Source organism: Mesorhizobium sp. BHscii, from assembly GCF_053848065.1.
In genome coordinates, this window is record NZ_JBSPKW010000009.1 from 57,672 (window position 1) to 223,714 (window position 166,043).

At 63.0% G+C, this 166,043-nt stretch carries 149 protein-coding genes and 6 pseudogenes (1 of these 155 only partly in view); 76 read left to right on the forward strand and 79 right to left on the reverse strand.

Features of this window, described 5'->3' with window-relative positions:
* The 3 genes in view from ACWTU7_RS14640 to ACWTU7_RS14650 are tightly spaced (each overlapping or abutting the next) and all read right to left on the reverse strand, a layout consistent with a single transcriptional unit that may run on beyond the window.
* On the reverse strand, positions 1–355 hold the 5' end (the start) of the coding sequence (locus ACWTU7_RS14640; protein WP_455838910.1) for an LLM class flavin-dependent oxidoreductase. It extends 698 nt beyond the left edge of the window; the window shows 355 of its 1,053 coding nt (coding positions 1–355); the start codon lies at positions 353–355; its stop codon lies beyond the left edge, outside the window.
* Entirely contained in the window at positions 352–2,160 is a 1,809-nt protein-coding gene (locus tag ACWTU7_RS14645; protein WP_455838911.1) for an alpha/beta fold hydrolase, read from the reverse strand. Before ACWTU7_RS14645 ends, ACWTU7_RS14640 begins: the two co-directional genes overlap by 4 nt.
* Positions 2,153–2,740 (reverse strand): amino acid synthesis family protein, encoded by a 588-nt coding sequence (locus ACWTU7_RS14650; RefSeq protein ID WP_065007144.1) that lies wholly within the window; start codon positions 2,738–2,740, stop codon positions 2,153–2,155. The genes ACWTU7_RS14645 and ACWTU7_RS14650 overlap by 8 nt, the downstream gene beginning before the upstream one ends.
* Positions 2,741–2,886: 146 nt before the next feature.
* Here ACWTU7_RS14650 and ACWTU7_RS14655 point away from each other — a divergent pair, with 146 nt between their 5' ends.
* The 8 genes from ACWTU7_RS14655 to ACWTU7_RS14690 all read left to right on the forward strand — a co-directional run bounded on the left by ACWTU7_RS14655 (position 2,887) and on the right by ACWTU7_RS14690 (position 10,105).
* On the forward strand, positions 2,887–3,558 hold the full coding sequence (locus ACWTU7_RS14655) for a GntR family transcriptional regulator (RefSeq protein ID WP_455838912.1): 672 nt from the start codon (positions 2,887–2,889) through the stop codon (positions 3,556–3,558).
* 244 nt (positions 3,559–3,802) lie between these two features.
* Positions 3,803–4,390 (forward strand): sulfocyanin-like copper-binding protein, encoded by a 588-nt coding sequence (locus ACWTU7_RS14660; RefSeq protein WP_455838913.1) that lies wholly within the window; start codon positions 3,803–3,805, stop codon positions 4,388–4,390.
* 247 nt (positions 4,391–4,637) lie between these two features.
* The gene (locus ACWTU7_RS14665) at positions 4,638–5,459 is read left to right on the forward strand and encodes an SDR family oxidoreductase (RefSeq protein ID WP_455838914.1); all 822 of its coding nucleotides are present in this window, start codon (positions 4,638–4,640) and stop codon (positions 5,457–5,459) included.
* Positions 5,460–5,469: 10 nt separating this feature from the next.
* Positions 5,470–6,417, forward strand: coding sequence for a 3-hydroxyacyl-CoA dehydrogenase (locus ACWTU7_RS14670; protein ID WP_455838915.1), 948 nt, complete (start codon positions 5,470–5,472; stop codon positions 6,415–6,417).
* Complete coding sequence (locus ACWTU7_RS14675; RefSeq protein WP_455838916.1) at positions 6,414–7,376, forward strand: 3-keto-5-aminohexanoate cleavage protein; 963 nt, start codon at positions 6,414–6,416, stop codon at positions 7,374–7,376. Before ACWTU7_RS14670 ends, ACWTU7_RS14675 begins: the two co-directional genes overlap by 4 nt.
* 10 nt (positions 7,377–7,386) lie before the next feature.
* Positions 7,387–7,695: an SMP-30/gluconolactonase/LRE family protein gene (locus tag ACWTU7_RS14680; RefSeq protein WP_455839029.1), complete on the forward strand. Its 309-nt coding sequence runs from the start codon at positions 7,387–7,389 to the stop codon at positions 7,693–7,695.
* 137 nt (positions 7,696–7,832) lie between these two features.
* Positions 7,833–9,044: an acyl-CoA dehydrogenase family protein gene (locus ACWTU7_RS14685; protein WP_455838917.1), complete on the forward strand. Its 1,212-nt coding sequence runs from the start codon at positions 7,833–7,835 to the stop codon at positions 9,042–9,044.
* Positions 9,045–9,067: 23 nt separating this feature from the next.
* Positions 9,068–10,105 carry a phosphotransferase family protein gene (locus tag ACWTU7_RS14690; protein ID WP_455838918.1) on the forward strand — a complete coding sequence of 346 codons (1,038 nt, stop codon included), beginning with the start codon at positions 9,068–9,070 and terminating at the stop codon, positions 10,103–10,105.
* Positions 10,106–10,184: 79 nt separating this feature from the next.
* Here ACWTU7_RS14690 and ACWTU7_RS14695 read toward each other — a convergent pair whose 3' ends face one another.
* On the reverse strand, positions 10,185–10,490 hold the full coding sequence (locus ACWTU7_RS14695) for a hypothetical protein (protein ID WP_455838919.1): 306 nt from the start codon (positions 10,488–10,490) through the stop codon (positions 10,185–10,187).
* 6 nt (positions 10,491–10,496) lie between these two features.
* Positions 10,497–11,267, reverse strand: a complete 771-nt coding sequence (locus ACWTU7_RS14700) for a DUF899 domain-containing protein (RefSeq protein WP_455838920.1) — start codon at positions 11,265–11,267, stop codon at positions 10,497–10,499.
* Between the two features lie 133 nt (positions 11,268–11,400).
* On the opposite strand from ACWTU7_RS14700, the gene ACWTU7_RS14705 reads away from it, so the two are divergent.
* From ACWTU7_RS14705 to ACWTU7_RS14755, 11 genes are all read left to right on the forward strand, one after another.
* The gene (locus tag ACWTU7_RS14705; protein WP_455838921.1) at positions 11,401–12,621 is read left to right on the forward strand and encodes a helix-turn-helix domain-containing protein; all 1,221 of its coding nucleotides are present in this window, start codon (positions 11,401–11,403) and stop codon (positions 12,619–12,621) included.
* 40 nt (positions 12,622–12,661) lie between these two features.
* Positions 12,662–13,330, forward strand: coding sequence for a Vgb family protein (locus ACWTU7_RS14710; RefSeq protein ID WP_287336629.1), 669 nt, complete (start codon positions 12,662–12,664; stop codon positions 13,328–13,330).
* Positions 13,331–13,700: 370 nt separating this feature from the next.
* The gene (locus tag ACWTU7_RS14715; RefSeq protein ID WP_455838922.1) at positions 13,701–14,417 is read left to right on the forward strand and encodes a GntR family transcriptional regulator; all 717 of its coding nucleotides are present in this window, start codon (positions 13,701–13,703) and stop codon (positions 14,415–14,417) included.
* A complete protein-coding gene (locus ACWTU7_RS14720) occupies positions 14,417–15,511 on the forward strand; it encodes an LLM class flavin-dependent oxidoreductase (protein WP_455839030.1) in 1,095 nt (364 codons plus the stop codon). Before ACWTU7_RS14715 ends, ACWTU7_RS14720 begins: the two co-directional genes overlap by 1 nt.
* Positions 15,508–16,056 (forward strand): flavin reductase family protein, encoded by a 549-nt coding sequence (locus tag ACWTU7_RS14725; protein WP_455838923.1) that lies wholly within the window; start codon positions 15,508–15,510, stop codon positions 16,054–16,056. The genes ACWTU7_RS14720 and ACWTU7_RS14725 overlap by 4 nt, the downstream gene beginning before the upstream one ends.
* Before the next feature lie 93 nt (positions 16,057–16,149).
* Positions 16,150–17,127, forward strand: a complete 978-nt coding sequence (gene dctP / locus ACWTU7_RS14730; RefSeq protein ID WP_455838924.1) for a TRAP transporter substrate-binding protein DctP — start codon at positions 16,150–16,152, stop codon at positions 17,125–17,127.
* Positions 17,128–17,186: 59 nt separating this feature from the next.
* Positions 17,187–17,699: a TRAP transporter small permease gene (locus ACWTU7_RS14735; RefSeq protein WP_029355085.1), complete on the forward strand. Its 513-nt coding sequence runs from the start codon at positions 17,187–17,189 to the stop codon at positions 17,697–17,699.
* Between the two features lie 3 nt (positions 17,700–17,702).
* Positions 17,703–19,013, forward strand: a complete 1,311-nt coding sequence (locus tag ACWTU7_RS14740) for a TRAP transporter large permease (RefSeq protein ID WP_455838925.1) — start codon at positions 17,703–17,705, stop codon at positions 19,011–19,013.
* A gap of 26 nt (positions 19,014–19,039) precedes the next feature.
* Entirely contained in the window at positions 19,040–19,759 is a 720-nt protein-coding gene (locus tag ACWTU7_RS14745) for a hypothetical protein (protein ID WP_455838926.1), read from the forward strand.
* A 44-nt stretch (positions 19,760–19,803) separates the two neighbouring features.
* On the forward strand, positions 19,804–20,559 hold the full coding sequence (locus tag ACWTU7_RS14750) for an HpcH/HpaI aldolase family protein (protein ID WP_455838927.1): 756 nt from the start codon (positions 19,804–19,806) through the stop codon (positions 20,557–20,559).
* A gap of 14 nt (positions 20,560–20,573) precedes the next feature.
* On the forward strand, positions 20,574–21,530 hold the full coding sequence (locus ACWTU7_RS14755; RefSeq protein ID WP_455838928.1) for a C-terminal binding protein: 957 nt from the start codon (positions 20,574–20,576) through the stop codon (positions 21,528–21,530).
* Positions 21,531–21,546: 16 nt separating this feature from the next.
* Here ACWTU7_RS14755 and ACWTU7_RS14760 read toward each other — a convergent pair whose 3' ends face one another.
* The 5 genes and pseudogenes from ACWTU7_RS14760 to ACWTU7_RS14780 form a co-directional block, all read right to left on the reverse strand.
* Positions 21,547–22,005 carry a MaoC/PaaZ C-terminal domain-containing protein gene (locus tag ACWTU7_RS14760; RefSeq protein ID WP_455838929.1) on the reverse strand — a complete coding sequence of 153 codons (459 nt, stop codon included), beginning with the start codon at positions 22,003–22,005 and terminating at the stop codon, positions 21,547–21,549.
* Between the two features lies 1 nt (position 22,006).
* Positions 22,007–23,083, reverse strand: a complete 1,077-nt coding sequence (locus ACWTU7_RS14765; protein WP_455838930.1) for a Gfo/Idh/MocA family protein — start codon at positions 23,081–23,083, stop codon at positions 22,007–22,009.
* Positions 23,076–23,405: an L-rhamnose mutarotase gene (locus ACWTU7_RS14770; protein WP_455838931.1), complete on the reverse strand. Its 330-nt coding sequence runs from the start codon at positions 23,403–23,405 to the stop codon at positions 23,076–23,078. The genes ACWTU7_RS14765 and ACWTU7_RS14770 overlap by 8 nt, the downstream gene beginning before the upstream one ends.
* Positions 23,406–23,415: 10 nt before the next feature.
* A complete protein-coding gene (locus ACWTU7_RS14775) occupies positions 23,416–24,528 on the reverse strand; it encodes a mandelate racemase/muconate lactonizing enzyme family protein (RefSeq protein WP_455838932.1) in 1,113 nt (370 codons plus the stop codon).
* A 4-nt stretch (positions 24,529–24,532) separates the two neighbouring features.
* Positions 24,533–24,733 (reverse strand): annotated as a pseudogene (locus ACWTU7_RS14780) (sugar ABC transporter ATP-binding protein); the annotation flags it as partial.
* A 202-nt stretch (positions 24,734–24,935) separates the two neighbouring features.
* On the opposite strand from ACWTU7_RS14780, the gene ACWTU7_RS14785 reads away from it, so the two are divergent.
* The gene (locus ACWTU7_RS14785) at positions 24,936–25,724 is read left to right on the forward strand and encodes an IclR family transcriptional regulator (protein WP_455838933.1); all 789 of its coding nucleotides are present in this window, start codon (positions 24,936–24,938) and stop codon (positions 25,722–25,724) included.
* 66 nt (positions 25,725–25,790) lie between these two features.
* Positions 25,791–26,627, forward strand: coding sequence for an amidohydrolase family protein (locus ACWTU7_RS14790; RefSeq protein ID WP_455838934.1), 837 nt, complete (start codon positions 25,791–25,793; stop codon positions 26,625–26,627).
* A 170-nt stretch (positions 26,628–26,797) separates the two neighbouring features.
* Here ACWTU7_RS14790 and ACWTU7_RS14795 read toward each other — a convergent pair whose 3' ends face one another.
* The 3 genes and pseudogenes from ACWTU7_RS14795 to ACWTU7_RS14805 form a co-directional block, all read right to left on the reverse strand.
* Positions 26,798–27,934 carry an extracellular solute-binding protein gene (locus ACWTU7_RS14795; RefSeq protein WP_455839031.1) on the reverse strand — a complete coding sequence of 379 codons (1,137 nt, stop codon included), beginning with the start codon at positions 27,932–27,934 and terminating at the stop codon, positions 26,798–26,800.
* A 20-nt stretch (positions 27,935–27,954) separates the two neighbouring features.
* Positions 27,955–29,115 (reverse strand): CaiB/BaiF CoA transferase family protein, encoded by a 1,161-nt coding sequence (locus ACWTU7_RS14800; protein WP_455838935.1) that lies wholly within the window; start codon positions 29,113–29,115, stop codon positions 27,955–27,957.
* 3 nt (positions 29,116–29,118) lie between these two features.
* Positions 29,119–29,441: pseudogene (locus ACWTU7_RS14805) on the reverse strand (hypothetical protein).
* Positions 29,442–29,765: 324 nt separating this feature from the next.
* Here ACWTU7_RS14805 and ACWTU7_RS14810 point away from each other — a divergent pair.
* The 6 genes from ACWTU7_RS14810 (at position 29,766) to ACWTU7_RS14835 (ending at position 34,708) form a co-directional block, all read left to right on the forward strand.
* Complete coding sequence (locus ACWTU7_RS14810; protein ID WP_455838936.1) at positions 29,766–30,119, forward strand: lactonase family protein; 354 nt, start codon at positions 29,766–29,768, stop codon at positions 30,117–30,119.
* Positions 30,049–30,324, forward strand: a complete 276-nt coding sequence (locus tag ACWTU7_RS14815; protein WP_455839032.1) for a lactonase family protein — start codon at positions 30,049–30,051, stop codon at positions 30,322–30,324. The genes ACWTU7_RS14810 and ACWTU7_RS14815 overlap by 71 nt, the downstream gene beginning before the upstream one ends.
* Before the next feature lie 116 nt (positions 30,325–30,440).
* On the forward strand, positions 30,441–31,958 hold the full coding sequence (locus ACWTU7_RS14820) for a S10 family peptidase (protein WP_455838937.1): 1,518 nt from the start codon (positions 30,441–30,443) through the stop codon (positions 31,956–31,958).
* An 87-nt stretch (positions 31,959–32,045) separates the two neighbouring features.
* The gene (locus tag ACWTU7_RS14825; RefSeq protein ID WP_029355116.1) at positions 32,046–32,627 is read left to right on the forward strand and encodes a DUF1349 domain-containing protein; all 582 of its coding nucleotides are present in this window, start codon (positions 32,046–32,048) and stop codon (positions 32,625–32,627) included.
* A gap of 138 nt (positions 32,628–32,765) precedes the next feature.
* Positions 32,766–33,476 (forward strand): SDR family NAD(P)-dependent oxidoreductase, encoded by a 711-nt coding sequence (locus ACWTU7_RS14830; RefSeq protein WP_455838938.1) that lies wholly within the window; start codon positions 32,766–32,768, stop codon positions 33,474–33,476.
* Positions 33,477–33,688: 212 nt separating this feature from the next.
* Positions 33,689–34,708: an isopenicillin N synthase family dioxygenase gene (locus tag ACWTU7_RS14835; protein ID WP_455838939.1), complete on the forward strand. Its 1,020-nt coding sequence runs from the start codon at positions 33,689–33,691 to the stop codon at positions 34,706–34,708.
* A gap of 238 nt (positions 34,709–34,946) precedes the next feature.
* Here ACWTU7_RS14835 and ACWTU7_RS14840 read toward each other — a convergent pair whose 3' ends face one another.
* Positions 34,947–35,747: an IclR family transcriptional regulator gene (locus tag ACWTU7_RS14840; RefSeq protein ID WP_455838940.1), complete on the reverse strand. Its 801-nt coding sequence runs from the start codon at positions 35,745–35,747 to the stop codon at positions 34,947–34,949.
* A 240-nt stretch (positions 35,748–35,987) separates the two neighbouring features.
* Between ACWTU7_RS14840 and ACWTU7_RS14845 the strand changes: the two genes are divergently transcribed.
* Genes ACWTU7_RS14845 through ACWTU7_RS14860 form a run of 4 tightly spaced genes read left to right on the forward strand, consistent with a single transcriptional unit; the run spans position 35,988 to position 40,498 of the window.
* On the forward strand, positions 35,988–37,040 hold the full coding sequence (locus ACWTU7_RS14845; RefSeq protein WP_455838941.1) for a substrate-binding domain-containing protein: 1,053 nt from the start codon (positions 35,988–35,990) through the stop codon (positions 37,038–37,040).
* 19 nt (positions 37,041–37,059) lie between these two features.
* Positions 37,060–38,568, forward strand: coding sequence for a sugar ABC transporter ATP-binding protein (locus tag ACWTU7_RS14850; RefSeq protein WP_455838942.1), 1,509 nt, complete (start codon positions 37,060–37,062; stop codon positions 38,566–38,568).
* Entirely contained in the window at positions 38,565–39,530 is a 966-nt protein-coding gene (locus ACWTU7_RS14855; RefSeq protein ID WP_455838943.1) for an ABC transporter permease, read from the forward strand. Before ACWTU7_RS14850 ends, ACWTU7_RS14855 begins: the two co-directional genes overlap by 4 nt.
* Positions 39,527–40,498 (forward strand): ABC transporter permease, encoded by a 972-nt coding sequence (locus tag ACWTU7_RS14860; protein WP_455838944.1) that lies wholly within the window; start codon positions 39,527–39,529, stop codon positions 40,496–40,498. Before ACWTU7_RS14855 ends, ACWTU7_RS14860 begins: the two co-directional genes overlap by 4 nt.
* Here the strand turns inward: ACWTU7_RS14860 and ACWTU7_RS14865 are convergent.
* Positions 40,472–41,413: an amidohydrolase family protein gene (locus ACWTU7_RS14865; protein WP_455838945.1), complete on the reverse strand. Its 942-nt coding sequence runs from the start codon at positions 41,411–41,413 to the stop codon at positions 40,472–40,474. The two genes, ACWTU7_RS14860 and ACWTU7_RS14865, sit on opposite strands and share 27 nt — an antisense overlap.
* Positions 41,414–41,490: 77 nt before the next feature.
* Here ACWTU7_RS14865 and ACWTU7_RS14870 point away from each other — a divergent pair, with 77 nt between their 5' ends.
* From ACWTU7_RS14870 to ACWTU7_RS14890, 5 genes and pseudogenes are all read left to right on the forward strand, one after another.
* A complete protein-coding gene (locus ACWTU7_RS14870) occupies positions 41,491–42,810 on the forward strand; it encodes an alanine racemase (protein WP_455838946.1) in 1,320 nt (439 codons plus the stop codon).
* 44 nt (positions 42,811–42,854) lie between these two features.
* Positions 42,855–43,199, forward strand: coding sequence for a RidA family protein (locus tag ACWTU7_RS14875; RefSeq protein WP_036267438.1), 345 nt, complete (start codon positions 42,855–42,857; stop codon positions 43,197–43,199).
* A 9-nt stretch (positions 43,200–43,208) separates the two neighbouring features.
* Positions 43,209–44,219 carry a succinylglutamate desuccinylase/aspartoacylase family protein gene (locus tag ACWTU7_RS14880; protein ID WP_455838947.1) on the forward strand — a complete coding sequence of 337 codons (1,011 nt, stop codon included), beginning with the start codon at positions 43,209–43,211 and terminating at the stop codon, positions 44,217–44,219.
* Between the two features lie 54 nt (positions 44,220–44,273).
* Positions 44,274–45,451 (forward strand): annotated as a pseudogene (locus tag ACWTU7_RS14885) (hypothetical protein).
* A gap of 178 nt (positions 45,452–45,629) precedes the next feature.
* A complete protein-coding gene (locus tag ACWTU7_RS14890; RefSeq protein WP_455838948.1) occupies positions 45,630–46,265 on the forward strand; it encodes a LysE/ArgO family amino acid transporter in 636 nt (211 codons plus the stop codon).
* A gap of 60 nt (positions 46,266–46,325) precedes the next feature.
* Here the strand turns inward: ACWTU7_RS14890 and ACWTU7_RS14895 are convergent, their stop codons facing one another.
* The 9 genes from ACWTU7_RS14895 to ACWTU7_RS14935 all read right to left on the reverse strand — a co-directional run bounded on the left by ACWTU7_RS14895 (position 46,326) and on the right by ACWTU7_RS14935 (position 58,448).
* Positions 46,326–49,571, reverse strand: coding sequence for a hypothetical protein (locus ACWTU7_RS14895; RefSeq protein WP_455838949.1), 3,246 nt, complete (start codon positions 49,569–49,571; stop codon positions 46,326–46,328).
* Between the two features lie 554 nt (positions 49,572–50,125).
* On the reverse strand, positions 50,126–50,506 hold the full coding sequence (locus tag ACWTU7_RS14900; protein ID WP_455838950.1) for a cupin: 381 nt from the start codon (positions 50,504–50,506) through the stop codon (positions 50,126–50,128).
* A gap of 9 nt (positions 50,507–50,515) precedes the next feature.
* Complete coding sequence (locus ACWTU7_RS14905) at positions 50,516–52,003, reverse strand: 4-hydroxyphenylacetate 3-hydroxylase family protein (protein ID WP_455838951.1); 1,488 nt, start codon at positions 52,001–52,003, stop codon at positions 50,516–50,518.
* Positions 52,004–52,017: 14 nt separating this feature from the next.
* Positions 52,018–52,554: a flavin reductase family protein gene (locus tag ACWTU7_RS14910; protein ID WP_455838952.1), complete on the reverse strand. Its 537-nt coding sequence runs from the start codon at positions 52,552–52,554 to the stop codon at positions 52,018–52,020.
* Between the two features lie 91 nt (positions 52,555–52,645).
* The gene (locus ACWTU7_RS14915) at positions 52,646–53,368 is read right to left on the reverse strand and encodes a GntR family transcriptional regulator (RefSeq protein WP_127210322.1); all 723 of its coding nucleotides are present in this window, start codon (positions 53,366–53,368) and stop codon (positions 52,646–52,648) included.
* A 311-nt stretch (positions 53,369–53,679) separates the two neighbouring features.
* Entirely contained in the window at positions 53,680–54,387 is a 708-nt protein-coding gene (locus ACWTU7_RS14920; protein WP_455838953.1) for a phosphoadenylyl-sulfate reductase, read from the reverse strand.
* Positions 54,388–54,432: 45 nt separating this feature from the next.
* Positions 54,433–55,863, reverse strand: coding sequence for a putative sulfate exporter family transporter (locus ACWTU7_RS14925; protein WP_455838954.1), 1,431 nt, complete (start codon positions 55,861–55,863; stop codon positions 54,433–54,435).
* Positions 55,860–58,097 carry a hypothetical protein gene (locus tag ACWTU7_RS14930; RefSeq protein WP_455838955.1) on the reverse strand — a complete coding sequence of 746 codons (2,238 nt, stop codon included), beginning with the start codon at positions 58,095–58,097 and terminating at the stop codon, positions 55,860–55,862. Before ACWTU7_RS14930 ends, ACWTU7_RS14925 begins: the two co-directional genes overlap by 4 nt.
* A gap of 186 nt (positions 58,098–58,283) precedes the next feature.
* Positions 58,284–58,448, reverse strand: a complete 165-nt coding sequence (locus ACWTU7_RS14935; RefSeq protein ID WP_455839033.1) for an allophanate hydrolase-related protein — start codon at positions 58,446–58,448, stop codon at positions 58,284–58,286.
* Between ACWTU7_RS14935 and ACWTU7_RS14940 the strand changes: the two are divergent.
* Positions 58,448–58,618: pseudogene (locus tag ACWTU7_RS14940) on the forward strand (aspartate/glutamate racemase family protein); the annotation flags it as partial. The gene ACWTU7_RS14935 and the pseudogene ACWTU7_RS14940 sit on opposite strands and share 1 nt — an antisense overlap.
* A 5-nt stretch (positions 58,619–58,623) precedes the next feature.
* Complete coding sequence (locus ACWTU7_RS14945; protein WP_455838956.1) at positions 58,624–59,460, forward strand: GNAT family N-acetyltransferase; 837 nt, start codon at positions 58,624–58,626, stop codon at positions 59,458–59,460.
* Between the two features lie 8 nt (positions 59,461–59,468).
* Here the strand turns inward: ACWTU7_RS14945 and ACWTU7_RS14950 are convergent, their stop codons facing one another.
* From ACWTU7_RS14950 to ACWTU7_RS14970, 5 genes are read right to left on the reverse strand one after another with little or no spacing between them, the layout of a single operon-like run.
* Positions 59,469–60,767, reverse strand: coding sequence for an NAD(P)/FAD-dependent oxidoreductase (locus ACWTU7_RS14950; RefSeq protein WP_455838957.1), 1,299 nt, complete (start codon positions 60,765–60,767; stop codon positions 59,469–59,471).
* Positions 60,764–61,747, reverse strand: coding sequence for a branched-chain amino acid ABC transporter permease (locus ACWTU7_RS14955; RefSeq protein ID WP_455839034.1), 984 nt, complete (start codon positions 61,745–61,747; stop codon positions 60,764–60,766). The genes ACWTU7_RS14950 and ACWTU7_RS14955 overlap by 4 nt, the downstream gene beginning before the upstream one ends.
* A complete protein-coding gene (locus tag ACWTU7_RS14960; RefSeq protein ID WP_455838958.1) occupies positions 61,744–62,652 on the reverse strand; it encodes a branched-chain amino acid ABC transporter permease in 909 nt (302 codons plus the stop codon). Before ACWTU7_RS14960 ends, ACWTU7_RS14955 begins: the two co-directional genes overlap by 4 nt.
* Positions 62,649–63,416: a branched-chain amino acid ABC transporter ATP-binding protein gene (locus tag ACWTU7_RS14965; protein WP_455838959.1), complete on the reverse strand. Its 768-nt coding sequence runs from the start codon at positions 63,414–63,416 to the stop codon at positions 62,649–62,651. Before ACWTU7_RS14965 ends, ACWTU7_RS14960 begins: the two co-directional genes overlap by 4 nt.
* Positions 63,413–64,213, reverse strand: a complete 801-nt coding sequence (locus ACWTU7_RS14970) for an ABC transporter ATP-binding protein (RefSeq protein WP_455838960.1) — start codon at positions 64,211–64,213, stop codon at positions 63,413–63,415. The genes ACWTU7_RS14965 and ACWTU7_RS14970 overlap by 4 nt, the downstream gene beginning before the upstream one ends.
* 127 nt (positions 64,214–64,340) lie before the next feature.
* On the opposite strand from ACWTU7_RS14970, the gene ACWTU7_RS14975 reads away from it, so the two are divergent.
* Genes ACWTU7_RS14975 through ACWTU7_RS15000 form a run of 6 tightly spaced genes read left to right on the forward strand, consistent with a single transcriptional unit; the run spans position 64,341 to position 68,724 of the window.
* Complete coding sequence (locus ACWTU7_RS14975; RefSeq protein WP_455838961.1) at positions 64,341–65,069, forward strand: GntR family transcriptional regulator; 729 nt, start codon at positions 64,341–64,343, stop codon at positions 65,067–65,069.
* A 4-nt stretch (positions 65,070–65,073) separates the two neighbouring features.
* Entirely contained in the window at positions 65,074–65,559 is a 486-nt protein-coding gene (locus tag ACWTU7_RS14980) for a DUF3830 family protein (protein WP_455838962.1), read from the forward strand.
* Positions 65,560–65,919: a TIGR04076 family protein gene (locus tag ACWTU7_RS14985; RefSeq protein ID WP_287094276.1), complete on the forward strand. Its 360-nt coding sequence runs from the start codon at positions 65,560–65,562 to the stop codon at positions 65,917–65,919. It abuts the gene before it with no gap.
* On the forward strand, positions 65,916–66,974 hold the full coding sequence (locus ACWTU7_RS14990) for an aldo/keto reductase (protein ID WP_455838963.1): 1,059 nt from the start codon (positions 65,916–65,918) through the stop codon (positions 66,972–66,974). Before ACWTU7_RS14985 ends, ACWTU7_RS14990 begins: the two co-directional genes overlap by 4 nt.
* A gap of 8 nt (positions 66,975–66,982) precedes the next feature.
* A complete protein-coding gene (locus tag ACWTU7_RS14995; RefSeq protein WP_095520816.1) occupies positions 66,983–67,411 on the forward strand; it encodes a DUF4440 domain-containing protein in 429 nt (142 codons plus the stop codon).
* A 53-nt stretch (positions 67,412–67,464) separates the two neighbouring features.
* Entirely contained in the window at positions 67,465–68,724 is a 1,260-nt protein-coding gene (locus ACWTU7_RS15000; RefSeq protein WP_455838964.1) for an ABC transporter substrate-binding protein, read from the forward strand.
* Between the two features lie 5 nt (positions 68,725–68,729).
* Here the strand turns inward: ACWTU7_RS15000 and ACWTU7_RS15005 are convergent, their stop codons facing one another.
* From ACWTU7_RS15005 to ACWTU7_RS15020, 4 genes are all read right to left on the reverse strand, one after another.
* A complete protein-coding gene (locus ACWTU7_RS15005; protein WP_455838965.1) occupies positions 68,730–69,719 on the reverse strand; it encodes a sigma-70 family RNA polymerase sigma factor in 990 nt (329 codons plus the stop codon).
* Complete coding sequence (locus tag ACWTU7_RS15010) at positions 69,716–70,135, reverse strand: dihydrofolate reductase family protein (protein ID WP_455838966.1); 420 nt, start codon at positions 70,133–70,135, stop codon at positions 69,716–69,718. Before ACWTU7_RS15010 ends, ACWTU7_RS15005 begins: the two co-directional genes overlap by 4 nt.
* Positions 70,125–70,283 (reverse strand): hypothetical protein, encoded by a 159-nt coding sequence (locus ACWTU7_RS15015; RefSeq protein WP_455838967.1) that lies wholly within the window; start codon positions 70,281–70,283, stop codon positions 70,125–70,127. Before ACWTU7_RS15015 ends, ACWTU7_RS15010 begins: the two co-directional genes overlap by 11 nt.
* Positions 70,284–70,423: 140 nt before the next feature.
* Positions 70,424–70,963, reverse strand: coding sequence for an Lrp/AsnC family transcriptional regulator (locus ACWTU7_RS15020; protein WP_065008381.1), 540 nt, complete (start codon positions 70,961–70,963; stop codon positions 70,424–70,426).
* Between the two features lie 48 nt (positions 70,964–71,011).
* On the opposite strand from ACWTU7_RS15020, the gene ACWTU7_RS15025 reads away from it, so the two are divergent.
* Positions 71,012–72,190 (forward strand): MFS transporter, encoded by a 1,179-nt coding sequence (locus ACWTU7_RS15025; RefSeq protein ID WP_455838968.1) that lies wholly within the window; start codon positions 71,012–71,014, stop codon positions 72,188–72,190.
* Positions 72,191–72,334: 144 nt separating this feature from the next.
* Here ACWTU7_RS15025 and ACWTU7_RS15030 read toward each other — a convergent pair whose 3' ends face one another.
* Together ACWTU7_RS15030 and murQ are read right to left on the reverse strand one after the other, a co-directional pair.
* On the reverse strand, positions 72,335–73,465 hold the full coding sequence (locus ACWTU7_RS15030; protein WP_455838969.1) for an anhydro-N-acetylmuramic acid kinase: 1,131 nt from the start codon (positions 73,463–73,465) through the stop codon (positions 72,335–72,337).
* A 194-nt stretch (positions 73,466–73,659) separates the two neighbouring features.
* Entirely contained in the window at positions 73,660–74,583 is a 924-nt protein-coding gene (gene murQ, locus ACWTU7_RS15035; protein ID WP_455839035.1) for an N-acetylmuramic acid 6-phosphate etherase, read from the reverse strand.
* Positions 74,584–74,704: 121 nt separating this feature from the next.
* Between murQ and ACWTU7_RS15040 the strand changes: the two genes are divergently transcribed.
* Together ACWTU7_RS15040 and ACWTU7_RS15045 are read left to right on the forward strand one after the other, a co-directional pair.
* On the forward strand, positions 74,705–75,859 hold the full coding sequence (locus tag ACWTU7_RS15040) for a carbohydrate kinase (RefSeq protein ID WP_455838970.1): 1,155 nt from the start codon (positions 74,705–74,707) through the stop codon (positions 75,857–75,859).
* Between the two features lie 30 nt (positions 75,860–75,889).
* Positions 75,890–76,819 (forward strand): pseudouridine-5'-phosphate glycosidase, encoded by a 930-nt coding sequence (locus tag ACWTU7_RS15045; RefSeq protein WP_455838971.1) that lies wholly within the window; start codon positions 75,890–75,892, stop codon positions 76,817–76,819.
* A 42-nt stretch (positions 76,820–76,861) separates the two neighbouring features.
* Here ACWTU7_RS15045 and ACWTU7_RS15050 read toward each other — a convergent pair whose 3' ends face one another.
* The 6 genes from ACWTU7_RS15050 to ACWTU7_RS15075 are packed head-to-tail and all read right to left on the reverse strand — an operon-like array spanning position 76,862 to position 85,714.
* Positions 76,862–78,280: an FAD-binding oxidoreductase gene (locus ACWTU7_RS15050; RefSeq protein ID WP_455838972.1), complete on the reverse strand. Its 1,419-nt coding sequence runs from the start codon at positions 78,278–78,280 to the stop codon at positions 76,862–76,864.
* A gap of 5 nt (positions 78,281–78,285) precedes the next feature.
* Positions 78,286–79,524, reverse strand: a complete 1,239-nt coding sequence (locus ACWTU7_RS15055; RefSeq protein WP_455838973.1) for a VWA domain-containing protein — start codon at positions 79,522–79,524, stop codon at positions 78,286–78,288.
* A complete protein-coding gene (locus ACWTU7_RS15060; RefSeq protein ID WP_455838974.1) occupies positions 79,517–81,775 on the reverse strand; it encodes a DUF5682 family protein in 2,259 nt (752 codons plus the stop codon). The genes ACWTU7_RS15055 and ACWTU7_RS15060 overlap by 8 nt, the downstream gene beginning before the upstream one ends.
* Before the next feature lie 4 nt (positions 81,776–81,779).
* A complete protein-coding gene (locus ACWTU7_RS15065) occupies positions 81,780–82,859 on the reverse strand; it encodes an ATP-binding protein (protein ID WP_287336526.1) in 1,080 nt (359 codons plus the stop codon).
* A gap of 18 nt (positions 82,860–82,877) precedes the next feature.
* Positions 82,878–84,317, reverse strand: coding sequence for a DUF5691 domain-containing protein (locus ACWTU7_RS15070; protein ID WP_455838975.1), 1,440 nt, complete (start codon positions 84,315–84,317; stop codon positions 82,878–82,880).
* Positions 84,314–85,714, reverse strand: a complete 1,401-nt coding sequence (locus ACWTU7_RS15075; protein ID WP_455838976.1) for an SWIM zinc finger family protein — start codon at positions 85,712–85,714, stop codon at positions 84,314–84,316. Before ACWTU7_RS15075 ends, ACWTU7_RS15070 begins: the two co-directional genes overlap by 4 nt.
* A 456-nt stretch (positions 85,715–86,170) precedes the next feature.
* Here ACWTU7_RS15075 and ACWTU7_RS15080 point away from each other — a divergent pair, with 456 nt between their 5' ends.
* The 10 genes from ACWTU7_RS15080 to ACWTU7_RS15125 all read left to right on the forward strand — a co-directional run bounded on the left by ACWTU7_RS15080 (position 86,171) and on the right by ACWTU7_RS15125 (position 98,008).
* On the forward strand, positions 86,171–87,145 hold the full coding sequence (locus ACWTU7_RS15080; RefSeq protein WP_095518157.1) for a sugar-binding transcriptional regulator: 975 nt from the start codon (positions 86,171–86,173) through the stop codon (positions 87,143–87,145).
* A gap of 44 nt (positions 87,146–87,189) precedes the next feature.
* Positions 87,190–88,635, forward strand: coding sequence for an ABC transporter substrate-binding protein (locus tag ACWTU7_RS15085; protein ID WP_095518158.1), 1,446 nt, complete (start codon positions 87,190–87,192; stop codon positions 88,633–88,635).
* A 204-nt stretch (positions 88,636–88,839) separates the two neighbouring features.
* Positions 88,840–89,763, forward strand: coding sequence for a carbohydrate ABC transporter permease (locus ACWTU7_RS15090; RefSeq protein WP_455838977.1), 924 nt, complete (start codon positions 88,840–88,842; stop codon positions 89,761–89,763).
* 9 nt (positions 89,764–89,772) lie between these two features.
* A complete protein-coding gene (locus tag ACWTU7_RS15095) occupies positions 89,773–90,630 on the forward strand; it encodes a carbohydrate ABC transporter permease (protein ID WP_095518160.1) in 858 nt (285 codons plus the stop codon).
* 5 nt (positions 90,631–90,635) lie between these two features.
* Complete coding sequence (locus ACWTU7_RS15100) at positions 90,636–91,754, forward strand: ABC transporter ATP-binding protein (protein WP_455838978.1); 1,119 nt, start codon at positions 90,636–90,638, stop codon at positions 91,752–91,754.
* Entirely contained in the window at positions 91,751–92,875 is a 1,125-nt protein-coding gene (locus ACWTU7_RS15105) for an ABC transporter ATP-binding protein (protein ID WP_455838979.1), read from the forward strand. Before ACWTU7_RS15100 ends, ACWTU7_RS15105 begins: the two co-directional genes overlap by 4 nt.
* The gene (locus ACWTU7_RS15110; protein ID WP_455838980.1) at positions 92,875–94,428 is read left to right on the forward strand and encodes an FGGY family carbohydrate kinase; all 1,554 of its coding nucleotides are present in this window, start codon (positions 92,875–92,877) and stop codon (positions 94,426–94,428) included. Before ACWTU7_RS15105 ends, ACWTU7_RS15110 begins: the two co-directional genes overlap by 1 nt.
* A 10-nt stretch (positions 94,429–94,438) precedes the next feature.
* Positions 94,439–95,479 carry a 2-hydroxyacid dehydrogenase gene (locus ACWTU7_RS15115; protein WP_455838981.1) on the forward strand — a complete coding sequence of 347 codons (1,041 nt, stop codon included), beginning with the start codon at positions 94,439–94,441 and terminating at the stop codon, positions 95,477–95,479.
* Positions 95,480–95,528: 49 nt separating this feature from the next.
* Positions 95,529–97,046: a glycerol-3-phosphate dehydrogenase gene (locus tag ACWTU7_RS15120; RefSeq protein ID WP_455838982.1), complete on the forward strand. Its 1,518-nt coding sequence runs from the start codon at positions 95,529–95,531 to the stop codon at positions 97,044–97,046.
* Entirely contained in the window at positions 97,046–98,008 is a 963-nt protein-coding gene (locus ACWTU7_RS15125) for a sugar phosphate isomerase/epimerase family protein (protein ID WP_455838983.1), read from the forward strand. Before ACWTU7_RS15120 ends, ACWTU7_RS15125 begins: the two co-directional genes overlap by 1 nt.
* 35 nt (positions 98,009–98,043) lie before the next feature.
* On the opposite strand, the gene fba is transcribed toward ACWTU7_RS15125, so the two are convergent.
* Complete coding sequence (fba, locus tag ACWTU7_RS15130; RefSeq protein WP_455838984.1) at positions 98,044–99,108, reverse strand: class II fructose-bisphosphate aldolase; 1,065 nt, start codon at positions 99,106–99,108, stop codon at positions 98,044–98,046.
* A gap of 292 nt (positions 99,109–99,400) precedes the next feature.
* Here fba and ACWTU7_RS15135 point away from each other — a divergent pair, with 292 nt between their 5' ends.
* From ACWTU7_RS15135 to derI, 3 genes are all read left to right on the forward strand, one after another.
* Positions 99,401–100,168, forward strand: coding sequence for a DeoR/GlpR family DNA-binding transcription regulator (locus tag ACWTU7_RS15135; RefSeq protein WP_455838985.1), 768 nt, complete (start codon positions 99,401–99,403; stop codon positions 100,166–100,168).
* A gap of 83 nt (positions 100,169–100,251) precedes the next feature.
* Positions 100,252–101,037 carry a triose-phosphate isomerase gene (locus ACWTU7_RS15140; protein WP_455838986.1) on the forward strand — a complete coding sequence of 262 codons (786 nt, stop codon included), beginning with the start codon at positions 100,252–100,254 and terminating at the stop codon, positions 101,035–101,037.
* 27 nt (positions 101,038–101,064) lie between these two features.
* Positions 101,065–101,508, forward strand: a complete 444-nt coding sequence (gene derI, locus ACWTU7_RS15145) for a D-erythrulose-4-phosphate isomerase (RefSeq protein WP_029355267.1) — start codon at positions 101,065–101,067, stop codon at positions 101,506–101,508.
* On the opposite strand, the gene dhaL is transcribed toward derI, so the two are convergent.
* From dhaL to oiaX, 9 genes and pseudogenes are all read right to left on the reverse strand, one after another.
* Complete coding sequence (gene dhaL / locus ACWTU7_RS15150; protein WP_455838987.1) at positions 101,505–102,143, reverse strand: dihydroxyacetone kinase subunit DhaL; 639 nt, start codon at positions 102,141–102,143, stop codon at positions 101,505–101,507. The two genes, derI and dhaL, sit on opposite strands and share 4 nt — an antisense overlap.
* Before the next feature lie 11 nt (positions 102,144–102,154).
* Entirely contained in the window at positions 102,155–103,162 is a 1,008-nt protein-coding gene (locus tag ACWTU7_RS15155) for a dihydroxyacetone kinase subunit DhaK (RefSeq protein ID WP_455838988.1), read from the reverse strand.
* Between the two features lie 55 nt (positions 103,163–103,217).
* Positions 103,218–103,397, reverse strand: a pseudogene (locus ACWTU7_RS15160) (hypothetical protein); the annotation flags it as partial.
* 55 nt (positions 103,398–103,452) lie between these two features.
* The gene (locus ACWTU7_RS15165) at positions 103,453–105,741 is read right to left on the reverse strand and encodes a xanthine dehydrogenase family protein molybdopterin-binding subunit (RefSeq protein ID WP_455838989.1); all 2,289 of its coding nucleotides are present in this window, start codon (positions 105,739–105,741) and stop codon (positions 103,453–103,455) included.
* A gap of 9 nt (positions 105,742–105,750) precedes the next feature.
* Positions 105,751–106,737, reverse strand: a complete 987-nt coding sequence (locus ACWTU7_RS15170) for an FAD binding domain-containing protein (RefSeq protein WP_287336514.1) — start codon at positions 106,735–106,737, stop codon at positions 105,751–105,753.
* 3 nt (positions 106,738–106,740) lie between these two features.
* A complete protein-coding gene (locus ACWTU7_RS15175) occupies positions 106,741–107,400 on the reverse strand; it encodes a 2Fe-2S iron-sulfur cluster-binding protein (RefSeq protein ID WP_455838990.1) in 660 nt (219 codons plus the stop codon).
* Positions 107,401–107,490: 90 nt separating this feature from the next.
* Positions 107,491–108,375, reverse strand: a complete 885-nt coding sequence (locus tag ACWTU7_RS15180; protein WP_455839036.1) for a helix-turn-helix domain-containing protein — start codon at positions 108,373–108,375, stop codon at positions 107,491–107,493.
* Between the two features lie 169 nt (positions 108,376–108,544).
* Positions 108,545–109,879, reverse strand: coding sequence for a four-carbon acid sugar kinase family protein (locus tag ACWTU7_RS15185; RefSeq protein WP_455838991.1), 1,335 nt, complete (start codon positions 109,877–109,879; stop codon positions 108,545–108,547).
* Positions 109,880–109,883: 4 nt separating this feature from the next.
* Entirely contained in the window at positions 109,884–111,134 is a 1,251-nt protein-coding gene (gene oiaX / locus ACWTU7_RS15190) for a 3-oxo-isoapionate-4-phosphate decarboxylase OiaX (protein ID WP_455838992.1), read from the reverse strand.
* 143 nt (positions 111,135–111,277) lie between these two features.
* Between oiaX and ACWTU7_RS15195 the strand changes: the two genes are divergently transcribed.
* Entirely contained in the window at positions 111,278–111,991 is a 714-nt protein-coding gene (locus ACWTU7_RS15195) for a transcriptional regulator NanR (RefSeq protein ID WP_095518172.1), read from the forward strand.
* Positions 111,992–111,993: 2 nt separating this feature from the next.
* Here ACWTU7_RS15195 and apnL read toward each other — a convergent pair whose 3' ends face one another.
* The 9 genes from apnL to mtnK form a co-directional block, all read right to left on the reverse strand.
* Positions 111,994–113,832, reverse strand: coding sequence for a D-apionate lactonase (apnL, locus tag ACWTU7_RS15200; RefSeq protein ID WP_455838993.1), 1,839 nt, complete (start codon positions 113,830–113,832; stop codon positions 111,994–111,996).
* Positions 113,829–114,866 carry a Gfo/Idh/MocA family protein gene (locus ACWTU7_RS15205; RefSeq protein WP_455838994.1) on the reverse strand — a complete coding sequence of 346 codons (1,038 nt, stop codon included), beginning with the start codon at positions 114,864–114,866 and terminating at the stop codon, positions 113,829–113,831. The genes apnL and ACWTU7_RS15205 overlap by 4 nt, the downstream gene beginning before the upstream one ends.
* A complete protein-coding gene (locus ACWTU7_RS15210) occupies positions 114,866–115,930 on the reverse strand; it encodes an ABC transporter permease (RefSeq protein WP_036267445.1) in 1,065 nt (354 codons plus the stop codon). The genes ACWTU7_RS15205 and ACWTU7_RS15210 overlap by 1 nt, the downstream gene beginning before the upstream one ends.
* Positions 115,923–117,479 carry a sugar ABC transporter ATP-binding protein gene (locus ACWTU7_RS15215; protein ID WP_455838995.1) on the reverse strand — a complete coding sequence of 519 codons (1,557 nt, stop codon included), beginning with the start codon at positions 117,477–117,479 and terminating at the stop codon, positions 115,923–115,925. Before ACWTU7_RS15215 ends, ACWTU7_RS15210 begins: the two co-directional genes overlap by 8 nt.
* Positions 117,476–118,135, reverse strand: a complete 660-nt coding sequence (locus ACWTU7_RS15220; protein ID WP_455838996.1) for a DUF2291 family protein — start codon at positions 118,133–118,135, stop codon at positions 117,476–117,478. Before ACWTU7_RS15220 ends, ACWTU7_RS15215 begins: the two co-directional genes overlap by 4 nt.
* Before the next feature lie 76 nt (positions 118,136–118,211).
* Positions 118,212–119,153, reverse strand: coding sequence for a substrate-binding domain-containing protein (locus tag ACWTU7_RS15225; RefSeq protein WP_455838997.1), 942 nt, complete (start codon positions 119,151–119,153; stop codon positions 118,212–118,214).
* Between the two features lie 301 nt (positions 119,154–119,454).
* Entirely contained in the window at positions 119,455–120,282 is an 828-nt protein-coding gene (locus tag ACWTU7_RS15230) for a phosphogluconate dehydrogenase C-terminal domain-containing protein (RefSeq protein WP_455838998.1), read from the reverse strand.
* A 364-nt stretch (positions 120,283–120,646) separates the two neighbouring features.
* Positions 120,647–121,738 carry an S-methyl-5-thioribose-1-phosphate isomerase gene (gene mtnA / locus ACWTU7_RS15235; protein ID WP_455838999.1) on the reverse strand — a complete coding sequence of 364 codons (1,092 nt, stop codon included), beginning with the start codon at positions 121,736–121,738 and terminating at the stop codon, positions 120,647–120,649.
* Entirely contained in the window at positions 121,735–123,006 is a 1,272-nt protein-coding gene (mtnK, locus tag ACWTU7_RS15240; RefSeq protein WP_455839000.1) for an S-methyl-5-thioribose kinase, read from the reverse strand. Before mtnK ends, mtnA begins: the two co-directional genes overlap by 4 nt.
* 135 nt (positions 123,007–123,141) lie before the next feature.
* Between mtnK and ACWTU7_RS15245 the strand changes: the two genes are divergently transcribed.
* The 3 genes from ACWTU7_RS15245 (at position 123,142) to ACWTU7_RS15255 (ending at position 126,841) form a co-directional block, all read left to right on the forward strand.
* Positions 123,142–124,668: a sugar ABC transporter ATP-binding protein gene (locus ACWTU7_RS15245; protein WP_455839001.1), complete on the forward strand. Its 1,527-nt coding sequence runs from the start codon at positions 123,142–123,144 to the stop codon at positions 124,666–124,668.
* Positions 124,669–124,704: 36 nt separating this feature from the next.
* Entirely contained in the window at positions 124,705–125,724 is a 1,020-nt protein-coding gene (locus ACWTU7_RS15250; RefSeq protein WP_455839002.1) for an ABC transporter permease, read from the forward strand.
* Between the two features lie 61 nt (positions 125,725–125,785).
* On the forward strand, positions 125,786–126,841 hold the full coding sequence (locus tag ACWTU7_RS15255; RefSeq protein WP_065008346.1) for a substrate-binding domain-containing protein: 1,056 nt from the start codon (positions 125,786–125,788) through the stop codon (positions 126,839–126,841).
* 69 nt (positions 126,842–126,910) lie between these two features.
* Here ACWTU7_RS15255 and ACWTU7_RS15260 read toward each other — a convergent pair whose 3' ends face one another.
* Together ACWTU7_RS15260 and ACWTU7_RS15265 are read right to left on the reverse strand one after the other, a co-directional pair.
* Positions 126,911–128,965 carry a bifunctional aldolase/short-chain dehydrogenase gene (locus tag ACWTU7_RS15260; RefSeq protein WP_455839003.1) on the reverse strand — a complete coding sequence of 685 codons (2,055 nt, stop codon included), beginning with the start codon at positions 128,963–128,965 and terminating at the stop codon, positions 126,911–126,913.
* A gap of 87 nt (positions 128,966–129,052) precedes the next feature.
* Positions 129,053–130,018 (reverse strand): sugar-binding transcriptional regulator, encoded by a 966-nt coding sequence (locus ACWTU7_RS15265; RefSeq protein ID WP_455839004.1) that lies wholly within the window; start codon positions 130,016–130,018, stop codon positions 129,053–129,055.
* A gap of 187 nt (positions 130,019–130,205) precedes the next feature.
* Between ACWTU7_RS15265 and ACWTU7_RS15270 the strand changes: the two genes are divergently transcribed.
* Both ACWTU7_RS15270 and ACWTU7_RS15275 read left to right on the forward strand, forming a co-directional pair.
* Positions 130,206–131,846 carry an acyl-CoA synthetase gene (locus ACWTU7_RS15270; protein ID WP_455839005.1) on the forward strand — a complete coding sequence of 547 codons (1,641 nt, stop codon included), beginning with the start codon at positions 130,206–130,208 and terminating at the stop codon, positions 131,844–131,846.
* Positions 131,847–132,052: 206 nt separating this feature from the next.
* A pseudogene (locus tag ACWTU7_RS15275) lies at positions 132,053–132,391 on the forward strand (YybH family protein); the annotation flags it as partial.
* A 28-nt stretch (positions 132,392–132,419) separates the two neighbouring features.
* On the opposite strand, the gene ACWTU7_RS15280 reads toward ACWTU7_RS15275, so the two are convergent.
* Both ACWTU7_RS15280 and ACWTU7_RS15285 read right to left on the reverse strand, forming a co-directional pair.
* The gene (locus ACWTU7_RS15280) at positions 132,420–132,791 is read right to left on the reverse strand and encodes a PhzF family phenazine biosynthesis protein (protein ID WP_455839006.1); all 372 of its coding nucleotides are present in this window, start codon (positions 132,789–132,791) and stop codon (positions 132,420–132,422) included.
* A 188-nt stretch (positions 132,792–132,979) separates the two neighbouring features.
* Positions 132,980–133,333: a VOC family protein gene (locus ACWTU7_RS15285; protein ID WP_455839007.1), complete on the reverse strand. Its 354-nt coding sequence runs from the start codon at positions 133,331–133,333 to the stop codon at positions 132,980–132,982.
* Between the two features lie 273 nt (positions 133,334–133,606).
* Between ACWTU7_RS15285 and ACWTU7_RS15290 the strand changes: the two genes are divergently transcribed.
* From ACWTU7_RS15290 to ACWTU7_RS15305, 4 genes are all read left to right on the forward strand, one after another.
* Positions 133,607–134,212 (forward strand): TetR family transcriptional regulator, encoded by a 606-nt coding sequence (locus ACWTU7_RS15290; protein WP_455839008.1) that lies wholly within the window; start codon positions 133,607–133,609, stop codon positions 134,210–134,212.
* Between the two features lie 74 nt (positions 134,213–134,286).
* Positions 134,287–135,426 carry an efflux RND transporter periplasmic adaptor subunit gene (locus ACWTU7_RS15295; protein WP_455839037.1) on the forward strand — a complete coding sequence of 380 codons (1,140 nt, stop codon included), beginning with the start codon at positions 134,287–134,289 and terminating at the stop codon, positions 135,424–135,426.
* Positions 135,427–135,674: 248 nt separating this feature from the next.
* Positions 135,675–138,821: an efflux RND transporter permease subunit gene (locus ACWTU7_RS15300; RefSeq protein WP_455839009.1), complete on the forward strand. Its 3,147-nt coding sequence runs from the start codon at positions 135,675–135,677 to the stop codon at positions 138,819–138,821.
* 67 nt (positions 138,822–138,888) lie between these two features.
* Positions 138,889–140,382, forward strand: coding sequence for an aldehyde dehydrogenase family protein (locus ACWTU7_RS15305; RefSeq protein ID WP_455839010.1), 1,494 nt, complete (start codon positions 138,889–138,891; stop codon positions 140,380–140,382).
* A gap of 166 nt (positions 140,383–140,548) precedes the next feature.
* Here ACWTU7_RS15305 and ACWTU7_RS15310 read toward each other — a convergent pair whose 3' ends face one another.
* The 12 genes from ACWTU7_RS15310 to ACWTU7_RS15365 all read right to left on the reverse strand — a co-directional run bounded on the left by ACWTU7_RS15310 (position 140,549) and on the right by ACWTU7_RS15365 (position 156,463).
* Entirely contained in the window at positions 140,549–142,258 is a 1,710-nt protein-coding gene (locus ACWTU7_RS15310) for an APC family permease (protein WP_455839011.1), read from the reverse strand.
* A 363-nt stretch (positions 142,259–142,621) separates the two neighbouring features.
* Positions 142,622–144,991 carry a DUF1989 domain-containing protein gene (locus ACWTU7_RS15315; RefSeq protein ID WP_455839012.1) on the reverse strand — a complete coding sequence of 790 codons (2,370 nt, stop codon included), beginning with the start codon at positions 144,989–144,991 and terminating at the stop codon, positions 142,622–142,624.
* Positions 144,992–145,116: 125 nt separating this feature from the next.
* The gene (locus ACWTU7_RS15320; protein WP_455839013.1) at positions 145,117–145,746 is read right to left on the reverse strand and encodes a sarcosine oxidase subunit gamma; all 630 of its coding nucleotides are present in this window, start codon (positions 145,744–145,746) and stop codon (positions 145,117–145,119) included.
* Positions 145,739–148,723, reverse strand: coding sequence for a sarcosine oxidase subunit alpha (locus tag ACWTU7_RS15325; protein WP_455839014.1), 2,985 nt, complete (start codon positions 148,721–148,723; stop codon positions 145,739–145,741). The genes ACWTU7_RS15320 and ACWTU7_RS15325 overlap by 8 nt, the downstream gene beginning before the upstream one ends.
* Positions 148,723–148,998 (reverse strand): sarcosine oxidase subunit delta, encoded by a 276-nt coding sequence (locus tag ACWTU7_RS15330; RefSeq protein WP_287336482.1) that lies wholly within the window; start codon positions 148,996–148,998, stop codon positions 148,723–148,725. Before ACWTU7_RS15330 ends, ACWTU7_RS15325 begins: the two co-directional genes overlap by 1 nt.
* Positions 148,999–149,014: 16 nt before the next feature.
* Positions 149,015–150,268 (reverse strand): sarcosine oxidase subunit beta family protein, encoded by a 1,254-nt coding sequence (locus ACWTU7_RS15335; RefSeq protein WP_455839015.1) that lies wholly within the window; start codon positions 150,266–150,268, stop codon positions 149,015–149,017.
* 92 nt (positions 150,269–150,360) lie between these two features.
* Entirely contained in the window at positions 150,361–151,668 is a 1,308-nt protein-coding gene (glnT, locus tag ACWTU7_RS15340) for a type III glutamate--ammonia ligase (RefSeq protein WP_455839016.1), read from the reverse strand.
* Positions 151,669–151,710: 42 nt separating this feature from the next.
* Positions 151,711–153,039 (reverse strand): FMN-binding glutamate synthase family protein, encoded by a 1,329-nt coding sequence (locus ACWTU7_RS15345; protein WP_455839017.1) that lies wholly within the window; start codon positions 153,037–153,039, stop codon positions 151,711–151,713.
* A gap of 6 nt (positions 153,040–153,045) precedes the next feature.
* Complete coding sequence (locus tag ACWTU7_RS15350) at positions 153,046–153,792, reverse strand: GltB/FmdC/FwdC-like GXGXG domain-containing protein (protein ID WP_165778378.1); 747 nt, start codon at positions 153,790–153,792, stop codon at positions 153,046–153,048.
* Positions 153,793–153,796: 4 nt separating this feature from the next.
* The gene (locus ACWTU7_RS15355) at positions 153,797–154,693 is read right to left on the reverse strand and encodes a class II glutamine amidotransferase (protein ID WP_029355349.1); all 897 of its coding nucleotides are present in this window, start codon (positions 154,691–154,693) and stop codon (positions 153,797–153,799) included.
* Positions 154,694–154,824: 131 nt separating this feature from the next.
* The gene (locus tag ACWTU7_RS15360; RefSeq protein ID WP_029355351.1) at positions 154,825–155,043 is read right to left on the reverse strand and encodes a hypothetical protein; all 219 of its coding nucleotides are present in this window, start codon (positions 155,041–155,043) and stop codon (positions 154,825–154,827) included.
* Positions 155,044–155,065: 22 nt separating this feature from the next.
* Positions 155,066–156,463, reverse strand: a complete 1,398-nt coding sequence (locus ACWTU7_RS15365) for an ammonium transporter (protein WP_455839018.1) — start codon at positions 156,461–156,463, stop codon at positions 155,066–155,068.
* A gap of 167 nt (positions 156,464–156,630) precedes the next feature.
* On the opposite strand from ACWTU7_RS15365, the gene ACWTU7_RS15370 reads away from it, so the two are divergent.
* The 4 genes from ACWTU7_RS15370 to ACWTU7_RS15385 are packed head-to-tail and all read left to right on the forward strand — an operon-like array spanning position 156,631 to position 160,387.
* On the forward strand, positions 156,631–157,764 hold the full coding sequence (locus ACWTU7_RS15370; RefSeq protein ID WP_065008329.1) for an aminomethyltransferase family protein: 1,134 nt from the start codon (positions 156,631–156,633) through the stop codon (positions 157,762–157,764).
* A 14-nt stretch (positions 157,765–157,778) separates the two neighbouring features.
* Positions 157,779–158,375: a dimethylamine monooxygenase subunit DmmA family protein gene (locus tag ACWTU7_RS15375; RefSeq protein ID WP_455839019.1), complete on the forward strand. Its 597-nt coding sequence runs from the start codon at positions 157,779–157,781 to the stop codon at positions 158,373–158,375.
* Positions 158,372–159,337 carry a PDR/VanB family oxidoreductase gene (locus tag ACWTU7_RS15380; RefSeq protein ID WP_287097359.1) on the forward strand — a complete coding sequence of 322 codons (966 nt, stop codon included), beginning with the start codon at positions 158,372–158,374 and terminating at the stop codon, positions 159,335–159,337. Before ACWTU7_RS15375 ends, ACWTU7_RS15380 begins: the two co-directional genes overlap by 4 nt.
* A gap of 9 nt (positions 159,338–159,346) precedes the next feature.
* Complete coding sequence (locus ACWTU7_RS15385; protein WP_455839020.1) at positions 159,347–160,387, forward strand: heme-dependent oxidative N-demethylase family protein; 1,041 nt, start codon at positions 159,347–159,349, stop codon at positions 160,385–160,387.
* Positions 160,388–160,600: 213 nt separating this feature from the next.
* Here ACWTU7_RS15385 and ACWTU7_RS15390 read toward each other — a convergent pair whose 3' ends face one another.
* Positions 160,601–161,308: a helix-turn-helix domain-containing protein gene (locus ACWTU7_RS15390; RefSeq protein WP_455839021.1), complete on the reverse strand. Its 708-nt coding sequence runs from the start codon at positions 161,306–161,308 to the stop codon at positions 160,601–160,603.
* 255 nt (positions 161,309–161,563) lie between these two features.
* Here ACWTU7_RS15390 and ACWTU7_RS15395 point away from each other — a divergent pair, with 255 nt between their 5' ends.
* Complete coding sequence (locus tag ACWTU7_RS15395; RefSeq protein ID WP_127208257.1) at positions 161,564–162,922, forward strand: NAD(P)-binding domain-containing protein; 1,359 nt, start codon at positions 161,564–161,566, stop codon at positions 162,920–162,922.
* A 186-nt stretch (positions 162,923–163,108) separates the two neighbouring features.
* On the opposite strand, the gene ACWTU7_RS15400 is transcribed toward ACWTU7_RS15395, so the two are convergent.
* Positions 163,109–164,134, reverse strand: coding sequence for a serine hydrolase domain-containing protein (locus ACWTU7_RS15400; protein ID WP_455839022.1), 1,026 nt, complete (start codon positions 164,132–164,134; stop codon positions 163,109–163,111).
* Positions 164,135–164,428: 294 nt separating this feature from the next.
* On the opposite strand from ACWTU7_RS15400, the gene ACWTU7_RS15405 reads away from it, so the two are divergent.
* Positions 164,429–165,082 carry a gamma-glutamylcyclotransferase gene (locus ACWTU7_RS15405; protein WP_455839023.1) on the forward strand — a complete coding sequence of 218 codons (654 nt, stop codon included), beginning with the start codon at positions 164,429–164,431 and terminating at the stop codon, positions 165,080–165,082.
* Positions 165,083–165,239: 157 nt separating this feature from the next.
* Here ACWTU7_RS15405 and ACWTU7_RS15410 read toward each other — a convergent pair whose 3' ends face one another.
* Positions 165,240–165,842: a sulfotransferase family protein gene (locus ACWTU7_RS15410; RefSeq protein WP_084831681.1), complete on the reverse strand. Its 603-nt coding sequence runs from the start codon at positions 165,840–165,842 to the stop codon at positions 165,240–165,242.
* Positions 165,843–166,043: the final 201 nt, after the last annotated feature.

The window sequence follows — 166,043 nt, forward strand, 5'->3', positions numbered from 1 at the left end:
ACAGGCGTTGGTATTCATAGCTGTAGGCGCCGCGCGCGATGCCGATGTCGAGCCGGCCGCCCGTGACGACGTCGGTCATGGCTGCTTCGCCGGCAAGCTTGATCGGATGCCAGAACGGCGCGATGACCGTTCCTGTGCCGAGCCGGATGCGCTTCGTCCTGGCGCCGAGATAGGCGATGTTGATGAACGGGTTTGGCGAGATGGTGAACTCCATGCCGTGGTGTTCGCCGATCCAGGCCGTCTCGAAGCCTGCCGCCTCGGCCATCAGGACCAGTTCCTCAAGCTCGTCGATGAGCTCGGCATGCGGCTTTGCCGAGTCCGAGCGTTCCATATGGACGAAGAGCGAGAACTTCATATCTGTTCACCCGGATTAGAAGTGTTCATGGGTGCCGGCTTGGCGAGCGGACGGACTTCACCTTCGACCTCGTTGCCGACATAGACTCCAAACGCATCCTCCCGACATTCGCGAACGTAGCGGGCAAGCATCGAGCGCACAGCAGTGTCGGCGATGTTCAGTCCGGCAATCCTGTCGATGTCGACGAGCTGGACCTGGCCATCGCTGGAGTGGGGCGTGTCTACCGTGCCGCGGTAGTAGACATGCGTTCGCGATGGGCTTGCTGCGTCGTCCCAGACCGCAAACAGGAACCCGAGATGAGCCTCGATGGCCTGCGCAGCGAGGCGTCCCCTAAGGCTTCGTGTATCGCCGGACGTCCCCAGTCCTCGGCCCGCCGGCAATTCGAAAAAGCCATCGACAGTTTCGAAGAACAGCACGCGGCCTTCATCTTCGAGGATAGCGCCGACCTCCATGTCGGGTGGCGCGGCCGCCAGCGCTTCCTGGCTGAGACCGGGCGAGACATAGGCGCCACGGCAATAGCCGAGGGGCTGCGATGAATTGTGAGAAAATTCGCGAACGCGGCCGATCAGGATCGAATGATCGCCGGCGTCGACCAATTGCTCCATGTCACAGTCGAACGTCGCCACCGATCCGCCGAGCAGCGGGCTGCCGGTCTGGCCGAAGCGCCATTCGACAGCCGAGAACTTGTCCTGCGATTTCGAAGCGAAGACGCCGGACGCAGCTCTCTGTTCCTCCGAGAGCACGTTGATGGCAAAGCACTTCGAGGTCGAAAACACAGGATGACCCAGCGCTTTCTTGGCAATGCAGACCAGAACAAGCGGCGGATCGAGCGAAACGGATGTAAACGAATTGGCAGTAAAGCCTCGAGGCTCCCCTTCCGGCCCGATCGCGGTGACGATGGTAACGCCGGTCAGGAAGGAACCGAGCGCCCGCCTGAATTCGCCCGCGTCGAAGGCTGTGTCCATCGCCGGTAGCTCTGATGTGCTTGTGCTGTCGTTGCTCTCGAGAAAATCGACAATGCGCCGTGTGACCGCGTCGGGCGAGGCTATGGCCATCATGTGTCGTTCGCCCTCCAGAACGACGCAGCGACCGCGCGGCGCGAGGCGGGCCATCGCTGCCGACATCGCAGGTGAAGAATTCCTGTCATGCGAGCCGGTCATGAACAGGGCCGGCACCGCGAGACCCGAGAGACGATCGCCATGCGCCGCATCCGCATGGGCGAAAAGTCGATATGTGCGCGCATAGCCTTCGCGGTTGACGCTTTGCAGTGCCGCGCGCGTCGTCCTTGCGGCCTCTGCCAGGCTGTCGGGGACCGGATTGCCGAACCAGCGCGCGATCGTTGCGTCCGTTCCTGACGGGTTTTTCGCGCCGTTTAATTCGGCGGCGCGTTCGCGCACCGCCTGCGCAAGGGCCGCCGGGCGGCGAAAGACCGCGTTGAGCGACACGATGCTGCGGACCCGTTCGGGAGCATCAAGCGCGATTTCCTGCCCGACCAGCGCCCCCATTGAATGGCCAACGATTGAGACGGCACCCAAGCCAAGGTGATCAAGAAGCCGGATCGCCTGTCCGGCATAGTCGGCAAGGCTGGCGTCCTCGGGTGGTAGCGGCGACCGGCCGTGTCCCAGCATGTCGATCGCGATCACATCCCATTTGCCCCTCATCAGCTCGATCTGTGGGCCCCAGACCGCCGCATTCATGCCGACGCCGTGTATGAGGAGGACCGGCGCGCCGGATCCGGCACGGATGAAGCCAGTGCCGTCAGGCGCCGTTCCGCGATGCCAGCCAGGGGCGGTCAGCTCAGCCATGCAGGTCGCCGACCTCCTTGAGATCCTGATAGCGGTCGCCGATGCGATGATGAGGTCGTCCGCCAATCGAGGCGCCAAGCGCCACCACCAGCTCGTCCGGCGCCGGTGCATCGCCGATCTGGAAATGCACTGTCAGGTAGTGCGAACGTCGGCCTTCATCGTTCTTGTCCATGAGCGGGATCATGATGGGTGTGTTCGGCCCGCCACGGAGGTTGGTGAAGGCAAGATAGGTCTTGGCGCCGACGGCACGCCGATAGTGGTTGCCGAAATGCAGCGTGTGGATGAGCGCGGAGGCATGCTCGATCTCGCCCGAAGTGCCGCATATTGCGGCCTTGCCGTAGCCTTCGATCGCTTCGCCGGATCCCGCGACTGCGAGAATTTCATGGGTCAGCATCTCCCCCAAAACCGGCGCATAGGCGCGGATCTCGGGAGAAAGGTCCTCGATGAAACCGCGCCCGGCCCAGGGATTGTCGAGCACTGCCGCCACGCCGATCAGGCGCAGCGCCCGGGGGGCCACCTTGCCGCCTTCAATCAGCGTGTTCTCGACATAGGTGACGATCTTTCGGATGGCCGGCTTCATCGAATCCTCGGTGGTGGATCGGGCCGAGACATCCGGAAAAGTTCCTTTTGCCTCGACAATATTATGGTATACCATGCTACTGAAAACCAAATCCCTTGTCAACGGATCGTCGAATCTGTTTCTTTGCGGATGCTGGGAGAGAAGAATTGGCCGACGACACGCTCAGGATCGAACGATCCACCAAGACGCTCAGAACACTGGCGCTGGAGCGCATGCGAGACGCGATCATGGGGTTTCACTTCCAGCCCGGCGAAAGATTGGTCGAACGGCCGCTTTGCGACCAGCTCGGCGTCAGTCGCTCGGTGGTGCGCGAAGTTCTGCGGCAGTTGGAGACCGAGGGGCTTGTCCAGATGATACCTGGCCACGGACCTGCCGTTGCCCGCCCAGATCTCAGCCGCACCGACGAGATTTACGAACTGCGCGCTCTGATGGAGGGCATCGCAGCGCGTGCCTGTGCGCTCACGGCGACGCAGGACCAGATCGCCGCGCTTGAGGGCGCATTGGATGTGCTGCTCACGGCGTGGGCCTCAGCCAATCCGATCGAGGTGATGCGGGCGACTACAAAATTCTATGAAGTGCTTTTCGATGCCGCCGACAAGCGCATCGCCTGGGAGATCGTCCAGGGTTTGAACGTCCGCATCAACCAACTGCGTTCCATGACCATCGCTTCGGTGAATCGTCGCGATGCCGCAATCGCCGAAATGACCGACATCATGAACGCGATCAGGTCGCGCAACGGCGATGATGCCGAAGCCGCGGCCCGGCGACATGTGGAGCAGGCGTGGCGAATTGCGCAACAGACCCTTCGCGATAGCTGAGGCAGAAACTTCACATTAGGGAATCGCCCGTCGCCCTCGCATTGACGCACCGCAGGCATTCCAACACGCATCCAACCCGATGACATAGCAGCAACAATGGCGTTGTTCCTGATAGCGCACTCCGGGTTTGCTGGTGTGGATGCTATTTCGAGCGTATTCTCTTCCTTAGGGAACAAGCCAGGTCGACCTCGATTGGTGGTCGCTTGCGCTCGGCCGCTCCGCTCGGGAGGAGCCTCTGATTGCGATGGCGCGCTTTGCTCACCTTGCCCTTCTCGCCGTCGCCTTGGCATTATTGCCTGGAATTGCGCTGGCTGGGGAGCCTTTCGTCCCGAGCTGGATCAAGAACGATCCTGCAGCCAAGACAGTGGCCATAGAGATTGTTGCCGATTGGAACCAAGTCGAGCGGTATCGCAGGGACAACATCCGGACCGACATTATTGACTTCAACGGTTACTGGGGCGGCAATCTCACCATCGTCGTGCCAGCAGAATGGTCGGTAGAGATCGAGTTCATCAATGGCTCCTCGTCTTTCCGGCACAGCCTGATGGTGACCAGGGTCTACGCTCCGTCAGAGATGCCAGTGAAGTTGACGGCCGAGGATGCGATCTGGGGGGTGTACACCGATCCGCCAGAGGGAATTAAAATCAATGAGCGGAGGCAACTCAACTTTGTTGCGCAGCAGGCCGGGAGCTATTTCCTCGCCTGCGGGAGGCAAACGCATCTAATGGACGGACATTGGATCGGTTTCGAGGTGAGAGACAGCATCGAGCAGGCCGTGGCAATCATAGACGAAAACAAATTTCCGCAGGAGCAGCCCCCAGGACGGCCTTAGGAGCTACGCGAGCAAGCCCGCGCCATGGCTTGGTCGTGGAGATCAATGCAACCCAAGGCGGCTTACCGGAAATTCGAAAGCCTGGCGTGCCCGAGCAGCTGCCTTTGCTCGCCAAGTCACCAGCGGGCAATGCTTTCGTCACTATTTCAGCTGCCCTATGCCACAAGGGCAATACTGTACGGCCTGGTCGTTCTGGGCGCTGTCATGGCGCTGCGCGAACGGCGGCTGCAATGAGAAAGGACGGACGATGAGTGCGACGGCGATAAGTAAAGGGGCACCGTCATCGGCGGACGATTTTCTGACCGGGCTGAAGGGGCAGCGCGTGCTGGTGACAGCGGGCGCCGGCGGCATCGGCTTGGCCATTGCCGACACGCTGTCGCGGCTCGGCGCGCGCATCGTCGTCTGCGACGTTTCGGACGAGGCGCTGGCCGCTGCTCCGGACAAGATCGGCCTCGTCGCCGCAGTCAAGGCCGATGTCTCGCGCGAAGCCGACGTCGACCGGCTGTTCGAGACCGTGAAGGAAAAGCTCGGCGGCCTCGACGCGCTGATCAACAATGCCGGCATCGCCGGGCCGACCGGCGGCGTCGACGAAATCGATCCGGCGGACTGGCGGCGCTGCATCGACATCTGCCTGACCGGCCAGTTCCTGTGCGCCCGGCGCGCCGTGCCGCTGATCAAGGCGGCGGGCGGCGGCTCGATCGTCTCGATGTCGTCCGCCGCCGGCCGCCACGGCTACGCTTTCCGCACCCCCTATTCGGCCGCCAAGTTCGGCGTCATCGGTTTCACGCAGAGCCTCGCCAAGGAACTCGGGCCGCACGGCATAAGGGTCAACGCCATCCTGCCCGGGATCATCGAGGGACCACGCATCGACAAGGTCATCGCCGACCGGGCCAGGCAGCTCGGTGTGTCGAACGAGGAGATGACGGAGCGCTATCTCCAGAACATCTCGCTGCGCCGCATGACCAGCCCCTATGACGTCGCCGCAATGGTCGCCTTCCTGCTGTCCGATGCGGGTATCAATATTTCCGGCCAGTCGCTCGGCGTCGACGGCAATGTCGAAACGCTTTGAGGAACCGACCATGACGAAGGTAGCAATTATAGGCAGCGGGTTCATCGGACGGGCGTGGGCGATCAGTTTTGCCCGCGCCGGCCATGATGTGCGGATGTGGGACCAGTCGCCGGCCGCGACCGAGGGTGCGCACGATTACATCGCCGGCGTGCTGGGCGACCTCGCTGCGAACGATCTGCTGCGGGGACAGGCAATCGACGTCGTGCTTGGTCGCATTGCCGTCATTGCTGAGCTCGAAGAAGCTCTGGCCGATGCGGTCCATATCCAGGAGAACACGCCGGAAAACGTCGATGTGAAGCGCGAGGTGTTCTCTCGGATCGATGCAATTGCCGCTCCGCAAGCGGTGATCGCCAGTTCCACCTCGGCGCTGTTGCCGTCGAAATTTACCGATCATCTGCAAGGGCGGCACCGCTGCCTGGTCGTGCATCCGATCAATCCTCCCTATCTCATCCCGGCCGCGGAAGTCGTGCCGGCGCCATGGACGTCTTCCGAAACAATCGAAAGGACCCGCGCCCTTCTCGTCGCCGCAGGCCACGCGCCGCTGGTGATGAAGCACGAACTCGACGGCTTCATCATGAACCGCCTGCAGGGCGCGCTGCTGGAGGAAGCTTTTCGCCTTGTCGCCGACGGCTATGCCAGCGTCGAGGACGTCGATATCGGCATTCGCGACGGATTGGCGCTGCGCTGGTCGTTCATGGGTCCGTTCGAAACGATCGACCTCAATGCGCCGGGCGGCGTGCGCGACTATGTCGAGCGCTATCAGACGATCTATGCCAACATCTTTCCGCAGATGCTGCGTCGCGTCGACTGGGCGGGCGAGGTCATGGCAACCGTCGAGGCCGACCGCCGCAAGCGGCTGCCGCGGGAAGAACTCGTCGAACGGCAGGTGTGGCGCGACCGCCGGCTGATGGCGCTGGCGGCGCACAAGAAAAGATCGGATCAGGAGTTTGGAAGATGACGGAAACAAGCCGCAAGCCCGGCGCCCAGCTGACCAAAGGCAAAGTTATCATCACCTGTGCGGTGACCGGGGCGATCCACACGCCGACCATGTCGCCCTATCTGCCGATCACGCCGGACCAGATCGCCGCCGAGGCGATCGCGGCATCGGAGGCAGGCGCGGCGATCCTGCACCTGCATGCCCGCGACCCCGAGACCGGCAAGCCTGACCAGACGCCGGCGGCGTTCGCCCGCTTCCTGCCGCGCATCAAGCAAGCCACCAATGCCGCCATCAACATCACCACTGGCGGCAGTCCCTACATGAAGGTCGAGGAACGCGTGCGCCCGGCCGCCGAGTTCAAGCCTGAGGTCGCCTCGCTCAACATGGGCTCGATCAATTTCGGGCTCTATCACCTCGTCGACAAATACGAGACTTTCAAATTCGACTGGGAAAGGCCACATCTGGAAGCGACGCGCGACCTTGTCTTTCGCAACTCGTTCAAGGACATCGAATACATTCTTGCGACCTGCTACGACAACGGCACGCGCTTCGAGTTCGAGTGCTACGACATTGCCCATCTCTACAATCTCTCGCACTTCGCCGATCGCGGGCTGGTCAAGCCGCCGTTCTTCGTGCAGTCGGTGTTCGGTCTGCTTGGCGGCATAGGCACGCACCCCGAAGATGTCGCCCATATGAAGCGCACCGCCGACCGGCTGTTCGGCGACCAGTTCCGCTGGTCGGTGCTCGGTGCCGGCGCCAGCCAATTGCGGATCGCGGCCCAATCGGCAGCGCTTGGCGGAAACATCCGCGTCGGGCTCGAAGACAGTCTTTGGGCCGGCAAGGGTAAGCTTGCCAAATCGAACGCAGAGCAGGTGGTGCTTGCCCGCAAGATCATCGAGGGCCTCGGCATGGAGGTGGCGACGCCCGACGAGGCGCGCGAGATCCTGTCACTGAAGGGCGGCGACAAGGTCGCGTTCTGAGGCGGCTCGCCTGTCGCCGCATGGTGGCGCCGATGGGTCGACCGTCGATGCCGAAGGCTTCCTCTGGAATGCCCTCGTCTACGACGGCGGGCCGGTGCGTTATGCGCCAGACGGCAGCGTCGATCGCATCATCGGCATGCCCGTCAAGAAGATCACCAGCGTGATGTTCGGCGGACCGAAGCTCGACATCCTGTACGTGACCTCGATGGCAAAACCGCCGCTGCCGTGCTTTCCCGGCGATGGCGTTCTGCGCGGCAGCCTGTTTGCAATAACCGGCCTTGGAATCAAAGGCGTTGCCAAACCGCGCTTCGCCGGATGACGGCGGCTGCAAAAGGGGATAGAGGCGAATAGGGAAACGAATGCTCGCTCGATTTCTAGATGTTGACGCAATGTTTTCGGCGATCTCGTCCATAGAGGTCGATGGCGGCAGCCTCGTTTCATCCTGAGAGGTTGTCCATGAATTTCGACATTCCCGCCCGCACCGAAGATTACCGTGTCCGCATTGCCGACTTCGTCGAGCAGGAGATCCTGCCGCTCGAGGCCGACAAGGCATCCTATGACGCGCACGGAAATATCACCTTGCCGCTGCTGGAGGCACTCCGCGCCAAGGCGCGGATGGCGGGCCTGTGGTGCCTGCAGCTCAAGCCCGAAACCGGCGGCGCCGGTCTTGGCAAGATGGACATGGCGGTCTGCTACGAGGAGATGAACCGGTCGATCTTCGGCCCCGTGGTGTTCAATTCGGCAGCGCCCGACGATGGCAACATGATGGTTCTGGAGGCGCTCGGCACACCGGCGCAAAAGCAAAAATGGCTGAAGCCGATCGTCGAGGGCAAGGTGCGCTCGGCCTTTGCCATGACCGAACCGCACCCCGGCGGCGGCTCTGATCCTTCGATGATTATGACGCGTGCGAAGCGGCGCGGCGACAAATATGTGGTGACCGGCCGCAAATGGTTCATCACCGGCGCGGAGGAGGCCAGCCATTTCATTCTGATCGCGCGAACCTCGGACGACCCGCGCCATGGTCTGTCGGCCCTGATGTTCCACAAGGACCAGCCGGGCTGGCGCATCATGCGCCGCATCGAGATCATGGGCCCGGAGGAGCATGGCGGGCATTGCGAGCTGGAATTCGATGGGCTCGAAATCCCTGTCGAAGACATGCTGGTCGGCGAAGGCAGGGGCATGAAGGTGACGCAGGTGCGGCTCGGCCCGGCACGACTTACCCACTGCATGCGCTGGCTCGGACTGTCCAGGCGCTGCGTCGAGATCGCGCGCGCCTACGCTGCCGAGCGCCATGGTTTCGGCCAGCGTCTCGCCGACCGCGAAAGCGTCCAGCTGAAGCTCGGCGACCTCGCCATGCGCATCGAGATCGGCCGCATCCTGGTGATGAAGGCTGCGTGGGAACTGGACCGCGGCGGCTTTGCCCGCAAGGAAGTGTCGATGGCCAAGGTCCAGGTCGCCAATGTGCTGCATGACGCGGCCGATGTGGCGATCCAGATCAATGGCGCGCGGGGCTATTCCAAGGACACGGTGCTCGAATGGATTTACCGCTATGCTCGCCAGGCGCGGCTGGTCGACGGTGCCGATGAGGTCCACAAGATGGTGCTGAACCGTTTCCTCAATGAGGAAGAGAGGGGCTTCTGGCGCTGGACTGTCGAAGGCGAGGCATAAGGGACGCGCGCTCAGGAGGAAAGATGGCGCAGCCGTTGAATGCGGACTTCGATCCTGCGGCATTGAAGGGTTTTCTCGCGAGCCGCTTCGGCGATGCCTCAATGTCGCTCGGGCGGATCGGCGGCGGACAGTCCAATCCTACCTATTTCGTGGACTATGGTGCGCATCGCCTGGTGCTGCGCAAGAAGCCGGCCGGGCCGATCCTGCGCGGGGCGCATGCCGTCGATCGCGAATTCCGCGTGCTTGAAGCGCTGGCACCGACCAACGTCCCGGTGCCCGGGCCGGTGCTCTATCACGACGGTGCCGAGCTGCTCGGCACGCCCTTCTACCTGATGGAGCGGCTGGATGGTCGCGTCTTCCACGATTGTTCGCTGCCTGGCCTTTCGCCCGCCGAGCGACGCGGCATCTATTTCGGCATGGCGGAAGCGATGGCCAAATTGCATGCCGTCCGTCCCGACGAGGTCGGTCTCGGCGACTACGGCCGGCCCGGCAACTATTTCGAGCGCCAAATTGGCCGCTGGACCAGGCAGCTCAGGGAATCGCCGAGCGACAGAATTCCGGCACTCGAAGCGGTCGCCGACTGGCTACCGCAGCATATGCCCGTGGATGATGGGCGCGTGTCGATCGCCCATGGCGACTTCCGCCTCGGAAATCTGCTGTTCCATCCTGACAAGCCGCAGGTGATCGGCATTCTCGATTGGGAGCTGTCGACGATCGGCCATCCGCTCGCCGATCTCGGCTTTTGCTCGATGACCTGGCATTCGGCCCCGGACGAATATGGCGGTATCCTCGGCCTCGATCACGAGACACTCGGCATCCCCAGCCAGCGCGAATTCCTCGACCATTATTTCGCCCATGCCGTGCCCACCGCGCCCCTGCAACGCTTCCACCTGGTTTTTTCGCTGTTCCGTTTTGCGGTGATCTTCGTCGGCATCGCCGACCGGGCGCGGGAAGGCAGCGCGGCGTCGGCCGATGCCGCCAGCACGTCGCCTCTCGCCGGCCGCTTTGCCGTACGCGCTCAAGAGATTATCGACGGGGCAAGACCGTGGGGCGCCGCCTGAGGGGAGCGTTCGGGCCCAGGTCCTTTTCCTATACACGCGGTGTCAGCAATCCAATCCCAGAGGCTTTGCGAACGCTGGATCACGACCGGCGGACAGCGCTTCGTCGGCTGGCGACCAGCTTCAGCCAAGGCGCCAAATGGAAGGCGCTCATCAGCAAGTACATCATGACCATTCCGCTCAGCGGCGACGCATCTTGCGCCGCCGAGCAGATCATGTCCGCATCACCCGTGACGGCCGTCAGCAGCGCCATCATTGCGAAGGTTGGCGCGGCTGCCAGGGATAGCCAGTCGGCCGCGCCGCGGGCGGCGACATTGTCGCTTGGGAAATCGGCAGATCCGCTGCCTGCGGGCGGCATCTTCTGCGTGTGGTTGGAGTGCAGTGTCATCGGACGTCAGCCCTGGCCGTACTCGTCGTGGCGGCGCCACCACACGCCCGTCTCGTTACGCCCTCGGGGCGCGCGGTCGAGCCACTGATACATGCCCCAGAGGCCGTCCAATCCGCGCGCATAGGTGGAATAGGCGTGGTAGACGACGCCGTCCTCGAGCACGAACGTGCTCATGCCTGGCCTCTCGCGCGTGTACGTGGCAATGTCTGTTCCGCTCATTGCAGCGAACGTCTCGGAGCCGTCGGCAGTCGTACGCGAGGGTATCTCGGCGAGAGGTGCCTCGCGGACATAGTTGTATTCGATGCCTTCCTCGCGCTGCTGCTCCTCGGTGAACGAAACGTCGAAGTCGAAATTGAAGTCGCTGCCGTGTGAGGACGCCCACGGGAACGTCCATCCCATTCGCCGCTTGTACGCCTGCAGCTTCGCGAGCGGTGCCCGCGATACCGCCGAAAGCGTGACGTCGTGGTTGGCCAGGTGGAGGACGAAGCCGTCGAATCCATCCGCGATCGCTGAGCAGGCCGGACAGCCCGCCGTGTAATCGGGCCCGAACATGAAGTGGTAGACGAGGAGCTGCGAGCGTCCCCTGAAAAGGTCTGCCAGTGAGGCGCTGCCTTCATCGGTCTCGAATCGGTAATCCTTGTCGATCCGAACCCAAGGCAATGCCTGCCGCCGCCGCGCCACCTCATCGCTTTGGCGCGTGAGCTCCTTCTCCGCCTTGAGCAGATCAAGCCGCGCCGCCAGCCACTCCTCACGTGTTCCGGTTCTGTGTGTCGGCATCGTTCGTCTCCTTCCTCGATGTTCGCACCGTTTTCGATACGGCGCGTTTCGATACAGCGCGCTGGCTGTTGGTCCTGAGATAGATTAGGACCGGACATCGAATGGTGAGAGTTACAAATGTGACGGGATTCCGATGGACTCGCTGATCACCGCTGCGGCGCGCGCCCTCGCAACGGGTGATCCCCTCGGCGCTTTGAAGCGGGTCGCCCTGCGTGACGATGCGCCTGCGCTTGCGCTGCGCGGCATCGCGATGGCGCAGCTCGGCGACCTCGTTCGAGCAAAGGCTCTTCTCAAAAGTGCTGCGCGCGTCTTCGGTCCGAAAGAAGCCGTCGCTCGCGCGAGGTGCGTCGTCGCCGAAGCCGAGATCGCGCTCGTCTCGCGCGACCTCGGGTGGCCGGCGAAGGCACTCGACGCCGCGCGGGCGACGCTTGAAAAGCACGGCGACCGCTTTAATGCCGCGCATGCGCGCAATCTCGAGGCTCGGCGCCTGCTCCTGATCGGACGCCTCGATGAGGCCGAGAGCAGGCTCGCCGGGTTCGACCCGACAACGCTCCCACCCGCGTCGAGGGCCGCCCACGAGCTGGTGATTGCGGGGCTCGCGATTCGACGCCTCCGGACCAAGGCGGCGCGCGTTGCGCTCGCGCGGGCCGAGCATGCCGCCCGCGAGGCGGACATCCCGGCGCTGACGGCAGAGGTCGAAAGCGCATCCCTCGTGATGAACACGCCCGCGGCGCGCCTGATCGCGCGTGGTGAGGAGCACCCGCTCCTGCTTGAGGAGGTCGAAGCGCTGCTCGCGTCGGGAGCGCTCGTCGTCGACGCCTGCCGCAATGTCGTGCGGGACGCCGGCATGATCGTCCCGCTCGCGACGCGCCCGGTCTTGTTCGCGCTTGCCCGCACGCTGGGCGAAGCCTGGCCCGCGGACGTGCCGCGGAGCACGCTCGTCGCCCGCGCGTTCGGCGGCAAGCACGCCGATGAATCGCATCGCGCCCGGTTGCGGGTCGAAGTCGGTCGGCTTCGCGTGGAGCTGCGGTCACTGGCGGATGTGAGCGCGACCAAGCGAGGCTTTGCGCTTAAGCCGCGCCGCCCACGCGACGTGGTGGTTCTGGCACCGCCCGTCGACGAGCAGCATGCAGCGGTGCTCGCCTTCCTCGCTGATGGCGAGTCGTGGTCGAGCTCGGCGCTCGCAATTGCGCTCGGAGCCAGCTCGCGCACCGTGCAGCGATCGCTCGAGCAGCTTGCGGCAGCAGGCAAGGTGCAATCGTTCGGTCGCGGGCGAGCGCGCCGTTGGATGACCCCGCCCGTGCCGGGATTCCCGACAATCTTGTTACTCCCCGGCTCACTATCTGGCTACTAGTGTCGGGATAATTCAACAGATCTGAGCCTGGAGGAGAAGCATGAAACGATCTGCAGCCGAAGTCCTCCGCGAATATGGACCCTTTCCGGGTGTCGACCAGGTGGCTGGGGTTACGTTCGACGGTCAGCATGTCTGGTTTGCGTCCGGAGACAGGCTGAACGCCTTGGATCCTGCGAGCGGGAAAGTGGTTCGCGCGATTGAGGTCGCCGCGCACGCAGGAACGGCCTTCGACGGTCAGCACCTGTTCCAGATCGCCGAAGATCGCATCCAGAAGATCGATCCCAACACAGGCCGCGTGCTCGCCACGATTCCGGCGCCAGGTGGCGGCGGCGACTCCGGTCTCGCCTGGGCCGAAGGCTCACTTTGGGTGGGGCAGAATCGCGGTCGCAAAATCCATCAGATCGACCCGCAGACAGGGGCAGTTCTTCGCACAATCGATTCCAACCGGATCGTCACAGGGGTCACCTGGATCGACGGCGAACTCTGGCACGGCACCTGGGAAGGTGACGAGAGCGACGTCAGGCGGATAGATCCTGAAACCGGAAAGGTCCTGGAGAAGCTTGATATGCCCCCTGGAACAGGCGTGTCGGGGCTCGAGTCCGATGGTGGCGATCAGTTCTTCTGCGGCGGTGGAAACAGCGGCAAGGTGAGAGCCATCCGCCGGCCCAGGCGGGGCTCCGAAGTCCGGGCCGACCGCACGAGCAAGTAGCCGAAGCGGACCTGGGGGGCGAGTTTTCCCACCTCGACGAACCGTCCGCCGGGACCGGGCCAGCAGATCATGTGACCATCGACGTGGCGGGCTGCATCCCCGGAGCCTTGCGCGAGCCGATGGCCTGTCGCCGCGCCCCGTTTTTTTGAAGCACACATAGCGCCGTCGTCGCTGCCCTCCGAGCGTGAATCGAAACAGTATACATTATAGACTTAAAATACCTTGCCAGGAGATCCCGCCTATGCTCCACTTGGGCCGTGGAAATGGCTGACAGGTCGAATTCTCCCGACATGTGGCTGGATTTCAAACGGCACGACCGCGAGAACACGGCCTCAAATCATATACGAAATCTTCGCGTGGGGAGGCGTGGATGGCGGAGACCATAGAGCTCAAACGGGTAGGCGAGGGCAACCTGCGTGCCCAGGTCTATCAACAGATCCGCCTGACGATACAACGCGGCGAACTGGCGCCTGGCCGGAAGCTCGTCGACGTCGATATTGCCGCCCAACTTGGCATCTCCAGAATGCCTGTCCGCGACGCGTTGATGCAGTTGGTGCATGAGGGCTATCTCGTCGGCACGACACGCGGCTTCACCCTGCCCACGCTTACCACGACGGACGTCGCCAACATCTTCGAGGTCCGCCGCCTGCTCGAACCGCGGGCCGCCGCGCATGCCGCACGAACACTTGATGCCGCTGGCCTCAAGACGCTGGCAGCCGCACTTCAGGAGGCAGAGGCAGCGGCCGTCGCCGGCGATGCCGACAGCTTTTTCCAGGCCAATTCGGCATTCAGGAATTGTTGGCTCGGCGCCGTCGAGAACGACCGCCTTTCACAAACAATTGCCCGCTTCGCCGACCACGTGCTCGTCGTCCGGTTAAAGACGCTGTCACACCAGCCGACGCAGGCCGTCATCGTGGCCGGCATGCGCGCAATCTACGATGCGTTCGTCAAGCGCGATGCTGTAGCGGCCTACGACCGCATGACCCACTTCATTCAGAACGCCGAGGAGCGTTTCATGAAGCTGAGCCCACCGTTGCAACAGTTCAACGATGAAGCTGTGAGCATCCCGCGGCAGGGAAAATCATGATCAGAAAGCAGCATCCGCTGAAAGGGCCGAACAGGTTCAAGCTCGGTGTCTTCTCGATGAACGCCGATGGCGGCCTGGCAATGACCACCGTTCCCGAGCGCTGGCGCGCCCGCTGGGAAGACAACCTCAATTCTGCCTGCATCGCCGATCGCGCCGGCCTGGAGTTTCTGCTGCCGATAGCGCGCTGGCGCGGCTTCGGCGGTTTGACGCATGTGCGGGAATGGTCGTTTGAGACTTTCACCTGGGCGGCGGGTCTCGCCGTCGCGACGGAGAACATCGGTCTGTTCATGACGGTGCATGTGCCGCTGGTTCATCCGCTGCAGGCTGCAAAAGCGCTGGCGACCGTCGACCACATCTCCAACGGGCGTGCCGGCTTGAACATTGTCTGCGGCTGGAACCCGGACGAGTTCGCCATGTTCGGGCAGACGGTCGGCGACCGGACCTACGATCAGGCCGAAGAATGGATCAACATCATCGAGCGTGCCTACCAATCCAGGGAGCCGTTCGACTTCGGCGGCGAGTTCTATGATCTGAAGGGGGTTGTCAGCCGCCCGCCAAGCCTGCAGGCGCCGCGCCCGGTGACCATGAACGCCGCCTTCGGCGCACCGGGGCGCAACTATGCGGCGCGCCACTGCGACTATTTGTTTTCGACTTTTTCCGAAATCGCCGATGGCCGCGCGCATGTGGTCGACATCACCAACCGAGCGGCTGAAGTTGGACGCGAAGTCGGCGTCTATACGGTCTGCCACGTCGTCTGCCGCGAGACCCAGCAAGAAGCCGAGGATTATTACCGGCGCTACGCGCTGGAATGCGCGGACGAAGGCGCGGTCGACGAGCATATGCGCAAGAAGAAGGAATTCGCGAACTCCCACGACGCGAAGGCCTTCACTGAGTATCGGCAAAGGTTCGCCGGCGGTGCTGGAACGTTTCCGCTCATCGGCACACCGGAAAAAATCGTCGACGATCTCACTGAAATCATGGACCAGGGTTATTCCGGCGCCGCCCTCACATTCGTCAACTACACCTACGAATTGCCCTTCTTCTGTGACCGCGTGCTGCCGCTGATGCGCCAGGCCGGGCTTCGCGTAAATTGACGCCGGCGGCCGCCATTCCGACGACATGGGTGCATGGGCACCACGCCATAAATCCGCGCGCCTTCAAGCAGGCGATGCGGGCGGTGGCGGGCTCGGTCGCCATCCTCGCGTCGGAGCATGACGAGATGGGCTTTTGCGGCATCACGGCGACGGCCGTCTGCTCATTCAGTGCCGAGCCGCCGTCGCTGCTGGCCTGCGTCAAGCGCAGCAGCACCTTTGCTTCGGCCATCCGCGAAGGCTTGCCCTTCTCCGTCAATCTTCCTGCCGGCGACCAGGAGAATGTTGCGCGCGCCTTTGGCGGCATGACCAAAGCCAAGGGCGTCGCGCGGTTCTCGTCCGGATCATGGGTGCGCGGCGAAACCGGCGCGCCCTTGCTTGTCGGCGCGCGGGCAATGTTCGAGTGCCGGGTGGCCGAAATCATCGCGCGAGCAACGCACATGATCGTGATCGGCATCGTCTCGGGGGTCGCGCTGGATCGCGCCGACCGATCGCCGGTCTTCTACGCGCATGGACGGTTCGTGACAGTAGGAGATGAGGCCAACTAACCGCCGTTCACGCGGCGGCGCAGCGATTGCAATTTCAGATCGGCCCGATCATGGGCCCGATCATAGGCGAAGTGATCTAGAGGGAGTACGGCAATGCGCATTTGGAAATCCCTTGTTCTGGCGGCACTTATGTCGGGTGTAGCGGGTATCGCAACGGCCGAAGAGGTCGTCCTCAACGCCGTGCATTTTACGCCGACGCAGAACGGCTACGCACAGAGTTTCCTGAAGTTCGTTCAAAAGGTGAACGAAAGGGGCAAAGGCGTGGTTCAGATCAACGTGCGTGGCGGGCCGGAGGTCATTCCGCCGATTCAGCAGGGCGCAGCGCTCAAGAACGGCCTTATCGACGTGATCGACACACCGGCAGGTCAGTTCCTGGAGCTCGTCCCCGAAGGCGAGGTTTTCTCCGCATCGACGAAGACGCCCTGGGAGGTCCGCGAGAATGGCGGCTGGGATTTCATCAGCGGAATTTTCGAGAAGAAGGCCAATGCCCATCTGCTGGCGCATGTCGACGCGGGCTCGGGTTTCAATATCTTTACCATCGACGAACCCAAGCTCAATCATGAGGGCAGCATTGACTGGGGCAGCCTGAAGATCCGCTCGTCGCCGCTCTATCGCGATTTCCTCGAATCCTTGGGCGCAACGGTCATCGTACAGGCGCCGGGGGACGTCTACACCTCGCTCGAGCGCGGCGTCGTCAATGCTAACGCCTACACCGTATTCGGCTATGCGTCCTTCGGCTGGGACAAATTCACCAAACACCGCATCGACCCGCAATTCTTCAAAACCGACGTGCTGGTCTCGATCAACAAGACGAAATGGGACGCGTTGTCGCCCGAGGCGCAGAAGCTGCTTGCCGATACGGCCATTGAATTCGAGCGAGAGAGCTACGATGCCAATCTTGCCGAGTCCGAAAAACAGGCACAGGCGATGATCGACGGCGGGCAGAAGGTGATCAGCCTGACCGGCGCCGGCCGCGACAAATTCCTGGCGGCTGCCACGCAGGCGAGCTGGGCGAGAATGACCAAACGCGATCCCACCAACATCGACCAGTTGAAGAAATTCTTCCAGTAGTCCGATGGCGGGCGCCCTTATGCGCCCTCCATCAAAGATGGGCATGAGGGCCGTCGGGAATGGACAAATTGTTTGCAGCGATTGCCAAGCTGAGCCTTGCCCTGGCAGCAGCGGCAAAGGTGGTGCTTGGTCTGATCATCGTCGCAGTGGTCGCCGATGTATGCGTCCGCAATCTGGGCCTGAGACCGCTTGCCTGGGCGGTGTCGGCGACGGAATACGGTCTGCTCTACGCGGCATTTCTGCCGATGCCCTGGCTGGTCCACAGCAAGGGCCATGTCTTCGTCGAGTTCCTGCGCAAGGCGCTGCCTGTGCGGGCTCGGGCAGTGCTTGAAAGGCTGGTTTATCTCGCCTGCGTTGGCGTCAGCCTCTATCTTGGCAGCGTCGCACTCTCTTCTCTGATAAGCGCCGTGTCGGGCGGCGAATATGAGACGCGCAGCTTCGACATGCCGAAATGGCTGGTCTTTCTGCCCATCACGCTCGCCTTCTACCTGTCGGCGCTGGAATGGCTCAGATACCTGGTGGGTCGTGACACGCTGTACACGCTCGATCCTTTGGAAATGGAAGGGCTCTGACTGGTGGCCTGGCTGTTTCCATTCGCCGTGCTCGTTGGCACCATTCTTGTGTTGATGGGCCTTGGGCTGCCGGTCGCCTTCGCGTTCTTCGTCACCAATGTGATCGGGCTGTACCTGTTCTTCGGCGGTTCGATCGGCGTGACGCAGATGATCGCCAACTTCTCTGACGCTGTCTCGACCTATGCGCTTGCGCCGTTGCCGATGTTCCTCGTCATGGGCAGCCTGTTCTTCCGCTCCGGTCTCGGCGAGAAAGTCATCTACGCGCTCGACCTGTGCATCGGCAATCTGCGAGGACGTCTTGCCTATGTCGTGCTCGCCGCCGGCACGATCTTTTCTGCGCTGTCAGGCTCGAGCCTCGCCAATACCGGCATGATGGGCTCGCTGATGGTGCCCGAGATGCTGAAGCGGGGCTATAAGCCGCACATGGCCTACGGACCGGTGCTTGGTGCCGGAAGCCTCGCCGTCATCATCCCGCCATCCTCGCTGGCTGTCTTGCTCGGCTCGCTGGCCCAGATTGACGTTGGCGCGCTGCTCATTGCGGGCGCTCTGCCTGGACTGCTTCTGGTTGTCATGTACGCGACGCTGATCTTCGCACAGACGAAGATCGACCTGGACGCGGCTCCGCACTATCCGGTATCCGCTGTTCGTGCCGCCGAGAAGGTGAGGGCGGTTGCCGTCAACATCGTTCCGATGAGCGTCATCGTGTTCATGGTGGTGGGCACGATCATCCTTGGAATAGCGACACCGACGGAGTCGGCAGGGCTCGGATGTGCTGCCGTCTTCGCGTTGTTGTTTGTCTACCGAAGGTTCAGCTGGTCGGTTGTCTGGAAGTCGCTGGACGATGCGATGAAGGTCACGGGCATGACCTTCCTGATCATCTCGGCTTCGACAACGTTTTCGCAGATATTCGCCTTCTCCGGTGCGTCGAACGGCTTTATCCAGTTCATCGTGGGCTACGATTTTGGGCCGTATTCCATGCTGTTCCTGATGGTGCTCGTCATCCTGCTGCTCGGCATGTTCATGGATCAGGTCTCGATGATGCTGATCACGCTGCCGATCTTCCTGCCGATTGCCCAGCAATTTGGGTATGATCCTGTGTGGTTCGGGTTGATCCTGCTGCTCGCCTACGAAGTCGGCTTCACCACGCCGCCGTTTGGTCTGCTACTGTTCATCATGATCGGCGTTGCGCCAAAAGGCACGTCGCTCAAAACGGTTGCCATGTCGGCGGCGCCTTACATCGCCCTGACCCTCTTGCTGATCCTGCTGATTGTTCTCTTTCCGCAGGTCGCCCTCTTCCTTCCGAATTTGATCTAGCCGAACTCGATCCAGCAGGTATCCGCATGCGCTTTGCCTATCTCGCTTTCTTCCGCGACGACCGCGAGGCAAATTTGGCCATCGCCCGTGAAGACGTTGACGCTGTGCGGCGTGTTATCGCGACCACGCCGGGTCTGGCGCTTGCAAACATCTATCTGCCCGAAGTGGCAACGGACATGTTCAACAACGATGGGCCACCGCCGGTCTTTGGCTTCCAGCTCTATTTCGACGAGTTGGCGGACATGGAGACGGCACTCGCGCCGTCTGGCCATCTGCAGGCGCTTGCCGCACCGGGTGTGCTGTCGAGCATCGCCGGTTCGAGGCCGACGCAGCAGGCAATGTGCGTGCGTCCGTTCCCCGTCGATGACGCTGGCATCAGGACGTCTGGGCTCCCCTGCAGTTATCTTGTCCATTATCCCGGGCCGGCCGAAGACATGAATGCCTGGCTCTACCACTATGTGACGCATCATCCGCAATTGATGCGGGGCTTCCCCGGCATTCGCCACATCGAGGTTCTGTCGCGACTGGATTGGTGCGGCTCGCTGCCCTGGCCGCGGGTCGACCATATGCAGCGCAACCGGGTCATGTTCGACAGTCCTGCGGCGCTGACGCACGCACTGCAATCACCGGCGCGGCTGGAGATGCGCGCCGACTACAAGACCTTCCCGCCCTTTTCAGGCGGCAGCCTGCACTTTCCGATGTCGACGGAAGCCGTGCATCCTTTGCCGCGGACCACCGCCAAATAGGCGCGGACAGTTTTCGCCGACGCCGAAAAATCTCTGGAGATTTCATGTACGACTTTCGGAAGAAATGTGTCTCTCTCGATCGCCTCATTGGCACCTTCTGCGCCATTCCGCATCCGGTGGCGGTCGAAGTGGCGGCTGCAAGCGGGGTCGATTTCCTGTGCATCGACTGGGAGCATTCGCAGATTGGCCGCGAGCGGCTTGAGGACCTGATCCGCGCGGCCGATGTCCACAAGGTACCTGCGATGGTGCGTGTGCCGGGCCACACGCCGGAGTGGATTGCGGCCGCGCTCGATGCCGGCGCGTCAGGCGTCCTGGTGCCGCGCGTCTCGACGGCCGAGCAAGCGCGTATGGCGGTCATGGCCTGCCGTTACCCGCCCGTCGGCGCCCGCGGCGTTGGTCCAGGCCGAGCCGCCGGCTATGGGTACAGGATTCCGGAATACCTCGAGTCGGCCAACGAGGCCCTGACGGTCGCGATCCAGGTCGAGACGGCCGAAGGCCTCGCCAACATCGACGACATTGTCCAGGTCGACGGCGTCGACGTGATCTTCATTGGGCCCGGCGACCTGTCCGTCTCGATCGACGCCATGGGGCCAGCCGGCCAGGACAAGCTCAATGCCGCGATCGTCAGGATCGCGGCTGCGGCGCGTGCGGCCCGCAAGGCCGTCGGCATCTTTCGCCCCTCGGCAGATGATGTCGGCAAATGGTCGAAGCATGGCATCAGCTTCTACATGCTGGCCAGCGACACGATGTTTCTCGGCGCCGGCCTTGCCGCTGGTGCCGCCTCCGCGCGCAGCGCCTGATGCAAGAGTTTGGCATGAAGATAATCAAGACCGACGGCGTGTTATCAGTCGAGGAAGAGCAGCTGCGCTACCTCGACGGCTTGAACGCCGAGTTTGTCGAAAAGACGCTTCTCACAGAGGATGCCCTGATCGAGCAGTGCCGTGACGCTGATGCATTGATGATATTGCGGGAGCCGATCACAGCTCGCGTTCTGGCCGAACTGAAGAACCTCAAGGTCATCGGACGGTTCGGCGTAGGCCTGGACTCGATCGACATCGAGGCCGCTAGCCGTGCCGGTGTTCAGGTAACCTATGTGCCGGATGCCAATCTGGTGGAAGTCAGCACGCATGCCATGGCGCTGATCCTGGCCTTGGCGCGCAGGCTGAAACAGTTCGACGGCGCGGTCCGCGCCGGCCGCTGGGCTGCAATGACCGACGGCGCCGGCATCACGCGGCCCGACAGGCAGATTCTCGGGCTGATCGGCTTCGGCCAGATCGGACGCCTGACTGCCGAGCGGGCGCGGGTCTTCGGCTATCATGTCATCGCGTACGACCCGCATATGCCGGCGGAGCGCATTACGGCCGGTGGTGCTGAACCGGTCGGTTTCGATGAGCTGCTAGCCAGGGCCGACATCGTCTCGCTGCACGTTCCGGCGACACCGGAGACCAGAAACATCATGTCGGCCGGAGCCCTGTCGCGCATGAAGGAAGGGGCAATCCTCATTAACGTATCTCGTGGCGGGCTGGTCGACGAAGTCGCGTTGGCGGATTTGATCCGGCGCCGCCATTTAGCAGGGGCTGGCATCGACACATTCGAGCAGGAGCCGCCTTCGCCCGACAATCCGCTGCTGGCGCTGGACGCCGTCCTGGTCAGTCCGCACGCGGCGCACTACTCGACCCAGTCTTACGCCGAGGTTCGCAACAAGGTGTTTGCCGATGTCGCATCCGTCCTGCGCGGCGGGAAGCCGCTATATCCGGTCAACCGGATATGACTGCTCTGCAAATAGCTCAGCCCCGCTTGGGCTTGTCGCGGCGCTCGACGATGTAGATGTGGTCGGCCGCCAGAACCACATCGCCATGCTGGTTGATCACCTCGCAGCGCTCGATGACCCGGCCCGACTCTGGCCGCTTCGGGTCGTCCTCCTTGGCCGAAATGGTGGTGCGGGTCTTGATCGTGTCGCCAATGAACACCGGCTTGATGAAGCGCAACCTGTCGTACCCATAGGAAAAGGCGACCGGGTTGATGACGCTTGCCGTCAGCCCTACGCCGACCGAGAAGACCAGCGTGCCGTGGGCGATGCGCTGACCGAACGGCGTCGTCTTCATGAACTCGGCGTCCATGTGATGGGGAAAAAAATCGCCGGTATGGCCGGCATGAACGACGAAGTCGGTCTCGGTGATGGTGCGCCCGCTGGTCATGCGCGACGAACCGATCTGATAGTCTTCGAAATAGACAGTCTGCTCCATGTCAGGGCCTCGCCGCGATTGGTGTTGCCGGCGCCGCGCTCGATTGGTAGGCGGCCTCGACCAGCGCCATCGTGTTCCAGCCGTCTTCGACGGAACTGACGAGCTCGGTGTCCTCGCCTGATGCATAGCGCTGCACATTGGCCATGCGGCCGACGAAGGCGTCGGGAAACCATTCGCCGATGAGTGGCACAGCAACCCAGTCGGAGCCGCCCTTCGGATAGATTTCAAGGATGTCAGGCTCGCCGCGCGGATAGTCGAGATTGAGCCCGAGTTTGAGATAGGCGGCGCCCTCGGTGCCGCAGATGCGGAATTCGCAGGCCTGATGTTTTCGGCCGAATTTGTGATCGTGGTTGATCGACAGTGCGCATCGCACAGTGTCGCCATAGTCGAGGATCGCGCTGGTGCGAGTTTGCGCGACCTTGTGGCCGGGATGGCCGAGCGTCTTGGCGTGAACGCCCCGGGGATCGCCGAGCAATTGCCGGATCAGGTCGAGATAATGGATCGAATGCATGGCGATCTCGACGCGCGGCGCCTTCACCAGAAACTCCCAGAGTTGCCACGGCGTCGCCAATGCAAGCCATGCATCGAAATCGACCACGTCGCCCAGCCAACCCTTGGCGATTGCATCCTTCAGCGCCAGCATCATCGGCGCGAAGCGGAGCTGGAAGTTCACCGCCGCCTTCAGTTTTTTGGAGCGGCAGATTTCGAGGATTTCGGTCGCCTCGCTGAGATCGCTGCCCATCGGCTTCTGGATCAGCGCCACTGCACCATCTGGCAACGCCCTGAGCACGCCGGCATGATGAGCCGGCGGCGTCGCCAGGTCGAAGACGGCGTCCTTGATCGCTGCGGCTTCCCCGACCGACCGGTAAGTGGCGACGCCCCATTTCCGCGCCAGTCTTTCCGCCTTGGTATGGTCGGGATCGAAAAGCCCGGCGACCGGGAAACCGGCTTTTCCATAGGCCGGGAAATGCGCATCGCCGGCGATCGAGCCGGCGCCGAAAATCACGATCGGCCTCGGCTTCGATGGCTTCGCCCAGGACTGGGAGAGCGAGTCAGGATCGAAAACGCCGTCAGTCATGATGGAAGACTTCGTCCATCGATGCCCACCACTCGCCCTCCTTGCGGGTCGGCAGCGGCTCCTGGCAAGGCATGCACAGCGCCCACCATTCCTGCGTCTTGGGATCGGCGGCCATCTTCGCCATGTCGGCGGCATAATCGGTGCCGTGGTATTCGAAAGTGCTGAATAAAAGGTGCTCCGGCTCCTTAAGATAGATCGAATAATTCCTGATGTTGCAGGCGGAAATCATGGCAAGCACGTCACGCCATACGGCAGCGTGAAGCCGCACATACTCGGTGACCTTTTCCGGCTTGAGGCCGAGCACCATTCCCATCCGCTGCATGTCCGGCTCCCTATTTTGTTATTTCGGTGGTGAATTCCGCAATGCTCTTCGCCTTGACGGCATCCCAATCCCAGTCGATGCCGATGCCGGGCTCGTCCGGTGCCAGTGCTTGGCCGTCCTCGATGCGCATTTTCTTGCCGGTCAATTCGTCGAGCTGCGGAATATACTCGACATATCGGCCGTTCTGAATGGCGCAGGTCAGGCTGACATGCAGTTCCATCAGGAAATGCGGGCAGACCGGGATATCGAATGCCTCGGCCGCATGCGCGACCTTCAGCCACGGCGTGATGCCGCCGATGCGGCCGACATCGACCTGCACGATCGAGCAGCCGCCTTTTTGCATGTATTCGCGGAAATGCCGGATCGAATAGAGCGACTCGCCGATGGCGATCGGCGTCGACGTCGCATTCGACAGCCGCACATGGCCGTCTATGTCGTCGGCCGGCAGCGGCTCCTCGATCCAGGCGAGGTCGAGATCGCGCAGCCGCTCCGCCCGGCGGATCGCCTCGTCGACAGAAAAGCCCTGGTTGCAGTCGGTCATGATCTCGTAGGATGAGCCGACTGCTTGGCGCACCGCGGTAAGCCGGGCGAGATCCTCGGAGCCGTGCGGCTTGCCGATCTTGACCTTAGAACCGCGAAAACCCTTTGCCTTGGCGGCGAGCGCGGCCTCGACCAGCGCCTCGGTCTCGATATGCAGCCAGCCGCCCTCTGTGGTGTAGAGCGGGCAGCGGTCCTTGGCGCCGCCGGCCAGCTTCCACAGCGGCAGGCCGAGCTTCTTTGCCCTGAGATCCCACAGCGCCGTGTCGATGGCCGCCAGCGCGATTGCCGTGATGGCACCGATCGTCGTCGCGTGGGTGGCGAATTCGAGCTCGTGCCAGATCGCCTCGATCATGTCGGCGTCGCGGCCGATCAGCCGCGGCGCAAGGTGATCGGCCAGGAGCCGCATCACCGAGGAGCCGCCGGTGCCGATCGTGTAGCTGTAGCCGGTGCCGACCGCGCCGTCGGCGTCGGTGATGGTGACGATCGGCGTTTCCTGGCTGACAAAACTCTGGATCGCATCAGTGCGCTTGACCTTCGGCACCAGGTCGACCATCCGCAGTTCGGCTTTTTCGATCTTTGCCATGACGTTAACCTCGCAATGTCCCGCCGGTATCGACAGAAAACAGATGGGCCTGCGACAGGTCCAGGCTCATTTTCACGCGGTCGCCCGCCTTTAGCTGTTTTGGATTGACCATACGCGATACCCAGACACCGCCGTTGAATTCGGCGAACACCAGCGTCTCGTTGCCGAGCGGTTCGGTGGCGATCATCGGCAACTCCGGCTGATGACGTCATCGAACTTGCCTGACAGATCGGCAGCAGAAGAATCGCCTGCATCAAGTGCGAGCAAGGGTGCGTCCGGGACTCGTATCGATCCAATTCAGCCTATTCATATATAAACAGAATATTCATAAAGGCGTCAAGTTGAAAGTTCTTCCGGAAGCAGGTCATCGTGCATATATGAAAGTCGAAATTCACCGGGAAGTGACTATGGCAGGGGACGAGGACGACGACCGTTATCGCGCGCCGGCGCTCGACAAGGGGCTCGACATCCTCGAGCTTCTGGCCGGCGTCGACGGCGGCCTGACGCAGGCGGAAATCGCCAAGAAACTCGATCGCAGCCCCAACGAATTCTATCGCATGCTCGACCGGCTGGTGCGACGCGGCTACGTCACGCGGCCAGACGGCGACCGTTATTCGCTGACCCTCAAGCTGTTTGGCCTAGCGCAGCTGCACGCGCCGGTGCGGCGGCTGGTTTCCTATGCGACGCCGCTGATGCGTGAACTTGCCGAAACCTCGCAGCAGGCAAACCAGCTTGTCGTCTTCGACCGCGGTTCCGCAGTGGTGATCGCACAGCAGGAAGCGCCGGACTACTGGGGCATTTCGATTCGCGTCGGCTCGCATATCAGCCTGTTCGACACGGGATCCGGACATGTGCTGCTGGCGTTCCGCTCGCCGGAAGAGCGGCAGATGATGATCTCAGAGCATCTGCGCAGCACCGACAAGCCGCCTCAATCGCCGGAATTCTTTGCCCGCCTCGACCAGATACGTGAACGCGGCTACGAAATGATGGCGTCAATGCAGACCGCCGGCGTATTCAACCTGTCGACCCCCGTTCTCGGTTCGGACGGCAAGGCAATCGCAGCACTATCGATCCCATACATAACCCTGGTCAACGCACCCAAGGCGCCCGATATCACCAGGACGATAGAGCTGTTGCTGGCGGCGACCGAAAAGCTGTCGCAACTGGCGGGATCAACGGTTAAGCAGGCGAAGTAAATTCTTATTTGAATGAAAAATTTCTCCGTGAGATGATTCGAAACGCGGGAGGAGGAGAGCGTTGTCATGATCTTCGATACCCATCTACACCTGATCGACCGGTCGGCGCTGCGCTATCCCTGGCTCTCCGGCGTGCCGGCACTAAACCGCGATTTTTCCCACGACGAATATGCAGTCCAAGCTCGCCGGGCCGGCATAGAGGGCGCATTGCATATGGAAGTCGATGTCGATCCGGCCGATATCGAGGCTGAGACCAGCCATGTGAAGGCGCTGTCGCAACAGAAGGACAGTTTGCTGAGAGGGGCGATCGCATCGTGCCGTCCGGAAGAGCCGGACTTTGCCGCCTATCTCGAGCGTCAGAAAGCCAATCCCTTCGTCAAGGGTTTTCGGCGCGTACTCCACGTCATGCCGGACGAGCTTTCGGAAGGCGCGCTGTTTCGCGAAAACATCAAGCGGCTTGCTGGCACCGGGCTGACATTCGATCTCGTTGTCCTGCCGCATCAAATCCCTAAAGCGATCGCACTCGCCGATCTCGCGCCTGGCGTCCAGTTCGTGCTCGACCATTGCGGCGTGCCCGACATCAAGGGCAGCAGTGAGCATCCCTGGCGCGAGCATATGGCGGAGATTGCGCGGCGCCCGAACGTCGTCGGCAAAATTTCCGGTGTGGTCGCCTATGCGGAGGCTGGATCGTGGACTGTCGAAACGCTGCGTTCCTATGTGGAGCACACCATCGAATGCTTCGGCTGGGATCGCGTCGTGTGGGGCAGCGACTGGCCGGTCTGCACGCTTGGCGGCGGGCTAGCGACCTGGGTGGCAGCAACGCACGCGCTGCTTGCCGGTGCCAGCATCGACGAGCGAGAAAAGCTGCTTTCCGCCAATGCGAAGCGGCTTTGGCGTTTGTGAGCCGCCTCAGATCGTAGCCGACTCGTGCCGCTCGCGGCCGTAGAGCGAACCAGCAGCACGATGACCAGGCCAAGTGCCGTCTGCACGGTCGAGGGCCGGAAGCCGAGGCCGATCAGCAGCGTGAGTTGCCGCAGATCAGGCTGTTCATGTTCTCCTCCATTTAAGCTGCTTCAGGCTCCTCTACCGGCAGCGCCGGGTGCCGGGAAACTCTCCAGAAACAGGCGATTGAGATCGGCGACGACACGGCCGGCATGGTGCTTTTCGGCCAGGCCGAGATTGATGCGATCGGACGCGGCCTGCTGGAAGGCCATGTAGCCGTCGTGCCGTGGCCTGACCCAGGAACCTTCGAGGGTGGCGCGGGTGTTCATGTAGAAATTACCGGCGGCTGCGTTGACGGCTGCATCGTCCCAGGCTGCGGCATGGCCGGGCTGGCCGCCGGCCGCAGCATAGGGGCCGCGCTGCACGTCGCCGCTTGCGATCCAGTAAGCAAAGTCGGTGGCCGCTTGCTTGGCCTTCGAAAAGGCCGACACGGCAATGCCGGTTCCTCCGAGCGCCGAGCCGGCGGGACCGGCATCGCCCACAGCCGGGATGTCGGCGAAAGCAAGGCGGTTGGTCCGGAATCCGGCAATGGCATAGGAGACATAGCCATAGATCAGCGGCGCACAGGCGATCCGCGAGCCGGACCTGGCCATTTCCTCCAGGACGTCGATCGGGTCCATGCCAAGGCAGGCCGGATCGACGAGAGCCGCGATCTCGCGCATTATCTCGAAAACGCGGCTGCCCATGTCAGGGTTTACGTGGTCGCCAGGCTCCTCGGCGGCCGGCCGGCCGAGATTGCCGGCAAGCGTGTAGAACACCATCAGCGAATGCGGCGGCCTGAGCGGCAACAGCACACGGCCTTGTCGCGCCAACTCGAGCATCTCCGCCCAGTTCGCCGGCACGGCGGAAAGCATGTCCGGCCGCCACGCCTGCACCTGGCTCGCCGTGTCGATCGGAAGCGCCCACTGCCGGCCTTGCCAGTTGTAACTCGGATAGGAGCGGCCGACGCTCCCCGCCGCCAGCGCCGCACGTTCCGCTTCCCGGCCCACGACGTCGAGCGGCGCCAGACAATTCTCGGCGGTGATCTGGCCGACATGCGGATGATCGATGACGATCAGATCATAGGCACGGGCCAGTTCCTCGACCGGAAAGGATTCGAAATCCTGCAGCGAGCGCTTGTCCCACTCTATTGCGACGCCGGTGCGCTGCTTCCACAGCGCCGAACAGGCGACCATCGGGTCGTAGCCGCGTGGATGGCTCCAGGTCATGCCTTTGAGCGTCACGTCGCTCACAGCCCGAATTCCTTGCGAATCTTTGCGCTGTGCTCACCAATGCGCGGCGCGGCGCGCTCGACCTTCGCGCGGGCGCCATCGACCCTGAGAGGCGAGCGCGTAGTGAGGATCGAGACGTCATCCTCTCGCGTCACGGTCTGCAGCATATCGAGGACCTGGAAGCCCTCGCTGGCCATCATTTCCGGCCAGGTCAGCACCTTGGCACACCAGATGTCGGCAGGCTCGAGGATGGCAAGCCATTCCTCGACCGTCTTCGTCGCAATTTTTTGCGCGATGATCGCCTTGATCTCGTCGCGGGCCGTGAACCACGTCGACGGCTGATCGCGATAGGGCGCAAGCTCTTCGAGCCCCAGCAGATCGGCGAGCTTCGAGATCGGCGACATCGCGATCGCCAAATAGCCGTCCTTCGCCGGATAGACGCCGTAGGGCGCCGACAGATAGGCGTGGGCGCTACGGAAGGCTGATCGCCGCGGAAGGCGGCGCCCGTCATTGAGATGCGTGGTCAGCACCTCGAACTGAAAATCGACCAACGCCTCCAGCAGGCTGGTTTCGACATGGCTGCCCGTGCCGGTCACGCCGCGCCGCACCAGTGCGGCAAGGATCCCTTGCGCGGCGGCGGAGCCCGCCAGCATGTCGGCGATCGCCAGGCCGAAGGGCACCGGACCCTGGTCCTCGTCGCCGTTCAGCCACATCACGCCGGAACGGGCTTGCGCCAGCAGATCCTGCCCGGGCCGCTTGACCCACGGGCCCTCCTCGCCATAGCCGCTGATCGAGGCATAGACCAGGCGCGGATTGATCTTGCGCACCGCCTCAAAATCGAGGCCCAGTCGCTCGATGACGCCGGGCCGAAAATTCTGGATCAGCACGTCGGCCTTGGCCAGCAGGCCGCGCAGCGCCGCAAGGTCGGCCACGTCCTTGAGGTCGATGGCGAGACTTTCCTTGGCCCGGTTGATGGCATGGAAGATGGTGGAATCGCCGCCGATCTCGGTGTCGCTGAGATAAAGCCGGCGCGACAGGTCGCCGCCATTCGGCCGCTCGATCTTGATGACGCGGGCGCCGAGGTCGAGCAGCCGCAGCGAGCAGTAGGGTCCGGACAGGAACTGGCTCATGTCGACGACGACGAGCCCGGTCAGCGGCAATTCGGCAGTGGCGGCCATCGCCTATTTCTCCGTCTTCCCGGCGAAATCGGCCGGATTGCTGTACTTCACCGTCTGCAGGTGCTCGCAATAAAGCACAAGCTCTCGCCTTCCGTTTCGGCGAAAATCTGGCCCTGCACGTAAGGGTGGATATCGAGCACCAGCGCGTTGAAAAGGTGGCTATCGCCCTCGGACATCGTCCTGCGCAGCGAGCGGATTTTCTGGCCGACCGGCCAGTCTTCATAGAACCAGTTCTCCGCGTTCCAGACGGGGAGATCGGCGTGGTCCTTCGGCATGTTGGCGGGGTGTGTCGACGCCACGCCGACGGTCGGCGCAAAACCAGTCATGACAGTGTCCGCTGGAAGCAAGGATCATCCGTCCGGGCGCGCCGCGGACCGGCGAACTGCATGATGGATCCTCCCGTCAATCTTCTTTTGTGAATAATATTTTCACATATGGGGTGGTGTTGCAAGCGTGAACAGGCGAAATTTTGCTCGGGTCCGCGGCGGCCAACGCCGGCGGAACAAGGGAGGATTTTGATGCAGAATGCCTGCCTGGTTTTCGTTGGCAGCCTCCGTTGTCGAGCGTCGCCCACAAGGGCACGGGCCTGACACAGCCCGTCCCAAGAACGCCCTCATGCTCACAGCGTCACCGAGACGATCGCCGGTGGCGTGGCGATCGTCGCCGATCTCGGCATCGATCGGCTTGTCTCGTACCGCATCGGGCCTGATGGCAGTCTGACCAGACTGGCGGAGCAGGCGCTTGCGCCCGGCGCCGGCCCGCGCCATGTGGCGCTGCATCCGGGCGGGCGCTTCGTGTTCGTCATGAACGAACTGGATTCAACGATCGTGTCGCTTGCGCTCGACGATGTGCCAGGAAGGCTCTCGGTCATCGACACGAAACCGGCCGTGCCGGCCGCGGCCGCGCGACGGCAATCATTGCGCCGACATCCAGATCTCGCCCGACGGCCGCTTCCTCTATGGTTCCAACCGCGGCCATGTCAGCGTTGCGGTGTTTTCGGTTGACCAGGAAACAGGCACGCTTGCGCTAGTCGATCACACGCCCTGTGGGGGTGCCACGCCGCGCAATCTGGCGCTGACGCCCTCGGGCCGCCACCTCCTCTCCGCCAACCAAAATGCCGATCGCATCAATATTTTTGCCCGCGACGCTGCCACGGGCCGGCTGGCCGACACCGGCGATCCATCGATATCGGCACGCCCATGTGTGTGAAGATCGTGCGTTGAAAGCCATCGGTCTCGTTCCAGCAGCGAAGGGCTGCACGATCCTGTGATTTCGGCTGAGCCATCAGCGTGATAGCTTCCAGTTGTTTCCGCTGCGGAGTCGTCATGCGTACCAAGCTGCTAGAAATCACCCTTGCTATGTTGCTGCTGGCTGGCGGCGTTCCAGCCGGCCATGCGGAAGTGGCCGAGCGGCCGTCGCCTTCGGGTGGAGTTCTGTCCCTGCTTCCGCCTCCCCAGATCTCTGATCATTCGATCGTGATCGCGGGACGTACGCTGAACTATCAGGCAAAGGCCGGCACGCTCTCGTTGCTATCCGGTAAGGGCGACGTCACGGCGGAAATTTTTCATGTCGCCTACACGCTACGTCCCGAGCCAAGCCGGGAACCTGACCCTCGGCGTCCCGTTACCTTCGTATTCAATGGAGGTCCAGGAGCGGCTTCAGCCTATCTGCATCTCGGCGCGCTCGGTCCCCGCGTGATGGCGACGGCGGATAATGGAAGTTTTCTCCCATCGCCGCAGAGGCTTTTGGACAACCCGAACACATGGCTCGACATGACCGACCTGGTCTTTGTCGACCCCGTCGGAACGGGTTACAGCCGCGAAGCACCCGGGACCGAGGCGCGCAGCTTCTGGGGCGTCAACCAGGACGCCGCCTCGATGGGCGCCTTTATTCGCTTCTATCTGGCACAGGCGGGCCGCACGGCGTCACCGGTGTTTCTTGCTGGCGAAAGCTATGGCGGGTTTCGGGCTGCACTGCTCGCCAAGACGCTTCAGGATGATATCGGCGTCAGTCCTCGCGGCCTCGTGCTCATCTCTCCGGCGCTCGAATTCACGCTCGTGCGCCCAGACGAGTTCCAGCCGCTCCACTGGGCGCTTGAGCTCCCGTCGCTGGCGGCGGTGCGCCTGCGCAGCGAAGGCGTCACCGGTTCCGAGCTGCACGAGCGGTTGGCCGATGTCGAACGCTATGCCCTCGGCGACTATCTTGTCGCGCTTGCCAGCGGGCTGGAACAGGGTGGGCGCCTGGCGAGCCCGCGCGTGGCCGAAATCACCGGCCTGCCGCTCGAACTCGTCAAACGAAACTTTGCACGCATTCCCACCGAACTCTTCGCCAAGGAGTTTGCGCGCGCAAGGGGCAATGTTCTCAGCGCCTATGACGGCACGATCGAAACGGCGGACATCGCCCCGGAAAGTCCAAGGCCTCGCGGTCCTGATCCGGTCCTCGACCGAAGCGTGCCGGTGCTCACTTCCGCCTTTGTCAGCTATGTGCGTGAGGAATTGAAATTCCGCACCGAAATAAGCTACCGGCTTCTCAACCGTGAAGTCAGCGGCAATTGGGATTACGGGACGAGCCCGACGCGTCAGGGCTATGTCGGCGTGATGGATGACCTTCAGCAGGCGCGAGCGCTGAACCCCGGCCTCGGCGTTTTGATCGTTAACGGCTACACCGACCTGGTGACACCCTATTTGGCATCCCGCTACCTTGTCGGCCAGATTCCTTCGCTTCCTGGCGCAAAGCCGATCCGCATTGACCTGCTGGAAGGCGGCCACATGATGTATTTCAGGCCAGAGAGCCGGCGCGCGCTGAGAGAGGCCGCGTCCGAGCTTTATCAAGTGCCGAAATGAAACGGTTGAACCCGCGTACAATGGTCCAGATGAGGGCGTAGCCGCCTCGACGCGATAACGCAACACGAACCGGAGAGGCGAGCAACGATGACATCTCAGGATGCAGAACTGACCTGGCTCAACCCGCCACCGCATCATGCTTTTGCCGACAGCACCGTGCATGTGCGCACCGGCAAGGAAACCGATTTCTGGCGTGAGACGTTCTACGGCTTCTGGCGCGACAATGGCCACCTCCTGTACCAGCAGGTCGAGGGCGACTTCAGCGCCGAGGTCACCGTCAAGGGGGACTACAAGGTGCTCTATGATCAGGCCGGTTTGATGGTCCGGCTGAGCGAGACGCACTGGGTCAAGGCCGGCATCGAGTTCACCGACGGGCTGGCGTATTTTTCTGTCGTCGTCACCAATGATGCTTCCGACTGGTCGTTGGTCAGCATCCCGGCTGGTCCGGACGGCGTCAGGATCCGGCTGACCCGCCATGCCGAGACAATCCGTGTTCAGTATCTTGATGCCTCCGACCATCACTGGAAGCCGGTGCGGCTCGCCTATTTCCCGCCCTCGAAAACAGTCGATATCGGCATGATGTGCTGTTCGCCGCAACGTGAAGGTTTCGAAGTCACATTCAGCGATTTTTCGGTCGGCCCGGCGATCTCGAGGGAACTCCATGACTGATGCGTCCCATGGCATGCGGGCCAATCGGACTTTTACGATCTGACGGACGGTATGCCTCAGAACACGAATGGTAGGCCTGAATCGCCAATCCGCCGCACTAAATCCGTACCACACCAGAATCCGTAAGGGAGAAGCTCCATGACATCAGACGTGGCAGTTATCGCAGGAGCCGGGCTGGGGCTGAGCGCCTCGCTTGCACGTCTTCTCACCAAGGAGGGCTTTCGCGTGGTCCTAGCTGCCCGCAACCTCGGCAAGCTGAGCACGCTGGTCGACGAGACCGGCGCGCTGGCGGTCGAAACGGACGTTGCCGATGTCGCGTCGGTCGAAAACCTGTTCGACGTCGCCGACAAAGCCGGTCCTCTGTCGCTTGTGGTTTTCAACGCCAGCGGCCGCGCCCTAGGACCGATCGCCGACCTCGATCCCGAATCGGTCAAGCAGGCGTTGCTAGTCGGCGCCTATGGCGGGTTCCTGGTCGGCCAGCAGGCTGCGCGCCGGTTGCTTTCCCGCGGCTCCGGCTCGATCCTGTTCACCGGCGCCACCGCCAGCGTCAAGGGGTTTTCGGGTTCGGCCGGCTTTGCCATGCCAAAGTTCGGCCTGCGCGGACTGGCCCAATCCATGGCCCGCGAACTTGCCCCGAAAAACATCCATGTCGCGCATTTCATCGTCGACGGCGTGATCGCGCCGAACGAGCCCGGCCAGAATAGGCCCGGACAGGCCAGCGAACCCGACCGGCAGGACCGCCGGCTATCTCCAGATGCGATCGCCGAAACCTATCTCGCAATCCACCGGCAGCATCGCAGCGCCTGGACTTGGGAGCTCGAACTCAGGCCATGGCTCGAGAATTTCTGAGCGTCGGCCGCACTGCAATTCGCGTATATGATTGCCATGATGCCTTCGTGCCATGGAATACCCGTTCGGACGTTATTTGCCTGCCGGCCGCCAAACGCAGCGCTGACTTTCTTCCATTGGCGTCGAGATTGGATCGACCATTGCTTTGATCGCAACGACCTGCGTGTCACCGTAAGGCCTGATCCAAGCCTTGAGGCAGGAGGAGGTTGACCATGGCCAGGATTGTACCCGTGCTCGATCTCAGCCGTCTCGAACAGGGCGCGTCGGAGCGTCGGACCTTTCTGTTCGACCTGCGCACGGCGGCCCGCGATGTCGGCTTCTTCTATCTCAGCGGGCATGGAATTTCGGCTGTTGAGATCGACGAGGTGCTCGGCGCCTCGCGTCGGTTCTTTGCCTTGCCGGAAGCCGACAAGCTGGCCATCGAAATGGTCAAATCCCCGCAATTCCGCGGCTACACGCGCAGCGGTGGCGAACTGACCAAGGGCAAGGCCGATTGGCGCGAACAACTCGACATCGGCGTCGAGCGTCGACCCATACCACAGGGGCCGGGCATTCCTGCCTGGACGCGGCTGCAAGGGCCGAACCAATGGCCTTCGGCCCCGCCGGAACTCGAGCCGGCGCTGCTGGCATGGCAGGCCAAGGCGACGGCGGTGGCGATCCGCCTGCTGAAGGCTTTCGCGCTGTCGCTCAACCAGGCCGAGGACGCTTTCGATCCGATCTATAGCGGTGAGCCCAACCATCGCATGAAGATCGTGCGCTATCCCGGACGCGACGCAACCGGTGGTGACCAGGGCGTCGGCGCGCACAAGGACGGCGGGTTCCTGACGCTCCTGCTCCAGGACGACAACAGGGGCCTGCAGGTCGAATATGACGAAAGCTGGGTGAATGTGGATCTCATTCCCGGAACGCTGGTGGTCAACATCGGCGAGCTCCTCGAACTGGCATCGAACGGTTATCTCAGGGCGACCGTCCATCGTGTCGTCACACCGTCGGCCGGTGTCGAGCGAATATCCGTTCCTTTCTTCTTCAGCGCCCGGCTCGATGCGACGATCCCGCTGCTCACACTGCCTGAAGAACTGGCTGCCGAGGCGCGCGGACCGGCGAGCGATCCGGACAACCCGCTGTTTCGCGACGCCGGAACCAACGTGCTGAAAAGTCGCCTGCGCTCGCACCCCGACGTGGCGCGCCGATATTATGCCGAGCTCCTTGAGACGAGGGCGTCATCTGTCTGAAAACGTCAGAGCAAATAGAACAGGAATTTTCGTCATCCCGCCGGCTTTTGGAATTTTGTTCGTCGCCAACACGCCCAAACAAGCTCAAACAGGTAAGACCGTTCGACGGTTTCCTCCCATTCCGGTGAACGGCGTTCCCCCTCTGAAGGTTGTAACCTTCATTTTGGCCGGGCCGATTCGAGCCCGGCCTTTTTTCCGCGCTCTCTTGGCGAATGCGTCAGGGCCGATTCTTCAAAAATTAGCTTCCCGCCAACGACAATCCACGGGCGCGTTCGCACAGCAGGGCAAGCAACTCGCTGCGCCGCGTTTCCGCTGTGTCGACTGGCAATACGAAGCAAAGGGTCTTGTTGATGGCGCCGTGGCCATCGCGGATAGGCGCGGCCATGCACCACGTGAAGCGGTCGGCCAGAGCAGCGGTCTCGCTGAAACCTTGCTGGCGGGCCAGGGCGACATCGCTGAAGAATTCGGCTGGCGCAATGACGCGGCCGTCAGGCAGCTTGTAGTCGCCAGGCGGGATGAAGTCCTTCACCTCTTCCTCACTCATATGGCCAAGCAAGAGCCGCCCGGATGCCGTCCACGGGATCGGCACCTCGACCCCGACATCGCTTGAAATCCGGAAAGGGCCGGAAGAGTCACGACAATCGAGAACGATGTATTTGTTCCCGCGCAGGCCGCACAGCTGCACGGTCTCGCCTGTCTCAGCGGCCATCTTGTCCAGCGTCTCGATGATGCGCCGGTAGTGGGCGTTGTGATGCGAGTAGGCCCAGCCGAACAGATGCATAGCCCGCCCGAAATAGACGTAGCCTTCCGTCCCGACATTTTCGAGCATTTCGGCTTCGAGCAGGCTGTTGACGATTTCGTAGGTGGTCGAACGCGGTGCGCCGATCATCTTGGCGATGTCGCCAACGCGCATCGGCGCGCGGTGTCGTAAAAGCGCTTCCAGCAGCATGATGACGCGGTCGATGCCGCGGCGCCGTTCGCCATTACGCCGCTGGGCGCCGGCTTCCGTTTCGATCAGACCAGTGGCGCTATCGCTCATGTCGGCCGCATCCGCGTAAAAATCAATTCGGCCCTCGTCTCAAGACGCTTGAAAGATGTCAAGGCTCAGTCTAGCATCCGATTTGTCCGATATACAGACATGCTGTCTGAAATATCAGACAATAACGAGCCAGGCGCAGAAAATTCTGACGAAAAAACAGGCGGTTTCCGGATGCGGCAACCGGCGAGCTTTTTCGTCCGGACCCCGCACGTCCAGGCCTAACCTCAGAAGGGAACAATCATGACGAAATTGTCGTTTTTCGCATCCGCCAGCGCCCTTTGCTTCGGTCTCCTCCTGAGCCTCGGCGCCGGCTCGCAGGCCAATGCGGCCGCCAAATGCATCAAGGGCGACCGCAAGGCGCCGTACACGATCGGCTGGGCCAACATTTATTCAGTGCCGACCTGGATGAAGCAGACACAGGGCACTATCGAAGCCGAAGTCGAGGCGTTGAAGAAGCAAGGACTGGTCGACAAGCTTGTCGTGACCGACGCCCAGGGTGACGCCAACGTTCAGATCCAGCAGATCCAGTCGATGATCGATTCCGACGTCGACGCCATCATCCTGATTGCCGGCTCGTCGACCGCGCCGGCGCGTGTGCTGGCGGACGCTTGCGCCAAGGGCATCGCCATCATCAACTTCGATAGCCTCGTCGACACCGACCAGGTGACCGCCAAGGTCAACACCGATTCCGCCCAGTGGGGCGATCAGGCGGCCAAGTTCCTGATCGACGCGATCGGCGGCAAGGGCAAGATTCTGATCCTCAACGGCCCGGCCGGCGTTTCGGTTAGCGACGATCGGCGCAAAGGCGCTGACGCGGCGCTTAAGGCCCATCCTGACGTGACGGTCCTTGCCGAGACCAACACGCCCTACAACGTCGCGCCTGCACAGGAAGCCGTCACCAGCCTGCTGTTCGCCAATTCCGAGATCGACGGAATTCTGTCGCTCGGCGGCGCCTTGTCGGCGGGTGCGGTACTCGCCCTCGACAAGCAGGGCCGCGAACAGGTGCCGATCACCGGCGAGAATGCCCGTCAGTTTCTCGAACTCTGGAAGGAAAAGGACCTCAAGAGCTGGGCGACTATGCAGCCGAACTGGCTCGGCGCCTTCGCCGCCTACACCGCCGTCCAGGCGCTGGAGGGCAAGGACGTGCCGGCTTTCGTCAAGATCCCGCTGCCGGTGATCGACAATTCCAACATCGATCAGTACCTCGGCCGGGCGGCCGATTTTCCGGCCGACGGCTACATCTATTCGCCCTACGACGAGGAGCTGTTCAAGAAGCTGCTGGCTGAACAATAAGCCTGAAAGGTCGCAGAAATTGGTGGCCACGGCTCCGCTTCTTGCCGCGCGGGGGGTGTCGAAGTCCTTCTTCGGCAACCCCGTCCTGCACGACGTGTCCATCGCTCTCCAGCCGGGCCGCGTGCATGCGCTGCTCGGCGAGAACGGCGCCGGAAAGTCGACGCTGATCAACCTCTTGTCCGGTGCCTTGCGCCCGGACGGGGGGTCGATCGAGGTCGATGGCCGCCCGGTGTCGCGCATGACTCCCGCCTATGCGCAACAGGCGGGGATCGCGGTTGTCCAGCAGGAACTCAGCCTGACGGCCAGCCTCTCCATCGCCGAGAACATCGGCCTTGGCGCCTATCCGCGCCGGTTCGGTTTGCTCGACTATCCCGAACTCGCCGTGCGGGCCAGGGCAGCATGCGATCTTGTCGGGCTTCACGAACCGCTCTCGATACCGGTCGGACATTTGTCGCTTGGCCGCCGGCAGATGGTGGAAATAGCCAAGGCGCTTTACCGCCGGCCGCGCGTGCTCATTCTCGACGAACCCACTTCGTCGCTTTCGGCAACCGAAACGAAAGTCCTGACGCAGTTGCTGGAGAGGCTGCGCGGCGAGGGCATCGCTATTCTCTACATTTCGCACCGGCTGAACGAAGTCATGGCGCTGTGCCAGCATGTCACTGTCCTGAAGGACGGCACCTGCACGGCGGACCGCACGCTGGAAGGAACCGACGCCAGCGGACTGGTACGGCTGATGGTCGGCCGCGATCCCGGCGACCTCTTTCCGCATTGGCAGCCTTCGGCATCGGCTGCCAGCGCCATCTCGGTTCGCAATTTTTCGGCCGGCCTGATGCGCGATGTCGATCTCGACATCAGGACGGGCGAGGTGCTCGGCATCGGAGGCCTGGTTGGGCAAGGGCAAGAAGATTTGCTGCTCGGCCTCTACGGTGCCATTCCGGCGAGGACAGCATCCGCGACCGTCAACGGTGCTTCGGGTCTGCCCGCCGGTGTGCCGAAGGCCAACGCGCTTGGCCTCGCCTATGTCCCGGCCGACCGCAAGCGCGAAGGCCTGCACCTGATCCATTCCATCATCACCAACATGATGCTGCCCGCTTTCGCAAGACTGCCGGCGCTGAAGCTGCGCAGCCGCCGTGCCGAGCGTGAGACGGCAAGAGGTCTCGCCGTCCAGCTTGCCATAAAGGGCGACCTCGGCCGGCCGGCACAGGCCCTGTCGGGCGGCAACCAGCAGAAGGTCGCGCTGGCGAAATGGATGCCGCACGACCCGCTTGTGCTTCTCCTCAATGACCCGACACGCGGCGTCGATGTCGAGACCAAGCGCGAAATCTATATGATGCTTCGCAACTTCGCCGCCGCCGGCAAGGCGGTCGTGCTGCTCAGTTCCGACACACCCGAACTGGTGCACCTTTGCGACCGCGTTGCGGTCGTCCGGGAGGGCCACATCGTGGCCATGCTCGAGCGCGGCGCACTGAGCGAGGAAGCGATCGTTTCCGCCGCGATGGGCGCCGAACAGCGCAAGGTGGCGGCATGAGTACGGTGGGCTCCTCAAGGCAAACCGGCGCTCTCTACTGGCCGGTTCAGCTGCGCCGCAATGTTGGCGTGCGGGGCCTGTTCGCCGTGGTCATGGCATTCCTCGTCGCCTATGGCGTCCTCTTTCCCGGCCTCTTGACCGGTTCCGGCTTCGCCAAATTCACCCAGAGCTGGTTTCCGCTGGCGCTGGTCGCCATGGCCCAGGCGATCCTCATGCTTACCGGCGGCATCAGCCTAGCCATCGGCGCAATGGTCAGCCTGGGCGCGGTGATCGCCGCGACGATAATGACTGGGCCGCTGGGCGTAGCCGGCGGTGCCGCTGCGGTGGCGCTCACCGGTCTCGGCATCGGTGCCGCGACCGGGTTGATCGTCGTAAAACTTCGGTTGCCGGCGATCGTGGTGACGCTCGCCGGCTCCTTCATCATCGGCGGTGCTGCGCTGCTCATCCTGCCGAGACCCGGCGGCGCCATTCCGGAGTGGCTGTCGGACCTGCTTGCCGGCAACACGCCCGCGGCCTTCGTGCTGCTGGTGCTCATCGTCCTTCTGTGGAAGCTCTATCTCGCCACGCCGCTTGGTTTGAGCCTCTATGCCGCCGGCGAGAATCCGGTCGGCGCCTACCGCTCCGGCGTGCCGGTCGACGGTGCCCGGATCGCCGCCTACGCGATCAGCGGTCTGCTTTGCACAGGCGCCGGCCTGTTAGTCGCCGCGCAAACGGGTTCGGGCGATCCGGTCATCGGCACGGCGTTCACGCTGAATTCCATCGCCGCCGCCGTGCTCGGCGGCATCGGTTTCCTCGGCGGGCAAGGCACGATGCGCGGCGCTCTTGCCGGCAGCCTGCTGCTCAGCCTGATGATCAGTGTCATGTTCTTCCTCGGCTTCACGCCGGTCGCCCAGTATGTCGCCCAGGGCCTCATCATCATCGGGGCGGTCGCCATCCCGCAATTCCGCAAGGTGCAGCAATGACAGCATGGAAAGAGACCGTTGGCGGCAGACGCGCCCTGACAATCCTGCGCAGCCGGCCCTTCCTCACGGTCGCCATCGTAGCAGGGGTGTGGATCGCGGCGAGCTTCGCGTCGCGTGGCTTCGGCGCCTATGGCCATTTGCGCTATCTGGTCGAACTGGCCGCGGTCATCGGCCTGGTTGCGGCGGGCCAGACCTTTGTAGTTATCGCCGGCGGCATCGACCTTTCCGTCGCGGCGATCGTCACAGTGAGCGCCGTCAGCCTGCCGCTGCTGCCGTGGCAGGCGGATCCGACCGGGCTCACCGCCGTCCTTGCCGTCCTTGCGTTGACGACGACCATCGGTCTGGTGAACGGGCTAGGCGTGGCGCTGTTGCGCGTTCATCCGATGATCATGACCCTGGCAATGGCGACATTCCTGCAGGGTCTGCTGATCATCATCGCCGGCGGCAGCGCCGTGACCGCCGAAAACCCGCTGGTTCGATGGCTCGGCAATGCGCGGCCGGCCGGTATTCCCGCAGGTGTGCTCTTGTGGTTGGCCGTCTCCGTGATCGTACTGACCGCAATGCATGCCACATCCTTTGGAGCACGGCTCTTCGCCATGGGCGCCAACCCACTCGCCGCGGCACTCTCCGGCGTTCCCGTCGCCTCGACCACCCTGGCGGTCTACGGCATCAGCGGCTTCACTTCAGGGCTTGCGGGCGTGCTGGTGCTCGGCATGAACGGACAGGGCTATGTCGGGATCGGCGATCCCTATCTCCTCGCCTCGATTGCCGCCGTGGTTCTCGGCGGCACCTCGATCCTTGGCGGGCTCGGCACCTATGCCGGCACCGTCCCCGGCGCCATCCTGCTGGTCACAATCACGGCTCTGATCACCGTCGTCAACGCATCGCCCGGCTGGCGCAGCATTCTGTTCGGTTCGCTGATCCTTGGGCTGCTGCTTCTCTCAGGCAGGGAGCAGGCCCGCCGATGACATACCGTCCAGCCGGTAGATGCGCCTTGCATTGCCGAAGAACAGCGCCGTCTGCTCGTCTGCGGAAAGCTCGCAGGCAATGGCCTTGAAGCTGTCATATACCGCATCGAACGACGCGTGCAGACCGGCCACCGGGAAGTCACTGCCGAACATCGCGCGCCGCGTGCCGAAACAGTCTATGCAATGCATGACAACCGGCTTCAGGCTGTCGAGCGTCCAGTCATGATCGTAGGCGACCAGATCCGATATCTTGATGGCGACGTTGTCACACTGGGACAAACGCCGAACTCCTTCGCGCCACGCCCGCATTCCGTCGGAATCGCGATCGATCGGGCTGCCGCAGTGGTTGAGGACAAAGAACTGGTCCGGATAGGCCGCTGCAAGGCGCGCCGAACCGGCGAGCTGGCGCGGAAACACCATCAGATCGAAAACCAGCCGATGGCCGGCAAGCAGGGACAGGCCGGCCCGCCAGCCCGGATCGTCCATGATGCCGTCACGGGCAGCGAAACGGCGGGCAGGGTCAGGATCCCAGCTCAGTATGTCGCGCACGCCGACGACACGGTCGAATGCCGCCTGCGCCTCGACCAGTGCCGGCGCATGGCGGTTCGCCAGCGGGACGTGAACGACGTAGCGGGCGGCCACGCCACGCGACTTGTCGAGCGTTTCAAGCCACCGCGTTTCGCCGACGCAGTCATCCCCGGCCCAACCGGCTTCGACATGGATGGTGGCGACGACATTGTGCCGGCTGGCGTCGCGCGAATAATCCTCTGGAAGATAGTTTCGCCGCAAGGGGCCAACCTCGCCCAGGCCGCCGCGTTCGCCAGCCGTTGTAGCGAGCCAGGGGTGCCGGCCGAGGCCGAGATCCCAAAGATGATGGTGGGCATCGATGATCGGTCCGGAGTAAAGCTTTGGCACGCATCTCTCTCATGCTGTGGCCGGCATCGGAAATCGATCCGGACTTCATCCTGCGAACGCGAAAGGACTAGCATCGGATGACCGAAAACTCACCCGTACTGTCGCTCGCGACCCGTGAAAAGTTCCTGCTTGATGATTGCATCCGCGGCGTGCCGCCCGGCACCTTCGGGCTGGACAGCAGCCTTGTCGCATCTGAGCGCTGGCATCCGGCTGATGGGCGCATGTCGCTGCCGGTGCTGACCCTCGACGAGGAGGCCTTCATCGCCAATCGTGACCTGTTTCTGCGCTATGCAGGTGAACATGGTGCCATGATCGCGCCGCATGCCAAGACCCCGATGGCGCCGGACCTTGCTCGATCGTTGGTAGAGGCCGGAGCATGGGGCACGACCGTCGCGGATATCAGACAAGCCGCGGTGATGCTCAGGGCCGGCCTCACACGGCTGATCATCGCCAACGAGGTTGGTGGATCAGGCGGTGCGAACCGGCTCGCCGCGCTGGTTGGCGCCTGGCCAAGCGTCGAGCTCTTCGTCTTCGCCGACTCTGCCGTCGCCGTGAATGCGCTCGCCGAAGCCTGGCGGTCCAATGCGATGCTGCCGCCGTTGCGCGTGCTCGTCGAACTCGGTGCGGGGAGGGCAGGCGCGCGGACTACTGGCGAAGTTGAGGCGATCGCCGATGCAGTTGATGCAGCCGGCGGACGACTGCTGATTGCCGGTGTCGCAACCTACGAAGGTGCCGCGGCGCAACCCGACTCCGGCCGCGCCGAGGAGGTGATCTCCGATTTGTTGGCGATGACCGCCGACATGTTGCTGCGGCTTCGCGCCCGCGTCGGCGGCGCTGCGCCGCTGGTCGTCACGGCCGGCGGCTCGGTGTTCTTCGACAAAGTGGTCGCCGCGCTTTCGCCCGCCGTTTCCAGGGACGGCAATGCGACGCTGGTGTTGCGCAGCGGCGCCATCTTCTTCCACGACCATGGCATCTATCATCGCTCGCTTAGCGCACTCGATGCTCGCAAGGGCTTTGCAGTCGGCGGCGTTGGTGTTTCCGCACGAAACTCGTTTCGTCCGGCTTTGCGCCTATGGGCCGAAGTGCTGTCGCGGCCGGAGCCCGGCCTCGCGATATGCGGCATGGGTATGCGCGACGTGTCGTTCGATCAGGGGTTTCCGATGGTGCTCGCGGTCTTCCGGGCCGGCAAGCCGCTGCCGGTACCGCACGCCGAGGTCTTCAAGCTCAACGACCAGCACGCCTTCCTGTCGATTGCACCCAGCGACGACATTGCCGTTGGCGACATCATTGAATTCGGCATCTCCCATCCCTGCACCTGCCTCGATCGCTATCGCGTGATCTTCGGCGTCGACGCGGCCGGCCATGTCCGCCACGCCTTTCCCACCTATTTCGGCTGACCGGATCTTGCGGCGGCCCCAAGAGAACCTCGAAAGGATCCAATATGATCAAGTATTTCCAGTCCGGCTCCCGCATGTCGCAGGCGGTCGTCTATGGTGGCCTCGTCCACATCGCAGGCCAAGTGGCTGACAATCGCAAGGCCGGTATCGAAGGCCAGACCAGCGATGTGCTCTCAAAGATCGAGGCGCTCTTAGTCGAGGCCGGCAGCAGCAAGTCGAAGCTTGTGGCGGTCAACATCTTCCTGCCGCAGATCGGCGACTTCGACGCCATGAACAGCATCTACGATGCCTGGGTGGATCCTCAACGCCTGCCGGCGCGGGCCTGCGTCGAGGCCCGTCTCGCCGACCCCGATCTCCGTATCGAGGTCACCGCGGTTGCCGCCGTCTGAGTTGCCGCCATGCACACCGGCCTCGCCCATACGCTCGACTTCGACCGGGACGGCAAGACATCAGGCCATCTCAGCATTCCCTTCTCGATAGACCGTTCGCCCTATTTCCAGGTCAAAGTCCCGATCTGCCTCATTCGCAACGGCGAAGGTCCGTCACTGCTTCTGATGGCCGGCAATCACGGCGACGAATATGAGGGCGAGCTGTCGCTGGCAAAGCTGATCCGCCGGCTCGATCCTAAGCGGATCAAGGGCCGTGTCACCATTCTGCCGATGGCGAACGCACCGGCGGTCATGGCCGCCAAACGCTGTTCGCCGCTTGACGGCGGCAATCTCAACCGCGCCTTTCCCGGCGATCCGTTGGGCACCCCGACAAGCCGGCTTGCCAATTTCCTGGAGACGGAACTGTTTCCCCGCCACGACGTCATCTTCGATATTCATTCGGGCGGCACCTCGATGGAGCATCTTCCCACGGCGCTTGTCGAGCGCAATACCGATCCCGACCGGCAGGGGCGCGGGGTTGAACTGATGCGGGCGCTCGGCATGCCGTATGGGTTCGTGGCCGACAATGGCCGGGCCTCGCCGACCTCCATGGGCGCAGCCCGCCGGGCCGGTGCCATTGGCGTCAGCGGCGAGTTCGGCGGCGGCGGCACCGCCACAGTCGACACGATGGCGATTACCGCTCGCGCGATCGACAGTCTGATGATTACCCTCGGCGTGGTCGAAGCGCCGGTCCTTGCGCCTGAGTCAAAGCCTACGGCGCCGACGCGACTGCTCTCGCTTTCCCGGCACAGTCAGGGCCTGTACGCCACCCGCCGCGGCTGGTTCGAACCCGCCGTCAGGCTCGGCGACGGCGTGGCCGCCGGACAATTGGCCGGCTGGTATCACGACCTCGAACGGCTCGATCTTGCCGAGGAAGCCCTGCATTTCGCCGAAAGCGGTATCGTACTTTCGCGCCGGCTGCACACGATGTGCGAGGCGGGAGACTGCCTCTTGCAAGTCGCCGAACCGGTGGAAGGCTGACGGGAGCCCAATCGGCGTCTTCACGGCGCCATTGCAGAAAACTGAGGATATTTCATGCAGCTTTCGATGTGGACCTATCCCTGGGATGTCCAGGACTTGGGCTTGGAGATGGTCGAACGCGATCTGTTCGAGCGTGCCGGGCTCAACATGATCAGCTTGGCGACCTCCTATCATGCCGGCCGGTTCCTGCAGCCGCGCAGCCCGCGCCGCAAAGCCTATTTCCCGGAGGACGGCACGATCTACTTCAAACCAACCACCGCGCGATGGGCCGATCTCGTGATCCAGCCCAAGGTGGCGGACGTGATCACGGAAGGTGGCGACGTTCTGGCCGAACTTGTCCAACGGCGCGAGGCAGGCGGCCTCCAGGTGTCGTGCTGGACGGTCTGCCTGCACAATACCCGCCTCGGCATGCTTATCCGCAGGCCGTCACCCGCAACGCCTTTGGCGACCCCAATTATTACAATCTCTGCCCATCGCATCCGGATGCGCGCGCCTATGTCCGGGCGCTGGCCGCGGATATCACGCATACTTACAAGCCGGACAGAATCGAACTTGAAAGCCCGTCCTTCATGGGCTTTGCCCATGAATACCATCACGAGAAGGACGGTGTCGGGCTGACGCCGGAAGACGATTTCCTTCTGTCGCTGTGCTTCTGTCCGTCCTGCCTCGCGCGTGCGGCCGGTGCCGGCATCGAAGGCGAGGCGGCGCGTGAGCTCGTCAAGCAGTGGATTGCCGAGGCGTGCGAGCGCGCGGTTCCTGAACGGCGCTTTCCAGAATTTCCCGCAAGTGGCCTCGACACCTTTCTGCCCTGGCCGCAACTCCATGCCTATCTGTTGTGGCGGTTCGAGCCGGTGACCAGTCTTGTCGCCGAGCTGCGCGAGGTTGCCGACCCGGAGACACGTGTCCTCATCATCGACCTCAAAGATGGCTGGCTCGGCGGCTGCGATCTGGCAGCGCTCGGCAACGTCTGTGACGGGGCGATCCTGTGTGCCTACGACATGCAGGCCGGCGATGTCGCAGGCCTGATGGCGGCCGGCCGTACCGCGCTCGGAGCAGAGAAATGCCTCGGCGCCGGCTATCGGCTCTTCTATCCGAAAATGGCGGGCCCTGAAATCCTCGCCGCCAAGGTAAAACCGGCGCTGGCGCCTGATGTCGACGGTATCAATTTTTACAATTACGGCCTTGTTCCCGCCGCAAGACTCGATTGGGTGCGTGCAGCACGAGCTGTTTGAAGAATCGATCCGTGTGCCGCAGTCTAGCTGTCAATCCAGGTCCGGTCCTCGAACCGTGAACCTGGGAGCGGGACTGCCGGCTTTGCCGTAAGCGATCCATATGCGCCTGCCTCCCATCCTACGTCGCGTGGGCGGCAGAGCAGAAGGGTGCGGGACCGAAAAAGCCAGGTGGCGTCACATGGCAGCCGACGCCCTGTTGTCGCCGGCAGCGGAATCCGGCTTCGTGTTCGGCCTCGGGCTTATCTTTTCCCTCGGCCCCCAGAACCTCATGTTGATCCAGGCGGGGCTGACCCGCAGCCACCCCTTTACGGTCGCTTCCACCGGATACGTCTCGGAAATCGCTTTGGTGACCATGGGAATCGGCGGGCTTGGAACGCTGCTGACGCACCATCCCGCAATCTCCGGTGTGCTGCAGGCGGTATGCACCATATTCCTCGCCTGGTGGGGCGCGCGCACCTTGCTCAACATCAGCCGGAAACGCAGGACGGCGGCCGCCACAACAGGCGGCAAGTCCCGATCTCGGGCGATCGGATCGATGCTTGCCATTACCTGGCTCAATCCTCTGGTTTGGCTCGAGGCGATGTTTCTCGTCGGCGTTCTCTCGTTCAGCTACGGCAGCGAGGAACAGGCGGGGTTCGCTGCCGGGTTCCTCACAGCTTCCCCAATCAAGTTCTATGGCTGGAGCCTGGCCGGGGTGAGCCTGTCGCGCCGTTTCGACCGCCCGATCTACCGCAAGCGGATGGACGCGATCGCCGGTCTTGTTCTGATCCTGGCAGCCCTTCTCCTGGCCGCAAACATCCTGAACGGAGCTTGAGCGATGACCGTCAGACCGACTTTAGCGCCGTGTTTCGCCAGACAGCACAACGCATCGTCTTCAGCGCATATGCCGCACAAGATAGGGTTCGACCAGGGCGCGTATTTCCGCAGCGGGCGCCGCTTCTCCGGCAGCACGCATCGCCCGTTCGTAGCGCGCATAGTCGTCGACCGCGCATTCGAAATCACGGCGCGACAGCCGCTCCTTGATCAGCGCCCTGCAGACGGGTCCGGCATCCGGATAGAGGTCCAACGTCCTCAGATAAATCGAGCGCGCTTCATGGGCGTTAGTAGCCTCCAGCCTCTGGCCGATCCGCAACGCGAGATCGATCAGATCGCGACGCACTTTTTCAGCGGCGGCGAGCGACCAGAAGCTGGCTCGCTCATGCAGAAACAGCGGACCGGGGAATGCGAGGAAGAGCGCCTCCGCGTCCGGGCGCAGTCCCGCCGCCTCGCCATTGGCTGTCGTGACGGCCTTGAGCCGCGCATCCCAGTCGGCGAGGTCGACCCAGACCTTGTCCGACGCGAGGCGAAGCTTGCCTTCCCGCTGAACAATGAGGTCGATCCGCCCGAGCAGCTTGCGCAGCCGATGCAGCGCCTGCTCGCACGCCGCCCGCGCCTGGTCGCCGTCGAGGTCGGGCCACAGCCAGTCCTGAAGGGTCTCCAGCGAGCAGGTGTTGTCTTTCGAGATCGCCAGCACCCGCAGGATGTCGAGCGCCTTCGTCGGTGGCTTGGCGCCGAGATTAAGAGGGTTTCCATCGAGTTCGAGCCGAAAGCCTCCGAGAACGTGGACCTTGAGCGGCCATGGCCAGGCCGCGGGCCGCCGCTGCGGCGAGTCCAACCGGCGTTCCGCGATCAGCGACCGGCAAAGCTTGGGCTCGATGCCGCGCTCAAGCGCATCGCCGAGCAGTTCGGCGAGCAACTCCGGAACATTGAGGAGCACCATTGGCCAGCTGATGTCGCGCAGCGCCTCCATGAAGACCTTCAGCCGGTCGCCATAGTGTGAATCCCCGTCCCACAGGCTCTCCAGCGCGGCCGCGGCCAGGATGCATATCTCCGTACGCTTGCGGGCGCCGCCCTCCAGCCGCGGTAGCAGGTCCCTGAGTAGCGCGGCGGCTTCGTGCGGCTTCCTGTCGGCCAGCAGCACCTGGAACTTCGTGATATAGTGCGCCCAGCGCTCGACCATCGGCTCGTTGGCGGCCTCGCTCGCTGCCATGAAGCGCTCGCAATCCTGATAGGCGGCCGCGAAATCGCCTTGCCTGCCATGAAGCGTAGCGTAGCAATTGGCTACGATGGCGACCTGCGTGCTGAAACGGCTGTCGGCGATCTCGGCCAGGCGCTCGACCACCTGGGGCAACTCGGCAAAGTCGTTGCGGAACTTCATCTGCATCTGAAGATGATAGAGGCCACCGAACTCCACGCCCTTGAGCGACTCGCGCTCACCGATCGCGATCGCCCCCCGCAACGCCGCTTCGGCCGAAGGATAGGGAAAACCCCTCCTCTTGTAGGGAAAATAACGGCCGCTCTTGGCGCCAAACTCGACCAGCCACATACCGAGGACCCAAGGCAGCACCTCCTTGTCGCTCAAATCCTCGACAACGCTGTCGACGGCCTTCGTGAACAAATCGGCCCGCATGATCGATACCGAATGCTCGATCAGGGATTCGCTGGCAAGCAGCCGCAATCCGCTCGGATCGTGATCGGGATTCCGGGTCAACCGCTCCAGCAGTTCGGTTTCCAGCTGTTGTCCGGCCGGGCTGTTGGCATAGTACTCGTCGCCGAAATTCAGCGCCCGCACCATGCCGATGCGCACCAGCATCGCTTCCTCGGAAGGCAGTTCCGGCAGGCCGCGCTCGATGATTTCGAATGCCCGGCGGGTCCAGGCCGAAAGACCCTCGTAGGTTCGCCAACTGTCCGACTTGACCAGAACCGCGCGCGACACCGTAAGACAAAGCCCGCGCCGATCGTCGGCCTGGCCAAAGGCATGCCAGGCCTTTGACAGCCAGTGCTCTGCCGCTGCGTCATCCGGCATGTGGGCCACGCCCAGCCAATAGAAATGCCAGCCGTTCATGAACGCTTCCGGCAACCGGCCGACCCATTCGATAAAGGTTGTCCGATGTCCCTGCGCCAGCACGGCCTCCGCCCGGCTCAGCATGAGCTCGCTCGCCCGGCCCCAGTCCTCTGCCTGCAAGGCGAGGTGTATGGCTTCGTCATAACGACCGGCGTCCGCGAGGACCTTTGCCGCCCTTTGTTTGAGCGACTTCTGCTCTTCTGGCGGCACACGCTGCGCGAAGCGTCGGTCGAGGAAGTCCCGCAAGAGGTCGTGCAGGTGGAAGACGTCGCGGCTGTTTTCCGTTCGCGTGACCAGCAACTGCCGCTTGTAGAGCCTGCCGAGCAGCTTTCCCGCTTCGCCCGACCCGATCATCACGTCCGCCAGTTCGGCGCTGATTTCGGGCAGCAGATTGAGTTTCAGCAGCATATCCTGGTCGGCGGCGGGAAGGGAAAGGAAGAAATGACGGCCGAGAACGTCCGACAGCGCGTTCTGCCCGCCGGGTGCTGTCCCTTTCATGTCGTCAGGTCCAACCGCCGAGCCGTGGTCAGCGAGGAGAAGCAGCCCGATCGCCCAGCCGCGTGCCGCTTCGACATCGACTGAAGCGGCGCCGTGCTTTGAACGCAGCTTGACGAAGTCGCGGGCCTCCGATGCCGAGAATTCGAGCGCCCAGCGGTCGATAACGGCCATTTGGCCTTTGAGAACGAGGTCGCCCAGTTCCTCCTGAGGCAGCGTGCGTGAGACGCAGATGCAGCGGACCGTGTCAGGAAGTTCTCGGAACATCACGGAAAGCACCGCCCGGAATTCGGGCGTGTCGGCGTCGTGCAAATCGTCGAGGACCAGAATGGTGCCGGGCTTCAGCCGCGCGAAATAGGCCCTGAAGAAGCGCCTGGCGAACTCCTTCGGCTGCTCGGCATATTCGACGCCGAAGACCGGCATGTTCCCAACCGCGGGGGAGGCGAGTGACTGCGCCAGATATTGAAAGAAGCGCGCAATATCTTGGTCGCCCTCGTCGATGCGGAACCACACATGCTGCGCCCGGACGCTTTCGAGATAGTCGATGACCGCGGTCGTCTTGCCGTAGCCGGCCGGCGCGGCCACCCAGCATATGGTTGATCGCGATGTCCGATCGATCGCCGCGAGAATGCGGTTTCGCCTCAATATCCTGGCGCTGCGCGGCGCCGCCAGCTTGGCGATCCGACCAGTGCCCGAGAGCGGACGTCTCGCATCGGCTTCGATGGCGTCTAGGGCGGTCATGGGCGCTCCCGCTCGACCAATCCTCGGACGCCGGTCGTGCCGCCATGACCATTCCGTCGCCCAGATTGGCCTTAGCGTAGCGCAATCATGCGACAATTCGAAGGGGCTTCGCAGTGAAGCGGCAATGGCTGATTCTAGGCGTCGACTGGATGCCTGCGCGATCGCGAAATCAGGACGCGGAGGAGAGGGATTGGGCGACCGGTTGATCCCGCGCTCGGTCTTCGACCAAATGCGGTAGAATATCAGGTCATTGTAATTCCCTGATTCGCGAGATCATGGGCTGCTTGGCAGTTCTTTCCAAACTCACGAGCTCATCGTGTGCGCGGCAGCATCCTCGCACATCGGTACGGTCACCTAGTTTCCCCGCAGCTGATTTTCCAGTTTTCGCGAGCTTGCCTAGTTTTCAATCATGCGACCTTCTACGCCTTCCTTCTGGACAGCCATACGATAACCGGTGACCCGCAGCAGACATTAGGAACGGCAGAGACGCGCTATTACCGGACTTTGTACGGCTCGGCGGCGCACGCTTGGGCGCGGACATCGTTCGAGCAAAGTTAAGTCTCGTAGTAGTGAAGCTCGAGCAACAGGCACCCGGTTTGCGACCGGAACGGACCGTGATAGACGCCAGGCGGCCGGCAAGCGTAGGTGTTCGGGGCAAAACTCAGCGACGGCTCTTCGCCTGAAGATCCGCCGACGATGAGATCTCCCGATAAGAGATAGATCTCTTCCCAGTATTCATGCACGAACGGCACCGTCGTATAGGCGCCCGGCGCAAACCTCAGCAGCCGCGTGCGGTGCCCGGTCTTGCCCGCGTCGTCAAGCCGGCCGGCAAGGATCTTCTGCTCGATGTCGGGCGGGTAACCAGGCGGCGAATGCCAGCCCTCCCCGGTCATGTCGATCGTGTGAAATTCCTTGTGCTCCTTGCGGATCGGCATGGCAAACCCTCACGCGGCAACCAGAGCGGCGCGGTCGACTTCATCTTCCAGCGAATAGCTGTCGAGCATGTGGTCGACGAGCTGGGTACAGCGGTCCCAGTCGAAGGTACGGAAGCTGTGCCCCTTGGTCACGAAGGTGGCGCCGGCATAGAACATCTCGTATTGCGTGTGGCGCGAGGCGAACTCTGAGCCGATCGCATCCCAAGCCAGCTTGAAGAATTTTACCCGGCCCTTCGACGAACTGACCGGCGATTGCTGTGTCTTTTCGATCAGACTGCACAGCTCCGGATCGGCGAAATCCTGGATTGAAGACGGCAGCATGATCAGCCCGCCGCCCGCCAGGTCACGCAAGGCGAGGATTACCCCGGCATAGAGTTGCTGCGTCAGCACTTGAGCCGAATAGAGCGTATGCGCGTCGGGCACGAAATACGCGCCATACATGCGGCCCTTCACCTCCATGGCGTGTACCAACGCGTCGACCATGGTGTTCTGCGCTGCAAGCACTCCCAGCATCTCGCGCACCTGCGGAAAGTTAATGACGCCGTTGGTCTCGGCGATGCGCCGGGCGATGCCGACAAGGAAGCGCATCTTCACCATCAGGCGGATCTGCGCCTGGTAGTTCTGGAAGACATGCGCCGGCGTGGCATGGAACTGCCGTTGGCACATGGCGATGTCCCCGTTGATGAAGACGCGCTCCCAGGGAACTTTCACATTGTCGAAGTAGAGCACGGCATCGTTCTCGTCGAAGCGGCTGGCCAGTGGATTATCGAAGACACTGGCGGCGCTCTCCTCGTAGGATTTGCGCGACAGGATCTTTAGCCCGCCGGCATTCATCGGCACGGCGAAGGACACAGCATAGGGCTCGTCGCCCTCACGCAGCGGCTGGATGCAGGTGACGAACACCTCGTTTGCCATGATGCCGCCGGTCGCCAGCATCTTGGCGCCGCGGATTGTCAGGCCTGCTGCGTCCTGGTCGACGACGCCGGCGGTGAGGAAGCGGTCTTGCTGCTCACCCGCGGACTTCGAGCGGTCGGCCTGTGGATTGATGATGACGTAGGTGAGATACAGTTCGTTGTCTCGGGCGTAGCGGTAATAATCGGCGAGTGCCCCGGCTCGCGTCTTGTCATAGGCCTCGAAGACCTCGATCCCCATGAACATGCCGGAAATGCAGGAGGCGACATGGTCTGGGGCGCGGCCAAGAAAGCCATAGTGAAGCTCCGTCCAGGCTTCCAGCGCCGTGCGGCGTTCGACGAGCTCGGCATGGCTGCGCGGCAACTGCCAGATGCGATTGGCCCGCTGCCCGCCGCTTTCGGGAACTTCAAAGGTCATCAGCGCCCGGTTATCCGGCCGCGCCTGGAAGTCGTAGAGCATGCCGACCGACCGGATCGTCTGACGGAAGGCGGGATGCGCGGTGACGTCGCCGGCCGTCTGCCCGTTGATATAGACCTGCCTGCCGTCTCTCAGCATCTCGATATGCTGCGCTCCAGTCTTGATCATCTTACCCTCCGCGATCAGTAGTGGATGTCGAGCGGCCAAAGCGGCGCCGCAAACTCCGTTGGCTGCAGTGATGCGTAGCGCCCCTTGCCGAAAACCAGCGGTTGCCGGTCGGCGAAGGACCGAAAATGCTTAACCCTGGCGATGAACAGCACGTGGTCGCCGGCTTCGTGCCTAGCCCACGGCTCGCAGTCGAACAGCGCCGCCGCGCCGGGCAGCACCGGGGCGCCAGAGCGGCCTTGCTCGAACCGCATCCCCTCCCACTTGTTGGAAAGCGGCTTGGCGAAGCGGTTGGAAATGTCCTTCTGGTTTTCCGAGAGGACGTTGACCGTGTAACTGGCGGCATTCTCCCAGAGCGGTAGGCCGGCTGAACGACGGTCGATGCTGAACAGTACGAGAGGTGGATCGAGAGACAGCGAGTTGAACGAGCTGATCGTCATGCCGAGCTGCTCGCCATCGGCCACACAGGTGACGACGCAGACGCCGGTCGGAAACTGTCCCAGCGCCTGGCGGAACGCGCGCACGTCGAAAGCCGTTTCCCTGTGGATGATCATGCCCGGCCCTTTCGGCACCGATCTGTTAAATCACGATAATCAATTCACCAATTCCGTTGACCAACTGCCATGCGAACGCCGCGGCCTTCCCTTACTGCGCCGCCACCGCCGGACTGCGCTCGGTTGCAACCGAACCCCAGCCTGCCGCGATCGGCAGCCGCAACGCGACGAGCGTCCGCGCCAGATGCTGGGCGACGGCTGCGGCCGCCTGTTCGGGCTGTCCGTGGCGTATGCCCTCGACGATCGCTGCGTGCTCGGCAAGCACGCTGTCGCCGCGTCCGCCGGAGATTGTGATAGCGCGCACGCCCATCCGCAACTGGCGGTCCCGTAGGCTCTCATAGAAGTCGGCGAGCACCGGATTGCCGGCGGCGCGCACGATCGTACGATGAAAGTCCCGGTCACATTCGATAAACGCAACGGTGTCGTGCTGCACCTCCACCTGCCGGGCGATCAGCCTGTCGAGTTCCGTCGCAAGCATGTCGCCGAAGCCGGCCGCCTGCCGCGCGCACCACTCTTCCACCAAGCCGCGCGCCTGCATCACCGCTTCGATCTCCGTCTCGGTGATCGGCGGTACATAGGCGCCCTTTTTCGGCACGATCTGCAGGAGGCCGTCTGCTTCGAGCCTCAACAGCGCCTCGCGCACCGGCGTCCGCGACGTTCCCGTCTCGCGGCAGACCTCAGCCTCGGTAAGGAACGTGCCCTCGCGGCTAGGCAAGTTCAGCACATGCTGCTTCAGCCAGCGGTAGACGACGTCCTGCGCAGCATCGGCGCGTTGACCTATGGCAGGGCGTTGTGATTGATAAGGGTTTGACATAGACAGATTGTATACATGTTGTCGACCATAAGATCAAGCTAATTTTCGACCCGGCTGCGCCGATCGTAAAGTCAAGAATGGCGCTGCCTTCACACTCCGATGTCAGCTCAGACCGCAAGATTTCCATCCGGGCCTGTTGCATCTGGGTAACCAAGTGTCGGCCTTTCCACTAGTTTCCGGCAGCTGATCTCCTAGTTTTCGCGAGCTTTGGCTAGTTTCAATCATTACGACATTTCGTAGTGGCTTCGCAGATGAAGCGACAATGGCCGATTCCCTGGGGGTGCGGACCTCGATGTCTGCGTAACCGGAAATCAGGAAGCAGACGGGGCCGAATTGCGAGAGGCAATGGCCGACCGGTGAATCCCGCACTCCATCTTCGACAGTCCGCTCCAGCGGCCCGCGCGCGGATTGTCCGCGCTGCCGCACTGGACCGTGCAGGGCGCGCAGCCGATCGAGAGGTAGCCTTTTTCGAGGAGCGGGTGCCGCGGAAGCTCATAGCGATCGAGATAGGCCTCGATCTGCCGGCGGGTGAAGCGGGCAAGCGGATCGATCTTCAAGCGCCCGCCAGTCTCCTCGAGCGTCGGAACATCCGCGCGAATCCCGCCATGATATCGCTTGCGGCCGGAAATCCAGGCCTTGAAACCAGTCAGAGCATTTTCGAGCGGCAGAACCTTGCGGATGTGGCAGCACCGGTCCGGATCGCGGCGGTGCAGCGATCCAGCGCCGTCGAGCATTCGCAAGACATTCGCCTGAGGCGTGACGACGCGCAGATCGGTGAGGCCGAGCAGAGCCGTCAGCTGCGCGCGATAGGCGATCGTTTCCGGAAACAGCTTTCCGGTATCGAGCGTGATGACAGGAAGCGATCGGTCGATCGAAGCCGCCATATGCAGCAGCACCGCGGATTCCGCGCCGAACGAGGACACGAGCGCTATGTTTCCACAAAACAGGTCGGTGACGAGCGGCGCCAGCAGCTCGGGCCCGTCGACATGGTTCAGCTCTGCGATGACGGCGTCATACATGGCGGTTCGGCCGATCAAAAACGGTGGTGGCGTGATAAAGCCGCATCATAGCGTCGCCACGAAATCGAGGATCGCCTGGCGATCGGTCTCGTCCAGGTCGAAGAAGCGGTCGCGCACAATCTGCGCCGTGCCGCGATGGGCGAAGACGGCATCGCGCAGCGTGGTCGCGCGGCCGTCGTGCAGGTAACGTTGGCGCAGGCCGATGCCGACAAGCGGTGTGGTCCGCCATTCGGCGCCGATGGCGTCGCCCTGGACGATCTTATCATCGAGCGCCGGCCCCATGTCGTGCAGCAAAAGGTCGGAGTAGAGCTGGACTTCGCCGTTGACACCCTCCAGCGCCGGCATGTGGCATTTGGCGCAACCGACCGAGGCGAAAAGCCGTCCGCCATGGCTGCCGAGCATCGCGCTTTGGCTCGATGAAGGTGATGCGGCCCGGAAGGTCGCCGAGAACGGGATCATCGCGCCATAGGCCAGGGCCGCCGACAGAGCCACCCCAACGAAACCAACGCCGATCAGCCGCCAGGCGCCGCCGGCCTCTCCGAGCCGGCCGACCCGGGTGGTAATGCCGAGCGCAATCATCACCATGAGGAACAGGAACTGGTCGACGTCGAGGATGACGCGGCGCAGTTGCGGATTGAGGGTGATCTCCGAATTGAGCATCACCACGCCGATAAACGCGACGATGAACCACGGGAACGGGATCGGCGCGGCCTCTTGCGCCTTGTTACGGCTGCGAAACACCAGGCTGGCGGCCAGCAGAAGCGGGACGAGCATCAGCACTTTGCTGAGCTTGACCAGTGTGGCGGTGTTCAGCGCGTCGTCGGAAATGGCGAAGGAGGCGCCGTAGACCTGCGCCAGCTCGAAAATGCTCGCCCCGACAAACACGCCATAGAGGCGGTCGTCCAGATGCGGCAGCCAACCGCCCAGGAACAAGACCGGATAGGCGAGCAACGCCACGGTGCCGCTCAGCGTGATCAAGGCGATGGCGATGCCGGCACTCTGGTCACGCGCACGCACCAGCGCGGCCATGGAGAGGATCGCCGCAGCGCCGCAGACGGCGCTGCCGACCGCGACAAGCAGCGCGACCTCGGCGTCGAGCCTGAACAGCTTGCGCGCGATGGCATAGAGCAGCGTCAGCACCAGTATCAGCTCGATGGCCGCCACCGCGAGCGGCATGAATCCCAGGTCCAGGAACAGCCGCGTCGTGATACGGAAGCCGACCAGCACCACAGCGAGCCGCAACAGGTAGCGCTTAGTGAAGTCGAGCCCCGGCCGCAAGGCGTCCGGACAGGCGAAGCTGCTGCCGATCAGCAGCCCGAAGAGCATGGCGACGAGGACCGGGTTGCGCGACAGCGGCTCGCCCAGGCCGCCGGCGATCCAGCCGGCCGCAAGGGCGAGTGCCGCGGCAACGATGACACCGGGCAAGACCGGGCGCGCTTTTTCCGGCGCATGGGAGAGCGTCACGGCGAGGCTCATGGCTTTGCCCCATCGGGCAGGCGGAGCGCTCGCAGATAGGAGGCGACCGCGTCGACCTGCGCGGAATCGCCTTCGATCGGCTGCATACCCGTCTCGGGCCCGGTCGCGCTGGTGACGCCGAGTTCGTTTGCGAAAGCGTTCGCCACCATATCTTCGAGGGTGGCTATATCAGCCTTCCAGCCGTATCGGCCGACCCGCGATGCGCCTTGGGCGTCGACGACATGATGCGCGCGGCCTTTGATGCCGTCGCCCTTGCTGACCGCCTGCGCTTCGATGACGCTGTCGGGTATCTCGTCGATCCTGGCAATCCCGTAGAGAGCGAGCGGCATGCGCAGCGAAATTACGTTGGCCTGGCGCGGCATCGCCGCCGGCACGGTCTTCATGCCATCGCGCAACGCATGGCTTCTGGCGACCGGACTGTTGGGATGATCGATCGCAACCGTGCGCCCGGACCCCGGATCCATATGGGCTATCCTGCGCGCAAAGTGGCTTTCATCAATGCTCGCGCCGCCGGGGCCGGGATGGCAGGCCACGCAGGACGTTGCGTTGAACAAGGGGCCGAGACCCATCTGCGGGGTGAAGTCGGTCTGAAACAGCTGCTTTCCATGCACTGCGACGTTGGCGTCGGCGGCAGCGCTCTGCGTCTTCTGCGTCGCTGCCGCCGCGCCGTGCTCGTCGAAGACCCCAACTTCGATGAGCGCCCCTTCGTGACCCGGAAATCCCGGAGCCGCGCCGCCTATCGTTATCCAGATTCGCTGTGCGTCCGCCGACGTCGCGATCGCGCGAACGCGATCGGCTCCGAGAGGCCCGAGGCCGGGAATCTCGATCGTCGCCCGGGCGAGAAGCCGGCCGTCCTGGCTCAACCGCAGCAACGAGCCGTCGCCGCGATTGGCGACAAACAGATCGGATCCGCCGGCGAGCGTCGTGTGGCTCGAAAATTGCGGATTGGCGATTTCGGGGATCGCGGCGGCGACGTCGACCGGACGATCGAATTCCGGCAGCGAGATCGTGCGGGTCCTGGCGACCGTGAAATGCCGCCGGTCGTCCTCCAGGTCAAGCAGCACCAGCCGGTCACGGCCCGGATCGGCGATGTAGAGAGCGCGGTCCGGGTTCCACTTGAAGGCGACGCCGATGACGCCGGGGTCGTCGCCGATGCCGTGGCCGGCGCTCACCGTGCCCCGGCCGGTGCTTACCGTGCCCTGGCCGGTGCTTACCGTGCCCTGGCCGGTGCTTACCGTGCCCTGGCCGGTGCTTACCGTGCCCTGGCCGGCGCTCACCGTGCCGGGGCCGGCCAGGCCGTCGACGCCATCCTGGACATGGATTTGAACCACGCCACCATCCGCCGTGACGGCGGCGAACACGGCAAAGCCGCTGCCGTCCGGCGACGGACCGAGAAACGCCGTTCCGAGCGCGCCCGCCTGCATTCCGCCTGGGGTCAGCTGGCCGCTTGCCCGATAATTCAGCAGCTTGCCAAGCCAGCCGCTGGGCTGTGCTTTCGGCATATGCTCGCGATCGGTATGCCGGCCGGCGAACACGCCGCCGGCCTCGCGGCTTGGCGCGTTTGCGAGCGGCGCACCGTCAGGGTCGACGACCGTGACGCTGCCCTCGCCAGCCACCCCGTTCGGCGCGTTGGCGATCCAGGGCCTTCCGAAGGCGTTGTTGATCGAAATATATCGCGGTCCAGACGCGGCTGCGAGGCGCGCGGTTCGAGCCCCGGCATTGTACCGCTGGTTGAGGAACCGTTCACTCTGTGCCGTGTAGAGCTGAACCCTCCCGTCTCCATTGTTGAGCTCTTGCGGAACGATAATGGTGCCACCGGACTTGCCCGCGTGCGGATCGATGGACAGGATCGCCCCGACCTCAAGTGCTGGATCGCCCGGCGGTGCGCCGAAATTGCTGCCCACGGCGACGAGAACCCTGAGCGGATCGAGCACCCGCCCTTCGCGCGTCGCCATCAGGAATTCCGGATTTCCCGGTATCGGCCCGCCGACATGAAAGCGGCCCACCTCGCGCACGCCGGCCACGTCGGGCAGCCCGACGGCGACGATTCGAGCGCTCAGGCGCCAATCGGGGGTCTGGTCCCCAGCGAACCCCGAAGCCGGCAGCAGGCTGAGAAATATCGCCGCTGCCCTCAAGATGTTTCGGCGAGCAGAAAAACCCGACAGCACGGACCAGTCCCTGGGCCGACGGGCTCCGACGAAATCCGTAAGGGTCACTGCACGGCGTTTTCGCATCGCGACTCTCCCGCGGTCCCAAGCGCACGGTGACGCTTGTCACTCACAGCGCCATCATAGGGCAGGTGCGCTTACGGATCGCTTACGCATGCGCCATGGCTCGAGCTATTCGCCTTACCGTTGCGAGCTGTCGTTTGCTGCTGTGCCTGAGTCTCGGCGATGTAACCGGCGCGAACAGCCAATCGCTCAATTGGACGGAGCGCTCTCGAGTCGTTGTCGCGGCTCGCTACTACTTGCGACAAAGTTGCGCCAGCCGCCGAAGGCCGAGATATCGGCTGCAGCCGACAGTCCGGCGGTCTCGGCCAGAAAGCCCTTGGCCGACGTGCCGTCGGCGAGTTCGACTGTCCCTATCCTTCGGCGTTCCGGTCATCGACGGCGTCGGCGCGGCGGTCAAGCAAGCCGAGGCACTCGTCGCGCTTGGCCTGTCGACGTCCAAGCGCGGCGCCTATGCAAAGCCGCTCGCAAAGCCCTATCGTGGCGCATTGAAATCCTTCGCCCCCGGTTCTGTTGCCGCCGAGTGATCGCAATGCGCCGAACGATCAGAACGCTCGCACTTGAAGAAGTGGAAATCCTTGTCGACTGGGCGGCAGCGGAGGGCTGGAATCCCGGCCTCGGCGATGCCGTGGCGTTCCAGGCAGCGGATCCCGAGGGCTTCATCGGCGCTTTCGTCGATGGCGAGATGGTCGCCGGCATTTCGGCTGTGGCCTATGGCGGCGGTTTCGGCTTCATCGGCCTCTACATCTGTCGGCCGGACAGGCGCGGCGAGGGCCATGGCAAGGCGGTCTGGGACGCCGGCATGGCGCGGCTCGGCAACCGCACGATCGGCCTCGATGGCGTCGTCGAACAGCAGGCCAACTATCGCAGCATGGGTTTTGCGCCGGTCCACCGGACGATCCGGTTCGTTGGAGCGCCGAATGTCCCGGCAGCCACCGACAGCGGCATTTGCGTCATAGGCCCAGAACTCATCGCGGATGTCCTGGACTATGACCGCCGATTCTTTCCGGCTTCGAGGCGATCCTTCCTGGACCACTGGCTGCGCCCGCCGCACATGGCGCTTGCGATCGTCAAGGATGGCGCGATCGAGGGATATGGCGTCGCGCGCCAGTGCCGGGAGGGCTGCAAGATCGGCCCGCTTTTTTCCAACAACCTTGATGCGGCAAGCCGTCTCTTCGCCGCACTCGCCAATGCCTCCGGACCCGGAAATATCCACCTCGATGTTCCCGAGACCAATAGGCATTTCGTAGCTCGGCTGACGTCGGCCGGCCTTCAACCGGGTTTCGAAACGGCTCGAATGTACAAGGGAAAAGCGCCGCAGCTCGCGCAGTCCGGCGTCTTTGCGATAACGACCTTGGAGCTTGGTTGAGACGTCGACTAGCGCCCCTCATCCAGCCGGTCGCGCAGGATGCTTAGCGGAAGCAGCATGTTTGGCGCATGCCGCATCAGGCCATGGAGCGGGATCGGCGACGGCGGCGCAAACGGCAGCGGCAAATCCTGCGGCTTTGTTCCATCAGCCCAATCCGCAAGGACCTTGCCCATGCTCGTCGTCATGGCAATGCCACGTCCGTTGCAGGCAAAGCCCGCGATCAGGCCAGGCCCGAGATCCACAAGGTGCGGCAGGAAGTCGGGCTCGACGGCGGCCATCCCCGACCAGCTGTAGGCGAGTGGTGGGATTTCCGGGAGATCGAGGTGTTTTGCAAGCCGGCGCCAGATCGCATGCGGCACCCGCGCGTCGGCGCCGGGACCAAGACTATGCATGCCGCCGGTTATCAGCCGGTTTTCGCTATCGAAGCGGAAGGTGAAAAGATTGCGCCTGGTGTCGCCGACGCCTTGCCCGCCTGGAAGCAGGTAAGTGCGGTATTCGCGCGGCAGCGGAGCCGTCGCGATCTGGAAGATTTTCAGAGGAAAGTAGGTTCGCTGCAGCGCGCGGTGCAGCGACCCGCCATAGGCGTTGGTGGCAATCAGCACCTTTCCGGCACGCACCGAACCCGATTCCGTCTTCAAAGCCCAGCCATCCCCGTCGCCGTCGATCAATGCAACGCGCGTATGCTCGAAGATGCGGGCTCCGGCCTTTTCCGCCGCGTCAGCGAGCCCGCGCGCATATTCGACCGGATTGAGGACACCGCCCGACCGGTCCATCCAGCCGCCGGGATAACCCCGAATGCCGGTCAGATCTTCGGTTTCCTGCCTGTCCAGCGTAACGGTCGGTCTTCCGCGCCTTGCCCATTGTTCGGCACGCAATCTGGTTTTTTCGAGAGCGGCCTGTGAATGGGCCGGTTGTATCCATCCGCTCTGGACTGCGTCGCATTCGATGCGGTGCCGTCTGATCAGGTCGAAGACGAGGTCGGCGCTGCCGGTGGCGAACTCGACAAGGCGTTCGCCGCGTGCGGGTCCGAGCTGGGCAATGATATCGTCGGGGTCTCTTTTCGCGAAATTCGGCACGACGAAGCCGGCATTCCTGCCGGTCGCGCCCCAGGCGATGATTTCCGCTTCGAGGACGGCGACCGAGATGCCTTTTTCGGCGGTATGCAGCGCGGTGGAAAGGCCTGAGAACCCGCCGCCGACAATCGCCAGGTCGACATCGAGTGCGCCTTCGAGGGTAGGCCGGTCACGGCGATTGCGGTTGACGGCGTGCCAGAGGGAAACGCCGGAAGACCCGGCAACCTCGATCATGACGCTGTTCCGCTCTCACCCGTAGCCACTCGGACACGCTTGCTGAATCTTGGCCGCCACGGCCTGTCGCCAAACAGGCCGTTCGGCCTGACCAGAAGAATGACGCACAGTATCACGCCGATGGCGACGATCTGCAGCGAGGCGGCGCGGGCCTGCTGTTCCGGCGAAAACAACACGCTCGTTAAGGCTCCCGATCCGGCCCATATCGCCCAGACCAGGATGCTGCCGATGACGGCGCCGATGTTGCTGCCCGAGCCGCCGACGATCAGCATCACCCAGACCTGGAAAGTCAGCGCCGGCAAATAATTGTCCGGAGCGATGAAGCCGGTGAAATGCGCCTGCAACGCGCCGGCCAGTGCCATGATGGCACCGCCCACGGCAAAGGCCTGAACGCGGTAGAAGCGTGCGCTTTTCCCCAGGGATATCGCTGCCCGCTCATCCTCGCGAAGCGCCTTCAACACGCGCCCCCACGGGCTGCGCGACAGATGCTCCAGCGCGAGATAGACGATCAGCGTCACCACCGAAACGACGGCAAGGTTCGACAGGTTGAACAGCAAAGGCGTTTCGGCGAGGCCGCCGAAAGGACGCGGAATGAAGCCGATGCCGAACGGGCCGCCCGTCAGCTTCTGGGCATTAAGCGCCACCAGCTGCACGACGACGGCAACGCCGAAGGTGGTGATCGCCAGATAGTCCGATCTCAGGCGCAGCGTGGCAATGCCGGTAATCGCGGCGGCGATGCCGCCCACCAGCATGGCGCCGAGCCAGCCGACAAGGATCGGCAGGCCGAAGCCGCCCAGGCGCGCAGCATCGTCGGGCGTGGTCAGCAGTGCCGACGTGTAGGCGCCGATGGCAACGAAGCCCGCGAGTCCGACATTGAAAAGGCCGGTGAGCCCCCATTGCAGGTTGAGCCCGAGCGTGACGAGCGAAAAGATCAATGCGGTCGTCAGGAAGAAAGCGCCATAGCCGAGCAGATCCATCAGCGTTCCCTCACTCCGAAAAGGCCGATAGGCCGCACGAACAGCACGGTCATCAGGATGATGAAGGAGACAGCAGCGCGCCATTCGGCGCCGACCAACTGCACTGCGCCGGCTTCGGCCATACCGATGATCAATCCGCCGAGAACAGCGCCAGGCACGCTGCCGATGCCGCCGAGGATGGCGGCCGCGAACATCGGCAGCAGCATGTCGAAACCCATGAACGGGCGGATCTGAATGAGAATGCCGATCATCACGCCGGCGACGCAGGCTAGCGCTCCGCCAATGATCCAGGTGACGCGCACGATCTTGGCGACGTTGATGCCGACAATGCGCGCCAAGGCCGCATTCTGGCTCAGTGCCTGCATGGAACGGCCGGTCTGCGTGCGGGTCATCAACAGATGCACGCCGAGCACGAGCACGGCGGTCAGCAGCAGCAGCGCGATCTGGTCGGGAGTGACGCGAATGCCGAGGCCGACCGGCATGGCGATCTGGATGGCCCGGCTGAAATAGGTCGGACGCGAGGTGAAGATGAATTCGAGCAGGCTTCTCAGCGCCATCGAGGCGCCGAAGCTCGCCATCACCACAATGATCGCCTGGCCCTTGGCCCGCAGCCGCGCGAAAAGCATCATGTCGAGCAGCAGCGCCAGCAGGCCGGTGATCGCCATGCCGACGATTACCGCGGCGATCAGCGGCCAGCCGAAGGACAGGGGAGCCATCGGCGCGATCTTGCCGAACATCGCGCCGATGGCGCCGACGACGGCGAGCGTCGCATAGGCGCCCCAGGCCATGAAGTCGCCATGCGCGAAGTTCGAGAAGCGCAGGATCGAATAGGTGAGCGTCACGCCGATGGCGCCGAGACCGATCATCGAACCTGCCAGCAGTCCGTCGACGACAAATTGCAGGTTCATGCCGCGCTTCCTTTGCCCGAGTGCCGGTCTCTTCCGGGATCGAGACGGCGCTGACCAAGATAGAGTTCGGCGACGACCGGATCGTTCCAGAGCTCGGAGGCGACGCCCTCGTGCCGGTCCTTGCCCTCGACCAGCACATAGGCGCGATCGCCGATGGCAAGTGCTGCCTTGGCGTTCTGTTCGACCAGCAGAATGGTGACGCCGGTTTCGCGTATACCGGCCAGCATCTCGAATACCGTCGACACGAATTTCGGCGACAGGCCGGCCGACGGCTCGTCGAGCACCAGCACCTTGGGATGAACGATCAATGCCCGGGCAACGGCCAGCATCTGCCGCTGCCCGCCCGAGAGATTTCCGGCGGCGGTTCTGCGCTGACGGACGAGGTCGGGAAAGGCCGCATACATTTCCTCGATGCGGGCAGGGGTCTCGCGCGGCATCAGGATGCCGCAGGCAACCTTCAGATTGTCCTCGACTGACATCAAGGGGAAGATGTTTTCGGTCTGCGGCACGAAGGCAAGGCCGAGGCGGACCATGATATGGGCGGGCGCCGCGGTGATATCCTTGCCGTCCAGCAGGACCGTGCCGCCGGTGATCGGGACAAGGCCGGCGATCGCCTTGATCAAGGTCGACTTGCCGGCGCCGTTGGGGCCGAGAACGACAACGATCTCGCCCTTGTCGACGGTGATTGAGGCGCCGCGCAGGATCGGGACGCCTGGCTCGTAGCCGGCTTCGAGATCGCGGACATCGAGAACCGTTTGGCTCATGCCGCGCCTCCGAGATAGGCCTCGATGACGCGCGGATCGCGTGCCACCTCATCGGGCGTGCCTTCGCACAGGAGCTGGCCGCTCGCCATGACTAGCACCCGGTGGCAGAGCCGCGTCACCATGTCGATATTGTGCTCGATCAGCAGGAAAGTGATGCCGCGGGCGTTGATGTCGCGGATGCGATCGATGATGACTTCGAGCAACGTCGCGTTGACGCCGGCCGCCGGTTCGTCGAGCAGGATGATCGCCGGGTCGGCCATCATGACGCGGGCGAGTTCGAGCAGCTTGCGCTGGCCACCGGAAAGCACACGCGCCGGCTCGTGCGCCAGGCGGGCGAGCGTGACGAGTTCGAGCAGCTCGATGGCTTTCGTCTCGGCCGCCCGCTCCTCGGCGGCGACCCGCCGTGGCGTCAGGAAATTGGCGAGCAGCCTTTCCCCGGCCTGCCTCTGCGCGGCCAGCATGACGTTTTCGATCAGCGTCAGGTTGGGCAAGGGCCGGGGGATCTGGAATGTGCGGCCAAGGCCGCGGCCGATGCGGCGATGCGCTGCCTCTCCCGACACCAGTGTGCCGTTGAGAAGGATGTCGCCACTGGTCGGCAGGATGCTGCCGGCCAGCAGGTCGAACATCGTCGTCTTCCCGGCGCCGTTCGGGCCGATGAGGCCGAGTATTTCACCCGGCTGGACGTCGAACGAGACATTGTTGACCGCGACGAGGCCGCCGAAGCGCCGGACGACGTTTCTGGCCGTCAGAACCGGCGTACGGGTGTCCGCCCGCTGTTGTGCGATTGTGTCACTCATGGAACCCTCGGGCCGAAAGCGATCGTCGCCGCCTTCTGGTTTGATTTGTGATCACACTTGCTTTGATCACGCTATTCGGCTTTAATTTCTTCCGCAAGCCGAAAACGGGCCAAGACCGGGACTGCCCATGCAGAAGGCCGTCATCGAAAAGAACAACGAGGTGGTCGCAGCCCAGCTTACGCCGGTCGGCCGCGAAACCGTGCAGGATCGCGTCTATTCGGAGTTGCGCCGGGCCTTGATCGGCGGTCTTTTCGAGCCGAGCCAGGTTTTGACGATCCGCGGCCTCGCCGACGCGCTGGTCACCAGCACCATGCCGGTGCGTGAGGCGCTCGGACGGCTGATCACGGAAAAGGCGCTGGAGGCGCTTCCCAACCGTTCCGTGCGCGTGCCGCCGATCACGCTGGAGCGTATCGACGATCTCTTGCGCGCCCGCTCCCTGATCGAGGGCGAAGCGATCGCGCTGGCTGCCACGCGCATGAATCCGCGCCAGATTGCTTCGGTCGAAGCCATGCTCGGCGAGTGGGACGAGATGCGGGCGCTGAAGCACAAAAAGGATATCGACCGCGAGGCGACGCTCAACCAGAGCTTCCACTTTGAGATCTACCGTTGCTGCGGCTCCGCCGTGTTGATCCCGATGATCGAGAGCCTGTGGCTACAATCCGGACCCTGTATCCGCGTCGCCATCTACGCCTTTTCGGATGCCGGCGAGGTAGATACCGCCCACTATCACCGCAGCATTGTCGCAGCGCTTGCAAGGCAGGATGCCCAAGCGGCGCGCGAGGCGCTGGTGGCCGACATCAGCCGGCCCTTCGCTTTCCTGCGCGACAAGCTTCAATCCGCCAATAGGAAAGATTGAGGGCATGACGCTTGCCATCAGCATCGCCGAGCCACGCTCAAAGCTGTCCGTGACGGCGCTTCTGTTGCCTGAAAAGGCGCCCGAGAACGCTGCTTTCCTGCTGGCCTATCTCGAGCAGCCGCGCGTCGTTGCCGGCATCCATGCGATGTGGACAGGGCCGGAAATCTCCTGCCCGGTTCCATCAGCGGATATTGAGGGCCAAGCCTATACCAGGCCGTTGCCGGCGGAGAATGCAACGTTGACGCCGCAGCCGGGCGACATCGTGCTATCCTACGTGCCGCCGCGCATGTGGGGCGGCAGTCCGAATGCGATATTCGACATCGGCCTGTTTTATGGCCAGGGTGCGCGTCTGCTGTTCCCGATCGGCTGGCTCGCCGGAAGCGTGGTCGCGCAGGTGCGTCCCGAGGAGCGCGACCGGTTCGCCGTCGCCTGCGGCGTGATCCGCCGCAACGGCGCTTGCGAAATCACCTTCACCCGGGTGGGGATCTGAATGGCTGAGAGCGACGACAGTTTCGAACTTTTCGACCTTCGCGTCGAGGCGGTTATCCCCGAGGGCAAGCCGATCTATTGCGGCGCCAAATCAGGCGATTATTTCGAGCTCAAGGGCGAGATGCTGTCGATGCCTTCGGGGCAGGGTTTTTCGATCTATTCGATATCAGCTGTGTTGCCGCTGCTCGCGGCAAAACAGCGCCCAACCCACAGGAACGACTGGATGACGTCGGATGCCGAGATCGCCTGTCCCGATCCCAATTGCGCCAGCCGGCTGAGGATCATCAGGACTGGGAAGCGGCGGTTCAGCCATGCCGAGACCACGGCGGTGCCGCTGCCGAAGGAGAATGACCAGAGATGACCGAAAAGTCCTTCGAGCTCAGCCCGGGCTATACGATCTCGCGCGTCATTCGCGGCGGCTGGCAGCTTGCCGGCGGACACGGCGCAATCGACCGCGAACAGGCGGTGACCGACCTGATCGCCACCTTCGACGCCGGCATCAGGACCTATGATTGCGCCGATATCTATACCGGCGTCGAGGAACTGATCGGTGCGGCTCGGCTGCGGCTGGCCAGTGAGCGTGGTCTCGACGCCGCCACCAAAATGAAGGTGCACACCAAGCTGGTGCCTGACTTGGAAAGGCTTGCGAATATCAGCCGCGACTATGTGAGAGGCATCGTCGACCAGTCGCTGCGGCGGCTGAAGACCGAACGGCTCGATCTCGTGCAGTTCCACTGGTGGGATTATGCAGTGCCCGGTTACGTCGATGCGATGGGCTGGCTCAACGACCTCCGCCTGGAGGGCAAGGTGCGCAACGTCGGCGCCACCAATTTCGACACGCCGCATTTGGCCGAGATCCTAGCGGCCGGCGTGCCGCTGGTCAGCCAGCAGCTGCAATATTCCGTGCTCGATCAGCGGCCGGCCAACAGCCTTGCAACACTTGCCAGCCAGAACGGCGTCAGTCTCCTCTGCTACGGTTCGGTGGCGGGCGGCTTCCTCAGCGAGAGATGGCTTGATGTCGCCGAGCCGCAGACGCCGCCGCTCGAAAACCGGTCGCTGGTCAAATACAAGCTAATCATCGATGATTTCGGCGGCTGGGATCTCTTCCAGGAACTGCTGGGGGCATTGAAGGCGGTCGCCGACCGCCACGGCGTCGACATCGCCACCATCGCCAGCGCCTGGGTGCTGGAGCAGCCGCAAGTGGCGGCCGTCATCGTCGGCGCTCGCAACCAGGCGCACGCCCTTGCCAATGCCGGGATCTTGGACGTCGCGCTCGATGCCGAGGACCGGGCGCGGATCGCCGCAGTGATCGCGCAAAGCAGCGGGCCTCTGGGCGACGTCTATACATTGGAGCGCGACCGGCACGGTCGCCATGGCTCGATTATGCACTACAATTTGAACGCCGGAAGAAAATGAGCTCGGCCATGAACGAGAAGCCCTCTCTGCTTTCACGCGCAAGCGCAGAGATCGTCGATCTGCATCGCTTCTTCGTCGACTGGTTCGACAGGGCGAGCGCCGACAGGGTGGATTTCAGCCGCTTCGAACGCGTCATGGGTGACGGCTTCTGCATGGTCGCGCCGAGCGGGCAGGTCCTCGATCGTAAGGCGGTGCTCGATCATATCAAGGCAAGCCGCGCCACCTGTGACGGCGATTTCGCCATCTCGATCGAGGATATCCGGGCCGGCTGGCAGGCCGGCGACACGATCGTCATCAGCTACGTCGAGGCACAGCAGCGCGCCGGCAAGCACAGCCGTCGTCGCTCGAGCGCCGTTTTCACCACCAGTTCATCGGCGCCCAACGGCGTTGAATGGCGGCATCTGCATGAAACCTGGCTGCAGATGCCGGAAGGCTGAACAGGCTCAAGACATGAATTGAACCAGAGTCGTGTGACGAAAAGGGAACAACAATGACAAAGATGATACTTCTGATCACCACCGCGCTAGCTCTGCTGACGGCAGCAGGTGCAGCGCAAGCCGCCGATTGCAAGATCACCGTTGGCCTCGTCATGGAACTGACTGGCCCGGCCGGCGAATACGGCCAAGCCGGCGCCAAATCGGTCGAGATGGCCTTCCGCGATATCAACGCCGCCGGCGGCGTTCGCGGTTGCGATCTCGCGACCGACACGCGCGACAGCCAGAGCCAGGGCAACATTGCGGTCGACGCCGCGACCCAGCTTGTGCAGGTCAAGAAGGTGCCGGTGATCATCGGCGGCATCATCTCCTCGGTATCGATCCCGATCCTGACCTCGGTCACCGCTCCGGCCAAGATCGTCCAGGTGTCGCCCGCTTCCTCGTCGCCGACGCTGACGGCGCTCGGGCGCGACGGCAAGACCAACGGCATCTTCTTCCGTACCATCACCTCGGATGCGCTGCAGGGCGTCGCCGCCGCCAAATATGCCATCGACAAGGGCTTCAAGAAGCTGTCGGTCATCCACGTCAACAACGACTTCGGCGTCAACATGGTGGCCGAATTCTCGCGCGCCTATAAGGCGCTCGGCGGCACCATCGTCTCTGACACGCCTTACAATGAAAAGCAGTCGAGCTATGCCTCGGAAGTGACCGCGGCGATATCAGGCGAGCCGGACGGGCTTTATCTCGTCAGCACGCCTGTCGACGGCGCAACCATCGCCCGCACCTGGATTTCGCAAGGCGGCGTCCAGAAATTTCTGCTCAATGACGGCATGAACAGCCCGGACTTCATCGAATCCGTCGGCGCCGATTACCTGAAGGACGCCTATGGCACTTCGTCGGGCACCAGCCCGACCGCATCGACCGAATATTTCACCAAGAACTACAAGGAATTTTCCGGTATCGAACCATCGAACCCGGCAGCCGACCGGTCCTATGATGCCGGCGCCATCGTCGGGTTGGCCATAGCCATTGCTGGTTCCGAGGATCCGGCCAAGATCAAGGACGCGATCTACAAGGCGGTCGATCCGGCCGGCACGCCGATCTATGCCGGCAAGGACGAGTTCGCCAAGGCGCTCGGCCTGATCAAGGATGGCAAGCCGATCCGTTACGAAGGCGTCATCGGCCCGGTCGCATTCGACAAGTACGGCGACATCACCGGCCCGTTTCGCCTCTGGAAGATCGTCGACGGCAAGGTGACGACCGAGGGTGAGATGACCACGGATGACGTCAACGCCCTGCAGGCGAAGCTTCAGTAAGGCGCCTATGTCTTGTCCGGCATCATTTCACCAGGGTTGATGCCGGACACTTGCATCGTCCCGTTTGTTGCCCGGGCATGCGCCCGGTTGGAAACGAACACCGCTCTGGCCGCCGGCATTATCCAGGGACAGGCGCAATAATCGGCAATGCGGTTTATGACCCCGTCGATCGCTTCGATCCGAACCGGATGGGCTGGTTCCCAACCGCCTTCGCCGCGGTGGAGCACGAGCAGCACCGCTTCGCCATCGATCTCGCCAGTCACCATCTTCCAGGTCATTTGGGCGTTTTCATACTCGACAAAATAGGGCGATTCCAACAACTGGCCCTTGAAGCAATCCGCGACCCGCAATTGGGCATCGGCGCTGGTCAACGCCCGCACGCCATCCCAGTCACGGCGATTGAAAAGCTCGACATAGCGGTTGAGCAATTTTGAAAGCTCGGCATTGCGCTGGGACTCCGAACGGACGTCTGGTTCGTTTGGCAGCATCGCCAGCTTGGAGCGTCCACGGCTCAACGCCGCCTTGACGCCACCCACGGTCGAGCCGACGAGGCCGGCGATCTCTTCCAGCGAATAGTCGAATACATCCTTGAGCAGGACGCAGGCGCGTTCCTTGGGCGGCAGGTGGATCACCAGCCGTTCGATCGCGCGATCGGCGCCCTGGCCCGGCGGCTCGACCGGCAGGATGATTTCGTTTTCGACGAAATTGGCCTCCGCACGCTCGCGCGCTTGTCTGCTTCGCAGGAAATCGATGCAGCGATTATGCGCAATGCGAAACAGCCAAGGGCGAAGAGCGCTCGGATCGTCAAGCTTCTCGATCTTCCGATAGGCTTCGAACAGGGCCTCCTGCATGACGTCTTCGCCGTCGAGCGTCGAACCTGTCATGCGTGCACAGTAGCGGTGCAGCCATCCGCGCAAATGTGCGACCGTCTCCAGGAACGCGGCGTAGCGGACGTCAAAATGCCCGGTTGGATCGATTCTTGGCTGCATCTTCATGGTATCAATATCCAGAGACGGATCACCGTGGGATATAGGTCAGCGTGATGACGCCGTTCTTGAACCGGTGCGTGTTCACAAGCTCCAGCTTGACCAGGGACGGGTCGATATCCTGGAAAGCGCGTTTGCCATGGCCCACACGGGGTGGGCACGATGGAGAGCTGATACTCGTCGACAAGCTTGTTGGCGAGCAGCGTCTGGTCGAGATTGCTCACCCCGTATTTCAGTATGTCCCCGCCGGCCTGCTGCTTGATCCTAGCGATTTCGGCGGCGACATCACCCTCGATCAGCGACGCGTTCCAGCTCACGTCTTTGAGGCTGCGTGATGCGACAAGCTTCTTCAGCCCGTTCATGCGATCCATATACTTGCTACCCTTGACCTGCGGCCAGCGCGCCGAAAACATTTCATAGGTCACGCGACCGAGCAGGAAAAAAATCCGCCTCGCCAGCCTTTTGGTAAGAATGCTCCCTGGCTTCTTCGTCGAAGAAGGGCGAAGCCCAGTCCATTGGTGCTTCGATGACGCCGTCCAGCGAAATGAAGCTGCCCACGATCAATTTTCTCATTGCACGTCTCCGGTTGCGCAGCGGGCCTTCCCGTCATGATCGAGAACCGGCGAACGAAACGGTCCCTCGATCGTGACAAGGCACCCGATAGCTAAGACGTTCCCGGTTCGATTTTGGATACGCGCGTGAAGATCGTTTGACTAATACAGCGGCTTGGCCATGTGCCGGGGCGACGGCCATTCTGTCGTGATCCCGGGCTGCACCGGCCGCTCGAGATAGGTCGACAGAACCACGTAGCTTCGTGTCGAGGTGACGCCGGGCGTTTCGTAAAGCCGCGACAGCAGGCCTTCGAGCGCCCGAGTGTCCTCGGTGCGGACCTTGATCAGCATGCATGTGTCGCCGGCCACCGAATGAATCTCCTCGACTTCGGGGTGCTCGGAAATCGCCATCAGTTCGGGGGTCTTTCCCCAACCCTTGGTGTCGATGTGCACGAAAGCGAGCAACGGCTTGCGCACCGCCTTGGGATCGATGATCGCCGCGGTGTTGCGGATGGCGCCGCTGCGCCGAAGCCGCTTCACCCGTTCATGCGCTGCCGGCGGCGACAGGCCGACGCGATCACCGAGCTCGGCATAGCTGATCGTCGCGTCATCGACCAGAACGCCTAATATCTTTCGGTCGGTTGCGTCAACATCGCGGGCAGCAGGCCGGTTCTGCGGAACGCCATCTGTTTCTTCATCCATAATGAAGTTCCTTATTGATACAGAATTTAATACGGCCATTATGGCCATATGTCGAACAGTGATCAAGTCGCAACTTTGACGGCAAGGCCGCCTATCCCGGCGCTCGCTTATCTGCTGACCGGATGCATAGCCGTGATCGGCTCCAACTCGCTGGTCCTCGGTCCGATAGCACCGGCAGTGGCCGCGTCGTTTACGACGAGCGTGCCGGCCGTCATGATCGCGTCCGCTGCGTTCGGTCTTGGCACGTCGGCAAGCGCCTTGTTCCTGGCGCGCTATATAGATCGGCTCGGCGCCCGCGGCATGCTGCAAGGGGCGTTGCTGCTGCTGGCGATAGCACTTGTCTCCAGCGCTGCCGCGCCGACGGTAACAACGCTGGTTGCGGCCCAGCTTCTCGCCGGCATCGCTGCCGGTGTCGCCATGCCGGCAATCTATGCCAGCTCGGCAGCGATTGCGCCGCCTGGCCGCGAAAGCGGGACGATCGGCGTCGTGCTGACCGGATGGACCCTCAGCATGGTGGCCGGCGTCTCATTATCGGCGGTGCTTGCCGACCTCGTGCATTGGCGCGCTGTTTTTGCGGCGGTAGCGGTCCTTGCGGCGCTCGCATTGACCGGTCTTACGCTGACGTCGCTGAGCGATGTCAGGAAAAGCGGCCCGGCGCCGACGCCGCTCGGCGCTTTGGCCGTGCCCGGCATAGTGCCGCTTCTGGTCGCCTGCGGCGCCTTCATGACCGCCTTCTACGGTGTCTACGGCTATCTCGGCGATCACCTTCACAATGGCTTGGGACGGCCGGTCAGCGCCAACGGCTTGGCCGCGCTCGCCTACGGCGCCGGCTTCGGCATGGCGGCGCTTCTCGACGGCGTGATCGATCGCCTTGGCGCGCGACGCGTCATGCCGTTCGCCTATCTGCTCGTTGCGGTCGTCTATGTCGCGCTGGCCGCGGCAGGCGGCAGCTTCCATCTGACCATCGCGATGGTGGCGGCCTGGGGTCTTGCCAATCATTTTGGACTGAACGTCCTGGTGATGCGCCTCTCGGCGCTCGATCCGGCGCGGCGCGGCACGATCATGGGTCTGAACAGCGCCGTGACCTATCTCGCGGTGTTTGTCGGAACCACGGCCTTCGGACCGCTTTATTCCAGCTTTGGTTTTGCGGCATCGGCCGTGGTCGCAGCGTTGCTCATGCTGGTCGCGGCCTCAGCGGCGGTGTGGCGTTCGCCGCGGTCCGTGTAGTCGCGGAGCCACGCGGCTGATCGAGACGTTCAATCCCTAGGCGGTCAAGGTCTATGAGCGTCGGGGTTATCGGCCTTTCGGCGTGCTTCCCGATCTTCCCGTCGGCCGCGGCCGCGTCTTCCTGTAGAAGAATTGTCGGCTTGATTAGCCGGCGAGGCGTCCGCCGCGCATCGGCTGTGGCACACCAGTGGTGGTCGGGAAGCTGATCGGCAGGCCCCTGAGCACGCGAACCGCAAGGAAGGCAAAGCATTCCGCCTCCACCGCGTCACCCTTCCAGCCGAGCGCCTCCGCCGGCACGGCTTCGACACCGGCACGGCTGGCGAGCATGGCCATGATCGTCGGGTTGTGGCGGCCGCCACCGCTGACCACCAGCCGCTTCGGCCGGTGTGGCAGGAGGTCGAGCGCTTTGCCGACGGCGGCGGCGGTGAAGGCCGTCAGCAGTGCAGCGCCATCCTCAGCGCTCATCCCATCCGCCATGGCTGCGCCGAAGTCGAACCGGTCCAGCGACTTTGGATAGGGCTTGGCCAGATAGGGATGCTGCAAGAGCTTGGTCAGCCGCGCTTCGTCGACAGTGCCGGCGCGGGCCAGCGCGCCGTCGCGGTCCATTTCGCCGAGCCCTTTGGACTTGATGAAGTCGTTCAACGGCGCATTGGCCGGTCCGGTGTCGAAGGCAACGACATTGTCCTTGCCATCCCACCACGTGACGTTGGCGACGCCGCCGAGATTGAGAACGGCCGTGTCGCCGCTGGCGTCGGCATCGCGTAGCAGCGCGGCGTGATAGGCCGCGGACAGCGGCGCCCCTTGCCCGCCGGCGCGCATGTCGGCCGAGCGGAAGTCGTAGGCAATTTTTGTATCCAGGATGGCATGCATCAACTCGCCATCGCCGAGCTGGCGGGTCTGGCCGGGCCGGCCGACTTGCGGAGCACGATGCAGCACGGTCTGGCCATGGAAGCCGACGACCCCGATATCGGCCATCGTCAATCCATAGCTTTCGACCAGGTCCTTGACCGCCGCTGACTGGGCGCGCGTCAGCGCTTCTTCAGCTTCGCGAAAGATCGCCGGCTCCGGTCCGGTGAAATTCCACACCCTGGCCTGATCCAGCGTCTCCTCCAGCAGGGTCCGGATCGACCTGGGGTAGGGTGCCAGCGTGTAGGTGCCGAAATCCGCGATCCGCTCGCCATCGGTCTTGATCAGCGCGACGTCGATATTGCCGTCGAGGACGGTGCCGGTCATCAGGCCGACGGCCCAGATTGGCTGGTCACTTTTCGCAATCATGATTTGTTAGGCTCCATTGGCGAGATCGCCGACCGATTGGCGAAGCGATTCCGCTGTTGAATGATGTGTCGGATGGATCCGTTTGGCGAGCAAGGTCCATGCCTTGCCTTTGTCGAGGTCGATCCACAGTCCGATGCCGGTATAGCGGTATGCCCGACCGCCCCTGCACAGCCGGCCGCCGCCAGCCCTCATCCTCACACAGGCTTTTCGCCTATCGCCTTTCGCAGGAATCCTCCCGCATTGTCGAGGGCTTGCCGCGCCTCTTTGACGCTCATGCCGGTGATTGTCACCAGGATCGCCAGCTTCACGTCTTTGCCGGTCTGGTCGAGCGCCTGTCGTGCCTGCTGCGCTGTGCAGCCGGTGGTCTGCATCACGATCCCAACCGCCCTGGCGACGAGTTTCTTGTTGCTGGGATTAAGGTCGACCATCAGGTTCTGATAGCTCTTGCCGATCCGAATCATGCTGGCTGTCGTCAGCATGTTGAGAACCAGCTTTTGCGCGGTTCCCGACTTCAGCCGGGTCGAGCCGGCGAGAACCTCGGGGCCGACAAACGGAGAGATGGCAATGTCGGCAATGCCGGCAATGGTCGATCTGGGATTGCACGAGAGCGCCACTGTCGTCGCTCCCACCTGCTTTGCGTAGGTCAAACCGCCGATCACATAAGGCGTGCGGCCGCTGACCGCGATGCCGACCACCACATCGTCGGCGGTCAACTTGATGTCCTGCAGTGCCTTCATGCCTTGTTGCGGATCATCCTCGGCGCCTTCCGCAGCCCGCATCAGCGCTTTGGGGCCGCCCGCGATCAGGCCGAGCACCATGTCCTCGGGCACACCGAATGTCGGTGGACACTCCGAGGCGTCGAGAACTCCCAACCGGCCGCTCGTGCCGGCGCCGATGTAGACAAGCCGCGCGCCTTTTTGAAACGCACTAACGATCCGGTCTACCGCGGCAGCGATTTCCGGAATGACTTTCTCGACAGCGGCCGGAACGCCACTGTCCTCGTCATTGATCTTGCGCAGGATCTCGATGGTTGGCAGCAGGTCGATATCCATCGTCTTCGGGTTCCGGTCCTCGGAAACCAACCGTTCCAGCTCCGACATCAACTCCTGTTCGCTCATCCGCTTGCTTTCAAAGTTCTTACCGTCGGCAATAAGTAATGTGATGCGGCGCCAAGCGTCGACCAGTACCAGCATTGACGGACCTTCACTCGCTACAAACAAATGTTGACAAGACCGTCTGTTGTTGATCAACGTCAGCCATGAATTCGACGGACCGGGTGAGACGATGGACAACCTTGGAGCACAGGAACAGGCGGTTCTGGATCTCATCGCGGCGAACCCCTTCGCCGGCCAGCAGGACATAGCGACCGCGCTCGGCATTGCCCGCTCGACCGTCGCGGCCCACATCGTGCAGCTCGTCAACAAGGGCTACATTCTCGGCCGCGGCTATGTCTTGCCGGCCTCCAAGCGCATGATCTGCATCGGCGGCGCCGTCCTGGACCGCAAGTACCACGCCAAGAAGGATCTGATCTTCGGGACGTCGAACCCGGTCGACGGCTATCGCAGCTTCGGCGGCGTCGCCCGCAACGTCGCCGAGAACCTTGTCCGCCTCGGCGTCGACATAAGCTTCGTCTCGATTGTCGGCGACGACGAGACCGGCCGCTCGCTGGTACGGCATCTGCGCGACCTCGGCGCCGATGTCAGCCAGGTGATCACCACCACGGAGCGGCCGACGGCGGAATATGCAGCGATCCTCGACCTCAATAACGATCTCGTGCTCGGCATCGCCGACATGGAGATATTCGATCTGTTTTCGCCCTCCCATCTCGACCGCTTCTGGCCGCATCTGGCTTCGGCGACTTGGGTGTTCATCGACTGCAACCTGCCGGCCGCGACTATCGCAGCGCTGATGTCACGCAAGCAGGGCGCGCGCTTCAAGCTCGCCGTCGACACGGTCTCTTCGCCGAAATCGGCACGCCTGCCGAAGGACCTGACCGGCATCGACCTTTTGTTCACCAATCGCGACGAGGCCAACACGATGCTTGGCATCACGGATGCCGACAAGCGGCTGAAGCCGAAGGAGGCTGCTTCGGCGCTGCGCGCGGCCGGCGCCAGCGAGGTGATCGTGACCATGGGCGCGCATGGATTTGCGGTGGCGACCGACAATGGTGTGTCGACGATGCGCTCCGTGCCAGCCCGCGCCGTCGATATCACTGGCGCCGGCGACGCGATGATTGCCGGCACCTTGTACAAGGTGCTTTCGGGAGATTCCGTGCCCAACGCGGCCCGCACCGGGGCGCTGCTTGCCACGCTGACCACCGAGAGCGAATCCAGCGTTCATCCCGATCTGTCGCCGCGCCTCCTAACTGCCGGCATGTACCGCATTCCCGCCTGAAAGCGAGACGACCCTGAAAGCGAGACGACGATGACACCTTCCCTTCTTCACCTGAACGACGAAGTCGCGGCAGCACTTCAAGAAGGCCACGCAGTGGTGGCACTGGAATCGACGATCATCACCCACGGCATGCCCTATCCGGCCAATCTGGAGACCGCGCGCGGCGTCGAAACCGTGGTGCGCGAGAACGGTGCGATGCCCGCCACGATCGCGGTGATCGCCGGCAAGATCAAGGTCGGGCTTGACGACACTGAGCTGGAGCAGCTGGCAGCGGCAAAAGACGTGGTCAAGGCATCCGGGCGCGACCTCGCCGCCATCATGGTGGGCGGCGGCTCGGCCGGAACCACGGTCTCGGCGACGATGCGGATCGCTGCACTCGCCGGCATCGGCATTTTCGCGACGGGCGGCGTCGGCGGCGTGCATCGTGGCGCCGAGGCCACTTTCGATATCTCGGCCGACCTGACCGAACTCGGCCAGACCGGCACGACCGTCGTCTGCGCCGGCGTAAAATCGATCCTCGACATTGCAAAAACGCTGGAATATCTGGAGACACAACGCGTGCCGGTGATTGCCTATCAGAGCGACGATTTTCCGGCCTTCTACACGCGCTCCAGCGGACTGAAAGCCGATCACCGCCTCGATACGCCGGAGGATATTGCGGGGGCTATGCTGCTGCACGAGCAGATCGGCTCGGGCACCGGCATCCTCGTCGCCAATCCAATTCCGGAAGTGGATGCGCTCGATCCGGCCTTCATCGACGGCACGATCACGGCAGCGGTGGCCGAAGCCGGGACACGCGGCATCGGGCGCAAGGAGCTGACGCCGTTCCTGCTCGCCCGCATCAACGAGCTCTCGCAAGGCCGCAGCCTGAAGGCCAACATCGCGCTGGTCCGCAACAACGCCGCGCTCGCCGCTCGCATCGCAGTGGCGCATGCGCGGTTGAAGCCCGTGGGCGGTTAGACTCAGCACCCGGCCAGCGCTACCGGCCGTCGATTTCCAGCCTCATTGGGGCGGCACGTCACTTATGCTAGCCCCCGGTGAGAGGTCGAAGACCCGCCCGGTATTGAGGATATTGTTCGGATCGAACGCTGCTTTCAAGCGCCGCATGGCGGCGATCTCGGCATCGCTGCGCACCAGGTGCAGCCATTCCTTCTTGTCGAGGCCGATGCCATGTTCGGCCGAGACGCCTCCGCCGGCCGCAGCCACGCTGCGATAGATGATGTCATACGCCGCCGCCGGATCCAGGGTGCGAACCTGATAGTGCAGATTGCCATCGCCGAGGTGGCCAAAGACATAGATGTCGGCGTTGCGGTCGATGGCCTGGATCGCAGCTTCCGCTTCTTTCAGGAAAGTCCCCATCCGCGCCAACGGGATGCTGATGTCGACGCCGATCAGGCCTTTTATCGAAAACAGGAAGCGATTGGCGTCCTCTCGCACCGCCCAGAGTGCGCGGAATTCACGCGGTGACTGCGAGACGACCACGTCATCGATCATGCCGTCTTCAACCGCCTGCATCAGCACATCGGCAAAACGCTCGCCGTCGCGGTCGGGCTCGCTTCCCTGTATCTCGGCGAGCACATAGACCGGCGAGCCGACGGGCAGCGGCGCCGGCCCGTCCATGCCGGCGACCATGGCGCCGTAGAGCGGTGCGAAATTCACTTCATAGGCCGAGAGCAGGAGTCCAAGCCTCTGCCTGAGCAGGCCGAGCAGCGCGATCGCCGCGTCGAGCGAAGCAAGCGCGCAGAAGGCGTTGACCTCTGTGGAGGGCTTCGGGTGCAGCCGCAGGCAGGCGCGCGTGACGACGCCCAGCGTGCCTTCGCTGCCGATGAATAGCTGGTTGAGATCATAGCCGGAATTGTCCTTGGGCAAGCCCTTGAGCGACGTCAGGATGCTGCCGTCGGCAAGCACCGCTTCCAGCCCGAGCACCTGCGCGCGGTACATGCCGTAGCGCAGTACGCGGATACCGCCGGCATTGGTGGCGACATTGCCGCCGACCGTGGCCGTACCGCGCGCGCCGATGTCGACGCCGAACAGCAAGCCGGCCGCATCGGCCGCGTCCTGCACCATCTGCAGCGGCGCGCCGGCCTCGGCGACGATCGTCGCCGCCTCGCGGTCGGGAGCCGCGATCGCCGTCATGCGCTCCAGCGACAGCACCGCTTCGCCGGGCTGGATGCGAGCCGCACCGGCAAGCCCGGTCCGGCCGCCCTGGACGACAAGCCTTTGCCGGGCGTCGTTGCACAGGCTCAGTATGTCCGAGACCTCGCCGGCAGTGCGCGGACGCAGCACGAACTCCGGCGGTGCGCCGGCTTTGCCGTCGGGGTCTTCCTGGTAGCGTGGTCCGGCATCGTTGGCCGAGACGATCGCTGATCTGTCCAGCCGTTTTTCCAGCCGCGACAGGAGCTCGGCAACCTTCTGTGACATGGGGCTCATTCGTCCGCCCTAGGCGCCTCGGCGTCGGCGCGAATGAGCTTGATATCGGCCCCCGCCGCCCAGGCACCGATATCTTCCCGGCGCAATGCCGCCGCCATCATGTCCGGAAACAGATCTGGCGTGCAGGCGAAGACCGGAATGCCAAGCGCCGCAACCGAACCTGCCATGGCCGGGTCATAGCCGGGCCGGCCCTGGTCGGTCAGCGCCAGAAGCACGACGACATTGACGCCGGATCGAACCAGCGCCGCCAGCCGCCGCAGCAACTCCTGGCCATTGCCGCCCTCATAGAGGTCGGTGATTAGCACCAGATGCGACTTGGTTGGCCGCTCGATACGGTCGGCGCAGTAGGCGACGGCCTGGTTGATATCGGTGCCGCCGCCAAGCTGCACGCCGAACAACACTTCGACGGGATCGCTGAGTTCCTCGGTAAGGTCGACGATGGCCGTGTCGAAGCAAACGAGCTTGGTGCGCACAACGGGCAGCGAGGCCATAACCGCTGCGAAGATGGAGGCGTAGATCACCGAGCTTGCCATCGAGCCGGACTGGTCGACGCAGAGAACGACTTCGTCGAGATCGATCAGCCGGCGCTGCTTGCGCATGAAACCAACCAGCTTCTCCGGCACGATAGTGTTGTGCTCGGGCTGGTAGTGGCGAAGGTTCGCCGAGATGGTGCGCTGCCAGTCGATATCGCGTGCACGCGGGCGGTTGGTGCGCCTCGATCGGTCGAGTGCGCCGCGTATCGCCTCGGCGGTTTTCTGCTCCAGCCTTTGCATAAGCTTGGCAACGATATCGGCGATGATCGTGCGGGCGATGTCCTTTGTCCTGGCCGGCATGACCGAGCGCAGCGAAATCAGGTCGGCGACGAGGTTGACGTCGGCCTCGATCGCTTTGAGGAATTCCGGCTCCATCAGCATCTGCTTCAGGTCCAGCCGTTCGAAAGCGTCCTTCTGGACGATCTGAACGACCTGCGCGGGAAAGAAGGACCTGATATCGCCCATCCACTGTGCAACGCGCGGCGCCGAGCGGCCGAGTCCGCCGCGCCGCTTGCGCGGGTCGCTGGCTGCGCTGTCGCCATCGCCGTAGAGAGCATCGAGCGCCGCCGAAAGCCGTTTGTCGTCGCTGGAAAGCGACGGCGATGCCTCATCGGCGGCGCCGATCGCCAGGCGCCAGCGGCGCTCCCTTCCGCCATCGGCTGTGAGTGGGCCGGCCTCGTTCATTTCGCCCTCGTCATCCATTGCCGTTTCCTCCCGTGAGCAATGGTCCAAGCAGCTCCAGGTGTCGGCGCCACGCCTCGCCGCCATCCGGCGTCGGCGTCAGGCCGGCCGGCAAGCGCGCGGCGCGGCCGAGAACTGCCTCGATCAGCCGCCGGCGCTCCATGCTGTCCAGATTGGAAAAGACGCGGCGCAGCAACGGCAGGTGCGCGATGAAAGCATCTTCGTCGAGCGATTTAAGCCAGGAATCGACAGCGCCGCGCAGACCTTCATCATAGATCAGCCGTTGACCGGCTGTGCTGAAGAAGCCCTCGAAGAACCCTGCCGCTTCAGCGACCGGCGTGCCCGGCGACAGGCGTCGCCCGAGCAGCCCGGCCGCGGCTTCGGCGGACAGCCGGCCGGCTTCGTAGAGCAGGTGCGCGGCGCATCCGGCCAGCAGCGCCGTCGACCGCGACCCCTCCAGCACGGCAGCCAGCCCGTTGCGCCATCCGTTCAGCACGTCTTGCCCGGGCTCGATCAGCCTGATCGCCTCATCGGCCTTGCGCATCGCGCCAACCAGTGTCGCGGCCGCCTGCTCATCCAGATCGCGTGCCGCATAGGGAAGCGCGATCGCAGCTTCGACGATCAGCCGCTCCATGAGGCCGGACAGCCGGTTCGTTTCCGTTTTGCGGGCCTCGCCGTAGCGGATGATGTCGGCGAGCGGCGGCATCGACGCCAGAATCTCCAGGCATTCGCTGCTGCGCGCCGCTCGCGCCTCCAATGCCGCGAGACCTGCAGTCGATGCTTCCGACAGGCCTGCCGTGATGGCGCCCTGCACCAGTGCCGCAAGCGTATCGAGGGTCGCTGCGGCTTCGATCATCTGGATCAGGCGGCCGTTGGCAGCTTTTTCGATGGTCGGCCCGTAAATCAGGTTCTCCACCAGGCGAACTGCATATTCCGGCTCCCAGGACAGGATCCACCGCTCGCGAAAGGTGCCGCGGCTACGACCGGCGTCCGTCAACTTGCCCCAATGCACACCAAGCACGTTCAGCCGATGCAGCAATGTCGAGCGAAACAGCCCGCTGTCGCTTCGCAGGTCTACGGATAGTTCCCGCTCCAGCGCTTCAGGCTTCAGCCGCGCCGCCTTCTGGTTGCGCTGCAGATCCTCGATCAACGGCGCCAACGGCGTGTCGGGTGGAATTTCGCCGACGTCCGCACCCAGAAGCAGCTCGGCCTCGACCAGGGCCCACAGCAACGCTTCGCCATTGAACAGAGCCGCAATTGCGGCGTCGCGCAATTCCTCAAACCCGGGTTTCGGCCGCTCGCGAATCGCGGCGAGCGTGCGGGCGAGCCGCTCCGCTTCGATCAGCGCAGCGGTCGAGACCAGGTGACCCTTCACCCGCAGCACCGCTGCAATCATTGCAAGCCACAAGGTTGCTGCATCGCGCCGGCCGCGCGTGCGCCAGAGATGCTTGCACCAGCCGGGTGCGACGACGCCCGCGCCATAGCCGTAGCCCAGCGCCAGACGCGGTCCCGTCCACGGCGCCCATGTCATCGTGCTCTTGCGCCTTGCAATCCCCTTGAGCAGGGCTTGATCGTTTTTTTGCGTGTGTGTCGCCTGCAGTGCCGGCACATGCCACGCCCCGCAGACGACGGCGATAGGTCCGTCGAATTCATTGCGCGCCGCCGCGATTTCGAACCGCATATGCGCTTCGCGCTGGGCCTCGAACTGCGCGATCGAGCCTTCACCATCCCTTAGCGCCATCATCGCGTCGGAGATGGCGGCGAATATGGGGCCTGGTTCCGGATTCTGCTCGATGATGTCCGACCACCAGCTTTCGCCATCCTCATAGCCGGCGGCGTGGGCCAGCGTGCCTATCGGATCACGCCGATGCGGAGCCACATCATCACGCCCGCTTGATTCCTTCGCTCGGTCAGTATCGACTTTTTCCGCGCCGTCGACCGCCGCTTCCGAGAAGCGCGCCGACGACGGCAGGTCGATGAATCGCAAAGCCGCCTTCTTGCCCACGGCCCAAAGGACCGCCTGATATTCGGGCGAGAACTCGGCGAAGGGCCAGAAGCTTGTCGAAGCCGGATCCTCCTCCGGATAGCAAAGCAGTGCCACCGGCGGCTGCATTTCCGGGCGGGCCAGCAAGGGCAGCAGCGCGGAGGCGTCGATCGGCCCCTCGATCAGCACGGCGACCGGCTGCAAATCCTGCAATGCCTGCGCGAGGCTGTCGGCGGAGCCCGGCCCGTGATGGCGTATGCCGAAATAGGCGATGTCGCCCTGTCCCACGGCGTCAGATCGCTGCGTTCAAGGCCGCGTAGTAGCCGGCATAGTCCGGCCGCTTCTTCAGCACTGTTTCCAGGTATTCTTCCAGCACGACCTTGTCCTGTACCGGGTCTTTCACGATCGCGCCGACAAGGCTGGCGGCAAGACCTTCGGCGCCGAGCTTGCCGCTGTCGAACCACGCCGCCTGGCTAAGCCCGCCAACCATCGTCGCGATCGCCTCGGCGGTCGACAGCGAGCCCGAAGGCGTCTTCAGCGTCACCTTTCCGTCGGCGGTCGCACCGGAGCGCAATTCACGGAAGATGGTCAATACCCGGGCTATCTCCTCGCCGACATTTTTCGGCACCGGCAGGTCGAGCCCGCCGGCCATCTCATCGACCCGTTTGGAGACGATCGCCACCTCTTCAGCCATGTCTTCCGGCAAGGGCAGAACGACGACATTGAAGCGACGCTTGAGCGCCGAGGAGAGTTCATTCACACCTTTGTCTCGGTTGTTTGCCGTGGCGATGATGTTGAAGCCGCGCTGGGCATAGATCGATGTGTTCAATTCCGGGATCGGCATCATCTTTTCTGAAAGCACGGTGATCAGCGTGTCCTGCACATCCGACCCCATGCGCGTCAGTTCCTCGAGCCGGCAGAGCTTGCCGGTCTGCATGGCGCGGTAGAGCGGCGTCGGCACCAATGCTTCCTGGCTCGGGCCCTTTGCCAGAAGTTGCGCATAGTTCCAGCCATAGCGGATCTGGTTCTCGTCGGTGCCGGCCGTGCACTGCACGATCAGCGTCGAGTCACCCATGATGGCGGCGGCGAGATGTTCAGACACCCAGGACTTGGCCGTTCCGGGAACGCCGAGCAGCAACAGCGCGCGGTCGGTGGCGAGCGTTGCCACCGCGGTCTCCATCAATCGGCGGCGACCGACATATTTTGGCGTTACCGGCGTGCCGTCGCCGGCCTTCCCGCCCAGCAGATAGGTCAGCACAGCCTGTGGCGAGAGGCTCCAGCCGGCAGGCTTTTGCCTGTCGTCACCGCGCGCCAGCGCCTGCAATTCAGAGGCATACGCCTGCTCGACCGGGAGACGGATGGCAGCGTTCATATCTATTCTCCGGATTGATCATGGGTCGGTTCTAGACTGATGTTCGGCCAGCGCCGCGTTGAGACGCACGACGCTGAGTGATGGGGCCGCGGGCGGCATGCCGGCTGCGACCACCTCGTCGATCAATTTTGCCGCTGTGGTCGCTGTGGCAAGAAAGCCAAGCGATTCCAGTATATCGTCGGTGCCCCGCCGCACGGCTTCGTCGTTTCCCGCAACGGCGGAACGCAACCCCGCAAGAGCCGACCCATTCGAGAGATCGTCCCATTCCAGCCAGCCAGCATCAATGCCTTCCGCAAGATTGATCGCGCTGAGGTAATTTGCTTGCTTGAGGATCAGCCGGACGAGGGCTCGTTTTCTGCGACTGTCCAGGCGCGGCGTGAGGTGCAGTACGAACAGCGCCGGTTTGCCGCCATCCGCGACAAGTGTATCCGCCATCTGCGTCACCGCAGCGTCGCTGCCTGAAGCGGCGACCATTCGTGCGATTAGGATGTCAGCGTTGTTGTCGGTGCCGAATTGCCAGGCTCCTATGAATTCGGGTTCCGTAGTGCCGAACCGTGCGGCAAGGTCGACCAGATTGCAGGTCTCGAACAATTCGGCGCGGCGCTTTTCCTGCGCTGGGGATTTCAGTTTCGCCGGCGTGTAAGTTGTCCGGCGGCGGATGAAGCCGGATTTGCCTTCGCTGATGAAGGCGGCGAGTTCGACTGCGGGGTCATCCGCCCCGCCTTCGCTTAAGTGGCCGTGCTCTCCCAGCCTTGCCAGCAGCCGGCCAGCCAGTTCGCGCACCTTGCCGGACCTGTCGGCGGAGAGGCTTTTAAGGAACGGCGCGTCCTCAGGATTCAGGTCGAAGCGCATGAGTTCGATGAGCGCAAGCCTGACCTCGGCCAGCTCGCCCGATGCCTTGGCCTCGATCAGCATTCGAGCCGAAGCTGATTCAGTGCGTCGCATGTTTGCCAGCGCGATGCGTCGCGCGGCGGGATAGAATTCATCCCAATTTTCCGCCGTCAGTTTCTCTAGTGGGGCATGTCTCTCCCCGTCGAAGCTTGCTTGCCAGTCGATCCAGGGAGCGTAGACGTCCGGACTGTTCTGATCCGAGGGCATCCAGTCCATCGGATGGAGGACAAAGCCGCGGCTGGCGACAAGCGTCACCACGCGCGTCTTGCGTCTCGCGTCGACGGCGTGTTTCAGAGCGGCTCTCAACAGCGGCCGCAATCGCTCCGGCAGCATAGGGAGCGCAAGCCTGGGCAGCGGGGGACGGCGCTTGAGTGTGTTCGGCGCCGCAGGCCGCAGGGCGACGTCGAGCGCTTGTGCTGCGATTGCAAGGAGTCGGCGCTCCTGCTCGTCGGGACTTGCACCGCCGGCGATCGTCTTCCAGGCGGTCGGAGCCAAATCGAAAGCGGCGCCGCCGGTGATCCAGCAATCGCGCATTGTCGCCAGGCCTGTTTGCTCGCCCTCGTTCACGACAGGTCAAGCCTCCCGAACCCGCTTTGCGCCGCCAGAAGGTCAAGCCGGGCGCCATCCCAGAGCGCTGCCGTGGCGGCAAGGTCGAGGCCGAGCAATGTTTGATTTACCGCGCCTGCGATCGGCAAGGCGATCCCTTGCGGATCATCCGCGGCCTGCCACCAGCCTGTGCCCCGGTCGTCGACCAGGATCGCACCAGGCGGCAGCATGAGAGGACAATCGGCAATCCAAGGTGCAGAGTCCTGATAGGAAGCATGCGTGGCGAGTGGGTCCTTTGCAGCGCCGAAGCTGAAATCAGGCCACGCGCCGGATATCACTTCACCCATGCGCTCCGCCACCAGTGCGCGGAGCGGCTTGCGTGATGGATAGAAGACCAGCCGGGCATCGAAACGATCGCCCGGAGCAAAAGCGTTGGACCGGCGTCCGGCAGAAGCCGGAAAATAATCGAGCAGCACGGCAAATTGCGGGGTAGTGCTCTTCAGATCAAGCAGCCAGGTCGAATGGCTGACGAGACCGTCACGGCGGCTCTCGATTTTCTCGCCCAGAACTTCCCAGAAGCTTTCGACCTGTCTTGCATCGGGATTGGCCAGAACCTGTTCGCGGGTCTCAGACGTCGATACGAGGCGCTTCAGCTCGGGATCGTCAGGCGCGGACCGCCACGCCTTGGCCAGCAGCACAAGCTTGCCGAGCTCGCGGATCGCCGCATCCGGTCTTTCTTCGCTGCGTAGCGCCATCAGCCGCGATGGGATCTCGTCGATGCGACCGGCAAGCGCGGTTGCCTTCATGTCGACCAGCCGCGCAGCAATCCGGCGGCAACGGTCGCTGCTGCCGTCGATAAAACCCGAAAGGCCAAGCCGCAACTGGTCGGCGATCCATTGGTCGAGTTCATCTAGCGCCGCCGACACTGCTTGTCGTGTGTCTTCCGCCCGCTTTCGCTGCGCTGCCTCACGACGCTCCACCGCCGCAACGTCTTCGACCACAGCGCTCTGGTCCGTCCGTGCGGCTTCATCGATGCTCTTGGCTGCCGCGCCGGATGTCGATTGCGCTGGCGGTGGCGTCGTCTTCCTGCGCCGGCCGAGCCAGTCATTCACCCATTCCGGTATCGATTCAGCGGCTGCTAAACTGGCTGGCGCAGTGGCGGCAATCCACATCAGGGCCAGCGTGTGCTTGCACGGGAATTTTCGCGATGGGCACGTGCATTTGTAGCCGTGGTCGCCTGTGTCGATCACCACCCGATAAGGATTGGAGCCGGAGCCCTGGCATTCACCCCAGATGAGCGCCTGCTGCTCATTCTTTTCCAGCCGCGGCCAGCTCGATCGTTTGGTTAGCTTGGAGGCGGCGCTCAGCGACGCCTGATCGGGGGCAAGCGCCTCGATGGTCTTCAAATCGAATTCCAAGCCGCGCCCCTCGTGACTCGAACCAAACGCCTGTCGCCGGATAGATAGCCGTTTGTGAAGAATTATTGTAGCTCTCGTGAAGCGAAGATCGATACTTCTCGATCTTATTCTTATGCGGCCGAATTCACCTGATCCGCAAGCGCGGTCCACCGCCATTTCGGCAGGCAGAGGATTTTCAGCAAAACGGCGTTTGGCGTCGGCCAGCCCAGTTGTGCGCTTAGTGGACGGGAGCAAGTTAGCAACCCATGCAACTGGTTCGCTGGAGCGAGCCGTTCAGCCTTTGCCCTTCAGGTCGACAGGCCCGACACTTCAACGGGCGCTAACCTGCACGATCGCGCTCCAGCGGGCTGAATCTTTTTGGCGCCTTTTTGTGCGATTTGAACGGTGCGGTGCTTGACTCCTGCAACGCCTTGTGAAAAATTTTGCACCAGCTGATAAAAATATCTCAGGGCGGAAATGGTTGGTTTTGGAAACGGCCTCCTGCGCGACGATGAAACCAGTATGGCGACACGTGCCGCCTGGCTTCATTATGCTGGCGGCCTGACCCAGTCGGAGGTTGCCAAGCGACTTGGCCTGACCAGCCTCAAGGCGCATCGCCTCATCACCAAGGCCAATCAGGAAGGGCTGGTCAAAGTCTATATCGATGGCGAAGTCTCGGAATGCGTCGCGCTTGAAGATGATTTGTCCAGCCGCTACGGCCTCGATTATTGCGAGGTCGTCCCCGACTTCGATGGCGAAGACTTGCCGCTCAAGGCGCTTGGCATTGCCGGCGCGCAGTTCCTCAAGCGTGAAATCGAACGCGGCGAGGACACGCTGATCGGCGTCGGTCATGGCCGCACGCTTGCCGCCTGCGTCGAATATCTGCCGCGCATATCGGCCGAAAAGACCCGTTTCGTTTCGCTGCTTGGCGGCCTGACGCGCAAGTTCTCGGCCAATCCGCACGACGTCATTCACCGTCTGGCCGAACGGACCGGCGCGGAAGCCTATGTGATGCCGGTGCCGATGTTCGCCAACACGGTTGAGGATCGAACCGTGCTGCTCGGGCAGAAAGGCATCAGCGAGGTCTTCGATCTCGGCAAGGCCGCCGGCCTGCTCATTGCCGGTATCGGCACCGCCGAGCGCGAGGCGTCGCTGGTCGCCACCGGCATGATCGAAAAGGGTGAAATGGAGGAGATCCGCCGCAAGGGCGGCGTCGGCGAACTGCTCGGCCATTTCTTCGACGATGCTGGAAAAGCGGTCGAGACGACCCTTTCCAACCGGGCGCTGGCGCTGGCGCGCGAAGACATCAGCAATCGCAGGATTGTCGCCGTTGCCGGCGGCAAGGTGAAGGTTCGTGCCATCAAGTCGGTGTTGGAGGGCCGCTATCTCAAAGGCCTGGTCACCGATGAGCGGACGGCGCGATCACTCGTGGAGCAGACGCCGGTCGGGTAGCCGGCAACCATTCGATTGAAACTACCCTGTGGAGGAGAAGACAAATGCATGAGAAAGAGAAAGACCTGATCGACGCGTTCCTGCGCGGACAAGTCGATCGTCGTGGGCTGATCAAAGGCCTCGGCGCAATGGGCCTTGCCGCCGGCACTGCCGGCACGCTGCTCAATCTGGGGCAGACCCGCGCACTGGCGGCGGATTTCGACTGGCAGGCGCACAAGGGCAAGACCATCAAGCTCTTGCTAAACAAGCATCCTTACGCCGATGCGATGATCGCCAACCTTGAAAACTTCAAGAAGTTGACCGGCATGGAGGTCGTCTACGACGTCTTCCCGGAAGACGTCTATTTCGACAAGGTCACCGCTGCGCTGTCGGCCAGCTCGCCTGAATACGATGCCTTCATGACCGGCGCCTACATGACCTGGACCTACGGCCCGGCCGGCTGGATCACCGACCTCAACGAGTGGATCAAAGATCCGACCAAGACCAACGTGAACTATGCCTGGGACGACTTCCTGCCCGGTGTCAGGAAGTCCTGCGCCTGGAACGGCCAGCCCGGCGGAGTGCTCGGCTCCGATGACGCCAAGCAGTGGTGCATTCCGTGGGGCTTCGAACAGAACAACATCACCTACAACAAGGGTATGTTTGACAAGGTCGGCGTCGGCGTTCCCGGCAATATGGACGAGATGGTCGCTACGGCGGCCAAGCTTACCAAGGATGTCGGTGGTGGCGTCTACGGCATCGGCGTGCGCGGCTCGCGCTCCTGGGCGACGATCCATCCCGGCTTCCTCTCGGCTTATGCCAACTTTGACCAGAAGGACCTGAATGTCTCGGCCGACGGCAAATTGTCGGCCGCGATGAACACCGCCGAATCCAAGGCCTTCCACAAGCAGTGGGTTCAGATGATCCAGGAGAGCGGCCCCAAGGACTGGTCGACCTATACCTGGTATCAGGTCGGCACCGATCTTGGCGCCGGCGCCTCGGCGATGATTTTCGACGCCGACATCCTCGGCTACTTTATGAATGGCGGCGACAACAAGATGGCAGGCAAGCTCGCCTTCTCCGCCTTCAAGGCCAATCCCGCCGCCAAGGCGCCGACGCCCAACATCTGGATCTGGTCGCTGTCGATGTCCAATTTCTCGAAGGATAAGGACGCCACCTGGTACTTCATGCAATGGGCATCCGGGCCCGAGCATGCACTGTTCGGCGCGACCAAGATGGACTTCGTCAATCCGGTCCGTCAGTCGGTCTGGAACGACGAGATGTTTCGCGAGAAGCTGAACAAGAGCTACCCGGGTTATGTCGAGATGTTCGACGTCTCGGCGCCCGGCGCCAGCATCAAGTTCACACCGCAGCCGCTGTTCTTCGATCTCACCACCGAATGGGCGGCGACGCTGCAGAAGATGGTGGCCAAGGAAGTGCCCGTCGACGAAGGCATCGACATGTTGGCCACCAGCATCGATGGCCAGCTCAAGGAAGCCGGGCTCGGCTAAGTCCTGGCGAACGGCTGGCCCGCTTTGCGGGCCAGCCGGCCATTCCACTGCGAAGCGGCGCCTGGAGCATCGGACCCAAAAGTGGAAACCGGTTTTGGGAAAATCCGATGCTCAAACACTGGCGGTGCCGCCACTCGCCCAACCGGCCGCCTAGCTCCCTGGGCGGTCGGCAGGGCGAAGCAACAGAGATGATGGAACAGCACGATGACTGCGGCGACCATGCAAAGAAACAAGCCTTCCGGCTTCAGGATCAGCAAGAGGGTGTTGCCTTATGTGCTTAGCCTGCCGGCCTTGCTCGTCTGCATTGGTATCCTGATCCCGTTCTTCACATCGGTCGTCTATTCGTTCCAGCGCTACCGGCTGAGCCAGCCCTGGGCGCGTCAGTTCAACTGGGGCGACAATTACATCTCTTTTTTCACCGACCCGAAGTTCTGGAACACGCTGGAGATATCGCTGCTCTATGCCGGTATCACCGTCCTGCTCGAACTGCTTCTCGGTCTCGGCATCGCCATGCTCTTGCAGAAGCGCTCGACGTTGAACAACTTCATCTCGATCATGCTGCTGATGCCGCTGATGACGGCGCCGGCGCTTGCCGCGCTGATGTGGAAGCTGATGACCAATCCCGGCTTCGGCGTGCTGAGCTATCTCGCCAGCCTGATCGGACTGCACGATTTCCGCTGGGCCTCGTCGCCGTCGACCGCGCTTTTCACCGTGATCCTTGTCGACATCTGGGTCTACACGCCCTTCATCATGATCCTGCTGCTTGCCGGCCTGCGCAGCCTGCCGACGCAGCCCTTCGAGGCGGCAGCACTTGACGGCGTGCCGAGGAGTTTCGTGTTCTTTCGCATTACCTTGCCGATGCTGATGCCCTACATCCTGACGGCGACGCTGTTCCGTCTGCTTGATTCCATCCAGCAGTTCGACATCATCTATGCCATGACCCAGGGCGGTCCGGGCGACACGCTGACCGTCTTCCAGGTCGAGGCCTATCTCAACTTCTTCCAGTCGACCAATGTCGGCCGCTCGGCAGCGCTGATGATCATCCTGTGGGCAATCACCTATTTCCTCTCGAATATCTTCATCAAGAATTGGCTGCGGCTGCGCGAACGCGCCCGCGGCCAGGCATAGGAGGCTGAGATGGAACACACCTCGCTTCTCGAACGCATCCTGCGCGGCATAGCGCTGACACTGGTCGTGATCTTCTTCATGTTCCCGATTGTCTGGATCCTAATGATGTCGTTCCAGACCAACGAAACCATCTTGCGGATTCCGCCACAGCTTGTCTTCAAGCCGACGCTGGCCAACTACACCGCGCTGATCACCGGAAAGCTGACGACGGCGGCCGGCACGCTCGACATCGCCTTCATGCGCAACCTCTGGAATTCGGTGTTCCTGTCGGTCACCTCGGTCGCCGTCGCGCTGCTGCTCGGCGTTCCGGCGGCCTACGCCTTTGCACGGCATAAGTTTCGCGGCTCGGAAGACATTGCCTTTACGCTGCTCTCGTTCCGGTTCGCGCCCGCGCTGCTGGTGCTCCTGCCGCTCACCCTCTATTTCCAGAAGCTTGGACTGGCCAACACCTATATCGGACTGATCTGGGTCTATCAGCTGATCTGCCTGCCGCTGATCCTATGGATCGTGCGCGGCTATTTCGAGGACATCCCGGCCGACATCGAATATGCCTATCGCATCGCTGGCCATTCCTGGTTCGCCACCTTCCGCAAGATCGCGCTGCCGCTCGCCGGCCCGGGCATTGCGGCTGCCGGCCTGCTCGCATTCATCTTTGCCTGGAACAATTTCGTCTTCGCGCTCGTGCTCGCCTCGGCCGACAAGCAGCCGGTGACAGTCGGTGCGCTGGCCTTCATCACCTCCTCCGGCATCCAGTATGGCCAGATCTCGGCGGCGATCGTGCTTTCGATCACGCCGACGCTGGCGCTTGCCCTCTATGCGCAGCGCTATCTCGTCGAAGGCCTGTCGCTTGGCGCGGTAAAGGGATAGTTCTTATGGCCAGCCTCGAACTGCGAAACGTCGTCAAGCGCTACAAGAGCCAGACTGTCCTCGACAATCTTTCGCTGACCGTCGCCGACGGCGAAACCCTGGTCCTGTTCGGACCGTCCGGCGCCGGCAAGACGGTGCTGCTGCGGCTGGTCGCCGGTGTTATCGACCCGGACGAGGGAAAGATCTTCATCGGCGGCGAGGACATGACCGATCTTGACGCCGAGTTCCGCGGCGTCGGCATGGCGTTCCAGAATTTCGCACTGTTTCCCCATATGACCGCGTTCGACAACATCGCCACGCCGCTTCAGGCCAAGCGTTCGTCGCAAAGTGTGATGAAGGCGGGCGTCGAGAGCGTCGCCAAGCTGCTCAAGATCGGACATGTGCTCAGCCACAGGCCAAGGGCGCTGTCCAACGGCCAGAAGCAGCGTACCGCGCTCGCCCGCGCTCTGGTCGGCTCGCCGCCGGTTCTCCTGCTCGACGACCCCTTGCGCAACGTCGATGCCAAACTGCGCTTCGAAATGCGGCTCGAATTGCCGAGGCTGCTGGCCGACCGTGGCGCAACCGTCGTCTACGTCACCCAGGACTACAAAGAGGCCATGGCGCTCGGCGATCGCATCGCGGTGATGTCGCAAGGCGTCATCAAGCAGCTCGGCACACCCGAGCAAATCTATCGTGAGCCGGCGAACATCGAGATCGCGCGGCTGTTTGGCGACCCGACCATCAACCTGCTCGACGTCAAGCCGTCGCGCGATGCCAAGGGCATCTATGTCGGCCTGTCGAATGTCCAGGTTCATCTGACGGGTGCCTATGATGCGACGGTCGGCCGCGACTGCGTGATCGGCTTACGGCCCGAAGCCTTGAGCTTCGTCGACGAAGGAACGCCCGCTGCCATTCCGGTGACGGTCGAGGCGGAGACGCCGCTCAATGAAAAGATCGTCACGCTGGTGCGCACCGTGCGCGGCCGTGAAATCCTGGTCTCCCGGCCGGCCGGAACACCGGGTCAGACCGAGGGCAGGGCTCATATCGCCGTCGACGGCAAAAGCGCCCTGCTGTTCGATCATGCGAGCGGCGACAGAATCGGCGCCAGGAACGTCGTCAATTTGCGCAGCGGAGAAGCGGCATGATCCCGAGCGCACTCACCATTTCCGGCGTCGACAAGTTCTACGGTCCGATCGACACGGGCGTGCACGCCGTCCAGAACCTGACGATGGAAATCGGCAGGGGCGAGATCGTCGCATTGCTCGGCTCGTCCGGCTGCGGCAAGACCTCGACATTGCGCATGATCGCCGGTTTCGAGGAGGTCTCGCGCGGCACCATCTCGGTTGCCGGCCGCAAGGTGCACACGCTGCCTCCGGTCAAGCGCAATGTGGCGATGGCGTTCGAGGGCTATTCGCTCTATCCGCCGCTGACCGTGCGCGAGAACATGGCGTTTGCGCTGAAGGCGGCCAAACTGCGGAAAAGCGACGTCGATGCGAAGGTTGCCAGCATCGCCAAGCTGCTCGAGATCGAGGACATTCTGGAGCGCTATCCAAGCTCCATCTCCGGCGGCCAGCAGCAGCGCGCCAGCCTCGGCCGGGCGCTGATCCGCGAGGCGGATCTTCATCTGCTGGACGAACCGATGGGCCAGCTCGAACCGCAACTTCGCGCCGTGCTGCGCGGCCGCATCAAGCACTTCATCAAGGAGCGCGGCTTGACCGCGATCCTCGTCACCCACGACCAGACCGAGGCCAATGCGCTTGCCGACCGGATCGCGGTCATGGAAGGCGGCGTGCTGCAGCAATTCGACACGCCCGACATGCTCAAGCAGCGGCCGGCCAACCTGTTCACCGGCACCTTCGTCGGCGAGCCGCCGATGAATGTCTTCGAGGCCTATGTCGGCACGGCTGCCGACAAGATCAATCTGCGGCTGCCCGACGGACTTTCGCTCGACTATGACAAGGACGCGTTCAGCGGCTCGGTTCGCGACGAATTGCTCAAACGGCAGCGGGTCGTCATCGGCATAAGGCCCTACGCGGTTCGCCGCTCGAAGGACGGCGTGCCGGCAACGGTTTCGGCCAACCAGTGGCTCGGCGACCAGACGCATATCGCGGCGGATTTCGCCGGCGGTTCGCTCGTTCTGGTCGAACATGATCGGACCCGGCTGGAGCTTGGCGCGCCGATCAATATCAGCATCGATCCGAAAAACCTGCACATCTTCGATCAGTCCAGCGGCATGGCCATTTCGCACGGCATGGAGCTTGCCTGATGCGGGATGTGCTGATCGGCATCGACGCCGGCACGTCTGTCATCAAGTCCGTCGCCTTCGACACGGCGGGCCGGCAGCTCGCGGCCACGGCGTTGCCGAACCGGTATGAGACCTTGCCGGGCGGCGGCGCCGAGCAGGATCTGGCGCGCACCTGGGCCGATACCGCGACCACCTTGCGCCAGCTTGCCGACAAGGTGCCGGACCTTGCCAGCCGCACCATTGCCATCGCCGTGACCGGGCAGGGCGATGGCACCTGGCTGATCGACAAGGAGGGTGAGCCGGTCGCGAAGGGCTGGCTGTGGCTCGACGCGCGCGCTGCCGCGATCGTCGAGGAGATCCGCGCGCGGCCCGATGACCGGCTCCGTTTCGAAAAGACCGGCAGCGGGCTGGCCGCCTGTCAGCAGGGGCCGCAGCTTGCCTTCATGAAGCGCAACGCGCCTGACATGCTTGGCAAGGCGGCGACGGCATTCCATTGCAAGGACTGGCTCTATTTCAACCTGACCGGGGAACGCGCCACCGATCCGTCGGAGGGGACCTTCACCTTTGGCGACTTCCGCACGCGTGGCTATTGCGACGATGTGCTTGAGGTGCTCGGCGTCGCTGATCTCAGGCATCTGCTGCCGCCGATCGTCGACGGCACCAGGCATAGCGCCGGCCTCTCGGCGACGGCTGCCGAGGGGACCGGGCTGCTTTCCGGTACGCCGGTGGTGCTGGCCTATGTCGACGTGGCCTGCACCGCGCTCGGCGCCGGCCTGCTCGACCGCGAGCGCAAGCCCGGCTGCTCCATCATCGGCTCCACCGGCATGCATATGCGGCTTGCGGAGACACCGGACGAGGTGCTGCTCAACGAGGCGGCGACCGGCTACACGATGACGATGCCGACGCCCGGCGTCTTTGCGCAGATGCAGTCGAACATGGCGGCGACACTCAACATCGATTGGGTCCTTAGCCTCGCCTCCGGCATTCTCGCCTCGCAAGGCATTACGCGCACCAATGGCGAGATGATCGCGCTGGTCGATCAGTGGATATCCGTATCCGAGCCGGCCTCGCTGCTCTATCAGCCCTACGTGTCGGAGGCCGGTGAGCGGGGGCCGTTCGTCGATGCCAATGCCAGGGCCGGTTTCGTCGGCATTTCGTCGCGGCACGGTTATGCCGACATGGTCCGCGCCGTTTTCGAGGGGTTGGCATTCGCGTCGCGCGATTGCTACGCCGCCATGGGGCCGCTGCCGAGCGAGATCCGGCTGACCGGCGGTGCGGCCAGAAGCCCGGCTCTGCGCAAGATCCTGGGCGCTGTCGTCGGCGCCGACATTCGCACCAGCCAACGCGAGGAAGCCGGTGCGGCGGGCGCCGCGATGATCGCTGCGGTTTGCGTCGGCCAATACAGGTCGATGGACGAATGCGTAGGCGAATGGGTCACGCCGCTGCTTGGCGCGGCGGAACCGCGCGACCGAAAACTTGCCGCGATCTATGAGCGGGTGGCTCCGTCCTACACATTGGCGCATGAGGCGCTGCGGCCGGTCTGGCGGTCGATGGCCGCATCCAGGGCAAACTGAGAAGTCGAGCATGCGTAAGAAGATTGCAATCATTGGCGACCGCTTCATGCTTCCCGAAGTGTTTCGCGAGAAAATCGAGAAGGCCTGCGGCGACAATCTCGACATTCGCACCCATGAGGCGGCCTGGCCCGACGAGCCGATGGAATTCGGCAATGCGGCGCTCGGCCTCGACAAGGTCAAGGAGTATTTTGGCAATCCGGACGAGGTGGTCGATTTCATCGGCGACGCCGAGATATTCGTCACCCAGCTTGCGCCGCTCTCCGAGATCATGATGCAGCGCCTGCCCACACTCAAACTGGTTGCGGTCTCGCGCGGCGGCCCGATCAACATCGACATGGCTGCCGCCAAGGCCCACAGCATCACCGTCGTCAATGTGCCCGGCCGCAATGCAAGTGCGGTGGCCGAGTTCACCATCGGTGCCATCCTTGCCGAGACGCGGCTGATCCGGGTCGGGCACGAAGCCTTGCGTAAAGGGGAATGGCGCGGCGATCTCTACCGGGCCGACCGCACCGGCCGCGAGCTCAACGAAATGACCGTCGGCGTCATCGGCTACGGCAATATCGGCACCAAGGTTGTCCGCCTGTTGCGCGCGTTCGGCTGCCGCATCCTGGTCACCGATCCCTACGTGCAACTGAGCGCCGAAGACCGCAATGGCGGCGTCGAACTGGTCGCGCTCGACGATCTCCTGTCCCGCTCCGATGTGGTCACGCTTCATCCCCGGGTGACTGAGGAGACCCGCAGACTGATCAACAAGGACACCATCGCCCGAATGAAGCCTGGGGTGATCTTCGTCAACACGGCGCGCGGGCCGCTGGTCGACTACGACGCGCTTTACGATGCGCTCGTCTCAGGCCATATCGGCGGCGCGATGCTGGAGACGTTCGCGGTCGAGCCGGTGCCTGCGGACTGGCCACTGCTGCAGCTTCCGAACGTCACGCTGACGCCGCATATCGCCGGCGCATCGGTGCGCACGGTGACCTATGCGGCCGAGCAGGCGGCCGAAGAGGTGCGCCGCTTCATCGCCGGGCTCCCACCGGTCAATCCATGCTGAAGGTCGCGGCAGCCATGAAACACAATCCAGGCACCGAGGACCCGGCGAAATGAGCGGCGCCACTGAAATCGTCGACCTCTTCGTTATCGGCGGCGGTGTCAACGGCGCCGGCATCGCGCGCGACGCAGCCGGCCGCGGCTTGTCCGTCATTCTGTGCGAGAAGGACGATCTGGCCGAAGGCACCAGTTCGCGATCGGGAAAGCTCGTCCATGGCGGCCTGCGCTATCTTGAATATTACGAATTCCGGCTGGTGCGCGAGGCGCTGATCGAGCGCGAAGTGCTGCTTGAATCCGCTCCGCACATTATCTGGCCGATGCGCTTCGTGCTGCCGCACAGCCCTGACGACCGGCCGGCATGGCTGGTCCGGCTCGGCCTGTTCCTCTACGATCATCTCGGCGGCCGCAAGCGGCTGCCGGCCACCCGCACGCTCAACCTGCGCACCGCGCCCGAAGGCGCGCCGATCAAGGATGTGTTCAAGCGCGGTTTCGAATATTCCGATTGCTGGGTCGACGATGCCCGTCTCGTCATCATCAATGCGCTCGATGCCGCGGAGCGCGGAGCCAAGATCCTTGCCCGGACCGCCTGCACCGCCGCCCGCCGTGAAAACGGCCTGTGGTCGGTCGAGATGCGCGACAGCCGAACCGGCGTCACGACAACAGTTCGGGCACGGGCGCTGATCAACGCCGCCGGTCCCTGGGTCAACGACATCATCAACCGCGTGGCGGGCCAGAACTCCAAACGAAATGTGCGCCTGGTCAAGGGCAGCCACATCGTCGTGCCGAAATTCTGGGAGGGGCGGCAGGCCTATCTCGTCCAGAACAGCGACAAGCGCGTGATCTTCATCAACCCATACCAGAACGATCTGGCGCTAATCGGTACCACCGACATCCCCTATGACGGGCGGCCGGAAGATGTGAAGGCTGATAGCAGCGAGATCGACTACCTGATCAAAATCGTCAACCGCTACTTCAAGCGCGAACTTGCCCGCGACGATGTCATCTACTCGTTTTCCGGCGTCCGGCCGCTCTATGACGACAACGCCGACAACCCCAGCGCGGTAACGCGCGATTATATTTTCGAGCTCGACGCATCGGCCGGGCAGGCGCCGTTGCTCTCCGTCTTCGGCGGCAAGATCACCACCTTCCGCAAATTGGCCGAGCACGCGCTGGATAGGATCGCCCCGTTCTTTCCGAAAATGGGCACGCCATGGACATCGAAAGGCTATTTGCCGGGTGGCGATATCGCTAATGCCGACTTCGAGCAGTTTCTCGGCGATCTCAGCCGCGAATATCCCTGGATGCCGGCATCGCTGGTCAAGCATTATGGCCGGCTCTACGGCACCAGGACGCGCGTTCTGGTCGGTGCGGCCAGGTCAGTCGCCGATCTGGGGCGGTGCTTCGGCAAGGATTTTTTCGAACGCGAAGCCAATTATTTGTTCGAATATGAATGGGGGCTGACCGCTGCCGACATTCTCGAACGGCGCACCAAGCATGGGCTGCATCTGTCCGCCGCAGAAAGAGCCGCCTTCGAGGACTGGTGCGCGAGCCGGCTGGTGAAAGCAAGCTGATGGCCTTTACGCTTTCTCTCAACACCAATCCGCTGGTCAACCGTTTCGCCGAACCGGACGATCTGATCGATGCGATCGCTTACGACATCGGCATCCGGGACGTGCAGCTCACGCATGAATTCGTCAATCCCGGCTGGCCGGCGGCGACGATCTCGAAATTCATCCGCCTGTTCCGCAACGCGCTCGACCGCACCGGCGTGCGCGTGACGTCGGGGATGACCGGCCCTTATGGGCGGCTCAACCATTTCGGCCATCCGGACGCCGATGTGCGCCGCTACTATGTCGATTGGTTCAAGACCTTTGCTTACATTTCGGCCGAGCTCGGCGCGACCGGTATGGGGACCCAGTTCGCTATCTTCACGCACAGGGATTTCGACGATCCCGAGCGCCGCGCGCGGCTGTTCGACATCGCGCTGGAATGCTGGCGCGAGGTCGCCGAGCACGCCAAAGCGGCCGGTTTAACCTATCTGTTCTGGGAGCCGATGTCGGTCGGGCGCGAATTCGGCCATACAATCGAGAGCTGCCGGGTACTGCACAACGAGATCGAGGCAGCCGGCATGGCCATCCCGATGAAGATGATGGTCGACATTGACCATGGCGACGTGACGTCGAGCAACCCGGCCGACATCGACCCCTATGCCTGGGCCGAAGCCTTCCCCAACGTATCGCCGATCATCCACGTCAAGCAGTCGTCGATGAACAAGGGCGGTCATTGGCCGTTCATCGCCGCCTACAACCAGGACGGCCGCATCACGCCGGAAAAATTCCTGGAGACGGTTCGCCGCGGCGGCGGCGTCGACAACGAGATCTGCCTCGAACTGTCGTTTCGCGAGCGCGAGCCGGTCGATCACCAGGTCGTCGCCATGATCCGCGAATCGGTCGACTACTGGGCGCCGTTCATCGAGACCGGCAGGGCGGCACTCCTGCCGCGAGACGGGCAGGGTACGGCTCCTGCCCGTTGAACCGGGCCGCCCCGGTCAGATGAGGCCGGCCGAACTCAGCCGAATTTCGGATCGAGACTGCCCGACTTGTAGCGCTTGGCCATTTCCGAGACCGGCAGCGGCTTGATCTTGGGAGCGTTGCCGGCGGTGCCGAACTGCTCGAAGCGCTCCTTGCACAGCTTCCTCATGGCGGCCATAGCCGGCGTCAGATACTTGCGCGGGTCGAATTCGCTCGGGTTCTCGGTCAGCACCTTGCGGATCGCGCCGGTCAGCGCCATGCGGTTGTCGGTGTCGATGTTGATCTTGCGCACGCCGTGCTTGATGCCGCGCTGGATCTCCTCGACCGGCACGCCCCATGTCGGCTTCATCTGGCCGCCATATTTGTTGATGATCTCCTGCAGTTCTTCCGGCACCGAGGACGATCCGTGCATGACGAGGTGCATGTTGGGCAGGCGGCGATGGATTTCCTCGATCACGTTCATGGCCAGAACAGCGCCGTCCGGCTTGCGCGAGAATTTATAGGCGCCGTGGCTGGTGCCCATGGCGACGGCCAGCGCGTCGACATGTGTGTCCTTGACGAACTGCACCGCCTGTTCCGGATCGGTCAGCAACTGGTCGTGGCTGACAGCGCCTTCGACACCATGGCCGTCTTCCTGTTCGCCGCCGCCCATCTCCAGCGAACCGAGCACGCCGATCTCGCCTTCGACAGAAACACCGCCCCAATGCGCCATGTCGACGACCCGGCCCGTGATGCCCGAATTATAATTGTAATCGGCCGGCGTCTTGCCGTCCTCTTTCAGCGAGCCGTCCATCATCACCGAGGTGAAGCCATGCTGGATCGCGGTCACGCAGGTGGCCTCGTTGTTGCCGTGGTCGAGATGCATGCAGACTGGAATATCGGGATGGATCTCGACCAGCGCGTCGATCAGCTTGGCCAGCACGACGTCGTTGGCATAGGCGCGGGCGCCGCGGCTCGCTTGCAGAATAACAGGCGATTTGGTCTCCTCGGCGGCCTCCATGATGGCGAGGCCTTGTTCCATATTGTTCATGTTGAACGCAGGCACGCCATAGCCGTGTTCGGCGGCATGGTCGAGCAATTGTCTCAATGTGATGCGAGCCACCCAATAGTCTCCCGTATTTGGTTTCAAGCCTATGGTTGCGAGCCGTCCGATCGTCGTTCAGCCCTTTGATGCTTCTGGCCGGATTTCCAGAGAACCGCAACCTTTGGCCATGCCACCGAGAAGCAATTCTTGTTACAGCACAGCAATCAGAAGCGAATAATATCCCAAATAAATGTCACATCATCACAAAAAATTTGACGCCTATGCGTTTTACTCTGTTATAGTAGCTTTGGCTCGCGGTTTCCGCCACGGCGGATTCACAGCGGACCGGATTCAGGAAACAGGCTGGACAATGAAGAGCGGCGGCCGCCGGCAAGGCATCATGGATTTTCTGATGGACACTGGCACGGCCAGTGTCGATGACCTCGCCTCGCGATTTGGCGTGTCGAAGATGACCGTCCATCGCGACCTCGACGAGCTTGAGGAAAGCGGTTTCCTGCGCAAGGTGCGCGGCGGCGCCTCGATCCAGCCGAGCGGCTTGTTCGAAAGCGATTTCCGCTACCGTCAGAAGCAGGCCGGTGAGGAGAAGCAGCGCCTGGCGGCTGCCGCAGTGGCGATGATTGAACCGGGCCAGACGGTGATCATCGACGACGGCTCGACGGCCGGTGGCATCGCGCGCCACCTTGCGGATCTCCGCCCGCTGACTGTGATCTCCAACAATCTGGCCGTCATACAGGATCTGGCAGGCATTGGAGGGATCACCCTGATTGCGCTCGGTGGCCAGTACAGCAAGAAATTTCACGGTTTCTTCGGCCTGCTGGCCGAGGACACGTTGAGATCGTTGCGCGCCGATGTGGCCTTCCTGTCGTCGTCTGCCATCCACGGCGCTTCCGCCTTCCACCAGGACCAGGAAGTGGTCCACACCAAGCGGCTGATGATGGCCGCCGCCGCGCGTAAATATCTGCTGGTCGATCACGGCAAGTTCGGCCGCACGGCCCTGCATTTCCTGACCGATCTCAAGGCGTTCGACGCCGTCTTCACCGGTCGCGAACTGGGACCACAGATGCGCCAGGCGTTGGATGGCGCCGATGTTTCGCTAACACTAGTCGAGAAGGACTAGACCATGATCCCGAAAAGTGGGAACCGGTTTTCGGAAAAGATCATGGTCAAAGAAGAAGATAGAGCTCCATCCCGCTACGCGGGATGGAACAGGCTCTAGAAGGAGAATGCGTGGTTTACTGGGTCGGCACAAGCTGGAAAATGAACAAGACGCTTGCAGAGGCGACTGACTTCGCCAAGGCGCTGGCGGGGTTCGTCCCCGGTTTCGACGACCGCATCCAGCCCTTCGTCATCCCGCCCTTCACGGCGGTCCGCGAGGTCAAGAAGGCGTTGGCGACGACGCGGGTCAAGGTCGGCGCGCAGAACATGCACTGGGCCGACGCCGGAGCCTGGACCGGGGAGATCTCGCCCGTGATGCTGACGGATTGCGGCCTCGACCTCGTCGAGCTCGGCCATAGCGAACGGCGCGAGCATTTCGGCGAGACCGACAATACTGTCGGCCTCAAGGTAGCTGCGGCGGTAAAGCACGGGCTGGTGCCGCTCATCTGCGTCGGCGAGACATTGGCGCAACGCAACAGCGGCCAGGCCGATGCGGTGCTGGCCTTGCAGGTGCACGGCGCGCTAAAGGTCCTCGAAGGCGAGGCGAAAGCGGCGACGATCCTGTTTGCCTATGAGCCGGTCTGGGCGATCGGCGACAAGGGCATTCCGGCAAGTGCGGACTACGCTGATAGGCAGCAGGCGCTGATCAAGAAGATCGCCGGCGAACTCCTGCCGGCCGTGCCGCCAGTGCTCTATGGCGGCAGCGTCAATCCGCAAAATGCCGCCGAGTTGATCGGCCAGCCGCATATCGACGGGCTGTTCATCGGCCGCTCCGCTTGGCAGGCGGAAGGCTATATCGACATCCTCCAACGCGCCTCGGCGGCGATCTAGTATCGATGAACAGGAAAGGGAAATAAAATGAAAATAGCCATTGGAGCCGACAGCGCGGGCAAGCCGCTGCTCGACGTCATTGCCGCGCATCTCGCCACCAAACCCGGTCTCACCGTCAGCGACCTTAGCCAGGCGGGCTACTATGCCGACCTGTCGCAGAAGCTCGCCCAGACCATCCTCGACGGCGAGAACGATCGCGGCATCCTGTTTTGCGGCACCGGCATCGGCGTTTCCATCTCGGCCAACAAGGTGCCCGGCATTCGCGCAGCACTTACCCACGACACCTACTCCGCCGAGCGCGCTGCGAAATCCAACAATGCCCAGATCATCACCATGGGCGCCCGCGTCATCGGCCCGGAACTGGCCAAGTCGATCGTCGACGCCTGGCTCGCATCGGAGTTCGACGAAAAGGGACCGTCGGCTGGCAATGTCCAGGCCATCGACAGGCTCGACGCGGCGAAGCTGGGCTAACCCAAGCTTTTCCGCATCGCGCCAATGACGGTGACGGCCGACGCGGCGCCGGGGTCCATGTGCCCTAGCGATCGTTCGCCAAGCCGCGATGAGCGACCCTTCGCGGCAATCATGTCCTTGGTCGCCTCGGCGCCCCGTTCGGCTGCTTCAAGGCCGGCTGCTAGGCTTTCTGACAGTGTCTTGCCGGAGGCATGCGCGACCGCAGCCGCCTCAGCCGCAGGCAGCCAGGCGTCGACCATTGTCTTTTCGCCGATCTCGGCCTTGCCGCGATCCTGGATGCCTTGCGCCATCGCCTGGAACATGGCGATGACGTCGGCGCTCGCCAGCGTCGCCTTGCCCTTGACGGCGGCCGCACCTCGCATGAAGGCGGTCGCATAAAGCGGGCCCGACGAGGCGCCGACAGCGTTGAGGAACGATTTGGCCGCGGTGTTGAGGAGAGCTGTCGGCTCGGTCGCCGCGAGCTCGAGCGAAGCGAGTGCATCGCGCACCGCCCCGAAACCGAGCCCCATGGCAATGCCATGGTCGGCGTCGCCGATGACGCCGTCGAGCTGGCAGAGCCTGTCCTTGTCGGCTTCGATCGCCACTGCGATTTCATCAAACATTCTTTTCAGATCGGCCGTATCGACGGATGTCATGGATGCTACTTTCAGCCGGCGCGAAACATGGCGCAGTCGCAAGGATGGTCGAGCATCGCCTGCAATTCGGCGTCGAGATGCATCAGCGTCACCGAGGCGCCGGCCATTTCGAGCGAGGTGCAGTAGTTGCCGACCCATGTCGCGTGAATTGACACGCCGATGTCATCCAGCCGACGCTTCACGCGCCGGTTCATGATGTAAAGCTCCATCAGCGGCGTCGAGCCGAGCGAATTGACGAGCACGGCGACCTTGTCGCCATGCGCCGGCGCCATCTCGTCGAGGATCTTGTCCAGCATCTCGTCGGTGATCTCGTCGGCCGTTTTCAGTTTTCCACGTGCGATGCCCGGCTCGCCATGAATGCCCATGCCGATCTCCATCTCGTCCGGTCCGATCTCGAAATTCGGCCGGCGGGTCTGCGGCAGCGAACAGGGCGACAGCGCCACGCCCATGGTGAAGGTGTGATCGTTGGCCTTCCTGGCGATGCGCTCGCATTCATCGAATGACAGCATCCGGTCGCAGGCTGCACCAGCGGCTTTGAAGATGAAGAAATTGCCGGCGACACCACGCCTTCTGTGTCTCTGGTCTCGCGGCGCCGATGCCACATCGTCAGTGGTCAGCACGGTGCGCGCCTCAATGTCATCCATCGCCGCCATCTCGGCGGCCATGTCGAAATTCATCACGTCGCCGGCATAATTGCCATACATGAACAGCACGCCGGCGCCGCCGCTGGCCGCCTTGGCGCATTCGAGGATCGGGTCGGGCGGCGGCGAGGCGAAGACATTGCCGATCGCGGCCGCGTCGGCCAGCCCCTTGCCGACGAAGCCGAGGAATGTCGGCTCGTGGCCGGAGCCACCGCCGATGACGAGGCCGACCTTGCCCTGGCGAGGTCCATCGCGGGCGATAATCGAGCGTGGGCTGCCCGCCGCGCTTTTGAGATGGCGGGGATACGCAGCCAGGATGCCTTCCAGCATCTCATCGACAGTGCGGTTGCCGTCGTTGACGATCTTCTTGGTCTGCACCTGCATCCTCCCGAGTTTCGTATTTCGCAGATAGTACAGCGTGTTACCGGGATTTCTACCCGGCGACGGACATTTCAGCGGCGATACGTTCCCGCGCGGCCAGGATCTGCATGCAGGCATTGGCTGCCTCTTTGCCCTTGAGCTTGAAGTGCTCGAAGAAGAAGCGGTGATGTTCCGCGCCGTCATGATAGTTGTGCCAAAGCAGGAGTTTTACCGCCGCGCTGAGAACCTTGACGACGTTCCGACCTGATCGCCCTTCAGGGCAAGGGAGGAGCTGATAACTTGCAGCGTTAAATCGCGATCAGGGGCAAGGCAGGCAGAACCTTGTCCAAGGTGATGGGAAATTCACGCACCCGCACGCCGGTCGCGTTGTAAATGGCATTGGCGACAGCAGCCCCCGCACCGCAGACGCCGAGCTCGCCGAGGCCCTTCGCGCCAAGTGGATTGGCCTTGTCGTCATGCTCCTCGAGGAAGACGACCTCCATGTCGGGAACGTCGCCGTTGAGCGGGACGTGATACTCGGCAAGGTCGTGATTGACAAAGTGGCCGTAGCGCCGGTCGAGCACCGTCTGCTCCATCAGCGCCGCACCGATCCCCCAGGTCATGCCGCCGATGATTTGCGAGCGCGCGGTCTTGGCGTTGAGTATACGGCCCGCGCCCATCACAGCCAGCATCCGGCGCATGCGGATCTCACCGGTATCGCAATCGACTGCGACCTCGGCGAAATGTGCTCCATAGGAATGCTGCGAGTAAGCCTTGTATGACTGGGTGGCGGCGCCTGCGGCTACGGAGCCTTCGGCCTCGAGCCCGTCGGGAGCGATCCTCCGGATGAGGTCGGCCAGCCCTGCCGACCGCTGGCCGAACCTGACTTCGCTGTCGGCAAAGCTTGCCTCGGTGGCGTTCGCGCCGTGCAGTGGCGAGGCTTCGCTCGACCGCGCCGCCTCCACGATCCGTTGCTTGAGGGCGTTGCAGGCGTTATGCAGCGCCGAACCCGCGCTTGCCGCGCCCCAGGAACCGCCGGAGCCGGCGGTACGCGGGAAGCGGCTGTCGCCGAGCTCCACTTTGACGGACGAGATCGGCACGCCGAGATTTTCCGCAGCGATCTGAGTCAGGATTGTATAAGTGCCGGTCCCAATATCGGTCATGTCGAGCCGCGCCGTCACCCGACCGTCCCGGTCGAGTGCAACCCGCGCCGTCGCCGCGCCGATGTAGTTCGGACGGATCGCCGCCGCCATGCCGTAGCCGATGAGCTTCCGGCCCTCTCGGGTGCGGCCGGGTGTCGGGTTTCTCCGCTGCCAACCGAAACGGCGGGCGCCGTCCTCCATGCAGGCGACGAGATTGCGGGTCGAGAACGGCACGCCGCGCTCGGGATCCTGTTCCGGTTCGTTGCGGATCCTGAGTTCGATCGGGTCCAGGCCGAGCCGCTCGGCAAGCTCATCCATGGCGCATTCGAAAGCAAGCATGCCGGGCGCTTCGCCGGGCGAGCGCATCCATTCGCCGCGGTTGATATCCAGCGGAACCAGGCGATGGCGGGTGAGACGGTTCGGCGCAGCGTAGAGCGAGCGGGCAAAAACTGCCGTTTGCTCGCAGTACTCCTCGAAGCTGGACGTTGCGGACCAGACATCGTGCGCGACCCCGGTGAGCCGCCCATCGGTGTCTGCGCCGAGACGTACCTGTTGGATCATCTCTGCGCGGTGACCGGCATTGGCGAACATCTGCTGTCGCGTCAGCGCGATCTTAACGGGACGCTGCAGGACCTGCGCTGCAAGCGCGGCCAGGATTGTATCGGAATGGGCAATCAGCTTGGAGCCGAAGCCTCCGCCAACGAAGGGGCTCACGATGCGCACACGCTCGGGCGGGATGCGAAGCGTGCTGGCGATCCCAGCCCGGAAGTTCGCCAGGGTTTGCGCCGATGTATGGATCGTCAGCTCGTTGCCTGACCAGGCGGCGAGCGTCGCATGGGGCTCCATCGGATTGTGATGTTCGAAGGGCGTCCGGTAAGTGGCATCGATCTTGGCCGGAGCCGCCGCAAAGGCGCTCTCGAAGTCGCCGACCACACTGTCGGTCTCGAACCCGGCATTGGTCCGCTTTGGTGCGTAGGCGTCGGCCACACGCCCCGGCAAATCATAGAGGCCCGGCTCCTCGTCGTAGCGCACTTTGATGAGGCCGGCAGCAGCGCGTGCCGCCTCGAACGTCTCCGCAACGACCAGCGCGACGGGCTCGTCGTAGTAGCGCACCCGGTCGCTGTTGAGCGCGGGGCGGGCGCGCGTGAAGACCTCCGGTACGGTCGGCGTGACCGCCGGGCCGAAATCCGGCTGGGCCGGCGCATTCCGGTGCGTCATGACGAGCAGCACTGCCGGCGCCCGTTCGGCTTCGGCCGTGTCGATCTCGGCGATGCGCCCCTTGGCGACGGCGGCGCCGAGAATATAGCCATAGGCTGTGCCATCCAGCGCATTCTCGTAGGCGTAGGTGGCATTACCTGTCACTTTGAGCGGACCGTCGATGCGGTCGACTGGGCGCCCGATAACGCCATTGCGTGTTTCGGAAGGACGGATCTCGCTGGTCTTCGTCTCTGTCATGGTGTCACCTCATGCACTCTCGGCGGCGGCCGCGAGCGTGTGCCGCATCGTCCGTTTCGCCAGCGGGATCTTGAAATCATTGCCGCCATATCCGACGGCTCCGGCGAGCGCGGCTTCGGCCGCATCGGTAAAGGCGCCGTCGGACGCCGCCGCTCCTGCGAGCATGCGCTCCGCCTCCGTTGCGCGCCAGGGCTTCGCTGCCACGCCGCCCATGGCGATCCGAGCGCTTAGGACACGGTCGCCGCTTTTCTCGACGATTATTGCCACCGACACCAGCGCGAAGGCGTAGGAGGCACGGTCGCGCACCTTGCGGTAAACCTGCCGGCCGGGTGGCGGCGGCGGCAGGGTAACCGCGGCGATCATTTCGCCGTGGCCGAGCACGGTTTCCACATGGGGCATCGCCTCTGGCAATCGGTGGAAATCGCCGATCGGGATCGTGCGGGTCTCGCCGCCGGGCGATATGGTCTCGATCCTGGCGTCGAGCCCGGACATGGCGACCGCCATGTCGGAGGGATGCACCGCGATGCAGGCTTCGCTCGCGCCAAGTACGGCGTGCATGCGATTGAAGCCCTGAAGCGCCGCGCAGCCCGAACCCGGCTCGCGCTTGTTGCAAGGCATGTTGCGATCGTAGAAGTAGGGGCAGCGTGTGCGCTGCAGGAGATTGCCGCTGGTCGAGGCCTTGTTGCGTATCTGGCCGGACGCTCCCGCCAGCAGCGCTTGCGTGAGCATCGGGTAGCGTGACCTCACCCGCGGATCGGCGGCGAGATCGCTGTTGCGGACCTGGGCGCCGACCCGAAGCCCGCCTTCCGCCGTCTCCTCGATCCGATCGAACGGCAGCCGGCTGATGTCGACGAGATGCGCTGGGCGCTCGATCTCGAGCTTCATCAGGTCGAGCAGATTGGTGCCGCCGCTGATGAACTTGGCGCCCGGCCGGGCCGCAACCGCGGCGGCTGCCTGCTCGGCATTTGCCGCACGTTCATAAGTGAAGGACTGCATTGCTCACGCCTCCTCTGCCGCGTTGCGGATTGCAGCGACGATGTTCGGATAAGCGGCACAACGGCAGATGTTGCCGCTCATCCGCTCGCGGATCTCGGCATCGCTGAGAGCGACAGAAGCCGCCGCCACGTCCGCGCTCGCGTGGCTCGGCCAGCCGGCCCTGGCCTCGCCCAGCATACCGACCGCGGAGCAGATCTGGCCCGGCGTGCAATAGCCGCACTGGAAACCATCGCGGGCGACGAAGGCGGCCTGCACCGGATGCAGCCGGTCACCCTCGGCAAGGCCCTCGACCGTGGTGATCTCGTCGCCTTCATGCATTGCGGCAAGCGTCAGGCAGGAATTGATCCGGCGCCCGTCGACCAGCACCGTGCATGCGCCGCACTGGCCGTGGTCGCAGCCTTTCTTCGAGCCGGTGAGACCGAGATGGTTGCGCAGGGCGTCGAGCAGCGTCGTCCGCGGGTCGAGTTCGACGGCAAAATCCTTCGCGTTGATCCGCAGGGACATCGGCATCGTCGGTACCGGCGTGGGCGAGGCGGCCGCCGTGACGCTGTCGGCCGGCTCGGCATCAACTGGTATACCGGTAGCCAGGAGCACGCCGGTCGCCACCCCGCCCTCCAGCACCATCCGACGCGTCGGCCCGCTCCTGTTGTCTGTTCTGGCCATGCATGATCTCCCAGTCGCAGTTCTGTCACTCATCGACACTGGAGGTGGGGGTGCGGCCGGCGGCTTTCTTTCAAGAAACCGGCGGCAATGTCAGGATTCCGGAGAAGAATTCACCCGATAGGCCCGAGGCGTCATCCCCCTGAGACGCCGGAACGTCGTGGTGAAGTGGCTTTGGCTTGAAAAGCCGAGCCGAAAGGCAATGCTACCGATCGACAAACCCGTTTCGCGCAGCAGCATCTCCGCTCGCCGCACGCGTTCCTCGATCACATAGGCATAGGGTGCAAGGCCGGTCGTCGCTTTGAAACGACGCGCAAAACTGTCGACGGCCATGCCCGCGACGGCTGCCAGCTCGCTTAGCGAAACGTCGGAATGCATATGTGCATTGATGTAAGCCCGAACTCGACCAAGCGCCCGACGGCTGAGGCAGCCGTGACGCAGAGAAGGATGTTGATCCCGGTTCAGAATGGCCACGCGGAGGCTGACGAGGGCGACCAGATGCTCGACATAGGCAGTGTCCGGCTTGTGGCCGAGTGCCATCTCGTCGCGAAGCGAACTCAGCAGCGTGGCGATCACCGCGTCTTCCTTGTTCACCAGGATCGGCAAATCTCTCAGGCGTTCGCATCCGGGAAGCCCGATATCGGGATCGATCCATAAGGCTGAATAGGAGAGGTTTACATCGCGATAGAAGCCGAGCCGCTCCGCGCCTGCGGGGACGAAGGTGAGGGCTCCGGGACGATCCATTCCGTCGTAGAGGGATCTTGCCTCGTGCCGGATAGATGTATGGGACGTTCCGCCTTCTTCGGTCAGCACGATCAGATGATGAGGGGCTGTCCAGCGGAGTTCCGCCTCCCGGCACGCCCACCGCCGATTGTCGAATACAATCGAGGAGCTGCCCCACGACGCGGTCTGCAGGGGCTCCGATTTCTCTTCCTGGCTCCGAACCCGTCCGTTACCAAGCAACGGTCTGAATGACATCGCGGCATCCCGCTGGTTCACTCGCGGAGCCGTGGTCAGCTCCGGCTTGAGCGCTGTGCGCCGCCCCGCCGCTACGCATACGGCGGCTTATGTGGGACAGGCATCGTGCGTTGGTAACCGCGCCGTGTTCAAGAAGTCGTGAGATCAGGAAAATCCAGCGCGCCTCCTGTCAATCACTGAGCCCATCGCGAATGGCGCAGAAATAGCGATCGGTTCCGACCTGTCCGCCCTTGAGCGCAACTTCCAGCCCATCGATCGTCTTGACGCGCGAGTGGGCGACGCAGAGCGGCGAACCTGGTGAGGCGGGCAGCGGCAGCCGCACCGTCAGCGCATCGACGCCCATCTGGCCGAGTGCATGGCTCGACGTGTCGCCGCCGGCGATGACCACGCGCTGCAACTTTTGTTCGATCGTCAGCTCGCGAAGAAGTTCGCCGAGGCCGCGACCAAGCTTGTGGCGGGCGCCTGCCTGCCGGTCGATTTCGGCGCCGCGGTCGGCTGCTGGTCCAAGCGCCGTGTAGAGGACGACGCTGCGCCCGGCCTCCAAACTGGCGCGACCGCTTGCTGCCGCACGAGCGATCGCCTTGTCGGAATCCTCTGAGACCAGTTCGACAGGGTCCACCTCGATCCCGTCGAAACCGTCCGTCAAAGCATGCCGGATCTGTCGTTCCGTTGTCGGCGAACAACTGCCCGAGACCACCGCGATCCGGTCGGCCGCGCCCGGCGGCGAAAAGCTGGGCTCGGCACTGACGGTATGGTTCGACGCCCATTCGGCCAGCAGCGCATACTCGATCCCGGAAGAGCCGACGACGAAATAGCCGCCCGGCGTGCGAACGCGCCATATCTCCTTGCCGGCAAGCGCCTGAGTCTCGCGGCTGTCAACGTCCAAAAGCACGAAATCGCTGCCATTTTCGGTCAGCCGATCGAACACTTCCGATCGGGACGCTGACTGCAGCGTCGCGAGGTCGACCAGCCCCGAGGTGAGGTCTGTCTGGCGCGACAGATGGATCAGCAAATCGGATTCATCCATCGGCGTGGTCGGATGGCGGCTCATTACGGGATGGCGATCGATACGGAAGTATTTTTCGCGGTAGGCCGCGAACAGATGGCCGAAGGCGGTGTAGCGCTTGAGCTGCGGCGCGCCGACCACCAGCGGCACGCTGTCTTGGCTGAACACCGAGCGGCCAATCTCGATCGCCCGGCCGATGCTGCCGATCGCCGGGCTGGAATCGAAAGTCGAGCAGACCTTGTAATGGCAGATCTCGGCGTTCAGGGTCTTCAGCCAGGCCAAGGCGCCCCGCAGATGCGTGTCCATCCATTGCGGCGTCTCGCTTCGGCTGGTGCCGGCCAGGCCGATGGCACGGCAATGCCGGAACCGCGAAAGCAGGGCCTCGTCGGGCTGGCGCATGAACAGCACGGTCGGCACGCCGCCGAGCTCGAGCGCCTCCATGACGTCGGTCGAGCCGGTGAGATCATCGCCATAGTAGCTGAGAAGCAGATTTTGCATGGAGTCAGGCTGCTTTGCCGTCGCCGAATTTCTCGATCGACCGCGCCAATTCGGGATGGGTCAGGGCGAACTCCGCCAGCGGGATACCATCGACCGCCGCCTGCCAGGCTTGCTGCACGGCGCGCACGCCGGCACCCGGACCGTCCGGATGGCTGACGATGCCGCCGCCGCAGAGATAGAGAAGATCGACCGTTCGGCCGGTTCGCCGGTAGGTTTCGGGGGCCTGTCCGCCCCACTGGCCGGAGCCGGCGACCGGCAACGCGCAATCATCAGGCGAAAAGATCGGCGTGGTCACCGCCTTGAAGGATTCGACGAATGACCAGTCCGGCTCCCAATATTTCGAGGCGATGCCATTGATCTGGAATTGATCGACGCCGAGCAGCCGCCAGAACTGCTGCCAGACCTTGAAATCCATGCCAAGCCCGGGGTGACGGGTGAGAATGTCCCAGCCGTTGCGGTGGGCGTGGATCACCAGGCTGGAGCGCTTTCTGAGGAAAGCCATGCCGCCGAAGCCGACGGAGTTGATGTTGACAACAGCGCAATTGCCGCCGGCCTTCGCCACCAGATCGTGGTTGCGCATCATCTCGTCAGGATCGGCATGCGAGATGCCGAAGGCATACATGACCTTTTTACCGGTCTTCTGCTCATGGTCGAGGACGAGCGGCATGATCGCCTTCACCCGTTCCGATAGGGGCGAATAGGCCGGGCTCATCAGCTTCTCGTCGTCCTTGATGAAATCGACGCCGGCGTCGATCAGCTCACCCACCATCTCGGCCGTTTCGCGCGGTCGAAGCCCCAGCGCCGGCTTGACGATCGTCCCGATGATCGGGCGGTTCTCCACGCCGGTCAGTCGGCGGCTGCCGGTGACGCCGAATTGCGGGCCAGGATGGGCGCCGCGATGGTCCTCCGGCAGCTTCATGTCGACGACGCGGATGCCGGACAGGCCCTTGATCGAATAGGCGCCACCGATGGCGATGGTCATCAGCGCCGAAAGATCGGTACCGATGGCATCCAGCGGAAACGCGATGTCGACATCCGCGCGCTTGAAGGGCCCGTCACTGGCTTCGGGAAGCGATGGACGATCGGCGTCCGGCAAAGACCGTATCGCCAGGACGCGTGCCGCCACCCGCGCCTTGAGCTCTTCGGTCTCGCCGGGCAGCGCGACGAACGTTCCGGTCGACTGGTCGCTGGCGATCTTGGCCGCCAGCGCATCGATGCTCGCCGAGGTCTCGATGCGATAAGTGAGGGTGATCATAGTTCGAAAAAATTTCCCTGATCTTCGAAATCTGGTATAATGAGTACATAAGTATTGCAAGCGATATCCTGCCAGGGAAGGCATTCTGGGAATCGTGGGTGACAATGCTAAATAAACACCGGCCAAGGGAGTGATTCGCGACGATGAACCGTTCGGAGCCGATCGTCCGGCGCAAGCTTTCCGACGAAGTGTTTTTGAGGCTGAAGCGCCTGATTACCAGCGGCGAATTGCAGCCGGGCGACGACATGCCGTCGGAGCGCGAACTGATGGAGCGCTTCGAGGTCGGCAGGCCGGCGATCCGCGAAGCGATGCAGGCGTTGAGCAATATGGGTCTCGTCGCGATCTCGCATGGCGAGCGGGCGAAGGTGCTTCAGCTGACCGCCAAGTCGATCATCAAACAGGTCGATGGCGCGGCCAAGATAATCCTGTCGTCGTCGAAGGACACGCTGGAGCACCTCAAGAACGCGCGCATCTTCTTCGAGCGCGGCATGGTCAGGGAGGCCGCCGAAAAGGCCACAGCAGAGGACGTTCAGCGGCTGCGGGCTACCGTTGCCGAACAGCGGAGCTTTCGCGGCGATTCCGAGGCCTTCATATCTGCCGACATGAAGTTCCATACCCAGATCGCGGCAATATCCGGCAACCCGATTTATGTCGCGGTCAGCGAAGCGATGCTTGGCTGGCTGAAGGAATATCACACCGAGATGCTGATCTGGACCGGCAAGGAAAACTTCACGCTGACCGAGCACGAAGAGATCATCGGGCGCATCGAGCAGAAGGATGCGGACGCAGCCGAGAAGGCTATGATCAAGCACCTCGAGCGCTCGCGCGCGCTCTATGTGATGAATTCCGGCAACTGATTTCACCCGATCCGGGTGACCGCGTAAGGCGGCATCACAAGGTGGCGTCGTTCGCACCCGGAGATATCAACCGTCACTTCGCTCGCCGTCAGATTCGCCAGCCACATGACGGTCTGACCCGCGGGAGAACGGCCGGCCAGCGTGAGCACCCGCGTCTCATCGCTAGTCCTCGCCGCTAAGTGCCTGAAGCCGGCCAGTTCGCAAAGCCCCTTGATAGCCTCGAAAATCGGCCGGGGTTCCCCTTCGCCGACGGGTTCCCCGGATGCCGCCAGCACGCCGAACGGTCCGGTGAAGCTGGACAGCGTGAGCATCTCCAGCCCGGACGGCGCGACGCGCGCGGCATAGCCGATCGTCCATGCTGCCGCGAACATGCCGGCATGGCGAGGATCCCGGTCGGCCATGGCGATGCGCTGACGGTGCGGATTGGCTTTGGTCGCACCGCCATAGGGGTTCTGCCGCATGGCGATGGTCGACGGGCCGATCCGGTAGTGTTTTGGCCCGAAGATCGCCCGCACCGATGCGGTGATGAAAGGCAGCGCCTCCAGCGATTGCATGACGCTGAGATCGTCGGCGGCGTGCACGATCGGGCATGTGCAGTGGGTGACGAAATCGAGCAAGTCGGCGGGAACGCGCTTGCGGTTCAACTCAGTGAAATAGCTGAACATGCCGCCGCCGAGGCGGATATCGGGAAAGGCGCGCCGCGCGGCGGCATAGACGTCCTCGAGCGGCGGACATTCAGGCCATGCGCTGCCCGGCGGCGTCGACTGCCGGTCGACCGAGGGCGAAACGGCGATGGCCGAGAGCTTCAGCCCGGCCTGTCGCACCGCATCGGCGACGCCTGAAAGCTCAGCGTCGAGATCGCCAACGCAGGAAACGACGCATTCAAGCGTCGTCTCGACCGGGCAGGCTGCGGCGAGCCGGGCATAGGACTGCAAGGCTTCGAGGCCGTGGCCACGCGTCGGGTCGTAGTGGAACGTCAGCTGTTGCGGGCCAAGCGCGGACAGCGTCGGAAGGTTTGCCAGCGCCACCTCGACCTCATCCGGGTAGATGATCACGCCGATATCCGGTAGTCCCGGTCCGGCTTCGCCGAGCTCGACGCGGACGTGTTCGGCGGCTGTTGCGGCAGCCGGCGCCTTCACGTCGCCTGAGATGCGCAAGCTGATTGTCTGGCGCAGAGTCTCGCCGGCAGGCAGCACATAGGGCCATGGCAGCGCGAGCGGCCGGACATAGGTCTTGTAGGACGCGTCCGACCAGTTGCGTTGGTCCTCCATCTCGAACACGTCGCCTTCCATCCGGCATTCGGCGGTGACGCCGGGCCGGACCTCATGGGTGATCGCCCGCAAATCCTTGAAAGGCTGCCAGGGGTCTATCAGCTGCGGAAGCTTCGTTTCCACCACGCTGCCGTCGGTGTGCTCGACGGTGATCGGGCTGCCGGCCAGGCCGGCGATCGGATGCAGGATGCAGAAGCCGCAGCGATTGGTCTCGAAATCGTCTTCGGGACGCGCGCTCACGTCGAAAACCAGCTGGCCGTCGGCGGAACCTTCGATCGTCGCGCGAAAGTCGAGCCGGCTTCCCTTTGGTCCGACGCAACTTGCCGAATAGCTGACGGAGAAAGTGTCGGCACCCTGGTCAATGACTAAATCCGTGAGCGCCGGCTCGTAAGTGCCCCAGTCGCGGTCCCTGATGACATAAGCGATGGTGCGCAGCACTTCCGTGCCGCCGTGGCGGATGGTGCGCAGATTGCCGTTGACGAAGTCGGCGCTGAGTGCGCCGGCGCGCAGCCTGACCGGCTCGGCCTCGACCGCGCGCGTGCCATAGAGGAGGAAGGCGTCGGCGGTCATCTCAGCAAAGTGTCGAGCTGCACCGGCTCACGGCTCGCAGCGCCCGTATAGGCGGCCTCGACCAGCGCCAATGTCCTGAGATTGTCCGCACCCGAGGTTGCCGGCTCGGTCCCGTTCGCCAGGCAATTGACCCAGTGCTTTTGGATGGCGACGACGCTTTCCTGGATGTTGTGCCATGGTCGCGATGCCCATGGCAGCAGCGGTGGCGAGACGTCGCTGACCGCCGTCCCGTTCCTGCCGGTGACGGTGAGTCGGTAATCCTGCTCGAGCCGGATCGTGCCGCCGCTGCCGTCGATCTCGACCAGCGTCTGCGGAAACGGCTCAGTAGCGAGCTTGGTCGCATAGCTGCAATCGACCACAGACGTTGCGCCGCTCTCGTGGTCCATTAGCATTGTAGCGACGTCCTCGCCGGCAATCTCAGGATTAATGCGAGCGGTTCGTGTCGTGATCGTCGAAACGTCGCCCAGCAGAAAGCGGGCAATGTCGAGACTATGGATGCCGAGGTCCTCGATGATGAAGCGCTTTCCCGTCGCCAGATAGGGCTGGCCGGAAAACACGTCATAGGCCGAGCGGAACGAGATCCGCCCGAAGAACGGGGTGCCGATGTCACCGCTGTCGAGCACGGCGCGCACCGCCTGGATCGGCGACTGCCAGCGAAAATTCTCATGCACCATCAGCGGCACGCCGGCGTCAGAGCAGGCCTTCGTCATGGCCTTGGCATCGGCAAGCGTCGGCGCGAACGGCTTTTGGCAGATTGCCGGAACGCGATGCCGCGCCGCCATCTCGACAAGCGGACGGTGGCTCGGCGCGGTGGTGGCGATATCGACGAAATCCAGTCTTTCGGCGGCAAAAAGTGCTGCCGCGTCGGTATAGCGCCGCGCGATGCCGAACTGGTCGCCGACTATCCTGAGGCGTTCCGAATCGCGGTCGCAAATGGCGACGATCGAGGCGTCGGCGATGTCGCGCCAGGCGTGCATCTGGTTGACGGCAAAGAAGCCGCAGCCGATCAGCGCTCCACGCAGTTCCGCCGCCATCAGCCCGCCTTTGCCATCTGCATTAGCGTCACGCGGCTCTGCAGCCGGCGCTGCGCCTGGTCGACGACGACAGCGACGATGATTACAAGGCCCTTGATCACCATCTGCCAGAACGAGCTCACCCCCATCATGACCAGCCCGTCGGAGAGAATGCCGATGACGAAGGCACCGACGATGGTGCCGCCGATCGTGCCGCGGCCGCCCGACATCGAGGTGCCGCCGAGCACCGCCGCTGCGATGGCGTTGAGCTCGAAGCTCTCGCCGGTCGCCGGATGCGAGGCCATCAGCTCGGACGAGATGATCAGGCCGACGACCGCCGCGCAGAAGCCGGAGAACATGTAGACGAACATCTTCACCATGTTGACCCTGACGCCCGAAATCCGCGCCGCCCGTTCGTTGCCGCCGACGGCGAAGATGTGGCGGCCGAGCGGGGTGTATTTGGCGAGATAGGCCGCCCCAAGTGCTACGACGACAAGTATCCATATCGAAACCGGCAGGCCGAGCAGCCGGCCGGCGCCGAGGAAGCCGAACCCAGTCGTACCCAGATCGGGCTTGCCGACAAGGTTCGGGAAGGTGCGGCCATCGGACGACAGGAGCGCCAGGCCGCGTGCGACATAGAGCACGCCGAGCGTGGCGATGAACGGCGCGACATTCAGCCTGGTGATCAGCAATCCGTTGACGGCGCCGATCAATATGCCGACCGCCAGCGTGATCAGTGCGATTTCGAAGACGTTGAAATAGATCGTATAGCCGACCTGCAGGTCGATGCCGTTGAGCACGAGATAGCCGGCGACCATGCCGCACAGGCCGACAATCGAGCCGACCGAGAGGTCGATGCCTCCGGTGATGATGACGAAGGTCATGCCCATGGCGAGGAAGGCGTTCAGCGCCACGTGCTTCGACATCAGGATCAGGTTGGCGGCCGACAGGAAATTCGGCGCCGCGATCGAGAAGAAGATCAGGACGGCGATCAACGCAATGAACGTCCTCGCCTTCATCAGCGTCAGCAGGACGGAGCCGCTCGAGGCGGAGGCAACTGAAGCCTTGGCCGGGATGTCAGTCATGGGCGTGGCTCTCCGTGTGCGGGACCGGTCCGTGGCCAAGCGCCGATGCGGCGACAAGTGCCGCCTCCGTCGCCTCGGCGCGATCGAACATGCCGGTCAGTTTTCCATTGCTCATCACCGCGACCCGGTCGGACAGCGCCATCACCTCGTCGAGATCCGAGGTGGCGAAAAGTATGCCCAGTCCGTCGCGGGACAGTTTGCGCATGGTGCGGAAGACGTCGGCCTTGGCGCCGACATCGATGCCGCGGCTCGGTTCATCCATCAGTAGCACCTTGGGTCCGGTGAGCAGCGCCTTGCCGATGACCACCTTCTGCTGGTTGCCGCCCGACAGCGACGAGACCTCTTGCGCCGGATTGGCGACCTTGATCGCCAGCTCCCGCACCATCTGCGTCACCGCCTGGTTTTCCTTGGCGCCACGGATATGGAACAGGCGGACAAACCGCGACAGGCTGGCCAGCGTCAGGTTGCTGGCGACCGAGAGGATCGACACCAGCCCTTCGCGCTGGCGGTCCTCGGGGATCAGCGCCAGCCCGCGCCGGATCCGCCGTGTCGTGTCGCGCTCTCTGATCTTTTTGCCGGCGATGAAGATCGTTCCGGTGGCATGGCCATGGCGTCCCATGATGCAGTCGAACAATTCGCTGCGTCCGGCGCCCATTAGGCCGTAGATGCCGAGAATCTCGCCGGCGCGCAGCGACAGCGAGACGTGATCGACCGCAAGCCCGCCGGTCTCGCGCGGCAGGCAGATGTCCTCGGCCCGGAATATCTCTTCGCCCGGAACATGGCCGTCGGCCTTGGCGAAGTCCTTGGCGTCCGAGCCGATCATCTGCCGCACGATCCATTGCGTGTCGACGTTTTTCATCCTCTCCTGGCCGGTGATCCGCCCGTCGCGCAGCACGGTGATGTAGTCGCCGATGCGGATCAGTTCCTCGAGCCGGTGCGAGATGTAGACGATCGCCACGCCGCGCGCCTTGAGGTCGACAATCACCTTGAACAGGATCTCGACTTCCGCCGCGCTCAGCGCCGAGGTCGGTTCGTCCATGATCAGGATGCGCGCATCGAGCGAAACCGCCTTGGCAATCTCGACCAGCTGCTGCTGGCCGATACGCAAATCCTCGACCAGCATGTCCGGCCGGATGCCGGCTTCCAGCCGCTCGAGGAATTCCGCCGCGCGGCGCTCCTGTTCTCGGCTGTCGATCTTGCGGAGCCGGTTGGTGATCTCGCGGGTGGCAAAAATATTTTCTGCGACCGTCAGGTTGCCGAACAGGTTCAGCTCCTGAAACACCATGCCGATGCCGCGATTCACCGCGTCCGCGGATGAGGAGAAGGAAACCTCTTCGCCCTCCAGGATTATGCGGCCGAGCGTCGGCTGTTCGACGCCGGCGATGATCTTCATCAGCGTCGATTTGCCGGCGCCGTTTTCGCCGACCAGCACGTTGACCGCGCCCTTGCGCACCTCGAAATTCGCGCGCTTGACCGCGACGGTGCCCGAATAGACCTTGGAGACGTCTTCCAGCGTCAGGATGACATCGTGATCGGTGGCGGCAGTCATGGCTTCGGCCCGATCTCTGCCTCCGCCGGCGTCACCAGCGGCAGGTCCTGGCCGCTGCCGATGACATAGGCGCCGACAACCCTAACGCTCCGGCCCTCCAGCGCTTCGCGCGGCAGCTTGGAAAGCACTGTCTTGTCGGCGTAGGTGTTGAACGCCTTGCCGAACTGGGCGAAGTCGATCTGGTTGGTGAAATCGTTGAACTGGATGAAGTCGAGACTGTCGCGTAGCGCGGTGCCACGCATTGCGGGTCCGATCTGCACCCGCGCATCCGCCTTGCCGTCGCCGTCGGCATCGACATCCATGGTTGCCGCGCGTGACTGTGTATTCGCCGCAACAATCTTGCCTTCGAGGCGAACCAAGAAGGTCCATGGCGAATTCGCCTGTTTCTTCGGATTGCCATACTTGGCGCCGGCAGCCGCTGGATCGGCTTTCGCCAGGGCGTGAACCTCGGGAAATGGCCCGGCCTTCTGCTGGAGATAGGGCACCGCCTTGGCAGCCCAGATATCGCCGACCATCTTGTCCGCATTGAAGGCCGGAGGTTTGCCGCCGTTTTCCGCTGACGGTGTCGGCAGGATCTTGCAGGCGGTCAGGCTGAGGCCGACGGTCACGGCAAGGAGCGGCGCGGCGAGGATCGAACATGTCGGCTTGTTCGGCATGGCGGTCAGGGCACCCAGTAAATGGAAGCAAGGGACGAGCCGGAAGCTCGTCCCTTGCGATTGATGTTACGCCGGCTCAGTTGGTCAGCGCGAAGGTTTCCAGCTTGGCGGCATTGTCGCCATTGATCAGGACGCAGTCCATCAGCTGCTTTTCCTCGGCCGGAGACTTCTTGTTCTTGATGAAGTCGTTGGCCTGCTCGACTGCCATCTGCGCCTGCGCATAGGCCGGCTGCAGGACTGTGGCCTTGATGCCGCCTGAAGCGATCGAATCGCGCACGTCATTCGATCCGTCGAACCCGACGACGATGACATCCTTGCGGCCGGCGGCGGCAAGGGCGGCATAGGCGCCCATCGCCATCGTGTCGTTGCCGGAGATCACGCCCTTGATGTCCGGGTTAGCCTGGAGCATCGATTCCATCTTGGAATAAGCTTCGGTCTGGCTCCAGTTGGCCGACTGCTGCGCCACCATCTTCAGGTCCGGATAGTCGTCGATGACATCGTGATAGCCCTTCGAGCGAATGCCGGCATTGGTGTCGGATTCCTTGCCGACCAGCTCGACGAAATTGCCCTTCTCGCCCATCAGCTTGACGAACTCCTGCGCGCCGAGCTGGGCGCCCTGATAGTTGTTGGAGACGATCTGCGCGACGGCGACGCCGGTGGCGTTGATCTCGCGGTCGATCAGGAAGGACGGAACGCCCGCGTCCTTGGCCTTCTGCACGGCAGCGACGGTGGCGTCGGCGCCGGCATTGTCGAGGATGATCGCCTTGGCGCCGCGGCCGATCGCTGTGTCGATCAGCTCCGACTGCTTATTGGCGTCGTCGTCATGGACAAGCACCAGCGTTTCATAACCGAGTTCCTTGGCCTTGGCTTCCGCGCCGACGGCTTCCGCCTTGAAGAACGGGTTGTCGTGCGAGGGCGTGATGATGGCAATGAGATCCGCCGCATAGGCGGGTGCGGCGGTGCCAAGCGCCAGCATGCCGGCAAAAGCCACAAGTGTTATTCTGCGAGTGAGTTTCATGATTTCCTCCCGTTTGAAAAAGCCCTGATCAACTCAGGCCACTGTCTGCGTTTCAATTCGCCAGGGCGGCACAAGAGATCGCGAATCGCCTCAGTTTCAAAACCGTTTGCCGGCTTCCTCTGAACGGATCGTCGTGTCCCCCAGTCCCCGGCCTCCTCCGCTCGCCCAAGTCTCGAATTCCCTGGCGAGGCCTGGGTTGGCCCGAGCTTACGAACAGCTAAGCCAACTGGTATAATGAGTCAATCATTAATTCAGATGATCTGTACCCGGCCTTTCCTTCTCCCGGGAAAGCATCTCAGCCTCAAGTGATGCGCTGAATGCTCGCTGCAATCTCTTCCGGCTCGAAGACCCGCTTCCAGTCGTCGCGCATCAAGACCGGCTTGCCGAACTCGATGGCCTTGTTGCAGGCGTCGGAGAACACGCCCTTGGTCTCGCCGAAGATGACGGCGCCGAGCACGTTCATGTGGCCAAGCAGGAAGTCGAGTGCGGCCTGCTGGTCGACCCCGCGCGCGACGACCTCGTCGACCGCTTCCTTCATGACGACCAGCAACGAGGCGCAGACAGTCTCCGAAAGGCCGGGTTCGAGCAGCGCCATTTGGTCGACCGTGACGCGATGCGACCGCATGACCGGGGCCCAGATGATCTTGGCGATCGCTTCGCCCTTGGCGAAATCTTCCTCCGGTCCCTGCATCAGCGCGCTGACCATATGCTGCTTGGCCTTGACGCCGCCGAAATAGTCTTTCTTGGCCGCCATATCGGTCTCGTCGTTGAAGATCGGCGGATGGCAGGGATGGGTGACGAAATAGGTCAGGTCCGGCCGCTTGGGCAAATGGCCGGCGAAAGGTGCTGCGGCGTCCAGCACGACGACCATGGTGCCGGCAGCAAGCTTGCCCTCGATGCTGGCCGCCACCTTGCCGATATGGGTGTCGGGAACCGCCAGGATGACCACCTCGGCGCCATCGAGGGCTTCGTCGGCGCTGACCGCATCGATGCCCAACCCCGTCTTTAGCCGCTCGCGGCCGACTTCGCTGACCTCGACATGGCGTATCGTGTAGTGAGAGCCGCGAAAATTGGTCGACAGGCGGTAACCCATTTTGCCGCCGGCACCAAACAGCGCTATCGTTGTCATCTAGCCGTTACTCCTGATCTCGAACGATGGCCCGGCCGATCGTCATCTAATCAACTGGTATAATCACACTACCACGGCTTGGCAACTGGATAGGAATCGGATGCGGCCCGCTCCGTCAGTGTCGTAGGTGGTTAGCATCGCCCACCGCATCGACGGACGATCGCGTCGCTTTAACTTGTCCGCGTGCCGGCGAGGCGAGCACTAGGATGTCACGCAGAATCGGCCGTCATCAAAATGCCGGCTGTCAGAGACGAGCTACTCTGGATGAGACGCAAGCCGCGCCCTTGCTGCGGATGGGGCAATCAACGGCTGGACCCTCGGTTATCCGCTGATACCGCTTTCAAAAGTCAATGAAGCCGGATCATCAGCGTCCGGGAAACATCGCCTTCAAGCCTTCGCGCGAGGCCCTGGCGACGCCGCGCTCCGTGATCAATCCGGTGACCAGCCGCGCCGGCGTCACGTCGAAGGCCGGGTTTGCCGCGGGCGTCATATCCGGCGAGATGCGGACCTGCGCAATCTCGCCATTCGCGGTCTTGCCCCAGACCAGCGAGACCTCGTCGCTGGAGCGCTGTTCGATCGGGATTTCGGCCAGCCCGTCACCCACCGTCCAGTCGATGGTTGGCGACGGCAGCGCGACGTAGAACGGCACGTCGTTGTCGGCAGCGGCCAGCGCTTTCAAATAGGTGCCGATCTTGTTGCAGACATCGCCGTCGGCGGTGGTGCGGTCCGTGCCAACGATTACCATGTCGATCTGGCCGCGCTGCATCAGATGGCCGCCGGCATTGTCGACGATCAGCGTATGCGGCACGCCATGGCCGGCCATCTCCCATGCGGTCAGCTGAGCGCCCTGGTTGCGCGGGCGTGTTTCGTCGACATAGACGTGAACGGGAATGCCCGCTTCCGTTGCCAAATAGATCGGCGCCGTGGCGGTGCCGTAGTCGACGGTGGCCAGCCAGCCGGCATTGCAATGGGTCAGGATGTTGACCGGTTCTCCCGGCCGCTTGCGCACCGCGATTTCCTTGATGATTTCAAGTCCATTAACGCCGATGGCTCGGTTGAGGCCGACATCCTCGTCGGCGATTTCTCCGGCGCGCCGGTAAGCAGCCTCGGCGCGTTGTCCAGATGGAAGCGGCCGCAGGAAACCTCGCATCTCATCGAGCGCCCAACGCAGATTGATCGCGGTCGGGCGCGTTTCGTGCAAGACCTCCCAGATGCCGTCGAGTGCTGCATCGGATGGATCGTCGGCCATCTGCATGGCGACGCCATAAGCGGCGGTGACGCCGATCAGTGGCGCGCCGCGTACCCACATGTCGCGGATCGCCGTCGCGATGCCGGCAACCGTGCCGACTTTTTCCACGCGGAAATCATGCGGCAGCCAGCGCTGGTCGATGATGTCCACCGAACGGCCGTCGTCGCTCAGCCAGATGGTCCGGTAGTGACGGTCGCCGACGTTCAAATTCTGTTCTCCTGTTCGATCAGCGCGGCCAATGTGTTGACCTCGTCGATGCTGTGAATCTGGCGCCGGTTGACGGCGATGTGACGGCCGAATTTCAGTGCCTTCGCCTCACATGTGGCGCGCAGATCCTCGTCGGCAATGGTCTCGAAATCGGCGTTGTGCGCCAGGCCCAGAATACGCCGGTGCACCTCGACGCCGGCAAAGCCCAGCATGTCGGTCCAAATCGAATGCAGCATGTGGTCGAGCGCCTGTTCGGCGCCAAGCCTGTCGCCCTGATCCTCGAACAGGCTCTTCTGGTAGAGCATGCCGGTGCGCTCGGTTCGCCACAGATGCGAAAACTCGGTGCGGAATACCGACCATGTCTCGACCGTCACATCGAGCAAATAGCCGCGCATGGCGTCGCGCTTTTCCTTCTGTTCGTGACCGCGCTGCGAAAAGAACGCCATCCAGAAATTGGCGAGCAGCATGCCGACATCGAAGGCCATCGGCCCGTAGAAGGCGAATTCGGGGTCGATCATCCGCGTTTCTGAGTCGGTGACCATGATCGAGCCGGAATGCAGGTCGCCGTGCAGCAGCGTCTCTGCATTGGCCGCAAAAAGATGCTTCAGCCGCTGCGCCTCGACCTTGAGATCGCGGTCCGCGCGCAATTCTGCGACGATGCCGTCGAGCTGCGGGCTCGTATGCCGGTTCATCTTGGCGTCGAAATAGGGATCGGAGAACACCAGATTCTCGGTGATATCGCAGAGCTCGACATTGTCGGCGAACAGCGCCAGATCCGCCTTGCGATCTTTGGTCACCATGCTGAGGTCGGAGCCGCGAAACAACGTGCGGGCCATGAACAAGCCGATATCCCTGGCGATGTTCGGCAACCGGCGGCCCTCGATCAGCGCCCGCCGCAAGATGATGTGCGGCGACAGATATTCCATGATGATCAGCGCCTGGACTTCGTCGAAATGATAGATCGCCGGCACCGAACCGGGCGCTCTCGCTTCCTGCCGCGTCAGCGCGTGATACTCGAAGAAGGAGCGCTTCAATGGCAGCGGCCAGCTGTCGCCGACCAGGCGAACATAGGGCAGGGCCTGCTTGACGACGGCAGCACCCGTGGCGCCCTCGACGATGAAGACCAGGTTCAGATTGCCGTCGCCGACCTCGCGGACCTTCCAGCGGGCCGTGTCCTTGCCGATATGCGAACACAGCGCCTCGTTGGCGCCAAGGCGTGCCGCCAATGTCTCGACCGACAGTGCTTCGAACGGCAATTTCCCAGTCATCCTCACCTCCCGCTGATGTGCTCCCATCATAGTGGAGCCAAGGCGGTTGGTCCAAGCTAGGAAGCCCTCTGGCAATTGTCAATCGTGTTGACAATTGCCGGAGCAGCCCCTAGCGTCATGGTCAGGGAGGAACGAATGGGCAATGATGCCGTGTTCCGCGTGCACGGCCTGAGGAAGTCCTTTGGCCATATCGAGGTGCTTGGCGGCGTCTCGCTCGATTTGCATGCCGGTGAAGTGACCGTGCTGATGGGCGCCAACGGCGCCGGCAAATCCACCCTCGTCAAAATTATCAGCGGCGTCTACGAGCGCGGCGGCGGCACGATGAGCCTTGCCGGCCACGACTTCGCGCCGGAGGATTTCGCGCCAAAAACGCCGGCGGAGGCGATCCGCGCCGGCGTCGTCACCGTTCATCAAAACATCAATGACGGTGTCGTCGCCGACCTCGACGTCGCCACCAATTTGACGCTCGACAAGCTGAGCGGCAGCGGCGCGCCGACCCTGTTCAATCCGGGCCGGGTGCGTCGCGAGGCAAAAGCGGTTGCCGACCGCATGGGGCTGGCCATCGACCTGAAGGCCCGGATCAGCGATCTCTCGCTGGCCGACCGCCAGATGGTGGCGATTGCCCGCGCCATGGCGCATCAGCCGAAGGTCCTGATCCTCGATGAGCCGACCTCCTCTTTGTCCAGCGCCGAAGCCGACCGGCTTTTCGCGCTGGTCGACAGGCTGCGCGAGCAGGGCGTCGCGATCCTCTACATCTCGCACCGCATGTCCGACATCAGGCGGCTTGCTGACCGGATCGTCTCGATGCGAGACGGCGTCATCTCAGGTGTTTTCGACCGCAAGCCGCTCGATTATGAAGGCGCCGTCAACGCCATGCTTGGCCGCAAGATTCACCTCGACCGGATCGTCGCCAGGAATTCGGCCAAGCCTATCCTGACGATCGACGGGTTGCGCATTGCAGAAGGCTCCATGCCGATCTCGCTGACGCTCGGCGACGGCGAAGTCGTTGCCATCACCGGCCTCGTCGGCGTCGGCAAGACCGCGCTCGCCGAGACGCTGTTTGGCGTCCGCAAGCCGCTCACCGGGACCATGACGTTGAACGGAAAACCCTATGCTCCGGGTTCGACAGGCGAGGCGATCGCCGCCGGCGTGTTTCTCGTCGCCAAGGACCGGAGCGAAAACGGGATCGTCGGCGACTTCAACATCCAGGAAAATATCAGCCTGCCGTTCCACAGGCGGATGTCGCGTATGGGCGTTCTCAAGCGCCGCATCGAGCGCGCCACCGCCCGCCAGCAGATTCGGGAACTGGGCATCGTCTGCCGCTCGGAGAAGGACGAAATGTCAGCCCTTTCCGGCGGCAACCAGCAGAAGGTGATGGTCGCCCGCTGGATCTCGCAGGCGGCAAAGCTGTTCATTCTGGACGAGCCGTTTCAGGGCGTCGACATTTCGGCCAGGCGCGACATCGCGGCCAAGCTGCGGGCGAGCGCGAACGGCCGTGCGACGCTGCTGTTCGTCACTGAACTCGACGAGGCGCTGGAGACCGCCGACCGCATCCTGGTGATGTCGGAGCAGACAATCGTTGGCGAACACCGCAACGCCGACATCGACCTCGAGCGCCTGTTGGCCGAAGTGGCGGGCAGGTCGTTGCACAGCGCAGCGTGAGGGCGGGCAGATAATGGGACGTGGAATGGAGAGGGCATGAGTTCGGGTTTGGTAAGGATGGCAGCGGCGCGCGACCATGCCATCCGCTATGGCTTCATCGTTCTGCTGTTCGGGTTGATTGCCTATTTCGCCATCGCCGCCGATGGCTTCGTCTCGCCGCAGAGCGCCGTCTTCATCTTCCAGTCGGTCGCCATCACCGGCGTGCTGGCGCTCGGCGTCACCGCCACCCTGGTCGTCGGCGGCTTCGACCTGTCGATCGGCTCCGTCGCCACCAGCGCCATGATGGCAGCCGCCTATGTCATGGTGGTGCTGGAGCAGAACGCCGTCGTCGCGGTTGTCGCCTGTCTCTTGATCGGTGCCGTTGTCGGCCTCATCAATGGCTGGCTGATCGTCTATATGCGCGTACCGGACCTTCTGGCGACGCTCGGCATGATGTTCCTGCTCGTCGGCCTGCAGCGCATTCCGACCGAGGGCCGCTCGATCGCCACCGGCATGACGATGCCCGATGGCGCGGTCGCCAACGGCACGTTCGGCGCTGGCTTCCTGGCGCTTGGCCGCCACCGCTTCGATCTCTTCATCCCCAACCTCATCCCGGTTTCGGTAGTCGTCTTGCTCGTGCTTGCGGTGCTGATCTGGTTTTTTCTCGAATACACCCGTTTCGGACGCATGATGTATGCGGTCGGCAGCAACGAACGGGCTGCCGAACTCGCCGGCGCGCCTGTCAAGGCATACAAAATCTGGGCCTACGTTATTTCAGGGGTTTTTGCCTCGATCGGCGGCATTTTGCTCGCTGCCCGGCTTGGACGCGGCGACATCGCCTCGGGTAATAATCTCCTGCTCGACGCTGTCGCCGCGGCGCTCATCGGCTATGCGGTCCTCGGGGCCGCCAAGCCGAACGCCTTCGGCACGGCCGTCGGTGCGGTGTTTGTCGGCGTGCTGCTGCAGGGCCTGACGATGATGAACGCGCCCTACTACACGCAGGATTTCATCAAGGGCGTGGTTCTTGTGGTTGCCCTTGTCTTCACCTTCGCCCTTTCCGGCAGGGGCAAGAGGTAGGGTTTCGACAGATAGGATTTCGGCCGGCTGAAATTTGAGTTCAACAAGTGGAGGAGACAACATGAAGATCACGAGAAGACTTTTGGGGAAGGCAGCACTCGGGCTTGCCGGCGCCGCGCTGCTGATGCAGGTCCCGGCGATGGCACAGGACAGGCCGGCGCCGTTCGACAAGCCCGGCGCCGTCAAGATCGCGCTGGTCCGCTATCTCTCGACCGGTGACTTCTTCCAGGCCTATCTGTCCGGTGTCGAAGCACAGGCCAAGGCGCTCGGCGTCGATCTGCGCGTCCTTGACAGCCGTCAGGACGCCGCCCTCCAGGCAGACATGGTCGACCAGGCCATCGCGCTTGGCGTCCAGGGCATCATCATCCAGCACGGCTTGACGGAATCGATGAAGGAAGCCGCCCAGCGCGCGGTCGACGCCGGCATCAAGGTCGTAGCGTTCGACGTCAACGTCGAAAACCCCAAGATCCCGCAGATCGAACAGTCCGACCGCGACCTCGCACGCCTCGCGCTCGAACAGGCGATCAAGGACAATGGCGAGAGCTGGAAGGCCGGCTATGTCTATGTCGCCGGCATCGCGCCGCTCGACCGCCGCAACGAGACCTGGGTTGACTTCAAGAAGAAATATGCGGGGATCAACGAGGCGGCGATGTTCGGCACGCTCGACAATCCGATCGCCAATTCCGTCGCCAACCAGGCCCGCTCGGTGTTGTCGGCCAACCCCGACATCAAGGTGATGTTCGCGCCCTATGACGAATTCGCCAAGGGCGTGAAGATCGCAGTCGACGAGGCGGGGTTCAACAAGGACATCAAGATCTATTCGGCCGATATCTCGACTTCCGACATCGCCGCGATGCGCGAGCCCGACAGCGCCTGGGCGGCAACCGCCGCCACCAATCCGGCCGTCGTCGGCCAGGTTTCGGTGCGCGCGCTGGCGCAGCTTTTGGCCGGCGAAGACCCCGGCCACAACGTCATCGTGCCGCCGACGCTGATCACCCAGAAGGATCTGATCGACAAGGACATCAAGAACATGGAAGACCTTTCGGCCAAGCTGCCGCAGTTCGCCCATGCCGATGTCGCGATGCCGGCCTGGATGCCGAACCCGAACGCCAAGTAGCTTTTAATCGCAGGCAAAAGGAAAGAGCGGCTTGCGGGCCGCTCTTTTGCGTCTGGACTGTTCTTGAGCCTACCGCAGCGCCGCAGCGATGTTGCCGCCGTCGACCGTCGTCACACTGGCGGTGGTCCGCTCGGCCAGCGCCTGATGCAGGAAAGCCTGGGCCACGTCTTCGGCCGTCACTTCCTGACCAAGCAGATTGCCCGCCATATATTCCTTTTCCGAGACGCCGCGCGCGCCCGAACGGCTGGCGATCATGGCGTCGGTAAGCAATCCGGAACGGATGCGATCGGCGTTGACGGCATTCGAGCGGATGCCATGGGCGCCATAGTCGAGGGCATACTGCCTGGACAGGAACAGCGTCGCCGCCTTCGGGATGCCATAGGCGCCGAACTTCGGACCCGGATTGATCGCCTGCTTGGAGGTGTTGAAAAGGAGCACGCCGCCGGTGCCCTGTTCGAGCATGATCCGCACCGCGTTCTGCGCCGCTGACTGGTGGGCGAAGAAATTTAGCTCGAAGCTCTTGCGCAAAGTGGCGTCGTCGAGTTCGCCGATCCGGCCTTCCCAGGCAGCGCCCGCATTCGAGACGAGAATGTCGAGGCCGCCGAATACGGCCACCGCCTTGTCGAATGCCGCGCGCATCTGCGCCGGATCGGTGATGTCGGCGCCGATGCCGATCGAACTGTTGCCGGCTTTCTTCGCCGCTTCCGCCGCCCTTGACGCATCGAGATCGACGACGACGGCATGGGCGCCGTTGTCGGCGAACAGCTTTGCCGTGGCGGCGCCGATTGCGCCGGCGCCGCCGGTGACCAGCACAACCTGCCCGGTCAGCGGCTTCGGCTTGTTGGAGGCGAGCTTGGCCTGTTCCAGCGACCAGTATTCGAGCGGGAACAGGTCGGCTTTGGACAGCGGGCGGAAATCGCCGACCGCTTCGGCCCCGCGCACCGCCTCGATCCACATTTCACCGACGTCGGAGGCAATCTTCGCATCCTTAAGCGTGCGGCCATGGCCGAACATGCCGAGGCCCGGCACCAGCGTCAGCCGCGGCATCTGGTCGAGCATCGTGCGCTTCACATCATCGAGCGCGTCGTTGGTTTCGAAGTAGGCGCGATAGTCCCTGGCGAATTTCTCGACATGTTGGCGGATGACGGATTTGTAGTCGCCGATCTTGTCCGCGTCGGGCGCCGGCAGCGCCATCGGCCCGGTCTTGATGCGGATCGACAGGTCGGGCGTCGATACGCCGCGCCCGGCATAATCGGCAATCTTTGCCGAATTGATGAAATCGACGATCGCGTCCGAGGTGCGGAAATCGCTGATCATGCGGTCGAAGCGGCCTTCGCCGCGCGCTACCGCCACTGAGCCGCGCAGCATCGGCGCAATGTCCGCAGGCTTGGCCAGCCTGGCCGGCAAGTCGGCTTTTTCGGCAAGCGGCTTGCCGTGGCTGGCGATGAACTCCTCGGCGGCGTTCACATAGTGGATCATCCGGTCGTAGGCCTGTTTGGCATCGTCGCCGAACGTGAAAATGCCATGCTTGTCGAGAATCAGGCCCTCGACCGTCGGGTCGGCGTCAAAGACATCGGCCGCCGCCTTCGCCAGGTCGAAGCCCGGCATGATGTAAGGCACGAACCCCATCTTGTTGCCGAAGACCTTCTTGCTCAGTGCCTCGCTATCATCCTGGTCGACGATGGCCAGAACGGCGGTCGAGTGCGTATGGTCGACGAATTTATGCGGCAGGAAGGCGTGTAGCAGCGTCTCGACCGAGGGGTTTGGCGAAGACGGGTCGATGAGGTTCACCCGCTGCAGGGCGACCATATCCTCGTCGGAGAGTTTCTTGAGCGACCGCGCCTTGAGCAGGGCGCCGAGCTTGACCGCCGGCAGGCCCTGCGGCTCGATGACGCCCATGTCCCAGCCGCTGCCCTTGACGCAGAGCACGTCCCATTCGTCGCCGACGAGGTCGGTGGCCTTTGTCTTGCAGGATGTGTTGCCGCCGCCATGCAGGACAAGCCGCGGTTCGCCGCCCAGAAGCCTGGTCGTATAGACGCGCAGCGCCAGGTCGCGGGCAACGCCCTCTGTTGCATAGTCGGCAACCAGCTTCTCCGCGTCGCCGTCATTCCACAGGTTCTTCATGTTCGCTTCGTCCAATTTCTCTTTGTTTGTGAACAGGAACGCCGCGACGCTTTGATGACAATGCGCCCGCGGCGGCGTTTTGCGTATCTAGGCGACCTTTTCCGCCGCCGGTCCGGCATGGTCGAGCAGCCGTCGCGCCATCCGGGCGCCGACCACCAGATGCGTGCACAGCCCACCTGCGATCGCCGCCACCAGCGGCTCGAATTTGTTGTCTTCCTGCACCACCACCAGGCGTTTTTCGATCTTGCGCAGCGATGACAGCTCCGCCGAAATGATCCGCCGGTTGTAGCTGCAGTCGAGCGCCTTGCCTTGCCCGTCGATGATCTGCCCGGCGATGACGCCGGCGGCCCCGGCACGGCGCAGCACCTCCATTTCGCTCGCAGTCAGCGCGCCGCATTTGACAACATGGCTGTCGGCGTCGACGGTGCCGACCGAGTAAAGCGCCAGGTTGCACGCACTGATGCCCGACAACTGCTCGCGGATCACCGGCTCGGCGCGTAGGCCGCGTGCCAGTTCCTCTGTCGTCAGCACCAGCGGTGCGTAGAAATTGAGCCCCTTGGCGTTGAGCCGGCGTGCGATTTCCATGGTGCATTGGTCAGGCCGGTAGGAATAGGGGGCTCCCAGATTGCCGCAGAGCTGCACCACCGTGACATCCTGCAGATCGGCATAGGACATGATGTCGGCGATCGTATAGATGGTCCTTCCCCACGCGACGCCGATGCGGTCGCCCTTCTTGATCAGTTCGAGAAAGACGCTGGCCGCCAGCACCGCGATGTCGGTCGACGGATCGGCGACATGGCCGTTTTCCGGCGCGATCCAGACGGCATCGAGCTTCAATGCGTCTTCGAGCTTGCGCGCCATGACATCGTCGGTGAAAAGCTGGGTTGAGGTCGAGATGTTGACGATGCCGGTCTCGCGCGCCTTGCGCAGATACATGGCGACCGAGGCTCGGGAAATCTTGAGCTGGCTGGCCACCTGATCCTGACGCAGGCCATGGGCATAGTAGAGCCAGGCGGCCTTGTGGATAAGCTGTTCTGCCGGTCGGATCGCCATGCCATCTCCTCGCTGACATTATTCATGGCTCTCGACAAAAGTCAAATCGAGCGGGGGTAAATGGTACCCTTTCGCGCGCGGAATCTAGATCATCATTGTGCCAAATGCGCTCTATCGTGGCATCGTTGATGGTGACGGGGCGGAGGCCTGTGGTTAGAAGGTTCGAGAACGATATTGGGAGGACGGGATGGCCAATCCCTACGAACAGGATCTCGACAGGAATCCAGCCAACCACCAGCCGCTGACGCCGCTCAGCTATCTGGAGCGGGCGGCAAAGACCTTTCCCGACCATGTCGCGATCATCCATGGCAGTCAGCGCACGACCTATCGTGATTTCTGGCGGCGGTCGCTGAAGCTTGCCTCGGCGCTGCAGAGGCGCGGCGTCGGCAAGGGCGACACCGTCACCGTGATGTTGTCCAACACGCCGCCGATGTTGGAAGCGCATTTCGGCGTGCCGATGACCAAGGCGGTACTGCATTCGCTCAACACCCGCCTTGACGCCGCGGTCATCGCCTTCCAGCTCGACCATGCCGAAACCAAGGTGCTTGTCGTCGATCGCGAATTCGCAAATGTCGTCAGCGAGGCGCTGGCGCTGGCTAAGGTAGAACCGCTGGTCATCGACTACGACGATCCCGAATACGCCGCCGACGCCCCATATCCCAAGGCCCAGCGGATCGGCACGCTCGACTACGAGAACTTCGTCGCGGGCGGCGACGAGGATTTCGCCTGGTCGATGCCCGACGACGAATGGGACGCGATCTCGCTCAACTACACGTCCGGTACCACAGGCAATCCGAAGGGCGTTGTCTATCACCATCGCGGTGCGGCACTGATGGCCTACGCCAACACCATCCATGCCGGCATGGGCAAGCATGCGGTGTATCTGTGGACGCTGCCGATGTTCCACTGCAATGGCTGGTGCTTTCCGTGGACGCTGGCCGTGCAGGCCGGCACCCATGTCTGCCTGCGCTGGGTGCGGCCGAAGCCGATTTACGACGCCATCGCCGATTACGGCGTCACTCATCTGTGCGGCGCGCCGGTCGTCATGTCGGTGCTGATCAATGCCAGGGACGAGGACAAGCGGCAATTTCCGCAGACGGTCGCCTTCAGCACGGCCGCAGCACCGCCGCCGGAAGCGGTGCTGTCGGGCATGGCCGATGTGGGCTTTGCGGTCATCCACCTCTATGGCCTGACCGAGACCTATGGCCCGGCCGTCGTCAACGAATGGCATGGCGAATGGGATGGGCTGGAGAAGGGTCTCAGGGCGGCGAGGAAGGCCAGGCAAGGCGTGCGCTATGCCGCGCTCGAGGATCTGACGGTGATGGACCCCGAGACGATGGAGGAGACACCGGCTGACGGCGAGACGATCGGCGAGGTCATGTTCCGCGGCAACATCGTCATGAAGGGCTATCTGAAGAACCGCAAGGCGACCGACGAGGCCTTCGCCGGCGGCTGGTTCCACTCGGGCGACCTAGGCGTCAGGCATCCCGACGGCTACATCCAGCTCAAGGACCGCTCCAAGGACATCATCATTTCCGGCGGCGAGAACATCTCATCGATCGAGGTCGAGGAGGCGCTTTACAAGCATCCCGCCGTCGCCTCCTGCGGCGTCGTCGCCAGGCCCGACGACAAATGGGGCGAGGTACCGGTCGCCTATGTCGAGCTGAAGCCGGGCAGGACGGCGACCGAGGCAGAGATCACCGATCACTGCCGCGCTCTGCTCGCCCGCTTCAAGGTGCCGAAAGCGGTGCTCTTCGCCGAAATCCCGAAGACCTCGACCGGCAAAATCCAGAAGTTCAGGCTGAGGGAGATGGCGAAGGAGGCCTAGCCACGCGGAAACCTCGCGCGAGAAGGTGCCGTCCCTTGCGTTTGGACTTGTCGAACACTCGATTGCGCGCTCTCAAAACATGTCTCGCGGCAGTCGGATCGGCTGAACGAAGCAAAAAGATCACTCAGTGTCGGATCGAGCACCTCCCGATCGTCCTCGATACAGAACCAGTTCGACGGAGAATATCCAGCAGGAGGAGAATTCTAATGGAGAACACGGAGCGTGACGCCGAGGCACATATCCAGGCGCTAATCGAGCGTTGGGCGAACGCCGTGCAGCAGCAGGACCTGGAGACAATCATTGCGGATCACGCGACGGACCTTCTGATGTTCGATGTCCCACCGCCGAACGAACTCAGTGGAATTGAGGCCTACCGGGATAGCTGGGGTCCGTTCTTCGAGCACTTCAAGCAGGGCGGCGTTTTCGCGATCGAGCGGCTAGATGTCACGGCGGGCGACCGGGTTGCTTTTGCAACCGCATTGCTGCGGTGCGGCACCAGCGAAGAGCTTGAAAAGGACCCGGCAACCCGCCTCCGGCTTACCGTCGGACTACAGAAGGAAGGTGATCGTTGGATTATCGCTCACGAGCATCACTCGGGGCCAATGGGTACACCAAGTCGCCGATCTGTTGGTGAAACCATGTTGGGCCATCGCCCAGCTCGAGCCGCCCCGCCGCAGCGAGCCACCACCAAGCCCCTAGCGTGTTGTGTCCGCCTGCACCGAAAACCTCTACGCCTTTCGGCGTGAAAGAGCGCAATTTCCAATCGGCGTCCGCCCGGGTCGCCGGCAGGACAAAGGTGGTCTCGGACTGGTTGAACTCACGTGCAATGTTCTGCATGAGCTCGAGCGCCAACTCGCCACCGCCGTCCACAACCGCAAGTGAATTGCCCGTCAGCGGCGCCACCGCGAAGACATCGACGAAATGAAATGGAATTGTTCTGCTCATGGTTTCCTCCGGTGACCGCGGCCCGTTTCCGTTGTTCGGCTAAATGTTTGGAAGGTCGCCATTGTCCCGCATTGCAGAACAATCTCTAATGCATGTCGCGCAAAAGTGTGCAGCGGTTTTGCGATAACGACGTGCACAAAACAACGACCTAAAGCGCGTCGCGTGAGTTCGGTCAAATGCGACGCGCTTTAGCGAAGATGCGAGAGCACGTTGAGCAACTTGCCAGTCGGGTCGGCAATGAAGAAACGTCTTACGCCCCACGGTTCGTCGGTCAGATCATAGACCACTCTGCAACCGATCTCGTTTGCGCGAAGATATACCTCGTCGACATTGTCGACCTCGATCGACAGATCGGGTACGGGGGTGCCTGAGCCACCCTCGCTGGCGATGCTGATCTGGGGAATGGTTGTTTCCCGGGACGCCAGCGTGACGAGCCACCCGTGATCCATGACGGCATCGAGCCCGAACAGGTCGGTATAGAACTTCCGAACGTCAGGAATGCTGTCTGTTGCGATATTCGAGACTATGCGCAGCACGGTCATCCCAACTCTCCTTTCCGCGGCTTGGATGATAACGCATTGCTGCGCGCTTACGGAGCACGTCTTGAATGAAATAAGGCGCCCGATCACCTGAGCCTGGCGGGTGGCCCGTGCACGGCCCGCAGCAGGCTTCATTAACTCTGTTCACGCCCAAGTTGTGTCAACAGATGTCACCGGTCGCCCAACGAAGGTAACATCGACGTTGACATCCGGTCGATTTCGAATTACGAGTGACGAAATTCAAAATTCGTCATTCGTAAGGGTTAACGAAACAAGATGCATGATACCCTCGATACGGCCGACCTGGTCCGGCAGGAGAATGTCGCGCGCATCCTCGATTGCGCAGAGCGACTGTTCCGCCACTACGGCTACGGCAAAACCAATGTCGCCGACATAGCGCGTGAACTCGGCATGTCGACGGCGAACATCTACCGTTTCTTCGCCTCCAAGGTTGAGATCCACCAAGCCGTTTGCGGCCGTATGCTCGCTACCTGCTACCAACTGACCTACGACGCCTGCCATAGTCCCGGAACGGCCAGCGAAAAGCTTCGCCGCTACGTGCAAACGCATTATCAGTGGACCCGCGACACCATGCTCGACCAGGAGAAGGTGCACGAAATGGTGGTCGTTGCCATCGAACGCGATTGGCACGTCATCGAGAAGCATATCGACAGGATCCGCGGCTTGGTGGAGGAGGTGATCCGCGAGGGAATCGCAGCAGGCGAGTTTGCCGACCGGGACCCGGAAGTCGCTTCGCGGTGTTTCGGCGCCGCTATCATCACCCTCTGTCACCCGCAAATGGTCGCCCAGTGCCTTGCCAAGAAGAATCGGGCGATGCCGGACGAGCTTATCGAGTTTGCCATCAGGGCTTTGAAGAAATGACCGGCGGCGTCCGCAGGGCGTCCACAATCCATCTCCAGTTCGGGAGTACGCAAGTGCCTTTGTCCAAATCCATCATGAACAGGCTGCCGGCTATTGGACCGGCACTGGTCGTCGTCGCGGCGCTTGGGCTCGCCGGTTGCTCGCAAGAAAAAGTGGAAGTCAAGGACATCCTCCGGCCGGTCAAGGTCGTCGAGATCGCCAAGGCGAACGATACCCGTGAGCTCTCCTACTCCGGATCGGTGCGCGCCCGCACCGAGATGAATCTCGGGTTCCGTATCAACGGCAAGATCACCGAGCGCCTGGTCGACATCGGTCAGCGCGTGAAGCCGGGCGACGTTCTGGCCCGCATCGATCCCGCCGACTACGCCCTTTCGGTCAAGAGTGCCGAGGCCAGCCTCGAGGCCGCCGAGCGGCAGGTCGAGACAACGGGCCTTGCCCGCCGTCGTGCCGAACAGCTGTTTGCCAAGACCTTCGCGTCGAAATCGCAGCTCGAACAGGCGACGCTCAGCTACGATCAGGCGGTCGCCACCCGGAATTCCGCGCGCTCATCGCTTGACCAGGCGAAGAACCAGGTCCTCTACACCGACCTCAAGGCGGACAGGGACGGCATCGTCACATCAGTCACCGCCGATGTCGGTCAGGTGGTCGGCTCCGGCACGCCGGTTGTGACCGTTGCCGTCGATGGCGAAAAGGAAGTGCTGATCGCCGTTCCGGAAATGGATATCGCCCAGTTCAAGCCGGGCAAGAACGTAAAGGCAAGCTTCTGGTCCGACGATGCGCTGACGCTCGACGGCAAGGTCCGTGAAGTCGCCGGCAGCGCCGATCAGCAGTCGCGTACCTTTGCCGTTCGCGTCAGCCTGCCCAACGATCCGCGCGTGCTTCTCGGCATGACCGCCAACATCGAGGCTTCGGCGGCCAACAACAGCCCGCAGAGCGTATCGATCCCGTTGAGCGCGCTGGCGCAAAAGGAAGGCCAGCAGATCGTCTGGACCGTGGACCGCAACGGCGAGACCGTCCATGCGCGTCCGATCAAGGTAGCCGAATTCACCGCCGACGGCGTGCATGTTGCCGAAGGATTGAACCCTGGCGACGTCGTCGTTGCGGCGGGCACGCAATTCATGACCGAGAATCTGAAGGTCAAGCTGACCGGCGATGCGGTGCAGCAGTCCGCATCGGCGGACGACGACAGCGACGCCGCCAAGCGCGTGCGCTGACGGCCAAGAATAAAACGGCTTTTCCTCGCATCGGCGCAAGCCGCGAGGTCATGCGGTTCATGGTTTCCGGGCGGCAGGTGCCCGATTGTCGAGACGTCAGGTCGATGTAGCCCCCCACATCGATCCCCGCGTCCCACCGCGATGAGTGTTTCTCCGCTCGGAAAGCCTCGCCGCCCGGAAGCCAGCATTAGAAGCTCAGTGGGCATGCCATGTGCGTGCGCTGACGATCAGACAAATGGACTGGCGCTATGACCACCGACACCAATGAGAAGCGGCCCTTCAATCTTTCGCGCTGGGCAATCGGGCACCCGAGCATGGCGCGGTTCCTGTTCGGCCTGATCATCGTTGCCGGTGCGCTCGGCCTGATGCGCATGGGCCAGAAGGAAGACCCGGACTTCACCTTCCGCGTCATGGTGGTCCAGGCTGTCTGGCCGGGGGCCTCGATCCAGGAGATGGAGGATCAGGTCGTCAACAAGATCGAGCGCAAGCTACAGGAAACGCCGCATCTCGATTTCGTCCGTTCCTACACGCGCGCCGGCAGCGCCATCATCACCTTGCAGGTGGAAGGCGACACCAATCCAACGCAGGTCGCGGATGCCTTTTACCAGGTACGCAAGAAGGTCGGCGATATCGCCAATGAGCTGCCTCAAGGGCTGCTTGGGCCCTACTTCAACGATGAGTTCGGCGACACTTTCATCACCCTGCATTCGATCAGCGGCGACGGCTACAGCTATCCCGAGCTGAAGAAACTAGCCATCCAGGCGCGTGACATGCTGCTGACGACGCCCGGCGTCGAGAAGGCCGTGATCATCGGCGACCAGCCGGAAAAACTCTACATCGACGTTTCGTCCAAGGTGCTTGCGGAGCGTGGCCTGACGCTCACCGATCTGCAGAACGCGATCAAGGGCCAGAACAATGTCGATCCGGCAGGCTCGGTCGATACCGGCCAGCGTTCGGTGCGCATCTCGGTCGAAGGCAACGTCACGGAGGCGGCCGACATCCGCGAACTTCGCCTGCGCGCCGGCAACCAGGTGACGCGCCTGGGCGACATCGCAACCGTGACCACAGGCCTCGAAGACCCCTATCAGCGCAAATACCGCTTCAACGGCCACGACAGTGTCCAGGTCGGCGTCGTCATGGCCAAGGGCTTCAACGTCACCGATGTCGGCAAGGAGGTCGAGGCGACCTATCACCGCTTCGAAGAAGCGTTGCCTTACGGCGTTTCGGTCGATCAGATCGCCGACCAGCCGGAAGTCGTGCGGGAAGCGGTGAGCGAGTTCATGAAGGCGCTTGGCGAGGCGCTGCTGATCGTGCTTGTCGTCTCGTTCTTGACGATCGGCTGGCGTTCGGGCCTGGTGATCGCGATCACCATTCCGCTCGTTTTGGCCGCCACCTTCGCCATCATGTACGAGATCGGCATCGATCTGCAGCGCATTTCGCTCGGCGCGCTGATCATCGCGCTCGGCCTGCTCGTCGACGACGCGATGATCGTCGTCGAAATGATGGAGCGTAAGCTCGAGGAAGGACTGGTCAAAATCGAGGCGGCGAGCTTCGCCTATACCTCGACGGCCTTCCCGATGCTGAGCGGCACGCTGATCACCACCGCCGGCTTCATCCCGGTCGGCTTCGCGGCCTCGACGGCCGGTGAATACGTACGCACGCTGTTCTATGTCGTCGGCATCGCGCTGGTCGTGTCCTGGTTCGTGGCGGTCTACTTCACGCCGTGGCTCGGCCACATGATCCTCAAGCAGCGAAAACACGCCGGCAACCATCACGATGTCTTCGACACGCGCTTCTACCGCCGGCTTCGCGCCACCGTCGGCTGGTCCGTGCGCCACCGCATCATCGTGCTAGTCATGACGCTGGTGACCTTCGCCACCAGCCTGTGGGCGTTCCAGTTCATCCCGCAGAATTTCTTCCCGCAGTCGTCGCGTCCGGAAATCCTCGTCGACCTCTGGCTGCCGGAGGGCACCAGCATCAAGGAAGTCGAGACGCAGGCCAAGGCGCTCGAGACCAGGATGATGGACGACAAGGACAAGCGCTTCATCGCCACCTATATCGGCGAGGGCGCGCCGCGCTTTTTCCTGCCGCTCGATCAGCAGCTTCGCAATCCGAACTTCGCCCAGCTTCTGGTGATGGCCAATGACGAACCGGCCCGCGAGCGGCTGATCGTCAAGCTGCGCACCATTCTGGCCGAGGATTTCCCGTCGGTCCGCGCCAAGGTTGACCGCCTGTTCCTCGGGCCGCCCACGGGCTGGCCGGTGCAGATGCGCGTCATGGGTCCGGATCGCCAGGAGGTGCGCCGCATCGCAGACGAGGTGAAGGCGAAGTTCCAGGCAAATCCGCTGCTCGGCGCCGTCCACGACGACTGGCTGGAGCCGGTGCCGGAGATGAAGCTGGTGATCGACCAGGATCGCGCCCGTGCGCTCGGCGTCACCTCGCAGCGCATCCGCCAGATGCTGCAGGCGACCATGTCGGGCGCGCCGCTCGATGATTTCCGCGACGGCGAGGAGACCGTTTCGATCGTCGCCCGCGAACCGGAAGCAAGCCGTCACTTGCTGTCGGCGGTCGACTCCGTCTCTGTCCCGACGGATTTCGGTGGCTTCGTGCCGCTGTCGCAGGTCGCCAAGGTCGTACCGGTGCTGGAGCAAGGCGTCGAGTGGCGGCGCGACCGCCTCCCGACCATCAGCGTGCGTGCCACGTTGCCGGATGGCGTGCAGTCGAACGATGTCGTGATGAAGATGTACAGCGAGATGCAAGGCCTGCGCGACAGCCTGGCGCCCGGCTACAACATCGAGATCCAGGGCGGCGCCGAGGATTCGGCCGAAAGCCAGGCCTCCATTGCTGCGAAAGCTCCAATCATGCTGGCCGTCATCGTCGTGCTGCTGATGATCCAATTGCAGCATTTCGGCAAGGCGATGCTGGTGCTGGCGACCGGTCCGCTCGGCATCATCGGTGCTGCGGCGGCACTTTTGATCAGTGGTGCGCCCTTCGGCTTCGTCGCCATCCTCGGCGTGATCGCCCTACTCGGCATCATCATGCGCAACTCGATCATTCTGGTCGACCAGATCGACCAGGATATAGCGGCCGGCATGGAGCGCTCGGAGGCCATAATCGGCTCGGCGGTCCGCCGTTTCCGGCCGATCATGCTGACCGCGCTGACGGCGGTCCTGGCGCTGATCCCGATCTCGCGCGGCGTCTTCTGGGGTCCGCTCGCCTATGCCATGATGGGCGGCATCCTCGTTGCCACGGTGCTCACTATCCTCGTCCTTCCGGCAGGCTATGCCTTGTTCTTCGGCAGGGAGCGCAAGAAGGCCGAGGATGCGGAGCAGGCGGCCGAGCCGGAGCTGGCAGAAAACGACGACAGGCCGCGACTGGCTCTGGCCGCCGAATAGAGCTGTTGGCAGATGTGACGCCCAGGGGTTAAATCCGCCCACCGGCAGAGCGCTGGAGGAGGACGTCATGACCGTAGCTCAGACACCGGTGGCGCTGCGCCAGCCGATCGACGGACGCCACCGTCAGATGTTCGTCGATGGCGCCTGGGTCGACGCCCGCTCGGGCCGCACCATGGAGACCCGCAATCCAGCCACCGGCGCGGTCATTGCCACGGTGCCGCGCGGCAACCGCGATGATATCGAGCTGGCGGTGGCCGCGGCGCGCCGGGCCTTCGACGGGGCGTGGAGCCGGTATAAGCCTTACGAGCGACAGGTGCTGCTCCTCAGGATCGCCGACCTCTTCGAAAAGCACTGGGAGGAGATCAGTCGCTCGGACACGACCGACATGGGCATGCCGATCGTGCGTACCCGTGCCAACCGCAACCGCGTCATCGGTATGCTGCGCTACTACGCCGGCATGGCGACGTCCCTGCATGGCGAGACGATTGAGAACTCGCTGCCGGGCGAAATCGTCTCCTTCACGCGCAAGGAGCCGGTCGGCGTCGTCGGCGCCATTATCCCCTGGAACGCACCGACGGCCGCTTCGATCTGGAAGATCGGGCCAGCGCTTGCCGCGGGCTGCACCGTGGTGCTGAAACCTTCGGAAGAGGCGCCGCTGACGCCGCTTCTGATCGCCGACATCATGAACGAGGCCGGCGTTCCGCCAGGCGTCGTCAACATCGTAACCGGCACCGGTGCGGAGGCAGGTGCCGCTCTTTCCGAGCATATGGGCGTCGACAAGATCGTCTTCACCGGCTCGACGGCAACGGGCCAATCGATCGTCCGCGCCTCGGCCGGCAACCTCAAACGCGTCTCGCTGGAGCTTGGCGGCAAGTCGCCGGTCATCGTCTGCGCCGACGCCGATCTCGACAGGGCGGTGCCGGTCGCGGCGATGTCGGTGTTCGCCAATTCCGGCCAGATCTGCATCGCCGGCTCGCGCCTGTTCGTCGAACGCTCCATCCATGACGAGTTCGTCGAGCGCCTGGCGATCTATGCCAAGGGCCTCAGGATCGGCGACGGCATCGACCCGGCGACCGAGATCGGCCCGCTCGTCTCCGAAAAGCAGCTGCAACGGGTCGCCTCGTATCTCGAGGCCGGCACGGCGGAGGGCGCGACCCTCGTCACCGGCGGTGAACGCCTTATGGAGGGTGCGCTGGCCGCCGGCAATTTCGTCGCGCCGACGGTTTTTGCCGGTGTCTCGGACGACATGAGGATCGCGCGCGAGGAAATCTTCGGGCCGGTCATCTCGGCATTGCCGTTCGATACGCTCGACGAGGCGGTCGAGCGAGCCAACAACACGCCCTACGGTCTTGCCGCAGGGGTCTTCACCCAAAATCTCGCCACCGCCCACCAGCTTTCCAGGAAAATCCGCGCCGGCTCGGTCTGGGTGAACACCTATCACGCCATCGATCCGGCCATGCCTTTCGGCGGCTACAAGATGAGCGGCTACGGCCGCGAGGGCGGTGCCGAGCACCTCGACGAGTATCTCAACACCAAGGGCGTGTTCATCAAGATCGATTGAGTCTCACGCGGGATATGGCATGAAACGAAAAAACCCGCCTCGGCGGCGGGTCATCGGTGCCAATCGGCACTACAGCTAAATTACTAGCATAACTGCCGGCACAAAGCAAGAACAAACGTGCAAGGGGATCGAGCGCGCATCGCGCGCTCAATCTTTGAGGCGGAGGTCAGATGACGAACAGCGAGTTGGCGAGCAGCATCACCACGACGCCGGCGATCAGCGTCAGGTAGGGCAGGATGCCCGCCTTTCTGACGGCGAGATCGGATGAGGTCATGCCGAGATCAGCCAGCATGTGGTCGGGGAGTTTGCCCTTGTCCTGGATGTAATGCCGGAAGCAGAACACCGGGATTATGAGGGCAGCCGTAATCAGTCCTGCCCACAGCGCCATCGGGTTCCAGATCTTTGCACCGGCGCCCATGAAGATCATGTTGACATAGGCAAGGATGGCGCCGAGGCCGAGCAGCCAGCTCGGTGCCTTCCACGGCCGCGCGATATGGCCGTTGTCGATGCGATGGATCCAGCCGGCATTGAGGTTGAGGAAGTTGAAGATGATGTAGCCGCAATTCGACACGGCGAGGATGAAGAAGAAGCTGGTCGCGTCGGCCGAAGCGATGGCCAGCACGGCCAGATTGAAGATCAGGTCGGTCCACATCGCCCGCGTCGGGGCGCCGTGCTCGTTGACATGGCTGAGATAGCGCGGCAGCCAGCCGTCGACTGAGCCCTGATAGAGCGTGCGCGAGGACCCCGCCATCGCCGTCATGATGCACAGCACCAGGGCCAGGATCATCAGCATCACCAGAAGGCTATGGATCAGCTGTCCGCCGCCGACCATGCCGGCCAGTGCGTCGGCAACGCCGGAGCCGTCGACGATCGGGGTCGCCAGCATGCCATTCAAGCCGAGCACGCCCTGGAAGGTGAACGGCACCAGGATGAACAGCAGCATGCATAGCAGGCCGGAATAGAAGATCGCCTTGAAGGTGTCGGTGCCGGGATTCTTGAACTCGGACGTGTAGCAGACGGCAGTCTCGAAACCGTAGGTCGACCAGGCGGCGATGAACATGCCGCCGAGAACGAGCGTCCAGCCGGCAATGTTCCACGCCCCGGGCTCCGGCGCGTAGGCGGCCGCCAGCGGCACCAGCGGCGAAAAATTCGCCCAGTCGATCTGGCCGGTGACGATCGGCACGACGCCGACGATCAGCATCGGAATGATGACGAACAGGCCGATATATTTCTGCACGTTTGCCGTGCCCAGGATGCCGCGATGCTGGATGGAGAAGATGATCAGCATCAGCACGGCGCCGATGAAGAAGGTGGCGTTGAAGGTGAAGGAGACCGGACCCAGCGTGTGCCCGTAGAGCGTCCAGTTGCGGATCGCCGGTGTGGCGGCCGCGGTCACCGCCGTGATGGCATCGGCGGCACTCGTTCCGGCGTTAGCCGCGATATAGGCGGCGACTTCCGGCGAGGCGTCGGTAAACAGCGGCACCGGCGCCAGCGCGTTGAGGATATAGGCGGCGGCGATCGAGCAGCCGAGCGACAGCACCGGCGACCAGGCGAACCAGTTGCACCACACCGACAGCGGCGCGATGAACTTGGAATAACGCAGCCAGGCGGTGGCGCCATAGATCGAGGCGCCGCCGGACTTGTTCGGAAACAGGCCGGCGATCTCGGCATAGGTGAAGGATTGCAGGAAGCCCATGATCATGGACACCGTCCAGATCAGGAAGGCCAGCTTGCCGGTCGTGCCGGCAATGCCGCCGATCGAAAACAGGACAAGGGCGGGAACGCCGCTCGCCACCCAGAAGGCGCCGCGCCAATCGATATTGCGGTGCAGCTGCCCTTCGGCAGGCGGCACCAGGGCAGAGACTATTGTGCTCATATACGTGGATTCCCCATTTTTGATGTTCCCCATCGACGACAGCCGACACCTCGCGATGCGTCACCGACGCACGCGTTGAAACGAGCTCAGGCGGTTTCCGCTCAGTAGTATTTTTTTCTTGGCAGTGAAGATTGATCCGTCACGCTTTCACGTCAAGCGTTTTGTGAAGCTGTGCACATCGCAGATGCGGAACACGCTCTTACCTTCTCCCCTTGTGGGGAGAAGGTGGCCTCGCGAAGCGAGATCGGATGAGGGGTGATCCAGCTTGCCACCGACAGCACTCCGTCCAGCACCCCTCTTCCGTCTCGGCGCTGCGCGCCGATCCACCTTCTCACCGGGGGGAGAAGGCAAGGGATGCCACCGTCAGGAGCGCGGTCTGCTCTTTTGCGGATCGTAATGGGCGAAGGGCACGACGCGCGCCGGCAGCCGCTTGCTGTGGCCGTCGAGCTTGCCGATCTCGACCTCGGTGCCGATCGCGGCATGGGTGACGTCGAGCCTGGCCAGCGCGATGGTCTTGTTCAGCACCGGCGAACGCATGCTCGAAGTGATTTCGCCGATCTGGGCGCGGCCGACATGGACGCAATCGCCATGCCCAACCGCGACATTGGCGTCGATGTCGAGGCCGACCAGCTTCCTCTGCGGGTTTTCCTTGCGCCGGATCAGCGCCTCGCGCCCGATGAAATCGTCGGTCTTGGTCTTCAGCGGCACCGTGAAGCCGATGCCGGCCTCGAACGGATCGGTCTGGTCGGAAAATTCATAGCCGGCAAAGATCAGACCGGCCTCGATGCGCACCATGTCTAGCGCCTGCAATCCCATCGGCTTCAAGCCATGCGGCTGGCCGGCCTCCCAGATGACGTCGAACACCTTTTCCGCGTCGCGCGGATGGCACCAGATCTCGTAGCCGAGTTCGCCGGTGTAGCCGGTGCGCGAAACGACGACCGGAATGCCGTTGCCGCCGCCGATCCGCGCGACGGCGAAACGGAACCATTCGAGCTCCTCGATCGACGGCTGCAGCGGCGAGGTCCAGATGATCTCTTTCAGGATGTCGCGGCTCTTCGGTCCTTGCACGGCGACATTGTGCATCTGGTCGGTGGAAGAGCGCACCAGCACGTTGAGGCCGAGTTTTGTCGCGGTGTCGCGCAGCCATTCGCCGGAAAGATCGTCGCCGCCGACCCAGCGGAAATTATCCTTGCCGAGCCTCAGCAGCGTGCCGTCGTCGATCATGCCGCCATGCTCGTAGCACATGGCGGAATAGACCACCTGGCCGACGCCGAGTTTTTTCACGTCGCGGGTCAGCGTGTATTGCAGCAGCGCTTCCGAATCCGGGCCGGTGACCTCGAATTTGCGCAGCGGCGAAAGGTCCATGATCACCGCGTCCTGCCGGCAGGCCCAGTATTCGGCGATCGGCCCCTCCTTGGCGAAGGCGTTGGCCAGCCAATACCCCCTGTACTCGACGAAGTTGCGGGTGTGCCTGGCAAAGCTCGAATGAAATGATGTCTCGCGGGTCATTTTCGGTTCCGAATCGGGCGTCATGCGTCTGGCGATCGCTCGCGAGAATTTGTGCTGGCCGGAATAGGTCCTCACATGGATGTCGGTCAGGTTCCAGCCATTGGCCGGCGTCGTGTCGTCGGGGCAGGCGGATGAGACGCAGACGATGTCGGTCAAGGCGCGCAGCAGCACATAGTCGCCCGGCCGCGACCACGGCTCATCGGAAACCATGACGCCATGCGCGTCGATCGCCGTGTTGAAGAAGAAGTTGATCGCCATCCAGCCGGCGCGAGGATTTACACCCTTGTCCGACAGCGCACGGTTGAAATTCTCCGAGCAGTTGGGGTGACCGGGGTAGCCGATGTCGTCGTAATATTTGGCAGCGCAAGCGAGCGCGAACGCATCGTGCCGACCGCAAGTGTCCTGCACGACCTCGACCAGCGGCTGCATGTCCTGGTCGTAATATTTCGAGTGCAGGCCGGGCATCGGGTAGCTCGAACCCATCAGCGTGCGGGTCGTCGTCACGTCGAGCGGATGGTCGCGTCCCTTGTCGAGCTTGCGCGCCGAAAAGCACTGGAAGTCCGTGCATTGGCGCCCGTCGACATCGATGATCTGCAGATAGTCGCCGGCTTTGACGAAGTAGGATTCGGCGGTCGCCGAATGGACGCGCAAATCGAGCACTGGATCGGCGAGCGGGTCGCCAAGCTGCGACTTCGCCGCCGGGCGAATGGTGGCGCGCCGCACAATGATGCTGAGCGGCGTCGCCGTGTCATGGCCGTCGACCAGCATAGGACCACCCGGGGCGGCGATGAGCATCGAGCCGTCGCGGGCTACGGTAAAACTCTGTTCGGTGCCGGCAGGGGTGGCGCCACCGAAAACGCGAACCGTCTTTGCCTGATCCAGCTGCACCTGGCGTCGCTCCAGCCCCCGGCGCAAGGAAGCGAGGCTGTCGTCGCCATCGGCCAGCAGCGCCTTGATGCCGGCGGCATTGCTGTTCGATTTCTCGCCGAAAATGCCGGCATCGGTCACGCCGGTCTTGTCCCAGGCGAGCAGCTCGCAGGCCTGCCCGCCTTCGACATTGCGCACGCTGATCGAGTCGCCGGCCTCGACGTCGATAAGCACCGCGCCATTGCCGTGAACAAAATAGCGCTCCATGCCAGCCGGCAGCGCCATCTGGCCGGGCCGCAGGATCAGGCTCGGCCGGGGCGGTCCGGCGGCGACGGCGGAGTAGGGCGACTGGCTCATCTCAACCCCAGTTTCGAGAAACAAGTTTGCCTGTACGTGAAATTATTTTAGCGGCAAGAATAGGCAGCAAGGCCGGATTTGGCAAGGTGAGGCTTCGTGCCGGCCGCAGACACGCGGATGAAACTTTACGCGAATTCCTCGGAATGCCTGATGTCGACGCCGTATTCGGCGCCGGCGTCGAGGATCGTGTGCCACAAGCTTTCGGCGAAGGTTGCAAACAGCAGAAGATTGAACACCGCCTGCCCATCCGGCCGGTCATCGCCGCGCCAGAGATTGACGCTGGTATGGTCGATTGACGTCGTGGCAGCGGCGCCGATCGGAAATGCTGCCGGGTGCAGATCGATCGACGACAATTTCGCCAGCATGGTGCGCGCCTTGGCTCCCGAGACGCTGATCCAGGCGCGCGCATGCGACTGGTCCGACAGCGAGGCGGATTGCGAAAACGCCTGGCTCAATGTGTTTATCTTGTACTTACCGCCCTTCGATAAGACGAGGAACTGATCCGGTCCCGACCAGATGAGCATCACGTCCGAAGCGCTGACCGCCTTCGGCACATCCGGAGCCGCCATGCCGAAACGGGCTGTGGTGGCGCTTGCCAGTTCCGCTCCTTTGCCGTGCCGCGCCATCACCTGGATCAACTCGAAATTACGAACTTCAGTGAGGAAAATGCCAGGCGCGACCTCGCGCGCGCCATAAGCGCCCGCAACAAGCCCGTGCTCCAGCGGACTGCGGGGAAGCCACGAAAATTCAGCCACGCTGGCGCCCTCCATCCGGATCGTAAAAGACGGGATTGCACAGCTCGACATCGTAATCCTCGCCGCGGAGCGGGTCATGCGCATGGACGATCTCGCCGATCCGCTCGCGGCCGCGCTCGACAAGCGCCAGCCCAATCCACTGGTCGAGCGTCGGCGAGAAGCAGACCGACGTGACATAACCCTGATCGTTGGCGAAACCTGGTATCTCGCCCTTCGGAATGACATGTGCGCCGGAGCGCAGGCGGCGCGTCTTGTCGGTCGGTTTGATGCCAACCACGACCTGCCGATCCGCTGCCGCCAGCGCCTCGCGCCCGGCCATGACGCGGCCGATAAAATCCTTCTTGGTCGACATCATCTTGCCAAGCCCGAGGTCGGCGGCCGTCGTCGTGCCATTCAGCTCCGGTCCGGCGACATGGCCCTTTTCGATGCGCATGACGCCGAGCGCCTCGGTGCCATAAGGCGTCACGCCGAATTGTTTGCCGGCCAGCATCAGATTGCGCACCAGCGCGTCGCCGTAGCGGGCGGGAACGGAAATCTCGAACGCCATCTCGCCGGAGAACGAGATGCGGAACAGCCGTGCCTTGATGCCGCCGCGAAGCGCTACTTCCCGCGCCCCCATGAACGGAAAGCCCTCATTCGACAAATCCTCGGCTGGATCGATCATTTCGCGAAGCAGGTCCCGGGTCTTCGGCCCGGCGATCGAGAATTGCGCCCACTGGTCGGAGACGGATGTCAGCTGCACGTCGAGTTGAGGAAACAGCACCTGCCGGCAGAATTCGAGATGCTGCATCACCGGCCCGGCTTTGGCGGTGGTGGTGGTCAGAAAATAATGGTCCTCGGCCAGCCGCGACGTGGTGCCGTCGTCATAGACCATGCCGTCCTCCCGCAGCATCAGCCCGTAGCGCGCTTTTCCCACCGCAAGATTGGAGAAGGTGTTGATGTAGACGCGGTCGAGGAAGGCGCCGGCATCCGGTCCGTGCACGTCGATCTTGCCAAGCGTCGAGACGTCGCAGAAGCCGACGCCAGAGCGCACCGCCTTGACCTCGCGGGTGACCGATTCCAGCCAGTCCTTCTCGCCGGCGCGCGGATACCATTGCGCACGCTTCCACAGGCCGGTGTCGACGAACACCGCGCCCTGTTCGGCTGCCCAGTGATGCGATGGCGTCAGCCTTGTCGCATGGAAGTACTCATCGCGATGATGGCCGGCAAAGGCGCCGATGGCGACCGGCACATAGGGCGGACGGTAGATCGTCGTGCCGGTCTCGGGAATGGACTTGCCTGATACCGCCGCCAGGATGGCGAGGCCGGCGACGTTCGAGGTCTTGCCCTGGTCGGTGGCCATGCCGAGCGTCGTATAGCGCTTGAGATGCTCGACCGATTCAAAGCCTTCGCGCTGCGCCAGTTCGATGTCGGAAGCGGTGACATCATGCTGGTAATCGACAAAGGCCTTCCCTTTGCCGGCGACATGCCAGAGCGGAGTCAGTGAAAAAGCCTCGTCGTCGGCGACTGGCGGCGTGCCGGCATTGCCGTTGTGTCCGGCACTGTGTGCCGCTGCCGCACCGGCGGCAAACCCTTGGCTCAGGCATGCGCCGAGGCCGAAGGCGCCGTTGGCAGCACCGGCGGCCACCATGCCCGGAGGGGCGCCGTCCGGCACGAAGGCTGATATATCGTCCTGCCATTTCGGCCGGCCGCGATGGTATGAGGTCAGCCCGACCGCCGGGTTCCAGCCGCCGGAAACGGCAAGTCCGTCGGCTTCGACTTCCGCGCGTGCGCCGCCGGTCAGCGATATCGAGATTTTCCTGACACCGTCCTTGCCGCCTTCGACACCGGCGACCGAACCGTTCAGCACGGGAAAGCCGGCTTTGGCGGCAAGCGCGCGATGCGCGGCGAACACATCTGGGCGAGCATCGACGACGGCCGCGATCTGCAATCCGGCACTGAGCGCGGTCTCGACCGTGCGCCAGCCATCCTCATTGTTGGTGAACAGGGCGATCCTCTTCGCAGGGGTCGCCGCATAGCGCGCGACGTAGGTCCGCATCGCCGAAGCCATCATCACGCCGGGCGTGTCATTGCCGGCAAAGACGATTGGCCGTTCGATGGCGCCGGCGGCAACGACACAGCGCTTGGCCACGATCCGCCACAGCCGCTGGCGCACCTGGTGTTCGGGCGGCGAGGGCAGATGATCGTTGACCCGTTCGATTGCCCCGTAAGTCCCGCCATCATAGACGCCGAACAGCGTCGTGCGGTTCATGATGCGAACATCGGGCAGCGTGGCGAGTTCGGCCAGGGTGCGGGAAATCCATTCGGCCGCCGGCATTCCGTCGATCGTGCCGCCGTCGGCAAGCAGGCGGCCGCCGAGCGCAAAATCTTCCTCGCACAGGATGACGCGGGCGCCGCAGCGCCCCGCGGCGAGCGCTGCCGCCAGCCCGGCTGGGCCGGAGCCGGCGATCAGTACGTCGCAATACGCCCAGGCCTTGTCGTAATGGTCGGGATCGGCGACGCCAGGTGTGCGTCCAAGCCCTGCGGCGCGGCGGATCGCCGGCTCGTAGATCGCTTCCCAGAACTTCGCCGGCCACATGAAGGTCTTGTAGTAGAAGCCGGCGACGAAGATCGGCGAGAACAGCTGGTTCACCGCCATCAGGTCGTGGCGCAGCGACGGCCAGCAGTTCTGGCTGGCCGCTTCCAGACCGTCATAAAGTTCTGCCGTGGTCGCCTTGGTGTTCGGCTCGCGCCGCGCGCCCGTGCGTAGCTCGACCAGCGCGTTGGGTTCTTCCGAGCCTGATGTCAGGATGCCGCGCGGCCGGTGGTATTTAAACGAGCGGCCGACCAGCTTGACGCCATTGGCGATCAGCGCCGAGGCAAGCGTGTCGCCCTGGAAGCCGGCAAAGGTTTTGCCGTCGAAGCGAAAGTTCAGCGGCGCCGAGCGGTCGATGAGGCCGCCGCTCTCCAGCCGGTGCGTCTGCGCGTGACTAACCATCAGGCGCCAACCTTTGCAGCGCCTGCGCCCGCCGCCGGCTCGACCGAGGAAATCTCATGTGTCAGCGTGTTGCGGGTGATCTTCAGCCAGGCCCGGCAGCCGCCAGCATGGTACCAATGTTCGCTCATCGCACCGGCAATGTTGTCGCGCAGATAAACATAGTCGAAGACGTCGTCCTCCGGGGCGCCGGCTGCCGGACGAACCGGCTTGGCGTCGCCGAGATAGCTGAACTCGCCGAGTTCGCGTTCGCCGCAGAAGGGACAGACAATACGCATGCTTTTTGGACCGTCCTCAGTGTAGGTTCGGTTGGGCGCCGACGCCCTTTTCATCGATCACAGCACCCCGCCGGAACCGGTCAAGGCGGAACCGCGCCGCTTCTGTGTGCAGTTCGTCGCGGGCCAGAAGATGGGCAAAGACGAGGCCGGAGCCGGGCGTCGCCTTGAAGCCGCCATAGCACCACCCGGCATTGAGGTAGAGCCCGTCCACCGGCGTCTTGTCGATGATCGGCGAACCGTCCATCGACATGTCCATGATGCCGCCCCACTGGCGCAAGAGGCGCACGCGGCCGATCATCGGCATCAGCGCCATGCCGCCCTCGCAGACGTCTTCCATGACCGGCATGTTGCCGCGCTGGGCATAGGAATTGTAGCCATCTATGTCGCCGCCGAAGACCAGTCCGCCCTTGTCGGACTGGCTGACATAGAAATGGCCGGCGCCGAAGGTCATGACGTTGGGGAGCAGCGGCTTGATCGCCTCGGAGACGAAGGCCTGCAGCACATGGCTTTCGATCGGCAGGCGCAGGCCCGCCATCGCCGCGACACGCGACGAACTGCCGGCGACGGCCATGCCGACCTTGCCGGCGCCGATTGTGCCGCGCGAAGTCTCGACGCCGGTCACTTTGCCGTTGGCGTCGCGCGAAAAACCTGTCACCTCGCAATTCTGGATGATGTCGACGCCGAGCGCGCTCGCCGCATGGGCGTAGCCCCAGACCACCGCGTCGTGGCGCGCCGTGCCGCCGCGCCGCTGCAGCAGGCCGCCTTGCACGGGAAAGCGTGGATTGTCGAAGTTCAGGAACGGCATCATCTTCTTGACCGCCGCCAGGTCGAGCAGCTCGGCATCGATGCCGTTGATGCGCATCGTGTTGCCGCGCCGCGCATAGGCGTCACGCTGCGCATCGGAATGGTAGAGGTTGATGACGCCGCGCTGGCTGACCATCGTATTGTAGTTGAGATCCTGCTCCATGCGCTCCCACAGCTTCATCGACAGTTCGTAGAAGCCGGTGTTGCCGGGCAGCCCGTAATTGGAGCGGATGATGGTGGTGTTGCGGCCGGCATTGCCGGAGCCAATCCAGCCTTTTTCCAGCACGGCGACATTCCTGATGCCGTACTCGCTGGCCAGGAACCACGCCGTCGCCAGGCCGTGGCCGCCACCGCCGATGATCACCACGTCGTAGTGATCCTTCGGGCTGGCGTCGCGCCAGGTGCGCTGCCAGGTCTTGTGGCCGGAAAACGCGGCGCGGGCGAGGGAGAAGATCGAGTATTTCATAAATCTATTCCGAGATCGCTCGCGCCACGCAGGACCTTTCTTGGCGCATCGGAATCATCCGAAAACCGCTTCACACTTTTCGGTCCGATGCTCTAGATATCCAGCGTGTGGTCACGCTCCCACTGGGTGAAGTGGGAAGCATAGGAATTCCATTCCTGGTGCTTGAGCTTTAGATAAGCCGACGAGAATTCCTCACCCAGCGCCGCCTTGAGCGATTTGTCATTGTCGAACTCGCGCAAAGCATCGAGCAGGTTGAGCGGCAGCTTCGGCGCGCCCTCCACCGTATGGCCGAACTGGTACATGTCGATGTCGTAGCGCTTGCCCGGATCGGCCTTCGAGCGGATGCCGTCGAGGCCGGCGGCGATGATGACGGCCTGCAGCAGATAAGGGTTTGCCGCGCCGTCGGGCAGGCGCAGCTCGAAACGGCCGGGGCCGGGCACGCGCACCATGTGGGTGCGGTTGTTGCCGGTCCAGGTCACCGAGTTCGGCGCCCAGGTGGCGCCCGAAATGGTGCGCGGCGCATTGATGCGCTTGTAGGAATTGACCGTCGGGTTGGTGATCGCAGCAAGTGCGGAGGCATGTTTCATGATGCCGCCGAGAAAATTCTTGCCCTTAGCCGACAGACCGAGCTCCATGGCGTTGTCGGCAAAGACATTGGTTTTGCCGTCCTTGTCCCACACCGAGATATGGGCGTGGCAGCCATTGCCGGTCAGGCCGGGGAACGGTTTTGGCATGAAGGTGGCGCGCAGGCCGTGCTTTTCGGCAACGGACTTGACCATGAACTTGAAGAAGGAATGCTTGTCGGCGGTCGCCAGCGCATGGTCGAAGGCCCAGTTCATCTCGAACTGACCGTTGGCGTCCTCATGATCGTTCTGGTAGGGGGCCCAGCCGAGTGCCAGCATGTGGTCGCAGATCTCGGCGATGACATCGTAGCGGCGCATCACCGCCTGCTGGTCGTAGCAGGGCTTTGACGCCGTGTCGTATTCGTCGGAAATCGCCTTGCCGTCCGGCGAGATCAGGAAGAACTCGGCCTCGACGCCGGTCTTGACATGCATACCGTCGCCGGCCGCCTCGTCAATCAGCCGCCTCAGCGTGTTGCGCGGCGCTTGCTCGACCGATTTTTCGTCCATAATGCAATTGGCAGCAATCCAGGCGACTTCCGGCTTCCACGGCAGCTGGATGACCGAATCCGGATCCGGCACCGCCAGCATGTCTGGATGCGCCGGCGTCAGGTCGAGCCAGGTGGCAAAGCCGGCAAAGCCGGCACCGTCCTTCTGCATGTCGGCGATGGCTTGCGCCGGCACCAGCTTGGCGCGCTGCCCTCCGAACAGGTCGGTGTAGGAAATCATGAAATATTTGACGCCGTTCTCTTTGGCAAAGGCGGCGAGATCGTTCCCCATTGTAGTTCCTCGCTTATGGCATTCTTGGTGGTTTGATATATCTTAGAAGCCGTTCTTCCCCGGTATCCAGTTGGTGCCGGCCAGCGGCACGCCGGCCATGGCGGCGGCTTCGATCGTCAGCGCGACAAGATCCTCGGGCTCGAGATTGTGCAGGCTGTTCTTGCCGCAGGCACGCGCGATCGTCTGCGCCTCCAGCGTCATCACCTTAAGATAATTCGCCAGCCGTCGGCCGGCCGCTATCGGATCGACCCGTTTCATTAGTTCGGGGTCTTGCGTGGTGATGCCGGCCGGGTCGCGCCCCTCATGCCAGTCGTCATAGGCGCCGGCGGTAGTGCCGAGCTCGTTATAGTCCGCCTCCCAGCGCGGATCGTTGTCGCCGAGCGCGACAAGTGCGGCCGTGCCGATCGACACCGCGTCGACACCGAGCGCCAGCGCCTTGGCGACGTCGGCGCCGTTGCGGATGCCGCCGGAGACGATCAGCTGCACCTTGCGGTGCATGCCGAGATCCTGCAGTGCCTGCACCGCCGGCCTGATGCAGGCAAGCGTCGGCTGGCCGACATTCTCGATGAACACTTCCTGGGTGGCGGCGGTGCCGCCCTGCATGCCGTCGATCACGACGACATCGGCGCCTGACTTAACCGCAAGGGCTGTGTCGTAATAGGGCCGCGCGCCGCCGACCTTGACGTAGATCGGCTTTTCCCAGTCGGTGATTTCGCGCAGTTCCAGGATCTTGATTTCCAGATCGTCAGGCCCGGTCCAGTCGGAATGGCGCGAAGCCGAGCGCTGGTCGATACCCTTCGGCAGCGTGCGCATTTCGGCGACGCGGTCGGAGATCTTCTGGCCAAGCAGCATGCCGCCGCCGCCGGGCTTGGCGCCCTGGCCGACGACGATCTCGATCGCATCCGCCCGCCGCAAATCGCGCGGGTTCATGCCGTAGCGCGATGGCAGATACTGGTAGACCAGCGTCTTGGAATGGCCACGCTCTTCCTCGGTCATGCCGCCGTCGCCGGTGGTCGTCGAGGTGCCCGACAGCGTCGCGCCGCGGCCGAGCGCTTCCTTCGCCGGGCCGGACAGCGACCCGAAACTCATGCCGGCGATGGTAATCGGGATTTTCAGCTCGATCGGCTTTTTCGCATGGCGCGAACCCAGCACCACGCTGGTGTCGCAGCGCTCGCGATAGCCTTCAAGCGGGTAGCGCGAGATCGAGGCGCCGAGCACCAGCAGGTCGTCGAAATGCGGAAGCTTGCGCTTGGCGCCGGCGCCGCGAATATCATAGATGCCGGTCGCCGCCGCGCGGCGGATCTCGGAGAGCGTGTAGTCGTCGAAAGTCGCGGATTTGCGCGGCGTCGTCGGCGGGTTGCGATAGGTCATTGAGCCTCAATACGCGTCGGCGTTGTCGATGTTGAAATTGTAGAGCGTGCGCGCCGAGCCGTAACGCTTGAACTCCGCCGCCTTGACGCCGGTCGCGCCGGCACGGTCGAGAAGGCCCTGCAGGAGTTCCAGATGCTCTGGCCGCATCTCCTTGGCGATGCAGTCGGCGCCGAGGCTTTCGACCTTGCCGCGCACGAACAGCCGCGCCTCGTAGATGGAATCGCCGAGCGCGTCGCCGGCATCGCCCAGCACCACCAGATTGCCGGATTGCGCCATGAAGGCCGACATGTGGCCGATATTGCCGTGGACAACGATGTCGATGCCCTTCATCGAGATGCCGCAGCGCGACGACGCATTGCCCTCGATGACCAGCAGCCCGCCCCTGCCGGTGGCGCCGGCATACTGGCTGGCATCGCCTTTGACCGTTATCGAACCCGACATCATGTTTTCGCCGACGCCGGGTCCCGCCGAGCCATGCACGGTAATGGCGCTGCCGTCGTTCATGCCGCCGCAATAATAGCCGACGCTGCCGCGGACATCGATCGTGATCGGCTGGTCGACGCCGACGGCGACCGAATGGCTGCCTTTCGGGTTCAGCACTTCCCAGGCGGTCTCGTTCGAACCAGGGGTCAGATTGTGTAGCGCCTGGTTGAGCTCGCGCAGCGGCATTTCGGCCAGGTCGAAGACCGTCGACGCCCGACTCTGCTCATGGTCTTGCTCGCGGGTCGCCTTGGAGACGTTGATTGCCGGCATGAGCTCAATGCTCCCAGAAGTAGACGGTTGCGGGCTCGGGCTCCCAGACCCTCGCATTGTCGATGCCGGGCAGCTTGGTGAGCGCGCGATATTCCGAGCCGAAGGCGACATACTGGTCGGTCTCGGCCATGACAGCAGGCTTGCAGGCGATCGGATCGCGCACCACGCCGAAGCCGTTCTTGGTGCCGACGACAAAGGTGAAGAAGCCGTCGAGGTCGCTCAGCGTGCCTTCCAGCGCCTCGCCGAGATTCTTGCCATGCGCCATCTGCGAGGAGAGATAGGCGGCCGCGACTTCGGTGTCGTTCTCGGTCTCGAATTTCATGCCTTCGCGGATCAACTCGCGACGGACATTGTTGTGATTGGACAGCGAGCCGTTGTGCACCAGACACTGGTCGGCGCCGGTCGAGAACGGATGCGCGCCCATCGTCGTCACCGCCGATTCCGTCGCCATACGGGTGTGGCCGATGCCGTGCGTACCGGTCATGCTGCGCACGTCGAAGCGATCGACGACCGCTTCCGGCAAGCCGACCTCCTTGTAGATTTCGACGACATCGCCGGCGCCCATGATGCGGATATCGGGGCGCAGCGCCTGGATGGCCTCGCGCACTTCATCGATCTTGTCGGGCGTGGTCCTGACGACCGCATGCGTCGATTTCACTGCGATGTTCACCGGTGTTCCGATCGCCCTGGCGAGTTCGGCGTCAAGGTTGCGGAAATCGTGCTCCGGCTTGGCCGACTGGATGGTGATCTTGGCCTCGTTGCCGGATGGCGCTCCATAGATGGCGATGCCGGCGCTGTCGGGACCGCGATCGCTGAGCGAGATCAGCATCTCCGAAAGCATCGAGCCGAGCCGGGGCTCGAGCGACTTGTCCTTCAAAAACAGTCCGACGATTCCGCACATGTCAGGCTCCCGAGATGAGGTATGATTTAGCTGCTACCAGCTTCATGAGTCGAATTCAACTCGTATGAAAGTTTTTTTCATCTTGGACAAGTCGTCTCGCGCAAATGACGCGCCAGACGACCGTCGGCGACTTAATGGCGGTCGATCGCCTTTCTCGTCTCATCTCCAGTGCGATCCGCAGCCATATCGGCCTCGATTTCAGCACTCTCGTGGCGCGTCTGGAGGACGTGCCATCCGATCCAGAAGACGAGGCCGATGATCACCATCACGACTTCGGAACCCTGAAACGGGTAGATCGCGCCGACGTCCTTGAGGTCCACGGCCCAGCTTTCCATTCCATTGGTAGACATTGCGGTTCTCCTTGCCCGTTGACTATTTGATCATGGCTTTTTCGGCGGTTCCCACTTCGCGGACCGACGCCTCGAAAGCATGATTGAGGGCGAAGTCGACGCCCTCGAGTTCCACCTTCGCCGGCACGCGCAGGAGGTTCATGCTGTTGAGGATCTTGCAGACCACGAAGGTGGGGGCGAAACCGAGCACGAACATCAGCACCGCACCAGCGAAATTGCCGAGCGGGTTGATGTGCGCGAAGCCCTCATAGGGCGAGGACGGCTGTCCCCACAGCATGAAGCCCGCCACCACGACCCCGAGGAATCCGCCATAACCGTGCACGGCGACGGCGCCGACCGCATCGTCGATCTTGAAGCGGCGTTCGACGAAATAGTGCAGCTTGTAGCAGATGGTCGGGACGATCGCGCCGATCAGCAGTGCCTGGATCGGGTGATAGAGGTCATTGCCGGCTGAGGCCGAGATAATGCCGCAAAGCCCCATCGAGAATGTCCAGAAGGGGTCACCTTTAGAGACGATGTAGCCGGCCAGCATACCGCCCGACAGCGACATCAGGAAGTTGAAGGTGATCGCCGAGAGCGTGGTCGGCGCGAGATAGATGTTGGTCGCCGTCCAGGTCTCGCCGGTGATCTGGCCGGCAATCGTGGCCGGGCTGATCAGCGGAATGTTGCACGCGGCGTAGAAGCCCCAGAAGCCGGTGAAGATCAGGAACAGGCCGATCGTGACCAGCCACACATTGTGAGGTGGGATGGCGCGCGCCGTGCCGTCGGGCCTGAACTTGCCGATGCGCGGACCCAACACAATGAGAAAGGCGAGCGCCGCTCCGCCCGCGATCGCGTGCACGACGCCCGATGCATAGGCATCATGATAGCCCCAGAGCTTCACCATCCAGCCTTGCGGATGCCAGCCCCAGGACGCGTCGAGGATCCACAGGACCGAACCGACCAGCACCGCGACGATCCAGAACGCACCCGAGCGCACGCGTTCTATGATCGAACCCGAGATGATCGACGCCGTCGTGATGGAGAACAACAGGAAGGCGCCCCAGAACACGCCATTGAGGCGATGCCACAGCGCGGCATCGGTAGGGGTGACCCCCGTCTCGCCTGGATTGACACCGGAGAGGTGGGTGCCCATCAGCGGATTCCATGGTTCGGCAAATGGTGCGGTGACAAGTCCGCCGGCGATGCCCGGGCCATTGGGGAAACCGAAATAGATCCACCAGCCGAAGAAATAGAACGTGATCGTGACGAGCGGGATCGCCATCGCGTTCTTCATAAGCGTTTTCAGATGATTTCGCCGGCGCGACACGCCGACCTCGTACATGCAGAACCCGACATGGATCAGGAACATCATGACGATGGTCACCCAGTAATAGAATTCCGTGAAAATGGTCGTTAGAGCGTTGAGATTCCCTTCCATTTCATGTCCCCTCCGTTCAGTTGCGTTCCTTGCCTCTGAGTAAAACTTTTTGCATCTTAGTATTGCGCGCTTTTGGAGTTTTGAGTCAATATGGCGCAGACCGTCGCCGGGCTCTCAGTGCCCTTGAGCGGCGAAACACCGGCAATCGTGTGAGGAGAAGCAAGTCCATGACCGCATCCTGGAGATTTTCGACCTTGGCGGATCGCCATCGTGCGCTCGGTTCGAAGCTCGAAGACTGGAGCGGGATGGGCACCGCCTGGACCTACGACAAGAACGCCGACGAGGAGTATATCGCCATCCGCACCAAGGCCGGGCTGATGGACGTGTCGGGCCTGAAGAAGGTCCACATCACCGGGCCGCATGCCTCGCACCTGATCGACCTCGCCACGACGCGCGACGTGGAGAAGATCTATCCCGGCAAGTCGGCCTATGCCTGCATGCTGAACGAGGCCGGCAAGTTCACCGACGACTGCATTCTCTACCGCACCGGCCCGAATGCCTGGATGGTCGTGCACGGTTCTGGCACCGGCCATGAGGAGTTGCAGCGCGCCGCCATGGGCCGCGATGTATCGCTGCGTTTCGACGACAATCTGCACGACCTTTCGCTGCAGGGGCCGATAGCCGTCGATTATCTGGCAAAGCATGTGCCGGGCATTCGCGACCTCAACTATTTCCACCACATGCAGACCCGGCTGTTCGGTTTTCCGGTGATGATCTCGCGCACCGGCTACACCGGCGAACGCGGCTACGAGATCTTCTGCCGTGGCCAGGATGCCGGCACGATCTGGGACACCATCCTCGACGAGGGCAAGAGCGCCGGCATCATCGCGTGCCGGTTCACCACGCTCGACATGCTGCGCGTCGAGAGCTATCTCTTGTTCTATCCCTATGACAATTCGCAGAAGTATCCGTTCGAGAACGAAGGCCCCGGCGACACACTGTGGGAGCTCGGCCTCGACTTCACAGTCAGCCCCGGCAAGACAGGCTTTCGCGGTGCCGAGGAGCACTACCGCCTCAAGGGCAAGGAGCGGTTCAAGATCTTCGGCGTGCTGCTCGAAGGCAAGGAGCCGGCCGACGAGGGCGCGCCGGTCTATCGCGACGGCAAAAAGGTCGGTGTGGTAACCTGCGCCATGTATTCGCCGCTGGTCAAGAAATCGATGGGCATTGCCCGGCTCGATGTTGACTGCGCCGTCCAGGGCACCAGGCTCGAGATCCGCAACCAGAGCGGCGCCATCAGCGCGACGGCTGAGCCGCTTCCCTTCGATGATCCCAAGAAGACCAAGCGCACGGCGAAAGGCTGAGGCATACTGAGAGAATGGCAGCGAAAAGCATCATCAGCCGGCCGGTCTACGGAACCCTGTCCCCGCAGCCCGGCAAGCACCATCTTTTCGTGGCGGATGCAGAAGGAGCGCTGGCCATAACAGACCTGGCCGCCAACGCGCCCGATGGTTTCTTTGCCGATGCCCATATCATTTTCATCCCCGGCAATGACAGCAAGCATGTCGCCGCGCTCGAAGCGCTGAAGCCGGCGCAGTTCTACCAGGGGCCTTCCTTCGCCAGCGCCCTCCCGCGGCTGAAGCAGACGCTGGCCAACGCCCATATGGGCCTGCGTCTCTATCTCGCCGGCACCGAGGGGCTGATTGGCCAGGCCATGCAGGCGGCGCTCGAAGCCGGCATCGACCACACCTCCATCCAGACCGAGCACCGCGGCTCGCTGGCGCGCCGCATCCAATGCGTCCATTGCAAGGGCATCACCGAAAACGTGACGACGCAGCCTGCAACGTGTTCGCATTGTGGCCTGCTTCTTCTGGTACGCGATCACTATTCCAGGCGCCTCGCGGCATTCCAGGGCGTCTGCATCAATGCGGAAGACCGCAGCGAAATTCCTCCGACGGAGGAGATCTTTCGATGAGCACCGGCACCACCAAGCTTGACGTCGTGGTGAGCGATGTCGTCCCGGTCAACGAATTGGTCACGCGCTTCCATTTCCGCCGGCGCGACGGGCAGCTTTTGCCGACATTTTCCGGCGGCGCCCATGTTGTAGTGGAGATGCGCGACGGCGAGCGGACGAGGCTCAACCCCTATTCGTTGATGGGCTCGCCGCTCGACACACGCGAATACACGATCTCGGTGCGCCGCGACGACGTCGGCCGCGGCGGCTCGCTGTTCATGCACAGGCATGTCAGGCCCGGCATGGAGATGGTGATCAGCTACCCGGTCAATCTGTTTTCGCTCGATCTGCGCGCCAGGAAGCATCTGATGCTGGCGGGAGGCATCGGCATCACGCCGTTCATGGCGCAGACCGCGCAGCTGGCAGCGGAAGGCGGCAATTTCGAGCTGCACTACACCTGCCGCACCGCCTCGCTTGGCACCTATGCCGATGTGCTCAGAGAGCGCTATGACCGCCGCGTCAGGCTCTATCACGACGACCGCGACGAGCGCATCGAGCTCGACCGGCTGCTGTCGTCACAGCCGCTCGGCACACATCTCTACGTCTGCGGCCCGTCCGGCATGATCGGCTGGGTGCGCGACCGCGCCGCTGCGCTGGGCTGGCCCACCGAAACCGTGCATTTCGAGCATTTTGCCGCCCCGCAGCCCGGCGCCCCCTTCGACGTGACGCTGGCGGTCAGCGGCAAGACGATCCGCGTCGGCGAGCAGCAGAGCCTGCTCGAGGCGATCGAGGCCGCCGGCGTCGATCCGCCCTATCTCTGCCGCGGCGGCGTCTGCGGCCAGTGCGAAACCAACGTCATCGCGCATGACGGCAAATTCATCCACAACGACCATTGGCTGAGCGAGGAAGAGCACCGTTGCGGCAAGAAGATCATGCCCTGCGTCTCGCGCTTCGAGGGCAGGTCGCTGGTGCTGGAAAGATAGGAGGCGAGCTTGGGAATCACCTTTCGCAAGGAAACGTTCCGCGACGACTTCACGTTCAAAAACAGCCCGGAGCACATCAGGCGGTTTCCGTTCCCGTTCCACGAAGACAGCTACATGTATGCGGTCAATATCGAGCCGCATGTTCTGGGGCCGAAGGGCAGCGTGCTCGAAAACCTGATCGACGTCGACGAGCACTATGTCGCTGAGATGCAGGACCGCGCGCTGGTGCTGGCGGAAGACCCGCTGCGCTGCCAGTCGCTGCCGCACATGACGCTGGCTGGCTGGGACCTGCTAGAGCTCCTGATGGAACAGCAGGCGCTCGGTTATCCCGAGCATTTCACGCTGACGCGCGACGGCGACAAATGGCGCTGGATAAACCGGCCGCTCGGCATCGACGACAGCTTCACCTTCGGCGACGTGTCGACGCTGCCTTACGGGCCGATGGAATACATCACGCGGCAATCACAAGGCGATTTCTGCATCCTAGACCAGCGTGACGGCAACCTGTGGATGGACGCCGGCATGGTCACCACCCAGGCCGACTGGTCGCTCGATTTCGACATTGGCATGAACTTCTTCGAGTGGCACGCGCCGGTGCCGCTGGCGCATGAGAAGGGCATATTCACCCGGGCGCTGAAGTTCCTCACCAACATTCAGCAAGGCAAGCCGGCGCGGCGGCTGAACTGGACGATGACGATCAATCCGCGCCTCGACACCAGTCCGGAAAACTATCACAAATGGGGCCCGGACCGGGCGACGGTGACGCCCGAAAACGTTGGCGACAAGGTCCATCTGCGTGTCGAATTGCAGAGCTTCTGGCGGCTGCCGCGCTCGAACGGCATCGTCTTCCCGATCCGCTGCTACCTGATCAAGATGGATGAGCTGGTGACGCAGCCGAAATGGGCGCGGCGCCTGCACCGCGTCATCCGCGACCTTCCCGAAGAACTCGCCAATTACAAAGGCCTGACACGCTATCGGCGGACACTGGTCGAATGGCTGTCGAAGCTCGACGACGGCAGCCCGACGAGCCCGGGATTTGGGCCAGACTAAGTTTCTGCCTGCTATGCTTGTGCCGCCCCTCAAGCCCTGGGTTCCTCGCCCCCGCTAGCGGGGGAGAGGTGGCCGCGAAGCGGCCGGAGAGGGGGCTTCGTAGGGCGTAGTCCCCCTCTCCGTCTCGGCTTCGCCGAGCCACCTCTCCCCCACTTCGTGGGGGCGAGGAACCCACGCTGGAATGAGGCCCAGTCCTTCGCAGACGAACTCTATCTAACCCGCACTACTCTGCGGATAGCAGATGATCGAGAGATAGCGCATCGGCAGTTGCGTCAGCTGTTCCGGGCCGTGCGGCGCGTCGGCATCGAAGAACAGGCTGTCGCCGGGCTTCATCGGATAGAGATTGCTGCCATGCCGGTAAACAACCTCGCCTTCGAGCATGTAGAGGAACTCCATACCTTCGTGCTGGAAGGTCGGAAACACATCGGAATCTTCGGTCAGCGTGATCAGATAGGGTTCGACGACGACGCCGCTGGTGTTGGAGCCGATATGGCCGAGCAGATTGTACTGGTGGCCGGCACGCGTGCCGCGCCGCTCGACGTCGAGGCCTTCGCCGGCCTTGACGAAGACGGCGCTGCGCTCTTCCTCGAAACGGCGGAAGAAAGCGGTGACCGGAACACCGAGCGCCCGCGACAGTGCCTGCAAAGTGGTCAGCGACGGCGAAGTGATGCCGTTTTCGATCTTAGACAGCATGCCAAGCGAAATGTCTGTTGCAGCCGCAAGATCGGCGACGGTGATGCCGAGTTTTTTGCGAAACGCCCGCACCTCGCGGCCGATCGCGACCTCCAGGACCTTTTCGCGGGTGTCGCGAACGGCGTGCGGGTCCTGGGTCAGTGGCGTCCGGATCGTTACCACCCCCTTCGGCGATGGCTTGGCCTTGGCGGCTGCCCCATTCCTGAAATTGGAAGCTTTCTTCGCCATCTCGCCACCCGGTTCTGCGGATTTATTTCACTCACGGTGAACATATTCGGTGCGGATACAGAGCGCAACTGCGACAGCAACCCACTTTATGTCGAACGGCGGGCTCTCCGGATTTCGGCCGTCGGCGGTTTTGCCGAAAATCCGGTCTGGGGAAACGTGGTTTCAGCACAAGGCCTGTTGACAGCATCGAAGGGGCAATTACTGTCCTGTCAGTGAAATTTGTTTCGTTAGGGAAATGAGACCGGGAGGCTTTGCATGAAAAGTCGTGTTGCCGTCATTGGAGCCGGACCTTCCGGCATGGCCCAGCTTCGAGCCTTCAAGTCGGCAGCCGACAAGGGTGCGGACATTCCGGAAATCGTCTGCTTCGAAAAGCAGTCCGACTGGGGCGGCCTGTGGAACTATACCTGGCGCACCGGCCTCGACGAGCATGGCGATCCGGTGCATGGCTCGATGTACCGTTACCTCTGGTCGAACGGACCGAAGGAATGCCTCGAATTCGCCGACTATACGTTCGAGGAGCACTTTGGCCGTCCGATCGGCTCCTACCCGCCGCGCGCCGTGCTGTGGGACTACATCAAGGGCCGCGTCGAAAAATCCGGCGTGCGCCAATGGGTGCGCTTCAACAGCCCGGTGCGCATGGTGACCTTCTCCGACACGACGAAAAAGTTCACCGTCACCGCGCATGACCGCACCAACGACGTCACCTATTCGGAAGAGTTCGACAACGTCGTCGTCGCCTCGGGGCATTTTTCCGTGCCCAACGTCCCCTATTTCGAGGGTTTCTCGACCTTCAACGGCCGCATCCTGCACAGCCACGATTTCCGCGACGCCATGGAATTCAAGGACAAGGACATCCTGATCATCGGCCGCTCCTATTCGGCCGAGGATATCGGCTCGCAATGCTACAAGTACGGCGCCAAATCGATCACCTCCAGTTACCGCTCGAAGCCGATGGGCTTCAAATGGCCTGACAACTGGAAGGAAGTGCCGCTGCTGCAGAAGGTCGTCGGCAAAACCGCGCATTTCAAGGACGGCAGCACCAGGGATGTGGACGCAATTATCCTATGCACCGGCTATCTCCACTCCTTCCCATTCCTGACCGAGGATCTGAAGCTCAAGACCGCCAACCGCATGTGGCCGGACGGGCTCTTCGAGGGCGTCGTCTGGGAGAAGAACCCGCGGCTGTTCTATATCGGCATGCAGGACCAGTTCTACACCTTCAACATGTTCGACGCGCAGGCCTGGTTCGCCCGCGACGTCATCATGGGCCGCATCAAGCTGCCTTCGGCAGAAGTGATGGCGGAACACGGCAGGAAATGGCGGGCGCGTGAGGAAACGCTGGAGGACGCCGAGCAGATGATCTGGTTCCAGGGCGACTACACCAAGGAATTGATGGATCAGACCGACTATCCCGGCTTCGACGTCGAGGCTGTCAATCAGACCTTCATGGAGTGGGAACACCACAAGATGGAAAACATCATGGGCTTCCGCGACAATGCCTATCGCTCGCTGATGACCGGCACGATGGCGCCGCTGCACCATACGCCGTGGCTGCAGGCGATGGACGATTCGATGGAATCTTATCTGGAAGTGAAAGGGGTGGCGGCGGAGTAGCAGCTTCCTCACCGCACCGGGCTGCATGACAGCCTGCCCAGCTCGCAACCCATAGAACCCGTCAAATCCTCTGTGCAGAGGGTCTAAAGCGCGTCGCGTTTGGATGGGGTTCATGTGACGCGCTTTAAGTTCTTTTTATGCATGTCGTTATCGCAAAAACCGCTGCGCGCTTTTGCGCGACATGCGTTACTTGCTGCGAGCCTCGCGCACGTCTCTCGTCGCCTCAATGATCCGCTCGAGCAGGGCATGGAGATCGTCGCGGTGGCCGCTGCGGCCAGCGGGGCCGTTTTCATCGGATGTCATGACTACGGTCAACGCGCGCCCGGGCACAACATAGACCATCTGCCCGCCATACCCCCACCCGTAGAAGACCGCTTCGCCGGCGATCTGACGGATGAACCAACCATAGCCATAACCGTCACCGGTGAAACGGGAGGCGGTGCGTGGCTGCCAGGAGAGCTTGATCCAATCGGCCGGCACGAGCTGCCGGCCGCCGCGGCTCACCCCGCCGTTGCGGTAGAGCTCGCCAAAGGCGAGCAGCGAGCGCGGGCTCATGGCCATCTGGTTGCCGCCGAGATAGATGCCCTGTGGGTCGCGGTCCCAGGCGGCGATGGAAAAGCCCTCCTGCGGCCCCAGCCATTCGCGTGCCAGTTCCAGGGTTGAGCGGCCGGTCCGCCGCGTCAGGATCGCCGAAAGGAGATGGGTCGAGCCGGTGGAATACAGCATGGTACCGCCCGGATCGTCGTCGAAGGGCATGGCGAGCGCTGCCCGCACCCAGTTATCGCTTGCCACCCAGCGCCCGTAGTTTGGGCCGGAGGTCCGACCCAGCCCTGCCTGCATGGAAAGCAGATGACCGATCGTAACCTGCTGGAGCCGCGGATCCACGTCGGCGGGCAGGTCGGCCTGAAGAAGCGGAGCGATCTTCTGGTCAGTGCTGTGGAGCACGCCCTTGTCGATGGCGATGCCGACGAGCGCGGAGATGATCGACTTGGAGGCCGATTTTATGTTGGCAGCACGTGCCGGAGAGTGGCCGCGATAGCCACGCTCCGCCACCAACGCGCCCTCATGCGCGATGGCAACCGTGCGCAGCGGCGTCAAGTGCTCGGCCTCATCAAAGAGCTTTTCAAGCCGCTCCCCCAAGCCGTCCGCGCCGTGAGCAGCGACGGAAAAGATAAGGAGAAAGGCTAAACTCACGGTGGGGCGCTTCAGCATGAAACCAGCCTGGGACGCATTTCTGGCAATACAAAGGTGACGCGGGCTAGCAAAGACGTCTGCCTCGCACAAGATAGTCGGATAGGGCAGGCGTCAGGGGCAAGGTAGCGGCTATTCGAGCATCAGCAGCTCCACGAACCGGAGTTTCTGACCCGTTCCAGTCGTTCTCGCCGCGGCCTAATGGTGCGAATTGACACTTGATGCCTTGGTCGACTGCTGCGAGTGTGGCGAGCCATGGCCCCGAAACCAAGTCGAATGCGGCTAACGCCCGAGCTGGTCGCCAGAGTCCTCAGTGTGGACGATTCTCTGCCACAGCCCTTCACCGCGCCGTCCGACGCCGACCATGATGACACCGTCCGGGCGATACTTGCCGCCGCACCGTCAGCTGACGAGGTCTGGCTCTTTGCCTATGGATCGCTGATTTGGAACCCGGCCTGTGATTTCGTGGAGCAGCGGGTTGGCTTCGTGCCCGGGTGGCACCGCTCCTTCTGCCTCGGTTGGGACCGGTGGTTTCGAGGATCAGACAGGCATCCCGGTCTCATGTTGTCGCTCGACCGTGGCGGGCAGTGCAAGGGCGCGGTCTATCGCCTGCCGCCGGATGCTATTGAGGCAAATCTCGGCAGGCTCTTTCGTCGTGAGATGCGCGCCAAGCCGTCCGCTCATTCGCCGCGTTGGGTGAATGTTCGCACCGAGAACGGACCGCTCCACGCGATCACCTTTGTGATTAACCGGAACAGCGGACGCTATGTCCGCGGGCTGTCGCTGGAACAGATCGCCGACGCGCTAGCGCTCGCGTGCGGTCCGTGGGGTTCCATGGCCGACTATCTCCACAGCACGGTAAGTCACCTTGAAGGTATGGGGATTCACGACAGGCAATTGTGGCGTTTGCAGGAGTTGGTAGGCGAACGCATCGAAGCGTCGACGGCCGAAGATCTTCCCGCGAAATGAGCCAACGGGACTCAACCCTCAGACCATGACCACTAGTGGATTGAATTCATCGTCTGATGCCCTCGCGTGGACGTTGAGGATGCGCTGACCCTCGCAGGGGAAACCGAGATCTGACTACGATGGCGGTCGCGGGATTGCTCTGAGGCCAGGCCGCCGTTCAGCGCCCTATGCGAGCACGAAATTCGGCAGTCGAATTGGTGCGTGGAAACGGTTCGGTAGGCAATTGTACCCCGAGAAAGGCACACAGCGACTCCCACCCTTCGGAGACCTGATAGGTAAGAAGACGTTCGGAGGGTAGCGTGGCTCTCACCGCGGCGTTATGTGCTTCATAGACGGCTATTGCGTGATCACGGTCATTGAAGCGACCGCCAAAGACGCCATTGCCAACTACCGCCACACCGAAGGACTGTGGGTCATTGCTGCCAGCGTCCATGGCGAGTCCTATCGTTTGCGCCACACTGTTATACCAGGCTTCGGGGTCACGGACTGTGAGGACAACCTTTGCATCAGGGTAGTGATCGCTCACTTCGCGCCAGAAATGCGCCGTTGGCCAATCGACCGCGGAACGATAGCCGGCATATGCCACATCCCAGTTCGGGAGTTGTCCCTGGCCAGCGGCGCGCCACAGCACTTTCTGTTCGGGATTGGCATTCACGTCTGCCATGTGGTGGCAAGGCCCGAACCCAAGATGCTCTAACGCGAGCTTCAGCGAATATGTGCCGGTGCGGCCCATGCCCGCGCCAATGACATCTAGAGCCATAAGCATCCCCAAGGCGACTTCAATCGGTCAAAATACCGCTGTTCCCTTTATTTCGCTACATATTTGAAGGTTAGCTCCGGGTCGGGTACGGAACGTCCTCTTTCTGTTGTATCTGTCCTGAAAGCTGACCTTCCGCTTTTGATGCGGTGGACGGCTCTCCTCCGCCTTGCGGCTATAGTCGCTGGGCCAGAGCTGGAGGAG

Bases quoted from the DNA above. Each gene is read 5' to 3' on its own strand.
- ACWTU7_RS14745 (WP_455838926.1), top strand. From the start codon at position 19,040: ATGCGCTTTGCCTATCTCGCTTTCTTCCGCGACGACCGCGAGGCAAAT.
- ACWTU7_RS14765 (WP_455838930.1), bottom strand. From the start codon at position 23,083: ATGACTGACGGCGTTTTCGATCCTGACTCGCTCTCCCAGTCCTGGGCG.
- ACWTU7_RS15065 (WP_287336526.1), bottom strand. From the start codon at position 82,859: ATGAACGCTGCCATCCGTCTCCCGGTCGAGCAGGCGTATGCCTCTGAA.
- ACWTU7_RS15410 (WP_084831681.1), bottom strand. From the start codon at position 165,842: ATGGCTCTAGATGTCATTGGCGCGGGCATGGGCCGCACCGGCACATAT.
- ACWTU7_RS15185 (WP_455838991.1), bottom strand. From the start codon at position 109,879: ATGCAAAATCTGCTTCTCAGCTACTATGGCGATGATCTCACCGGCTCG.
- ACWTU7_RS15210 (WP_036267445.1), bottom strand. From the start codon at position 115,930: ATGACTGACATCCCGGCCAAGGCTTCAGTTGCCTCCGCCTCGAGCGGC.
- ACWTU7_RS14775 (WP_455838932.1), bottom strand. From the start codon at position 24,528: ATGGCAAAGATCGAAAAAGCCGAACTGCGGATGGTCGACCTGGTGCCG.
- oiaX (WP_455838992.1), bottom strand. From the start codon at position 111,134: ATGATCACCCTCACTTATCGCATCGAGACCTCGGCGAGCATCGATGCG.
- ACWTU7_RS14930 (WP_455838955.1), bottom strand. From the start codon at position 58,097: ATGCGAAAACGCCGTGCAGTGACCCTTACGGATTTCGTCGGAGCCCGT.
- ACWTU7_RS14915 (WP_127210322.1), bottom strand. From the start codon at position 53,368: ATGTCAAACCCTTATCAATCACAACGCCCTGCCATAGGTCAACGCGCC.
- ACWTU7_RS14825 (WP_029355116.1), top strand. From the start codon at position 32,046: ATGACATCTCAGGATGCAGAACTGACCTGGCTCAACCCGCCACCGCAT.
- ACWTU7_RS15375 (WP_455839019.1), top strand. From the start codon at position 157,779: ATGGCAGCGAAAAGCATCATCAGCCGGCCGGTCTACGGAACCCTGTCC.
- ACWTU7_RS14840 (WP_455838940.1), bottom strand. From the start codon at position 35,747: ATGAGCGATAGCGCCACTGGTCTGATCGAAACGGAAGCCGGCGCCCAG.
- ACWTU7_RS14965 (WP_455838959.1), bottom strand. From the start codon at position 63,416: ATGAGCCAAACGGTTCTCGATGTCCGCGATCTCGAAGCCGGCTACGAG.
- ACWTU7_RS14650 (WP_065007144.1), bottom strand. From the start codon at position 2,740: ATGAAGCCGGCCATCCGAAAGATCGTCACCTATGTCGAGAACACGCTG.
- ACWTU7_RS14970 (WP_455838960.1), bottom strand. From the start codon at position 64,213: ATGAGTGACACAATCGCACAACAGCGGGCGGACACCCGTACGCCGGTT.
- derI (WP_029355267.1), top strand. From the start codon at position 101,065: ATGAAAATAGCCATTGGAGCCGACAGCGCGGGCAAGCCGCTGCTCGAC.
- ACWTU7_RS14660 (WP_455838913.1), top strand. From the start codon at position 3,803: ATGGCGCGCTTTGCTCACCTTGCCCTTCTCGCCGTCGCCTTGGCATTA.
- ACWTU7_RS15095 (WP_095518160.1), top strand. From the start codon at position 89,773: ATGGAACACACCTCGCTTCTCGAACGCATCCTGCGCGGCATAGCGCTG.
- ACWTU7_RS14985 (WP_287094276.1), top strand. From the start codon at position 65,560: ATGGCTGAGAGCGACGACAGTTTCGAACTTTTCGACCTTCGCGTCGAG.
- ACWTU7_RS15135 (WP_455838985.1), top strand. From the start codon at position 99,401: ATGAAGAGCGGCGGCCGCCGGCAAGGCATCATGGATTTTCTGATGGAC.
- ACWTU7_RS15125 (WP_455838983.1), top strand. From the start codon at position 97,046: ATGGCCTTTACGCTTTCTCTCAACACCAATCCGCTGGTCAACCGTTTC.
- ACWTU7_RS15365 (WP_455839018.1), bottom strand. From the start codon at position 156,463: ATGGAAGGGAATCTCAACGCTCTAACGACCATTTTCACGGAATTCTAT.
- ACWTU7_RS15400 (WP_455839022.1), bottom strand. From the start codon at position 164,134: ATGCTGAAGCGCCCCACCGTGAGTTTAGCCTTTCTCCTTATCTTTTCC.
- ACWTU7_RS15225 (WP_455838997.1), bottom strand. From the start codon at position 119,153: ATGAAACTCACTCGCAGAATAACACTTGTGGCTTTTGCCGGCATGCTG.
- ACWTU7_RS15325 (WP_455839014.1), bottom strand. From the start codon at position 148,723: ATGGTTAGTCACGCGCAGACGCACCGGCTGGAGAGCGGCGGCCTCATC.
- ACWTU7_RS14695 (WP_455838919.1), bottom strand. From the start codon at position 10,490: ATGACACTGCACTCCAACCACACGCAGAAGATGCCGCCCGCAGGCAGC.
- ACWTU7_RS15345 (WP_455839017.1), bottom strand. From the start codon at position 153,039: ATGACCTATCGCAACCCGCCGACGACGCCGCGCAAATCCGCGACTTTC.
- ACWTU7_RS14670 (WP_455838915.1), top strand. From the start codon at position 5,470: ATGACGAAGGTAGCAATTATAGGCAGCGGGTTCATCGGACGGGCGTGG.
- ACWTU7_RS15290 (WP_455839008.1), top strand. From the start codon at position 133,607: ATGCATGATACCCTCGATACGGCCGACCTGGTCCGGCAGGAGAATGTC.
- ACWTU7_RS15180 (WP_455839036.1), bottom strand. From the start codon at position 108,375: ATGTCATTCAGACCGTTGCTTGGTAACGGACGGGTTCGGAGCCAGGAA.
- ACWTU7_RS15230 (WP_455838998.1), bottom strand. From the start codon at position 120,282: ATGACAACGATAGCGCTGTTTGGTGCCGGCGGCAAAATGGGTTACCGC.
- ACWTU7_RS14820 (WP_455838937.1), top strand. From the start codon at position 30,441: ATGCGTACCAAGCTGCTAGAAATCACCCTTGCTATGTTGCTGCTGGCT.
- ACWTU7_RS15265 (WP_455839004.1), bottom strand. From the start codon at position 130,018: ATGGCGATCCGACCGGCAGAACAGCTTATCCACAAGGCCGCCTGGCTC.
- ACWTU7_RS15000 (WP_455838964.1), top strand. From the start codon at position 67,465: ATGACAAAGATGATACTTCTGATCACCACCGCGCTAGCTCTGCTGACG.
- ACWTU7_RS15025 (WP_455838968.1), top strand. From the start codon at position 71,012: ATGTCGAACAGTGATCAAGTCGCAACTTTGACGGCAAGGCCGCCTATC.
- ACWTU7_RS15020 (WP_065008381.1), bottom strand. From the start codon at position 70,963: ATGGATGAAGAAACAGATGGCGTTCCGCAGAACCGGCCTGCTGCCCGC.
- ACWTU7_RS14795 (WP_455839031.1), bottom strand. From the start codon at position 27,934: ATGACCTGGAGCCATCCACGCGGCTACGACCCGATGGTCGCCTGTTCG.
- ACWTU7_RS15045 (WP_455838971.1), top strand. From the start codon at position 75,890: ATGACACCTTCCCTTCTTCACCTGAACGACGAAGTCGCGGCAGCACTT.
- ACWTU7_RS14870 (WP_455838946.1), top strand. From the start codon at position 41,491: ATGACCGAAAACTCACCCGTACTGTCGCTCGCGACCCGTGAAAAGTTC.
- ACWTU7_RS15080 (WP_095518157.1), top strand. From the start codon at position 86,171: ATGGTTGGTTTTGGAAACGGCCTCCTGCGCGACGATGAAACCAGTATG.
- ACWTU7_RS15105 (WP_455838979.1), top strand. From the start codon at position 91,751: ATGATCCCGAGCGCACTCACCATTTCCGGCGTCGACAAGTTCTACGGT.
- ACWTU7_RS15215 (WP_455838995.1), bottom strand. From the start codon at position 117,479: ATGACTGCCGCCACCGATCACGATGTCATCCTGACGCTGGAAGACGTC.
- apnL (WP_455838993.1), bottom strand. From the start codon at position 113,832: ATGACCGCCGACGCCTTCCTCCTCTATGGCACGCGCGCGGTCGAGGCC.
- ACWTU7_RS15260 (WP_455839003.1), bottom strand. From the start codon at position 128,965: ATGAAGAACCTGTGGAATGACGGCGACGCGGAGAAGCTGGTTGCCGAC.
- ACWTU7_RS15245 (WP_455839001.1), top strand. From the start codon at position 123,142: ATGGGCAATGATGCCGTGTTCCGCGTGCACGGCCTGAGGAAGTCCTTT.
- ACWTU7_RS14755 (WP_455838928.1), top strand. From the start codon at position 20,574: ATGAAGATAATCAAGACCGACGGCGTGTTATCAGTCGAGGAAGAGCAG.
- ACWTU7_RS15390 (WP_455839021.1), bottom strand. From the start codon at position 161,308: ATGGCGAAGAAAGCTTCCAATTTCAGGAATGGGGCAGCCGCCAAGGCC.
- ACWTU7_RS15170 (WP_287336514.1), bottom strand. From the start codon at position 106,737: ATGCAGTCCTTCACTTATGAACGTGCGGCAAATGCCGAGCAGGCAGCC.
- ACWTU7_RS15220 (WP_455838996.1), bottom strand. From the start codon at position 118,135: ATGCCGAACAAGCCGACATGTTCGATCCTCGCCGCGCCGCTCCTTGCC.
- ACWTU7_RS15300 (WP_455839009.1), top strand. From the start codon at position 135,675: ATGACCACCGACACCAATGAGAAGCGGCCCTTCAATCTTTCGCGCTGG.
- ACWTU7_RS14925 (WP_455838954.1), bottom strand. From the start codon at position 55,863: ATGAGCCTCGCCGTGACGCTCTCCCATGCGCCGGAAAAAGCGCGCCCG.
- ACWTU7_RS15370 (WP_065008329.1), top strand. From the start codon at position 156,631: ATGACCGCATCCTGGAGATTTTCGACCTTGGCGGATCGCCATCGTGCG.
- ACWTU7_RS15295 (WP_455839037.1), top strand. From the start codon at position 134,287: ATGAACAGGCTGCCGGCTATTGGACCGGCACTGGTCGTCGTCGCGGCG.
- ACWTU7_RS14665 (WP_455838914.1), top strand. From the start codon at position 4,638: ATGAGTGCGACGGCGATAAGTAAAGGGGCACCGTCATCGGCGGACGAT.
- ACWTU7_RS15090 (WP_455838977.1), top strand. From the start codon at position 88,840: ATGACTGCGGCGACCATGCAAAGAAACAAGCCTTCCGGCTTCAGGATC.
- ACWTU7_RS14855 (WP_455838943.1), top strand. From the start codon at position 38,565: ATGAGTACGGTGGGCTCCTCAAGGCAAACCGGCGCTCTCTACTGGCCG.
- ACWTU7_RS14995 (WP_095520816.1), top strand. From the start codon at position 66,983: ATGAACGAGAAGCCCTCTCTGCTTTCACGCGCAAGCGCAGAGATCGTC.
- ACWTU7_RS14895 (WP_455838949.1), bottom strand. From the start codon at position 49,571: ATGACCGCCCTAGACGCCATCGAAGCCGATGCGAGACGTCCGCTCTCG.
- ACWTU7_RS15285 (WP_455839007.1), bottom strand. From the start codon at position 133,333: ATGACCGTGCTGCGCATAGTCTCGAATATCGCAACAGACAGCATTCCT.
- ACWTU7_RS14900 (WP_455838950.1), bottom strand. From the start codon at position 50,506: ATGCCGATCCGCAAGGAGCACAAGGAATTTCACACGATCGACATGACC.
- ACWTU7_RS15360 (WP_029355351.1), bottom strand. From the start codon at position 155,043: ATGTCTACCAATGGAATGGAAAGCTGGGCCGTGGACCTCAAGGACGTC.
- ACWTU7_RS15175 (WP_455838990.1), bottom strand. From the start codon at position 107,400: ATGGCCAGAACAGACAACAGGAGCGGGCCGACGCGTCGGATGGTGCTG.
- ACWTU7_RS15380 (WP_287097359.1), top strand. From the start codon at position 158,372: ATGAGCACCGGCACCACCAAGCTTGACGTCGTGGTGAGCGATGTCGTC.
- ACWTU7_RS15085 (WP_095518158.1), top strand. From the start codon at position 87,190: ATGCATGAGAAAGAGAAAGACCTGATCGACGCGTTCCTGCGCGGACAA.
- ACWTU7_RS15250 (WP_455839002.1), top strand. From the start codon at position 124,705: ATGAGTTCGGGTTTGGTAAGGATGGCAGCGGCGCGCGACCATGCCATC.
- glnT (WP_455839016.1), bottom strand. From the start codon at position 151,668: ATGGGGAACGATCTCGCCGCCTTTGCCAAAGAGAACGGCGTCAAATAT.
- ACWTU7_RS14750 (WP_455838927.1), top strand. From the start codon at position 19,804: ATGTACGACTTTCGGAAGAAATGTGTCTCTCTCGATCGCCTCATTGGC.
- ACWTU7_RS15310 (WP_455839011.1), bottom strand. From the start codon at position 142,258: ATGAGCACAATAGTCTCTGCCCTGGTGCCGCCTGCCGAAGGGCAGCTG.
- ACWTU7_RS14945 (WP_455838956.1), top strand. From the start codon at position 58,624: ATGCGCCGAACGATCAGAACGCTCGCACTTGAAGAAGTGGAAATCCTT.
- ACWTU7_RS14800 (WP_455838935.1), bottom strand. From the start codon at position 29,115: ATGGCCGCCACTGCCGAATTGCCGCTGACCGGGCTCGTCGTCGTCGAC.
- ACWTU7_RS14880 (WP_455838947.1), top strand. From the start codon at position 43,209: ATGCACACCGGCCTCGCCCATACGCTCGACTTCGACCGGGACGGCAAG.
- ACWTU7_RS15335 (WP_455839015.1), bottom strand. From the start codon at position 150,268: ATGAAATACTCGATCTTCTCCCTCGCCCGCGCCGCGTTTTCCGGCCAC.
- ACWTU7_RS14785 (WP_455838933.1), top strand. From the start codon at position 24,936: ATGGCAGGGGACGAGGACGACGACCGTTATCGCGCGCCGGCGCTCGAC.
- ACWTU7_RS15140 (WP_455838986.1), top strand. From the start codon at position 100,252: ATGGAACAGGCTCTAGAAGGAGAATGCGTGGTTTACTGGGTCGGCACA.
- ACWTU7_RS14715 (WP_455838922.1), top strand. From the start codon at position 13,701: ATGGCGGAGACCATAGAGCTCAAACGGGTAGGCGAGGGCAACCTGCGT.
- ACWTU7_RS15050 (WP_455838972.1), bottom strand. From the start codon at position 78,280: ATGTCACAGAAGGTTGCCGAGCTCCTGTCGCGGCTGGAAAAACGGCTG.
- ACWTU7_RS15355 (WP_029355349.1), bottom strand. From the start codon at position 154,693: ATGTGCGGAATCGTCGGACTGTTTTTGAAGGACAAGTCGCTCGAGCCC.
- ACWTU7_RS14960 (WP_455838958.1), bottom strand. From the start codon at position 62,652: ATGAACCTGCAATTTGTCGTCGACGGACTGCTGGCAGGTTCGATGATC.
- ACWTU7_RS14905 (WP_455838951.1), bottom strand. From the start codon at position 52,003: ATGATCAAGACTGGAGCGCAGCATATCGAGATGCTGAGAGACGGCAGG.
- ACWTU7_RS15030 (WP_455838969.1), bottom strand. From the start codon at position 73,465: ATGATTGCGAAAAGTGACCAGCCAATCTGGGCCGTCGGCCTGATGACC.
- mtnK (WP_455839000.1), bottom strand. From the start codon at position 123,006: ATGACTGGGAAATTGCCGTTCGAAGCACTGTCGGTCGAGACATTGGCG.
- ACWTU7_RS14700 (WP_455838920.1), bottom strand. From the start codon at position 11,267: ATGCCGACACACAGAACCGGAACACGTGAGGAGTGGCTGGCGGCGCGG.
- ACWTU7_RS14920 (WP_455838953.1), bottom strand. From the start codon at position 54,387: ATGTATGACGCCGTCATCGCAGAGCTGAACCATGTCGACGGGCCCGAG.
- ACWTU7_RS14645 (WP_455838911.1), bottom strand. From the start codon at position 2,160: ATGGCTGAGCTGACCGCCCCTGGCTGGCATCGCGGAACGGCGCCTGAC.
- ACWTU7_RS14675 (WP_455838916.1), top strand. From the start codon at position 6,414: ATGACGGAAACAAGCCGCAAGCCCGGCGCCCAGCTGACCAAAGGCAAA.
- ACWTU7_RS15350 (WP_165778378.1), bottom strand. From the start codon at position 153,792: ATGCCGGCAATCAACGTCTCCAAGGCGACCCGCGAGCAAGACCATGAG.
- dctP (WP_455838924.1), top strand. From the start codon at position 16,150: ATGCGCATTTGGAAATCCCTTGTTCTGGCGGCACTTATGTCGGGTGTA.
- murQ (WP_455839035.1), bottom strand. From the start codon at position 74,583: ATGAGCGAACAGGAGTTGATGTCGGAGCTGGAACGGTTGGTTTCCGAG.
- ACWTU7_RS15280 (WP_455839006.1), bottom strand. From the start codon at position 132,791: ATGAGCAGAACAATTCCATTTCATTTCGTCGATGTCTTCGCGGTGGCG.
- ACWTU7_RS14860 (WP_455838944.1), top strand. From the start codon at position 39,527: ATGACAGCATGGAAAGAGACCGTTGGCGGCAGACGCGCCCTGACAATC.
- ACWTU7_RS15110 (WP_455838980.1), top strand. From the start codon at position 92,875: ATGCGGGATGTGCTGATCGGCATCGACGCCGGCACGTCTGTCATCAAG.
- ACWTU7_RS14990 (WP_455838963.1), top strand. From the start codon at position 65,916: ATGACCGAAAAGTCCTTCGAGCTCAGCCCGGGCTATACGATCTCGCGC.
- ACWTU7_RS15005 (WP_455838965.1), bottom strand. From the start codon at position 69,719: ATGAAGATGCAGCCAAGAATCGATCCAACCGGGCATTTTGACGTCCGC.
- ACWTU7_RS15255 (WP_065008346.1), top strand. From the start codon at position 125,786: ATGAAGATCACGAGAAGACTTTTGGGGAAGGCAGCACTCGGGCTTGCC.
- ACWTU7_RS14735 (WP_029355085.1), top strand. From the start codon at position 17,187: ATGGACAAATTGTTTGCAGCGATTGCCAAGCTGAGCCTTGCCCTGGCA.
- ACWTU7_RS14890 (WP_455838948.1), top strand. From the start codon at position 45,630: ATGGCAGCCGACGCCCTGTTGTCGCCGGCAGCGGAATCCGGCTTCGTG.
- ACWTU7_RS14685 (WP_455838917.1), top strand. From the start codon at position 7,833: ATGAATTTCGACATTCCCGCCCGCACCGAAGATTACCGTGTCCGCATT.
- ACWTU7_RS15115 (WP_455838981.1), top strand. From the start codon at position 94,439: ATGCGTAAGAAGATTGCAATCATTGGCGACCGCTTCATGCTTCCCGAA.
- ACWTU7_RS15165 (WP_455838989.1), bottom strand. From the start codon at position 105,741: ATGACAGAGACGAAGACCAGCGAGATCCGTCCTTCCGAAACACGCAAT.
- ACWTU7_RS15395 (WP_127208257.1), top strand. From the start codon at position 161,564: ATGAAAAGTCGTGTTGCCGTCATTGGAGCCGGACCTTCCGGCATGGCC.
- ACWTU7_RS15315 (WP_455839012.1), bottom strand. From the start codon at position 144,991: ATGAGCCAGTCGCCCTACTCCGCCGTCGCCGCCGGACCGCCCCGGCCG.
- ACWTU7_RS14845 (WP_455838941.1), top strand. From the start codon at position 35,988: ATGACGAAATTGTCGTTTTTCGCATCCGCCAGCGCCCTTTGCTTCGGT.
- ACWTU7_RS15270 (WP_455839005.1), top strand. From the start codon at position 130,206: ATGGCCAATCCCTACGAACAGGATCTCGACAGGAATCCAGCCAACCAC.
- ACWTU7_RS15205 (WP_455838994.1), bottom strand. From the start codon at position 114,866: ATGGCGGCGGAACTGCGTGGAGCGCTGATCGGCTGCGGCTTCTTTGCC.
- ACWTU7_RS15100 (WP_455838978.1), top strand. From the start codon at position 90,636: ATGGCCAGCCTCGAACTGCGAAACGTCGTCAAGCGCTACAAGAGCCAG.
- ACWTU7_RS14705 (WP_455838921.1), top strand. From the start codon at position 11,401: ATGGACTCGCTGATCACCGCTGCGGCGCGCGCCCTCGCAACGGGTGAT.
- ACWTU7_RS14980 (WP_455838962.1), top strand. From the start codon at position 65,074: ATGACGCTTGCCATCAGCATCGCCGAGCCACGCTCAAAGCTGTCCGTG.
- ACWTU7_RS15015 (WP_455838967.1), bottom strand. From the start codon at position 70,283: ATGAGAAAATTGATCGTGGGCAGCTTCATTTCGCTGGACGGCGTCATC.
- ACWTU7_RS14910 (WP_455838952.1), bottom strand. From the start codon at position 52,554: ATGATCATCCACAGGGAAACGGCTTTCGACGTGCGCGCGTTCCGCCAG.
- ACWTU7_RS14975 (WP_455838961.1), top strand. From the start codon at position 64,341: ATGCAGAAGGCCGTCATCGAAAAGAACAACGAGGTGGTCGCAGCCCAG.
- ACWTU7_RS14950 (WP_455838957.1), bottom strand. From the start codon at position 60,767: ATGATCGAGGTTGCCGGGTCTTCCGGCGTTTCCCTCTGGCACGCCGTC.
- ACWTU7_RS14690 (WP_455838918.1), top strand. From the start codon at position 9,068: ATGGCGCAGCCGTTGAATGCGGACTTCGATCCTGCGGCATTGAAGGGT.
- ACWTU7_RS14830 (WP_455838938.1), top strand. From the start codon at position 32,766: ATGACATCAGACGTGGCAGTTATCGCAGGAGCCGGGCTGGGGCTGAGC.
- ACWTU7_RS15055 (WP_455838973.1), bottom strand. From the start codon at position 79,524: ATGGATGACGAGGGCGAAATGAACGAGGCCGGCCCACTCACAGCCGAT.
- ACWTU7_RS14835 (WP_455838939.1), top strand. From the start codon at position 33,689: ATGGCCAGGATTGTACCCGTGCTCGATCTCAGCCGTCTCGAACAGGGC.
- ACWTU7_RS14710 (WP_287336629.1), top strand. From the start codon at position 12,662: ATGAAACGATCTGCAGCCGAAGTCCTCCGCGAATATGGACCCTTTCCG.
- ACWTU7_RS14790 (WP_455838934.1), top strand. From the start codon at position 25,791: ATGATCTTCGATACCCATCTACACCTGATCGACCGGTCGGCGCTGCGC.
- ACWTU7_RS15120 (WP_455838982.1), top strand. From the start codon at position 95,529: ATGAGCGGCGCCACTGAAATCGTCGACCTCTTCGTTATCGGCGGCGGT.
- ACWTU7_RS14875 (WP_036267438.1), top strand. From the start codon at position 42,855: ATGATCAAGTATTTCCAGTCCGGCTCCCGCATGTCGCAGGCGGTCGTC.
- ACWTU7_RS14760 (WP_455838929.1), bottom strand. From the start codon at position 22,005: ATGGAGCAGACTGTCTATTTCGAAGACTATCAGATCGGTTCGTCGCGC.
- dhaL (WP_455838987.1), bottom strand. From the start codon at position 102,143: ATGACATCCGTCGATACGGCCGATCTGAAAAGAATGTTTGATGAAATC.
- ACWTU7_RS15330 (WP_287336482.1), bottom strand. From the start codon at position 148,998: ATGCGTATTGTCTGTCCCTTCTGCGGCGAACGCGAACTCGGCGAGTTC.
- ACWTU7_RS15195 (WP_095518172.1), top strand. From the start codon at position 111,278: ATGAACCGTTCGGAGCCGATCGTCCGGCGCAAGCTTTCCGACGAAGTG.
- ACWTU7_RS15305 (WP_455839010.1), top strand. From the start codon at position 138,889: ATGACCGTAGCTCAGACACCGGTGGCGCTGCGCCAGCCGATCGACGGA.
- ACWTU7_RS14770 (WP_455838931.1), bottom strand. From the start codon at position 23,405: ATGCAGCGGATGGGAATGGTGCTCGGCCTCAAGCCGGAAAAGGTCACC.